The organism is Pseudomonas sp. GLN_2 (assembly GCF_043106005.1).
In the GTDB taxonomy this organism is placed as follows: domain Bacteria; phylum Pseudomonadota; class Gammaproteobacteria; order Pseudomonadales; family Pseudomonadaceae; genus Aquipseudomonas; species Aquipseudomonas alloputida.
This window is the reverse complement of sequence record NZ_JBICMC010000103.1, coordinates 1-181,364: the sequence shown is the minus strand read 5'-3', so window position 1 is coordinate 181,364 and position 181,364 is coordinate 1. Positions and strand designations below refer to the sequence as shown.

The 181,364-nt window shown below is 62.2% G+C and carries 151 protein-coding genes, 2 tRNA genes and 5 pseudogenes; 76 read left to right on the top strand and 82 right to left on the bottom strand.

Going from position 1 to position 181,364, the window contains the following annotated elements; all coding sequences use genetic code 11:
* From ACF8Q6_RS25730 to ACF8Q6_RS25720, 3 genes and pseudogenes are all read left to right on the top strand, one after another.
* Window positions 1-1,452, top strand: a pseudogene (locus tag ACF8Q6_RS25730) (hypothetical protein); the annotation flags it as partial.
* Between the two features lie 2 nt (window positions 1,453-1,454).
* Window positions 1,455-2,345, top strand: a complete 891-nt coding sequence (locus ACF8Q6_RS25725; RefSeq protein WP_392490197.1) for a DUF6708 domain-containing protein — start codon at window positions 1,455-1,457, stop codon at window positions 2,343-2,345.
* Window positions 2,342-2,599 (top strand): PAAR domain-containing protein, encoded by a 258-nt coding sequence (locus tag ACF8Q6_RS25720; protein ID WP_392490196.1) that lies wholly within the window; start codon window positions 2,342-2,344, stop codon window positions 2,597-2,599. Before ACF8Q6_RS25725 ends, ACF8Q6_RS25720 begins: the two co-directional genes overlap by 4 nt.
* A gap of 132 nt (window positions 2,600-2,731) precedes the next feature.
* Here the strand turns inward: ACF8Q6_RS25720 and ACF8Q6_RS25715 are convergent, their stop codons facing one another.
* Window positions 2,732-3,502 carry an IclR family transcriptional regulator gene (locus ACF8Q6_RS25715; protein ID WP_392490195.1) on the bottom strand — a complete coding sequence of 257 codons (771 nt, stop codon included), beginning with the start codon at window positions 3,500-3,502 and terminating at the stop codon, window positions 2,732-2,734.
* Window positions 3,503-3,658: 156 nt separating this feature from the next.
* Here ACF8Q6_RS25715 and ACF8Q6_RS25710 point away from each other — a divergent pair, with 156 nt between their 5' ends.
* The 5 genes from ACF8Q6_RS25710 (at window position 3,659) to ACF8Q6_RS25690 (ending at window position 9,808) form a co-directional block, all read left to right on the top strand.
* On the top strand, window positions 3,659-4,468 hold the full coding sequence (locus ACF8Q6_RS25710; protein WP_392490194.1) for a shikimate dehydrogenase family protein: 810 nt from the start codon (window positions 3,659-3,661) through the stop codon (window positions 4,466-4,468).
* A 4-nt stretch (window positions 4,469-4,472) separates the two neighbouring features.
* Window positions 4,473-6,206, top strand: coding sequence for an FAD-dependent oxidoreductase (locus ACF8Q6_RS25705; RefSeq protein WP_392490193.1), 1,734 nt, complete (start codon window positions 4,473-4,475; stop codon window positions 6,204-6,206).
* Window positions 6,191-6,511 carry an NIPSNAP family protein gene (locus ACF8Q6_RS25700; RefSeq protein WP_392490192.1) on the top strand — a complete coding sequence of 107 codons (321 nt, stop codon included), beginning with the start codon at window positions 6,191-6,193 and terminating at the stop codon, window positions 6,509-6,511. The genes ACF8Q6_RS25705 and ACF8Q6_RS25700 overlap by 16 nt, the downstream gene beginning before the upstream one ends.
* Before the next feature lie 41 nt (window positions 6,512-6,552).
* On the top strand, window positions 6,553-8,241 hold the full coding sequence (locus ACF8Q6_RS25695) for an FAD-dependent oxidoreductase (protein WP_392490191.1): 1,689 nt from the start codon (window positions 6,553-6,555) through the stop codon (window positions 8,239-8,241).
* A gap of 241 nt (window positions 8,242-8,482) precedes the next feature.
* Entirely contained in the window at window positions 8,483-9,808 is a 1,326-nt protein-coding gene (locus ACF8Q6_RS25690) for an MFS transporter (protein ID WP_012052802.1), read from the top strand.
* A gap of 154 nt (window positions 9,809-9,962) precedes the next feature.
* On the opposite strand, the gene ACF8Q6_RS25685 is transcribed toward ACF8Q6_RS25690, so the two are convergent.
* From ACF8Q6_RS25685 to ACF8Q6_RS25675, 3 genes are all read right to left on the bottom strand, one after another.
* Entirely contained in the window at window positions 9,963-10,778 is an 816-nt protein-coding gene (locus ACF8Q6_RS25685; protein ID WP_392490190.1) for a sugar phosphate isomerase/epimerase family protein, read from the bottom strand.
* A 29-nt stretch (window positions 10,779-10,807) separates the two neighbouring features.
* Complete coding sequence (locus ACF8Q6_RS25680) at window positions 10,808-11,860, bottom strand: Gfo/Idh/MocA family protein (protein ID WP_392490189.1); 1,053 nt, start codon at window positions 11,858-11,860, stop codon at window positions 10,808-10,810.
* Window positions 11,861-11,998: 138 nt separating this feature from the next.
* A complete protein-coding gene (locus tag ACF8Q6_RS25675; RefSeq protein ID WP_392490188.1) occupies window positions 11,999-12,775 on the bottom strand; it encodes an IclR family transcriptional regulator in 777 nt (258 codons plus the stop codon).
* Between the two features lie 193 nt (window positions 12,776-12,968).
* Between ACF8Q6_RS25675 and ACF8Q6_RS25670 the strand changes: the two genes are divergently transcribed.
* Window positions 12,969-14,681, top strand: a complete 1,713-nt coding sequence (locus tag ACF8Q6_RS25670; RefSeq protein WP_003250851.1) for an FAD-dependent oxidoreductase — start codon at window positions 12,969-12,971, stop codon at window positions 14,679-14,681.
* A gap of 106 nt (window positions 14,682-14,787) precedes the next feature.
* Here the strand turns inward: ACF8Q6_RS25670 and ACF8Q6_RS25665 are convergent, their stop codons facing one another.
* On the bottom strand, window positions 14,788-17,694 hold the full coding sequence (locus tag ACF8Q6_RS25665; RefSeq protein WP_392490187.1) for an HD domain-containing phosphohydrolase: 2,907 nt from the start codon (window positions 17,692-17,694) through the stop codon (window positions 14,788-14,790).
* A 205-nt stretch (window positions 17,695-17,899) separates the two neighbouring features.
* A complete protein-coding gene (locus ACF8Q6_RS25660) occupies window positions 17,900-18,511 on the bottom strand; it encodes a TetR/AcrR family transcriptional regulator (RefSeq protein WP_392490186.1) in 612 nt (203 codons plus the stop codon).
* A gap of 109 nt (window positions 18,512-18,620) precedes the next feature.
* Between ACF8Q6_RS25660 and ACF8Q6_RS25655 the strand changes: the two genes are divergently transcribed.
* The 7 genes from ACF8Q6_RS25655 (at window position 18,621) to ACF8Q6_RS25625 (ending at window position 28,158) form a co-directional block, all read left to right on the top strand.
* Window positions 18,621-20,414 (top strand): ABC transporter ATP-binding protein, encoded by a 1,794-nt coding sequence (locus tag ACF8Q6_RS25655; RefSeq protein ID WP_392490185.1) that lies wholly within the window; start codon window positions 18,621-18,623, stop codon window positions 20,412-20,414.
* Window positions 20,408-22,165 carry an ABC transporter ATP-binding protein gene (locus ACF8Q6_RS25650; protein ID WP_392490184.1) on the top strand — a complete coding sequence of 586 codons (1,758 nt, stop codon included), beginning with the start codon at window positions 20,408-20,410 and terminating at the stop codon, window positions 22,163-22,165. The genes ACF8Q6_RS25655 and ACF8Q6_RS25650 overlap by 7 nt, the downstream gene beginning before the upstream one ends.
* Window positions 22,165-23,106 carry an ABC transporter permease gene (locus tag ACF8Q6_RS25645; RefSeq protein WP_392490183.1) on the top strand — a complete coding sequence of 314 codons (942 nt, stop codon included), beginning with the start codon at window positions 22,165-22,167 and terminating at the stop codon, window positions 23,104-23,106. The genes ACF8Q6_RS25650 and ACF8Q6_RS25645 overlap by 1 nt, the downstream gene beginning before the upstream one ends.
* Window positions 23,103-24,044: an iron chelate uptake ABC transporter family permease subunit gene (locus ACF8Q6_RS25640; protein WP_392490182.1), complete on the top strand. Its 942-nt coding sequence runs from the start codon at window positions 23,103-23,105 to the stop codon at window positions 24,042-24,044. The genes ACF8Q6_RS25645 and ACF8Q6_RS25640 overlap by 4 nt, the downstream gene beginning before the upstream one ends.
* A complete protein-coding gene (locus tag ACF8Q6_RS25635; RefSeq protein ID WP_064491494.1) occupies window positions 24,041-24,817 on the top strand; it encodes an ABC transporter ATP-binding protein in 777 nt (258 codons plus the stop codon). Before ACF8Q6_RS25640 ends, ACF8Q6_RS25635 begins: the two co-directional genes overlap by 4 nt.
* Entirely contained in the window at window positions 24,814-25,803 is a 990-nt protein-coding gene (locus tag ACF8Q6_RS25630; protein WP_392490181.1) for a siderophore ABC transporter substrate-binding protein, read from the top strand. The genes ACF8Q6_RS25635 and ACF8Q6_RS25630 overlap by 4 nt, the downstream gene beginning before the upstream one ends.
* A gap of 117 nt (window positions 25,804-25,920) precedes the next feature.
* On the top strand, window positions 25,921-28,158 hold the full coding sequence (locus tag ACF8Q6_RS25625; RefSeq protein ID WP_392490180.1) for a TonB-dependent receptor: 2,238 nt from the start codon (window positions 25,921-25,923) through the stop codon (window positions 28,156-28,158).
* A gap of 137 nt (window positions 28,159-28,295) precedes the next feature.
* Here ACF8Q6_RS25625 and ACF8Q6_RS25620 read toward each other — a convergent pair whose 3' ends face one another.
* From ACF8Q6_RS25620 to ACF8Q6_RS25610, 3 genes are all read right to left on the bottom strand, one after another.
* Window positions 28,296-29,789 (bottom strand): aldehyde dehydrogenase, encoded by a 1,494-nt coding sequence (locus tag ACF8Q6_RS25620; protein ID WP_392499680.1) that lies wholly within the window; start codon window positions 29,787-29,789, stop codon window positions 28,296-28,298.
* Between the two features lie 194 nt (window positions 29,790-29,983).
* Complete coding sequence (locus ACF8Q6_RS25615; RefSeq protein WP_003250846.1) at window positions 29,984-31,366, bottom strand: aspartate aminotransferase family protein; 1,383 nt, start codon at window positions 31,364-31,366, stop codon at window positions 29,984-29,986.
* Between the two features lie 42 nt (window positions 31,367-31,408).
* Window positions 31,409-32,251 (bottom strand): LuxR C-terminal-related transcriptional regulator, encoded by an 843-nt coding sequence (locus ACF8Q6_RS25610; RefSeq protein ID WP_392494362.1) that lies wholly within the window; start codon window positions 32,249-32,251, stop codon window positions 31,409-31,411.
* 282 nt (window positions 32,252-32,533) lie between these two features.
* On the opposite strand from ACF8Q6_RS25610, the pseudogene ACF8Q6_RS25605 reads away from it, so the two are divergent.
* From ACF8Q6_RS25605 to ACF8Q6_RS25595, 3 genes and pseudogenes are all read left to right on the top strand, one after another.
* Window positions 32,534-33,915: pseudogene (locus ACF8Q6_RS25605) on the top strand (APC family permease).
* Between the two features lie 153 nt (window positions 33,916-34,068).
* Window positions 34,069-35,649: an aldehyde dehydrogenase (NADP(+)) gene (locus ACF8Q6_RS25600; RefSeq protein ID WP_392494361.1), complete on the top strand. Its 1,581-nt coding sequence runs from the start codon at window positions 34,069-34,071 to the stop codon at window positions 35,647-35,649.
* A gap of 160 nt (window positions 35,650-35,809) precedes the next feature.
* Window positions 35,810-37,183: an 8-oxoguanine deaminase gene (locus tag ACF8Q6_RS25595; protein WP_017147710.1), complete on the top strand. Its 1,374-nt coding sequence runs from the start codon at window positions 35,810-35,812 to the stop codon at window positions 37,181-37,183.
* A 113-nt stretch (window positions 37,184-37,296) separates the two neighbouring features.
* Here ACF8Q6_RS25595 and ACF8Q6_RS25590 read toward each other — a convergent pair whose 3' ends face one another.
* Window positions 37,297-37,788, bottom strand: coding sequence for a GNAT family N-acetyltransferase (locus ACF8Q6_RS25590; protein ID WP_392494360.1), 492 nt, complete (start codon window positions 37,786-37,788; stop codon window positions 37,297-37,299).
* Between the two features lie 162 nt (window positions 37,789-37,950).
* On the opposite strand from ACF8Q6_RS25590, the gene ACF8Q6_RS25585 reads away from it, so the two are divergent.
* Together ACF8Q6_RS25585 and ACF8Q6_RS25580 are read left to right on the top strand one after the other, a co-directional pair.
* Window positions 37,951-38,541 (top strand): biliverdin-producing heme oxygenase, encoded by a 591-nt coding sequence (locus ACF8Q6_RS25585; protein WP_392494359.1) that lies wholly within the window; start codon window positions 37,951-37,953, stop codon window positions 38,539-38,541.
* A gap of 199 nt (window positions 38,542-38,740) precedes the next feature.
* Window positions 38,741-39,115 (top strand): hypothetical protein, encoded by a 375-nt coding sequence (locus ACF8Q6_RS25580; RefSeq protein ID WP_392494358.1) that lies wholly within the window; start codon window positions 38,741-38,743, stop codon window positions 39,113-39,115.
* A gap of 28 nt (window positions 39,116-39,143) precedes the next feature.
* Here ACF8Q6_RS25580 and ACF8Q6_RS25575 read toward each other — a convergent pair whose 3' ends face one another.
* Entirely contained in the window at window positions 39,144-39,299 is a 156-nt protein-coding gene (locus tag ACF8Q6_RS25575; RefSeq protein WP_392494357.1) for a DUF2986 domain-containing protein, read from the bottom strand.
* Window positions 39,300-39,511: 212 nt separating this feature from the next.
* Here ACF8Q6_RS25575 and ACF8Q6_RS25570 point away from each other — a divergent pair, with 212 nt between their 5' ends.
* Window positions 39,512-41,266 carry a phosphoethanolamine transferase CptA gene (locus tag ACF8Q6_RS25570; protein ID WP_392494356.1) on the top strand — a complete coding sequence of 585 codons (1,755 nt, stop codon included), beginning with the start codon at window positions 39,512-39,514 and terminating at the stop codon, window positions 41,264-41,266.
* A gap of 10 nt (window positions 41,267-41,276) precedes the next feature.
* On the opposite strand, the gene ACF8Q6_RS25565 is transcribed toward ACF8Q6_RS25570, so the two are convergent.
* Genes ACF8Q6_RS25565 through ACF8Q6_RS25550 form a run of 4 tightly spaced genes read right to left on the bottom strand, consistent with a single transcriptional unit; the run spans window position 41,277 to window position 44,681 of the window.
* A complete protein-coding gene (locus tag ACF8Q6_RS25565; protein WP_004575415.1) occupies window positions 41,277-41,807 on the bottom strand; it encodes a membrane integrity-associated transporter subunit PqiC in 531 nt (176 codons plus the stop codon).
* Window positions 41,808-41,818: 11 nt separating this feature from the next.
* The gene (locus ACF8Q6_RS25560; protein WP_392494355.1) at window positions 41,819-43,459 is read right to left on the bottom strand and encodes an intermembrane transport protein PqiB; all 1,641 of its coding nucleotides are present in this window, start codon (window positions 43,457-43,459) and stop codon (window positions 41,819-41,821) included.
* Complete coding sequence (locus ACF8Q6_RS25555) at window positions 43,459-44,088, bottom strand: paraquat-inducible protein A (protein WP_180689788.1); 630 nt, start codon at window positions 44,086-44,088, stop codon at window positions 43,459-43,461. Before ACF8Q6_RS25555 ends, ACF8Q6_RS25560 begins: the two co-directional genes overlap by 1 nt.
* The gene (locus ACF8Q6_RS25550; protein ID WP_020190924.1) at window positions 44,085-44,681 is read right to left on the bottom strand and encodes a paraquat-inducible protein A; all 597 of its coding nucleotides are present in this window, start codon (window positions 44,679-44,681) and stop codon (window positions 44,085-44,087) included. The genes ACF8Q6_RS25555 and ACF8Q6_RS25550 overlap by 4 nt, the downstream gene beginning before the upstream one ends.
* A 150-nt stretch (window positions 44,682-44,831) precedes the next feature.
* Here ACF8Q6_RS25550 and ACF8Q6_RS25545 point away from each other — a divergent pair, with 150 nt between their 5' ends.
* Window positions 44,832-45,305, top strand: coding sequence for a YMGG-like glycine zipper-containing protein (locus ACF8Q6_RS25545; protein ID WP_003250819.1), 474 nt, complete (start codon window positions 44,832-44,834; stop codon window positions 45,303-45,305).
* A gap of 49 nt (window positions 45,306-45,354) precedes the next feature.
* Here the strand turns inward: ACF8Q6_RS25545 and ACF8Q6_RS25540 are convergent, their stop codons facing one another.
* On the bottom strand, window positions 45,355-46,260 hold the full coding sequence (locus ACF8Q6_RS25540) for a LysR family transcriptional regulator (RefSeq protein WP_019751912.1): 906 nt from the start codon (window positions 46,258-46,260) through the stop codon (window positions 45,355-45,357).
* A gap of 277 nt (window positions 46,261-46,537) precedes the next feature.
* Between ACF8Q6_RS25540 and ACF8Q6_RS25535 the strand changes: the two genes are divergently transcribed.
* Window positions 46,538-46,924, top strand: coding sequence for a VOC family protein (locus ACF8Q6_RS25535; protein ID WP_003250815.1), 387 nt, complete (start codon window positions 46,538-46,540; stop codon window positions 46,922-46,924).
* Between the two features lie 41 nt (window positions 46,925-46,965).
* Window positions 46,966-47,535 carry a hypothetical protein gene (locus tag ACF8Q6_RS25530; protein WP_392494352.1) on the top strand — a complete coding sequence of 190 codons (570 nt, stop codon included), beginning with the start codon at window positions 46,966-46,968 and terminating at the stop codon, window positions 47,533-47,535.
* 227 nt (window positions 47,536-47,762) lie between these two features.
* Here ACF8Q6_RS25530 and ACF8Q6_RS25525 read toward each other — a convergent pair whose 3' ends face one another.
* The 3 genes from ACF8Q6_RS25525 to ACF8Q6_RS25515 all read right to left on the bottom strand — a co-directional run bounded on the left by ACF8Q6_RS25525 (window position 47,763) and on the right by ACF8Q6_RS25515 (window position 51,125).
* Entirely contained in the window at window positions 47,763-49,442 is a 1,680-nt protein-coding gene (locus ACF8Q6_RS25525; protein WP_012052821.1) for an MFS transporter, read from the bottom strand.
* Between the two features lie 261 nt (window positions 49,443-49,703).
* Window positions 49,704-50,123 carry a VOC family protein gene (locus ACF8Q6_RS25520; protein ID WP_012052822.1) on the bottom strand — a complete coding sequence of 140 codons (420 nt, stop codon included), beginning with the start codon at window positions 50,121-50,123 and terminating at the stop codon, window positions 49,704-49,706.
* A 75-nt stretch (window positions 50,124-50,198) separates the two neighbouring features.
* Window positions 50,199-51,125, bottom strand: a complete 927-nt coding sequence (locus ACF8Q6_RS25515) for an alpha/beta fold hydrolase (RefSeq protein WP_003250808.1) — start codon at window positions 51,123-51,125, stop codon at window positions 50,199-50,201.
* A 181-nt stretch (window positions 51,126-51,306) separates the two neighbouring features.
* On the opposite strand from ACF8Q6_RS25515, the gene ACF8Q6_RS25510 reads away from it, so the two are divergent.
* Window positions 51,307-56,196: an NEL-type E3 ubiquitin ligase domain-containing protein gene (locus ACF8Q6_RS25510; protein ID WP_392499672.1), complete on the top strand. Its 4,890-nt coding sequence runs from the start codon at window positions 51,307-51,309 to the stop codon at window positions 56,194-56,196.
* A gap of 7 nt (window positions 56,197-56,203) precedes the next feature.
* On the opposite strand, the gene ACF8Q6_RS25505 is transcribed toward ACF8Q6_RS25510, so the two are convergent.
* Window positions 56,204-58,708 (bottom strand): UvrD-helicase domain-containing protein, encoded by a 2,505-nt coding sequence (locus ACF8Q6_RS25505; RefSeq protein ID WP_392490665.1) that lies wholly within the window; start codon window positions 58,706-58,708, stop codon window positions 56,204-56,206.
* Between the two features lie 187 nt (window positions 58,709-58,895).
* Here ACF8Q6_RS25505 and ACF8Q6_RS25500 point away from each other — a divergent pair, with 187 nt between their 5' ends.
* Together ACF8Q6_RS25500 and ACF8Q6_RS25495 are read left to right on the top strand one after the other, a co-directional pair.
* The gene (locus tag ACF8Q6_RS25500; RefSeq protein WP_014753512.1) at window positions 58,896-59,594 is read left to right on the top strand and encodes a pirin family protein; all 699 of its coding nucleotides are present in this window, start codon (window positions 58,896-58,898) and stop codon (window positions 59,592-59,594) included.
* 216 nt (window positions 59,595-59,810) lie between these two features.
* Complete coding sequence (locus ACF8Q6_RS25495) at window positions 59,811-62,582, top strand: amino acid adenylation domain-containing protein (RefSeq protein ID WP_392490664.1); 2,772 nt, start codon at window positions 59,811-59,813, stop codon at window positions 62,580-62,582.
* Window positions 62,583-62,608: 26 nt separating this feature from the next.
* Here ACF8Q6_RS25495 and ACF8Q6_RS25490 read toward each other — a convergent pair whose 3' ends face one another.
* A complete protein-coding gene (locus tag ACF8Q6_RS25490; RefSeq protein WP_392490663.1) occupies window positions 62,609-63,094 on the bottom strand; it encodes an isochorismatase family protein in 486 nt (161 codons plus the stop codon).
* A 160-nt stretch (window positions 63,095-63,254) separates the two neighbouring features.
* Entirely contained in the window at window positions 63,255-74,081 is a 10,827-nt protein-coding gene (locus tag ACF8Q6_RS25485; protein WP_392490662.1) for a peroxidase family protein, read from the bottom strand.
* A 545-nt stretch (window positions 74,082-74,626) separates the two neighbouring features.
* On the opposite strand from ACF8Q6_RS25485, the gene ACF8Q6_RS25480 reads away from it, so the two are divergent.
* The 6 genes from ACF8Q6_RS25480 (at window position 74,627) to ACF8Q6_RS25455 (ending at window position 82,169) form a co-directional block, all read left to right on the top strand.
* Window positions 74,627-76,363, top strand: a complete 1,737-nt coding sequence (locus tag ACF8Q6_RS25480) for a type I secretion system permease/ATPase (protein ID WP_392490661.1) — start codon at window positions 74,627-74,629, stop codon at window positions 76,361-76,363.
* Window positions 76,364-76,369: 6 nt separating this feature from the next.
* Window positions 76,370-77,710, top strand: coding sequence for an HlyD family type I secretion periplasmic adaptor subunit (locus tag ACF8Q6_RS25475; RefSeq protein WP_012052828.1), 1,341 nt, complete (start codon window positions 76,370-76,372; stop codon window positions 77,708-77,710).
* 1 nt (window position 77,711) lies between these two features.
* Window positions 77,712-79,040 (top strand): TolC family outer membrane protein, encoded by a 1,329-nt coding sequence (locus ACF8Q6_RS25470; protein WP_392490659.1) that lies wholly within the window; start codon window positions 77,712-77,714, stop codon window positions 79,038-79,040.
* Window positions 79,041-79,255: 215 nt separating this feature from the next.
* Window positions 79,256-80,119, top strand: coding sequence for a diguanylate cyclase domain-containing protein (locus ACF8Q6_RS25465; RefSeq protein ID WP_392490658.1), 864 nt, complete (start codon window positions 79,256-79,258; stop codon window positions 80,117-80,119).
* Window positions 80,120-80,136: 17 nt separating this feature from the next.
* Complete coding sequence (gene chrA, locus ACF8Q6_RS25460) at window positions 80,137-81,489, top strand: chromate efflux transporter (RefSeq protein ID WP_392490657.1); 1,353 nt, start codon at window positions 80,137-80,139, stop codon at window positions 81,487-81,489.
* Window positions 81,490-81,500: 11 nt separating this feature from the next.
* Window positions 81,501-82,169, top strand: a complete 669-nt coding sequence (locus ACF8Q6_RS25455) for a class I SAM-dependent methyltransferase (protein ID WP_392490656.1) — start codon at window positions 81,501-81,503, stop codon at window positions 82,167-82,169.
* A 68-nt stretch (window positions 82,170-82,237) separates the two neighbouring features.
* Here ACF8Q6_RS25455 and quiC read toward each other — a convergent pair whose 3' ends face one another.
* The gene (gene quiC, locus ACF8Q6_RS25450) at window positions 82,238-84,145 is read right to left on the bottom strand and encodes a 3-dehydroshikimate dehydratase QuiC (RefSeq protein ID WP_003250790.1); all 1,908 of its coding nucleotides are present in this window, start codon (window positions 84,143-84,145) and stop codon (window positions 82,238-82,240) included.
* A gap of 289 nt (window positions 84,146-84,434) precedes the next feature.
* On the opposite strand from quiC, the gene ACF8Q6_RS25445 reads away from it, so the two are divergent.
* Complete coding sequence (locus ACF8Q6_RS25445) at window positions 84,435-85,808, top strand: MFS transporter (RefSeq protein WP_014860854.1); 1,374 nt, start codon at window positions 84,435-84,437, stop codon at window positions 85,806-85,808.
* Window positions 85,809-85,921: 113 nt separating this feature from the next.
* Here the strand turns inward: ACF8Q6_RS25445 and ACF8Q6_RS25440 are convergent, their stop codons facing one another.
* From ACF8Q6_RS25440 to ACF8Q6_RS25420, 5 genes are all read right to left on the bottom strand, one after another.
* The gene (locus ACF8Q6_RS25440) at window positions 85,922-87,334 is read right to left on the bottom strand and encodes a DOPA decarboxylase (RefSeq protein WP_392490655.1); all 1,413 of its coding nucleotides are present in this window, start codon (window positions 87,332-87,334) and stop codon (window positions 85,922-85,924) included.
* Window positions 87,335-87,482: 148 nt separating this feature from the next.
* Complete coding sequence (locus tag ACF8Q6_RS25435) at window positions 87,483-88,427, bottom strand: LysR family transcriptional regulator (RefSeq protein WP_003250783.1); 945 nt, start codon at window positions 88,425-88,427, stop codon at window positions 87,483-87,485.
* Window positions 88,428-88,563: 136 nt separating this feature from the next.
* Window positions 88,564-89,277 carry a YebC/PmpR family DNA-binding transcriptional regulator gene (locus ACF8Q6_RS25430; protein ID WP_004575404.1) on the bottom strand — a complete coding sequence of 238 codons (714 nt, stop codon included), beginning with the start codon at window positions 89,275-89,277 and terminating at the stop codon, window positions 88,564-88,566.
* A 97-nt stretch (window positions 89,278-89,374) separates the two neighbouring features.
* Window positions 89,375-90,766 carry an FAD-dependent oxidoreductase gene (locus ACF8Q6_RS25425; protein WP_012052836.1) on the bottom strand — a complete coding sequence of 464 codons (1,392 nt, stop codon included), beginning with the start codon at window positions 90,764-90,766 and terminating at the stop codon, window positions 89,375-89,377.
* 14 nt (window positions 90,767-90,780) lie between these two features.
* Window positions 90,781-92,097 (bottom strand): MFS transporter, encoded by a 1,317-nt coding sequence (locus ACF8Q6_RS25420; RefSeq protein WP_392490654.1) that lies wholly within the window; start codon window positions 92,095-92,097, stop codon window positions 90,781-90,783.
* A gap of 243 nt (window positions 92,098-92,340) precedes the next feature.
* Here ACF8Q6_RS25420 and ACF8Q6_RS25415 point away from each other — a divergent pair, with 243 nt between their 5' ends.
* Both ACF8Q6_RS25415 and ACF8Q6_RS25410 read left to right on the top strand, forming a co-directional pair.
* On the top strand, window positions 92,341-93,210 hold the full coding sequence (locus ACF8Q6_RS25415) for a LysR substrate-binding domain-containing protein (protein ID WP_014753527.1): 870 nt from the start codon (window positions 92,341-92,343) through the stop codon (window positions 93,208-93,210).
* A 157-nt stretch (window positions 93,211-93,367) separates the two neighbouring features.
* Window positions 93,368-93,739 carry a DUF2784 domain-containing protein gene (locus tag ACF8Q6_RS25410; RefSeq protein ID WP_003250774.1) on the top strand — a complete coding sequence of 124 codons (372 nt, stop codon included), beginning with the start codon at window positions 93,368-93,370 and terminating at the stop codon, window positions 93,737-93,739.
* On the opposite strand, the gene tam is transcribed toward ACF8Q6_RS25410, so the two are convergent.
* Window positions 93,729-94,505: a trans-aconitate 2-methyltransferase gene (gene tam / locus ACF8Q6_RS25405; protein ID WP_392490653.1), complete on the bottom strand. Its 777-nt coding sequence runs from the start codon at window positions 94,503-94,505 to the stop codon at window positions 93,729-93,731. The two genes, ACF8Q6_RS25410 and tam, sit on opposite strands and share 11 nt — an antisense overlap.
* Before the next feature lie 114 nt (window positions 94,506-94,619).
* On the opposite strand from tam, the gene ACF8Q6_RS25400 reads away from it, so the two are divergent.
* A complete protein-coding gene (locus ACF8Q6_RS25400; protein WP_003250772.1) occupies window positions 94,620-94,799 on the top strand; it encodes a hypothetical protein in 180 nt (59 codons plus the stop codon).
* 3 nt (window positions 94,800-94,802) lie between these two features.
* Here ACF8Q6_RS25400 and ACF8Q6_RS25395 read toward each other — a convergent pair whose 3' ends face one another.
* Complete coding sequence (locus ACF8Q6_RS25395; RefSeq protein WP_004575400.1) at window positions 94,803-96,215, bottom strand: amino acid permease; 1,413 nt, start codon at window positions 96,213-96,215, stop codon at window positions 94,803-94,805.
* A 325-nt stretch (window positions 96,216-96,540) separates the two neighbouring features.
* Here ACF8Q6_RS25395 and ACF8Q6_RS25390 point away from each other — a divergent pair, with 325 nt between their 5' ends.
* The 3 genes from ACF8Q6_RS25390 to ACF8Q6_RS25380 all read left to right on the top strand — a co-directional run bounded on the left by ACF8Q6_RS25390 (window position 96,541) and on the right by ACF8Q6_RS25380 (window position 99,885).
* Window positions 96,541-97,965 carry a PLP-dependent aminotransferase family protein gene (locus ACF8Q6_RS25390; protein ID WP_392490652.1) on the top strand — a complete coding sequence of 475 codons (1,425 nt, stop codon included), beginning with the start codon at window positions 96,541-96,543 and terminating at the stop codon, window positions 97,963-97,965.
* 250 nt (window positions 97,966-98,215) lie between these two features.
* Window positions 98,216-99,097 carry an RHS repeat-associated core domain-containing protein gene (locus ACF8Q6_RS25385; RefSeq protein WP_392490651.1) on the top strand — a complete coding sequence of 294 codons (882 nt, stop codon included), beginning with the start codon at window positions 98,216-98,218 and terminating at the stop codon, window positions 99,095-99,097.
* Between the two features lie 233 nt (window positions 99,098-99,330).
* A complete protein-coding gene (locus tag ACF8Q6_RS25380; RefSeq protein ID WP_392490650.1) occupies window positions 99,331-99,885 on the top strand; it encodes a WYL domain-containing protein in 555 nt (184 codons plus the stop codon).
* 11 nt (window positions 99,886-99,896) lie between these two features.
* Here ACF8Q6_RS25380 and ACF8Q6_RS25375 read toward each other — a convergent pair whose 3' ends face one another.
* From ACF8Q6_RS25375 to ACF8Q6_RS25360, 4 genes are all read right to left on the bottom strand, one after another.
* Window positions 99,897-100,673 carry an SDR family oxidoreductase gene (locus ACF8Q6_RS25375; protein WP_392490649.1) on the bottom strand — a complete coding sequence of 259 codons (777 nt, stop codon included), beginning with the start codon at window positions 100,671-100,673 and terminating at the stop codon, window positions 99,897-99,899.
* Window positions 100,674-100,840: 167 nt separating this feature from the next.
* Window positions 100,841-101,767, bottom strand: a complete 927-nt coding sequence (locus ACF8Q6_RS25370) for a LysR family transcriptional regulator (protein ID WP_392490648.1) — start codon at window positions 101,765-101,767, stop codon at window positions 100,841-100,843.
* Between the two features lie 126 nt (window positions 101,768-101,893).
* Entirely contained in the window at window positions 101,894-102,616 is a 723-nt protein-coding gene (locus tag ACF8Q6_RS25365; RefSeq protein ID WP_392490647.1) for a hypothetical protein, read from the bottom strand.
* Between the two features lie 78 nt (window positions 102,617-102,694).
* The gene (locus tag ACF8Q6_RS25360) at window positions 102,695-102,997 is read right to left on the bottom strand and encodes a DUF3077 domain-containing protein (protein WP_161773940.1); all 303 of its coding nucleotides are present in this window, start codon (window positions 102,995-102,997) and stop codon (window positions 102,695-102,697) included.
* A gap of 198 nt (window positions 102,998-103,195) precedes the next feature.
* Here ACF8Q6_RS25360 and ACF8Q6_RS25355 point away from each other — a divergent pair, with 198 nt between their 5' ends.
* Complete coding sequence (locus ACF8Q6_RS25355) at window positions 103,196-103,819, top strand: glutathione S-transferase family protein (RefSeq protein WP_010953466.1); 624 nt, start codon at window positions 103,196-103,198, stop codon at window positions 103,817-103,819.
* A 53-nt stretch (window positions 103,820-103,872) separates the two neighbouring features.
* Here ACF8Q6_RS25355 and ACF8Q6_RS25350 read toward each other — a convergent pair whose 3' ends face one another.
* Window positions 103,873-105,048 (bottom strand): MFS transporter, encoded by a 1,176-nt coding sequence (locus tag ACF8Q6_RS25350; RefSeq protein WP_392490646.1) that lies wholly within the window; start codon window positions 105,046-105,048, stop codon window positions 103,873-103,875.
* A 94-nt stretch (window positions 105,049-105,142) separates the two neighbouring features.
* On the opposite strand from ACF8Q6_RS25350, the gene ACF8Q6_RS25345 reads away from it, so the two are divergent.
* Window positions 105,143-106,042: a LysR substrate-binding domain-containing protein gene (locus ACF8Q6_RS25345; protein ID WP_121783687.1), complete on the top strand. Its 900-nt coding sequence runs from the start codon at window positions 105,143-105,145 to the stop codon at window positions 106,040-106,042.
* 43 nt (window positions 106,043-106,085) lie between these two features.
* Here the strand turns inward: ACF8Q6_RS25345 and ACF8Q6_RS25340 are convergent, their stop codons facing one another.
* Window positions 106,086-106,715 carry a TetR/AcrR family transcriptional regulator gene (locus tag ACF8Q6_RS25340; RefSeq protein WP_392490645.1) on the bottom strand — a complete coding sequence of 210 codons (630 nt, stop codon included), beginning with the start codon at window positions 106,713-106,715 and terminating at the stop codon, window positions 106,086-106,088.
* 129 nt (window positions 106,716-106,844) lie between these two features.
* Between ACF8Q6_RS25340 and ACF8Q6_RS25335 the strand changes: the two genes are divergently transcribed.
* The 3 genes from ACF8Q6_RS25335 to ACF8Q6_RS25325 all read left to right on the top strand — a co-directional run bounded on the left by ACF8Q6_RS25335 (window position 106,845) and on the right by ACF8Q6_RS25325 (window position 110,805).
* The gene (locus ACF8Q6_RS25335) at window positions 106,845-108,527 is read left to right on the top strand and encodes an amidohydrolase (RefSeq protein WP_190869131.1); all 1,683 of its coding nucleotides are present in this window, start codon (window positions 106,845-106,847) and stop codon (window positions 108,525-108,527) included.
* A gap of 14 nt (window positions 108,528-108,541) precedes the next feature.
* Window positions 108,542-109,699 carry a YbfB/YjiJ family MFS transporter gene (locus ACF8Q6_RS25330; RefSeq protein ID WP_190869130.1) on the top strand — a complete coding sequence of 386 codons (1,158 nt, stop codon included), beginning with the start codon at window positions 108,542-108,544 and terminating at the stop codon, window positions 109,697-109,699.
* A 110-nt stretch (window positions 109,700-109,809) separates the two neighbouring features.
* Window positions 109,810-110,805, top strand: coding sequence for a D-2-hydroxyacid dehydrogenase family protein (locus tag ACF8Q6_RS25325; RefSeq protein WP_392490644.1), 996 nt, complete (start codon window positions 109,810-109,812; stop codon window positions 110,803-110,805).
* Between the two features lie 7 nt (window positions 110,806-110,812).
* Here ACF8Q6_RS25325 and ACF8Q6_RS25320 read toward each other — a convergent pair whose 3' ends face one another.
* Window positions 110,813-111,298: a hypothetical protein gene (locus ACF8Q6_RS25320; protein WP_392490643.1), complete on the bottom strand. Its 486-nt coding sequence runs from the start codon at window positions 111,296-111,298 to the stop codon at window positions 110,813-110,815.
* Between the two features lie 142 nt (window positions 111,299-111,440).
* Here ACF8Q6_RS25320 and ACF8Q6_RS25315 point away from each other — a divergent pair, with 142 nt between their 5' ends.
* A complete protein-coding gene (locus tag ACF8Q6_RS25315; RefSeq protein ID WP_012052853.1) occupies window positions 111,441-112,436 on the top strand; it encodes a 5'-nucleotidase in 996 nt (331 codons plus the stop codon).
* Between the two features lie 113 nt (window positions 112,437-112,549).
* Here ACF8Q6_RS25315 and ACF8Q6_RS25310 read toward each other — a convergent pair whose 3' ends face one another.
* Window positions 112,550-112,708: a hypothetical protein gene (locus tag ACF8Q6_RS25310; RefSeq protein WP_004575389.1), complete on the bottom strand. Its 159-nt coding sequence runs from the start codon at window positions 112,706-112,708 to the stop codon at window positions 112,550-112,552.
* A gap of 223 nt (window positions 112,709-112,931) precedes the next feature.
* Here ACF8Q6_RS25310 and ACF8Q6_RS25305 point away from each other — a divergent pair, with 223 nt between their 5' ends.
* Both ACF8Q6_RS25305 and ACF8Q6_RS25300 read left to right on the top strand, forming a co-directional pair.
* The gene (locus ACF8Q6_RS25305) at window positions 112,932-114,209 is read left to right on the top strand and encodes a bifunctional O-acetylhomoserine aminocarboxypropyltransferase/cysteine synthase (RefSeq protein WP_004575388.1); all 1,278 of its coding nucleotides are present in this window, start codon (window positions 112,932-112,934) and stop codon (window positions 114,207-114,209) included.
* 65 nt (window positions 114,210-114,274) lie between these two features.
* Window positions 114,275-115,039 (top strand): hypothetical protein, encoded by a 765-nt coding sequence (locus ACF8Q6_RS25300; RefSeq protein WP_003250736.1) that lies wholly within the window; start codon window positions 114,275-114,277, stop codon window positions 115,037-115,039.
* Window positions 115,040-115,120: 81 nt separating this feature from the next.
* Here ACF8Q6_RS25300 and ACF8Q6_RS25295 read toward each other — a convergent pair whose 3' ends face one another.
* Entirely contained in the window at window positions 115,121-115,594 is a 474-nt protein-coding gene (locus ACF8Q6_RS25295; protein ID WP_014860874.1) for an anti-virulence regulator CigR family protein, read from the bottom strand.
* Window positions 115,595-115,740: 146 nt separating this feature from the next.
* Between ACF8Q6_RS25295 and ACF8Q6_RS25290 the strand changes: the two genes are divergently transcribed.
* Window positions 115,741-116,904 carry an AAA family ATPase gene (locus ACF8Q6_RS25290; RefSeq protein ID WP_392490642.1) on the top strand — a complete coding sequence of 388 codons (1,164 nt, stop codon included), beginning with the start codon at window positions 115,741-115,743 and terminating at the stop codon, window positions 116,902-116,904.
* A 31-nt stretch (window positions 116,905-116,935) separates the two neighbouring features.
* Here ACF8Q6_RS25290 and ACF8Q6_RS25285 read toward each other — a convergent pair whose 3' ends face one another.
* On the bottom strand, window positions 116,936-117,592 hold the full coding sequence (locus tag ACF8Q6_RS25285; RefSeq protein ID WP_392490668.1) for an HD domain-containing protein: 657 nt from the start codon (window positions 117,590-117,592) through the stop codon (window positions 116,936-116,938).
* 253 nt (window positions 117,593-117,845) lie between these two features.
* Between ACF8Q6_RS25285 and ACF8Q6_RS25280 the strand changes: the two genes are divergently transcribed.
* Complete coding sequence (locus ACF8Q6_RS25280; protein WP_392490641.1) at window positions 117,846-120,257, top strand: TonB-dependent siderophore receptor; 2,412 nt, start codon at window positions 117,846-117,848, stop codon at window positions 120,255-120,257.
* A 39-nt stretch (window positions 120,258-120,296) separates the two neighbouring features.
* On the opposite strand, the gene glsB is transcribed toward ACF8Q6_RS25280, so the two are convergent.
* Complete coding sequence (glsB, locus tag ACF8Q6_RS25275) at window positions 120,297-121,205, bottom strand: glutaminase B (protein WP_392490667.1); 909 nt, start codon at window positions 121,203-121,205, stop codon at window positions 120,297-120,299.
* A gap of 391 nt (window positions 121,206-121,596) precedes the next feature.
* Here glsB and ACF8Q6_RS25270 point away from each other — a divergent pair, with 391 nt between their 5' ends.
* The 3 genes from ACF8Q6_RS25270 (at window position 121,597) to ACF8Q6_RS25260 (ending at window position 125,609) form a co-directional block, all read left to right on the top strand.
* Window positions 121,597-122,946 carry an MFS transporter gene (locus ACF8Q6_RS25270; protein WP_392490640.1) on the top strand — a complete coding sequence of 450 codons (1,350 nt, stop codon included), beginning with the start codon at window positions 121,597-121,599 and terminating at the stop codon, window positions 122,944-122,946.
* A gap of 21 nt (window positions 122,947-122,967) precedes the next feature.
* Window positions 122,968-124,230 (top strand): gallate dioxygenase, encoded by a 1,263-nt coding sequence (locus tag ACF8Q6_RS25265; protein WP_392490639.1) that lies wholly within the window; start codon window positions 122,968-122,970, stop codon window positions 124,228-124,230.
* A gap of 131 nt (window positions 124,231-124,361) precedes the next feature.
* Entirely contained in the window at window positions 124,362-125,609 is a 1,248-nt protein-coding gene (locus ACF8Q6_RS25260) for an OprD family porin (RefSeq protein ID WP_392490638.1), read from the top strand.
* Window positions 125,610-125,624: 15 nt separating this feature from the next.
* Here the strand turns inward: ACF8Q6_RS25260 and ACF8Q6_RS25255 are convergent, their stop codons facing one another.
* A complete protein-coding gene (locus ACF8Q6_RS25255; protein WP_392490637.1) occupies window positions 125,625-126,818 on the bottom strand; it encodes a LysR family transcriptional regulator in 1,194 nt (397 codons plus the stop codon).
* Window positions 126,819-126,935: 117 nt separating this feature from the next.
* Between ACF8Q6_RS25255 and galB the strand changes: the two genes are divergently transcribed.
* The 3 genes from galB to ACF8Q6_RS25240 are packed head-to-tail and all read left to right on the top strand — an operon-like array spanning window position 126,936 to window position 129,513.
* Window positions 126,936-127,712, top strand: a complete 777-nt coding sequence (galB, locus tag ACF8Q6_RS25250; protein WP_103340266.1) for a 4-oxalmesaconate hydratase — start codon at window positions 126,936-126,938, stop codon at window positions 127,710-127,712.
* Complete coding sequence (locus ACF8Q6_RS25245; RefSeq protein ID WP_012052864.1) at window positions 127,709-128,425, top strand: 4-carboxy-4-hydroxy-2-oxoadipate aldolase/oxaloacetate decarboxylase; 717 nt, start codon at window positions 127,709-127,711, stop codon at window positions 128,423-128,425. The genes galB and ACF8Q6_RS25245 overlap by 4 nt, the downstream gene beginning before the upstream one ends.
* Before the next feature lie 2 nt (window positions 128,426-128,427).
* Window positions 128,428-129,513, top strand: a complete 1,086-nt coding sequence (locus tag ACF8Q6_RS25240) for a 4-oxalomesaconate tautomerase (RefSeq protein WP_392490636.1) — start codon at window positions 128,428-128,430, stop codon at window positions 129,511-129,513.
* A 23-nt stretch (window positions 129,514-129,536) separates the two neighbouring features.
* Here ACF8Q6_RS25240 and ACF8Q6_RS25235 read toward each other — a convergent pair whose 3' ends face one another.
* From ACF8Q6_RS25235 to ACF8Q6_RS25220, 4 genes are all read right to left on the bottom strand, one after another.
* A complete protein-coding gene (locus ACF8Q6_RS25235) occupies window positions 129,537-129,995 on the bottom strand; it encodes a DUF3429 domain-containing protein (protein WP_392490635.1) in 459 nt (152 codons plus the stop codon).
* Window positions 129,996-130,030: 35 nt separating this feature from the next.
* A complete protein-coding gene (folE, locus tag ACF8Q6_RS25230; RefSeq protein WP_012052867.1) occupies window positions 130,031-130,591 on the bottom strand; it encodes a GTP cyclohydrolase I FolE in 561 nt (186 codons plus the stop codon).
* The gene (locus ACF8Q6_RS25225; protein WP_392490634.1) at window positions 130,576-130,989 is read right to left on the bottom strand and encodes a thiol-disulfide oxidoreductase DCC family protein; all 414 of its coding nucleotides are present in this window, start codon (window positions 130,987-130,989) and stop codon (window positions 130,576-130,578) included. The genes folE and ACF8Q6_RS25225 overlap by 16 nt, the downstream gene beginning before the upstream one ends.
* 149 nt (window positions 130,990-131,138) lie before the next feature.
* Window positions 131,139-131,855 carry a hypothetical protein gene (locus ACF8Q6_RS25220; RefSeq protein WP_014591527.1) on the bottom strand — a complete coding sequence of 239 codons (717 nt, stop codon included), beginning with the start codon at window positions 131,853-131,855 and terminating at the stop codon, window positions 131,139-131,141.
* Window positions 131,856-132,031: 176 nt separating this feature from the next.
* Between ACF8Q6_RS25220 and ACF8Q6_RS25215 the strand changes: the two genes are divergently transcribed.
* The 3 genes and pseudogenes from ACF8Q6_RS25215 (at window position 132,032) to ACF8Q6_RS25205 (ending at window position 133,381) form a co-directional block, all read left to right on the top strand.
* Window positions 132,032-132,250, top strand: a complete 219-nt coding sequence (locus ACF8Q6_RS25215) for a hypothetical protein (RefSeq protein ID WP_161773957.1) — start codon at window positions 132,032-132,034, stop codon at window positions 132,248-132,250.
* Window positions 132,251-132,724: 474 nt separating this feature from the next.
* Window positions 132,725-132,967, top strand: coding sequence for a hypothetical protein (locus ACF8Q6_RS25210; protein WP_014753559.1), 243 nt, complete (start codon window positions 132,725-132,727; stop codon window positions 132,965-132,967).
* 151 nt (window positions 132,968-133,118) lie between these two features.
* Window positions 133,119-133,381, top strand: a pseudogene (locus ACF8Q6_RS25205) (DUF3077 domain-containing protein).
* 169 nt (window positions 133,382-133,550) lie between these two features.
* Here the strand turns inward: ACF8Q6_RS25205 and ACF8Q6_RS25200 are convergent.
* On the bottom strand, window positions 133,551-134,267 hold the full coding sequence (locus ACF8Q6_RS25200; RefSeq protein ID WP_176684700.1) for an SDR family oxidoreductase: 717 nt from the start codon (window positions 134,265-134,267) through the stop codon (window positions 133,551-133,553).
* A gap of 45 nt (window positions 134,268-134,312) precedes the next feature.
* Window positions 134,313-134,798: a DUF2165 family protein gene (locus tag ACF8Q6_RS25195; protein WP_392490633.1), complete on the bottom strand. Its 486-nt coding sequence runs from the start codon at window positions 134,796-134,798 to the stop codon at window positions 134,313-134,315.
* Window positions 134,799-135,171: 373 nt separating this feature from the next.
* On the opposite strand from ACF8Q6_RS25195, the gene ACF8Q6_RS25190 reads away from it, so the two are divergent.
* Window positions 135,172-136,209, top strand: coding sequence for a diguanylate cyclase (locus tag ACF8Q6_RS25190; protein WP_392490632.1), 1,038 nt, complete (start codon window positions 135,172-135,174; stop codon window positions 136,207-136,209).
* Window positions 136,210-136,413: 204 nt separating this feature from the next.
* On the opposite strand, the gene ACF8Q6_RS25185 is transcribed toward ACF8Q6_RS25190, so the two are convergent.
* The 3 genes from ACF8Q6_RS25185 to ACF8Q6_RS25175 form a co-directional block, all read right to left on the bottom strand.
* Window positions 136,414-136,932, bottom strand: coding sequence for a DUF1993 family protein (locus tag ACF8Q6_RS25185; RefSeq protein WP_049587643.1), 519 nt, complete (start codon window positions 136,930-136,932; stop codon window positions 136,414-136,416).
* Between the two features lie 351 nt (window positions 136,933-137,283).
* The gene (locus ACF8Q6_RS25180; RefSeq protein ID WP_014753565.1) at window positions 137,284-137,493 is read right to left on the bottom strand and encodes a 4-oxalocrotonate tautomerase family protein; all 210 of its coding nucleotides are present in this window, start codon (window positions 137,491-137,493) and stop codon (window positions 137,284-137,286) included.
* A 69-nt stretch (window positions 137,494-137,562) separates the two neighbouring features.
* On the bottom strand, window positions 137,563-138,294 hold the full coding sequence (locus ACF8Q6_RS25175) for an SDR family NAD(P)-dependent oxidoreductase (RefSeq protein ID WP_014753566.1): 732 nt from the start codon (window positions 138,292-138,294) through the stop codon (window positions 137,563-137,565).
* A 113-nt stretch (window positions 138,295-138,407) separates the two neighbouring features.
* On the opposite strand from ACF8Q6_RS25175, the gene ACF8Q6_RS25170 reads away from it, so the two are divergent.
* From ACF8Q6_RS25170 to ACF8Q6_RS25155, 4 genes and pseudogenes are all read left to right on the top strand, one after another.
* Window positions 138,408-139,334: a LysR family transcriptional regulator gene (locus ACF8Q6_RS25170; protein WP_392490631.1), complete on the top strand. Its 927-nt coding sequence runs from the start codon at window positions 138,408-138,410 to the stop codon at window positions 139,332-139,334.
* Between the two features lie 91 nt (window positions 139,335-139,425).
* Window positions 139,426-139,701 carry a hypothetical protein gene (locus ACF8Q6_RS25165; protein ID WP_392490630.1) on the top strand — a complete coding sequence of 92 codons (276 nt, stop codon included), beginning with the start codon at window positions 139,426-139,428 and terminating at the stop codon, window positions 139,699-139,701.
* Window positions 139,702-139,941: 240 nt separating this feature from the next.
* Window positions 139,942-141,353: pseudogene (locus ACF8Q6_RS25160) on the top strand (tyrosine-type recombinase/integrase).
* A 619-nt stretch (window positions 141,354-141,972) separates the two neighbouring features.
* A pseudogene (locus ACF8Q6_RS25155) lies at window positions 141,973-142,104 on the top strand (transposase); the annotation flags it as partial.
* Between the two features lie 193 nt (window positions 142,105-142,297).
* Here the strand turns inward: ACF8Q6_RS25155 and ACF8Q6_RS25150 are convergent.
* The 9 genes from ACF8Q6_RS25150 to ACF8Q6_RS25110 form a co-directional block, all read right to left on the bottom strand.
* Window positions 142,298-143,572: an OprD family porin gene (locus ACF8Q6_RS25150; RefSeq protein ID WP_392493772.1), complete on the bottom strand. Its 1,275-nt coding sequence runs from the start codon at window positions 143,570-143,572 to the stop codon at window positions 142,298-142,300.
* A 159-nt stretch (window positions 143,573-143,731) separates the two neighbouring features.
* The gene (locus tag ACF8Q6_RS25145; RefSeq protein WP_349974914.1) at window positions 143,732-144,949 is read right to left on the bottom strand and encodes a fumarylacetoacetate hydrolase family protein; all 1,218 of its coding nucleotides are present in this window, start codon (window positions 144,947-144,949) and stop codon (window positions 143,732-143,734) included.
* Between the two features lie 49 nt (window positions 144,950-144,998).
* Entirely contained in the window at window positions 144,999-146,579 is a 1,581-nt protein-coding gene (locus tag ACF8Q6_RS25140; protein WP_392493771.1) for an aldehyde dehydrogenase (NADP(+)), read from the bottom strand.
* A 34-nt stretch (window positions 146,580-146,613) separates the two neighbouring features.
* Window positions 146,614-148,155, bottom strand: a complete 1,542-nt coding sequence (locus ACF8Q6_RS25135) for a UxaA family hydrolase (RefSeq protein ID WP_392493770.1) — start codon at window positions 148,153-148,155, stop codon at window positions 146,614-146,616.
* A 145-nt stretch (window positions 148,156-148,300) separates the two neighbouring features.
* A complete protein-coding gene (locus ACF8Q6_RS25130) occupies window positions 148,301-149,278 on the bottom strand; it encodes a LysR family transcriptional regulator (protein ID WP_392493769.1) in 978 nt (325 codons plus the stop codon).
* 189 nt (window positions 149,279-149,467) lie between these two features.
* The gene (locus ACF8Q6_RS25125; protein WP_349974918.1) at window positions 149,468-150,163 is read right to left on the bottom strand and encodes a hypothetical protein; all 696 of its coding nucleotides are present in this window, start codon (window positions 150,161-150,163) and stop codon (window positions 149,468-149,470) included.
* 16 nt (window positions 150,164-150,179) lie between these two features.
* A complete protein-coding gene (locus ACF8Q6_RS25120; RefSeq protein WP_267817080.1) occupies window positions 150,180-151,073 on the bottom strand; it encodes a fumarylacetoacetate hydrolase family protein in 894 nt (297 codons plus the stop codon).
* 3 nt (window positions 151,074-151,076) lie between these two features.
* Window positions 151,077-151,877 carry a 2-keto-4-pentenoate hydratase gene (locus ACF8Q6_RS25115; RefSeq protein ID WP_392493768.1) on the bottom strand — a complete coding sequence of 267 codons (801 nt, stop codon included), beginning with the start codon at window positions 151,875-151,877 and terminating at the stop codon, window positions 151,077-151,079.
* Window positions 151,878-151,882: 5 nt separating this feature from the next.
* On the bottom strand, window positions 151,883-152,677 hold the full coding sequence (locus ACF8Q6_RS25110) for an IclR family transcriptional regulator (protein WP_392493767.1): 795 nt from the start codon (window positions 152,675-152,677) through the stop codon (window positions 151,883-151,885).
* A gap of 353 nt (window positions 152,678-153,030) precedes the next feature.
* Here ACF8Q6_RS25110 and ACF8Q6_RS25105 point away from each other — a divergent pair, with 353 nt between their 5' ends.
* The 3 genes from ACF8Q6_RS25105 to ACF8Q6_RS25095 all read left to right on the top strand — a co-directional run bounded on the left by ACF8Q6_RS25105 (window position 153,031) and on the right by ACF8Q6_RS25095 (window position 156,664).
* Complete coding sequence (locus tag ACF8Q6_RS25105; protein ID WP_392493766.1) at window positions 153,031-154,461, top strand: MFS transporter; 1,431 nt, start codon at window positions 153,031-153,033, stop codon at window positions 154,459-154,461.
* A gap of 159 nt (window positions 154,462-154,620) precedes the next feature.
* Window positions 154,621-155,445 (top strand): shikimate dehydrogenase family protein, encoded by an 825-nt coding sequence (locus ACF8Q6_RS25100; RefSeq protein ID WP_392493765.1) that lies wholly within the window; start codon window positions 154,621-154,623, stop codon window positions 155,443-155,445.
* A gap of 220 nt (window positions 155,446-155,665) precedes the next feature.
* Entirely contained in the window at window positions 155,666-156,664 is a 999-nt protein-coding gene (locus ACF8Q6_RS25095) for a Gfo/Idh/MocA family protein (RefSeq protein ID WP_392493764.1), read from the top strand.
* Between the two features lie 591 nt (window positions 156,665-157,255).
* On the opposite strand, the gene ACF8Q6_RS25090 is transcribed toward ACF8Q6_RS25095, so the two are convergent.
* From ACF8Q6_RS25090 to thrS, 9 genes are all read right to left on the bottom strand, one after another.
* Window positions 157,256-157,332 (bottom strand) — tRNA-Pro (locus tag ACF8Q6_RS25090).
* Window positions 157,333-157,446: 114 nt separating this feature from the next.
* The gene (locus ACF8Q6_RS25085) at window positions 157,447-157,803 is read right to left on the bottom strand and encodes a MerR family transcriptional regulator (protein WP_003250681.1); all 357 of its coding nucleotides are present in this window, start codon (window positions 157,801-157,803) and stop codon (window positions 157,447-157,449) included.
* Complete coding sequence (gene ihfA, locus ACF8Q6_RS25080) at window positions 157,784-158,086, bottom strand: integration host factor subunit alpha (protein ID WP_003250679.1); 303 nt, start codon at window positions 158,084-158,086, stop codon at window positions 157,784-157,786. Before ihfA ends, ACF8Q6_RS25085 begins: the two co-directional genes overlap by 20 nt.
* 4 nt (window positions 158,087-158,090) lie before the next feature.
* A complete protein-coding gene (gene pheT / locus ACF8Q6_RS25075) occupies window positions 158,091-160,472 on the bottom strand; it encodes a phenylalanine--tRNA ligase subunit beta (RefSeq protein WP_392493093.1) in 2,382 nt (793 codons plus the stop codon).
* 31 nt (window positions 160,473-160,503) lie between these two features.
* The gene (gene pheS / locus ACF8Q6_RS25070; protein ID WP_003250674.1) at window positions 160,504-161,520 is read right to left on the bottom strand and encodes a phenylalanine--tRNA ligase subunit alpha; all 1,017 of its coding nucleotides are present in this window, start codon (window positions 161,518-161,520) and stop codon (window positions 160,504-160,506) included.
* Window positions 161,521-161,629: 109 nt separating this feature from the next.
* Window positions 161,630-161,986, bottom strand: coding sequence for a 50S ribosomal protein L20 (gene rplT / locus ACF8Q6_RS25065; RefSeq protein WP_003250671.1), 357 nt, complete (start codon window positions 161,984-161,986; stop codon window positions 161,630-161,632).
* A 27-nt stretch (window positions 161,987-162,013) separates the two neighbouring features.
* Window positions 162,014-162,208, bottom strand: a complete 195-nt coding sequence (rpmI, locus tag ACF8Q6_RS25060) for a 50S ribosomal protein L35 (RefSeq protein WP_003250667.1) — start codon at window positions 162,206-162,208, stop codon at window positions 162,014-162,016.
* 60 nt (window positions 162,209-162,268) lie between these two features.
* Window positions 162,269-162,820: a translation initiation factor IF-3 gene (gene infC / locus ACF8Q6_RS25055; RefSeq protein ID WP_012052879.1), complete on the bottom strand. Its 552-nt coding sequence runs from the start codon at window positions 162,818-162,820 to the stop codon at window positions 162,269-162,271.
* Window positions 162,820-164,742, bottom strand: a complete 1,923-nt coding sequence (thrS, locus tag ACF8Q6_RS25050; protein ID WP_003250660.1) for a threonine--tRNA ligase — start codon at window positions 164,740-164,742, stop codon at window positions 162,820-162,822. Before thrS ends, infC begins: the two co-directional genes overlap by 1 nt.
* Window positions 164,743-165,080: 338 nt before the next feature.
* Between thrS and ACF8Q6_RS25045 the strand changes: the two genes are divergently transcribed.
* Both ACF8Q6_RS25045 and ACF8Q6_RS25040 read left to right on the top strand, forming a co-directional pair.
* Window positions 165,081-165,386 carry a hypothetical protein gene (locus ACF8Q6_RS25045; RefSeq protein WP_012052881.1) on the top strand — a complete coding sequence of 102 codons (306 nt, stop codon included), beginning with the start codon at window positions 165,081-165,083 and terminating at the stop codon, window positions 165,384-165,386.
* Between the two features lie 162 nt (window positions 165,387-165,548).
* A complete protein-coding gene (locus ACF8Q6_RS25040; protein ID WP_003250656.1) occupies window positions 165,549-165,761 on the top strand; it encodes a cold-shock protein in 213 nt (70 codons plus the stop codon).
* Between the two features lie 200 nt (window positions 165,762-165,961).
* Here the strand turns inward: ACF8Q6_RS25040 and ACF8Q6_RS25035 are convergent, their stop codons facing one another.
* Complete coding sequence (locus tag ACF8Q6_RS25035) at window positions 165,962-166,282, bottom strand: I78 family peptidase inhibitor (RefSeq protein WP_012052882.1); 321 nt, start codon at window positions 166,280-166,282, stop codon at window positions 165,962-165,964.
* Between the two features lie 274 nt (window positions 166,283-166,556).
* Here ACF8Q6_RS25035 and ACF8Q6_RS25030 point away from each other — a divergent pair, with 274 nt between their 5' ends.
* A complete protein-coding gene (locus ACF8Q6_RS25030; RefSeq protein ID WP_003250649.1) occupies window positions 166,557-166,769 on the top strand; it encodes a hypothetical protein in 213 nt (70 codons plus the stop codon).
* Here the strand turns inward: ACF8Q6_RS25030 and ACF8Q6_RS25025 are convergent.
* From ACF8Q6_RS25025 to ACF8Q6_RS24995, 7 genes are all read right to left on the bottom strand, one after another.
* Window positions 166,741-167,742 (bottom strand): nucleoside hydrolase, encoded by a 1,002-nt coding sequence (locus ACF8Q6_RS25025; RefSeq protein ID WP_392490120.1) that lies wholly within the window; start codon window positions 167,740-167,742, stop codon window positions 166,741-166,743. The genes ACF8Q6_RS25030 and ACF8Q6_RS25025 overlap by 29 nt on opposite strands.
* A gap of 64 nt (window positions 167,743-167,806) precedes the next feature.
* Entirely contained in the window at window positions 167,807-168,205 is a 399-nt protein-coding gene (rbsD, locus tag ACF8Q6_RS25020; RefSeq protein WP_003250646.1) for a D-ribose pyranase, read from the bottom strand.
* A complete protein-coding gene (rbsK, locus tag ACF8Q6_RS25015; RefSeq protein ID WP_274145474.1) occupies window positions 168,202-169,110 on the bottom strand; it encodes a ribokinase in 909 nt (302 codons plus the stop codon). Before rbsK ends, rbsD begins: the two co-directional genes overlap by 4 nt.
* 15 nt (window positions 169,111-169,125) lie before the next feature.
* Window positions 169,126-170,148: a LacI family DNA-binding transcriptional regulator gene (locus ACF8Q6_RS25010; protein ID WP_003250641.1), complete on the bottom strand. Its 1,023-nt coding sequence runs from the start codon at window positions 170,146-170,148 to the stop codon at window positions 169,126-169,128.
* 4 nt (window positions 170,149-170,152) lie between these two features.
* The gene (locus tag ACF8Q6_RS25005; RefSeq protein ID WP_010953403.1) at window positions 170,153-171,148 is read right to left on the bottom strand and encodes an ABC transporter permease; all 996 of its coding nucleotides are present in this window, start codon (window positions 171,146-171,148) and stop codon (window positions 170,153-170,155) included.
* A complete protein-coding gene (locus tag ACF8Q6_RS25000; RefSeq protein WP_064491415.1) occupies window positions 171,145-172,698 on the bottom strand; it encodes a sugar ABC transporter ATP-binding protein in 1,554 nt (517 codons plus the stop codon). Before ACF8Q6_RS25000 ends, ACF8Q6_RS25005 begins: the two co-directional genes overlap by 4 nt.
* A 20-nt stretch (window positions 172,699-172,718) precedes the next feature.
* Window positions 172,719-173,678, bottom strand: a complete 960-nt coding sequence (locus ACF8Q6_RS24995; protein WP_392490119.1) for a sugar ABC transporter substrate-binding protein — start codon at window positions 173,676-173,678, stop codon at window positions 172,719-172,721.
* A gap of 367 nt (window positions 173,679-174,045) precedes the next feature.
* Here ACF8Q6_RS24995 and ACF8Q6_RS24990 point away from each other — a divergent pair, with 367 nt between their 5' ends.
* On the top strand, window positions 174,046-175,134 hold the full coding sequence (locus tag ACF8Q6_RS24990) for an asparaginase (RefSeq protein ID WP_003250634.1): 1,089 nt from the start codon (window positions 174,046-174,048) through the stop codon (window positions 175,132-175,134).
* Between the two features lie 122 nt (window positions 175,135-175,256).
* Here ACF8Q6_RS24990 and ACF8Q6_RS24985 read toward each other — a convergent pair whose 3' ends face one another.
* Complete coding sequence (locus ACF8Q6_RS24985) at window positions 175,257-177,131, bottom strand: sigma 54-interacting transcriptional regulator (protein ID WP_392490118.1); 1,875 nt, start codon at window positions 177,129-177,131, stop codon at window positions 175,257-175,259.
* A 200-nt stretch (window positions 177,132-177,331) separates the two neighbouring features.
* Here ACF8Q6_RS24985 and cynS point away from each other — a divergent pair, with 200 nt between their 5' ends.
* From cynS to ACF8Q6_RS24965, 4 genes are all read left to right on the top strand, one after another.
* A complete protein-coding gene (cynS, locus tag ACF8Q6_RS24980) occupies window positions 177,332-177,772 on the top strand; it encodes a cyanase (protein WP_392490117.1) in 441 nt (146 codons plus the stop codon).
* A 64-nt stretch (window positions 177,773-177,836) separates the two neighbouring features.
* Entirely contained in the window at window positions 177,837-178,661 is an 825-nt protein-coding gene (locus ACF8Q6_RS24975) for a formate/nitrite transporter family protein (protein WP_004574329.1), read from the top strand.
* A 220-nt stretch (window positions 178,662-178,881) separates the two neighbouring features.
* Window positions 178,882-179,124 carry a DUF1654 domain-containing protein gene (locus ACF8Q6_RS24970; RefSeq protein ID WP_012273132.1) on the top strand — a complete coding sequence of 81 codons (243 nt, stop codon included), beginning with the start codon at window positions 178,882-178,884 and terminating at the stop codon, window positions 179,122-179,124.
* Between the two features lie 6 nt (window positions 179,125-179,130).
* The gene (locus ACF8Q6_RS24965; RefSeq protein WP_392494210.1) at window positions 179,131-179,823 is read left to right on the top strand and encodes an endonuclease; all 693 of its coding nucleotides are present in this window, start codon (window positions 179,131-179,133) and stop codon (window positions 179,821-179,823) included.
* Window positions 179,824-179,826: 3 nt separating this feature from the next.
* Here the strand turns inward: ACF8Q6_RS24965 and ACF8Q6_RS24960 are convergent, their stop codons facing one another.
* The 4 genes from ACF8Q6_RS24960 to ACF8Q6_RS24945 form a co-directional block, all read right to left on the bottom strand.
* Window positions 179,827-180,252 carry a GTP pyrophosphokinase gene (locus ACF8Q6_RS24960; protein WP_392494211.1) on the bottom strand — a complete coding sequence of 142 codons (426 nt, stop codon included), beginning with the start codon at window positions 180,250-180,252 and terminating at the stop codon, window positions 179,827-179,829.
* Window positions 180,253-180,429: 177 nt separating this feature from the next.
* The gene (locus tag ACF8Q6_RS24955) at window positions 180,430-180,999 is read right to left on the bottom strand and encodes an SPOR domain-containing protein (RefSeq protein WP_392494213.1); all 570 of its coding nucleotides are present in this window, start codon (window positions 180,997-180,999) and stop codon (window positions 180,430-180,432) included.
* A 131-nt stretch (window positions 181,000-181,130) separates the two neighbouring features.
* A tRNA-Val gene (locus ACF8Q6_RS24950) sits at window positions 181,131-181,207 on the bottom strand.
* Window positions 181,172-181,364: hypothetical protein (locus tag ACF8Q6_RS24945; RefSeq protein WP_392499639.1), on the bottom strand; the 193-nt coding region annotated here is incomplete at its 5' end. The genes ACF8Q6_RS24950 and ACF8Q6_RS24945, both read right to left, overlap by 36 nt.

Genomic DNA, 181,364 nt, shown 5'->3' with positions numbered 1-181,364 from the left:
GACATCACTGACCTCACCGCCCAGTCGGTCAATACCGTGGTGCTCAAGCGCCTGCGTGGCCAAACCCGTTGGGATGCCAGCCATGGCCTGCGCCAGCAAGTGTTGCTGGCAGCGCGTGAGGCCAATGCCGAGAAAGCGCTGGGGTTGTTGGCGGCGCGCTATCGCATCACCGAGCAGGCCATTACGGAAAATCCCTTTAGCCAGGAGGTGCAGCGGTATTTGAAGAGCGGCATGGCGCAGGTTGAAGAGATGAAAGCGTTGCGCATTTCGGGTAGCCGCACGGTGTCCATCGAGCTGACCACCACTGCGCGCGTGAAACCCAACTTCCTTGGGTTACTCACCTCGGGCGGTGGTGGTGGTTTAAACGCGGGGATGCTGTGGTTCAACATCTTATCGCTCAAGACGGCTTACAACAGCCTGCAAAAGAGCGACGCACCGGAATACACCATGGGGTTCGCTTCATCTGTTTTCGGGGTGATGGGTGCAGCGGCGGCGACGTTGGTCAGCGTACGGGCAACGCAAAAGGCCGTCATGCTGAGATTAAGTGCCACAGCGCCGGGTATGGCCTTTGGCAATGGGGTTATCAAGTTTTTGAGTAGCAATCTGTTTGCCCGATTAGCCGGATACCCGGCAATAGCATTTGCTCTGAGCTCAGATTGGTCAAAGGGATTGCGCCAATTCGATAACGGTAACTCTACGGCTGGCAGATACACAATTGCTGGTGGATTAACCATGGCCATTGGCTCTGCTGTCACTCTTGAAGCAGGACTTGCCATTGCGGGCGCTACAACGCTGGTACCCTTTGCCGGATGGGCCGCCGCTGCCCTTGTCCTCGTAGGCGTAGCCATCATAGCAGGAGGCCTCTACCTACACGCCAAGGCACATGAACGCCTTCACAGCCCAATAGAACTGTGGGCAGCACGTAGCATATTCGGCAATCGCATCAATGATGGAGAGTCGCACGCCAACATCAACTTGGACTTTGACAAAAAACTGCCTGCTTTCACCTCACTGCAAACAGAAATTAAGGCTTGGCACAATGAACATTATGGACCCAAGCTACTATCCGCCGAGCAGGCCTTATCACTCGGCATAACTAACGTCGACACCCGATGGCATCAGAATAACCACTGGTCGCCGCCAGATTGGACAGCGATCACACATAACAAAGTAATCACATCCCAACCAACCGCTGAGTTCACAGTACTGCTGCCTGGCTTTGTGCTTGGGGTAAGCGAATGGTCAGGAAGCTTGAGCACCCTCCGTCACGACAAAGGAATAAACGTATTCCCAATTGCCCCGACCGGCCACATCGTAGGTGCTGGCCTGGTTCTGCATTTCGAGAACACGCTCGCCAACCAAAATCCTGTCTCACTGCATCTAACTTACCGCGCCAATCAAGGGTTGGACGAAGACACTGAGACGCTGTCACTTTTCCGTCTGGATCACTAATTATGGCAACCATCTGGATATTCAATTCAACGTCACACTCCGGGCACGCACCTGCAATTGGAGGACAATTAGCAAAACTATCCGAGAATACCTTGTGTCTGAGAAACCCATGGGTAACAGATTCCGTGCTTATGGGAAAACTGTACTGCGCAATGACGATCACACTACTGATAAGCACTTACCCTTATCTATACCCCAGCATCTCGAGACTCTACAACGAAGACATTTTATTGATGTTTTTATTTCTAATAACCCCCTTCGTGCTCACTCCCTTCCTAGCTTATCGAATTCTCTTTATAAAGGGCCTATCAACCATTTGCCTCAACCGATCAACCCAAAAAATCTACTACCAACGTTTGAGCAAGGTATTTGTGTTTGAATGGAGTAACACCGGAGGTGGCATCTTCAAACGCACCGAATACGGCGGCTCATCATTCAGCACCAGCTATGCCCTCGCCTTCGCCCCCCGCCGGGAAGACGGCAGCCTGCACCAAAAAGACTGCTTGTGGGTCGACAGTAACGAACCCACCGAACCCGGCGTCAAGCATGTCGCCGAAGTGTGGGAATACCTGCGCCACTTCATGGACCACGGCCCAGACAAACTCCCTCCGCCCGGTGAACCCAACTGGTGGCACAAGCCACTGCACGCCATCTGCCTGACCCCGGCAGAAGCCTGGCGCCACTATGCCCCCTGGCGAACCGGCGAGCCCGGTGAAATGCAGGGCAAAAAGAACTGGCAATTGCCGTTCTGGGCCGTGCTGTTTCCCTACAACCTCTCCGTCGCACTCTGCTGGTATGGCATCTGCCGCCTGTTCAACGTCCGAGCCGCGCCACCGCCACCAGCAGCCTTCGAAGAAGCCCCCGTTCAACCCGGCAAAAGGAAGCGCAAATGAAACCCATCGTACTGGTAGGCCATCGTCATAGCTGCCCGCTCCATGGCGAAGGCACTGTGGAAACCGGCGCAAATGCAACATTCGTGGATGGCAAGGCCGTCGCTCGTGTGGGCGATCGCATCAGTTGTGGCGCCATTATCGAAACCGGCGCTGCCTGCACGATCATCGAGGGCCACCCCGCAGCAAGGGAGGGTGACACTACCAGCCATGGAGGGACGTTGATCGAGGGGGACCAGGGTTGGCTCATTGATTGAAAGCCACTATCGGTCACTGAGCCGGATACTGAAGCCTGTCAGTCACCCGGTTGGGATCGTCCAGCGGCTGCTTCGCGGGTGCCCCGTTCTCACACGCATGGCGCCATGCCCGCAAACTGCGCCATGTCTGCGTCAATCCAGCACTGGCCGAAGCAACGCCTGTGCCTCATACAGGGTCGGCAAATACCGCAACCGTATCTCATCGATACTCAACCGCGAAGCATGAGTCGTGATGGTCAGCGTCGCTTTCAACTGACCGGCCCGTCCCAGCAAAGGCACACCCAGCACCCGCATACCGATTTCATATTCCTGATCAACGATACAGAACCTCTGCCCCTTCACGCGCAGCAGCTCAGCGTCCAGCTGCGCCCGGTCTGTCAGTGTGTAAGGCGTCAACGCCCGCAGCGGCTGACGGGCAAAGTATTCGTCCCGCTCCCCCTCATCCAGCCAGGCCAGCCAGACCCGCCCGCCGGCCGTGCAATACATGGGTACCCGCGAGCCCGGCCTGATCGACAAAGACGCCACATGGCTATACCGGCTACGCACCAGATGGATGATCTCATCGCCATCGCGGGTACCCACCGATACGTGCTCCTGGGTCTGCCGCGCCACCTGTTCAACAATCGGCCGCAGCATGCGCGGCAGTTGCGCCGAGTCCACATAGGCCTGGCCGATGCGCAAGGCCTTGGGGGTCAGCCAGTACTCCCGGCTGTCAGTTTCGGCAAAGCCCTCATGCACCAAGGTCAGCAGAAACCGCCGCACCGCACTGGGCGTAAGGCCAGATAACCTGGCCGCCTGCGGCACACTCAGGCGCGGCTGCTCGGCGCTGAACAGTTGCATCAGCGCCAGGCCTTTCTGCAAGCCCGCGATCAAGTCACGGGGATGGATGGCGGGTGTGTTCATGCATTCGACTCGCTACCAGAGGAACAAAAACAGCCGATTACTGCGATAACCGGATCATGACTGCGATTATCGCATTAAGTGGCCGCTTGACGCATTGTTGCACGCGCCCCTCTGCCTCACCCTTGCCTCCATAACAACGCCAATAAGGAGGTCAGCATGATTCGAGGTTCCACTGAACTGGTCGCCATCGTCGGTTCGCCCATCGCCCAAGTGAAGTCTCCGGAAAACTTCAACACCTGGTTCAACCACAACAACTGCAACCTCGCCATGCTGCCCTTCGACCTGCACGAGGCGGCGCTGGACAGCTTTGCGGATACCCTGCGTGGCTGGCAGAACCTGCGCGGTTGCGTGGTCACCGTGCCTTACAAGCAGGCGCTGGCCCACCGCGTGGACGGCCTGAGCGAGCGCGCAGCTGCCCTGGGTTCGGTCAATGTGATACGTCGCGAGCGCGACGGACGCCTGCTGGGCGACAACGTGGACGGCGCCGGCTTCCTCGGCGCTGCGCACAAGCACGGCTTCGAGCCGGCGGGCAAACGGGCACTGGTGATCGGTTGCGGCGGTGTTGGCAGTGCCATTGCCTATGCGCTGGCTGAGGCAGGGATCGCCAGCATTACCCTCAGCGACCCCAGCACAGCACGCATGGGTGCTGTATGCGAACTGCTCGGCAACGGCTTCCCCGGGCTCACGGTCAGCACACAGTTCAGTGGGCTGGAAGACTTCGACCTGGTGGCCAACGCGTCCCCAGTCGGCATGGGCACCCGCGCAGAGCTGCCGCTGTCCGCCGCCCTGCTGGCTACCCTGCTGCCAGATACCCTGGTCGCCGACGTGGTCACCTCACCCGAGATCACCCCGCTGCTGAACCGCGCGCGGCAAGTAGGTTGCAGGATCCAGACTGGCCCGGAAATGGCCTTCGCCCAACTGGGCCACCTTGGCGCCTTCATGGGCGTCACACCGTTGGAGATCTGAAGCCATGACGACTCTGGAGCACACACACAACAGCTTCGACCTGGTTGTGCTGGGCAGCGGTGCCGGTGGTTTTGCCGCTGCCGCCACCGCGGCCCGCCGGGGGCTGAAGGTGCTGGTGGTGGAAAAGGCCGAACGCTTTGGCGGCACCTCGGCGATTTCTGGCGGCGCGGTGTGGCTGTACGGCACCGACCAAGCCCGTGACGCCGGCGCCAAGGACTCCCCCGAGGCAATGCGCACCTACCTCAAGCAGGTCATCGGCGACGGCTACGATCCCGCCTTGGGCGATGCCTTCATCGAGCATGGCCACCAAGCGCTGCGCTGGCTGGAGCAGAACACCGAACTGCGTTATGCCCTGCGCCCACTCTCGCCCGACTATTACCCGGATGCACCCGGCGCCACTCAGTTCGGTCGGGCGCTGGAAATGGTCGAATACGACGGCAAGCACCTGGGCACACGCTTCAAGGACCTGCAGATGCCACCGCCCGGCATGCTGCTGTTCGGCGGCATGATGGTCAACCGGGTGGATATCCAGCATTTCCTCAGTATTCGCCGCTCACCCAGGTCGCTGTGGCATTGCCTGAAGCTGATGGCGCGTTACGCGCGCGACCGCCTGCAGCACCCACGCGGCACCCGGCTTACCACTGGCAACGCATTGATCGCCCGCCTGGCCACCAGCGCCTTCGCCCACGGCACGCAGTTGTGGTTGCGCAGCGAAGCCGTGGAACTGATCGCCGAGCACGGCGTGATCACGGGCGTGGTCGTACAGCGCGAGGGCCGCCGTGAGCGGGTAATGGCCCGTGGTGGCGTGGTGTGCGCCATGGGCGGATTCGCAGCAGGCGCAATGGCCGCCGGCTACCGCCCTGCTCAAAAGGCGCCGCACCTGACCATGTCACCACCGACCAACGACGGAGCCGCCCTGCGCCTTGCCCAGGCCGTGGCAGCAGCCGAGGGCGAGAGCCTGGCGGCCAACTTTTTCTGGGCACCGGTTTCCGAACTACGTCATGCCGATGGTGAACGTGAGCGCTTCCCGCACCTGGTCACCGACCGCGCCAAGCCGGGCGTGATTGCGGTAGACCAAGCCGGGCGGCGCTTCGTCAACGAGTCCGACTCCTACCACCACTTCGTGCACACCATGTTCGCCAACGGCATTGCCAGCTGCTGGCTGGTCTGCGATGCCGAGGCAATGAACCGGTACGGGCTTGGCCTGGCGCGGCCCAAGCCCGTCAACAACCAGGCGTTGATCGACGCAGGCTACCTGTATCGGGCCACCACATCGCAGGCACTGGCCCTGGCCATCGGCGTCGATCCACAGGTGTTTGCGCAAACACTTGCACAGTTCAACAGCGATGCCAGCAATGGCATCGACCGCGCATTTGGCAAAGGCGGCAACAGTTACAACCGCTACATGGGCGACCCGCAACATACGCCCAACCCATGCTTGGCCCCCCTGACCAAGGGGCCGTTCTATGCCATCCGCATTCACACCGGCGACCTCGGTTCAGCCCGTGGCCTGGTGACCAACGCCGATGCCAACGTGCTGAACCGCAGCGGTTTGCCCATTCCCGGGCTGTATGCGGTCGGCAACGACATGAACTCACTGATGAAGGGCACCTACCCCGGCCCCGGCATCACCCTGGGCCCTGCCCTCACCTTCGGCTGGCTTGCTGCCAACCACATCACCGTGCGCCTGCAGGCGCCGGCTACCCCAACGGAGAACCCGGCATGTACTACGAACTGAGAACCTACACCCTCGACCCATTGAAAATGGCCGACTGGCTGGCCCTGTACCAAAGCCACGCACTCGAGGTGCAGAGCGAACACCTGGGCAACCTGGTGGGCTTTTTCACCAGCGAGTTCGGCGACGTCAACCAAGTGGTGCACATCTGGGGCTATGCCAACCTCGACGACCGCATGGCGCGCCGCGCAGCCATGGCGGCAGACTCGCGCTGGGCGGAATTCTCGCGACGCAACCGCGAGCTGGGCGCGGTACTGCGCCTGCAATCGCGGCTGCTGCGCCCGACCGGTTTCTCACCGCTGCAGTAAGCCACACACCACCTCTTCCAACAACCAAGCGGACCCCTTCCATGCCCCCCCTTGAATGTGACGTACTCGTCATCGGCTCCGGCGCCTCTGGCCTGGCTGCCGCCGTAACCGCCGCGCATCATGGCCTGACAGTGGTCGTCGCGGAAAAAGCCAGCCAGCTGGGCGGCACCAGTGCCTGGTCGGGGGGCTGGTTGTGGATACCGCGCAACCCTCTGGCCATCGCCGAAGGCATCGTCGAAGCCGACGATGCCCCGGAGCGCTATTTGCGTGCGCAAACCCACACCCGCGAGCTGGACCCGCGTCAACGCGCCTTCCTGCGCCATGGTCCGGAAATGGTGGCGTTCTTCCAGCAACACACTGCCGTGCAGTTCCAGTGCGGTAGCCGTATGCCCGACATGCGTGAAGGCGATGGCAGTGCACGCGGTGGTCGCTCGCTGTGTGCATTACCTTACGACGGGCGACGGCTAGGGCCTTGGCTGCACACGTTACGCCCACCGCTGGACATCGTCAGCCTGGCCGGCATGGGCATTGCCGGAGGTGTCGACATGGCTGCCTTCTTCAACGCCACACGCTCGCCGAAGGCAGCGCTGCATGTTGGCAAGCGCCTGTTGCGCCATGGCCGCGACCTGCTGCTGCACCGTCGCGGCCTGCATCTGGTCAATGGCAATGCGCTGGTGGCGCGCCTGCTGCGCAGCGCCCTTGATCGTGGCGTGACATTGCTGACCGAGAAAGCGGCCAGCCGTCTGTTGTTGTGCGAAGAACGGGTCAACGGCGCGCTGTTTGCCGATGGCCAAACGATCTACGCACGGCGTGGTGTGGTGCTGGCCTGCGGTGGCTTCCCACATGATCGCCAGCGTATCTCGCAGCTGATGCCGCACGCGCCGGACGGTGACCAGCATTACTCCGCTGCGCCCAGGGAGAATAGCGGTGATGGTTTGCGCCTGGGCGAACAGGCGGGTGGGCGGGTGTCTGCGGCAGGCGCCCACGGGGGCGCCTGGGCGCCGGTCTCGCAGGTACCGCGCCGCAATGGCCATTTCGACCATTTCCCACACCTGATCGACCGTGCCAAGCCCGGTTTCATCGCCGTGCGCCGCGATGGTCGGCGCTTCGTCAACGAAGCCGATTGCTACCACGACTTCATGAACGCGCTGTTCGCCGCCACGCCGCAGGCTGAGCAGCCGGAGGCCTGGCTGATCTGCGACCATGCTGCGCAACGGCGCTATGGCATCGGTTGGGCCAAGCCCTTTCCCTTCCCTACCCGCTTCTATCAGCGCAGTGGCTATTTGCACAGCGGCGCTACCCTGGCGCAACTGGCGCAGCGCTGCGGGATCGACGCCGAGCAGTTGCAACGCACGGTGGAGGGCTTCAACCATCATGCGGCACAAGGTGAAGACCCTACCTTTCTACGTGGCGCGTCGGCCTACAACCGGGCCCAAGGCGACCCGCAGCAGGCACCTAACCCGTCGCTTCGGCCGTTGCTGAAGGGGCCGTTCCATGCGGTGAAACTGCTGCCAGGCAGCCTTGGCACCTTCGCCGGCCTGGACACAGACGCCTCAGCCCGCGTACTGGACCACGCAGGGCAGCCGATACCCGGGTTGTTTGCAGTGGGTAACGACATGCACAGCGTGATGGGTGGGTACTACCCGAGCGGCGGCATTACCCTTGGCCCTGGGATGACCTTCGGGTATCTGGCCGGTAGAGCGTTGAGCGGGGGCTGTGCACATCATTGATGTCGGTGTTGCGCCCATCAGGTAACCAGGGCCAAAGCCTTCTACCCTTCAGTGAGGTGAATACCTGCCGCGCCCGCAGGCCAACGCAACCGTTCGATAACCGAACAGTAGCCCGTCTCTTGAATTGACGCTGCCGTCTTCACTGCTCACCATGCACCGGCCTTGCGTGCCCCCCTGCCTGGGAAACGGTCACGTACCCGTAGCACCGCAGCTGAATACAATTTCAAGAAACGAGCAGTCTATGAACCACTCCAAGATCCCCCCCGCCGCGCCCCGGATGTCCCAGGGCTCGATCGGCGACAAGCTCCGCGGCGCCTTCGGCGTCGGCAAGACCCGTTGGGGCATGCTCGCCCTGGTGTTCTTCGCCACCACCCTGAACTACATCGACCGCGCCGCCCTTGGCATCATGCAGCCCGTGCTGGCCAAGGAAATGAGCTGGACGGCGATGGACTACGCCAACATCAATTTCTGGTTCCAGGTCGGCTATGCCATCGGCTTTCTGCTGCAAGGCCGACTGATCGACAAGGTCGGGGTCAAACGGGCCTTCTTCTTCGCTGTACTGCTGTGGAGCCTGGCCACGGGTGCCCACGGCCTGGCCACCTCGGCGGCAGGTTTCATGGTTTGCCGCTTCATCCTCGGCCTGACCGAGGCCGCCAACTACCCGGCCTGCGTCAAGACCGTGCGCCTGTGGTTCCCGGCGGGTGAGCGGGCCATTGCAACGGGGCTGTTCAACGCCGGTACCAATGTTGGCGCCATGGTCACCCCCGCGCTGTTGCCGCTGATCCTGGCTGTGTGGGGCTGGCAGGCTGCGTTCATCGCCATGGGCAGCCTGGGCCTGGTGTGGGTCGTGTTTTGGGTGCTGAAGTACTACAACCCTGAAGACCACCCCCGCGTACGCCAGAGCGAGGTGCAGTACATCCAGCAGGATGACGAGCCCGAGCCAACCCGCGTGCCGTTCAGCCGTATCCTGCGCCTGCGTGGCACCTGGGCTTTTGCAGTGGCCTATGCGATTACCGCGCCGGTGTTCTGGTTCTACCTGTACTGGCTGCCGCCGTTCCTGAACCAGCAATACAGCCTGGGCATCAACGTGACCCAGATGGGGATCCCGTTGATCATCATCTGGCTGACGGCAGACTTCGGCAGCATCGGGGGTGGCATTCTGTCGTCGTGGCTGATCGGCCGCGGCGTGCGTGCCACGACAGCGCGGCTGGTGTCCATGCTGATCTTTGCCTGCACCATGCTCAGCGTCATCTTTGCCGCCAACGCCAGTGGACTGTGGGTCGCGGTGGCGGCCATCTCGATCGCGGTGGGCGCGCACCAGGCGTGGACGGCGAATATCTGGAGCCTGGTGATGGACTACACACCCAAGCATCTGGTGAGCACCGTATTCGGCTTCGGCAGCATGTGTGCGGCAATTGGCGGGATGTTCATGACGCAGATTGTCGGCAGCGTGCTGACCGCTACCAACAACAACTATGCCGTGCTGTTTACCATGATCCCGGCCATGTACTTCCTGGCGTTGGTGTGGATGTATTTCATGGCACCGCGCAAGGTCGAGAGCGCCTGAGAGCGCTAGTCACTTACCTCTACGGGGCCCTTGCGGGCCCTTTTTTTTGGCTTGGTATTTCTTGAGAAACAACAACGACAAGGCAATGTTCGGTGTGGGAGCGGGTTCACTCACGAACGTGACGCAGCCGGTGCCATGCGCCACGTTCGCTCGATCAGACGGTGGCCAACACCGCCTTGGCTTTCTCCAGCGCCATGCGCGCGCGCTGTTCGCCGCTGATGCCCTGCTCCAGCAATTGCCGCGTAGGGATTTCCAGGCTCAGCGGCACGCTCGGCGGCAAGGCGCGCAACAGGCCAACCAGGTCGGCATCGCCATCACCCGGGAAGCGTCGCTCGTTACGCGCCTGGCGCAGGATCTCGTCCATGTCGGCCGGTACCGGACCAGCAACGTCACACAGTTGGGCATAGCGCATGCGCTGCGGCGCCAGCTGCGCCAGGTCGTCCAGCGAAGAGCCGGAGCGGTTGAAGTGAAAGGCATCCACCAGTACACAGCCATTGCCGCGGTCGGCGTTGGCCACCACCCGCATGGCCTGGCGCAGGTCACGTACGTCGGTCCAGGGCATGAACTCCAGGTGAGGGTGAATGCCGTATTGCGCCGCCAGCTCGCACAATGCGGCAAAGCGTTCGGTCAGGCGCGCTTCGTCGGGGTCGTTGCCCGCTACCAGCAATTTAGTGCCACCCAACTCGGCGCCCACCGCCAGGATCGCTTCGAAATCGGCCACACAGGTGGCCGGTTCAAGACGCAGGATCTCCAGGTCGAGCACCTTGATACCCGTGTCGCGCAAGCGCGCCTGGGTTTGCCGGCGCAGTTCGGCATCGGCGACCAACGGGAAATGCCGCTCCTGTTCGGTGGCTGGCACCAGCCGTAGGCCGACATGGCTGTAACCCGCTCGGGCGGCGGCCTCGACCATGTCCGGTGGAGACAGCTCGAGCACCGTCAGGGCCGCGAGGGAAAAAATTCGATCAGTCATTTATCATCACCCGCAATAGTAAGGTTGTATCAGCCAATGTGCTCGGGCGCGCAAGCCCGACCGCTTTGGGCTGCCTGCCTTATCGCTTCGATCAGCGCCAGTGTGCGCCCCCCGTCGGCAGCGTCGATCAGCGGCGCCTGTTCACCCCGGGCAACCCGCACAAAATGCTGCAATTGCAGGGTCAATGCCTCGCCGGCGGGGATGCTTTCCGAGCTTTGCAACAGGGGCGTATGCCAGCCCGAGCCTGCCTCGGCGTAATGCCAGCGCGTGAGCTGGGGAATGCTCAGTGCTCCTTGGGTACCGGCCAGCAGATAGCACGGCTGGCCATCCTGGCGCGGGTACACAGGGCTTTCGCCAGCGTCCAGCTCCCAGCTCCACGGTGCAGCCACCGCGTCGGACCCGGTCAGGCTGCCCAGGGCACCGTTGGCAAACTGCAGCAGCACCGCGGCGCTGTCTTCGTTGGCAAAACCGCGGACATCGTTGCGGGTGAAGGCCTGCACCTGCACCACCTCGCCGCACAGGTAACGCAACAGGTCAAGGTCGTGGATCAGGTTGGTCAGCAAGAAACCGGCCCCTGGCTCGCGGCGCCAGGGCGTTTCGAAATAGCTGTCGGGCTTTTGCAGCTGCCACAGCGCGGTGACGTTGATCAAACGGCCCAGCTTGCCTTCGTTGATCACCTGATGCGCCTTGGTGATCAGCGGATTGTGTCGGCGATGGTGCCCTACAAGCACCGGCACACCTCGGCGGCGTGAGGCTTCCACCAGTGCACGCACTTCATCCAGGTTCACGCCCACCGGTTTTTCCAGCAGCACCGGCACCCCGGCCTCGACACAATCCAGGGCGGTGGCGACATGCAGGTTGTTGGGGTTGGCGACGATCACTGCCTCGGGGCGCACCTGCTCCAGCATTTGCCGGTGGTCGGCAAAGCAGGGCACGCCGCACTCGGCAGCGAAGGCCTCGGCCTGCGGGCCGGGGTCGGCCACGGCACACAGTTGGGCTTGCGGCACATTGCGCAAGTGCTGGTAATGCTGCCGGCCCATGATGCCGGCGCCAATCAAGGCAATACGAAGGGGTGCGTTCAACAGCCTGTCCTCTTGTCATTGTTGTCACGAAATTCTGAAACCTGGTTCCACAATTCACACTCAACAATTTAGAACCAAGTTCAGCTTTTCAGAAGAACAGGCGCAACAGACTGTGCGGTAATCGACCGGAATATCCCCTCAGGCAAACAGCTCGCTGGCGGGGCTGGCCGCCGACAGCTCTTCTGCCGCCGCCAGCAATAGCGGTGCCAGCGCGGTAAGGCGGCTCTGTGCCAGCCGCGCGCTGGGCCCGGCGATGCTCAGCACGCCGATCACCTCGTCACTTTGCGGCCGGCGCACTACTGCGGCCAGGGCTGAGGTGCCGATGGCGGAGGTTTCCTCGACCCAGGCATACCCACGCTCGCGGGCGCGGTGCAGGTAGGCGAGCAGCTCGTCGGTGGAGCGTGGCGCATTCGGGCCGAACTGTTCGGGGTCGGCAATACCTTGGCGCAACACCATCTGCAGCGCCTGCTCATCGTCCAGGCTGGCCAGCCAGGCATGCCCGGAAGCGGTATAGAACAGCGGCGCGTCGCGCCCCATATCCGGGTCGTAGCGCAGCCCGGAGCGGGCCCCCTGAGACTTGGCGATCCAGGTTTGCCGGGCACCGTCGATCACCCCAAGGCGCACCAGCTCACCGCTGTCCTGGGCCAGGCGGTCAAGAATCGGCTGGATGATGTCGGCACCGTTGCTGGCGAGGTAACGAAAGCCCAGCGCTACCAGCTTGGCCGACAGCTGATAGCGGCTGTTTTCCCGGTTCTGGCGCACGTAGCCCAGCCGCACCAGCTCAGTGAGCATGCGGTGGGCAGCGCTTTTGGGAATGTCCAGGCGCTCGGCCAGGGTTTGTAACGGCAGCCCTTGGGGTTCACCGGTAAGGCTTTCTACAAGACTGAAGGCGCGTTCGATCTGACTACCAGCCATGTCACAGGTCCCTGATTTTTTGCGGATTCTAGAAGATGATTCCACATCGTCGCTAGCCAGCGCAGCTCGGGCCACCTCGAATGTCCGATGATCGCCCAGTTCTTGCCTGACATGACCAACGTGACCTTGCAGGACCACCCGCTGCCGATAAGAATGTGGAACATTGTTCTAATAAAAGCACAGGAAACCCGCAATGCCTTCCGCTCCTCTCGAAACCGAATGCGATGTACTGGTCATAGGTTCTGGCGCCGCCGGGCTGGCGGCGGCCGTCACGGCTGCCTGGCATGGGCAGAAGGTGATCGTGGCGGAGAAAGAACCGGTGTTTGGCGGTGCCACCGCCTGGTCCGGCGGCTGGGCCTGGGTGCCACGCAACCCGCTGGCGCGCAGGGCCGGCATCGAGGAAGACATCGAGCAGCCGCGGACTTATCTGCGCCATGAGCTGGGGGCAAACTACAATGCCGAGCGCGTCGATGCCTTCCTTGAGGCGTGCCCGCACATGGTGGCGTTTTTCGAGAAGTACACGGCGTTGCAGTTTGCCGACGGCAACGGCATCCCGGACATGCATGGCGATACGCCGGGGGCAGCCCTTGGCGGCCACCAGGTGATCGCCGCGCCCTACGATGCCCGCGAGGTTGGCGCCCTGCTGCCACGCTTGCGCAAGACCATGCGCGAAACTTCGTTCATGGGCATGCCGATCATGGCCGGTGCCGACCTTGCCGCCTTCCTCAACATGACCCGCTCGCCCAAAGCCCTGCTGCACGTGTGCAAGCGCTTTGGCCGCCACCTGTACCACCTGGCCCGCCATGGTCGGGCCATGCACCTGGTCAACGGTGTGGCACTGGTGGCGCGCCTGGCTAAATCGGCACAGGACCTGGGTGTGCACCTGCAAGCGTCGGCGCCGGCCAAACGCCTGCTGATCGAGGGTGGCCAGGTACGCGGGGCGTGGGTCGCGACGCCACAGGGCGAGCAGCTGATCCGCGCCAAGGCCGTGGTGCTGGCGGCAGGTGGTTTCCCCAATGACAACGCCCGGCGCCAGCAACTGTTCCCGCGCGATGCCAGCGGCCACGACAACCTGGCGCTGCCGCCCAAGGGGTGTTCTGGCGATGGCCTGCGCCTGGGCGAATCCGCCGGCGGTGTGGTTGCCACCGACCTGAAGTCGCCGGTGGCCTGGGCACCGGTTTCACAGGTGCCGTATCGCGACGGCAGCGTCGGCCACTTCCCGCACATTATCGAGCGCGGCAAACCGGGCGTTATCGGTGTGCTGGCCAACGGCAAGCGTTTCGTCAACGAAGCGCATGGCTATTACGACTATGTGTCGGCCATGGTCGCTGCAGTGCCGCAGGGCCAGGAGGTGTGCTCGTGGCTGGTTTGCGATCATCGCTTCTTGCGCCGCTATGGCCTGGGGCATGCCCGCCCGGCACCGCTGCCGGTAGGGCCGCATGTGCGCAACGGCTACCTGAAACGCGGCGCCACGCTCGAGCAGCTCGCCCAGGCCTGCGGCATTGACCCGTCCGGGCTGCGCGCCACGGTCACTGACTTCAATAACCATGCCCGTAACGGCCAGGACCCGGCGTTTGGCCGCGGTTCCACGCCGTTCAACCGCAAGCAGGGTGACCCACAGCACAAGGGCCCTAACCCGTGCGTGGCGCCCATCGAGCACGGGCCGTTCTATGCGGTGAAAGTAAAGCCCGGCTGTTTTGGCACCTTTGCCGGGTTGCGCACCGACGGCAATGCCCGTGTACTGGATGAGGCCGGGCAACCGATTGCAGGCCTGTATGCAGCAGGCACCGACATGGCCAGCGTGTTTGGTGGCTGGTACCCGTCGGGCGGCATCAACCTGGGGCCGGCGCTGACCTTTGGCTATGTCGCCGGGCGGCACATTGCCGGGGTGCAGGGGTATGAGTGAGCTGACCCACAATACCCGGGTGGTCGGCGCTCTGCAGAAGGACGCAGGGAAAGGCCGTGGCGCTTGAATCGAGCGCCACGGTCTGATTTTTCAGCGCTGTCGTCCCTCAGCTCACAGGTCTCGCTGCGCTGCGCTCCTGAATCTGCGCCAGCCAGTAGGCCACATCCACCTCGTCGATCTGCTCGGTGCGCAGGAAGCGCTCGGCATATTGGCGATATACCCCGCTGCTGAGGAACAGTTGTAGCAGTTGCCCGTCGACGTGCCCCTCGCGGGCCATGGCCACCAGGATTTTCACCGATTCGGACAGCGTCTTCGGGGGTTTGTAAGGCCGGTCTGCTGCCGTCAGTGCTTCGAAGATGTCGGCAATCGCCATCACCCGCTCGGCGATGCCCAGGTCCTGCCCGCCCAGGCGGCGCGGATAGCCGCTGCCGTTCATCTTTTCGTGGTGGTTGCCGGCGATGTCGGGTACCCGCTTGAGGTGGCGCGGGAGCGGCAGTGCGCTGAGCATGATGATGGTCTGCACGATGTGTTCGTTGATCTTGAAGCGTTCTTCGTCCGTCAGCGTGCCACGGCGGATCGACAGGTTGTACAACTCGCCGTAGTTGCTGGCGTGGCCTGGCAGGTGCATGTCGAACCCCCAGATATTACGCGGATCATCCTTGACCACCGGCGGCGTGCGGGTGCCCCAGTGCACGCAGTGCTCGGGGCGATCAGCCAGCAATGGCTCCTCTGTCGGCAGTGCAGGCTGCGGCACGCCGACAAGGCGTTCCGCCTCGTCACGGGAGATGCCCAGGCGGTTATCGAAATGGCGCAGCCAGCGGCGCTTGCCGATCACCTGCAAGCGCTGGATATCGGTGTCCTGCATGAACTCGCCGCCGATGTTGGCCTGGGCGACGAAAGCGAAGTCGTCCTGCAGCTCGGCCTGGCTTCGCTGCAGTGCGGCTTTCAGCACCTGCTGGTCGGCACCACTGGCCAGGCCTTGCCAGTAGGCCAGCTCCGCATCGCGCCACAGCACTTCGAAACGCATGCGGACTTCGTGGATGCGGTTGTACAGGGTCTCCAGCTTGGTCGCCTTGTCCACCACGTACTCGGGGCTGGTGACCTTGCCACAATCGTGCAGCCACGCTGCCACACGGAACTCGTACCGTTCTGCCTCGGTCATGCTGAAGCTGGCGAACGGGCCGCTGTCGGCTGCCACTGCCTGATCCAGCAGCATCTGCGCCAGCTGAGGCACGCGCTCGCAGTGGCCACCGGTATAGGGGCTCTTGGCATCGATGGCGTCTGCCAGCAGCTTGATCATGGCGTCCAGCAGGCGTTGCTGGGTTTCGACCGACTGGCGGGTTTCGATAGCCACCGCAGCCACTCCGGACAATTCCTCGACAAAGCGCCGGAATGCCTCGCCCACCCGCTCCTGCGCCTGCTCTTCGTCCATTTGCAGGACCAGGATGCCCAACAGTGCCTGGCTACGGTCATTCAGCACCACGGCCAGACTGCGCTCATGCAGGCCTAGGGCCTGGGTCATTGTTACAGCCAAGTGCTGCCGGGCGCCCTCATCCACTGCCAGCTCGCTTGGGTAGTGTTCACCACGGCACGAGGCGGCCAGGCGCAGCAAAGCCTGTTCAGCGTCGTACAGGTAAACCCCGCCGGCGTTGCCCCCGGCAGCTTCTACCAGATGGTTCAGCACGCCGTCGAGCATGCGCTCCAGGTTTCGCTCACGGCTGAGCGTAAGGGTAATCGCCTGAAAGTGGCGAATGGTACCGGACATGCGGCTCAGCACGCGGCTCAACTCGCGCACCTCGGAAACCCGCGAGTGCACGCCCACCTCACGGCTGAAATCAAAACTGGCCAAGCCTTGAACCTGCTCGCGCAACAGCCGCAGCGGGCGGCCAATGCGCCGGCCAAGCACACCGCCGAGCACCAGCAGTACGGCCATCAGCGCCACGGTCCAGAGCAACTGCTCGTACAAGACGTTGCGCGCCCCCACCAGCAACTCGTGGCCGGGTACGGCAATCAACACGTACAAGTCGTGCCCGGCCAGGGTGGTCAGATGCACACGAATGCCATACCAGGTCTGGCCATCCACCTGATAAGGCTGAGGCTGGTTGCCCGTGGGCAGGTCAGCGTATAGCCGCGCCAGGCTGGGAGCGCCCAGCTCGGCGACACGCGACAGGCGCACGCCTTGCCCTTCGTGCACGATTGCCCGCTGCGGGTCCGGATAGGCCACAACGTTGCCCTGGTCATCGACCACCACGATCTCGGTACCCGGGGTCATGCGCAGGTCCTGAGTCTCGCTGGCCAGGTCGTTGACCGAGACATCCAGGCCGATCACCGCGCCACCGTCGACGCTACGTTGGGCCATGGTCAAGCCGACCTCGCGGGTGGTGAAGAACACATAAGGGCGAGTCAGCACCGTAGAGGGTTGTACCGTGGCTTCAGCGAACCAGGGGCGCAGGCGTGGATCGTAGCGATAGTCAGGTTTGGCCTGGGCCTGCAACAAATTCAGCGCCCGATCATAAAAGCGCCACTCGCCCTGCACCTTGGCGCCGTCGCCATGGCTGACGCTCTGCACCAGAAATGCCGTGCCCGGTGGAGCGGCGAAACGCTGCATCAGCTGCGGGTCATGCAGGCGACGCACCAGCAGGAACTCGCCGCTGGGGTAACCCAGATAGGCGGCGCTGAGCATGCGGTTGGCGTCCAGCATTTCCACCAGCTGTGGCAGCCGATCCAGGCGCTGTGCCTGGGTGTGCACAGTCGGGTTGTGGGCAAGCAGGCGAATGCTGCTTTGCGCAGGCTCGATCAGGCGCCTGGCGCGCTCGTCGATCGTCTTGGCAACCTGCTGGGCGGCATCGCCAGCGGCGGCCACAAGGGTTTGGCGAATACCGCGGTAACCCTGCCAGGCCAGGGCGGCGCCGAGCAGCAGCATGCCCAGCACGATGGCCAGCGCCACCAGCCACTGCAGTGAGATGCCACGCCCGGCTTTACCGGCAACACGGCCATTCGACACGCAGCCCATTCCAGGTACTCCATGTGTGGCAGTTTGAAGGAGCAGCCAGAACGATCATGCAGGCCAGGGTCATTCGCAGGCAGCGTGACGGGCCAAATGGTGGCAAGCTGCCCTGGTCCATCTTGGCAGCAGTGTAGAGCGTACGTGGGCTTTCTGCCGGGATGGCAAAAAAGTTAACCTGGGCAGTAAAAGGCGCACAGCCGTTACATAAGGCTCAAACCCGCTGTTCCAGCATGACCAACGCCCCGACAATCAGCGCCTGCATGCCCTCAAGCAATTCCACTTCCATCTCCGATTCTTCGCCAGCCCGGTCGGCCTCCAGCAGCGGCTCGCGCCCCGACACCGTGTACACCGTATCGGCCACGGCAAAGCCATGGAACGCCACCGTCGACAACAACCAGCGCGCCTGTTCCAGGCTCAGGCCGTAGGCCTGGGCGATGTGCGCCTGGTGGTCATTGATCTTGTCGATCATCGCTTCTGTCGCTGCCAGCCTGCGGATCACATAGGGCGTCAGACCCGGGTGGGCCTTGACGAATGCCTGTACCGACGTGGCAAAGCGCGTCAGGTAGGACTGCAACCCTTCTACACAAATTCCGTCTGCCCTAGGGATCTGCCAGCGCTGAAAGATCTCCTCGGCCACCAGGCACTTGAGTGCTTCGATGTTCGGCACATGCTTGTACAGCGCCATGTGGCTTACGCCCAACGCAGCGGCCACGCCAACGAACGTGAGGTTGGGCAAGCCGATGGCGATGCTCACGTCGGCAATCCGTTCACGGGTGATGGTGCGAGGGCGACCGCGTCCGGGGGTGCGTTGTGGTGGTTGCATCGGTTCCTCCAGGCTTTGTGAAGACAGTCTTGTAGCTGCCTTGTCGGGTTTTCGCAAATTAGTTTATAGTCATGCAACTAATTAATTTGCAGCTTTCCAGGCCCGCTTCATGTCCGATTCATCAACGCCCCTTGACGATGCCGCCCCTTCAACAAACAAAGCCCGCAGCCCGCTCAGCCGTGTGCTTTCCCCCATTCGCGGGCGGCTGGCGCTGTCGGCGGTGCTGGCTGCTGCGGGTTCGATGCTGGCTTTGGTACCGCTGGCAGGCATTGCGCACATCGCACACCTGGCGTTGAGCGAAACAGCCACATCGGGCGCCATTGGCCGGGCCATCGCAGCCAGCATCGCCAGCCTGTTCACTGGCATGACCCTGATCACCGCAGCCGAAATGCTGGCGCACCAGGCCGACAACCACATCACCCATCACCTGCGCGTGGCGATCGGCCAGCGCCTGATGCAAGTGCCGCTCGGCTGGTTCAGCGAGCGGGCATCAAGCGAAGTGAAACGGGCCATGCAGGACGACATCGGCACACTGCACAGCCTGACCGCGCACTTTTTCACCACACTGGGCCGCACCGTGGGCGCCGTGCTGATTTCCGTGGCCTACCTGTTCGCCATGGACTGGCGCCTTGCCGTGGTCGTGCTGCTGCCCTTCCCGGCGTTCTTCCTGTTTCTGCACCGTGCCATCAAGGCCAGCGCAGCGCATATGGGTGATGTGGTTGCGGGCATGGCGCGCATCGACAACGCGGTGGTCGAGTTCGTCAATGGCATGCCGCTGGTCAAAGCATTCGGCGGGCGCGGCAACGCGCAGGACCGCTACCGTGCAGCGGTCGATGCCTTTGCCAACACCTTCATCGGTTTCACCCGCCCACTGGTTGCGGCGATGGCACGGGCCAATGCCTTGATCGCGCCGGTGACGGTAGTGGGTGTGGTGCTGCTGGCAGGCATGGCGTTCGTGGCCCTGGGCTGGATAGAGCCGCTACAGATACTGCCCTTTGCCTTGGTCACACCTGGGTTGTGCGCGCCGCTACAGTTGTTGCACTACATTACCCACGACCTCAACAACGCGGTGGGGGCGGCCCAGCGGGTGCAGGTCCTGCTGGACACCCCGGTGCTGCCGGCCCCTGCGGTTGGCAGCCTGCCCAACGGCAGCGAACTGCGCGTGGAGCAACTGAGCCATGCCTACGCCCCCGGCAACAACGTGCTCGATGACGTCAGCTTCACCTTGGCCCCCGGCACCACGACCGCCATCGTCGGCCCCTCTGGCGCCGGCAAGTCGACCCTGGCGCGCCTGCTGCTACGGTTTTTCGATCCAGACGCCGGGCGCATCACCCTGGGTGGCGTCGACCTGCGGCAGATCGAGAGCCGCGAACTGTACCGACGCATAGGTTTCGTGCTGCAGGAGGTGCGGCTGATCCATGCAAGCGTGGCCGACAACATCGCCCTGGGCAAACCGGCTGCAACCCGCGAACAAGTCGAAGCGGCTGCGCGCCTGGCCAACATTCACACACGCATCCTGCAACTGCCGCGTGGCTATGACTCGGTGGTGGGCGAAGACGCGCAATTGTCCGGGGGCGAACAGCAGCGCCTGAGCATTGCTCGCGCCGTGCTGCTCGACCCGCCCGTGCTGGTACTGGACGAGGCCACCGCAGCCGCCGACGCCGAGAGCGAGGCGGCGATCCAGGATGCCCTGTCGCGTTTCGCCCGGGGTCGCACCCTACTGGTCATCGCCCACCGGCTGGACACGGTGATGCATGCCGACCAGATCCTGGTGCTGGACCAAGGCGCCCTGTGTGAACAAGGGCGCCACAGCGAATTGCTCACCCGCCAAGGCCTTTATGCACGGCTGTGGGCGCAGGGTGGTTATCAGGACACCGTGAAAAAGGCGCTGCCAGCATGCTGAAAACCTTCGTTCGACTGCTGGGCGAATGCGCCCCGGCCTGGCGCCGTTACCTGCTGATGACCGTGCTGTACGGGGTATTCAGTGGCCTGACCATCAGTACCCTGGCGCCGCTCATGCTGCACCTGCTGAACAGCGAAATACACGCTGCCAGTGCCTGGTTGGTCGTGCTGGCCACCGGCATGACGCTGTGCTGGGCCTGGCGACGCCAGGTGGAAAAGGCCGGCATAAGCTTGGCGGTAGCGGTGCTGCAAGGCGGCCGCCAGCACATTGGCGCCCAGGTAGCACAGCTGCCATTGGGTTGGTTCACCCCTGACAACACCGCGCGGCTCGGGCATGTGATCACCCAGGGCACGATGGCTGTGGCCCAACTGCCGGCCCATGTGCTCACGCCCTTGATCAGTAGCAGCGTCACGCCGCTGGTGCTGTTGGTTGCGCTGTTCATCCTGCACCCGCCGCTGGGGCTTGTCGCCCTGCTAGCGCTGCCGGCACTGGCTGCAGTGCTGCTGTTCAGCGCACGCCTGGGGCGCCGGGCCGATCACGCCTTTCACCAGCACTTCGCCGCCGCCAGCCAGCGTATGGTGGAGTTCGCCCAGGCACAGTCGGTGCTGCGGGCCTTCAATGGGGAGGCTGGGGGCACACGGTTGCTGGCGCAAAGCCTGGAGCGCCAGCGCAGCAGCGGCATGGGCCTGATCATTCGTGCTTCGCTGTCAGCACTGCTCAACAGTTGGGCCGTGCAGGCAACATTTGCCGCGCTGTTGGTGGCCGCCGGCCTGTGGTTCGGCGATCAGGCGGGTGGCCAAGCGCAGGACGCAGTTGCGGTGATCGTGGCACTGGTGCTGGTGTGCCGCTTCATCGACCCGCTGCAGGACGTGGCCAGCCATGTCGAGATCCTGCGCGGGGCCCATGGCCAGCTGCAGGAAATCGAACGGATCCTGGCAGCCAAGCCGTTGCCAGAACCCGCCTCGCCCCACCGGCCGGTGGGCGGCGCAATCAACCTGCAAGGGGTGAGCTTGCGCTACAATCCCACCGGGCCCGACGTGCTGCAAAACGTGAACCTGCACATCCCGGCAGGCAGCATGACCGCCGTCATCGGCGCCTCGGGCTCAGGCAAGACATCACTGATGCGCCTGATTGCACGGTTCTTCGATACCACCGACGGCAGTGTGCGCATTGGCGGCGTCGACGTGCGGCAAATGGCCCGCGCCAGCCTGACCGACACAGTCAGCCAAGTACTGCAGGACACCTGGCTGTTCCAGGGCAGCATCGCCGACAACATCCGTATCGGCAAACCCGATGCCAGCGACGCCGAGGTACTGCAAGCGGCGCACATGGCCGGCTTGGGACACACCCTCGAACGGCTGCGCGGGGGCCTCGATACGTCCGTGGGCGAAGGTGGTGCGCAGCTTTCCGGTGGCGAACGCCAGCGTGTGACCATTGCCCGTGCGCTGATCAGGCAAGCACCAGTACTGCTGGTGGACGAAGCCACCGCCGCCCTTGATGCCGAGAACCAGGCCGTGATTGCCCAGACGCTGCACAGCCTGCATGGGCGTTGCACCTTGGTGGTCATCGCACACCAGCTCAGCACCGTGGCCATGGCCGACCATATCGTGGTGCTGGACGCCGGGCAGGTTGTCGAACAAGGCACACCGGCCACACTGCGCGCCAATGGCGGGCACTATGCACGCATGCTCGAACAGCGCCACGCCGCCAACGGCTGGCGCATCGGGGCACCGAGGGTGGAACACGACTGATGCGTGTTGCATGCCTCATCCTGTTCCTGGTGTTGTGCGCGGCCTCACTGACTGTCGGCGTTCGTGAGCTGGCCTGGTCTCAGCTGCTTACCCTGCAAGGCGACGCCTGGCTGACCCTGACCGCAAGCCGCCTGCCACGGCTGGCCGCATTGATACTGGTGGGTGTCGGGCTGGCGGTATGCGGTGTGATCCTGCAGCAGATCGTGCGCAACCGTTTCGTTGAACCCAGCACCACCGGCGGGCTCGATGCCGCGCGCCTGGGCATCCTGCTGTCGCTGGGCCTGGCGCCCGCGGCCGGGGCACTGCTGCGCATGCTGTTCGCACTGGCCGTGTGCTTTGCCGCCAGCCTGCTGTTTGTCGCCCTCATCCGCCGCATACGCACCCGCAACGCGGTGCTGGTGCCGGTCATCGGCCTGATGTACGGCGGCGTGCTGAGTGCGCTGGCCGAGTTCTACGCCTACCGCTTCAACCTGCTGCAAAGCATGCAGGGCTGGTTACTGGGTGATTTTTCCAAGGTGGTGCAGGGCCGCTACGAAATTCTCTACCTGATTGTACCGATCGTGTTGCTCACTTACCTGTACGCACAGCGCTTCACCGTGCTGGGCATGGGCGAAGGCATGGCCACCAGCCTGGGCCTGAACTACACCGCCAACGTGACGGTGGGCCTGCTGCTGGTAGCAGTGACGGTGTCGGCCAGCGTGATCATCGTCGGCGCCATCCCCTTCGTCGGCCTGGTGGTGCCCAACCTGGTCGCCCTGCGCCATGGCGACAACCTGCGCCGCACCCTGCCACTGGTGGCGCTGGGCGGTGCGGCCTTGCTGCTGGTCTGCGACCTGCTCGGGCGGTTGCTGATCTACCCGTTCGAAGTGCCCATCGGCCTGACTGCAGGCGGCCTGGGCGGGCTGATCTTCCTCGGGCTGATCATCTGGAGGCAGCGATGAAAGGCCGACACTGCTTGTGGCTGGCCGTGGTCGCTCTGGCGACGCTGTTCGTGTTCGTCAACGCTGGGGCGGATTTCGCCTACCTCATCCCCAAGCGCCTTGTGCGCCTGGCGGCCATGGTGATCGGTGGCGTGTGCGTGGCCTGCTCCGCCATCGCCTTCCAGACCCTTTCCGGCAATCGCATCCTCACCCCGGCGATCATGGGCTACGAAGCCGTGTACCTGCTGCTGCAGGCGCTGCTGGTGCTGGGCATGGGCGTGCAGGGGCTGATCCTGCTCGGCAGTGACGGCAATTTCCTGCTCTCGATGCTACTGATGCTCGGCTACTCCTGGGCCCTGCACCGCTGGCTGTTTCGTGACGGCAAAAACAACGTGTACTTCCTGCTGCTGGTCGGCCTGGTGCTGACCATGGTCATGGCCACGTTCACCCAGTTCGTCCAGCTGAAAGTCAGCCCCGGCGAGTTCTCGATGCTGCTGGGCTACACCCAGGCTTCGTTCAACCGGGCATCGCCGCAGTTGCTGCTGTATTCGGCCGTGCTGGTGGCGGGCGTGTGTGTGCTGCTGGCCCGGGCCGTACCGGTGCTGGACGTGCTGGCACTCGGGCGCGACCAGGCCATTTCACTGGGCGTGGACTACCGGCGCAACGTGCGCCTGCTGCTGGCGCTGATCGCAGCGTTGGTCGCGGTGTCGACCAGCCTGTTGGGGCCCACGGCATTCATGGGCGTGTTCGTCGCCAACATCACCTATGCGATGGCCGGTACCTTGCGCCACCGGGTCACCCTGGCCCTCGGCAGCGCCGTGGCCATTGCCGTGTTCATTGCCGCCCAGTTGCTGGTCGAGCATGTCTTCAACTACAGGACCACCGTCGGCATCCTCGTGAACCTGGTGTGTGGCACCTACTTCCTCGCCCTGATGGTGCGCAACCGGGGAGCCGCATGATTACTGTCCACGACCTGCACAAAACCTATGGCAGCAAAGAGGTGTTGAGCGGGGTAAGCGCCAGCTTCCCACGCGGGCAGCTGACCTCGCTGATCGGCCCCAATGGCGCCGGCAAGTCCACCTTGCTGATGATGCTGGCCCGGCTGCTGGCGCCTGCCAGCGGTGACATACGCCTGGACGGGCAAAGCATCGACAGCATCGCCATCGGCGACTATGCCCGGCGCGTGGCCACCCTGCGCCAGTCGGTCGACTTCAACCTGCGCCTGACCGTCGACGAACTGGTCGCGTTCGGCCGCTTCCCCTACAGTCGTGGTGCGCTCACCGCTGCAGACCGTCGGGCCATCGACCAGGCCATTGCCTTTCTGTCCCTGGAGCCGCTGCGCCAGGCCTACCTCGATGAACTCAGCGGCGGCCAGCGGCAAATGGCCTTTCTGGCCATGACCATCGCCCAACAGACCGACTATCTGCTGCTGGACGAGCCGTTGAACAACCTCGACATGCGCCACGCCGTGCAGATCATGCGCGCCCTGCGTCGGCTGTGCGACGAGTTCGGCCGCACGGTGATTTTGGTGGTGCACGACATCAACTTTGCAGCCGCCTACTCCGACTGCATCGTCGCCATGCAGGGTGGCCGTGTGCATTGCAGCGGCAGCGTCGAGCAGGTTGTGACCGAGCGACAGCTGCACGCGCTGTACGGGCTGGATTTCGACATCACCCACAGCGCGCGCGGCCGCCTGTGCAACTACTTCAACCCACCCGGAGAACAGCAATGAACCGCAACCACCCCGCCAACGGCTGGCCATTGGCGCTACTGCTAGCCGCCACCCTCGCCCTGCACGGCTGCAACGAGCCCACGGCAGCCACAGCGGCACCGGCGAACACCACGCGCCATGGCGACTACACGCCGTTAACCGTACAGCACAAACTGGGCACCACAGTGATCAGTCAACTGCCACAGCGCACGGTGGCTCTGGACATGAACGAAGTGGACTTCCTCGACCAGTTGGGCGTACCCGTGGCGGGCATGCCCAAGGACTTCGTGCCGGACTTTCTTGCACGCTATAAGAATGCCGGGCAAACGGCAGATGTCGGCTCGATCGTGCAGCCCAACCTAGAGCGGGTGCATGCGGCGCGGCCTGACCTGATCCTGATCACCTCGCTGCAGGCCAACCACTATGACGAACTGAGCGAAATGGCGCCGACCCTGCACTTCGATGTGGACTATCGCGACAGCGAAACCGGGCATGTCGCCATGGTCAGGCAGCACCTGCTCAGCCTTGGGCAGGTGTTCGGCAAGCAAGGCTTGGCCCAGCGCAAGGCTGACGCACTGGAGGCCAAGCTGGCCCAGGCGCGCAGCGTCACCCGCGACCGCCCGGAGCGGGCCCTGGTGGTGCTGCACAACAACGGCGCCTTCAGCGCCTTCGGCGTGCAGTCGCGCTACGGCTTCATCTTCAATGACCTGGGCGTCAAGCCGGCCACCACTACCCTGGATACCGGCCTGCATGGCCAGCCGATTTCCAGTGAGTTCATCCAGCAGGCCAACCCCGACATCCTCTATGTGGTGGATCGCACCGCCGTCATGGAGCACCGCCCAATGATGACGGCAGACACCTTGGACAACCCCCTGCTGCGCCAGACCAACGCCTGGAACCACGGCCGCGTGGTGTTCGTCGACCCGCAGGCCTGGTACGTCACGGCCGCCAGCCCGACCTCACTGGCTTTGATCGCGGATGACGTGATCAGGGGCTATCAGGACTAGGCACTGCCTTTTTGCAAATGCCTGCCACTGCGTTAGCACGTGATTCTCATTTGCCTTACGTCTTCGCTTTTTAAATGCAAAAACACAACCCGCCATCTGTCCCTCTGGAGCCATCGCGTGTCCATCCGTACCTTGCACACACTCTCGTCCCCTGCCCTGGCATTGCCTGCGCTGCCGCGCACCCCGCTGGCACATGCCGTATTCATTGGCTTGGCCCTTGGTAGCTGCACACTGGCGCCAATCGCCGCACACGCCGACGCAGCCAACCCCCACGAGGCCGCTGAAGAAAAACCCGCCGCCCCGGAATTGCCCGCCACCCTGATCGACGCCCAAGCCAGCGCTGCCGATCCACTGCCACCGGTGTATGCCGGCGGCCAGGTGGCCACCGGCGGGCGGGTGGGCCTGCTGGGCAACAAAGACTTCATGGAAACGCCGTTCAGCACCGTCAGCTACACCGACACCTACATTCAGGATCTGCAGGCCCGGGACATCACCGACGTTATCGCCGCCACCGACCCGTCAGTGTTCAGCAACGGCCTGACCGGCACCTACAGCGAGAACTACTCGATCCGCGGCTTCCAGACCAGCGTCAGTGACATGACTATCGATGGCCTGTTCGGCATGGCCCCCTACTACCGCGCCTCACCCGAAATGTACGAACGCATCGAAGTACTCAAAGGCCCGTCGGCGCTGCTTAACGGCATGCCGCCCGGCGGTTCGGTGGGCGGTATTGTCAACCTGATTCCCAAGCGCGCTGGCGACACGCCGCTGACCCGGCTGACCGCCACCTACGCTTCCGATGCCCAGCTTGGCGGCCATGTCGACGTTGGCCGGCGCTTCGGTGAGGGCAACCAGTTTGGCGTGCGCTTCAACGGCATGTACCGCGACGGCGACACTGCCATCGACGATCAACGCCAGCGCAATGTGCTGTCTTCTCTGGCCCTGGACTGGCGTGGCGAACGTGGCAAGCTGTCGCTCGACCTGTTCGATACCGACGACCACCTCAGCGGCCAGAACCGCGGCATGGGCCTGGCCGCTGGGGTACCAGTCCCCAAACCGCCAAAAAACGACACACTGCTCAACCCCGACTGGGCTTATGTGGAAACCAAGGACAAGGGCGTCATCCTGCGTGGTGAGTACGAGCTGAACGACCAGTTGCTGGCCTATGGCGCGGTCGGCACCAGCAAGACGGACTATCGCTACAGCGGCGCACTCACAGCAACGGTGAACAACAGCGCCGGTGATTTCACCACCGCGATGGGCCAGTTGCAGATGGAGATCCACAAGACTTCTGCCGAGGTGGGGCTGCGTGGCCATTTCGACACCTTCGGCATCAACCACCAATGGTCGGTCAACGCCACCCAGTACAGCGACACGCAAAAGGACTTCGGCCGCCGCGCCGCCGGCTCGAACTGGACGACCAATATCTACAACCCTGTCTGGGGCCCGAAGGTATCGGAGGCCTGGCCACTGATTGCCCACACGGAAAACGACCTGAAAAGTTATGGCATCGCCGACACCCTGTCGGTGCTGGATGACAGGGTGCAGCTGACCCTCGGCGTACGTCGCCAGGAAGTGGTCACCGACACTTACAACACCAATACCGGTGCCCGCAACAAACCAGGCTATGACACCCACGCCACCACCCCTGCCGGGGCCATCCTGTTCAAGCTGACCGATGAGCTGTCGCTGTACGCCAACTACATCGAAGGCCTGAGCAAAGGCGCGGCCGCACCGATCACCGCTGCCAACTATGGCGACGTGTTCGCGCCGTACAAATCAAAACAGAAGGAAATCGGCCTCAAGCTCGACCTGGGCACCTTCAGCCACACCTTGGCGCTGTATGAAATCAAGCGCCCGGGCAGCTATACCGACCCGGTCACCAACATCTTTTCGTTCGGTGGCGAGCAGCGTAATCGGGGCGTGGAATGGAGCTTCTTCGGTGCCCCTCTGCCCGACGTGCGCCTGATGGGGGGCGTGGCTTATGTCGACCCCAAGCTGACCAAGACCGCAGGCGGTGCCAACGATGGCAAGACCGCCACGGCCTACCCCAAGGTGCAGGGCAAACTGGGCATGGAGTGGGACATCCCCGGCCTGGATGGGCTGACCCTGACCGGCAACGTGACCTCACAGTCCAAGCAATACATCAATGCCGAGAACAGCCTGTCGATTCCGGGTTACACGATCTTCGACGTTGGCGCCCGCTTTGTGACCCAGGTCGCCAACAAGCCGGTCACCTTGCGAGCGAACATCGCCAACCTGGGGGACAAGGACTACTGGGGTGTGCCACTGACCCAGACCCTGGGGTTGGGGGCGCCGCGGACCTATCAGCTTTCGGCTAGCGTGGACTTCTAACCGGGTCCCGCTGCGGCGCCAGATACGGCCTCTTCGCGGGCGCGCCCGCTCCCACAGGTCCAGCACAACCCTCAGACTTGTGCTGAACCTGTGGGAGCGGGCATGCCCGCGAAGTGCCGCGGTCAATGATCAATACATCAGCCGCGCAGCTGGTACCAAGTGGTCTTGAGTTGCGAATACTTGTCGAACGAATGCAGCGACAGATCGCGGCCAAACCCCGACTGCTTGCCCCCACCGAATGGCACCGTCACATCCAGCGCATCGACCGTGTTCACAGACACGGTACCGGCTTTCAACGCCCGCGCTACCCGGTGCACCTGGTTGAAGTCGTCACTCCACACCGAAGCTGCCAGGCCATAGATGCTGTCGTTGGCCAGGCGCACGGCTTCTTCTTCCGTGTCGAAGGCGCTGACCGCCAGTACCGGGCCGAACACCTCCTCCCGCGCCAGGCTCATGCGGCCCTCGACACCGGCAAAAATGGTCGGCTCGATGTAGTTGTCCGAACCTTCGACGGTCAGGCGTCGGCCGCCACACACCAATTGCGCGCCCTCTTGCCCGGCACGCACGATGGCGGCCTCGATGCGGCCGGTCTGCTCGGCATCGACAATGGCCCCGGCGCGGCTCGCCGGATCCAGCGGGTTACCGGGCAGCCACTGGCGAGCCTTGGCCTGCAGGCGCTCGATGAACTCATCGTGGATGGCACGCTGCACGTACAGCCGCGAGTTGGCCGAACACACCTCGCCCTGGTTGAAGAAAATGCCGAAGGCGGCCTTTTCCGCAGCCAGGTCCAGGTCCTGGCAGTTGTCGAACACCAGGTTCGGGCTCTTGCCGCCGCACTCCAGCCACACCTGCTTGAGGTTGGACTGCGCCGAGTACTGCATGAAGTACTTGCCCACCTGGGTGGAGCCGGTGAAGACCAGGCAGTCCACATCCGGGTGCAGGCCCAGCGCCTGCCCGGCCTGCTCGCCCAGGCCCGGCACCACGTTCAGCACGCCTTCCGGCACACCGGCTTCCAGCGCCAGCTGGGCCAGGCGCAGGGCCGAGAATGGTGATTGTTCGGCAGGTTTGAGCACCACGCTGTTGCCGGCAGCCAGCGCCGGGGCTAGCTTCCAGGCGGCCATGTCGAGCGGGAAGTTCCATGGCACCACGGCAGCGACCACGCCGAGGGCTTCGCGGGTGATGGTGGCCAGCGCATTGGCAGCAGTGGGCGCCACCTGGTCATACAGCTTGTCCAGCGCCTCGCCGTACCAGGCGAACACATGGGCAGAACCCGGCACGTCGATGTTGTAGGCGTCCATCACCGGCTTGCCCATGTTCAGCGAGTCCAGCAGGGCCAGCTCCTCGCGATGGGCCATGATCAGCTCGGCCAGGCGCAGCAGCACTTTCTTGCGCTCGCCAGGCGCCATGCGCGGCCAGGGGCCTTGCTCGAAGGCTCGACGGGCGCTGGCGACGGCCAGGTCGACCTCGGCCTGGCCGCAGGCGGTAACCTGTGCCATTACGTTGTGGGTGGCGGGGTTGATGGCTGCGAAGGTGGCGCCATCCTGAGCGTTGACGGGTTTGCCGCTGATAAGCGCTTGGGATGGCAGGTACAGATCCGAAGCGCGCTGTTGCCAGAATTCGAGGGTATACATGTGTACTCCTGGTAAGCATGGGAGCAATCTTTTGGATGGGGGCGTCGTCCCACGGATGGATCGCCGGGGCTGCTTTGCAGCCCAATCGCGACACAAGGCCGCTCCCACCAGAACAGCGTTGCCCCTGCAAGCGACGCGATTGCTGTGGGAGCGGCCTTGCGTCGCGATCGGGGCGCGAAGCGCCCCCAGAAGGCTTAGAGCTTGCCGACCAGCCGCGCCGTGCGGTCTACGGCTATCCGGGTCTTCTCCACCAGCTCATCCAGCTCGCTGTGGTTGGCGATCAAGGCCGGGGCCATGATCATCCGGCCCAGGGTCGAGCGAATGATCACCCCTTCCTCGAAACCAAAGGTGCGGCACTGCCAGGCCAGGTCGTTCTCGTTGGCAAAGCGCTTGCGCGTCGGCTTGTGCTCGGCGAACTGCAGCGCCGCCACCAGTCCGGCCCCTTGCACCTGGCCGATCAATGGGTGGTCCGCAAACACTTCACGCAGAATGCGCTGCAGGTACGGCCCCGTGTCGTCCTTCACCTGGCGCACGATGCCTTCGTCACGCAGCGCCTTCAGGTTGGCGATGGCCACTGCCGCCGCCACCGGGTGGCCGGAATAGGTCAGGCCGTGGGCAAATACCCCGCCGCGTTCCACCAACGCCTCGGCAATGCGCTTGCTCAGCACCAGGCCACCCATGGGCACATAGCCACTGGTCAGGCCCTTGGCAATTGACAGGGTGTCGGGCTCGAAGCCGAAGTATTCATGGGCGAACCATTCGCCGGTGCGGCCAAAGCCACCGATCACCTCATCGGCGCACAACAGCACGTCGTACTGGCGGCAGATACGCTGGATTTCCGGCCAGTAGCTTTCCGGCGGGAAGATCATGCCGCCAGCCCCCTGGAAGGGTTCGGCAATGAAGCCGGCAACGTTCTCGGCACCCAGTTCGAGGATCTTTTCCTCCAGCTGCAGGGCGCAGCGGCGGCCGAACTCGGCCGGGGTCAGTTCACCGCCCTCGGCGTACCAGTAAGGTTCGTCGATGTGTGCCACATCCGGAATCAGCCCGCCCATATCGTGCATGAACTTCATCCCGCCCAACGCCGTGGCCGCCAGGGTCGAGCCGTGGTAGCCGTTCCAGCGGCCGATCATGATCTTCTTGCCTGGCTGGCCAACCACCTGCCAGTAGCGGCGCACGGTGCGGATCAGTACCTCGTTGGCCTCGGAGCCCGAGTTGGTGTAGATCGCGTGGCTGTAGTGCCCCGGCAGCAGGCTGAACAGCAACTCGGACAGTTCGATCACCGCCGGGTGGGTGGTGTGGAAAAACATGTTGTAGTAGGCCAGCTGATCCATCTGCGTGGCTGCGGCGGCCGTCAGGTCACGACGGCCATAACCGAGCTGGGTGCACCACAGGCCGGACATGCCATCCAGGTAACGCTTGCCCTCGCTGTCCCACAGGTGCAGGCGTTCGCCCCCGACGATCACCCGCGGCCCTTCGGCGTTCAGCGCCTTCTGGTCGAGGAAGGCATGAATGTGGTGGGCGGCATCGGCTGCCTGGTAGTCACGGGTCTGGCGTTGCGGGGCGAAAGGCGCGTTCATTGTTGGTTTTCCTTTGCGGTGGGGTTGCAGGGCAGCTGGCGCTCAGCGCAGCTTGCCCATGTAGCTTTCCAGCGGGTCCTTGCCCAGCACGCCCTGGGCATTGGCCAGTGCGTCGATGAACAGGGAGAACAGTTCGGACTGGGTGCCGATGTCGAGCTTGACGTAGACGTTCTTGCGGTGCGACTTGATGGTGTCTTCCGACACCCCCAGCCGCTCGGCCAGCGACCTGGTCGAGTGACCACGCAGGATCAACTGGGCGATACGGCATTCACGCTCGGTCAGCAGCGAGCTGCCGAAGTTGTTCAGCGCGGCATGGATACGTTGCTCGAGGATGTTCTCGAAGCGGCCTGCGCGGCTGTCCAGCCCGGCAAAATGCTTGCCGAGTACCGCCAGCACCCAAGGCGTGATGAGCCCGAACCGCGTGCGGCTTTGCCCATCCAGCTTGTCGGTGAAGGCCAGCGACACCGCCAGGCTTTGCCCGGGCGCCACCTGCAGGATGTAGTTGAGCTCATCCTCCAGGTGCGAGTGGCGGTAGAACGATTGGTAGTATTCGCTGACCTCGAAGTGATCGGGCGCCACTTCGAACAGGCCGTAGCAGCCGGATTCGACCTGTTCCACACAAGCACCGTAGAACGGGTCAAGCAGGTAGTAACCCGACAGGTAGCGGCTGACATTGCCTTCGGGCTGCCAAGGTGCCTTGTCATCCTGCTCGAACAGCGCACAGGGCATGCCGTCGTGCGGGTACAGGTACACCGTGGTCGCCTGGATCGGCCGTATCACACCCAGTGCAGCAAACAGGCTGGCGGCAAAGCCCGGCCGGCCGATCGCCTCGGTGACCTTGGCCTGGTGCTCGAACCATTGTGCTGAAAGCAATTGATTGGTCACTGTAAGCCTGCCGTTTCTTCTCAGTGGCACCGCCGCCAGTGCGGTGCGTCGTTGAGCAGATACTCCCACGGGGCTGCAGGCACCGGAATCACCCTTTGGGGTGAGCCGGGCAAGGGCAGTGGCCGCTCACCCCAAAGGGTGATTCCGGGTACCTGCAGGGTGTGGGAGCATCAACCCGCCCCAGCGCTGCGAGCTTTCCGCTCGACCTCCTTGCACAGCACCTAACGGTCGCGAGCCTGCTCGCCTGCCGCGGTGTCCTGCATCCCTTTTCAGGAGTTAGCAATGCATACAACAACAAGTACAGCCCATAGCCCCGCCCCGCATGCACCCTCGCAACCCGGCACCAGCACCGGCCGCTTCCGCAAGTCCATGAGCATGACCGCCCTGGTGCTGTTTGGCCTGGCCTACATGGTGCCCCTGGCCGTATTCACCACCTACGGGCTGGTCACCCAGATGACCAAAGGGCACCTGCCCACCGCCTACCTGCTCACGCTCGCCGCCATGCTGCTGACCGCCTACAGTTACGGCCGCATGGTCCAGGCCCACCCCTACTCCGGCTCGGTCTACACCTACACGCGCAAGGCCTTCGGCAGCCCTATCGGCTTCATCACCGGTTGGACACTGCTGCTCGACTACATCTTTCTGCCGCTGCTCAGCTACCTGCTGATCGGCATCTACATGTCGGAATACTTCCCGACCATCCATGCCTGGGTGTGGGTGGCGGGCTCCATTGCCCTGGTCACCTTCCTCAACCTGATCGGCATCGAGTCGATCACCCGGGTCAACTGGATCCTGGTGGTGGTGCAACTGGTGTTCATCATCGTCTTCGTCGCCCTGTCCATTCTCAAGCTCAGCGGACAGGCGGAGTCGGTGTCGCTGCTGGCCCCCTTGCACCACGAAGGCTTCAGCGTGCCATTGATCATGACCGGCGCCGCCGTGCTGTGCCTGTCGTTCCTCGGTTTCGATGCGGTGTCGACCATGGCTGAGGAAACCAGTAACCCGACCTACCGCATTCCCGTGGCGATTCTGGCGGTGTCGTTGATCGGCGGCCTGCTGTTTCTGGTGGTGTCTTATTGCGCACAGATGGTGTTCCCCGATTGGGGCAGCTTCGCCGATCCGGATTCAGCGTCGGTCGACGTGATGCGCCGGGTGGGGGGCGAGCTGCTGGTAACCGCCTTCACCGCGACCTACGGGCCGGCTGCTTCGCTTCGGCCATGGTGTCCCAAGCCAGCGTGTCGCGCGTACTGTTCGCCATGGGCCGTGACGGCGCATTGCCGCGGGCATTCGGCCAGCTGGTGACGAAAAAGCGCGTGCCGGCCACTGCCATCCTGGTGGTCAGCCTGCTGTCGCTGATCGCCCTGGTGATCACCCTGGATACCGTGGCAAACATGATCAGCTTTGGCGCACTGTTCGCCTTTTCGGCGGTGAACCTGGCGGTGGTCAAGCACTACCTGGTTGACCAGAAACTGCGCGGTTGCCGCAACTGCCTGCTGTACGGCGCCATTCCCGGCCTGGGCTTTCTCAGCACACTATGGCTATGGAGCAGCCTGACCAGCCTGTCGTTCACCATCGGCCTGTGCTGGATGGGCCTGGGCCTGTTGGTGCTACTGGGGCTGACCCGGGCGTTGCGCGGGAAGCTGCCAGAGTTGCAGATGGCCGAGTGAGCCCTGACGCCTTGCGTGACCGCTCCTGCAGGGCATCGCGAGAACCCGGGTGATAACTGCTCGTTATCACCCGATCCGGATTAATCATTATTCAGCACCCCGTTCGCCCCCTACAGTCCTGACCAACGATTGTCATTGCCAACGGGAAACGAAATGTCCATCGAACACCGCCTGAACCACATCGCCGGCCAGCTCAGTGGCCACGGTGACGTGCTGCTGCACAGCCTCGACGCCCATACCGGTGAAGCACTGCCCTACGCCTTCCACCAGGCGACCGGCGACGAAGTCGAGGCCGCCGCCCAGGCCGCCGAGGCGGCCTACCCGAGCTACCGCAGCACCCGCCCGGACCAGCGCGCTGCTTTTCTCGACGCGATCGCCAGCGAACTGGACGCGTTAGGTGATGACTTCATCCAGGACGTGATGCGCGAAACCGCACTGCCTGAAGCACGCATCCGCGGCGAACGCAGCCGCACCAGCAACCAGCTGCGCCTGTTTGCCGAAGTGGTACGGCGTGGCGACTTTTACGCTGCACGCATCGACCGCGCCCTGCCCCAGCGCACCCCACTGCCGCGCCCGGACCTGCGCCAGTACCGCATCGGCGTGGGCCCGGTGGCCGTGTTCGGCGCCAGCAACTTCCCTCTGGCCTTCTCCACCGCTGGCGGTGACACCGCTTCGGCGCTGGCCGCCGGCTGCCCGGTGGTGTTCAAGGCACACAGCGGGCACATGCTCACTGCAGCCCATGTAGCCGCGGCCATCGACCGTGCAGTGACCAGCAGCGGTATGCCGGCAGGCGTTTTCAACATGATCTACGGTGCCGGTGTGGGCGAAGCGCTGGTCAAGCACCCAGCCATCCAGGCGGTCGGCTTTACCGGCTCGCTGCGCGGTGGCCGCGCCCTGTGCGACATGGCCGCAGCGCGCCCACAGCCGATCCCTGTGTTCGCCGAAATGAGCAGTATCAACCCGGTGATCGTGCTGCCGCAGGCTCTGCAGGCTCGCGGTGAGCAGGTGGCGACCGAGCTGGCCGCCTCGGTGGTGCTGGGCTGCGGGCAGTTCTGCACCAACCCGGGCCTGGTGGTGGGTATCCGGACGCCACACTTCGAGCATTTCCTGCAAACGCTGGTGGCACGCATGGCCGACCAAGGCCCGCAGACCATGCTCAACGCGGGCACCCTGCGCAGCTACCAGAACGCTGTGCAGCACCTGCTGGCGCACCCGGGTATCCAGCATCTGGCCGGCCAACCGCAAACGGGTAACCAGGCTCAGCCGCAGTTGTTCAAGGCCGACGTGAGCCTGCTGCTCAATGGCGACCCGCTGTTGCAGGAGGAGGTGTTCGGCCCTTGCACCGTGGTGGTTGAAGTGGCCGATGCCCAGCAACTGGCCGAAGCATTGCGTCACCTGCAAGGTCAGCTGACCGCCACCCTGATTGCCGAACCTGACGACTTGCGCGCCTTTGCCTCACTGGTGCCGCTGCTGGAACGCAAGGCCGGGCGCTTGCTGCTCAATGGCTACCCGACCGGTGTGGAGGTTTCCGATGCCATGGTGCATGGCGGCCCTTACCCGGCCACCTCCGACGCCCGCGGCACGTCGGTCGGCACCTTGGCCATCGACCGCTTCCTGCGCCCGGTGTGCTTCCAGAACTACCCGGACGCACTGCTGCCGGATGCGTTGAAAAACGCTAACCCGCTGGGGATTGCCCGGTTGCTGGAGGGTGTGAGCAGCCGCGAGACGGTGTGATCTTTCATGGCTGCAACCCGTGCCGGCCTCTTCGCGGCTCTAGCCGTCAAGAGACCGGCACGGGCACTTCGAGCTGTATACAATCAGTAAAAAGCTTGCTTACAATACCGAGCGCCTATGACATCGGCAATCGCCGATGCGTATTGCGCAGGCTTGCACCATGTCATCTACAAACCCTGCAAAAACGCTCCTCGTCAAAAACGCCGCACTGCTGGTCACCATGGACGGCGAACGCCGCGAAATCAAGAACGGCGGCCTGTTCATCGAAGGCAACCTGATCAAGCAAGTCGGCCCCAGCGAAACCCTGCCGCAACACGCCGATGTGGTTCTGGACATGGCCGGCAAGGTGGTCATCCCAGGCCTGGTCAACACCCACCACCACATGTACCAGAGCCTCACCCGCGTGGTACCGGCCGCTCAGGACGGCGAGCTGTTCAACTGGTTGACCAACCTGTACCCGATCTGGGCGCGCCTGACCCCCGAGATGATCGCGGTGTCGACCCAGACCGCCATGGCCGAGCTGATCCTGTCCGGCTGCACCACCTCCAGCGATCACCTGTATATCTACCCCAACGGCTGCAAGCTCGACGACAGCATCCACGCCGCTGCCGAGATCGGCATGCGCTTCCATGCCGCGCGCGGCAGCATGAGCGTGGGCCAGAGCCAAGGCGGCCTGCCACCTGACGCGGTGGTGGAGAAGGAAGCCGACATCCTCAAGGAATCGCAACGCCTGATCGAGGACTACCACGATGCCAGCCACGGCTCGATGCGCCGCATCGTGGTTGCGCCATGCTCGCCGTTCTCGGTCAGCCGCGACCTGATGCGCGAAGCCGCCGTGCTGGCGCGCCAGTATGGGGTGTCGCTGCACACCCACCTGGCCGAGAACGTCAACGACATCGCCTACAGCCGCGAGAAGTTCGGCATGACCCCTGCCGAGTACGCCGAAGACCTTGGCTGGGTCGGCCATGATGTATGGCATGCCCACTGCGTGCAGCTCGACCAGCACGGCATTGAGCTGTTCGCCCGCACCGGCACCGGCGTCGCCCACTGCCCATGCTCGAACATGCGCCTGGCCTCGGGCATCGCCCCGGTACGCAAGATGCGCGACCACGGCGTACCGGTGGGCCTGGGGGTCGATGGCTCTGCCTCCAACGACGGCGCCAGCATGATCGGTGAAGTGCGCCAGGCCCTGCTGCTGCAACGGGTGGGCTTCGGCCCTGACGCGATGACCGCACGCGAAGCGCTAGAGATAGCCACCCTGGGTGGCGCAAAAGTGCTCAACCGCAATGATATCGGCGCACTGGCCCCGGGCATGGTCGCCGATTTCGTCGCCTTCGACCTGGGCCATGTGGCGTATGCCGGCGGCCACCATGACCCATTGGCGGCACTGGTGTTCTGCACCCCGACCCAGGTGCATACCAGCGTGATCAACGGCCGCGTCGTGGTGAAAGACGGCCAGCTGGCCACCGTCGACCTGCCGCGCGTACTGGAACGCCACAACCAGCTGGCCCATCAGCTGGTCAGTGGCACTTGAGGCCAGGCATCAGCTCGGCGTCGCCGGGTTGAATGAAGGGCATGCGCAGCCCTTTGGGCTGCGCTGCCATCTAGAGAAGCTGCGGGTAGCGCGCACTACGATGTCATGTCCACTCAAAGGTCCATGACCATCTCATGCCAGGCCATGCCGCCGTGGTCCGACGGCGACGGTTTCACGTATCGGTAGCCCAGCTTCTGGTACAGGGCCACATGCTGCTCCTTGCACATCAGGTGAATGGTCTGCTTGCCCGCCGCACGCATGCGTCCGATGAATTCGTTCATCAACACTTTGGCGTAGCCTTTGCCCTGGTGGGTCGGGTCTACAACCACCGACATGATCACCACGTTCGCGGCCGCCGGGTCATGGCCGACCAGCTCTTTGAAGGCCTCGTCGGACATCACGACCTCGTGGGCGCAGCCACTGTTGATGAAACCCACGATCTCGCCGTCGCTTTCCAGCACCAGGAAGCCTTGTGGGTATTGCGTGATGCGCGTGCGGATTTTCTCCAGCGTGGCCGCCTCATCCCCTTCATAGGCGCCAATTTCGATGGCGTAGCAACGCTCGGCATCGGCGGGAACGGGGGTGCGGAACTGAAGCGCGCTCATGGCAGGTATCCTTGGCAATGGTAAAGGCAGCCGCCATGATAAATGAGCCTCGACCTTGCACTCCATCATTGCGAACTCGGTCAGGTCGAGTGTGTGACGCTTGCTGCCTGCCAAGGATGGCAAGCATCATGGGAGCCTTGCTCTATTGCCACGGATACGCCGATGACCGCTGTAACTTTTCCCTTCACCGAACCCAGCCGCTGCAAACGCCTGAAGGCGGCCAGCAGCAGGGATCATGACAGCGTCGATCAACTGGTAATGGCAGCGCGGCCTTTCGAGAACCGCGAGCGATATGGTCGCTTCCTGCAGGTGCAGCACCGTTTTCATGGCAGCCTGCTGACGTTGTATCAGGATGAACAGCTCAACCTGCAACTGCCGGGGTTGGCGGCGCTGTCACGTTTCACGGCGGTCGAGGCCGACCTGCGCGACCTGGGCCTGCCGCTGCCAACGTCCACCCAACCGGTCTGTGTCAGCTCGGCCCAGGCCTTGGGATGGCTGTATTGCAGTGAAGGCTCGAACCTGGGGGCGGCGTTTCTCTACAAGCACACGCAACGTCTTGGGCTGGAGGGTGACAAGGGCGCCCGCCACCTGGCCCCTCACCCGGATGGCCGAGCGCTGCATTGGCGCGCATTTGTTGCCAGGCTGGACAGCCTGGTGCTGGGGGAGCAGGAAGAAGCAGAGGTGGTGAAAGGTGCGATTGCTGCGTTCGACAGTTACCGGCGGCATTTGCGTGAGGTGTTTGCAGGCCTTTGACTGACCAGTGGGGCACTCACGGCGGATACTGCACAGCGCCAACCACCCCGGCAAAGTTCTTCAAGTTGTTGCTGTAGCGAACTTTTTCCTGATTCCCTGTCTATGTGTGAGGCACAGAAAGGTAGCGGAACGCGAGACAAGGTTCGCCCCACACCTGCTGGCCAGATGGCTCATTCGTTATCAGAGGTTGGCTACGCTCATGAAAATACATGTCGCAAGGTTGGTGCTGCTCGGCCTGTTCTCGCTCGCGGCGGTGGGCACGGCATCGGCAACGCAAATGAAAGCCGCCGAACCGGTTTCACCGGCTGTCCAGTCACCGTTAAAGCCAGCCGGCAACCCTTGGTCGAGCGTGGCCAGCGTGGCCGTTGACCAGCCGGCCACCCTCCTGGCGCATGATGACGATCGCTGGCACGACCATCGAAGCGACTGGCGCCGCGAACAGTGGCGGCGTGAACAAGCCCGTCGGGACTGGGAGCGGCGGCGCGACTGGGAACGGCGCCGTGATTGGGAGCGCCGCCATGAGCGCGCCATGCGCCAGCGTCATCATGACGCGCATCATTACTACCGCCGTTGAAGCCCGTGCGATCGGTGTAGGGGCGGTGTCAGTCGGCCAGGTGGGAAGCCTCGCCCGCCGCCTCTGCCTCCATCTTCAAGCGGTCCGCCTTGCAGATGTACTTGGGCTTGCGTGGCGCCAGTTTGGCACTGGCCTTTTTGGCATGCGCCTGCAATAGCTGCTTGATCTTCTTACGACGGTTCATGGTCTACGGGGCCTTTCAGGACGTTTTCGCTGCCGCCATCATACCTCGGCGGCCAGGGGAAAACGCGGTGAACGGCCCAGCTAATGCCTGCTACGGCCATGCAGGTCACAGAATTCAACGCGTTGACGTTATTTTCACAGTCCGCAGATTAGCGTCACGCCCTTTCCGGCCACGGGCACAACCGCTGGCCGCCAAGGTACGACGAGGCATACGTGTCACACACTACATCACCCGCCGCGCACAAGCGCGTGGACTGGGCCGGCCTCGGCTGGCTCTTGCTGTTCTTCTGGTATTTCTCCGGTGTAACCCAGGCGCTGCTGCTGTTCAGCGGGACGACCGGCTTCGCCGGTTTTCGCGATGCACTGTTCCTCAGCAGCCTGTGGCTGGCGCCCGTCCTGTTGCTGCCGCGCTTCACCCGCGCCACCACGGCAATCATTGGTCTGGTGCTGTGGGCTGCATCGCTGGTGGGCCTGAGCTACTTCGGCATCTATCGCCAGGAGTTTTCACAAAGCGTCATCTTTGTGATGTTCGAGTCCAACACCGCCGAGGCTGGTGAGTACTTCAGCCAATACTTCAGCGTGGGGCTGGGCCTGGCACTGGTGCTGTACACGCTGGTCGCGGTAATGCTGTGGCGACGCGTGCGCCCGGTCAGCCTGCCGCTGCGCAGCCGCCTGCCGGTGGTCGTGCTATTGCTGGTGGCCAACCTGGTCATGCCGTTCTACAAGCAGATGGTCACCCAGGAGCGCAACTTCGCCGATGCGCTCGAAAAAGTGCAGCAGCGAATGGAGCCGGCCGTCCCTTGGCAGTTGCTGGTCGGCTACCGACAGTACCGCCAGCAACTGGACAACATGCAGAAACTGCTGGCCCAGAATGCCGCACTGCCACCGCTGCAAAACCTGCGAGACAGCAGTGGTACAGCGCCACGCACCTTGGTATTGGTGCTCGGCGAGTCCACCACCCGCGAGCACATGCACCTGTATGGCTATAACCGCGATACCACGCCCAACCTCGACGCGCTGGCCGCCAGCGACAAGGGCCTGACCGTGTTCCGCGACGTGGTATCGCCGCGCCCGTACACCATCGAAGTGATGCAGCAGATCCTCACGTTCGGCGACGAGCAGAACCCTGACCGCTTCCTCACCGACCCGTCGCTGATCAACCTGCTGAAACAGGCAGGCTACAAGACCTTCTGGATCACCAACCAGCAGACCTTGACCAAGCGCAACACCATGCTCACCACCTTCTCGCAGCAAACAGACGCGCCGGTGTACCTGAACAACCAGCGCAACCAGAATGCCCGCCAGTACGATGACGTGGTGCTGGCACCGTTCGACAAAGCCCTGCAAGACCCTGCGCCCAACAAGTTCATCATCGTGCACCTGCTGGGCACGCACATGGACTACCGCTACCGCTACCCGGACGACTATGCGCACTTCGACGACAAGCAAGGTGTGCCAGCCAAGCTGACGGCGGACCAGGTAGAAACCTACAACTTCTATGACAACGCGGTGCGCTACAACGACTATGTGGTGTCGACCCTGATCAAGCGTTATGCGGCAGGCAACCCCAACGGGTTCCTGATGTACCTGTCCGATCATGGTGAAGACGTGTACAGCTCCGGTGACCACGACCGCCTGGGGCGCAATGAAGGCGCACCGACCCGGCCGATGTACACCATCCCGTTCCTGCTGTGGACCTCGCCTAGCTGGCAGGCCGAACACCCGCGTGACTTGCAGGCGATGGCCAACCGCCCCTACAGCAGTTCGCATCTGATCCATACCCTGTCAGACCTGGCCGGATTGAGCTACGACCGCTATGAACCGGCCAAGAGCCTGGTGAGCCCACAGTTCGTGGTAGCACCACGCTGGATCGGCGACCCGTACCGCAAGGATGGCTTGCGCGAGTTCGATCAGCTGCCGCAGGACAAGGCCGACGGGGCACAGGAAACAGCCAGCACCCGGCAGTAATAAGGCCGGTTCATGCCCGGCAGCTACCCTGCAGGGCACTCCCCCGCACCGCCTCGGCCAACTTGCGCAGGTTGGCCTGGTGTGCATTCACCAGGCTGGTGATGCTGTTGTCCGCGGCAGTCTGCACAGACGTACGGCAGGTCAGCTCGGCCTGCCCTTGCTGCTTCAGGCGCCACACCGCCTCCAGCGAGGCATAGCGCCCCGGTACCGTGTCGAAGCGCTGCACATCCACCCGCAGCGACGCCTTGCCACCGCCCGCCGGGCCGCCCAACAGGTCCTGCAGGGCGCTGCGGAATTCATCCACCAGGTTGGCGCCCCACCACTCCGTCTCCAGGATGGCCAGGCCGCTCTGCCCTTGCCGCACCACCAACTGTGGGCGGTCGACCTGGGGCGGCACAGCCACCCTGACCACCTGGATGCGCTGGCCGCTGTCACGTACCGGTTCGCTCGGTACCAACGTGTGGTAGTTGTTCGGCGTACTGCTGCAGCCCCCGAGCCACACCAGCAGGCTGGCCACACATACATTGCGCAGTCGTTGCATCGGCTGTCTCCTCAGGGTTCAAGGTCTGCGGGCCCGGCCGCTTTCGGCCGGCCACGAATCAGCGACTCGGGGTGGCGGCCCAGGTAGTCGGCAAGGTCACGTAGCGAACGCGACATGCGCTCCAGCTCGTCCAGTGTTTCGCCCATTCGCTCGCGCTGCGGCGAATCTTCGGAAATGGCCGAGTTGGCCGTGCGCAGGGTCTTGTGCACCTCGTCCAGCGCCACCTTCACCTCCGGCAGCGTCTGGCCATTGAACTGCCTGAGGCTGGCGCGCAGCTCACGCAAGCTACCGTCCAGGTTACCGGCGATGCTTTCCAGCGGCAGCTTGGCAATGCGCTCCATCACCCGCTGCAGCTGTTCCTGCAACTGCTCAAGGCTGCCGGGCAGCGTCGGGATCATGATGGGGTTGGCAGCCATGTCGAAGGTCACCTTGGGGGCATCCGGGTAGAAGTCCAGCGAAATGAACATCTGCCCGGTGATCAGGTTGCCGCTACGCGCCTGGGCCCGCAGCCCATGTTCGACAAACGTGCCAATCAGTTTCCGCGCCCCTTCCATATCACCCTCGGTGTGCTTGAACACCGCCAGCATCTTGCGGTGCACCGGCCCTAGCCGCTGCGGGTAGATCACCGCATCGACCACAACCGGGAAGCTCTGCCGCGTAGCATCGTAATCGAGCTGGATCGAGGTGACCCGGCCAAACTCCACCCCCTTGAATTCCACGGGCGCGCCCACTGACAGGCCACGCATGGCCTGGTCGAAGCGCAACTGCAGGTACTGCGCCTGGCCATGCGGAGGCGACAGCGCCATGTCGCGGTCCGCGAATAGCTGGAAGCGGGCCTGGTCGGCAGCAGGCTCGGCTTGCGCGGCGAAATCGGGCGAGCCGAAGGCCAGCCCGCCCACCAGAATCGACGACAGCGATTCGGTATCGACCTTCAGGCCATTGGCACCGATCTGCATGTCGATGCCACTGGCATTCCAGAAGCGCGTGTCAGCAGTGACGAACGTGTCGTAGGGCGCCTGCACGAACACGCCAATCTCTACCCCCTTGCCATCGCCCTGGAGGGCAAAGGACACCACTTCGCCCACCGGGATCTTGCGGTAGTAGATCGAAGAACCGATATCCAGCGAGCCGAGGTCGCTGGCGACAAGAACAAAGCGCTTGCCCTTTTCGTCATAGGTGATCGGCGGTGGCAGCTCCAGCCCGACAAAGGACTTTTCCGGCACCTTCGACTCGCCGGAATCAGCCCCGATGAAACTGCCCGAAAGCAGCGTGTCCACCCCGGAAACCCCGCCCACGCCGATGCGCGGTCGCACCACCCAGAAGCGCGCTCCCCGGGTAGCGAATGAACGGGCATCGTTGGAGAGCTGAACCTTGGCCACCACGCTCTTCTTGTCGTCGGCCAAGTCCACCGTGGTCACTTCGCCAATCACCACGCTGCGGTATTTTACCTGGGTCTTGTGCGCCACCAATCCCTCCCCGCTGTGGAAAGAAATGGTAATCACCGGCCCTTGCTGCATCCAGTTGCGCACCACCAGCGAAGCGCCGATGAGGATCGCCAGGATCGGCACGATCCATACCAGCGACACACTCCAACGTCGGGTGCGCACTTCAACCTGCCCAGGGCCCTCGCGCTTGTCAGTCTGTTGCCCCATCAATGCGGCCTCCCCTCGTTGGCACGGCTATCCCAGATCAAGCGTGGATCAAAGCTCATCGCAGAGAACATGGTCAGCACTACCACCATGCCAAAGAACAGAATGCCCACACGCGGCTCGATGGTGCCCAGCCCGCGCAGTTGCACCAGCGCAGCCACCAACGCCACTACCATTACATCGAGCATGGACCAATAGCCGATCAGCTCGACGAAGCGGTACAACTGCGAACGCTGCCGGCAGGCCCAGGAAGAACCACGCTGGGCAGTGAACAGCAGCAGGCCAAGGGAAAAGAACTTGATGGCGGGCACCCCCACGCTGGCAATGAAAATGATCAGCGCGATGTCCCAGGCCCCGGCTTCCCAGAACTCCAGCACGCCACCGCCAATGGTGCTTTCTGTACCACTGCCGAGCATTTCGGTGTGCATCACCGGCAGCAGGTTGGCGGGGATGTAGAAAATCAGGGCGGCCAGCAGAAACGCCCAGCCACGGCTGATGGCATTGGCCTTGCGCCGGTGAATGACGGCGCCGCAACGGTTGCAGGTGTGCGCGCCACTGCGCGTGTCGCATGCCTGGCCACAGCCATGGCACAGACACAAGCCAAGGTCGTGCGCCTTGACCGGGGCAGTCATACCTGTTCCCACAAGTCGCGGATGTCCTTGCCAGCAATGTGGATGATCAACATGCTCAGTGCGGCCAGGGCCAGCAGGCCGATACCGGGGATCACATCGAGCAGCCCCGCCAGCTTGATCACCGCCACCATTGCCCCCAGCAGACACACCTCCAGCATGCTCCAGGGCCGCAGGCTTTCCAGGCCACGCATGCACAGGGCAAAGCCGGGGGCACGCTGGCCGGCAAGGGCAAAACCCAACACCCAGCACAACAGGGCAATTTGCAGCAGCGGTGCAAAAATGATCGACAGCGCCATGACCAGAGCGATGAAGGTGATACTGCCGTGACTGAGGATCTGCACGGCGTCCCACAAGGTGGCCGAGTGGGTCAGCCCCTGCATGCCGATGGTCATCACCGGGTAATAGTTGGCGAACACCAGCAGGACGCCGCCTGTCACACTCAGTGCCAGCCGCTGCTCGATGGTCAGTGACCTGTGTCGGTACAGCACGCCGCCACAGCACGGGCAAAGGGCACGTTGATGTTTGAGCAGCGGTGCACGGTGGTACACCGTGTCGCAATACTCGCAGATGATCAGATCTTGCGTCTGGCTCATGGTTTGCCCACAGGTAGCCTTGGATCAGGCCAAGAGGCTAATCGGAACGGCGTCTGATATCCGGTGTAGACCATCTGGGCAAAACTTCCATCACGACATCAAAGGCGAACTATCCTGTGAGACGGGCTTTCCGCCCGGTGGAGGTGTGCCATGCGTACGTTCACGTGGAGTTACCTGTTGATGCTGCTGTGCGCAGCATCGGCCGCCCAGGCGCAGTCGGTGGTGCCGCTCAAGGGCCAGAGCAGCCAGCAGATGCAACTGGATATCAACGATTGCAATACCGTCGCCACCAATGCCGCAAACGGCACAGCGACGTCCAGCGACCCACATGTCGGTGGCCGGGTTCGCGGTGCAGCTGCGGGTGCCGCCGCCGGTGCTGTAGGCGCGCAGGTGCGCGGCAACCAGCATGACGCGTTGTATGACCGGGTGGGTGACGATGCCAAGCAGCAATACCGGCAGAACCGTGCCGGCGAAGTGGCCGCCGCCGGGGCCGCGGTCGGTGGCATGCGCCAGCGTCAGGACCGGCGCCAGGACCGGCGCGGCCAGGACGAGGCCAAAACCCAGGCCCATGCCAGTGCCTACAGCGGTTGCCTGCAGGGGCGCGGCTATCAGGTCAGCCCCTGAGCAATGCCACGCCATGCGCCTCCTGCCGGGGTAGCATGGCGTGCTCAGTTCAGAACTTCGCCAGCTCTTCCCGGCAAAACTCCACGAACAACTGCGCCGGCTTGGTCAGCTGGACTCGCTTCAACCACGCCGCAGCCAGCCCCGACAGCGCCACCGGCTCGGCAATGTCGAGCATTGCCAGGCGCTGGCCGTCATAGGTGTATTCCGAGTGCGGACGGGTTACCAGCAACGAAAAACCGAAACCCTGACCGACCATGCCGCGCACCATCTCGATCGACGGCGAACTGAAGACGATATTCGGTGCCAGGCCCATCTCGTTGAACAAGCTGACGAAGTAGGTGCGGCTAGGGGCCACGTCCAGCAGGATCATCGGCTCCGGGCACAGGTCGCGCAGCGAGACCTGGGCCTGGCCGGCAAAGCGGTGGTTCTCGGGTAGCAGCACATAGGGCTTCTGCGGCGGCATCAGTGGCTCGGCCTCGATGGTGCCATCCAGGTCGTGGTCATAGAGAAATGCCAGGTCGAATGTTCCGGCGGTCAGGCCCTGGATCAGGTCCTGCTGTTCACCGTCGCGCAGGCGAATGTCCACACCCGGGTAGCGCTGGCGAAAGCCGGCGATCAGGCGCGGCAGGTAGAGTGGCGCCACGGTTTCGAAACAGCCAATGTCGATTTGCCCGGCGACGGTATCGTTGTCGGCCAGGGCGTTCTGTTCGAACTCATGGGCCATCTGCAGCAGCGACTTGGTCTTGGCGTAGAAGCGTTTGCCGCTGGGCGTCAATGACACGCCCTGGGCGTGGTGGCGGATGAACAGCTGCACACCGAAACTTTCCTCCAGGCTCTTGATGGCCGTGGAGATGGACGGCTGGGCGATGTACAGCTGGCGTGACGCTTCGGCCACACTGCCTGCTTCCACGGTGGTGACGAAGTACTTCAGTTGTCGCAAGGTATAGGCAGCCACAGGGTACCTCTCTGACGCGGGTCTTGGCAGGCTGGGATCATGCCTCACACTTTACCCTTGGCTGCCGCTCTGCGGGCGCTGAGCGCTGAAGGATTTACCTATGCCTTGAACAGGTTTTTTGTAGGGTCTGCCAGTTACTCGTCTCACAGGCCTGCGCAAACCGGCGCCGCACCATACTTGCACCTGGAACGGGCCCCCGTGGCACTGCAACCACTGGTCAAAAACGCCCGAACGTCTTTACTGATAGTCATCGGCCCCAGGTAAACGGTGTGTGCTTATGAAGATCGTGGTCACCAGCATCCTCGTCGACGACCAGGCCAAGGCCCTGGCTTTCTACCACTACGTACTCGGTTTCGAGCCCAGGCACGACATCCCCATGGGCCGGCACCGCTGGTTGACCCTGACTTCGCCCAACGACCCCAATGGCGTCGAACTGCTGCTGGAACCCGACGCGCACCCGGCGGCCAAGGTGTACAAGGCCGCGCTCAAGCAGGATGGCATCCCCGCCACCTCGTTCGGCGTGCGTGACATCCAGGCCGAATACACCCGGCTATGTGCAGCCGGTGTGCAGTTCATCCGGCCACCCACCCCAATGGGGCCGGTTACCGTGGCAGTGTTCGATGACACGTGCGGCAACCTGATCCAGATTGCCCAGAAGCACTAGCCGGTTGCCCTTTCGCCAATGCGCACCCACAAGGAAAACAAATGCGCCACGAATTCAGCGAAGTGCTCAACGACCTGGTCGACTACTTTCTGCTCGGCGATATCCAGTTGCTCGAGCGCTTCAAGCAAGACCATCAATTGCCCGACGACCTGGCCGGTGCGTTCACCCACGGTGACAGCGGCGACCAGGCGGTGCGCGAAGGCATCGTGCTGCCGCTGGCCGGTGTCGACAACCTGCCCTACCGCATCCTGTTCACCCTCGATAACCACACACCGGCCCTGCGCGAGGCCGGCAGCCGCCTGAAGCACCGCCGCAATGGCTATGTACTGCGGGTCGAGCACGGTACGCTGATGCTGTACACCTGGCGCATCCTGCAGCACTTCACGCCCAAGACCCTGGGTGACCTGATGGCGCGTTACCAGGTGCCAGGGCGGCCGATCATCGAACTGGACAATGGCTGGTACGACGTGGAGGTGCTGGCGGGGGCGCTGGTGCGCGACGGGTTGTACGAGCCGGCATTCGAGTTCGTGCTGAAGAAGCGCTGGAGCCGGGGTGAGGCGACAGCTGTGGATACCGGGTATGCATTCGGGCTTCGTGGCTACTTCGACTGATTGATCGCCTGTGCCGGCCTCTTCGCGGGCAAGCCCGCTCCTACACACCATTCGAGGCCTGTGCCGGCCACTTTCGCGGGCAAGCCCGCTCCTACACAGCATTCGAGGCCTGTGCCGGCCTCTTCGCGGGTGAACCCGCTCCTACACAGCGTTCGAGGCCTGTGCTGATCCTTTCGCGGGTGAACCCGCTCCTGCAGCGAAGGGGCCAGCACAGGCAAACTCGACATTCAGGTGTGAGTGATATCCCGATCCTTGGTCTCCGGCAGGAAGAAGATCCCCAACACCGCCGTCATCACGGCAATCACGATCGGGTACCACAAGCCGTAATAGATATCCCCGGTCGCTGCCACCATGGCAAACGCCACGGTCGGCAGGAAGCCGCCGAACCAGCCATTCCCGATGTGGTAAGGCAGCGACATCGAGGTGTAGCGGATGCGCGCCGGGAACAGCTCCACCAGCCAGGCGGCAATCGGCCCGTAGACCATGGTTACGTAGATCACCAGAATGGTCAGCAGCAACAGCACCATCGGGTAGTGGATCTTCGCCGGGTCGGCCTTTTCCGGGTAGCCCGCCTCTTTCAATGCACCACTCAGGGTTGCGGTAAACGCTTCGCTTTGCACCTTGAAGTCCGCCGCCGCCAGGCTGCTGCCATCAAAGCTCGGCAATACCCGTTCGCCAATGCGGATCTGTGCCACGCTGCCGGGCTCCGCCGCTTCATTGGTATACGGGATGGCGCGCTTGGCCAGCAGGCTCTTGGCAATGTCGCAGGAACTGGTGAATTTGGCCTTGCCCACCGGGTCGAACTGGAATGCACATTGGCCCGGGTCGGCCACCACCACCACCGGGTTCTGCTCCTGGGCAACGAATACATCCGGGTTGCCGTACTCGGTCAGCGCCTTGAAGATCGGGAAGTAGGTCAGTGCAGCGATGATGCAGCCGGCCATGATGATCTTCTTGCGGCCAATCCGGTCGGACAGGCTGCCAAAGAAAATGAAGAATGGTGTGCCGATCAACAGTGAACCGGCAATCAGCAGGTTGGCGGTCTGCGGCTCGATCTTGAGCGTCTGCAACAGGAAGAACAACGCGTAGAACTGCCCGGTGTACCACACCACGGCCTGGCCGGCGGTGCCGCCGAGCAGCGACATGATCACCACCTTGAGGTTGTCCCAACGGGCGAACGATTCGGTCAGGGGCGCCTTGGATGCCTTGCCCTCGGCCTTCATCTTCATGAATACCGGCGACTCGTTCAACTGCAGACGGATGTACACCGAAATCGCCAGCAGCAGAATCGACAGCAGGAACGGTATCCGCCAGCCCCAGGCCTCGAACGCTTCCGTCCCCATGGCCGTGCGACAGGCCATGATCACCAGCAGCGACAGGAACAGCCCCAGGGTGGCAGTCGTCTGGATCCAGGCGGTGAAAAAGCCGCGTCGGCCCTTGGGCGCATGCTCGGCCACGTAGGTGGCCGCGCCGCCGTACTCACCGCCCAGCGCCAGCCCCTGCAGCAAGCGCAGGGTGATCAGGATGATCGGCGCGGCCACGCCAATCGTGGCGTAGCCCGGTAGCAGCCCCACCACTGCGGTGGACAAGCCCATGATGACAATGGTGATGAGAAAGGTGTACTTGCGCCCGATCATGTCGCCCAGGCGACCGAACACGATGGCGCCGAACGGTCGGACGGCAAAGCCGGCGGCAAAGGCCAGCAAGGCAAAGATGAACGAGGTGGTTTCATTGACGCCAGCGAAGAAGTGCCTGGCGATAATCGCCGCGAGTGAGCCGTACAGGTAGAAGTCGTACCATTCGAACACCGTGCCCAGGGACGAGGCGAAGATGACCTTGCGCTCCTCCTTGGTGATGCCGCGTTGGGGCGCGCTGCTGCCCGTGGATGCGCTATCGAGAACCGCCATGGGTTGCCTCCGTCATGTTGTCATGCAGGCCGGAGCACCTCACAACCACTTCACCGTCGCACCCAGGCCCTTGAGCTTGCTTTGTTTGCGCGAAGCACGACGAGGCGGCCCGCCTCGGATCGCAGCAAGGTAAATGAAGCATAATCGGGATTGCCTGGATATCCACCCGCCAGGCCCTACACAAGAAGACGGCCTGGACTACACGGCAGCACCGGGTGCTGGGCGATATCGGGTTGGCTGACGATTTTGGCGGGGGCGGTTTCAACCGCCAGGCATTACCGGCCCCTTCAACTCGACCTGATTACCGTCCGGGTCGTAGCAGTAAAGCGAAAGCCCCTCGCCTTCGGCACCATAACGCTTCTCGGCAGGCTCCACCTTTACCCCGGCGGCTTCCAGATAGGCCGTCAACGCGGCCTCGTCAAACGGCTCGATGCGCAAGCAGAAATGGTGCAGGTTGCGCCCTTCCACGCCCGGTGCAGCTCCGCCTGGCTGCCCTAGCGGGCCATCCAGGGTTACCAGGTCGATCATCGCCGTGCCCGTGGCCAGGTGCACCATGCCCAAGTCTTCGCGCACGCGGCTGACGGTGCAGCCGAGCAGCTCAGTGTAAAAGGCAACACTGCGCGGCAGGTCGCTGACCCGCAGCACAAGGTGGTCGATGTGCTTGATGGTGAAAGGCCGCATGCCGGGCTCCCTGTGGCGTGTTTGCGAATACGTTCGCCACCATAGCGCAGGTTCACGCGGCGTGACCAGAATCAGCTACTCGTTCACCAAGCGTTGCAGAACACCCCCTTCATGGCGCGTCAGGATACGCAGCAACTGGTCGACCAGCGCCCGGTCCGGCGCATCCAGGTGGAAGTGGTGCCCGCCTGGGTGCCAGGAGACTTTCGCCTGGCTGGGCAAGGCGGCCTGACGCCGGGTAAAGGCCTCGCCGGTGAAGGCCCCCTGGCGGCCGAACAGCAGGTACAACGGGCAGCGGATCTGACTGAGCAGGTCGCAGGCTTCGCGCTCGGTCAGGGGCATGGGTTCGGGCAATACCAGCCGCGGGTCGTGGCGCCAGCAATAGCCATCGTCCAGCTGCAGCAGGTCGCGCAGCGCCAGCAGCCGAGCGGCACCTTCCGACAGTTCGGTGTCCAGCCGCTCGCGGCGTTGCGCCAGGGCGGTGTCCAGGTCGTCGAAGCGACCAACATCCGGCTCGGCAAAACCCGGCAACTGGCTACGCTGTACCATGCGCTTGAGCCGGTAGGCCCGCGCCAGGTGCTGCACGCGGTCATCCTCGGCCACCGTGAACGGTGCCCCCATGCCGTCGAGGAAGGTCATGCTGGCAATGCCACTGGTCATGGCCGCCAGCAGCGACGCTATACCGGTGCCCATCCCATGGGCCAGCACATGAAATTGCGCCAGGCCCAGGCTGTCGGTCACCGCCAGCATGTCTTCGGCATGCTCCCACAGGTAATAGCCGCTGTCGTGGCGACGATGCCCAGAACGGCCATGACCGATCAGGTCGGGGGCCACCACGAAGCAGCCGTCCAGCATCGGTGCCAGGCGCTCGAACGAGGCAGCGTTATCCAGCCAGCCATGCAAGGCCAATATGGGAATACCGTCTTCTGCCCCCCAGGTGCGAACCGCTATTTCAACGCCATCGAGGTCTAGCAGGTGGTCTTTCGGACTGCACAGCGAACGCATTGCAATTCTCCTTGGCTGAAGCCTGCACCATGACCTGCCTCACCCTCTCGCAGATGCTCCCTCGCTGCCAGCCCCCCACCGACCCGCGCATACGCAGGACCGACCGCTGCCAACAACTATCTACCGCACCCCGGCGCCTTGATCAGCGTGGACTGTCTCCCCCACAAAAGAGATGGTGACCATGATAACCCCGACACCGTTGCATCAAAGCCAGATAACCCGATCGTTACCGAAATGGAGCAAGGCGCTCCAACCCACGCATACGCGCAAAGTGGTGCAGAGCCTGTACAAGGAGTACCTCGATGAAGATGGCACCCCTTACTCGTGGTATGCCACTGCCGATGGGCCAATGCGTGAGCAGTTGCACAACGCGTTGCAAACCCGTAACAAACGGCTGACGCTCGTCAAACAGGCGCTGGGCGAGTTCAAGGACATCATCGCGTTCTGCGGCCCTCTGTTGACCGAGCGGTTGAAGCTGAATGTGCCTGTAGACAGGGCGCAGTATGTGTTCCAGCCCTTTGAGTCAGAGGCCAACATCTGGGTTGGCGTTCCCGATGTGGAAACGCCTTTGGTCCCGGACGTGGAAGCGGACGTGCTGGCCACCCGCCCCGTCGGCCAGCCGCAAACACGCAGTTTGCTGGAGGCTGCCCTGCACAACTTCGAGGGGCTGGACGAAGTCGGTCCCTACAGCAGGCTCACCGACGCCGCTGGCAGCGACACGCCCCTGGCAGGCCTGACGATGGCGGACTTCGTGAGACATTGTCGGGCATTGGACCTTGGCAAACGCTATCAAGACCATTTGCTTGCGACCCATGAAGGCGCCAATCGCGCTGAAATCCAGCGCTTGTCGATTGCAGCGAACCGTGAGGCCTTGAGGGTCCAGGCATTGATCGCCAAGCTCAAAGGCCTGCTGAGCGAGGCCGGGCTCAATGCGCTTGGGCAACTGTGCGACGGCAAGCCTCACCCCACCTATGAAAACGAGGCGTTGCATTGCTGGCACTTCAACCTGTTCGATATCCCCGTCCACGAAATACTGTTCATCGGGCCAGACAACCCTTACCGCAAGAACCCCTGCATTGTGTATGTCCCTGGCGACAGCGAGCACCCGGTCAGGGAGTTCGCTTCTCGTCAGGAAGCGGGCAGGCACCTGCGCAGCCGGCTATTGCAAAGCGAGTTTCGCCGCGCTTTGGTGCATTTAGCCTACAAGGACAGGCAAAAAGAACTCGCCGTAAAGCTGGAAATCGCGCTGTTCGAAGAGGATGAAGCGGGCATACGCAAACCCCGCATCATGCCTGTGATCCCTTTCACGCTCTCGCCCATCAGGACCGACCCTTGGACGTCCTTGTACAACGCACACCTTGCGCGCATGAAGGCCGACGCAAAAACCATCGCTGTGCCTACCGCCGAAGTCGACGCCAACGCCCGCAACGAGCGTCTGAAATACTGGTTCGACCTGGGGATGAACGTGCTGAATGTCGCCGCGTTTTTCGTGCCGGGTTTGAACACGGTCATGCTAGGCGTTTTTGCTTACGACCTGATGAGCTCTGTTTTCACCGGGTTCGAGGCCTGGGAAGAAGGTGATACTCGGCAGGCACTGGCGCAGTTGGAATCGCTGGCCATCAACGCGGGCGTGATCGCCGGCTTTGCAGTGGGCACCAGGATCGTCCAGGCGTCTGGCTTTGTCGATGCACTGAAAAGTGTATGGCATGAAGACAAGGAGGTGCTCTGGCACCCCGACATGAAACCCTATGCGAGCACGGCGGCTATTCCTGAGGGGGCTCAACCCGATTTGCTCGGCCATGTACACGTCGATGGGAAGACCTACCTGAAGCTGGATGGGACCCTGTACGAGGTGTTTCAGGGCACTGATCAGCAATGGCGCGTGCGCCACCCCGATGACGCGCAGGCCTATGCCCCACGCTTGCTGCATCATGGTAACGCCCGCTGGCAACTGGCCCATGAACAGCCTCTGGAATGGGACCGCGAACAGCTCGCGCGCCGCCTCGGCAGCCATAGCGCAGGCCTGGACGACAGCGAACTGGACCATGCCATGCGCAGTACCGGTACCGATCCAGACGTGCTGCGCCGCACCCAGGCAGCGGGCCTGCGTCCACCCGCTTTGTTGATCGACACGCTGCATCGGTTGCAACTGGACAATCAGACACAACAGATCATCAACTGCGTGCGCCATGGGTTGCCGCTGGCTGCGTACAAGAACTTTGCCTTGCCTGAGTTGCTGCGCCTGCCGGGGTGGCCCGAGGGATGCGTGCTGAAGGTTTACCAGGGGCCAGAACCCTGGGGCGAATCTGTGCGCTACGGTCCCCCTCACACACTGGGCCAGACAGAAATCGAAATTACCCGTACCGACCTGGACAATGGCCAATTGAGCCAGACCGTGCTGGATCAGATGGATGAACAAGCCATCAGGCATTTGCTCGGTGACACACCAACCGAGCACCGATCGTCCGCACTGAACAACAAGCTTGCGCAACACCTGGAACAGCATCGCGAGGCGCTGTTCGAGAGCCTGCAACAAAGGCACCGTCCCACACGCCCAGCACCTGCACAAACCCTCGCCCGGCAGTTTCCCGGGCTGCCGGACAGCGCGCTTGAAGCATTGCTTGGCAATATCAGCAACGCCGAGCGGGAACGCCTGACCAACGGCCGGGTGCCGCTTCGCATTGCCGAGGAAGCGCGCCTTCTGCAAGCTCGAGCGCGGCTTGACCGCGCCCTCCTCGGCCTGTTCAGGCCTAGCCTGGCCAACGACGACAGTCTACGCATCAAACAGGCGCTGCAAGCCGCGCACCCGCAGGCTGACCCGGCCCGGTTGCTGCAACTTGCCCTTGACGATCGCCAGCACTGCGCCTCACTGATCGGCCAGCGACCCATCAACCCCAGGTTCCGCTCCCCTTTGCGGTTGGCCAACGGCCAGCTGGGCTATCCCCTGAGCGGCCGTGGCCTGCAAGGACGAGCCTTGCCGGCTGCACGTCGACTCCGGGCGCTCTACCCCGAACTCAGCAGCGAGCAAATCAGTGGACTACAAGCCGAACTGGCTCGAGGAGGCGACCTGGGTAGCGCCATCAACCGGCTGGAGGTCGAGCAGCGTACCCTCAACCGGGATCTCAACCGCTGGGTAAGCACCGCCCGCACCCTTGAAGAGCGCTTTGATCGCCAGCAATGCACCGAGCGACTGATGAGTGCTTCCCGCCGTGAAGGCGGCGCGCACGCCAATACGCTGGTACTGGACCGCATGCAGCTCGAAGCGCTACCCGCTTTCACTGCACCCATGCCGCATATCCGCAATCTCAGGCTCGAGGGGTTACAGATGCGGCGCCTGGAGGTCAGCTTCCTGGCGAACTTCCCTAACCTGGAAACCCTGGAAATCATCGGCAACCCGGACATCGATGCCGAAACATTGTTCGAGGCGCTCAGGTCGGCACCACGGCTACGCGAGCTGGGCCTGACAGACAATGGCTTGACCACCCTTTCACCCACCGCCCAACAGGTCATCGGGGCAATGCCCGGCCTGCGGCTACTCTGGCTCAGCCGCAACCGGCTGCAACTTGACACCAACAGTTTAGGCTTCCTGACGCGCTTGCCCCTGGATGTCCTCGGCCTGGGCCACAATCAGATCACACTTGACGAAAGCCTTGCCGCCCAGTTCCAGGACATGATCCACCCCACTGTACTGCACCTGTCAGGCAACCCACTGCAACTGGCGCCCGACCTGCGCTTCATGGCCCGTCTTGTCCACCTGGAGCTTGAGCGTTGCGAACTGCAGCAGTGGCCCGACAGCCTGACCGTCCTGATGAGCCAGCCCCAGTACCAACTGCGCTACCTGAACCTGTCGTCCAACCGCATTCGTACCCTGCCAGACCTGCCTGGTGTGCTGCGTACCCCGTTTGCCCGCGATGTCGCCGCGCACTTGCCGGAGCGCCGCTGGCTGTTCAACTACAACACCCTGGAAGCCCAGACACGAGCACGCCTGGGCAGCAGCGGCGTGAACGTATTCGAGCACGCAGAAGACGTGCCACTGTGGCAGGGCATTTTCCGTGGCGAGGCGAGCAGTGCCGAGGAGCAACTGTGGAGCGACCTGTTCGACCAAGGTGAAAACGCAGCGCTGCTGGGCGTACTCGAACGTCTTGCCCAATCGGCAGAAGCGCAGCGTGATGGCGAGGCCCTCAGGGCACGCGTCTGGAAGCTGTTGGATGACGCGGCCCGCGACACCGCGCTGCGTGAACGCCTCGCCACCGTGGCCGGCGACTTCCCGCCAACCTGTGGCGACGCAGGTGCCGACGCGTTCAGTGCCTTGGAGATAGAAGTGCTGGCCCACGAAGCGGCAGCCGTCGCCGGTAGTCGACCCGCTGATCTACTGAGCCTGTATGGCAAGTTGTATCGACGCAGTCAGGTCAATCAACTGGCCGATCGCATCAGCTGGAGAAGGTCCTTGCGCAAACAGGCGCTGCTCGACGGGGCTTTCGATGAAAACCTCCCCCCCTACGATGAGCTGGACGACCCCTCAGCCTTTCCAGACAGCGAACTTCAAACGGGGCTGGTGGACGATGTCGAGGTACGTTTGGCCTTGCGCCAGTCGTTGGCCAGCGCGCTGGACTACCCTGAGCCGAGCCGAGGCATGCTGTACCGCAATACGGCCAGAATCAACGACACAATCATCGAAATGGTGAAAGCTGCGGTCCGTTCCCTGGACAAGGATGCCATCGCTCGAGAGCAATGGTTGACCCAGCAGCCTGGCTGGGTCGAGTACTTGAAACGAGAGCATGCGGCACAGTTCAGCCTGATCACCGACTTCTGGCGGCCAGGCCTTGACTACCTCTATTACTGCCTGGATGAAACCGCCGACCCAGTGACATCACTGGACAGCTCTGTGCGACGAGCCTTGGCCAGGGTCATGCCCGAAAGCCCGGTGGATGCTGAGGGCAGGCTGCGGCGCGTCGTGCTCAACGAGCAGCAGTATCGCCAGGGCGTGGACGCGCTGACTGCCGAGCAGCAGCAGGTTGAAACCGGTCTGCTGATCAGCCTCACCCGCCAGACGCAAACAATCGGCCGCTGAACCCCACTCACTGCCCGCGCAGGTCTTCGAAGAAGGCCTGCTTGCCGTCCACCTGGCTGGACGCCCGTGGGGCCGCTGCGGCGTCACCGCTGGCGGTCTCCACGTGCCAATAGCAGTGCTGCACTGCACGGGTCACCGCCACGTAGGCCAAGCGCTGCACTTCTTCCTTCTGTGCCGAGTCGAACGGCTGGGCATCACCTGCCTTGCCCAGCCCGGCCTGGCGGTATACCTGGTTCTTGTAGGGTGAGCTGGTCAGGTACTGGCAGTCACCCAGCATGAACACCGCATCGGCCTGCAAACCCTTGGCACTGTGATAGGTCAGCTGGCGCAGCCGGCGCTGTTCGGCCGGTAGCGCCGCCTCGGCGTGCAGCACGCTTTGCAGGTGCTCGTTCATCAAGGCCCGGTCACTGCCCTTGCGGTACAGCATCATGACCGTCTCACCCCGCTGATAGTGCTCGACAAGCGTTTCGCCCAGTGCAGCCTCGTCACGGTCGAACACCTTGACCGGCGAGCCGGGCAACTCAGCCGCCGGGCCACTGGCGCGGGCTTTCTTGCCGGCAATCGCCGGGGTGCCCTTGACCAGGTGCTCGGCCGCATCGATCACCTGTTGCTGGCATCGGTAGTTGTCGACCAGCATCACCCGCGTGTTGGCCGGCGACGGGAACGCCTTGGTGAACTCCATGAAATACTTGGGCGAGCTGCCACGCCAGCCGTAGATCGATTGCCAGTCGTCCCCCACGCACAGCAACGACGAATGCTGGGCATGGCGCCCGGTGTGCATGGCCGGGCCGCGGCGCCGTATTTCGGCGAGGCTGGCACGCAACCAGCTGACGATCTGCGGCGACACGTCCTGGAACTCGTCGATCATCAGGTGCGCCAGCGGCCGCAGCAACGGATCGGGCAGCAAGTGCAGGTTTTCCGGGTTGTTCTCGCCAAACAGGGCGAACATGCGGTTGTAGCTCATCACCGGCGGCGACTGGTCAAGCAGGTGCGCTTCCAGGGCTTTCCAGTACAGCGCCAGGGCCTCGAAGAACAGTGCATCGCTATCGCCGGACGGAAAGCTCATCGCCGCCACCGCTTTGTTCACCTCCAACCCAAGGTTTTCGATGAAATTGGCCGCACTGACGAACGCATCCAGCAGCGGCGCCGGGGCCAGTTCGCCCTTGACCTTGTACTCGAAGCCAGGCCCGGCCACGGCATCGCCCGCCAACGATGCCGCCAGGCGCCTGGCCATCGCGTAGTTGTCGAGCCAGATCAGCGGCCTGTCGCAGAACGCCTGCAACAGTGTGCGCTTGACCGCCCACTCGGCACGCACGGTCAGCTTGGCGCCGGGGCGCTGGTACTGCGCGCTTTGTGCGGGGTCGAAGCCCAGCACCACCAACGGCCCCTGGCCTTCCAGGCGGCCATGCACATGGAAGCGGCTGCCACGGATATCGACCGTTTCGCGGCAGGGCTCGATGCCCTTGATCGGCCAGACGCCGGCGGCAAACCACAGGTCCTCGATCACGTCGCACAGTTCTTCGTCGCGCTGGGCGGCCAATTGGGTCACCTGAACGCGCTTCTGCACATCGGGGTTGTTCGGGTCCAGCGGTTTCAGTTGCAAGGCTTCGCTGCGCAACTGGCCGACCAGCTCGGCAAAACGCGGGCTCTCGCCCAGCAAGCTGCTGTAGCACTGGTTCAGTTGCTGGCGCTGGGCATCGTTCAGGCGCAGGTCGAACGGGTTGCTGTCGGCCTCGGCCTCACGCCCTGCAGGCATCTCGTGGCCCAGTGTTTCAAATGCACGTACCTGGCCGAAGCCTGGCAGGCTGCGCACCAGCGGCAGAATGCGCGAATGGAACGTGCGCACCAGCTCGCGGGCCTGCACAGGCTGCAGGTTGATCTGCCACAGGGCGAACACCTGCAGCAGGCGCTTGATGAAGTCCTTGCGCGATTCGCGGGTGAAGGTGACCACGGTCATCGCATCCAGCTCGTAACCCAGGTAATGACGCAGCAACAGGATGCGCAGCACCAGCGACGTGGACTTGCCTGCCCCGGCGCCTGCCACCACGCAGGTAGACGGGGTGTCACTGAAGATCAGCTTCCATTGCGCGGCGCTGGGCTGGGCTTCGGCGGGCAGGCGCTGGGCGACATCGGCCTTGAAGCGCTTCTTCAACTCGGCCGTCAACGGCAGGCGCCAGTCGTCGAACAAGTTGTCATCCTGGCCTGGCACGGCGGCGCTGTCGGGGCGCGTATCGCGGATCACCAGCACCTGGCGCCCCGCTTCATAGCCCTCCACGCGACCACGCTCGAACCCCTCACGCACACCATCGGCATGGCCAGTGCGCTGGCCTGTGGCGTGGCCGAGGAACCACGAGTCGCGGTGCTGGGCTTGCAGGCGGGTCAGGCCACGCCCCAGCAAGCGGGCGGCCAGGCGGCGAAACCAGGGCAACTGGGCAGGAGGGGTAAGGTCGGCGGGGGCCAAGGGTTGCTCGTGGGCCACGGTCACTCCGTTGAAAAACAAAACAGCAGGCATGTTCGCCGCATCGACGAAAAATCGCCAGCGAATGCTTGCAGATCAGTGGATTAGGCGATGAAGCGAATAAAACGCCACATAAAAAAAGCATCTATAAAACAGATTGTTTTAAGCCGATATTTACGCTTATTTTCGATGTTTCTTTAGCGCATCATGGCGTCATTCCACTGATTCAAGGAGCACGACCATGCTGCAACTGCGACCCTTCGAAAGCCTCGGCCACGCCAACCATGGCTGGCTCGATGCCCACCACCATTTCTCGTTTGCCGAGTACTACGACCCGGCACGCATGCACTGGGGTAACCTGCGGGTTTGGAACGACGACCTGATCGCGGCCGGCAGCGGCTTCCCACCGCACCCGCACCGCGACATGGAAATCATCACGTATGTGCGTGAAGGCGCGATCAGCCACCAGGACAGCCTGGGCAACAAGGGCCGTACCGAAGCCGGTGATGTTCAGGTCATGAGCGCCGGTACCGGCATTGTGCACAGCGAGTACAACCTGGAAGACATCGATACACGAATTTTCCAGATCTGGATCGTGCCGGAGCGCACCGGTGAAGCACCGCAGTGGGGTAGCCGGCCGTTCCCCAAAGGCGAGCGCGGTGAGGGCTTCGTGACCTTGGCCAGCGGCCGCGCGGGTGACGAGGACAGCCTGCAGATCCGTACCGATGCCCGCCTGGTGGCTGCCACCCTGCGGGCGGGTGAAACCGCCGAGTACCGCTTCGATGCCGCACGCCGGGGTTATCTGGTGCCGGCCAAGGGGCTGGTGGAAATCAACGGGTTGCGGGCCAAGGCGCGCGATGGCGTGGCGATCGAGCAGGAAGCGGTGCTGCGGGTGACCGCCATTGAGGACAGCGAGATCGTGCTTGTGGATGTGGCCTGAAAACCAGGCCTGTGACAATCCATGTCGCAGCGCAAGGCGGCTCCCATGGAACAACTGCTAACCCGTAGGGTTAGCAGGGTTTTATGGGGGCACGCTTGCGGTCCTGGACCTGCCCGGCTATCGCAAGGCAGCCTTCAAATGTTGGCGCCATCAGCCAGCCTGCACTAGCGTTGTGCTACCAGCCAGCCCAACGTTCCTGCGGAGCACTCGATCATCATGCCAGACCTGCGCCCGAACCCGACGCTGTGCCTGGAATACCGAGCCGAACAGCCCATTCACCACGCTTTCATCCAGCAGGCCAGCCGCTGCCCGGCGGCCATTGCCATCATTGGCCAGCACACAACCTGCAGCTACTCCCAACTGGAGCAGATCAGCGCGGGCATTGCCGCGTTTCTGGTTAAGAACGCCGCCAGCGGCACCGATCGTGTGGTCATCGTCACCCGTCGCAGCGCCGCCCTGGTTTACGCCATGCTCGGCTGCGTGCGTGCCGGCCTGGCCTTCACCGTGGCTGACGCCGCTTACCCTGCCGCGCGTATCAAACAAATCATCAACACCCTGAAGCCTGCGGTGATACTGCGCTGTGCCGAGGCAAGCGTCGACGCCGGCCAGCCCATGGTCGTCACGGTGCCTGAAGCCCCCGCTGAAGCGCTGCAGGCCTTCCCTCGCCAACCTGTCGCGCTGCCCGCCGTCAGCCCTGAGCAGCCGGCCTACATCACCTTCACCTCGGGCAGCACTGGTGAACCCAAGGGCATCGTTACCCACCACGCACCTCTGGTGCACTTCATCGACTGGCATGTGCGCCAACACGGTTTCACTCAGGCCGACACCTTCTCGCTGCTTTCTGGCCTGGGCCACGACCCGGTATACCGCGACGTGTTCACGCCACTGTCGGTTGGCGCGACCATTGCCTGCCCGGCGCAGTCGACCCTGACCGACCCCTCACGGCTGGCCAGCTGGCTTCACCAGTACGGTGTGAGCGTGATCCACCTTACCCCGCCGTTGGGCAAGCTGATCGAAACCGGCGCACACCTGAACGGCCAGGTTCTCGACCACCTGCGCTACCTGTTCTGGGGGGGCGATGCACTCAGCCCGACGCAGTATCAGCAGGTCCGCGCCATCGCACCGAATGCCGTCAATGTGAACTTCTACGGCACCACCGAAACCCCACAGGCCATGGCTTTCCACACCCTCGACCCGGAAATGGACACTGCCCGGGTGCCCTTGGGCAAAGGCATTGCCGATGCACAGTTGCTGGTGGTCAACCCGGCCAACCAGCTGGTCAGCGAGGGCGAGACAGGCGAAATCCTGATCCGCAGCCCCTACCTGTCGCGGGGATACTGGGGCGACCCGGGGCTGACCGAAGCCAAATTCATCGCCAACCCGTTCACCGCTGACGCGGCCGACCGCTGTTACCGCACGGGTGACCTGGGCACCTATCTGGCCGATGGCAGCGCCAGTTTTCTGGGGCGTGCTGACAGCCAGGTGAAAATCCGGGGGCATCGCATCGAGCTGGCAGAAATCGAGAACGCCATCTGCCGTCACCCGCACATAGGGCAATGCGTTGTCCTGGCCAACCACGAGGGTGCATCGACCCGGCTGGTGGCCTATTGCGTCGCGCAGCAGGCCATCCGTGTTGACGAACTGCGCCAGGCCCTCAGCGGCCAGCTGCCTGACTATATGGTTCCAGCGCTGTTCGTGTTCCTTGATGCCCTGCCGCTCACCCCCAACGGCAAAGTCGACAAACGCGCGCTGCCTGCGGCATTTGACGACAGTATCAGCCCACCGTTGTCACCCTTGGCCGAAAAGCTGAGTACAGCCTGGGCCCGCATCCTCCAGGTACCGCGCCTGGACGCCAGGTTGAGCTTTGTCGAACTGGGCGGTGACTCGTTGTCGTTCGTGCAGGCGTCGCGTGTGCTGGAGGCGCTTATCGGTCACCTGCCTGAACGTTGGGAAACCCTGCCGGTGTGCCAGCTGGCCGAGCTGAGTGCGCCGCCCAAAGGCGTGTGGCGGGTAATGGAAATGCCGGTGTTCATCCGCATGCTCGCCATCATCCTGATTGTGGTCGGCCACCTGGGTGATTTCGACCACTGGCCGATACTCGGCGAAACCTCGGTGCTGTTCCTGGTTTCCGGCATCGCCCTGGCGCGCTTTCAGCTCAAGGCCATCGAAGCGCGTGGCGATGCACGCACGCTGCTAAGGTCACTGGCAGCCATCGTGGTGCCAACACTGTTGTACACCGCATTGATCCAGCTGGTATTCGACCGGCTGCATTGGCAATCGCTGCTGCTGGTTTCCAACTGGTTCCCCGCCAGCGAGGTCAGCCTGTTCAACTATTGGTACATCGAAGTGTTGGTGCAGATGATCGTGATCATTGGCCTGGTGCTGTCGATCAAGCGCGTGCGCCAGGTGCTGGTTGCCGACCCGTTTCGCTGGCTGATCATCGCTGCCTGTGCACTGGTGGCGTTGGATGTGCTCCTCAACCAGTTCGTGTTCGACGCCAGTGCCCTGCTCAACCGGGTACCCCAGCACTTCCTGGCGGTGATGGTGCTGGGCATGGCCGTGCACCATGCCGACACGACCTCACGCAAATGGGTGGCCAGTGCGGTGGCCGTGCTGGTGGTTGGCGAGCAGGACCTGATGGCGGTTGCCGGTGTTGGCTGGCAAGCGCTCACACGCTATGTCGACATCGCCCTGCCAGCGATACTGGCGCTTGTCTGGTTCCGCTCGGTGCCAGTACCCGCCCTGGTTGCACGGGCAGGTGCGGTGATCGCATCGTCAACCTTGTATATCTACCTGACGCATTTCCAGTTCGAGTCGGTGGCGGAGCATGTTTTCAGGCACCCGCTGTTCGAGGTGGCCCTGGCACTCGCTGGAGGGGTACTGGTGAGCTATTGCTGGAACATCCTGTTGCGCCTGCTGTTTACCTGCAGGCGCAAGCAACACCAGGCGCGTGGAGCCGATCCAGCTGAACGCGTCACCTCCGCCTGAACGAAGATGACCCGCCAGCGCATGCACTACGCGCGCCCGGCCAGTTCAGCCAGTACCTCGACCGAGGTGGTGACCTGGCGGAAGTGGTGCTTCCACAGGTCGATCCCCAGCTTGCCCGAGCGGTCCAGCGATGACCCTACTGTCATGTCTGTCACCAGCGTGGGCATCAGCCCTGCATCGAACAGGGCAAAGCCGGCGGCCAGCACGCAGGTTTCGGTCTGCAACCCACACACCAGCACCCGCTCGACACCCAGTTGCCGGATGTAGTCGATAGCTTCAGCACTTTGCCCATAGCCATGCTTGACGAACACCTGGTCGGCCTCGACCAGGCTTTCGTCCTCGGCCGCCGGGTGCCAACCCAGCTGGCGCTCGAACGGCGTGACCTGTTCATCGTGCAACTCGACCGAGGCTATGGTGGGAATGTTCGCTGACAACCGCCGCAAACCATCGACCAGCCACTCGGGTGGGCTGAAGGTGGACTGAACATCGACGATGAGCAAAACCTGGCGCATGGGCGGATTCCGGCACGGGCAAAAGGCGCGAAGTATAACGCGAAGCAACTGCCGTGGTCGCTGGGCAGGCCCGGAGAACCATTCGGCGACTCTTTGCGCGGAAAAAGGGGCTGCTGCGCAGCCCCCCTGTTGTACCCGTAACCGCTAACCCCAGCGCCCCTCAACCGGCCAGGATGAAGTCTGCGGCGGTCACCGTGGTTGCATCTGCCACCCCCACCAAACGTATGGCGTCGGCAGCACCGATACTTACCAAGGTGTCCGCACCAACATCGGCGATGGTCACACTGGCGCCAAAGGTGGCTGCGGTGATGTTGAGGGCGGTGATATCCAGCCGGTCCTGGCCACCCGCCGCAATGGCATCGAAATTGATGATCAGGTCGTTGCCAAAGCCTGCAGCGAACTGGAACACATCGTTGCCATCGGTGGCGATCAGGGTGTCGTTACCGGCCCCACCCACCACCGTATCGTTACCTGCCGCACCGTTGAGGAAGTCGTTGCCCGTCCCCCCGATCAGGGTGTCGTTACCCACGTCGCCGAACAATGTGTCGTTACCATCGCCGCCCTGCAGGGTGTCATTGCCGTTGCCGCCATCCAGGCTGTCATCGCCAGCGCCCCCGTTCAGGTTGTCGTTACCGGCCTGCCCCAGCAACGTGTCGTTGCCGCCACCGGCATCGAGGCTGTCGTCACCTCCCCCACCGCGCAGTTGGTCGTCACCCAGGCCGCCGAACAGCTGGTCGTTCCCGACGTCGCCGTTGAGGATGTCGTTGCCGGCATTGCCGTTGAGCACATCGTTACCGCCGTCGCCGCTGAGCGTGTCATTACCTGCCCCACCGTCGATGATGTTGGCCAGCCCGTTACCCGTGCCGGTGAAGTTGCCCACCCCGGTATAGGCCAGGTTCTCGACGTTGGCGGCCATGGTGTGGCTGGCCAGCGTGGTACGTACAAGGTCCGTACCGGCCCCCGTCGCCTCGACCACTACATCCCCGGCGTCATCCACCACATAGGTGTCGTTGCCCACGCCACCCACCAAGCGGTCGGCACCCGCACCGCCGTTGAGCAGGTCGTTGCCGGCCCCCCCCGTGAGGGTGTTGGCCAGCGCGTTACCGGTACCGGTAAAGGCGTTGCTGCCGGTATAGGCCAGGTTCTCGACGTTGGCGCCCAGGGTGTAGCTGGCCAGGCTGGTCTGCACCTGGTCCGTGCCACCGTTGAGTGCCTCGGTGACGGTATCCCCGGCGTTGTCGACCAGGAAGGTATCGTTGCCGGCACCACCGTTCATGGCATCTGCGCCAAGCCCGCCGTTGAGGGTGTCGTTGCCATCCTCGCCATTGAGGAAGTCAGGGTCGTCACCGCCATTGAGGATGTCGTTGCCAATGCCACCGAACAGCTGGTCGCTGCCGCCCAGGCCGTTGAGCGTGTCGTTGCCGCCCAAGCCCGAGATCACGTCATTGCCTGCGCCACCGGTCAGGGTGTTGGCTCCATTGGTACCAACCAGTACAACACCCGGTGGCACGGTGACTGCAGCGGTCGCCGCCGAGGTCAGCGACTCCAGGGTGCCGAAGCCGTCGGTGTAGCGCACGATCACCCGTAGCTGCTGGTTACCCTGGGTGAAGCCGGGGGTGAAGGTGGCCGCCGTGGCCCCGGCAATATCGGTGAAGGTGCCGCCGGTGCCTTGCTGCCACTGGAAGCTGAAGGCCCCCAGGCCGTCGATGTCGGCAATTGCGCCGGTGAGCGCGGTCAGCGTCTGGCCTTGGTCGGGCGTGGTGTCGCTGATCAGCAACGCACCGGTCGACGCATCGTTGACGTTGGCCACCGGGTCGAGAATGTCGGAGGCGACGCTTTCCTGCACGCCAAAGTCATCCACGTAGCTGACCACCACCCGCATGTTCTGCCCCACTTGCGCCTGGGTCAGGACGAACGTGCTGCTGATGGCGCCGGCGATGTTGACCCAACCGACACCCCGGTTGGACTGCCACTGGAAGGTGAACTGAGGGTTGCTCAGGCCGTCGGCATCGACGATGGTGGCCGGGTTGGCGGTGAGCGTCTGATTCTGCACCAGCAGCCCGGTCACGGACGGCCCGGCGCTCGGCGCGCTGTTCGGCGTCGAATCGACGATTTCCAGCGTGCCCTTGGCATCCTGGTACACCGCACGCACGCGGATGTTCAGGCCGGCGACGTCGTCCGTGACGCGGTAGGTCGTACCGGTGACCCGTGTCGCTTCACCAGCGGCCACAACCGTGATGTCTTCATAAACCCCGGAACCCGGCAGCGCCTCGACTTGCCAGTAGTAGGCCACGGGGCCGTTCACCGCACCGGTCGCATTGGTTGCGCTGACATTGTCCGCGTCATGCACGGCGAGGTTGCTTACCCTCAACAGCTGGCCACTGACTGGCGTATCGTCGCGCAGGCCGGTGCTAGCATCGAGAATCGCCAGGTGGCCGGTGGGGCCGGCGTTGACTGCCGTACCGACGCCAGAGGCCTGCGAACTGTCAGAGAACTGCAGGCGCTCGATGCCGGTCAGGTGGTCGACGCCATCGCGACCGGCCACCAGGTCGGTGACGATCACCGAGTTGCCATCGACCACCACGCTGTAGTCGGTGGACACCCCAGAGTACACCGCCGTGTCGTAGTGGTCGGTGCCGCTGAGGATCTCCCGCACGATCACCAGCTGGCCCGGCTTGTAGGTGCCATTGAGCATGAACGGCACCATCGGCTCCATGCTGTTGAAGCTGGCGATTTCCGGGCCTGTGCCATCAGGGTTGGCGCGTACGCTGATGCGCACGTTCAGCCACTTGTCGCCGTCGAGGATATCGTCGCCACCCCGACCCTCGAGCAGGTCGCTACCGCTGCCGCCGAGGATGATGTTACCGCCGTCATAGAAGGTCGCCCCGGCCGCCAGCAGGCCGGCCAGGCCGTCGATCAGGCTGATGTTGGTCAGCACGCTGCCGTTAGCACCTGCAGTAGGCAGCGAGGTGGCGTCTTCGCTGTCGCCGCGCAGGAAGTCGCCATGCGCCGAGCCCGACAGGCCTTCCATGATGTCGAAGCGCACCAGCGTCGAAGCGCCCGAACCCGGTACCAGTGGCACATCGAAGAAGCGGTCGCTCATGTCGATGGACACGCCCTGGGCCAAGTCCTTGAAGGTTGCCCAGTCATAGCCCGAGCCACCAATGTAACGGTCGCCGAACCCCAGGCTGCCGACCATGATGTCGTCGCCGCCTTCACCGTTGAACTTGTCGTTCTCGTTGCCGCCGATGTATACGTCATTGCCGATGACGGGGTCGTTGCCGAGCGGGTCGAAGTTGTCGCCAGGCGCGCCGTCCGAGGTGCCCTTCTCGATCCAGTCGTCACCTTCGTTGCCCATGTCCTGCTCGTTGGCCTTGCTGCCGAGGATGAAGTCATTGCCCTGACCGCCAATGGCTTCGGAGGCGTCCTCACCGGTGACGATGAAGTCATTGCCGAAACCGCCGATGATCAGGTTGACGCCATTACCGCCGTGCAACACATCGTTGCCGTCGCCGCCCTGGATGTTGTCGTCACCGCCCATGTCGCTGATGATGTCGTCGCCGGCCCCACCGCGCAGCTGGTCGTTACCGTCACCCCCCTCGATGCGGTCGTTGCCGGCATCACCCCAGACCGTGTCGTCGCCTTCGCTGGAGACCAGAATATCGTCCCCGTTGGTGCCGCCCAGCACGATGTGCTCGGCACCGGCATAGCGGATGTAGTGGGTGTCCGGGCCAGCCGTCAGCGGGCTGTCGCGGAACACCACCTGCTCGCCGTTTTCGCCCAGCGGGTCGGCGCTGCCAAGGCCCTCGTTGTACTGCTTGGTCTGGTCCAGTTCCAGGTAGAAGCCAGGGTCGGAGAACACCAGGCCTGGCAGGTGGGTGGCTGAGCTGTTGGCCATGATCAGCTTGGCGAACGAGTTACTTTCCAGCTCGGCATTCATCGACAGGCCCGCGGTGCGCTCCAAATAGTAGAAGCGGTCGCCGTCCTGCAGTTTCTCCATCTGGTTCTCGAATACGAAGTTGAAGGTGCTGCCGAGCATGCCGCCAAATGGCGCTTTTGCTTCCGCCAGGCCGCCGATCCACAGGTCGATGGCATCGACACCGGTCACGGTGACTGCCTTGAGGTCATCGGCAGTACCCAGTACACCGTCCTTGCCGGGCAGGGTCACGTTGGCCCAGGCGCCGCTGCTGTTGAGGAAGTCCATGCGGTCGGCGGGTGCGCCATCGCCGCCGAACACCAGGGCCATGGCCGCGGCGCGTTTTTCCAGCAGGGTGGTGGCAGCGGTGATGGTGCTGTGGGTGCCGTAGGCCGCGATGAAGTTGATCAGCGACTCTGGGTGCTTCAGGTGTTGCACCAGGTCGACCCAGCTGGTGTACGGCTTGAGCTGGGTATCGCCGGTTTGCCCGTAGATTTCCCGGCGCACAGCGTTCAGCGAAGGGATACCGACGTCGCGGCCACGGGCGATGTTGATCGCTGGCAGGTCCAGCGGCAGGCCGAGCAGGTTGTTGCGCAGCGCCTCGGTGACGAACTCGTCGATTTCGTTACCGGCCTGGCGAGTGACCCCGCGCACGATGGCGCTGGTGGCGTCCTCGGGGGTTACGCCACTGGCGGCATAAGCCAGCGGGTTGAGGAAGGCCGCGATCAGCCCCAGTTGCTGGTCGGGGTTGGCGCTGGCCGGGTCCTGGATGACGTTGAAGTCGATGTCGAAGCGGTCGACAGTCTCGGTCAGCATCGAGTGGCCAAAGCGGTACACGGTGTGGGCGAACTCGGCCACGATCGAGGCATCGAGGTCGACGTCGTACACCTGGGTCGGGGCAAAGAACAGGTCGACCCGAGGTTGCACGGTGCGGGCGAACTCCTCGAACACCAGGTGCTGGTACTGCATTTCGGTGCCGAACTTGGCCGCCTGGAACAGCCGCTCGCCATTCCACACCAGGGCATCGATCTCGGCCGGGGTGACTGGCAAGGCGCTGACGGGGTTGAGCAGCCATTCGTTGAGGAAGGCCAGGTCACCCGAGTCGAGCACGGTGTCCATGGTCTGCGCCACCAGCCGGTTATGCTCGGAGTGGAAGATCGCATGCACGGCGGTCAGGCCGATGTTCTCGTTGACCCGGCCGTCACCGGCGATGTAGTGCGCGTCCAGCAGTTCGTTGTCGTAGGCCAGGTTGGCACCGGTCTGCGGGTTGACCGGCACGGCATTGCCGGCCACGTTGTCGGCATCCGGCGCCAGCACGCCGCCACTGAACACCGGCACGGCATTGTGGGCGATGTCGGCAAGGAACTGGTGCCCGGTACGCACGGCGTTGGTCAGGTCGAGCGGCGCCAGCGGGTTGCCTTCGACCTCCTGGTCATCAGCAGTGCCGGCAATACCGTCCAGGCCTTTCATCACCACCATCGGGTAGCCGTTGGGCCCTTTGATGAAGTTGCCGTAGGCGTCGGTGGCCAGCAGCGGCACGTTGTCGACGTCGGCATCGGTCAGGTTGATGCCGAGCAGGTCGCGGGCCTGGGCCTTGACCACCTTCCAGGTGGCCATGCCGCCGATCTCGGTGTCGTCAGCCGTGCCGAACCGCCCATCAGCGCCCAGGTCGCGATTGGTGATCAACCGGCCCGTGGCGACCGGGCCGTCGTCAGTCATGACATAGGCGCGCAGGAACACCTGGTGCGAGGGATGCGAGCTGTAGGTCTGGTTCTGGTCGACGAACGGCGTGGTGGTGTTGGTGTGTTCGCGGATGTCGTCGGCGTTGCCAAGGATACCGTCCGGCCCAGGCAGGTTGGTGGCACGGGTTACCACCATGAAGTTGGTGAAGCCACCCTCCACGTACAGCGGGTCATCCGGTTGCAGCGGGATGTAGATGGTACCGGAGCCGCCCTTGGTAACCAGGTCCAGGCCATGGTCGAAAAACTGCCCGAAGAAGGTCATCCAGGCGTTGAACGGCGCAGACAGCCCGGCATCGGCAGCGGTGTTCTCGAACAGGTACACGTCATGGTCGTCGGTGGTGCCGAACTGGCCGTCCATGCCCGGGCTGGCGACGATGCGCACGCCATCCTTGAGCACGTCGTCGTTGCCTGCGGCGCCGAAGTTGAGCACGCCATCGGCACCCGGGTCATACGCGGTGGCATAGGCTGCCGGGTTGTTGGAGGTCTGGTCGACAATCAGGTTGCTGATGGTACGTGGCTGTGAATCGAACACCGGCCCGCTGGTCTGCTGGTACGACGAGCCCGGGATCGCGGGGGAACCTGGGCCGAAGAAACCGGCTGGCGCACCTTCGGCCGGGTTGAATACCGGGTCGGTCACGCGCGGGAAGACGTTGTCGGCGGCACCGTATTGGGTGTTGTTGTTGCCGTTCAGGTTCATCAGGTTGTTGTTCGAGCCATCCACCGCACGCAGGCCCATGGCTGCGCGGACGTTGGGGATCAGCGAGAGGATGTCCTGCCCGGCGGCATCGGCCTCGGCAATCTTGATTTGCGCGAGGATGAAGTTCAGGTCGGAGCGCACCATGTGCAGGCCGGCACCGCCGTCACTGGCATCCACCACCGGGGTGGCCGCTGTCGGCACCACGGGCGCGCCAGGTTGCACCACGGTGGTAGGCTGCGAGTACAGCACTTCGGTGGTGCCATGGGCATCCTGATAGATCGCCTTGACCCGCAGGCTCAGCCCGGCCAGGTCTGGCGACACCTTGAACGAAGTGCCATCGGCGCTCTGGAAGGCCAGGTCGCCGGCCGGTAGCAGGATGATGTCCTGGAACACACCGCTGCCCGGGTCGGCCTCGAACTGCCAGTAGTAGGACACCGAACGGTCGGCGAGCGAGCCCGTCGGGTTGCCCGCACTGATATTGTCGGCGTCGCGCACGGCGGCCACGCTCACCGTCAGCATGTCACCCACGGTAATCTCACCGCCGTTGCCGTCGAGCAGGGTCGGGCTGCCGGTGGGTTGTGCGTTCACCCCCTCCACCAGTACGCGCTGGCTATCGGCAAACTGCAGGCGTTCGATGTGCAACAGGGTATCGACGCCATCGCGGCCGGCCACAGTATCGGTCACGGTCCAGACGTCGTCGGCAACATCGGCGGTGCCCTTGGTGTTCTGGGTCACCACGTACTCGCTCTGTAGCCCAGAGAATATTGCCGTGTCGAAGGCGGCCCCGCCGGTCGAGGTCCCGGGCAGGATTTCGCGCACGGCCTTGAGTTGACCGGGGTTGTAGGTGCGGTCAAGCATGAACGGAATCATGTCGGCCATGCTGTCGAAGCTGGCGATTTCCGGGCCGGTGTGGTCGACGTCGCCAGGGGCGTAAACGGCGATGCGCACGTTGAGCCACTTGTCGCCATCGATCAGGTCATCGCCACCCCGGCCTTCGATCAGGTCACTGCCATTGCCGCCGAGCATGATGTTGCCGGTGGCAAAGCCGGTGGTGGGCAGGCCGGCATCTGCCAGGAACTGCTGCAGCCCACGTATCAGCGCCACGTTGGTCAGCGCACTGCCGGTGGCGCCGCCATGGTTGAGAATGGTCACGGCATCGACGTCGTCGCCCTTGAGCACATCGGCGTAGGCCGAACCGGACACCCCTTCGACCTCGGCGAACCTGTCCAGAATCGATGCCGGCGAAGCGCCCACCGGGTTGAACACGCCAGCGTTCTGGTTAGGCGCGTTGCCATGGGGCTGAGCCAAGGCGGCCAGGCTGAGGTCCACGGTGACACCCACGCGGTCATTCTTGTTGGTGACCCAGTCGAAACCGGACATGCCGTCCATTTTGTCTTGGGCATCGCTGCCGACGAAGATATCGTCGCCGCCCTCACCGATCATTTCGTCAAAGCCGCCGCCCCCGACGAAGATGTCGTTGCCAATGACTTCGTCACCCAGCAAGGGTGCGAAGTTGTCACCAGGTGCGCCGTCCTGGGTGCCCTTCTCGATCCAGTCGTCACCTTCGTTACCGGTAGGTGGCAGGTTGGTCTTGGCGCCGAGGATGAAGTCGTCGCCCAGGCCACCGAAGGTGGTGCTGATGTCCTCGGTGGTGATGATGAAGTCCTGGCCATCGCCGCCCAGGATCAGGTTACCGGCGACCCCCATGCTGCCAGCGACGATCACGTCGTTGCCGGCGTTGCCTTCCAGGCGGTTGTCGCCGAACGAATCGGTGATGATGTCGTCGCCCGCGCCACCCAGCACCGCGTCGTTGCCGGCGCCGCCTTCGAGCACGTCATCACCGGCATCGCCATAGAGGGTGTCGTCGCCTTCGCTGGAGATGATGATGTCGTTGCCAGCGGTGCCACCCAGCACCACATGGTCTTCACCGGTGTAATGCAGGAAGTTGCCGTCTGGCCCGACAGTATCGGGGTTATCGCGGATCACCAACGGAACGATTTCAACCCCGTTGATCTCGATGCCGCCAGTGGGGTCGGCCTTGCCGTCGGCACCCAGCCCGGTGAACTGGTTGGCCTGGTTCACTTCCAGGGTGAACGTGGGCGTGAGGAACACGGTGTTGGACAGGTGGGTGACGTCAGAGTTGGCCATGATCAGCTTGGCGAAGGAGTTGTTTTCCAGCTCCGTACCAAAATTCATGCCCGCCGTGCGCGACAGGTAGTAGAAGCGGTCACCGTTCTGCAGCGCTTCCAGCTGGGTTTCGAAGACAAAGTTGAAGCTGGAGCCGAGCATGCCGCCGAACGGCATTTTCTTCTCGGCCAGGCCGCCGACCCAGAAGTCGATGGCGTCGACCCCGGTCACGGTCACCCCGGCAATGTCGTCGGCCGTGCCGGCGATGCCGTCCGCGCCGGCCAGCGTCACGTTGGCATAGGCACCGGTGCCGTTGAGGAAGTCGAGGCGGTCGAGGGGTGCGCCGTCTCCGCCAAGTACCAGTGCCACGGCGGCGGCGCGCTTGGCGGCCTCGGTGGTGGCCCCGGTAATGCTGCTGTGGGTGCCGTAGGCGGCAATGAAGTTGATCAGCGACGCCGGGTGCTTGAGGTGATCGGCAAAGTCGACCCAGCTGATGTAGGGCTTGAGCTGGCTGTCGCCGGTGGCGGCATAGAACTCGCGGCGGGCCTCGTTCAGGCTGGGGATGCCGGTATCACGACCGCGGGCGATGTTCAGCGCAGGCAGGTCAAGTGGCAGGCCGAGCAGGTTGTTGCGCAGGGCTTCGGTGACGAACTCGTCAATCTCGTTGCCCACCTGGCGGGTAACGCCGCGGATGATTGCGCCCGCCGCTTCATCGGCCGTGGCCCCGCTACCGGCGAATGCCAGCGGGTTGAGGAACGCGGCAATCAGGCCCAACTGCTGGTCGGGGTTGGCCGGGTCGGCAGAAACCGGGTTGAACGCCGGGTCGTAGCGGTCGACGGTTTCGGTCAGCATCGAGTGGCCGAAGCGGTACACCACATGGGCGAACTCGGCGAGGATGGCCGGGTTGATCGAGGTGTCGTAGCCGTTGGGGGCGAGGAACTCGTCGATCTGCGGCTGGATGGTGCGGGCGAACTCTTCGAACACCAGGTGCTGGTACTGCATCTCGGTGCCGAACTTGGCGGCCTGGAACAGCCGCTCGCCATCCCACACCAGCGCGGCGATGTCGGCAGGCGTGGTGGGGATAGCGGTTACGTCGTCGATCAGCCACTCATTGAGGAACGCCAGGTCGCCCGCGGCCAGCAGGGTGTCCTTGGTCTGCTGCACCAGGCGGTTGTGCTCGGAGTGGAACACATGGTGCACGGCAGTCAGGCCGATGTTCTCGTTCACCCGGCCGTCACCGGCGATGTAGTGCGCGTCGAGCAATTCATTGTCGTAGGTCAGGTTGTTGCCACCCTGCCCGACCGGCTGCGCGTTGCCCACCAGGGTGTCGGCGTCAGCCTGCAGCGCCCCCCCGACTAACACCGGTGCGGCATTGTGGGCGATGTCGTCAAGGAAGCCATGCCCGGTGCTCACGGCATTGGCCAGGCTGATCGGTGCATTGCGGTCGCCCTCGACCAGCTGGGTGACGTCATCGGCGGTGCCAGCAATGCCATCGGCGCCGTTGTTCACGCGCATGACCACCTGCGGCATGCCGTTGGGTCCGCGCAGGAAGTTGCCGTAGGCATCGGTGGCCAGCAGCGGCACGCTATGCACGTCAGCATCGGTCAGGTCGATACCCAGCAGGTCGCGGGCCTGGGCCTTGACCACTGCCCAGGTGGCCATGCCACCGCTTTCGCCGTTGCCATCGTCGGCGGTGCCGAACTTGCCATCGGCGCCCAGATCACGGTTGGTGATCAGGCGCCCGGTTGCCACCGGCTCACCTGCGGCGTTGACCGTGTATTCGCGCAGAAACACCTGGTGCGACGGGTGCGAGCTGTAGGTCTGGCTCTGGTCGACGAAGGGCGAGGTGGTGTTGGGCTGGCTATCGTCGGCGGTACCCACCACGCCATCGGCGCCGGCGGTGCGCACGGCGCGGGACAGCACCATGAAGTTGGTCGGGCTGCCGGCCACGAACAGGGGGTCGTCCGGGCGCAGCGGGATGAACACGATGTCGGTGCTGCTCTTGCTGACCAGGTCCAGGCCGTGGTCGAAGAACTGACCGAAGAAGGTCATCCAGGCGTTGAAGCCGGCGGTCAGCCCGGCGTCTGGCGACACGTTGGGGATGAGGAACACAGGCTTGTCGTCAGCGGTGCCGAACACGCCATCGATACCAGGGCTCATCACCGGCGCGGCACCGCCGTTGGCCTCGACGGCGGCCGGGTTGTTGGCTGTCTGGTCGACGATCAGGTTGCTGATGGTGCGCGGTTGCGAATCGACGACATTGCCGGTGCCGACATAGTTGGCGCGGTAAGACGCTTCGAGCAGGCGCAGGAACGAGTTGTCGGCTGCGCCGAACTCGCTCTGCCCGGTGACCAGGTTGTTGTAGCTGCCATCCACCGTGCGCAGGCCAAAGGGTACCTGGCTGTTGGGCAACAGGTCGATCAGGCTGGCGCCATCGGCGTGTGCCTCAGCGATGAAGATCTGTTTGAGGATGAATTCAAGGTCCGACTTGCTGAAATTGGCCATTGCAGTTGCCCTCGATCTGTCCGGAGATGACACAGGGCAACAGGGTCCTTCCCGCGCCCAGTCAGTGTTGACGTGCGCAGAATCTGGTTGGGTGTACCGGGCTCAGTAGCCCAGCACTCGTGTGCTGAAACCTCTGGCCTCTTCTTGGCAAGCTGGCCCCGCGTTGCAGGAGGGGCCCTGTAAAACGTGCGCAACAGGTGTAACGCACGTGCATCGATCCCAGCTCGCACAGGGCCCGAATACTTCAGACTAAAGTCGTAGGCCAAAAGCTTGTCAATATTTCGTCAAAAAAATCTCGACCAATGATAATTCGATGCAACTCACTGTTTTTCTGTGACTTATGAAAAGTTCAAAGTATTTATAGAGCAAAATGATATTACCGAATGTTTCGTTGCAACCTACGCTGCTGCATGTGGGAGCAACGCAGCGTTTTGGCCAATATCGCCATCAGAGCGACCCGCCTGCGAGCCGACCAAGAAGCCACAACTACCGTTTTACGGGGCGCCGCAAGGGCTTCCCGCTTTGTGATGAAGGGAGGCCCCCCGATGGTTAAGCCACCACGCACCCGCTCCGAGCTGGCCGACGTGCTGTTTCGCTTGCGCCGCAGCTTCTACGCCCTGGCCGCCTTCAGCGGTGTGATAAACGTCATGATGTTGACGCCAGCCATTTATATGTTGCAGGTGTACGACCGCGCCCTGGTCAGCCGCAATGTCACGACCTTGGGCATGCTCACCTTGCTGGTGGTCGGGCTGTTCCTGCTGATGTCGGCCCTGGAGATGGTCCGCACCCGGGTGTTGATAAGGGTGGGCAACGGCCTGGACATGAGCCTGAACCGGCGCCTCTTCAGCGCTGCCTTCGAACGCAACCTGAGCCGTGCCGGCGGTAACCCGGCCCAGGCCCTGCAGGACTTGGCGCAGGTACGGCAGTTTCTCACCGGCAACGGCCTGTTCGCGTTCTTCGATGCCCCCTGGACACCGATCTACCTGCTGGTTTGCTACCTGATCCACCCCTGGCTCGGGCTGGTCACCACGATTGGCTCGCTGATCCTCGTCGGCCTGGCCTACCTCACTGAAAAGGCTACGCAAAAGCCCTTGGCCGAAGCCAACCAGGCAGCCATGTCGTCAGCCAGCTACGCCAACAACAACCTGCGCAACGCAGAAGTGATCGAAGCCATGGGCATGCTGCCGTCAATCGGCAAGCGCTGGTACCAGGGCCACTTGCGTATCCTGCAGATGCAGACCCTGGCCTCCGACCGCGCGGCGCTGATCAGCAGCACCGGGCGCTTCGTGCGCATCACCCTGCAGTCGCTGATCCTCGGCACCGGCGCGCTGCTGGCGATCGAGGGCACGATCACCCCCGGCATGATGATCGCCTGCTCGATCCTGACCGGCCGAGCCCTGGGCCCGGTGGAACAGGTGATCGCCGCGTGGAAGCAACTGCTGGGCTGCCGCCTGGCCTGGGGCAGGCTCAATGACCTGCTGCAGGACTACCCGCAACGGCCACCGAGCATGTCGCTGCAGCGGCCGATGGGCATGCTGGCCGTGGAGAACGTGATCGCCGGCGCCCCTGGCGGCAGCACCAGCATCGTACGCGGGGTGAGCTTCAGCCTGGCCCCGGGTGACAGCCTGGGTGTCATCGGCCCTTCGGCCTCGGGCAAGTCCACCCTCGCCCGCCTGCTGGTAGGTGTGTGGCCGGCCCAGGCCGGCAAGGTGCGCCTGGACGGCGCCGATATCTTCACCTGGAACAAGGCCGAACTGGGCCCGTGGCTGGGCTACCTGCCGCAGGACGTGGAGCTGTTCGAAGGCACCATCGCCGAAAACATCGCCCGCTTTGCCGAGGTGGACAGCGACGCGGTGATCCGTGCTGCCCGCAGCAGCGGTGTACACGACATGATCCTGCGCTTCCCGCAGGGTTACGACACCCGCCTGGCCGCCGATGGCAGCCCATTGTCTGGCGGCCAGAAGCAACGCATCGCCCTGGCCCGCGCCCTGTATGGCGAGCCCAACCTGGTGGTGCTGGACGAGCCCAACGCCAACCTCGATGACGTGGGTGAAAAAGCCCTGGTCGATGCCCTGGCCGAGCTCAAGGCACGCGGCGCCACGGTGGTGCTGATTTCCCACCGGCCCAATGTGCTGTGCGCGGTCGACCAGATACTGATGCTGCGCGACGGTGGTGTGCACATGCTTGGCAGCCGCGACGAAGTGTTCGCCGCGCTGCGCAAGGCCGCGGTGATTCCGGCAACGGCTGCGGCACCGCTGGCTTCGGTCAAAGTACGGGAGTAACCAACCATGCAGATGACTCAACATGCCGAACTGATCCCTGCCGAGACCAGCCACCTGATCGACCTGGACGCGGGCCGCCCGGTACGCTGGGGCGTATGGCTGGTCATCGCCGGCTTCGGCGGCTTCCTGCTGTGGTCCTGCCTGGCGCCACTGGACGCCGGCGTGGTCGCCACCGGTACGGTCAAGGTCACCAGCAACCGAAAGGCGGTCCAGCACCTGAGCGGGGGCACCGTTGAAGCGATCATGGTGCGCGAAGGCGATGTGGTGAAGAAAGGCCAGGAAGTGGTACGCCTCGATGCCCTGCGTGCGGTGGCCGAACAAGGCGCACTCAGCGCCCAGTACATCGTCAGCAAGACCGTGGAAAACCGCCTGGAAGCCGAGCGCGATGGCCGCGATACCGTGACGTTCGACCCTGCCCTGCTGGAACACTACGCCAATGACCCACGCCTGCTGGCCGCCATGGACCTGCAACAGCGCCTGCTCGATACCCGCCGCGCGGGCCTTGCCGGTGAACTGAGCATCCTTGAAGAAAACCTCACGGCCTCGGCAGTGCAACTGAAGGGCCTGCAGCAGGTGTACGGCGCCCGCGCCTCGCAGATCGGCTTCCTCAACCAGGAACTGCAAGGCACCCGGGTACTGGCCGCCGAAGGTTATGTACCCCGCAATCGCCTGCTGGAGCTGGAGCGCAGCAATGCCGACCTGTCCGCCGGCCAGGCCGAAAACCTCAATAACATTGCCCGGGCGCGCAGCCAGGCCACCGAGATCAAGCTGCGCATCCTGCAGCGCCAGCACGATTACCTGAAGGAGGTGGAGTCGCAACTGACCGATACCGCCAAGGAAAACACCACCCTGGCCGATCGCTTGCGCGCACTGGACTATGAAGTGACCCACACGGTGATCCGCTCGCCGATCGACGGCATGGTGCAGGGCCTGAGCATCGCCACGGTCGGCGGCATCATCCAGCCCGGGGCCAAGATCATGGAGGTGGTGCCGCTCGACCAGCCGCTGCAGGTCGATGCGATGATCCCGGTGCAGGCGATCGACAAGATGGTCCCAGGCCTTGCCGTGGACATCGCTTTCCCGGCCTTCAACCATGCGCAGACACCGAACATTCCCGGCCGGGTAAAAACCATTTCCGCCGACCGGCTGCTCGATGAAGAAAGCAAGCAGCCGTTCTACCTGGCCCAGGTCGAAGTGACGCCGGCCGGCATGGGCCTGCTGGGCAGCAACCACATCCGACCCGGCATGCCTGCCACCGTCACCATCAAGACCGGCGAGCGCAACCTGCTCAGCTACCTGCTCAAACCAATGCTCGAGCGTGTGGATGCCGCGTTCAAGGAGCAATGACATGAAACGCCCATGCCTGATGGTGTGCCTGCTGGGAGTTGCCGTACAGGCCAGTGCCATGGACCTGAAGCAAGCCTGGGACCTGTTGCAGTACCAGGGCCCGATCTACCGCGCCGCCGTGCATGAAAAACAAGCCGGTGGCGAAAACCGCGCCATCGGCGAGGCCGGCCTGCTGCCGCAGATCAACGCCTCGGCCTACTTCAATCAGGTCAATGGCAGCCAGCGCCAGAATGGCCAGGACAATGACCTCGACTATGACTCCAAGGGCGCCAACGTGCGCCTGCGCCAGCCGCTGTTCAACAAGCAGAAGATGGCCGAGTACCGCCAGGGCCAGCAACGCGCCGACTACAGCGTGGCGGTGTTCGATGCCAAGAGCCAGGACGCAGCGGTGCGCCTGGCCGACGCTTACTTCGACGTGCTGCTGGCCAGCGAAACCATCACCCTGGCCAAGGCCAAGCTGAACGCGTTCGAGGAACAGCTGGCATCGGCGAAGCGGCGCAAGGAACTGGGCGCCGGCACCATCACCGACGTCGACGAATCGGTGGCCCGGCGCGACCTGGCCGAGGCCGACCTGATCGACGCCCAGGACAACCTGGTCAACGCCCGGCGCAAGCTGGAGGAATACATTGGTGAAACCCCGCAGGCGTTGACCACCCTGCAGGCGGGCTTCAGCACCCCGCCGCTGATGCCGGGCAACCTGCAGGAGTGGCTGGTCAAGGCCCAGGCTGACAGCCCGCTGATTCATGCGCGCCGGCACAGCTACGCGCTGGCCGAGGAAGAAGTCAAGCGCGCCCGCGCCGGGCATTACCCGACCCTGGATTTCGTGGCGGGTTACACCGCAGGCAGCAGCCAGTCGATTTCCGAGCTGAACCAGCGCAACCACTACAGCTCGATCGGGCTGGAGCTGAACATCCCGCTGTACAGCGGTGGCAGCACCCGTGCCCTGACCCGCCAGGCCAGCGCCAACAGCGCCAAGGCCCTGGATGAACTGGACGCCACTCGCCAGGAGGTGATTTCCAACACGACCCGCGAGTACCGTGGCGTGCAGAGTGGCGCCCTGCGCATTCAGGCACTGGAAAAGGCCGTGACCTCCAACGAGCGTTCGCTGACCTCGACCCGCAAGGGCTTCAAGGAAGGTGGCACCAGCACCAACTCGGATGTGCTCAATGCCGAGGAGCTGCTGTATGACGCTCGCCATGACCTGTTCGAGGCCAAGCTCAACTACCTGATGTCGCGCCTGCGGCTGGCCTCGTCGGTGGGCAGCCTGGGGGATGATGATATCGAGCAGATCAATGATTACCTGGGGCCGGAGCTGATAGTCAGCAATTGATAGCGACCTCAAGCAATGAAGTGCCCCTGCACGAGCAGCCTTGTACTGCGAACAGGCCAGCAAGGCCTGACCGGTGGCAACGATCCACGAGACCCACCCCTTTCGATGCGGTCGTTGCCCGTTTCAAGGAAGGGGCACACGCCCTGCAAGCTGCCGTAGCTGCGACGTATTCCTTCAGGCTATGATCGGTCACCCTGCCGCGGACACCCTGAGCCATGCCCGTAGACCTGCAAGCGTTGTATCCCAGGCTGATCCACCTGATGCTAGACACGGTATTCGTGGTCGACAGGGACAACCAGATCGTGTTCGTCAGTGATGCCTGCAAGACACTGCTGGGCTACGAGGCCTGCGAACTGATCGGCACGCCGATTACCCGCTACATGCACCCTGACGACCTCGCGGCCACGCGCGCCTCGATCATGCGGGTGATGAACGGCCAGCCGCACTACGACTTTTGCAACCGTTACCTGCGTAAGGACGGCAGCGTGGTGCACATTCTGTGGGCGGCCTGCTGGTCCGAGGAGGCCCAAGCGCGTATCGGCGTGGCGCGGGACGTTACCGCCCAGCGCAAGGCCGAAGACGAACTGCGCTTCCTCGCCCATCATGACCCTCTGACCCGGCTGGCCAACCGCGCCATGTTCAATGAACGGCTGGACACTGCCCTGGCCGCGGCCCGGCGTCACAACCGCAGGCTGGCCTTGCTGTTCCTCGATATCAATGACTTCAAGCAGATCAACGACAACCACGGCCACAGCGTGGGTGACCGGGTCCTGTGCACACTGGCCCGCCGCCTGGAAAGCTGCGTAGGGGCGGCTGGCACGGTAGCGCGGATGGGCGGTGACGAATTCACCGTGTTATTGCCCGATTGCCCGTCGCCGGAGGCCATTGCCACGCACGTGCAGTACATTCTCGCGGTCATGGCTGAACCGCTCGATGCCGAGTTTGCCGGCATCGATGCACCGTCCTGCAGTATTGGCGTGGCCCGCTTTCCCGAAGACGGCAACGATGCCGACATGTTACTGCGCCATGCTGACGGGCACATGTACCGAATCAAGCGCCAACGCGCTGCGACTGGCTGAAAGCAAGGGCACACCGCATGGCTGAACACCTGCAAGCAACTGCCGGGCAAACACCCGCCTCTGTCGGCCTGGCCCAGGCATTGCTGTTCTGGCTGAAGCTGGGTTTCGTCAGTTTCGGCGGCCCGGCCGGGCAGATTGCGATCATGCACCAGGAGCTGGTGGAGCGGCGCCGCTGGATCAGTGAACGGCGTTTCCTGCATGCCCTCAACTACTGCATGTTGCTGCCCGGGCCCGAGGCCCAGCAACTGGCCACCTACATCGGCTGGCTGATGCACCGCACCTGGGGCGGGGTGATGGCCGGCGCTCTGTTCGTGCTCCCGTCGCTGCTCATCCTGATAGGCCTGTCGTGGGTGTACCTGACCTGGAGCGAAGTACCGGTGGTCGCCGGGATTTTCGAAGGGATCAAGCCGGCCGTGACCGCCATCGTCGTGCATGCCGCCCATCGCATTGGCACGCGGGTGCTGAAGAACGGCTGGTTATGGGCCATTGCCGCGGCCTCGTTCGTGGCCATTTTCGCGCTTGACGTCCCCTTCCCGCTGATCGTGCTGGCGGCCGCACTGCTGGGTTATGTCGGCGGCCGACTACTGCCGGCACAGTTCGCGCCCGGTGGTGGCCACAGCGCAGCCAGCCCCCGCCAGCGCCCGGCGTTGATCGACGACGATACCCCGATACCCGCGCACGCCCGCTTCAGCTGGGGCCGCCTGGTGACTTTGCTGCTGGCAGTTGCAGCGCTTTGGCTTCTGCCCATGGGCCTGCTGATGGCGGCCTTTGGCTGGCACGGCACACTGACGCAAATGGGCTGGTTCTTCACCAAGGCGGCGCTGCTGACTTTCGGCGGTGCCTATGCGGTGCTGCCCTATGTCTATCAAGGAGCTGTCGGCCACTATGGCTGGCTGTCGCCCACGCAGATGATCGATGGCCTGGCGCTGGGCGAGACCACGCCCGGGCCGCTGATCATGGTGGTGGCCTTTGTCGGTTTCGTCGGCGGCTACCTGCAGCCGATGTTCGGCGCCCACCAGGCGTTCCTCGCGGGCGCAGTGGCAGCGAGCCTGGTGACCTGGTTCACCTTCCTGCCCTCGTTCCTGTTCATCCTCGCCGGAGGCCCGCTGGTGGAGTCGACCCACAACACACTGAAGTTCACCGCCCCACTGACCGGGATCACTGCGGCGGTGGTGGGGGTAATCCTCAACCTTGCGCTGTTCTTCGGCTACCACGTGCTGTGGCCGGCCGGGTTCGATGGGGCGTTCCACTGGTCCTCGGCTGTGATAGCGCTCGCGGCGGCTGTGGCGCTGTTCCGCTACAAGCGCGGGGTGATACACGTGTTGATCGGCTGCGCCGTTGCCGGGCTTGCCCTTCACCTTTTCCGCTGATGGAGCCGATCATGCGCAACCCTGAAGACGCCTTGCTCGACAGTTGGCACCATAACGCCCAAGTCTGGATCGACGCCGTACGCAGCGGCGCCATCGAAAGCCGTCGCCAGGTCACCGACCAGGCCATCCTGCTGGCCATCCTCGGCCGCCAGCCCGAACGGGTGCTCGACCTGGGCTGCGGTGAGGGCTGGCTGCTGCGCGCGCTGGCCAGCCGGGGTATCGAGGCCGTGGGCGTCGACGGCGACAGCACCCTGGTGGATGCAGCGCGGGCTGCGGGCGCGGGTGAGGTGCACCTGGCCAGCTATGCGCAGCTGGCTGAGGCGAAGGTACATGTTGGCAAGGACTATGACGTGATCTGCGCCAACTTCGCGCTGTTGCACCAGGACATCATTGAACTGTTGTCGGCCATGCGTACTTTGCTGGTGCCAGGCGGTGCGCTGGTGATCCAGACCCTGCACCCGTGGAGCGTGGCCGGTGGGGCTTATCAGGATGGCTGGCGAGAGGAGTCTTTTGCCGGGTTCGCCGGGGATTGGCAACCGATGCCTTGGTATTTCCGCACCCTGGCCAGCTGGCTGAATGCGCTGGACATGGCGGGGTTGAGACTGGTCAGTCTGCAGGAACCGCAGCACCCGCAGAGCGCGGTGCCGCAGTCGTTGTTGATGGTGGCTGAGCGTCACTGAATCGGGCCGTAACGATCCTGTGGAAGCGGGGTTCACCCCGCTCCCACAAGACAGGCCGGTGCAGGCGACTACAGCACCGGCTTGCGTGCCGCTCCGCTACGGGCCTTGGCCATGGCTGCCAGGCGCACCGCAACGTTGGCAGCGCCGTAACCGGCGTACCCCGCCTTGCGCTGGATGATCTCGAAGAAGAAACGCTCCTCGAACGGCTCGGTATAGACGTGGAACAGCTCACCACCTTGAGCGTCACGGTCGTACAGCACGTTGTAGTACGCCAGTTCGCTGAGGAACTCGTCGTCGAAATCGAAACGCGCCGCCAGGTCGTCGTAGTAGTTCAGCGGGATTTCCAGCAGCGGTACCCCTGCCAGCTTGGCCCGCGCCACTTCGCGGAAGATGTCGTCACAATCGAAAGCGATGTGATGCACGCCCGAACCACGGTAGCTTGACAGCGCATGGGCGATGGCGGTGTTGCGGTTTTCCGAGATGTTCAGCGGCAGGCGCAAGGTGCCGCACTGGCTGCGCAGGGCGCGGCTCTTGACCAGGCCATACGGGTCGGGCAGCACCACTTCGTCGTCGGCGGCGAAGTCGAACAAGCTCTTGTAGAACAGCACCCAGCTGTCCAGCGACTCGGCCGGCAAGGCCAGCGCCATGTGGTCGATGCGGCGCAGGCCGCCGGTAGCGGTTGCGTTGTTGTCCAGGCTGAAGTCGGTGTCGTACAGGGTGTGGCCGGCAGTGCCCTGCTCTACCAGGTACAGCAGGCTGCCATCGGGCGCACGCACCGCCGGCACTTCGCATTCGTTGGGGCCGACCAGGCCGCGGAACGGCTGGCCACGGAAGGCGGTGGCCCGCTTCAGGGCCGCTTGCTGGTCCTTGACCCGCAGCGCAGTGGCGCACAGCGACGGGCCATGGGCCTCGAAGAAGTTGTGGCCAAAGGAATACGGTTCGGCGTTCAGCACAATGTTGATATCACCCTGGCGCAGCAGTTGCACTTCTTTGCTGCGGTGCTTGCCGGCTTCGGCAAAGCCCAGGCGCTTCAGCCAGTTGCCCAGGCGCGCGCCGACGGCTTCGTCGACCGCGAACTCCAGGAACTCCACGCCGTCATAAGCGCTGGCCGGCGGCGGGGAGAACAGCACGCCAGGTTCGATCGGCGTGTTTTCCTGCTCCAGGCGCAAGCGGGTCTGCTCTTCGAGGTACAGCAGCGAACGCAAGCCGTCGGCGGCATTCTGCCGAGTCGGTGCGGCGCGGAAGCCGTCATTGAAGATTTCCAGCGACAGCGGGCCACGGTAACCCGTGGCGAGGATCGGCGCCAGGAAACCGGCCATGTCCATTTCGCCCTGCCCCGGGAAGCAGCGAAAGTGGCGGCTCCACTCCAGCACATCCATGGCCAGGATCGGCGCATCGGCCATTTGCACGAAGAAGATCTTGTCGCCGGGGATGTCGCGGATCGCGCTTGGGTCACCTTTGAGCGACAAGGTGTGGAAGCTGTCGAGGATCACCCCGAGTGCCGGGTGGTCGGCCTGGCGCACCAGGTTCCACACTTGCTGGTAAGTGTTGACGTGGCGGCCCCAGGCCAGCGCTTCGTAACCAATGCGCAGGCCTCGCTTGCCGGCATGTTCGCCCAGCAGGCGCAGGTCGTCGACCAACAGTTGCTCGTCACCCAGGGCATCGGCCTGGACGTTGCTGCACACCAGCACCAGGTCGGTTCCCAGCTCCTGCATCAGGTCGAACTTGCGTTCGGCGCGGTCGAGGTTTTTCTGCAGGCGGTCACGGCGGCAGCCTTCAAAGTCGCGGAAGGGCTGGAACAAGGTGATGGCAATGCCCAGGTCGGCGCACATCTGGCGCACCTGGCGCGGACTGCCAGCGTAATAGAGCAGATCGTTCTCGAAGATCTCGACGCCGTCAAAACCGGCGGCGGCGATGGCTTCGAGCTTTTCCGGCAGAGTGCCGCTCAAGGACACGGTAGCGATCGAACGCTGCATGGCGGGAGTTCCTTGTTGTTGGAGGAATACGGTGCCATTCGGGCAAACAACCCCTGTCACAGTTTATGGCACGATCGATTATTCGCAGGTAAAGTCGTCGCTTCAATCCCTTTGTACGGAATGGTTAGTTTTGCGTTCGATTATCGCACAAAACCCGTTTTAGCGAATTGCTAGACCGCGGGCCCGTGGTCAACATGGACCACAGACGCAGGCACACCGACCGTTGCCTCCTGCCTTGGCATAACCTCTGGCGGAACCTGCGCAAACAACAATAACAACGGAGACAACGATGGCTCACTCCAGCTCGCAAGCAAAGAAAGCGACCGCCAGTGGATGGATAGGCTCGGCACTCGAGTACTACGACTTCTTCATCTACGCCCAGGCCGCTGCGCTGATTTTCCCGCAGATTTTCTTCCCTAACACCGACCCGAAAATGGCCATCATTGCCTCGTTGGCCACCTATGGCGTGGGCTACCTGGCACGCCCGATCGGCGCCTTCGTACTGGGCCACTGGGGTGACACCCGCGGTCGCAAGAACGTCCTGCTGCTGTGCATGTTCCTGATGGGCCTGTCGACCATGGCTGTCGGCCTGCTACCCACCTACCACGACATCGGCTACCTCGCACCGGCCTTGCTGGTGGTGTTGCGCCTGATCCAGGGCTTTGCCGTGGCCGGGGAAATTTCCGGTGCCAGCTCGATGATCATGGAGCACGCGCCGTTTGGCCGAAGAGGCTACTACGCCAGTTTCACCCTGCAAGGTGTGCAAGCGGGCCAGGTTCTGGCGGCGGCGGTATTCCTGCCACTGGCTTACTTCATGCCTAGCGAAGCCTTTACCGAATGGGGCTGGCGCATTCCGTTCCTGATGAGCGCCATCGTGCTGATTGCCGGCTTCATCATCCGCAAGGAAGTGCACGAAACCCCAGCGTTCGTGCAAGAAGAGAAACAGGACAAGGTTGCCAAGTCGCCCATCAGCGAGGCCTTCCGCCACAGCTGGAAGCACATGGTGCTGGTGATGTTCATGGCCCTGATGAACGTGATCCCGGTCGTGGCCACCATCTTCGGTGCGGCCTACGCGGTGCAGCCGGCGTATGGCATCGGCTTCGACAAGAGCGTGTACCTGTGGATTCCGGTGGTCGGCAACATCGTCGCGGTGCTGGTGATCCCGTTCGTGGGCAACCTGTCGGACAAGATCGGCCGTCGCCCGACCATGATCGCTGGCTGCCTGGGCTCTGGCCTGCTGGCCTTCGTCTACCTGTATGCGATCAGCATCCAGAACGTGCCAATGGCGTTCGCCGCCTCGATCGTCATGTGGGGCATGGTCTACCAGGGTTACAACGCGGTGTTCCCAAGCTTCTACCCAGAGCTGTTCCACACCCGCTACCGCGTTACGGCCATGGCCATCGCGCAGAACATCGGCACCATGCTGACCGCCATGCTGCCCGCGCTGTTCGCAATGGTTGCCCCACCCGGCTCGGACAACATTCCGCTGGTAGTCGGTGGGCTGGCCTTCTTCATCACCGGCGTGTGCGCCCTGGCGGCCTACATTGCCCCGGAAACCCACCGCCTGGCAATGGACGACCTGGGCAACCCAGACGCCAAGCCGATGGAAAAGGCTGCCTATGAAGCCAGCCGTAAAGGTAGCTTTCAGGCGGTGAGCCACTGATAGATTGCAGGGGCTGCCTTGCAGCCCCTTCACGGGCAAGCCCGCTCACACAGGTACCGTACTGGCTTCAGCCCTGATGCGATCCCTAGAGAGCGGGCTTGCCCGCGAAGGCTTCAGCCCTTGATCACGTCCTGCAGACGTGCCCACAGCCGCTGCACATCCCCCCGCTCGGTCGGCAGCGCACCAATCGAAACCCGCACCATCCACCGCCCGTCCAGTGTAGCCGGCGTCACATAAGCATCGCCGGATGCATTCAACCGCTCGGCCCAACCCTTGGTATGCGCATCCAGCGCCTCCCCTTCAAGCCCCGCCGGTCGATGGCGAATGCACAAGGTTTGCAGCTGTACCGGCGCCAACACTTCCCACTCCGCCGCCGCCTCGACCTGCCCCGCCAGCCACTGGGCATTGTCCAGGTCACGCCGCAGCCGCGCCTGCAATGCGTCGACACCCTCGCTGCGCAACATGAACCACAGCTTCAACGCACGGAACCGACGGCCCAGCGGAATGCCCCAGTCGCGCAGGTTCTTCACCTCGCCATCCACCGCCGACTGCAGGTAGCTGGGATTGGTGCTCATCACTCGAATCAGGTGCTGCGGATCGCGCACGTAGTAGATCGAGCAATCGAAGGCCACACCCAGCCATTTGTGCGCGTTGACCACCACCGAATCGGCCAGCTCGATGCCGTCCCACATCCAGCGGCACTCGGGCAGGATCATCGCCGAGCCGGCCATGGCCGAATCAACGTGCAACCACAGCCCATTGGCCTGGGCGATTTCGCCCACCGCACGCAGCGGGTCAAGGGCTGTGGTCGTCGTGGTGCCGGTGGTGGCAACCACGGCGCAGGGCTGGTTGCCGGCAGCCAAGTCCTGCGCGATCGCCGCCTGCAGTGCTTCTGGGTGAAGGGCGTAGCGGTCGTCAGTGGGGATCAGGCGGATATTGTCGCGGCCAAAACCTGCCAGCAGTGCAGCCTTGTCCACCGAGCTGTGGGCGTGGGCGCTGACATACACGATCAAAGGCTTGGGCTCGGCCTGCAGGCCACCACGTACCAAGGCGTAGTCAGTGGCGCGTTCACGGGCACTGATCAGCGCCACCAGGGTGCTGGTCGAGGCAGTGTCCTGGATCACCCCACTCCACTGGCCAGACAGGCCAAGCAACTGGCGCAGCCAGTCGAGGGTGGTTTCTTCCAGTTCGCTCAGGGCCGGGCTGGATTGCCAGGACAGGCCCAGCACGCCCAGACCGGTACTGAGGAAGTCCCCCAACACCGAGGACAGGGTGCCATTGGAAGGGAAATAGCCATAGAAATCCGGGTGCTGCCAATGGGAAAGGCCGGGCATGACCAGGTTATTGACGTCGTCGAGAATGGCCGCGAAAGGTTCGCCTTGTTGAGGGGCAGTTGCGGGCAAGGCGGCCTTGAGATAGCCAGGTTCGACCTGGGCCATGACCGGGCGTTCGCCCACGGTCTGGCGGTAGTCGGCAATCAGGTCGATCAGTTGGTGGCCGTACTGGCGGAATTGTTCGGGGGTCACGCTAGCTCTCCTGGGGTTATCCATCGCCTGTGCTGGCCCTTTCGCGGGTAAACCCGCGCCTACAGCCGCGAAGAAGCCGCACAATCAACACAATGCTCCAGTCTAGGCACCTATCCCCAGCCGAATAACCCCGCTTCACGCATAGCTGCTATGGCAAACCCGCATGCCCACCCTGCACCCCGAACTGCGACTGACGCCACAGCTCGAACACCCGGTTGCGCAACCAGCGGTGCTCGGCCGAGGCCTGCAGGCGCTGGTGCCACACCACCCAATAGCGCTGGCTGTGGTCAATGAAGCCCAGTGGCCGCCAGGCCAGGTGATGTAAACGGCACAACTGCCGGGCAATATGCTCGGGGACCGTGGCCACTGCCTGACTGTTGGCAATCACTTGTACCGTGGCGCAGAAGAACGGCACTTCCAGGCTGACCCGCCGCTGCAGGCCCTGTGCGCGCAAGTGCCGGTCGATGAAGCTGTCCTTGTCGCCACCGCCCGAAATGCGCACATGCTTGTACGCCAGGTAGTCGGCCTGGCTGAGCGCGGCCTGCGCGGCCAGCGGGTGATCCTGGCGCATCAGGCATACCGCGCGGTCCTCACCCAGCAGCCGCCCATGCAGGTTGGGCGGCGACTCGTCGAACAAGGTGGTCGCCAGGTCGATTTCTCCGCTGGCCAGCAAGGCGTACTGGCCTGCCTGCCAGGTGCGATACTCCAGCGACACACCTGGCGCTTCGCGCTCCAGGGCCGCCACCAGCAGCGGCAGCATGTGCTCGGCCACATAATCCGAAGCGGCCAGGCAGAACCGCCGCTCGCAACGCGCCGGGTCGAAGATGGCGGGCTGGCGCAGCGCGTGCAGTTCTTCGAGCACCTGGCGCAAAGGCTCGACCAGGGCTTCGGCGTGTTCGCTAAGCACGTAACCACGCCCTTGGCGCACCAGCAATGGATCATCGAAGGCTTCGCGCAGGTGGGCCAACTGGCGGCTCAGGGCCGATTGGCTGACGCCCAGGCGCTCGGCCGCGTGGCTGAGGTTTTTAAGCTGCAACAGGTGGTCGAGGGTACGCAGGTGGGCGAGGCTGAGGGAGGCGAAGGTGGGGTTCATGCAGGCTCCCTGCGGTGGAATTCAAAAGCCTATTCGCGGGCAAGCCCGCTCCCACAGTGTTCTCACATCGTTCAGCATCGTGAAAACCTGCGGGAGCGGGCTTGCCCGCGAACAGGCCGCAACGCGGCCTCGACGTTTATTCAGTCAGGCCAACATAGACGTTCTGCACGTCATCGTGCTCGTCGATCGCCTCGAGGAACGCTTCGACCTCGGCCAACGCTTCAGCACTCAGGCTGGCCGCGCTTACCGGGTTTTTAGGGGTGTAGCCGATTTTTGCCGCAGTCACGGTGAAACCATGCTCCGGCAGGGCCTTCTGCACCGCGTCCAGGTCGGTGGTGTCGGTGATGAACAGGGTCGAGCCCTCTTCTTCACCTTCCTCGAAGTCCTGGGCACCGGCTTCGATCGCGGCCATTTCCGGATCAGCGTCCGCGCTCGCAGGCGTGGCTTCGATCAGGCCGACATGGTTGAAGTCCCACGCTACCGAACCGCTGGCACCCAGCTGGCCCTTGCGGAACAGCACGCGGATCTGCGCGACGGTGCGGTTGATGTTGTCGGTCAGGCACTCGACGATCAGCGGTACCTGGTGCGGTGCGAAACCTTCATAGCTCACCGCATGGTATTGCACGGCATCACCGTCCAGGCCTGCGCCCTTGCGGATTGCCCGATCCAGGGTCTCGCGGGTCATCGAAGCCTTCTTGGCTTGGACGATGGCCAGGCGCAGGCGCGGGTTCATGTCGGGATCGGCACCCGACTTGGCCGCGATCTGGATTTCCTTGGACAGCTTGCCCATGATCTTGCCTTTGGCATTGGCCGCTGTTTCTCTATGTTTGGCTTTCCACTGTGCGCCCATGTCGACTCTCTTGTTTCAGCGGCCGGTTCAGGAAGCGACCGGCCAAAAGTGGGTGCATTTTATACGCCCTCGAGCATGGGATCGACAAGAAATCTCATCAGCCTTTATCGGCCTTGCCCGCCGCTGCAGCAAACCGCGCCAACCGCACGTCCAGCCTTCGCGGGCGCACACCACGATCTTCGGCCTGCTCCTTGCGGCGGATGGCATTGCGCACCATCAGCGAGCCCAGGTAGCGGATAGGCTCGGGCGGGAACAGCCCCAGCGGCCCTTTGACCAGCGGCGACCGGGTCCACGGGTTGTCCAGCCCCAGCGCCAGCGACGAAAGAATCTGCCCGCCCATGTGGCACGGGCCAACACCGCTGCCGGAGTAACCAAAGCCGTAGAACACGTTGCCCTGCCCGTCCAACCGACCAAAGAACGGCAGGCCGGTTACCGAGCGATCCGACGGCCCGTTCCAGCTGGCCGCCAGTGGCACCTCGGCCAAGGCCGGGAAAAAGCCGCCAAGGCTTTCGCGCAGCAACCGCCGATACGGCGACGGCTGGTCGAACACCGGCAACATGCGCCCGCCATAGGCAAACGTGTTGCCGCCCTTGCCGAGCATCAGCCGGCCATCGGAGGTGTTGTGGTAGTAGTGCACGAAAATACGCGAGTCGAGCACGCTGATGCCGCTGTCCAGGCCGATCTGGCGCAGCAGCTCGGGGCACGGTTCGGTAATGACCATGTCGCTGGAAACGATCGCCACACTGCGCTCGAACTGCGGGAAGACGCGCGCCATCCAGGCATTGAGGCCCAGCACTACACGGTCGGCGCGCAGCGTGCCGTGGGCCGTGCGTACCTGCACCGGGGCGCCGTGCTCCAGGCCGGTCATGGCGGTGCCTTCGTAGAGGCGCACGCCGCGCTGCAAGGCCACGCGGCGCAGGCCGCGCACCAGTTTGCCAGGCTGCACGGTGGCGGCGGCCGGCGAGAACCAGCCCTCCAGGTGCCGTGCCGAACCGGCCAGGCGCTGCACCTGCTCCAGCGGCAAGCGGCGGAACGAGTTGATGCCCTTGTGCTCCAACGCGGCGATCACCGCGTCGGTGGCACCGACCTGCGCTGCGTTGGTGGCCGTGTACAGCGTGCCGTCCAGGCGGTAGTCGCAGTCGATGCCATTGGCCGCGCAGAACACACCGATGTCTGCGATGCTGCGCTCCGACTCGCGCACCAGCCGCACCGCCTCCGCCGCCCCGAACAGGCGTTCGAGGGTGAAGTACTTGGCCGACCAGGACAACGCACACCCCCCATTGCGGCCGCTGGCACCGGCACCACAGATGTCGGCCTCGATCAGCACCACATCCAGGGCCGGTACCGCTTCCTTGAGCATCAGTGCCGTCCACAGGCCGGTGTAGCCGCCGCCGACAATGCACACATCGCAACGGGTATCGCCTTGCAGCGGCGGGCATACCGCCTCCTGCGCCGAATCCAGGGCCTGTTGCAGCCAGAAGGGTCTCATTCGCTCGCTTTCCTTTAAGTACGCAGTGGCTTGATTGCCATGCTGGTGTTCGGTGCCACGTCGGTGCCTTGCGCGCTGCTGGCCGGGCGGCTGTTCCAGTGCGGCAGCAACACCAGCGCCGAGAACAGCGCACAGCCCGCGAACACGATGAACACCGTGACGCCGTCGAAGTAACCCGGCAGCAGCCCACCCAGCACCGCGCCCACCGAGCCACAGCCGTTGACGAAACCTGCTGCGGTGGCGCCGGCCTTGGCGGTGCCGAAGTCGATGGCTGCAGCGCCGCTGATCATCGAGTCCGGCCCGTACAGGGTCAGGCCCATGACGAACAGCAGCGCCACCACCAGCAGCACGCTGCCGGTGTGCATGGCCGCCATGAACGCCGCCAGTGTCAAGGTCAGCAGCACCAGGCTGATCACGCAGGCCGGCATGCGCCGGGCGCCAAACAGTTTGTCCGAGGCCAGGCCGATCATGATCGGGCCAAGCAGCCCGGCCAGTTCGAAAGCAGTCGGGATGATTGCCGCGCCCACTTTGCCCACCGAGGGCATCTGCTCGAAGACGATCACAGGGCCCCACAGCAAGATGGCGTAGCGGGCCGGCTTCAGCAGAAAATACGCCAGGCCCAGGGTCAACACCGTGCGGTTGCGCAAGATTTCCCGCAGGGGTGCCCACACGCTGCACAGGTTGTCGGCCGGGGCCATGCTTTGCGGCTCGGGCTCAACCGCCGGCAAGCCGACGTCCTCGGGTTTGTTGCGCTGCAGGAAGAAGAACAGCACCGCCACCAGCGCCACCACGACCGCGCTGGAGAAGAACGCCGCATGCCAGGTGCCCACCAGGGTGTAGGCCCACCAGCCCGCGAACGGCGAGGCCACCAGGCCGCCGAAGGCATAGCAGGAACTCCACAGGCCCAGCACCCGCCCGCGCTGCGAAGCCGGGAAGAAGCTGCCGATGTTCTTGCACAAGCCGGCCCAGCCGGTGGATTGCGCCAGGCCCTGTACCAGCATGCAGGTGGCGAAGATCGGGAAGGTTGCGTAACTGCCCATCACCACTGCCGCCGCCGCAGAAATCAGCAACCCGCCCAGCACGACCACGCGCGGGCCGAAGCGGTCGGCAAGCATGCCCCAGGTGAATTGGCCCACGGCATAGGCGGCCAGGTAGATGGCATCCAGGTTGGCCATGGCGGCCTTGTCGAGCATGAAGCCTGGGTCTTCGGCGATGCCCAGTTTGGCCACCGAGAAGGCTTTGCGGGTGAAGTAGAAGGCGGCGTAAGCCAGCCAGGTGATGGCGAAAATCTGGATGCGCCAGCGTTTGAACGCGGCTAGGGATTGATTCATGTAAGTCTGACCTCTTGCTCAAGTGTGCCGGCAGAATGTGAAGAAACGCCTGTCTTGTTCTTGTGTTACGCACAGCGATGACGAGGCTGTCATCGGGTCAGGTGGCGCCGTGTGAGCGCCATGGCCCTGGCGGCATTCGTGGTGCCAGCGTCGGGCTGAAATCCATGGAAACAGTTGCTGTAAGATAAATAAAATCGATTTATCGTATTACACACATAAGCCCAGCTTGTTACTGAGGTCGTCATGTCGGTTTCCCACGCTCAACTCAAGGCTTTCCACGCGGTGGCCGTGCACGGCAGCTTTACCCGCGCTGCAGAAAGGCTGTTTCTTACCCAGCCTGCGGTGTCCGATCAGGTGCGCAAACTGGAAGAGCGCTTCGGCGTATTGCTGTTCCACCGCAACAAACGCTCGGTGCAGCTCACCGACCTTGGTGAGCGGCTGCTGGGCATCAGCCAACGCCTGTTCGCCTGCGAGGCCGAGGCACAGGAGCTGCTGCACGACTCGCGTGCGCTGCACACCGGCAGCCTGGTGCTGGCAGTGGATGCGCCGGTGCACGTGCTGCCGCAGATCGCCCGCTTCTGCCAGCGTTATCCAGGTATCCAGGTGAAGATTGAAACGGGCAATACCGACGAATCGCTGGCGCGGCTGTTCAGCTATCAGGCCGACCTGGCCCTGCTGGGGCGGGATGTCGACGATGAGCGCCTGCATTGCCTGCCGCTGCGTCGTGACCCGATGGTGGCGTTCGTTTCCCACCACCACCCATGGGCCAGCCGTGGCTCGATCAGCCTGGCCGACCTGGACGACACGCCACTGGTGCTGCGCGAGCCCGGCTCGGTAACGCGGCAAACGCTGGAAGAAGAGATGCAACGTGCCGGCCTGCGGATACGCGCTGCGATCCAGGTGGAAGGCCGGGAAGCGGCGCGTGAAGCGGTAGTGGTAGGGATTGGTGTGGGCGTGGTGTCGGCGGCGGAGTTCGGTGCCGATGCGCGGGTGTGTGCGTTGCCGATTGTCGATTGCCAGCGGCATTTGACCGAGACCCTGGTGTGCCTGAGCGAGCAGCGTACACGCCGGGTGGTGGCGACTTTCCTGCAGATGGTCGAGGAAGGGGGGTAGGCCTGTGCTGGCCTTTTCGCGGGCTCGCCCGCTCCCACAGGTCCTGCGCGGCATCCGGAATCTGTGGTGATGCTGTGGGAGCGGGCGAGCCCGTGAAGGGGCCAGATCAGGCAACCCGACTATGCTGGGATAACCCCAATCCCCGGGCGCCCACCCCATGCTCTACCGCCTTGCCGCCGACACCCTGGTGCTGCTGCACCTGGCCTTCATCCTGCTGGTGCTGTTCGGGGGGCTGCTGGTGCTGCGCTGGCGCCCTGCCCTGTTGCTGCACTTGCCGGCCCTGGCCTGGGGCCTGGCGGTGGAGTGCCTGCACCTGGGCTGCCCGCTCACCACCTGGGAAAACCGCATGCGCAATGCCGCCGGTGACGCAGGTTACCAGGGCAGCTTCGTCGAGCACTACGTCTGGCCACTGATCTACCCCGCCGGCCTGACCCCGCAGATCCAGCTGCTGCTGGGCACCCTCGTGCTGGCGCTGAACCTTGGCATCTACAGCTACGTGGCCTGGCGCTGGCGCCGTCCTAGCGGGTAGCGATCACGAACAACCGCGGGAAGGGCAACAGGACCTTGCCATCAGAGGCCGGCGGATAATCGCGCTGCATGGCCTGCAGGTACATCTGCAGGAAGTCGGCCTGCTCCTGCTCATCAAGCCTGGCCAGATAAGGCCGCAACGCCGAGCCCTTGAACCATTCCACTACCGCTTCGGCGCCCCCCACCAACGGGTGATGATAGGTGGTGCGCCACACGTCCACCCGTGCGCACAGCGGGCTGAGCAAGTCGTAGTAGAACGCCGCGTTGTGCCGTGGCGGCAGCTGCAGGTCAACGAACTTCGCCGCCCAGGGGCCTTGGCTTGCGATCTCGCGCAACTGCCGATGGGCCGGCTCGTCGAGGTTGTCCGGGGTCTGCACGGCCAGGCTGGCGCCTTCGCTGAGCTGGCGCACCAGGTGCGGATACAGCAAGGCGTGGTCAGGTACCCATTGCAGCGAGGCATTGGCCAGGATCAGGTCCTGCGGCTCGGGGGCAGCCCAGCCGGCAATGTCGGCAATGACCGTGCGCACACGCGGGATGCACAGCCGCTTGCGCTCACGGGCCTTGTCGATCATGTCCGGGTCGCTGTCCAGCGCCGTCACCTGAGCATCGGGGTAACGTTGCAGCAGCACTTCGGTCGAGTTACCGGGGCCGCACCCCAGGTCGGTGGCGTGGCGCACCGGCCGTGGCGGGATGGCGGCAATCAGGTCGCGTACGGCGCGTGTGCGTTCGTCTTCGAACAGGGAATACTGGTTGGCGGACCAGGCCATGTGCGGCTCCTTTGGGCGGGCAATGTGCCTAGCATATGCCATCTGTCGCCCGGCGGGACGGTTGCGAACGGATTACCCCGGAACTGATCACCTCTGCTTGAAGTCAGTCCTTGCATGCGCACGCCCTTGAAGACCTACATCGCCCTCGCCATCCTGGCCCTGATCGCTGCGGCCGCCCTGCTCGGTTCACCGTGGATGAACCAGCGTTTCCACATGCCAGCAGAAAAAGCCCAGGCCCAACAACGCGAAACGGCCGGGTCCCCAAGGGAGCCGGCCGTTTCCAGACGCGAGTGACGCTTAGTGCTGCTTGCTACCAGAGCGGATCTGGTGCACCACACCCATCGCCACCACGACCGCCGCAGCGATACCGGTAGAAATGACCAGAATCTGGTAGTCAGGCATGAAGGCCATGGTGACCAGGGCAGCCACGATGAACGCGATCACCAGGTAGGTCAGCCACGGGAACAGCCACATCTTCAGGCGTACTTCCTTGCCCTCGGCAATCAGCTTGCGGCGCATGCGCAGCTGCGAGAAGGCGATGACCAGGTACACCAGCAGGGCGATCATGCCGGTGGTGTTCATCAGGGTGTCCAGCACGTCTTTGGGGCGCAGGGTCTCGCTGAAGTTGATCAATGCACACACCACGGCCACGGCGCACGAGCCCATGATCGCGTACACCGGTACACCGGTGCCGGCGCGGGTGATCTTGAAGAACGACGGCGCATCGCCACGCTGGGCCAGGGAGAACAGCATGCGCGAAGCGGTGTAGTGGCCCGAGATCAGGCAGCTGCTCACCGAAGTCAGCACCACGAAGTTCATCAGCAGCTCGGCATACGGCACGCCCAGCAGTTCCAGGGTACGGCGATAGGCGCCATAGCCAGAAACACCGAGGTGCGGGTCGTTCCACGGTACCAGGCAGACGATCAGGAAGATCGAGCCGACGTAGAACAGGCACACACGCCAGACCACCGAGTTGGTCGCCTTGACGATCTGCGCAGCCGGGTCCTTGGCTTCGGAAGCGGCGATGGTGACGATTTCGGCGCCGAGGAAGGCGAACATCACCCCGAGCAAGGCACCGATCACAGTGGTGATGCCATTGGGCATGAAGCCTTCGGCGGTGAGGTGGCTGATGCCGCGCACTTCACCGAACTGCCAGATGTTCATCACGGCAGCGGTACACACGATCAGGAAGCAGACGATCGCAATCACCTTGATCAAGGCGAACCAGAACTCGAACTCACCGTAGTGCTTGACGTTGAAGAAGTTGACGGTGATCAGCAACAGGGTCGTGGCCAGCACGAACACGTTGACGCTGACGTCGGGGAAGAAGCCATGCAGGATCTTGCCCGCCACATAGGCTTCCCAGGCCATGAGAATGACCCAGTACCACCAGTACAGCCAGCCGATGGTGAAACCGGCCCAACGGCCAATGGCGCGGTCGGCGTAGGTTGAGAACGAGCCGGTGTCAGGCGAGGAAGTCGCCATTTCACCCAGCATGCGCATGATCAGCACCACCAGGATGCCGCCTGCCAGGTAGGCCAGGACAGCGGCTGGGCCGGCACTGTGGATCACGCTGCCGGAACCGACGAACAAGGCGCCGCCAATAACCCCGGCGATCGACATCATCGTCAGGTGGCGCGACTTCAGCGAGGCACTGAGCTTGCTCTCGTGCCCGCTTTTCGCGGTGGTGGTTGTGGATGTTGCGTCCATCAGTTGTGTACCCCGTGCTTCTTTTTATCCAAGGAAAACTGTGAAACCCCGATGGCTGGCGATTTCACCTGTACATCAGTGCTAATGCGGGCAGGATGGTGTGAACTTACACACGCAGGCCTTCCATGGCGGCCTGCTGACGCGCCCCAGGGCGACTGCCTGAGGCGAACTGAACATGCTTTATGTGGCGATATCCGACACCTAATGTAAAAATGTCCAACGCAGAGAGCCATGCACAGTGGCATGAATCTCGCACTGCACTGTATAGGTCGCCCATGCAGTACACCCTGCAGACGCCAGGCGATACGCACCCTGAAGGCCCCGAATGTTCGAAATACATCCAGACTCCTCTACCCCGCTGGTCAACCAGATCATCGATGGGCTGCGCGAGCTGATCGACAACCAAACCCTCAAGCCAGGCGCCAAGGTCCCGTCGATCCGCGCCTTTGCCGCCAGCTATTCGGTGAGTACCTTCACCGTGGTCGAGGCCTACGACCGCCTGGTCGCCCAGGGGCTGCTGGTGAGCCGTGGCAATGCGGGGTTTTTCGTCAACCGTGCGGCGGGCGAACTGCTGGAGCAGCACAACACCGAGGCCGACACCAGTCGACCAACGTTCAACTCCGAGTGGTACCTGCAGCAGATTTTCGAAATCCGCCAGTTGCCGTACAAACCGGGGTGCGGCTGGCTGCCCAACGACTGGATGTACGAGGACGGCCTGCGCCGCGGCCTGCGCCAGGTGGCCGGCAGCCCGCTGGAGTTGTCGGGGTACGGCGACCCCATGGGCCTGATGGAGCTGCGTGCACTGACCGCACAGAACCTGCAACAAGAGCTGTCGATCGTCGCCAACCCGGCACAGCTGATGCTCACCCACGGCGCCAGCCAGGCCCTGGACCTGGCCGCACGCACACTGGTGCGCCCGGGCGATGTGGTGCTGGTGGACGACCCCGGCTACCCGAACCTCATGAGCATCCTGCGCACCCAAGGCGCAACCCTGGTAGGTGTGCCACGTACACCGGCCGGCTACGACCTGAACCAGCTGGAGCAATTGCTCACCCACCACCGCCCGACGGCGTTCTTCACCCAGCCGCACCTGCACAGCCCGACGTGCTCGCGCACCCCGCTGCCGCAGTTGCACCGCCTGCTGCAGCTTGCCAGCCAGCATGGTTTCCGCCTGGTGGAGAACAACCTGTACGCCGACATGGTCGCCGAGCCGCAGCCATGCCTGGCCAGCCTCGACCATCTGCAGCAGGTGGTGTACGTGGGCAGCTATTCCAAGAGCATTTCGCCCAACGTGCGGGTCGGCTACATGCTGGCCAGCCCCGAGCTGATGCAAAAACTGCTGCACCTGAAAATGCGCTCAGGCCTGACCACTTCGCAGGTGATGGAGCGCGTGGTGTATGCGGCGATCATCGACGGGCGCTGGCGCAAGCACCTCAAGCGCCTGCGCCAGCGCCTGGCCGAGGCGCATCAGGAAGTTGGGCGGCATCTGCATCGATTGGGCTTCGAACTGTTCACCGAATCGGACGAAGGCATGTACATCTGGACCCGCCACCCGGCGATTCCCGACAGTGCAGCGTTGCTGGACGATGCGCTGGAGAAAGGCATCATGCTTGGGCCTGGGCAGTTGTTCATGGTCGACGCCAAGGCGACCGGCTGGATGCGCTTCAACGTGGCGTTCAGTACGGACCCGGCGATGTGGGAGTTGTTGGAGAAGGTGTTGGTGAAGCATGTGCGACGGAGTGGGATGTAAAGGCGCTCAACATCTGTTTCGGGCCACACCTTCCTGTGAGGGCGCCGCTGGCCGCTTTGTTTGTTCCCTTTCATATCGAAGGTTCCCCGCCGCACCTCATCATTTCCAGCCATGCACCCCCGGGGCGGCGCCTCGCGGGGTGCAATGGCAAGGTGAAATAACACCTGGCTTTTTTACCAGTAGCACATGACGCTCGAATCAGATAAATGACTCCATCATCAACCAGACAACAAAGGAATGGAGCCCTTAAATGTTATATCTATATAACAATGATGAGATCACCACCACCCTGCAAGACAACGGTGCATCTTCGATTCTGCGAGCTAACGTTCACGCTTTATTCTTTGTACATAAACAATCGGGCCACGAACGTACAGCATTTCTAGCGTGTGACGTGAAAGGCTCGACCTTGATGCTATTGACCATCAAAAGCACGGCACCGGTAGTTTTCAGTCCATGGGGATATTTTCAGGCGGCTGGCGGCATGCTTGCGGGGTTCAAGGGAGAGTACTGCGACCCTGCTACCTCATATTACTTATTAGGTAACGGCTATCGCGGCTACAACCCAATGCTGATGAGATTCGCAAACCCTGATTCAGCGAGCCCATTCGGAGCTGGTGGTATCAACTGCTACGCTTACCTGGGGGGGGACCCTGTAAATGCCTCTGATCCGACGGGGCATATGCGAGGCAAGGTTCTGCTGAGGGAGAACAATTTGGGGGTATTTACATCCAGAAAACGATTCTGGCAAATGAAAACGCTCAATATCTATGCACACGGAGAAAATTCCAAGGTCGCCGGAATGGATGCAGATGCACTTTACGAACACCTATCCACCCAAAAAATCAGCTTTGAGCGCTACGAAAAAATACACATTATCGCTTGTCACTCTGGAGAACCTGGACCAAACGGGCAACTGTCGTTTGGCCAACGTTTTTCAAATATAACCCGAACGATCGTAAAAGCGTATAGCGGAACCGTCAGCACGGTACCCAAGCCACAACAAGACAAGCAATACACAAAAATCAAAATCTTGCGAAAAAACATCTATAAAACCAAAGGCTTCAATTACACCCCTGTCAGGTTTCAACCTATGGTTGAACACGCCTCAAGCATTCGGAGTCGCACGTAATACACCTGCAAGGCGGCCCTTTTTGTCAGGGTACGCGGACCGCTTGCACGCTGAGTTCTCTGCGCGACGGCGCAGTCAAAGGGGCTGGGCGATCTCCCACAAAGGCCTCGTCCACGCCTCGAGCCAAGGGCGCGTGCGAGAACTTGGATCCCATTCGGGGAAAAGGTATGCTGGAAAATAGCTAAACGCCACTACCCAGGCAGGCTTGGTGCCTGTCTTCAAGGATGAGCCCTTTGCCCAGCCACCCGACCCGCCACACCATCGCCCGCCAGTGGCAACTGCTCAAATTGCTGCCCGGCCGCCACCCAGGCATGAGCTCCACCCAGTTGCAGGCTGCCCTGACAACCGTGGGCCATATCACCAGCAAACGCACCGTCGAGCGCGACCTGGTCGAGCTCGCCGCACTGTTCCCGCTGCAGTGCAACAGTAAAGGCATGCCTTATGGCTGGTACTGGCAACCGGGCTTGAGCCTCGGCGAAGCGCAGCAGCTGCAACCCGACGCACTTACCCCCCCGACACACGTTGTACTGTATGCCTGGGTCGATGACGCGCTGGCCCGCCGCCTGGAACAGTCACCCCTGTCCGTCGATATGCAACTGACGCCGCAGGCTGGCGGCGGCGCCGCGCTGGTGGCCACCGTCGACGACAACCGCGCGCTGATGGGCTGGCTGCTGTCCCAGGCGGGTTCGATCCGCATCCAGGCGCCGCAGGCGCTACGTGCGGCCATGATTGAACAATTGCGCCAGAGCCTGGCGCTGCATGAGGGCGAAGGCGGCTGCAAGCAATAGCGCCAACGGCGTCAGTAGGTTCCCGGATACGCCCCGCCATCGATCAGCAGGTTCTGCCCGGTGATGTACCCGGCATGCGCACTGCACAGAAATGCGCAATACGCGCCAAACTCCGCGGCTTCGCCAAAACGCGATGCCGGAATGGCCTTGCGCCGCGCCTGGGCAATGACTTCCACATCACCACCCGCAGCCTTCAAGGTCTTTTGCAGGCGCGCCGTGTCGAACGCCCCAGGCAACAGGTTGTTGAGTGTCACATTGCGGCCCGCCAGGCGCTGCTGCCGGGCCAGGCCGGCAATGAATCCGGTCAGGCCACTGCGGGCACCGTTGGATAAACCCAGCATGTCGATCGGTGCCTTCACCGCGCCGGAGGTGATGTTCACCACCCGGCCAAAACCCCGCTCGGCCATGCCATCGACCACCGCCTTGATCAGCTCGATGGGCGTGAGCATGTTGGCATCCAGCGCCTTAAGCCAGTCATCACGCCCCCAATCACGGAAGTCCCCTGGTGGCGGGCCACCGGCGTTGTTGACCAGAATGTCGACCTGCGGGCAGGCCGCCAACAGCGCCTGGCGCACCTTGGGATCGGCCACATCACCTGCCACGGTATGGACCTCGATGCCCGGGCAGGCCCTGCGCAACTCGCTGGCGGTCTGCTCCAGGGTGGCCTGGGTACGGGCATTGATGACCAGGTTCACGCCTTCTTTGCCCAGCGCTTCGGCGCAGCCTTTACCAAGGCCTTGGCTGGCCGCGCAGACGATGGCCCAGCGGCCGGTGATGCCTAGATCCATTGGTTTGCTCCTTGATGCAATCAGGGTTACAGGGTGACTGACAGGCACTGCCGGGGCAATCTAGAGCACAGGACAGGGCCACCGGTAATGAAAAGAACTGATCCTCCGATAACCCTCGCTTATCCCTGCCAGCGCTTCGACAACAGGCTGGAAACAGAGGGGTAGCGTCACACTTCACCCGCCGTCAGTTCCTCCACCAACAATCGTGCCGCAGGCGATAACGGCGCCGCCAACCGGTGCACGATGCCGAACGGCTCGCTCAACGCCCGTAGCTGCACCGCCAGCGACACCAGCAACCCGCGCTGTTCAGCAAAGGCCGCCACTGCACGGGGAATGACCGACACCAACGTCGGGTCGTCTTCAAGCAGCATGAAGGTGGCGAAGGTGGAAAAGGTCTCCAGTGGGTACCGTGACACCTCCACCTCCGCCTCGCTCAACTCGCGTTCCAGCGCTTGGCGCATGGGCATGTTGGCCGGATAAACCACCCAGCGATAATGGCTCAGGTCGCTGATCTTGAGTGCCGTCGCCCCGGCCAGCGGATGCTGCGGATGCGCGACCACCGCCAGCGGCTCCTGGGCCAGTTCGACGAAGCCATATTCCGCCGCGTTGCGGCCCAGCCCTGGCCGGCAGATAGCCAAGTCCAGGCGCCCTTCGTCCAGCTGGACGAGCAGGTTGGCGCTGGTATTCTCGGCGATTTCCACTGCCAGTTGCGGCTGTTTGCGGCGCAAGCGCCCGAGGGCGCTGACCAGTGTGGGCATAGCCCCCATGATACTGCCCACCGCCAGCCGCCCGCCCTGGCCTTGGACGATGCCCAACACCTCTTCGCGCAGATGCCCCAGGTCACTGTGGATCAGCCGCGCGTAGCGCACCACGCAGCGGCCCACGTCGTTGGCAACCAGGCCGCTGGGCATTCGCTGGAACAACGGTACGCCCAGCACCTCCTCGACCTCGCGCAGGGCCTTGGTGGCACCGGGCTGGGAAATGGCCATGGCTTCAGCTGCCTTGTGCAGCGAGCCACAGCGGTCCAGCTCGATCAGCAAACGCAACTGGCGCAGGCGCAGGCGAGAAAAAATGGCGTCCAGAGAAGGGATCATCAGGCAGGCTCGGCAGGCGGTTCGTCATGCCGAGCACTATAGAGGGTCGTCTGCGGGGGCGTGTTGCGTTTTCAGCAAATGACTCTTGATCGCAGAACACATGCACGCATCTTTCTGCACGCTGTTTTACCGCGGGCCACGACGTGCCAGGCAGGCATAGGCCAAGCCCAGTACGCTGGCCGCCAGTATGCCAAGCAGCATCATCAGCTCACGGCTGTAACGGGCAACCATGGCCGGAAAACCGATGACCTCGCGGTACACCTGCACATTGGCCTGACCATCGGCATGGCTGATACTGACCCCACCATGGCGGATCTGCGAGTAGTCGGCATCGAAATACACCCACACCTTGCAGGTGCCACCCGGCTCGATGGCCGGGATATCAACCTGGGCAATGGCGGTTTCCAGCAGCGTGTCGTTGCCGGCAGCATCGCGCACCTGCACCAGGCCCTTGGCTGGCAGGCGGATTTTCACCTGCCGGACCTGCGCATCACCACTGTTGTGCAGTTCGATCAGCAGGCCGGTACGGTGGTCGACCAGCCCGGCCTCGAAAGGCTTGGCGAACAGCTGGGCATAAGGGGCCTGCGCCATTTCGATGAGCCGCTCGACCTGATCATGGCCCAGCTGGCCTTGAACGATACCGTTGATCTGCCCCTGCAACTGCTCGTACTTGAGCTGTTCGCTGGCCTTGCTGATCCGCTCGCTGAACTGGCTGGGGTAAGTGAGGTAGGCATAGGTCAGTGACGCCTCAAGGCGCGGATTGCCCCTGAGCAACGCGTAGGCGGCCAACAGGACCATCAGGCCGATCAGCACGGCGACGAGAAGCTTCCCCACCTTGTCCCAGCTCAATGCATGCTTCCTTCTGTCGTGTTACAGACGATTAAACCGCCCAAGGGTGCCAAGTTCGCGCCCCCCAGGCAAGCCTGGCTAGGCTTCGCCCCCGCCTTCGCGCGCCTGACGTATCTGCAGCAGCTGGCCGTCGATCAGTGACTTGGCCATCCCCGCCAGGTAGTACGTGGCCTTCATCATCACCTGGCGGTCGTCAGGCCTGTCGATCGCCCTGCGGGTGATCTCAGTGATGCAGCCCATGATGCCCGAAGCTTCCATCAGTGCGGTGCGTATTGGCAGTTGCGGTTTCATTTGCACCAGTTCGGCATCGCTGTTGCCAAAGCGGCTCGCGGCTTGCACGACATAGGGCTTGCTGCTGTTTTTCGGCGTTTCGCTGTCCATGTCCATTCCTCAAGATTAGGCGCTTGCCGAGGCTAGGCCGCTGCCTGCCCCATTACAATGACAAAGGGGTGGAAAGGGTCACTTTAGGAAATGGACTACAAGAACCCTGCACAGGGAGCGCCGAGCCACCGCTCAGCCCACTTGACCCGCCCCCGGCAGTGGCGGACGATCAACCTCCCCCACACAAGGACGAACACCATGCTGCGGATACTGGGAAGAGCCTCTTCCATCAATGTGCGAAAAGTCCTGTGGGCCTGCGCCGAATTCGAGATCGCGTTCGAGCGCGAAGACTGGGGTTCTGGCTTCAAGGCCACTGACAGCACCGAGTTCCTCGCGCTGAACCCCAACGCCATGATTCCGGTAATCCAGGACGGCGACTTCACCTTGTGGGAATCCAATAGCATCATCCGTTACCTGGCCAGCCGCTACGGCGCCACCGCGTTCTATCCCGGCGAAGCCCAGGCGCGGGCGAGGATCGACCAGTGGATCGACTGGCAGGCCTCGGACCTTAACCGCTCCTGGAGCTACGCGTTCATGTCGCTGGTCAGGCATTCTCCCGCTCACCAGGACCCGCAAGCACTGGCTGCCGGTTGTGCCGAGTGGTCACGGTACATGCGCATCCTCGACCGCCAGCTGGCCAGCACCGGTGCCTATGTGGCCGGCAGCCAGTTCACCCTGGCCGACATCCCTATCGGCCTGTCGGTCAACCGCTGGTTCGAAACGCCGTTCGAGCACCCGCACCTGCCCGCGGTGCGCGATTATTACGAGCGCCTGAGCGAGCGCCCTGCCTATCACCTGCATGGCCGAAACGGTACCCCGTAGTACCCGCAAGGACGTGTATCGAGGGGCGCAAAGCGCCCCAAGGTTCTGGCCTGTTACAGCGCAACCTGCCGCCCGGCTACCACCCCTCGCCCACGCCAGGCAAGCAGCAGCACCAGCACCAGCCCCAACGCGGCCATCGCAGCCCCCGCCAGGGAAATCGCCGGGTAGCCCAGCCCCGCGTTGATCACCGCGCCGCCCAGCGCCGCACCGATCGCATTGCCCAGGTTGAACGCGCCAATGTTCACCGCCGAGGCCAGGTTGGGCGCATCCTTGGCCGCTTCCATGACCCGCATTTGCAGCGGCGGCACCAGGGCAAAGCTGGCCGCCCCCCAAACCAGGATCGCCAGGGCAGTCGTCAGCGGCCAGTCCAGTACCAGCGGAAACACCAGCAGCACGGCAATCAGCCCAGCCAGTGACAGGATCAGGGTGCGATCGATCGAGCGGTCCGCCGCCTTGCCGCCCCACACGTTGCCCAAGGTCAGGCCGACACCGAACAGCACCAGCATGGCCGTCACGAAAGGGGTGGACGCCGCCGCTTCATGCTGCAGGATCGGCGCAATGTAGGTGAACACCGTGAACATGGCGCTGGAACCCACCACGGTCAGCAACAAGGCCGCCAGTACCGGCCTGCGGCCCAGCACACGGATCTCGGCCAGGGCACCCTCGCCCTTGGGCGACGCAACATTGGGCAGTGCGTACCAGAGCGTGGTCATCGCCACCAGGCCAAGCCCGGCAATCCCCCAGAACGCCGTGCGCCAACCCAGCATTTCACCCAACCAGGTCGCCAACGGCACGCCGCCGATGGTGGCCAGGGTCAACCCCATGAACATTGCAGCCACGGCCCCGGCGCGCTTCGCCGGCGGCACCACACTGGCCGCGACGATCGAGCCGATGCCAAAGAAGGCGCCGTGGTTGAGTGAAGTGACCACGCGGGCCACCAGCAGGCTGGCGTAGTCGCTGGCCAGGGCCGCCATCAGGTTGCCCAAGGTGAAAATGGCCATCAGCCCGATCAACAGGTAACGGCGCGGGATCTTCACCGTGGCCAGGGTCATCAGCGGCGCGCCGATCAGCACGCCGATGGCATAGGCACTGACCAGCAGCCCGGCAGCAGGGATGGAAACGCCAAGGTCGGTAGCGATACCGGGCAACATGCCCATGGGGGCGAACTCTGTAACGCCGATGCCGAAGGCACCGATGGCGAGTGCGATAAGCGGTGGATTGATACGCATGGCAAGCTCCTTATCTATGCCGCAAATGCTACGATCCGTTCCAAACGCGCACTAGACTGCATTTTTGCGAACCACCTTTGCTTGAGAGGCACAAATGGACTTCAGTGGCAGATCCGGAGAGATGGAGATTTTTGCCAAGGTGGCGCAAGCGGGCAGCCTGTCTGCCGCCGCCCGGGCGCTGGGCCTGACACCCTCGGCGGTCAGCCGTATTCTCGCCCGCACGGAACAGCGCCTGGGTACCCGCCTGCTGCTGCGCACGACCCGGGCGCTCACCCTCACCCCCGAGGGAGAGGCCTACCTGCGCGGCGCACGGCGGGTGCTGGCGGACATGCTGGAAGTGGAAGAAGCCATCACTGACCAAGGCGTGCCACGCGGGCGCTTGCGGGTCAGCGCTGCGCTGGGCCATGCCCGGTTGACCGTAGTGCCGCTGCTGGCGGCCTTCAGCGCACGCTACCCGCAAGTGCTGGTTGACCTGACCCTCAGCGACGAGGTGGCTGACATTCTCGGCGGCCAGGCCGACGTGGCGCTGCGCTTCGGTCACCTGCCGGACAGCTCGTTGAGCGCTCGCGCCATTGGCGAGACCGGCCAGGTAGTGGTGGCCTCGCCCGATTACCTGCAACGCCACGGTACCCCGCTTGCACCTGAAGACCTGGCCCGGCACAACTGCCTGCGCTTCAACTTCCGCCGCGCGATGCCCGATTGGCCGTTTCACCGCGACGGGCATACGTTCTCACTGAAGGTTAAAGGGAATATCGAATGCAGCAGCGGCGAGGCGCTGGCGCAGTTGGCCAGGCTGGGCGCCGGCGTGGCGCGTATCGGCACCTTTACCGTGGCCGATGACCTGGCCAACGGGCAACTGGTGCCGTTGCTGGAGGCTTACAACCCCGGTGATCGGGAACCGATTCATGCGGTGTTCGTCGGCGGCCCGGCGATGCCGGCGCGGGTGCGGGTGTTTGTGGATTTTCTGGTGGAACAGCTATCTGACGGCCTGTAGGGCCGGCCTCATGTCGCGACAGGGCCGCCCACGCGCGCGCTGATCAGTCTCTTCGCGCTTGCATGCCGGCCAGGATAAAGCCCATGAACCGCCGCACATCCGCCCGGTGTGCCGTTATGTCCAGCGGCTCGCGGCTGCAAAGGCGCAGCAACTGAAGGTGCCCGTAATCGTTGATCAGGAACGCCGCATAGCCCACGTCCAGCCCAGCCGCCAGCCTGCCGCTGTCGCACAAGTCCTGTAGCAGGCATTTCAATTCCTTGACCAACGCGTCGTTGACGCGCCTGTAGGCATCCGGCACGCCCTGCTGCTCAGCCCCCAGCAACGGCAGCAACGGCGGCAATATCTCGCGCCAGAGCGGTGCAGGCAGCACCTCGAATGCGTAATCGGTCAAGTGCGCTTCGTAGCAGCACAGGGCCTCCAGCGCATCGTCGAATTCCGGCAGGCGCCGCCGGGCTTCGGTCACCGCCCGGTGGTCGGCCTCGCGGAGCTTCTCCAGCAAAATTTCCTGCTTGCTGCCGAAATAAGCAAACACCGTGGGCACCGACACTGCGGCCAAGCGCGCGATCTGCTCCATGGTGGTGGTCTGGTAACCCTGCGTTTCAAACAGGCCTAGCGCCGTTCGGCTGATGGTTTCACGACGCATCGCCTTCTGCTGCTCGCGCAGTCCGCTCACATTCACACCTTTTTCGAATCGTACACGTCGGCGCACAGCATAACGCAAAGCTGCGCCGTAAAAATATTTTATTGACTAAAAGTTTTAATGAACTCAAAACTAATGCTCCATTCTGACCTGGGAGTTGCCATGTCCACCGCCGCAGACCTCATTATTCACAATGCCCGCATCTACACGGTCGACCCGCACAGGCCTTGGGCTGAGGCGGTGGCCATCTGCGGCGAACGCATCGTTTGCGTGGGCGACCACGGCAGCGTCATGGCATACGCCGGCCCTGCCACACGCCTGCTGGATGCCGGCGGCAAACTGGTGCTGCCGGGCTTCGTCGAGTCTCACTGGCATTTTTCCTCTACCGCCTTTGCCTTTCAGGCGCTGGTCAACCATACCGACCCGCTACAGGTGCTGGCCCTGCTCCAGGCCTACGTCGAGGCCAACCCCTGTGAAAAAGCCATTACCGGCATGGGCTGGATCCAGCCATTGATGCCTGGGCATATGTTGCGCCGCGAAGTACTGGATGCCATCTGTGCGGACAAGCCCGTGTGCCTGCTGTCCACCGACTATCACACCATGTGGGTCAACAGCTTCGCCCTGAACGCTGCCGGCATCGACCGCAACACCCCGCCAGTAGAAGAGGGCGCCAGCTGGTTCGAAAAGGACCCGATCACCGGCGAGCCCACGGGTGTGATCATCGACTGCGCCGCCTATTCGCTGCTGATGCAACGTCTGAGCGAAGCCGGCTACCTGCCGACAGGCATCGACCTGTACCTGCGCTCGATTCCCTTTTGGCAAGAGAAACTGGTGGCGGCCGGGATTACCACGGTATTCGATGCCGGGTTCCTCGACCCCGCTGGCGACCAGTCGCTGCTGTATGAAACCCTGCAGCAACTGGAGCGTGAGGAGCGCCTGAAACTGCGGGTGGTCGGCAGCTACATCAACATGGGCACCGAGGACGATCCGGTCACGCGGCTGCAGGCCCTGCGCGAACGCTACGACTCGCCGCTGGTCAAGGCGCAGACCCTCAAGCTGATGCTGGACGGGACCGAGCTGAACCACACCGCGTTCCTGCTCGAGCCCTATTGCGACAAGCCACACAGCTGCGGGTCGACGACCATGCCCGAGGAAGTGTTCGAGGGCCATGTGCGCAAGGCCGACGCCCTCGGTATCGACGTGATGGTGCATGCAGTGGGCGATGCCGCCGTGCGCATGGCGCTGGACGTGTTCGAGCGCACGTTCTCCAGCAATCCGCCCCGCGACCGTCGTCACGTCATCACTCACGCCTTTCTCACCCACCCCGACGACATACCGCGCTTTCGCCGTATCGGCGTCATGGCCAACACCCAGTTGCAGTGGGGCGTGGTCGACGCCTACGCCGAGGCCATCCAGCAGACCTATGGCTACCCACGCTGGGCGTCGATGTATAAATTCCGCAGCTTCATCGACCAAGGTGTGACCGTGTCCATTGGCATGGACGGCCTGGTGTGCCAATGCCGATGCCAGCACAAGCCGGTGGAACACATCGAATCGGGCCACACCCGCCAGCTCAGTGGCGAACCCGATGCCCCTGTGATGCCCGATGCCGACGAGCGCCTGAGTATCCCGCAACTGATCGCCGCCTATACCCTCAACGGTGCATACCAACTGGGCCTGGAACGGGAAATCGGTTCGATCACCGTTGGCAAGCGTGCCGACATCATCGTGCTGGAGCAGGACCTGTTCGAACTGGACCGCTACCAGATCGGCAATACCGAAGTAGCGCTGACCGTAATGAACGGCCGCATCACCCACGACGCAGGTACCCTGCCCCGCGCCTGACCCCGGACCCGACCATGCACAACAATAACAACACCCTGCTTCTGCGTGCTGCGCTGATCTACATCGCCGCCACGGCCTTGATCATCATTGGCGTACAACCCATCTTCATCGGCCTGCTGGCCGAGCGGTTGCATCTGGACCTTAGCCAACAGGGCTGGGTACTTTCCAGTGAAATGAGCGGAACACTGCTCGGCTGCCTGCTGCTATCGATACCAAGGCGTCATCCAAGTGGCCGTGGGCTGTACCTGGCGGCAGCCTTTGCAGCGCTGATGTTGAACCTCCTCAGCGCTGCGCTGGACACTTTGACGAACCTGATTCTGTGCCGTTTTGCCTGTGGTATCGCTGCGGGCCTGCTGTATGCCGGGTCGATCAGCGGGCTTGGCCGGCTGCCGGGCCAGGATCGCTCGTACGGCCTGTCGCTGCTGATTCAAACCGCTGTCTTTGCCCTGTACGCGACCTGCCTGCCACAACTGGCAGAGCAGTTCGGTCACCGCACGGCGATTGCATCACTGGGTTTCTGGTTCGTGCTGATCGCTATGGCTGCGTTGTTCATTCCGGTACGGCTGCAGCGTGTAACCCCCGTGCGCCTGGCGCAGCCAGGCGGCGGCTCCGCGATTATCGGGCGCTACGCCCTGCTGGGGATGCTGTGCCTGCAGTTGGCGATCTATTCGTTGTGGGGGTTTGTCGAACAGTTGGCGCGCGAACGTGGCATCGAGGCGGTGGATGTGGGCTGGGCGTTCGGGCTGGGAATACTGGGTGGCTTGCCTGGCGGCGCCCTGCCCAGCCTGCTGGGCGCACGGGTGAGCCGCGGCCCGATGATCGGCCTGGGCTCGCTGGTAGTGCTTGTGTCAATCACCCTGCTGGCACGCTATACACATGATGCCGATCAGCTGTGCATGGCACTGTTTCTGATGAACTTCGGCTGGGTGCTGGCGCTAACCTACTACATGGGGGCAATTGCCACCAATGACCCACGCGGCACGTTGACACCCTGGGTCAGTGCGCTGCAACTGGGGGCCGCGGCGGCAGCGCCGGCGTTAGTGGCGTTGCAGCAACAGAGTGCCGGGCGGGAAATGATCTTTGCCAGTGCAGGGACAGCGGTGGTGCTAGGGTGCGTGCTGAAGAGCGTGGCCGGCGTGGTTCATCGGCGGGCAGTTCGTGAAGCTGCTTGATGGCGCGCATGAGCCGGTGATGGTGTGCGACGACTGCAGCCCGATCTGACACCGAAACCGCCCGTTAGGTTATCTTCGACACTTCACTGTACCGACCGGGTCAGACCAACATGCGTATTGTCATTCCCGACGACTACCAGGATGTAATCCGTACGCTCGATTGCTTCGGCAAGCTGAGCGGGCATGCTGTCAGCGTCCTTCATGAGCTCCCGCCTGCCACGCTGGAACAACTTGCCGCACGTTTTGCCGATGCCGATGCCCTGGTACTCACCCGCGAACGCACACGCATCGACGCCGCCTTGCTCGACCGCCTGCCCAACCTCAAGCTGATCAGCCAGACCGGCAAGGTGTCCAGCCACCTTGACCTGGCTGCCTGCACCGCGCGCGGCATTGCCGTGACCGAGGGGCGCGGATCGCCGGTAGCGCCTGCCGAACTGGCCTGGGCGCTGATCCTCAATGCCCGCCGGCAATTGGTGCCGGCCATTGAGGCCTTCCGCCAAGGCCAATGGCAGGTCAACCTGGGCCAGGCGCTGGCCGGGCAGACGCTGGGCATCTGGGGCTATGGCAAGATCGGCCAGCGCCTGGCGCGTTATGCGCAGGCTTTCGACATGCCCGTGCTGGTGTGGGGCAGTGACAGCAGCCGCGCCGCAGCCAAAGCCCATGGCCACGCTGCTGCCGCCTCGCGTGAGGCGTTTTTTGCCGAGGCGGATATTGTCAGCCTGAACCTGCGCCTTTCGGACCAGACACGCCATGGAGTGACCTTCGACGACCTGTCCCACATGAAGCCCGACGCCTTGCTGGTGAACGTCAGCCGCGCGGAACTGATTGCACCAGGCGCATTACTGCAGGCATTGGATGTCGGGCGGCCGGGCTACGCGGCGGTGGATGTTTATGAGGAGGAGCCGTTACTCGACCCGGCCCATCCACTGCTGCGTCACCCACGTGTACTCAGCACGCCCCACCTGGGGTATGTGGAGAAGAACGGCTACGAGCTGTACTTCGGTGACGCCTTCGACAATGTGCTGGCGTTTTTCGAAGGGGTGCCGAAGAACGTCGCCAACCCGCAAGCTTTGGCACTTCAACGCTTGAACCCAGTGCAGCCTTGAGGTTGCACTACCCAAGCAGGTGCAGCCCCAGCGTAAAAACAGCCACGGCCAAGGCGACCAACGACACCCCATGACGTTCCAGATACGCGGGCCAACCGGCTGCTGACTGCGCCACGCATTGACATTGGCGCTCAGCCAGGCCGGTCAAGCGCGTCTCCACACTGTCCACACGGTCTGCCTGGGTGCTCGCTGCCAGCGCGAGCTTCTTCAGTGCCGTGGTGACCGTGATGGACAGCCCCTCCCGAGCCTGATTGCTGGCGGCCAGTTGCTGCTGGCACTGCTCAAGGCGCTTGTGGATCGCCCCTTCCTTCTGCACACGGGCCAGGGTAGTTGCCACGAGCTTTTTGTTCAGCGCCTCGATACTGGCCTGCAGTGCGTCATGTCCGGGGGCCTGCTGGGCCGACACGTCTGCCTCATGCTGGGGCTCGTGCATCGTGTTCCCATTCACCTCGGCAAGCGGAGTCAGGGTGCCGTGTTCATGTAGCTGGTTCATCAATCACTGTCCGGATACTGCGGTAAGGGGCGAGAAGCTATCAAAATGACATCAACGGATCCACTGCTCAGGCGTGCAATTGACGGCTTTCGTCAGAACGTGCGCGTACACTTGCCTTCATGCCACTCGCAGGAGCCGCTTCATGCCCTACCCCATTGAAGAAAAACTGGTCATCGGCGTTGCCTCGAGTGCGCTGTTCGACCTCTCCGTTTCCGATGACATCTACCAGACACAAGGTGTCGAGGCTTACCGCCAACACCAGGAGCAGAACCTGGACGAGCCGTTCCCCAGTGGGGTGGCGCTCCCGTTCATTCGCCGCTTCCTGAGCATCAACAAGGCGTTCCCCGACCAGTTGCCGGTGGAAGTGGTGCTGCTCTCGCGCAACTCGCCGGAAACCGGCCTGCGGGTATTCCGCTCCATCAGCCACTATCAGTTGGACATCACCCGCGCGGCATTCATGTCGGGCCGCTCGCCCTACGAATACATCCCGGCGTTCAATGCCTCGCTGTTCCTCAGCGCCAACGAGGAAGATGTGCAAAAAGCCATCGACGCCAACTACCCTGCCGGGCGGGTACTGCCTACGCGCATCTACGATGATGAAATCGACACTGAGCTGCGTGTGGCCTTCGACTTCGATGGCGTGATTGCCGACGACGAGGCAGAGCGTGTTTACAAGCGCAACGACAACCTGGACGACTTTCAGGAACACGAGCGCATGCACAAGGGCACCCCGCATTCGCCGGGGCCACTGGCAGACCTTTACCGCAAGCTTTCGCGGATACGCATGCTGGAGGACCGCAAGCTGGCCGAGGACCCGACGTACCAGCGGATTCTGCGCATTGCCATCGTCACGGCGCGCAACGCGCCTTCGCACGAGCGAGTAGTGACAACCTTGAAGGATTGGGGCGTATCCCCGGATGAGTGCTTTTTTCTAGGCGGTATGGATAAACCCAGGGTGTTGTCGATATTGAAGCCGCATGTGTTTTTCGACGACCAGCGCACGCACCTGCAATCGCCAGCGGGAAACCTGCCGATGGTGCATGTACCGTTTGGGGTGGCGAATAGAGTGAGCTCGCCTCAGGAACCAGACCTGCAGCAGGATCAACTGCCGATCAGCGCATCATCCTGCATGCCCTAAAGCGCAAACACCGGCGCTGTGCCACCCGCGGTTCGGGCGACCAAGGGGGTGCGCCGGTGCCGGGTACGCGCTTGCAACCCGGCCGAGATGGCGCGGTCCATCGCGGGGTCAAATTAGCGCGGGCCGCCACCCTGATGGCCACCAAAACCACCGCCGTGGCCCCCCCCACCATGACCACCGCCACCACCCGGTGGCATGAACATCCAGCAACCCGACAAGGCGGATACCAGCGCCGCCACCAAGGCTGCGCGCAAAAGGTTTTTCGACTTCATTGAAACGCTCCACAAGGCTAGATCTGCTGCCTGCCTTAGCTGATTGGGCAGCGACAGGATTCTAGAGCTGCGGTGTGATGGCACAGGGAAACTTTGCATATCTTTACTGTCGAGTCAGTGGCCGCAAACGCCGCGCAGGGACCACCAGAATGATCCTCCTTGACCCATGCCCGCTCGCCGCCGCATGCTCGAACGCTTCCACCCACGCTCAAGGAACGATTGCATGAAGCTGGAAACGCTTGCGATCCATGCGGGCTTCAGCCCCGACCCGACCACCAAGGCGGTGGCCGTACCGATCTACCAGACCACCTCCTTCGCCTTCGACGACACCCAGCACGGCGCCGACCTGTTTGACCTGAAGGTTGCCGGCAACATCTATTCGCGCATCATGAACCCCACCAACGACGTGCTCGAGCAGCGCATGGCCGCCCTGGAAGGCGGGGTTGGCGCGCTGGCCGTCGCCTCGGGCATGGCGGCTATCACCTACGCCATCCAGACCGTCGCCGAAGCCGGCGACAATATCGTCTCGGTGGCCAAGCTGTACGGCGGCACCTACAACCTGCTGGCGCACACCCTGCCACGCATGGGAATCCACACCCGCTTCGCGGCCCATGACGATATCGCCGCCCTCGAAGCGCTGATCGACGCGCGTACCAAAGCGGTATTCTGCGAGTCCATCGGCAATCCCGCCGGCAATATCGTTGATATCGCTGCGCTGGCCGAGGCCGCCCACCGCCACGGGGTGCCGCTGATCGTCGACAATACCGTGGCCACCCCGGTGCTGTGCCGACCGTTCGAGCACGGCGCCGATATCGTCGTGCACTCGCTGACCAAGTACATCGGCGGTCACGGCACCAGCATCGGCGGCATCGTCATCGACTCCGGCAAATTCCCCTGGGCCGAAAACAAGGAACGCTTCGCCCTGCTCAACACCCCCGACCCGTCCTACCACGGCGTCACCTACACCGAAGCTTTCGGGCCTGCCGCCTTCATCGGCCGCTGCCGTGTGGTGCCCTTGCGCAACACCGGCGCCGCGCTGTCGCCGTTCAACGCCTTCCTGATCCTGCAAGGCCTGGAAACCCTGGCCCTGCGCATGGAGCGCCATACCGAGAACGCGCTAAAGGTCGCCCATTACCTGCAAGCCCACGAGCAAGTGGCCTGGGTGAAGTTCGCCGGGCTGCCCGACCACCCCGAACATGAACTGGCCCAGCGCTACACCGGCGGCAAGCCGGCGTCGATCCTGTCGTTCGGTATCAAGGGTGGCCAGGCGGCTGGCGCGCGCTTCATCGATGCATTGCAGTTGGTGGTACGCCTGGTGAACATCGGCGACGCCAAGTCACTGGCCTGCCACCCCGCTTCCACTACTCACCGTCAGCTCAACGACGAGGAACTGGAAAAGGCCGGCGTGCCACGGGACATGGTGCGCCTGTCGATCGGCATCGAACACAGTGACGACATCATCGCCGACCTGGCCCAGGCCTTGGAGGCCAGCCGCGGCTGATTCCTCCGCGCCCTACCCAATGTCGAAGGCGGGCGCACCTTCATCAAGCGTGGGATGTACCCGCAATGACCCTGTTTTACCTGAAACTCACCATCACCCCCCTGCTGATGTGGGCCATCTCCCTCGCCTCCCGGCGCTGGGGCGGCCTGCTAGGCGGATTGCTGTCCGGCCTGCCGATCACCTCGGCGCTGGTGATGACCTTCCTGTGCCTGGAACAGGGCACGGCCTTCGCCCTGGGCGCATTGCCCGGCGCACTGGGCGGCCTGGCAGCGGTGCAGGCCACCTACACCGTCTACCTGCTGGCCACGCGCACACTCGGCATCGCCGTGGCCGTACTGCTGGCGTTGCTGTTCTATGGCCTGGCCGCCTATGCCTTTACCCACTGGGGCAGCCTGTACCTGTCGATTGCAGTGGCGTTGGTGCTGATCGGCGTGCTGATCCGCGCCAGCGGCCGCGAACCCAAACCTGATACCTTGGCCCGCCCCCGGCACCGGCACTGGGAAATCCCGTTGCGCATGGTATCTGCCACTTCCCTGCTGATGATCACCACCAGCCTGGCCAGTTGGCTGGGCCCGGCGACCAGCGGGATGCTGGCGCCGATTCCGGTGATTGCCTGGCCACTGGTGGTGTTCGCCCATGTGCAGGGCGGGCGAGCCGGGATGGCGGCGATGGTGCGAGGGAATGCGATCGGCGCGGTGGGGGTGATTGCGTTCTATCTGGTATTGGCGGGGCTGCTGGAAACGTGGGGCGTTGGCGTGACCATCGGGCTGGCCATGCTGTGCGCTGTGGTGCTGACCCTTGGGCTGGCCGCGGTGTTGCGGCGGCGTTGAGAGGTCGCTGGGCTGCTGCGCAGCCCAGCCGAAGCACGCCTGCACCTACAGAGACCGAGCGGACTGCTCGCACCTGCGGCCTTAGTCGAATGCCCCGTTCAACACCTCATAGATGATCCCGGTCGCCACGGCGACCAGAATCAGGTCTGCGCCCGCTTGCATCCACTCATACCCGTCGTAGTGAGGCAGCTGCCCCAACAGACGACCATCCAGTTTCTTGGCGATACCAGGTGGCAGGGGCTTGCCGCGGGCCAGGTTCTTCTGAATGCCTGGAGGCAATGCCGGGCCCGGGCTCCAGTAGTTGCGGTGGCCACCGAGGATGCCCAGTACATCGCCACGGTCGATGGACGGGCCGCCGTGCCAGTCATTGCCGCCGGCGCTCTGCTTGTGGCCGCCCGAATTGCCCTGGCCCTGGGCGTGCGGCGCCTGGCCCTTGCCGTGCCCCTGACCTTGGCCCTGGCCTTTGCCATTACCCGGGTCGGCGAGCACCGGGCCAGAGGCCAAGGCCACCGCCAATGAGGTGACAACGGCTGTCATGATTGTTGATCTGGCCATGTGAGCATCCTTTGCGAGAGAGGTTGCCCCACACTATAGACGGTGCGCACGCCTGCTTCACTTGCAACCGCCTCAGCAGGGATGGCTGACAAGGGAGGCACGCTTCGGCCACAATCGGTCGCCTGGTCCACGCTGGGAAGCACTGCATGCTCACTACCCTCGCCATCGGCAACTACCGCTCGATCAACCACCTGGTGCTGCCGCTGAGCCAACTCAACCTGGTGACCGGTGCCAACGGCAGCGGCAAATCCAACCTGTACAAGGCGCTGCGCCTGCTGGCCGAAACCGCACAGGGCGGTGTGGTCGAAGCCCTCGCCCGTGAAGGCGGGCTGGATTCGACCTGGTGGGCAGGCCCAGAAACCAGCGCACGAATGCGGCGCGGCGAAGTGCCCATCCAAGGCCAGCATCCGAGCGAAGTCAGGCGCCTGCGCCTGGGCTTTGCCACCGAAGACCTCGGTTTTGCCATCACCCTCGGCCTGCCAATTCCCCTGCCGTATCCGAGCGCGTTCATGCTCGACCCTGAAATAAAGTGCGAGGCCATCTGGGGCGCTGGCGCCTATCGCCCCTCTTCCTTGCTGGTCGAGCGCAAGAATGCCCTGGTGCGGGCCCGCGAGGGCAACCGCTGGGCAGTGCTCGATCAGCATGCTGACAGCGGCGAGAGCTTTTTCAACATCGTCGGCCGGCCACGCCAGGCACCGGAAATCGGTGACCTGCGCGCGTTCATCAACAGCTGGCGGTTTTACGATCACTTCCGGATTGACCGTGATGCGCCTTGCCGTCAACCCCAACTGGGCACTCGCTCGCCGGTACTGCATCACGACGGGCGCAACCTTGCCTCGGCGTTGCAGACCATTATCGAAATTGGCGATGTGGAGGATCTGGTGGAAGCGCTGAATGACGCGTTTCCCGGCAGCCGTCTGGAGGTCAATGCGCCACCTGGCGGGCTGTTCAGTGTACGGCTGCACCAGCACGGTCTTTTGCGCCCGCTCGAGGGTGCTGAATTGTCGGACGGCACCCTGCGTTATCTTCTGCTGATGGCCGCCCTGCTCACACCACGGCCGCCATCGCTGATGGTCTTGAACGAACCGGAAACCAGTCTGCACGCGGACCTGCTTCCGGCCTTGGCACGGCTGATCATTCGTGCATCACGCCGTAGCCAGGTTTGGGTGGTATCGCACAGTGCGCCCTTAATCAACGCGCTGGCAGCCTGTGACGGGTGCAATGTGCTAGAGCTGGAAAAAATACAAGGGCAAACCCAACTGCGGGGGGTTGGGTTGCTGGATGAGCCGCTGTGGCGCTGGCCTGACTGAGCTCAAGCACGACGGTCCAAGCCCGGCATGACTAACCGGCCCCAGTAATCTCGTCCATGAACTGGGTAAGAAAGGTTTCAAGCCGGGCATGACGCTCGGCAGCAAGGCGAGCCCCTTCTTGGGTCTTAAAGCCCGAAGCGAGCTTGAGCAGTTTGGTCTGGAAGTGCTCGATGGCATACGCCCCGTCCTGGTACGCCCTCTGCTGCGCGAAAGGATTCTCGACGTCATAGAGCGCCGACCCCATTCGCCCGGCGACGTAAAAACACCGGGCAATACCCACCGCGCCGATGGCGTCAAGCCGGTCACTGTCCTGAAGGATGCAGGCCTCACGTGTCAGCGGTTCGAACCCTGCCGAGTAACTGTGCGTTTTGATCGCATGCACTACCTGCTCAACACGCACACTCGGCCAGCCCATCTCAGCAAGGACTGATGCAGCCTTGTTCGCCGACAACGTCGAGGCCTGCCTACGTAACGGCGAATGCTTTTCCACCGCCACACAGTCGTGCAGCACCGTCGCCGCAAGCAAGATTTCAAGGTCGCCACCCTCTACCCGCTGAATCCGGTGCGCATTGACCCACACGCGCTGAATATGGGCCAGATCGTGAGAGCCATCATTCTGGTCGGACGGCAGATACTTCAGCAAGTCAGTGGCAAGGCACTGATAAGGGGCAAACGCTTGGCGGGTCATCTTCGGTAGGTTCCATTTCCAGTGAATGCGCGGGGTCACGGGCGCCGTCCGGACACTGCCTGGGCAAGTACCGAGAGCCTGCATGTCGGTTTCAAAGCCTGTACAGCACTGGCAGGAGCAGCCTTGTGCTGCGATGAGGATACTACTGCCAAAGTAGATCCTCAGCCCTATCAGCACCTTGCTACTAAGTATTTCCGTCAACAACACGTTTGTTACTGGGAGCACTTGTATTCGATCAGCAAGGAGTCAATGGATGTCCGCTCGCTTTTCCTCCCCCGCCACCCGTATTCGCCAAACCGCGCTAGCGGTCGGCTTCGCGGGCTCGCTGCTGGGCACTGCACATGCTTGTGCCGAGCCTGTGGGTTACAGCATCCCGGCAGGGTCATTGGCTCACGCACTCGACCAGTTTGCCGACGCCAGCGGTGCAGTCATCAGTTTCAGCCAAGAAGAAGTCGCTGGCTTACACAGCAAAGGGCTGCACGGCAATTACGAACTGCATCAGGCGTTGGCAGAACTGCTGCAAGGCAGTGGCTTGCAGGTGCAGGCAGCGGGCGACAAGCGCTTCATGCTGGTTAGCGCTGAACAGGATGGCGCCATGGAGCTTGCAGCAACCACCGTCTCCAGCATGGCCCTGGGTGCCACCACAGAAGGCACCGGCAGCTACACCACCGGCTCGGTCAATACCGCAACCGGGCTGCGGTTGTCGGCACGCGAGACACCCCAATCGGTCAGCGTGGTCACCCGCCAGCAGATTGAAGACCAGAACCTGAACGATGTTACCCAGGTGCTTGAACAGACACCAGGCGTGGTCGTTGACAGCATGGGGCCCGCCGGAAGCGACGCCAACCCTATCTACGTGCGCGGCTTCGAGGTCGGCAGCATCCAGGTGGACGGCATCAACCGCCCCGATACCTTTGGCTTCAGGGACGACCTCTCCGACATGGTGTCCTATGACCGGGTAGAGGTAGTGCGCGGTGCCACGGGCCTGATGTCCGGCACTGGCGACCCGGGCGCCACCATCAACCTGATCCGCAAGAAGCCGACCCTGGAAACACAACGCAAGCTGACCTTGAAAGCGGGCTCGTGGGACAACTACCGCACCGAGCTGGACGTTTCGGGCAAGTTGACGCAAAGCGGCAATGTTCGCGGGCGCTTTGTCGCCTCCAATACCGACAGCCAGAGCTACGTCGACCGCCAATCGCTGGAACGGCAGGTGGCCTATGGGGTGCTGGAGTGGGACATCACCGACAGCACGATGCTGACAGCAGGTGCGGAATATCAGGAGATGGACAACGACGGGGCAGGCAACCACGGCTTCCCGATGTTCAATTCAGATGGCAGTCACTTCAGCCCCTCCCGCGCGTTCAATTCGGCTTCGGACTGGAGCTATCACAAGCGTCGCACCAAGACGGTATTCACTACGCTGGAGCATCAACTGGACAACGGCTGGCAATTGAAACTGAATGCCGAACACAGCCGTCGCAGCTATGACGACGCCTTCGCCACCGCTGCCAGCGGCACCGTCAAGCCCGATGGCAGTGGCATCAGCACCTGGACGGGGCGTTGGGCCGGCGAGCCCCGGCAGACCTCATTCGACCTGTCGGCGTCGGGCCCGTTCGAGCTGTTGTCACGCGAGCACCAGGCCTACCTCGGGGCCAGTCACTACCGCGCCTACTACCGCAACGACGGTTACCCACTGTGGACGATCCAGACCATCGACAACATTTACACCTGGGACGGTTCGCTGGCGATACCGGACGCCATCCATGCCAAGTCCTCGGAGGACGCGCTGGATGAAACCCAGGACGGCCTGGTGGCTTCGGTACGCTGGAGCCTGGCCGATGACCTGTCGCTGATTACCGGGGCGCGGCTGATCGACTGGAAACGCGACGAAACCTCTACCACCCTGTCGTCCGGCGCGACAAGCCGCACCTCACGTAGCGAAACCGGGGTCGTCACGCCCTACCTTGGCCTGGTGTATGACCTCAGCGAGCACTGGTCGGCCTATGCCAGTTACACCACCATTTTCAAACCGCAGAGCAACAAGGATATCAACGGGACCTACCTGGACCCGTTGGAAGGCGTTAACTACGAGCTCGGTCTGAAAAGTGAGTTCTGGGACCAGCGCCTGACCGCGGCTTTCAGCGTTTTCGAGGTGCACCAGGACAACCTGGCGGTAGCCGACGGAAGCAACCTGGCGCCAGACGGCAACCAGGCCTACCGTGCCGAATCGGGTACCAAGACACGTGGTTTCGAGATGGAAATGGCGGGCGAGATTTTGCCTGATTGGCAGGTCTCGGCCAGCTACACCTATGCGGTGAGCAAGGATTCGGATGGCGACCGCCTGAACACTGAAATACCGCGAGACACCTTGAAACTGTTCACCAGCTACCGCCTGCCGACCCTGCCACAGTTGAAGGTAGGGGGTGGTGTGCGCTGGCAGGGTACCGAGTATTACAAGAGCGCCGGGCCCAACAACGAAACGTTCACCCAGCACCCCTACAGCGTGGTCGACCTGATGGCTCAATATGCCTTCACGCCGCAGACCAGCGTTTCACTGAACCTCAACAACGTGTTGGACAAAACCTACTACACGGCGATTGGCGCGCGCGGCTGGTATGGCAGCCCACGCAGCGCCACGGCCACGTTGGTGTACGCGTTCTGACCCGCCAAGGCGACGCCTGATGGCCCCTGAGTTCGCAGATCAGAACACCGACCATCCGATCCGCGAACTGAGCAGCTCAAGCGCCGCCATCCCGGCCAGGGAGTTGCCCGCAGCGTTCAACTCTGGCGACCACACGCATACGGTAAATTGACCCGGCACGATCGCCACGATCCCGCCACCCACACCACTCTTGCCAGGCAAACCCACCCTGAAGGCGAAATTCCCCGCCTCGTCATACAGCCCGCTGGTGGCCATGATCGAGTTCACTTGTTGGGTCTGACGCCGCGTCAGGATCTGCTCACCGCTGTGCTTGCAGAACCCATCATTGGCCAGGAAGCAGAATGCCCGCGCCAGGTCCAGGCAGTTCATTTGCAGTGCGCAGTAACTGAAGTAACTGCGCAGCACCGTCTCGACCTCGTTATGGAAGTTGCCAAATGACTGCATCAGGTACGCCATGGCAGCGTTGCGCGCGCGAAACTGATATTCCGAATCAGCGACCCGGGTATTGATCGAGATGTGGGGGTTGCCTGAAAGCCGTCGGACAAAATCGCGCATCGACAACGTGGGGGCCGCGAAGCGCGACTGATTGATATCGCAGATCACCAATGCCCCTGAATTGATGAACGGGTTACGCGGCCGCCCGCGCTCGAACTCCAGCTGCACCAGCGAGTTGAACGGCTGCCCCGAAGGCTCATGCCCCAGCCGCTCCCAAATGGTTTCTCCCGAATGGCCAATGGCCTGAACCAGGCTGAACACCTTGGAAATGCTCTGCACCGAGAATGGCACCCGCGCGTCACCTGCGCAGTGATAACTGCCATCGTTGCCATAGACAGCGATGCCCAGCTGGTTCGCCGGCACGTCCGCCAGCGCAGGAATGTAGTCAGCGACTTTGCCCTTGCCGATCAAGGGACGTACTTCTTCGAGAATCTCGTTCAACAGCGTTTGCATGGAAGGCCCTGTATCAATCCCCAGACGACGGCGAGGGGCAGTCTTCTTGACGAAGACTGAGCGGGAGAAATCACACATTCAGAAACAAATCACCGTAAGCGTCGTCATCACCAGGAAGCCTGACGACGCCAGCAGCGCATGAGGTGTTTACAGGGGCAACAGCTTGCTGCCGAGCGGCACAGCTTGACGCGACATTAGCCCCACGACGTCTGCGATAAAAAAATTGGATATCTCATTAAAGAAATCCCGCAGGCGCTGCCCTGGACCATGGGATTACAGTCCGCCCCACGCCGTCGTCCGGCGGAGTGGTTGCTGCTGGGCCATTACACGTTCGAAGCCTTACCGGAACCCGGCGCAATTCACACCAATACAAGAACAAAGGTGACCACGCATGCTTAAGCCTCCTGTCGATGCCCCTATCGATGTCAAAGACTGGATCGATAACCGCCCCATTGCTGCCTACCAGTGGCTGATCTTGTCGCTGTGCTTCCTGATCGTGCTGTTCGATGGCTTCGATGTCGCCGTCATGGGTTTCATCGCGCCTTCGCTGATGCAGGACTGGGGCCTGTCGCGCGCCGCCTTTGGCCCGGTGATGAGTGCCGGCATGGTCGGCCTTGCCATCGGCGCACTGACCGCCGGCCCGTATGCCGACCGGTTGGGCCGCAAGACAGTGCTGCTGATCGCGGTCAGCGGTTTCAGCCTGCTGAGCCTGGCCTGCGCCTTCGCCCGCAACCCCTATGAACTGGCTGTGTTACGGCTGCTGACCGGCATTGCCCTGGGTGCGGCCATGCCCAACTGCACCACCCTGCTTGCCGAATACCTGCCCACACGCAACCGCTCGCTGATGATCACCATCATGTTCACCGGCTTCAACATGGGCTCGGGCCTGGGCGGTTTTCTGTCCGCCTGGCTGATCCCTCATCACGGCTGGAAGTCGGTACTGCTGGCCGGCGGCCTGCTGCCATTGGCTTTGCTGCCCCTGCTGTGGTGGCTGCTGCCAGAGTCCGCCCGCTTCCTTGCTGCACGCCAGGCACCGGCCAGCCAGATTGCGGCAGCCTTGGCCAAGCTCGGCGGCCGATTCGCTGCCGGCACCCGCTTCATCGTCAGTGAGCCAACCACGCAGCACAAGGCACCGGCCCGGCAGCTGTTCAGCGAGCGCTACCGGTTGGGCACCCTGGCCCTGTGGCTGACCTATTTCATGGGCCTGCTGGTGATCTACCTGACCATGGGCTGGTTGCCGACGCTGCTGCGTGATGGCGGGCTGTCCATCGAGCGCGCCGCCACCATCACGGGCCTGTTCCAGATCGGCGGCGCAGTGGGCGCAATCGTGGTCGGCTGGATCATGGACCGACGCAACCCCAACCGGGTCATCGCCATCGCCTACGCCCTCGGCGGCCTGTGCATCGTCTCACTGGGCGCCCTGAACCTGGAGTCGAGCCTGCTGGTGGTGGGCGTGGCGGCTGCCGGGTTCTGCATGAGCGGTGCGCAGACCGGCCTGAACGCCTTCGCCCCTGGCTACTACCCGACCGAGTTCCGCGCCACAGGTGTAAGCTGGATGCTCGGTATCGGGCGCTTCGGGGCCATTTTCGGCTCCCTCATCGGTGGTGCCGTGCTCAGCCTGGGGCTGGGCCTGCCGCTGCTGTTCACCCTCCTCGGCCTGCCGGCATTCGCCGCCGCCCTGGCGATCCTGGCCAACGGCCACGCCCGGCTGCGCGCGAACCCCGCAGTAACCGCGCCGTAACCTGTAACAGAGGACTTTCGCATGGCTCGTATCATTGGTGGCCTGGCCGTCTCCCACACCCCAACCATCGGCTTCGCAGTCGACCACGACAAACAGGAAGAAGCCGCCTGGGCGCCGATCTTCGAAAGCTTCAAGCCGATCCGCACGTGGCTGCAGCAGCGCCAGCCGGACGTACTGTTCTATATCTTCAACGACCACGTCACCTCGTTCTTCTTCGACCATTACAGTGCCTTCACCCTGGGCGTAGACGAGCAGTATGGCGTGGCCGATGAAGGGGGCAACCCGCGGGACCTGCCGCCAGTGGGCGGCCACGCAGCACTGTCGCGGCACATCGGCCAGAGCCTGATGGCCGATGAGTTCGACATGAGCTTTTTCCGCGACAAGCCGCTGGACCACGGCTTCTTCTCGCCCATGTCGGCGCTGCTGCCCTGCGATGAAAGCTGGCCCGTACAGATCGTGCCGCTGCAGGTCGGCGTACTGCAGCTGCCGATCCCCACGGCGCGGCGCTGCTACAAACTGGGCCAGGCATTGCGCCGCGCCATCGAGAGCTACCCCGAAGACCTCAAGGTGGCGATCGTCGCCACCGGCGGGGTGTCACACCAGGTGCATGGCGAGCGTTGCGGCTTCAACAACCCGGAGTGGGACGCGCAGTTCCTTGAACTGCTGGTGAACGACCCACAGCGCCTTACCGAGATGACACTGGCTGAGTACGCCACGCTCGGCGGCATGGAAGGCGCCGAGGTGATCACCTGGCTGATCATGCGTGGCGCGTTGTCTGCCAACGTTGAGCGCAAGCACCAAAGCTACTACCTGCCGTCGATGACCGGCATTGCCACCCTGCTGCTGGAAAACCGCGACCAGGCACTGCCGGCACCGGTCAACGAACGCCACCGCCAGCACATGCAGCATCAGCTGGCGGGGGCTGAGCAGCTTGAGGGCACCTATCCCTACACCCTGGAGCGCAGTGCCAAGGGCTACCGCCTGAACAAGTTCTTGCATCGCATGATCGAGCCGCAGTGGCGCCAGCGCTTCCTGAGCGAACCCGAAGCGCTGTACCGCGAGGCAGGCCTGAGCGAAGAGGAAAGCGACCTGCTGCGCCGCTGCGACTGGCGTGGGCTGATCCACTACGGGGTGATCTTCTTCGTACTGGAGAAGCTGGGCGCCGTACTGGGTGTGTCCAACCTGGACATTTACGCCGCCATGCGCGGGCAGAGCATCGAAGACTTCATGAAGACCCGTAACCAGCAGGTTCGCTACTCGGTGGCCGGCAAAGCGCCAAACTGACCGATGCAACCCGCTTGATCCTGTGACGGCGCGTCCCGCGCCGCCACCCCCACCGCTCCCTGATTCAACCTGCCCAGCGCCGATGCGCCGCTGGCAGGCAGCGCTTTGCCCATCCCTGGAGAATAAAAATAATGAAATGCCGCACCCCGTACCTGCTTGTCCCTGCATTCGCACTGGCAGCCAGCCTGCCACTGCAAGCCCTGGCCGAAGGCTTCGTCGACGATGCCAAGGCAAGCCTGACGTTGCGTAACTTCTACATGAACCGCGACTACACGGGCACGGCAAGCCAAGGCAAAGCCGAGGAATGGACGCAAAGTTTCATCCTCGACTTCAAGTCCGGCTACACCCCCGGCGTGGTCGGTTTCGGCGTTGACGCGCTGGGCCTTTACAGCATCAAACTTGATGGCGGCAAGGGCACCGCCGGCACGCAGTTGCTGCCTGTTCATGACGACGGGCGCCCGGCGGACGACTTTGGCCGCACGGCGCTGGCGGGCAAGATGCGGGTGTCCAAGACGGAACTCAAGGTTGGCGAGTGGTCACCTACCCTGCCCATCCTGCGCGCCGATGACGGCCGCTCGCTGCCACAAACCTTGCAGGGCGCGCAGGTCACCTCCAACGAGCTGGCCGGCCTGAGCCTGTATGGCGGCCAGTTCCGCCAGAACAGCCCGCGCAACGACGCCAGCATGCAGGACATGAGCCTGTTCACGCGCACAGCCTTCACCTCGGACCGCTTCAACTTCGCCGGCGGTGAATACCGCTTCAACCAGGAGCGCACCCTGGTCAGCGCCTGGTATGCCCAGCTGGAAGACATCTACCAGCAGCGCTACTTCCAGGTGCAGCATCAACAGCCGCTGGGCAACTGGGTACTGGGCGCCAACCTGGGCTATTTCTGGGGCAAGGATGACGGTGGCGCCAAGGCAGGCGAACTGGACAACCGCACCGCTTCGGGCCTGTTCTCGGCGAAGCTGGGTGGCAACACGTTCTACGTCGGTTTGCAGAAGGTCATGGGCGATGATGAATGGTTCCGGGTCAATGGCACCAGCGGCGGCACGCTGGCCAACGACGCCTTCGGCTCCAGCTATGAAAGCGCCCGCGAGCGCTCCTGGCAGGTGCGCCACGACTTCAACTTCGTGGTGCTTGGCATACCCGGCCTGACCCTGATGAACCGCTATATCCACGGTGACAACGTGCACAACGCCAGCACCGAGGACGGCACCGAGTGGGGCCGCGAAAGCGAGCTGGCCTATGTGATCCAGTCTGGGCCGTTCAAGGCCCTGAACCTCAAGTGGCGCAACTCCAGCCAGCGCCGGGACTGGGGCAGCACCAACAGTTTCGATGAGAACAGGCTGATCGTCAGCTACCCGCTGAGCCTGCTTTAAGTCACCCTCCTGGGCTCACGCCTGCTCGGTGATAACCTGGCGGATACAGGCCATCAGCGCGACTGCCGCCGGTGACTGCAGGCAGCCACTGCGCTGCATGAGGCCGATGGCGCGGGCAGTGCCGGGCAGTGCCAGCGGCAGGCGTTGCAGTTCGCCGCTGGCAATCTCGTAAGCCAACTGGTGCGCAGACACCGCCGCCAGCATGTCCGAACGCACCAGCAGGCCACGGATAACCGCCAGATCAGCGCTTTCCACCACCGGCCACGGCGCTGTCAGGCCCGCGGCGGCGAAACAGTTGTCGAGCAGCTGGCGGGCCGGCGAACCGGCCCGCGGCAACACCCAGCGCGCCTGGTGCACGTCCTTGAGCGTCAGGTGTGTGTGCAACAGCGGGTGCCCTCGACGGGCCAGCACCACCATTTCCTCGTTGATGAGCGGCTCGCCCACCAGGTCGCTGGCATAATCGTGAGGCCGCAAGGCGCCCAAGACGAAATCCACATCCCCTACCCGCAGCTCGGTTGCCAGCAGGTCGAACGGGCTTTCGTTGGTCACCACCCGAACCTGTGGGTGCTGGGCCGTGAAGCGTAAAATGGCGTCCGGTAGAATGCGCGAGCGGCCCAATGGCAACGCGCCGACATGCACCACCCCGCGCAGGGTGCCTTGCATCGCGCTCAGGTCACTGTCCAGCAGGCGCAACTCGTTCAGCGCCCGGCGGATGGGGAACAGAATGTCCCGGCTGGCCACAGTGGGCTGCAGGCCGCGCGACGTGCGCACGAACAAGTGCTGTCCGCACCCGCCTTCGAGCACTTTCAAGGCCGCACTGACCGCCGGCTGGCTAAGGCCGAAGTGCCGCGCCACGGTTTGCATGTGCCGTGTTTCACAGAGCTTCACGAACACCTGCAGGCGCCGCGCCTGAAACAGGTAGAGGGGCTCGCCCTGCGCGGTGCCCAGCAAACTCGGCACGCCGTCCAGTTCCGCCAGCACGCGCTGTGCGCGCGGCAGCAGGCACTCGCCATAGTCGGTCAGGCGCATGCCATTGGCATGGCGCTCGAACAGGGGCACGGCAAAGCGCGCCTCCAGCTCGGCGATGGCGCGGGTGACCACGGACTGAGCACGGAACAACACCTCCGTCGCCCGCGAAACGCTGCCCAGCTCGGCTACCCGGATGAACGCGCGGACTTGCATCAGGTTGGGCAGTTCGACATCGATCATAAGGGCTCCCGGCGCTCAGCTCGTGACTGCGGCGACTATGCCTCTACCCCGCTTGCCCGGCAATAAATAAAACGCATAGCCGCTGCAAATGAACGCATTAGTGCCCTGCACAGGCCAATGACATCCTGCGCCCACCCCCACTGCAGGAGCCAACGAACCATGAATACCCCACAAAAATCCGCCCTGGTGGTCAGCGCACATTCGGCCGACTTTGTCTGGCGTGCCGGTGGCGCCATTGCGCTGCACGCTAAGCAAGGCTATGCCATGCACGTGGTCTGCCTGTCTTTCGGTGAGCGTGGTGAGTCTGCCAAGCTGTGGCGCAAGGGTGAAATGACCGAAGCCAAGGTCAAGGACGCACGCCGTGAAGAGGCCATGGCCGCGGCCGAAATCCTCGGTGCCAGCGTGGAGTTCTTCGACATCGGCGACTATCCGATGCGCGCCGACAAGGACACCCTGTTCCGCCTGGCCGATGTGTATCGCCGGGTACAACCGGAGTTCGTACTCAGCCACTCCCTCAAAGACCCTTACAACTACGACCACCCGCTGGCCATGCACCTGGCCCAGGAAGCCCGCATCATCGCGCAGGCTGAAGGCTACAAGCCGGGCGAGAAGATCGTTGGCGCACCGCCGGTGTACGCCTTTGAGCCGCACCAGCCCGAGCAGTGCGAATGGCGCCCGGACACGTTCCTGGACATTACCCCGGTGTGGGACAAAAAGTATGCCGCCATCCAGTGCATGGCCGGCCAGGAACACCTCTGGGAGTACTACACCCGCGTGGCCCTGCAGCGCGGCGTGCAAGCCAAGCGTAACGTGGGCATCACCAGTGCACGCAACATCGTCTACGCCGAAGGCCTGCAGAGCGTGTTCCCACGCGTGACGGAGAACCTGGCATGAGCGGGCTGATCGGCAAGACCGGCATCGTCGTGCGTAACATCCCACGCGTTGAGCCACACATCATCGATGCCCTGGGCCGGCTGGGTGTCGCCACGGTGCATGAGGCCCAAGGTCGCAAGGGGCTGCTCAATACTGCCGTGCGCCCTATCCAGCAAGGTGTGGCGGTGGCCGGCAGCGCGGTAACCGTGCTGGTGGCCCCTGGCGACAACTGGATGTTCCATGTTGCCGTGGAGCAGTGCCGCCCAGGCGACGTACTGGTGGTGGCGCCCAGTTCGCCGTGCAGCGATGGCTATTTCGGCGACCTGCTGGCGACCTCGCTCCAGGCCCGCGGCGTGCGCGGCCTGGTGATCGATGCGGGCGTGCGCGACAGCCAGACACTGCGCGACATGGGCTTTGCCGTGTGGTCCCGCGCGATCAACGCCCAAGGTACGGTGAAAGAGGTGCTGGGCTCGGTGAACCTGCCGCTGCTGTGTGCCGGGCAGCTCGTCAATGCCGGTGACATCGTGGTGGCCGATGACGACGGCGTAGTGGTGGTGCGCCATGGCGAAGCCCAGGCAGTACTCGAAGCCGCCACCCAGCGCGCCGACCTGGAAGAACGCAAACGCCTGCGCCTGGCCGCCGGCGAGCTTGGCCTGGACATCTACGAGATGCGCCCGCGCCTGGCGGCGAAGGGCCTGCGTTATGTCGACCACCTCACCGACCTGGAAGGCTGAACATGGGCCAGACCCGCATACCCTGCCTGCTGATGCGCGGCGGCACCTCCAAGGGCGCCTATTTTCTGCATGACGACCTGCCCGCCCCTGGCCCGCTACGTGACCGGGTGCTGCTGGCGGTGATGGGCTCGCCCGATGCCCGGCAGATTGACGGCATCGGCGGCGCCGACTCGCTCACCAGCAAAGTCGCCATCATCCGCGCTTCGCAGCGCGATGACGCCGACGTGGACTACCTGTTCGCTCAGGTGGTGGTGGACGAGGCGCGGGTGGACTATGGGCAAAACTGCGGCAACATTCTGGCCGGCGTAGGGCCGTTCGCCCTCGAGCGCGGCCTGGTGGCCGCCAGCGGCGCGAGCACACCGGTGCGCATCTTCATGGAAAACACCGGGCAGATCGCCGTCGCCCAGGTGCCGACCGCCGATGGCCAGGTGGAGTATGCCGGCGATACCCGTATTGATGGGGTGCCGGGCCGTGGGGCGGCGCTGGTGGTCACGTTTGCCGACGTGGCCGGCGCCAGCTGCGGAGCCCTGTTGCCCACCGGCAACAGCCGCGACTGTGTCGAGGGTGTGGAAGTCACCTGCATCGACAACGGCATGCCCGTGGTGCTGCTGCGTGCAGAAGACCTTGGCGTGACCGGTTACGAGCCGTGCGAAACGCTGGAGGCCGACAGCGCCCTGAAAACACGCCTGGAAGCCATCCGCCTGCAACTGGGCCCACGCATGAACCTGGGTGATGTCAGCCAGCGCAATGTGCCAAAAATGTGCCTGCTGTCAGCACCGCGCAACGGCGGCACGGTCAATACGCGCTCGTTCATCCCGCACCGCTGCCATGCGTCCATCGGGGTGTTTGGTGCGGTGAGTGTTGCTACGGCCTGTTTGATTGAAGGGTCGGTTGCACAGGGCCTTGCCAGCACGTCCGACGGTGATCGTCAGCGTTTGGCGGTGGAGCATCCGAGTGGGGAATTTACGGTGGAAATCAGCCTGGAACATGGCGTGATCAAGGGGTGCGGGTTGGTGAGGACGGCGCGTTTGCTGTTTGACGGGGTTGTGTGCATCGGGCGAGATATTTGGGGTGGGCCGCAGAAGTGACTCATCAATGGTTGCTTGGGGTTTCAAAAATGAATGGACACCGCAAGTGCACTGACCAGCAAACAGAGGCTCGCGACAGCCGTTAGATGCACGCGCATCGGCAGATACCACCCAGGCATCGCTTGCGCCAGTTTGCGATCCTGCCAAAGATGGCCGACAAAACCAAAGGTCAACACCAGACACCCCAGTGGCGCAGGCAGCAACGTGCCAACCCAACCGATCAGGGCCGGTATAACGCTCCACACCAGTCGCTCTTGACGCTGCTTTGCGGGCAAACCCTGCAACGTCATGGCAAACCCCCAGTGCAGGGCACCGACGAAGCTCAATATCACCGCGCCATAGCCGACCAGCTTCATCGAGAAAAACGCTCGATATTCAGCCCCCAAAAGGATGAGCAGCGTCAAACCAATAAACGGCAGCAGGCCGCCGTAACCCAGGACAGTGAAGCGGCTTGGAGATAAAGCAGTAGCAACGGAACTCATCTGGGCGCCCCTTCGCAACGGTTCAGGATCGGATGTCAATTGTGTCGTCCAATGAGGTTCAGGAATTCGTGTCGCGTCGAGGGGGCGTCGCGAAATGCACCTAACATCACGGATGAAATCATCACCGAGTTCTGCTTCTCTACACCGCGCATCATCATGCACATATGCTTGGCTTCGATCACGACCGCTACCCCTGCGGCATCCGTGACTTCCTGCACGGCATACGCAATTTGCCGCGTCAGGTTTTCCTGTATCTGTAAACGACGGGCGAACATGTCCACCACGCGTGCAACCTTGGAAAGGCCTAACACGCGTCCTGTTGGCAGGTACGCGACATGCGCCTTGCCAATAAACGGCAGCATGTGGTGTTCGCACAATGAGTAGAGCTCAATGTCACGCACCACAATCATTTCATCGTTTTCACTCTCGAACAGAGCACCGTTTACGACCTCGTGAAGATCCTGGGCATACCCGTTGCACAAGTACTGCATCGCTTTTGCCGCACGCTGGGGTGTGTCCAGAAGCCCTTCGCGCTGCGGGTTTTCACCAATACCGACCAGGATTTCATGGTAGTGCTCGGCTAACGAATGTGACATTTGGACTCCTCACCGTTACAACGGTGCCCGCCAGCGGGATGTGGTAGCCAGGCCAAGTGTGGCCTCAATCGACAGAACAGCCTGTAAAGCACCGAAAACAGGGGACGTAGCGGGCGCCAAGCCAGTGGCGCGACCCACAGGCCCACATCGGCAGCACGCCAACTCCACAAGGTGGCGTCCAAGCCTGTAACCCAGTGCCCGCTCGCGAACCTTCCATGCAGGCATGACCTCAGTTGCTCAACCGTGAAGCCCAACGCCCCTGCATCGAAATCATCAGCACTGATGTCAACCAGGATGAGCTTTCCCCCGGTCGATTGCCTGCGCAGGAAGGCTATTTCCCGAGCGCACAACGGGCAGGCGCCGTCAAAGTACAGGGTGAAGGGCCACTCGCAATACATGTACAACCCCTCATTCTTGTACAGGTTTTTGTATAAGTTAGCTGAAACCAGGAAATTCGCAATGGGGGGGCTGAGAGGTGTTCGCCGGTGGGTTTGTATTGCCGGTGAGATAGAGCGCCGCCAAACCTCCCATGGCGGACACCTTCCACTCAAGGCCGCATGAGCGGCTCGATCCCGATCCATTTCTTAACGGGGTGATAGCAGAGCTTCAGCGGCGGAATCTGCACCTTGCGGCCCTGCACATCCAGTGCCCCCAGATGAATCGTCCACTTGGAATCTGCCTCGAACTTGTCCGTCTGAAAGATCACGTAAGCCGAGCCATAGCGCTTGTTGTTGGTCATCCTGGGAATCATCCGGTGCACTTCATCGCTGTTGATGTCATATGGCGATGGCCGGGCGGTCTTCTCATTCACCAACGGAAAGTCGTAGGTCTCGTTGATGCCCAAGTACACCTCGGGCCGCGCATTCAGGCGCGAGCCGTCTTCAAAGGTGATGTAAGCCTGACGGCTGTCGTACAGCACCGGTATCGGCGGCTCGCCACGCTTGGCATCGGTCGACGGGCGTTGGCGGTCTTTGTTGTAGGCGATCATTTGCACAAAGAATTCCTGCCGCGAGTACTTCTCGCCCGGGTACTGCACGTACAGGCTTTGCTCATAGCGCTTTTCGCCCCACAGGGCGGCGTGGTCGTAGAGGTAGGTTTCCAGGTAGAGGGTGGTCTCCCCCTGCGGGCCTGGCACTTTGAATTGGAACTCGGATTCGCAAAGGTCCGCGTAGGCGGCGCGTTCGCGTTTCCAGGGGACACAGGCGGTCAACGAAGCGGCTGCCAGCAGCAGCATGAGAGAGAGTGTGCGTTGCAGGTTATTCATGACCGGCCCTGGTCCAGATGCGAATGGATCAGTTTCGAGGGCTGGGTCGCGCAAGTCCATGCTGCCCCTTTGCCATTATCGCGAGACAGACAGCACACCTTGCAACCGCTCTGGAAGTGACCACAACGCCGTAACCGGATTTGCTAAGATCGCGGCCTTTCCGCTGGGTGAACTGCATGTTCACCCGAGCCATCTGCAGACTGCTGGAAGACCCGATGAACAAACTGATCCTGCCTTTCGCCATCTTCGTTAGCGTCATCATCACAGGGAAGATCGCCGAGCATTACGGCCTGGAGGGCAGCTGGAAAGTCGGCCTACTGTGCCTCGTTGCAGCTGCCGTCCAGATCGCGGTTACCCGCTTTCAGCGCCACCAGCGGCAGAAAGCCGAGCTTTAAAGGGCGCGGGGCCCTCTGGATGATCACGTTATGGGGACCTTTCTTTCACCCAATTTTCACAGTGGCTTGGGCAGGATGAAGCTATCCCTACGTGATAGTACTTAGCCCGCCTCGGCGGGCTTTCTTTTGCCCGCATGTTTCCTGTCGACGTTTTGGGGAACGGGAGCGGGTCGAAAAATCAGAAATAACCCCTTCCTTGTAGGCCATTTCCCAAAGATACTCCTCGCGCCTGATTTTCGTTGCACATGGAAATAGTCAGCCCTAGTCTCGGCCTGTCGCTGCCAATTCAGCGACCGGTTTTGACAGACCGCTGACGTTGTCCTCATGTGCTCGCTTTCATGGCGGCTGTACGTGTGGGCACCCTGTGGTGCGCCGAGTGCCAACGTCTCGGTCTGTCAACCCGCGTACAGCTGCCACCATCTTGTTTGACAGCAAGGTTGAGGTAGCTCCACTTTCCGACGTTGGAGTTACGCCATGCTCAAGATCGTTCCAGATCCACCCCACAGAACCCTCTGCCTTGAAGACACCCTGATTCAGGCCACGGATTACGCGCTTTGCGCTGCAACTGTCGTGCATCAGGCAATGCTGCTGCAGCCCAAGTCACCCGCGTCGATTCTGATGATGACCTCGATGCATGAACTGGAGACCTTGAGAGCTTTGCTCGAGTCCGCAATAGCCCAAGTGCAGATGCCCACGGAGCCTCGCACTACGCACTGACGTCTCGCTGATGCACTGCCTGGGCCGGCCTCTTCGCGGCCCCCCCCTCCCCGGCACTCCCTCAGCCTTGAAGACTGCCGTGCTCCCGTAGGAGCGGGTTCACCCGCGAATAGGCCCGTACAGGCTGAAGCACTCTTGGGGAAACTGAACAATGTCCACAGAAGAAACCAAATTCACCGTCGGCAAAACCACCTTCTACCAAGGTAAAAACCAGACCCATCCGCTGTTCCGCATCGAAGCCGGCATCCCTTGCCAAAGCGCCCGTGAACAGGCGTCCGAGCTGATGGGCTATGCACGGGACATGACCCTGGATGGATTGATGGAAGATAAACCTCAGTTGATCTGGGCTTCGCACTACCTGTGCGCGTGGCCAAGGCGCTGATGGATGATGCTGAACTGGGCATGATGCGCTGAATGACTCATCATTGACTGGGTGCCTTCAAGACCTATGCGACTCCGGGTTTTGAAGGCGACTCAGCGACCTAACCCCTGCCCCATTCTTGCTAGACGTGATCCAAGATTCAGCTCCATCGATTGCGACATCAAAGCCGAACCCTCACGCAAAGGCTCCGGTGCTTTGGCGTCAGAAGCGCTCATCACCGATAGCCGGCAAGATCAGCTCCCGTACGAACGAAGCCCCGGACAAGCGCAACAGCGCGTCGACCATAGTGACCACATCATGCACCGGTACCTGGCGCCGCTCGCCACGTGCTGCGGCTTGCGCCAATGGCGTGTTCAGGGAGTCGTCGGTATTGAGATAACCCAGTTGGAGCACGGTCACCGCCAGGTTGTCATCCCTGAAACCCTCGCGCAGCGCATCAGCCATGCCGTTGAGGGCGAACTTTGAGGCGCCGAACGCTACCTCCGGGCGCCCACTCTGGCGAAGAGCTGAGGTCGAACCGGTGAGGATCAACTGCGGCCGGGACGCACCAAGCAACTTGGGCACCAGGCGCTTGAGCAGAAGCAGCGTGGCCGTGATGTTCACCTCGACCAGCCTGGTGATCGATTCGTCGCTGTCGTCAAGGAATGCATAGTGCTCGCTGAAGGCGTGTTCTTCCCAGATGCCAACGTTGTAGATCAGGACATCCAGATCGGCAGGTGCCCGATCCGCGATCTGTGCTACAGCCGCCGTTGGCTTGGCAAGGTCGGCATCGACCCACTGCAGGTCGATGCCCGGGGCAAGGGCCAGGTCTGACGGCTGTTTGCGTGATACGCCGATCAGCGTATCCCCTGGCTTGCCGAGCCCTTCGAGCAAAGCCCGGCCCAACCCTCTGCCGGCGCCTACGATCATCATCTTCATCTGTTGCTCCTTTTGACTGAAATGCTCCAAGCTTCCCTAGGCCGCTCAACTCCAGCGGACATTCAGTACGACGAAGTGCAGCAGGATCCAGACCATCAACAGCAGATGGGTCAGTTGCAACCCTTCCTGGCGGATCCAGTAGCCGAACCATATCCCGCCCAGCAGCATCGCGAACAGGAACCCGAGCGTTGCGCTCAAGGCCAGGTTCAACCAGGGCCGCGCCACCTCCAGGCCGGCGCCAAGCAGCAGTTCATAGCAGCCAACCCAAGCCGCGAGAACGGCGGCTGCCTGTGCCAGCACGATGATCGACAAGGCCAGGCGATGGATGGCGTGAGAGGTCATCGCTCGCACCAGCAGAGGGAGGCTGATTCCGGGAGGTTGGGCCAGCGGCGCCATCGACATGGTCTCCCCGATCGCCCCGGCTGAGCTGGTAAAGGCCTGCAGGTTGTTGATCAGGCTGATACTCAGCCACAGGCTCAAGCCAATGCAGCAGGTGATCTGGAAAATCAGCAGTGAAGTCGGAGTGTCCATTCCGGGTCCTTTGTGAGTTCGTTTCCGAAAGCAGCGAGAGCGTCCGGACGCCACTCTAAAACCTTGACTTAACTCGAGGTCAATACCGGTTTTCCAATAAGGCAGCCAGGGGCGACAACCTCAACCGTTTGTTCAAGCCGCCGGTAAGTCTGAGAAGTTTGTCGAGGTCTTGGGCGACCGACCGAGCCGCGCCGATCAACACCACAGGTAATGCCCACTGGAGGATCCGGGATAGAGCCAACCGGTTTGCTATGCTCTCTATTCCGGCTGGCCTGGCCTGAAGTCGCCGAGCGTGTGCGGCATTGGTCAAGATGCTTGAGAGTTTTCTATCCGCGTTTGTGGAAAAAACGAACCAATGAGTGGAGTAACAGACATGCCAGCTTGTCCCCTACCCGCTGATGAAGCACTTCGTCAGCGCACACTTGATGATATGGACTTGGTCGATACGCCGGCCGAGCATTATCTCGATACCTTGGTACGACTCACCCAAGAACTAGCCCAGGTGGAGACCGTTCTGGTCAGCCTAATCGATCAGGATCGGCAGTGGTTCAAGGCTCGAATCGGCATCGAGGTAAGCGAGACGAAGCGCAATGTGTCCTTTTGCGGCTACGCGATTCTCGGTGAAGATACCTTGATGGTTTCCGACGCCAGGTGCGATTCACGCTTCGAGGACAATCCCCTCGTGCTGAACCCACCCTATATCCGGTTCTATGCGGGCCACCCGTTACGTGCCTCAAATGGCAAAGCCATTGGCACCCTGTGCATGTTCGATCCTCGGCCGCGGAAGCTCAGCGAGGCGCAACAGGCTCATTTTCGGGACTTAGCCACGCTCACCGAGGGTTATTTGCAACTGCAGAGCCTAGCGCAGGTCAATCGCGCTCTGCGTGTTGAAATGGATCGCGGGCAGCGCAGGGCTTTGCTTGATCCTTTGACACAACTATGGAACCGCGGGGCATTGGCAGCATTTCAGAGCCGAGAGCTTCGTTTGGCTGAGGAGCGAGGTTTACAGCTAGGTGCCGTATACGCAGACCTCGACCGTTTCAAATCCGTCAATGACGAGCATGGCCACGATGCCGGCGATAAAGTGCTCTGCGAGTGCGCCCGCCGACTGCGGGCTACGCTTCGGCCAGATGACCTGCTGGTACGCCAGGGAGGAGAGGAGTTCGTGGCCCTGCTACGGGTTAAAGATAGCCAAGAATTAACGCAGATTGCGGAGCGCTTGCGTCAGTCAATCGGCAGCGCGCCGTTTCAGTTGCCCGGCGGCCCTACGAAGATGACCATGAGCATTGGGTGCGCCCTGCTCACCCAGGGTGAGCAGATTGATGATGCAATAAAGCGCGCTGACGGCGGTCTCTATGCGGCCAAACATGGTGGACGTGACCAAATTGTCTATGTGCCAGCGTTATCCTGAGGAAGTTAAGATCTCCAGATCCGGGAGGGTACGCATCGCATTCGGCTGAGTTACCAATTTGCCTGATCAGCTCGCTTTCAACTGATCGCCGCCCCTTATTGCAACCAGGGGCGGGAATGGCGTCCACATCGCTGGACCAACAAACTGCGACCGCCCCGAGTGGCGAGCGCGGCACAGTTGCTTAGCGCCCACCTCGCGCAGGGTTCACTGTCGCAGATAGGCGAACATGTGCTGCACGTAATCGGCCTTTCCGAGCGGAACGCCGTTGTGACGCAGAATGTTATAGGCCGTGACTAGATGAAAGTAGAACTGTGGCGTAACCCAATTGACTGCGTACTCACTGCCAGTCATATCAAACGTGATGTTATTGGGTAGCTCGATTGCGAGCTTGAGGTCTGCTGCTGCATCTATCGCTGCGGCATCAGCAGTATCCAGTAGTCGTAACGTTCGCTCAATCAGGGCCTTCGCCGATGCAATGTCCTCTGGCGGCGAGAGCGTCTCAAGCGGCTGATGTGTAAGCCGCTGAACCGCCTCCTGTGCTTGGACGCACGCGTATTGAACCTGCCGAGCAAGATTGTGCATGTCAGGCGCTAGCCGAGACTCAAGCAAGATTATCGGATCGTAGCCCCCTTCAAGCGCGCAGGACTCTCCCTTGGACAACAGTGCCGATAGGGTCCGTAACATTTGGGCGAAACAGGGGATGGTGATTGCATGGATGGACATATCTCTTCCCTAAGTAGTTATTCGACATGGATACAAGCGATCAACATTCAATACTCTGGCCAGCGTGCTGAATCCTAGCAGACAACTGCATCTCCCCCCGCCAACAGCATATTTTCTGGACCAAGTTCTTTCAGATAGCGATCTAAACCAGCGACCGACGCCAGTGGCCTTGTGCTTGGGTAACATTTTCCAATCCGTCGGACTTCAACACACCAGCATCACCCATACCGCCTTCGTCACGGGCCTGGATGTATTGCTCATGGCGGTCTTCAAGTGGGTTCTCCTTCGCAAGCGTGTCGAGCCAAGGCCGCCCTGGAGGCGCTGATTCGCGCCGCCGGGGCAGTTCGGAACTCATCCCTGAGTTTTTTTGCTGCGGTACTCGGTGGTGGTCATGCCGGCGTAGCCCCAGTTATCGGTGTCGACCTCCTCGATCACGATATGGGTGAGCTCAGGTTTCTTTCCCAGCACTCGCTGCAAGGTCTCGGTGATTTCCTTGATGACTTGGGCTTTCTGATCACGGGTGACGCCGTCGCGAGTGATGCGGACGCTGACGAAGGGCATGGTATTACTCCTATGGGGTGGGGAAATCAGGGCAAGGAGGCGGGATGCCTCCCAGTTACGTTCAGCCTATTACCATTTGCCGACACTCATACCGCCGTCGACCGGCAACACCACGCCCGTGGTGAACCCGGCGTTGGCCAGGTAAAGCACGGCGTCGGCAATGTCGCTGACGCGTCCGATGTGTCCGGCCGGTTGCAGGCCGTTGAGGAAGTCGAAGCTGGCCGGATCGTGCATCGGCGTCTCGATGATGCCAGGAGCCACCGCGTTAACCTGGATGTTGTGCGACGACAGCTCCAGCGCCAGGGCGCGGGTGACCTGGTTGAGGCCCCCCTTGATCAGCACCGGCAGGGCGGCGGGCACGGCGATGTTGGGTTGCAGCGCCACGGCAGCGGTGATGTTGATGATGTGACCCTGGCGCCGCTCGATCATGTGCGCGGCGGCGGCCTGGGAGGCGTAGACCACGCCCTTGAGGTTGGTCTCCAGCATGCCTTGGATGTCTTCCGGGCTGTATTCGATGAAGGGTTTGGGCAGGAAGAAGCCAGCGTTGTTGACCAACACGTCGACCTGGCCGAAGGCGTCGATGCTGGCCTGAATCAGGCGGCGGGCGGTCTCAGGCTTGGCGATGTCACCGGCCACGCCGATGAAGGCGGGGCTGTCCAGTTGTGCCTTGGCCTCGGCGAGGCCTCCGGCGGAGCGGGCATTGCCGACCACATTGAAGCCACTGGCGAGGAAAGCCTTGGCCAGGCCGAAGCCGATGCCGCTGGAGGCGCCGGTGATCACTACCGTTTTGCTGTTGCTCATGTCGTTTCTCCCAATCAGGTGGCGCCGAGGAGCGCCGTTGGGAGGACTATATTTTTGCTTCAGATAAGGATAAATATGGCATCGAGAACTTCAGTTGATACATGGTGTAATCAATGCAGCGGCATTTCGACGACGTCCTACTCGGCAGTATCGAGCTGTTCTGCCTGGCGGCGGAGCTGGGCAGCTTCACCGCAGCCGGTCTCGCGGCGGGCGTGACGCCGGCAGCGGTCAGTCGCTCGATCAGCCGCCTGGAAGAGCGCTTGGGCTCCAGACTGTTCGTCCGTACCACCCGCAGCATCCGTCTGACCGAGGGCGGGCGAGGCTACTACGAACAGTGTCGTCAGGCGCTGACCCAGCTGGTGGAGGCCGAACGGGTGGTGACCGGGCAGCAGCAGGAGCCTTCGGGCACACTGCGCATCAGCCTGCCCACGACCTACGGGCACCACCGCATCCTGCCGCTGCTGCCCGATTTTCGCCGGCGCTACCCGAAGGTGCAGGTCGACATCCACCTGGGCAACCGCAATATCGACTTTGTCGGCGAGGGCTACGACCTGGCCATCCGCGTGCGTGCACAGCCGGATTCGACCCTGATCGCCCGGCCGCTGGAAGACGCCCGGCTGGTGGTGGTGGCCACTCCAGATTACTTGGAACACGCGGGAGAACCGCAGAGCCTTGAAGAACTGGCGCAGCATGACTGCATCCAGTTCGAACTGCCCAGCAGCGGTCGGCGCATCGCCTGGCTGTTCGAAGAGGAGGGCCGCGAACGGGAAGTCCTCACCGAGGGCGGCTACGTCTGCTCGGACGACGTGCTCGGTGGCGTGACCTTGGCCAAGCACGGCGCGGGACTGTTCCAGACCTACCGCTTTATCGTCGAGCACGAGCTGGCCGAGGGCTCGCTGGTCGAGGTGCTGCGGCCCTTCGCGGGCCGCTCGCGGCCGTTTACCCTGCTGTATCCCCAAGGCAGGCACATGCCGTTGCGCCTGCGGGCCTTCGTCGACTTCATCATGGACAAGCGGCGCCAGTGGGCCGCTGGCAACTGAGGGGACGTATCACTCTGCATCAGTGCCATGGTGGATGCGGCGCCGATGGGCCAGCCTGTAGTTGGCCTTGGACCGATGTGCGGTTTAGCACATGTCGGCCCAGCACCGGGCCGCGCTGGTGGCATGGATGGAATCACGCTCACCTCAGGCGTACGCCACGATCTCTAACGAGGTTAAGCAGCACAACCTCAAATTCGGTGGAGCGCTTGCCTCGGCGGTCACCGACTACAGCATTCCGCTCTACACCCACGCCGATCCTGACGAGGTTGACGGCATGCGAATTCGCGGTGGTGTTACCCTGAGAAGTCACGCAAAAATCACGCACATGAAAAAGGCCACTCCTTTCGGAAATGGCCTAAGTCATTGAAATATATGGTAGGGGCGGAGTGATTCGAACACTCGACCCCTTGCACCCCATGCGCTTATTTGATGGATTTCCATGCATGTCCATGGACGCCGACGGAACGTTAGAGCCTAGAAAATACGGGGCATACAGGCTATAAAGGTTTCCTTCGCGATCCACCAACATCCACCGACAGCCAAGCGATTTGGTGGGGCAAAAGTGGGGCACAATTCAAGGACGACCGAATCAGGCAAGGGGTAGAAAGTGGCAAAACTGACGGCGAAGCAATTTGAGGCGCTCACCTCAGCCGATGACGGCAAGACGTTACGCGAAGACGGCGGCCTGGTCGCCAAAGTGCGTGCGGATGTACGCGGTGTCACCGTCCTGTTTCGCTACGAGTTCAAGCTGGATGGAACCAAGCGCGATCACCGCTTGGGCAGTTGGCCCAAGAAATCGCTGGCGCAGATCCGCGCCGAGCGCGACGAAGTGAGAGCGACCGTCACCAAGGGCTTCGATCCCTCCACCGCCCGCAAGGCCGCCAAGATTGAAGCCCAGGCCGCCATTGCCGCCACCATTGCCGAAGCAGAGCGCCAGGCCGCGGAGAACAAGACGGTCGCCGAGCTCTTCGAAGAGTGGATGCATGACGGCGTATCCCGCCAGGACGGCAACGCCGAACTGCGCCGCAGCTTCACCAAGACGTGCTGCCCCTCATTGACAAGAAGCCGCTGCGCAATCTCACCGAGAAAGACCTGCTCGCGGCCCTGCGCTCGATCAAGGCCCGCGGCCTGAACCGCACCGTTGTGATCCGCAACAACGACATCGGCCAGATGCTGCGCTGGGCCGAGAAGCGCAAACCCTGGCGCGGCCTGATGGCCGACGGCAACCCGGCCGACCTGGTGGACGTCAACAAACTCCTCGACCACGACTACCAGGAACAGCGCGACCGCCTCCTCTCCCCTGACGAAATCCGCGAACTACACGACATATTCAGCCGCCTCGAGCACAACTACGACGCCCTCCCCGCCGGACAGAAATACTCCGGCATCCGCCCGGTCAATCGCCGCGTACAATGTGCCGTCTGGATCTGCCTGAGTACCCTTTGTCGCATCGGTGAGCTGCTCAAGTCCGAATGGCGCCATGTGGATCTGGAGAAAGGCACCTGGCTCATTCCAGCCGAGGCCACCAAGGGACACAAGGGCAAGCGCCAAGATCACCACGTGTTTCTGTCTTCTTTCGCCCGGAACCAATTCAAGTGCTTGAAGGAAGAAACCGGGCATACCCCGTTCTGCTTCCCCGGCAAGGACGAGAAAAGCCACATCGACACCAAGACGGTCAGCAAGCTAATCGGAGACCGGCAGTGCCGATTCAAAAACCGTAGCAAACCTCTTACCGGGCGCCATCATGACGACTCGCTACTGTTGAGCAAAGGTACCAAGGGTGAATGGACACCGCATGACCTGCGGCGCACTGGTGCGACAATGATGCAGGAGCTGGGTGTCACCCTGGAGATCATCGACCGCTGCCAAAACCACTTGCTGGGCGGGTCCAAGGTACGCCGGCACTATTTACATCACGACTATGCCAAGGAGAAAACCGAAGCATGGCGCCAACTCGGAGACAGACTGACAACAATCCTAGCCAACAGCGCAATCAGCAATAGCAGCAGGCAATCATGATCCGCACCATAAACACAAGAAGCCACTTATGAGCCAATCAGATATTGTGTGCATCGACCGGTTGAATCCACACCACAACCAAAAGTGGACATGACCGTCGCCCACTAAGACCTCCGCTGTTCACAAGGCACATGCGCACCTCAGGTCTTGTGGCCTTAAAAGCCCTGAAGTGCTTGTCGTGAACCAAATAGAGATTGCCTCGCGCACGGGAGCAGGCCACATAGAGTTTATTGCGCGTCTGAGCAGGGAGAGCCTCGACGCTGCCCCCAAGATAGAAGTTCCAGTTTCTGTCGCTCAGCACAACGCACACATCCTGGAAATGGTCCATGCCTTTGCTCGCTCCCCAATTGAACACATAGCATCCGTACTTGTGACTCTCCTGGTAGAAGAGCTTCACGACCTCCGGATCGCCATGAATGAGCGAGCTCCTGAGCGAACCTCCAACTGAAAGCTCTCTAGTTCTCCGTTTAGCCCAGCCAGATGGTTGTCCTTGAAGTTCTGCTCCTCCACCCGGTACTGCTGGCCACCCGCGAACAGCACCAGGGCTATCAGCCATCAGCCATCAGCCATCAGCCATCAGCCATCAGCCATCAGCACTAGGTCAGCACAAGCCTTACCAACTGTACATGCGAAAGTGGAGCACCCGCTCCGGGTGATCAAGCGCCAGTTCGGTCATGTGAAGACTCGCGTTCGTGGCTTGGCCAAGAACACAGCACAACTGACCACTTTGTTTGCGCTGTCGAACCTGTGAATGGTGGGCCTACAGTTATTGAGCGCTGCGGGAGAGGTGCGCCTGTAGCGCGCCCAAGAACCAGGACAAAGCCCTGGTTCTGAGACAATTAGCGGCTGAAAAAGGGGCCTGCCGCGCCGAGGTACTGCCCATGGTGCGTTTGGGACACTTGCTTGGAGTTTCCCTAGCCCAGGCCGCCGCCCATCCCTATGAATCAAAACAGCGAAAGCGGGTAGTTGATGATCAAACGATTTTCATTAAAGCTTGTATTGGTGCCCCACCCCCGACGCAACGTCGAGTTACGCCATTTGATATTCAAATCCTTGAGCGCGCCAGCCTGGAACACATAGGCCAGTTCGGTCTCCCGGCCCCACTCCTTGACGCCCGACTCCCCGCCCACACGAATACCGCTACCTTTGATATAGCGGTTCATAAGCACCAGCCCCGGAATACCCACAGCCACGAAATTGTAATCGTGGCGCACCTGCCAGGAGCGCTCGTTGGCATTTTCGTAGCTGGAGCTGAAGCTGTCGTTGGCCAATGAGCCACCCGACGTACCGTTGATTTTCATCCAGCCATCTGCACCGGAAACCTTCTGCAAGCCGATGTAGAAGGTATTCGCGCGGTACGTCGCTGAGAACAACCCGGACCAGGTCCGGTTGTCGAGATTCCCAGTCAGCGCCTGCCCGTCTTCCTTGCCCGTGTACCATTGAAGGTTGGCACCCAGCGTCCATTTACCGATGGGCTGGCTGTGTGTGACCTGTATCATCTGCTGGCGGTAGATATCCTTCAACTCGGCCCCCCACCCGCCCAGCATCGTCCGTTTGTCATTGAACGTATACTCTCCGCCGACAAAGTTGAAGCGATCGGAACTGACGCCTGGCTTCTGCGCAAGGAACATATCCTCCATGCTCGCATCATTTCGTGGGCTGTTGGCACGGAACTGGCCGCCATACAGCGTAAGGTTTTCGATTTCTCGAGAAGTGACCTGCGCACCTTTGAACGTCTGCGGCAATGATCGTCCGTCATCTGAACGCAAGATAGGCAGTGTCGGCATCCATTCGCCAACCTTCAACTCTGTAGCCGAGATTCGCGCTTTTCCAGCAATCGCCAGGCGCCCATAATCATCGGCCGCGCGACCATCGTCATGAATGGGTAGCAACTGTGTGCCAGGCGTGCCACGGCCACCGTCAAGTTTCACAGCGTAGAGCCCCATGGCGTCCACACCAAAACCTACCAGGCCTTGGGTGAAGCCGGATTTATAGTTCAATATGAACGCTTGGCTCCACGCCTCTGCCTTACTTTGGCCAGCCGAGTCACTGACATAATTACGATTGATATAATAATTACGCAGGTTCAACCCAGCAGATGAATCTTCTATAAATCCGGACTCAGCCGCTGCCTGCGCGCTGATGGCTGCACTCAGCAGCGGCACGACGAAAAACACGTTTGCATTGTTGAATTGTTGTACGGATGCGCGGATTTTCATTTTTATTATTTCCATCACAGACATTTGATATGAACGCAACCCTTCACGTTGAATACTCATTCAACGAGTTTTCATACGCGCCTCTTCTTTATTCTTTGAATAATGCAAGCCTGCATGGCTGCAGGCTTCGTGCTGCGCCCTCCCTGCGCAGCACGTGGATCACAGCTGCCGCGCGGTGGTTGCGACTTCCAGCAGTCCACGACGGCCGAGGCTGTCAATCAATGAGCGCAGGCCGAACTCCCACTGCGGTGCCAGATCGCTGGTGGTCACCCGATTGGACAGGGAACCCAGTTGCGCGCTGCTGATGGTCACCACATCGCCCCGCTTGTGGGTGAAACCGCTGCCCGGCTGATCACGGTCCTGCTTGGGGGCAAACAGCGTACCGAGGAACAGCACCAGGCCGTCGGGATACTGGTGGTTTTCGTTCAGGGTCTGCTTCACCAAATCCTCCGGGTCGCGGCTGATCTGGCGCATGGAACTGCGCCCAGAGAGAATGAAACCGTCTTCCCCTTCTACCTTCAGGTCGACTTCAGCGTTGCGTACATCGTCCAGGCTGAAGGTTTCGTCGAACAAGCGCAGCAGAGGCCCCAGCGCGGTGGAAGCATTGTTGTCTTTGGCCTTCGACAGGAGCAACGCGCTACGGCCTTCGAAGTCTCGCAGATTGACGTCGTTGCCGAGCATGGCGCCTTTGATGCTGCCCTCACTCGACACCGCCAACACCACTTCGGGTTCTGGGTTGTTCCAGCTCGAGCCGGGGTGGATGCCGATCTCAGCGCCGTGACCGACCGCCGACAGCGGCTGGGCCTTGGTGAACACTTCAGCATCTGGGCCAATCCCCACTTCAAGGTACTGTGACCACAGGCCCTGCTCCATCAAGACCTTGCGCAGCGCCTCGGCCTGGGCAGAACCTGGTACGACCTGCGACAGATCAGCGCCGATGCGGCTGACTAGGTTGGCCCGCACCGCATCAGCCTTGGCCGGGTCGCCTTTGGCTTGTTCTTCCACAACACGCTCCAGCAGGCTGGTCGCGAATGTCACGCCTGCAGCCTTGACCGCTTGCAGGTCTATGGGGGCCAGCAGCCACGGCTGGCGGGGGTCACGGCGAACCGAATCACTGTTGGCCAGCAACGGCTCCAGTTCGGCCAATGGTTCAGCCAGCGGTATACCCCGTAGGTAGGCCACCGGGTCGGCCTCCTCCAACAGGGCTGAGACGGTCGCTACATAGCGGCTGATGTCGTATACGGCGCCGGCCTTGACCAGCACCACCGCAGGCCCCTGCTCCGGTAGCCAGACCCGCCCCACCCAGCTGCCAGTTTCAAATACGCTGGCGCTGTGGCGCAATGGTCGTGGCGCGCCGTCATTCAATCGTTCGGTCATCTGTTTACCCTTACTGTATCCGTCGAAAAGAGGAGTAGGCTTGCGTCCGTCAACTCAAGGCTGCGGTGCTGGGCTTACCGTCGACCAAGCGCTCGATACCCAGTGGGTTGGCGTTCTGCAGAGCAGCCGGCAGCAAAGCATCCGGCAGGTTCTGGTAGCACACCGGGCGCAGGAATCGGTCAATGGCCAAGCTGCCGACGGAGGTGCCACGGCTATCGGAGGTTGCCGGGTAAGGACCTCCATGGACCATGGCATCGCAAACCTCTACGCCGGTGGGGTAGCCGTTGAGCAGGACGCGACCCGCTTTGACCTCAAGCTTGGCAAGGAGGTGGCCGTAGGTGACCAGGTCTTCACTGTCTGCCTGCAACGTGGCCGTCAACTGGCCCTGCAGCGCTTCGATCGCTCGCACGAGCTCCTGCTCGTCAGCGGCTTGGACAACCACGGTGCAAGGGCCGAATACCTCTTCCTGCAACAGTTCGTCATGCTCCAGCAACAGGCTGACATCCGCCTCGAAGAGGTGTGGTTGCGCCTGATTACCGTGTTGCGCTGAGCCGCTGAGCCGGCTGACCCGCGGATGAGCCAGCAATGCCTGGATGCCTTTGCCATAGCTGTTCAACGTGCCTGGATTAAGCATGGTTTGCGCAACCTGTTCAGCCATGAGCCCGGCCAAGTCGTTGATGAACGCGCTGAACGCCGGCGAGCGGATACCCAGAACCAGGCCCGGGTTGGTGCAAAATTGCCCACAACCCTGCACAACGGACGCAGTCAACTCCTTGGCAATGGATGAGCCGCGATTGGCCAGTGCCTGAGGCAGCACCAGCACAGGGTTGATGCTCGACATTTCTGCGAACACCGGGATCGGCTGCGGCCTTGCGGCAGCCATGTCACACAGCGCGCGCCCCCCCTTGAGTGAACCGGTAAAGCCCACCGCCTGGATGCCCGGATGCTTGACCAGCGCCTCTCCGACGCCACTGCCGAAAATCATGCTGAACACACCTGCTGGCATGCCCGTGCGTTCGGCTGCCCGGACCAGCGCTTGCGCCACCCGTTCAGCAGTGCCCATATGGCCGCTGTGCGCTTTGAACACCACTGGGCAGCCCGCAGCCAAAGCGGCGGCGGTGTCCCCGCCGGCGGTGGAGAAGGCCAAGGGGAAATTGCTGGCGCCGAACACCGCCACCGGCCCCACGCCAATTCGGTATTGACGCAGATCCGGCCGCGGTAGCGGGGTACGCCCTGGCAACGCCTGGTCGATGCGAGCACCGTAGAAATCGCCACGACGCAACACCTGGGCAAACAGGCGCATCTGGCCACTGGTGCGACCGCGCTCCCCCTGAATCCGGGCGGCGGGCAATGCGGTTTCCTGGGAAACCAGCGTAATGAAGTCCTCACCCAGCGCGTCGAGCTCATCGGCAATGGCGTCGAGGAACTCGGCACGGCGGCTTGCCGCCAGGTTTCGGTACGTTGCAAAAGCGGACACAGCACCCGCTACCGCAGCGTTTACTTCATCCACAGTGGCTTGGCGAAACCCGCCGGGTAGGCGCTCGCCGGTACCCGCGTTGATACTGAACACCAGGCTGTCACCCTGGCCACTGCGCTGGCCTGCAATAAAATTGTATCCACTGACATTCATAGGTTTATGGCCTCAAAATTGGTATGCAGGGCGATCAGGTCACGGCTCCGATCTGCCAGGGCACGAACTCGTTTTGCCCATAGCCGTGCTGTTCGCTTTTGCTGCGCTCGCCTGATGCGATGCGCAACATGTGGTCGAAGATGTAGGCGCCGCGTTCTTCGATGGTGGTGGAACCATCGGCAATGCCGCCGCAATTGACGTCCATGTCTTCTTCCTGATGCTCGAAGACACGGTTGTTGGTCGCCAGCTTGATTGAGGGCGCCGGCGCGCAGCCGTAAGCCGAGCCCCGGCCGGTGGTAAAGGCAATCAAATTCGCCCCCCCTGCCACCTGGCCGGTGGCGGAAACCGGGTCATAGCCTGGTGTATCCATGAAAACCAGCCCGTGCGCCCGCACTGCTTGTGCGTATTCGTAGACGTCGACCAGGTTGGTGGAGCCGGCTTTAGCGACTGCGCCCAAAGACTTTTCCAGGATGGTGGTCAGGCCACCGGCTTTGTTACCGGCCGAGGGGTTGTTGTTCAGCTCGGCGTTCATCCGCTGGCAGTACGCCTCCCACCAATGGATACGCGCGACCAGCTTCTCGCCGACCTCGCGGCTGACTGCGCGCCGTGTCAGCAGATGCTCTGCCCCGTATATCTCCGGGGTTTCGGAAAGAATTGCGGTACCACCTGCGGCCACCAGACGGTCGACCGCATAGCCCAGCGCGGGGTTGGCAGTAATGCCTGAATAACCATCGGAACCACCACACTGCAGGCCGACCACCAAGTGGCGGACGCTGACCGGCTCACGCTGAACCTGGTTCGCGTTGTTCAACAATGATTTGACCTGCTCGATACCGGCAGCAATGGTCTTCGAAGTTCCCCCTATCCCCTGGATGGTGAAGGTACGCAACTGCGCACTGGCCTCAAGGCCATGGGTTTCGAGCAGTGTTTCGATCTGATTGGTTTCACAGCCCAGGCCGATAATCAGCACGGCGGCAAAATTAGGATGTATGGCATAACCGGCCAAGGTGCGGCGCAGCAGCCCCAGTGACTCGCCGCCAGGATCGACCGCACAGCCGGAACCATGTGTCAGGGCCACTACACCGTCAATGTTTGGATAATCGGCCAAAGCCTCGGGGTGGATATCGCGCCGGAAATAATCGGCCACTGCACGCGCGACAGTTGCAGAGCAGTTCACCGAGGTCAGAATACCGATGTAGTTACGCGTAGCGACCCGGCCATCCTCTCGCACAATGCCTTGAAACGTCGCCTCAGTGGCTGGCTGGCTGTGCAGATCGACACCAAAGGCATAGTCGCGGTCAAACTCGCCCATCTGCACGTTGTGCACATGCACATGATCACCCGCATTGATAGCCTGCGACGCGAAACCGATAATTTGCCCATAGCGGCGCAGCGGCTGGCCATGCTCTACCCGCTCGGTGGCAACCTTGTGGCCTGACGGAATTGGCTGCCCTACGGTGATGCCTTCGGCTTCCAGATACTGGCCCTGCGCAAGCGGTTGCCGAGCGATGAGAACATTATCCAGTGGGTTCAAGCGAATGACCGCAAGATCACCCGTTTTAGCGATGAGTTGCATAAAACCTCTCAGTGCGTCACGGCGAGCTTCTTGTTATGGCTTGGTCCGGATAACCGAACTTTATTCGTACACCTTAAGAACTTTTGCTGAACATTCCCAATGAGATGATTTGATCATTTGATAACGGAGCGTTATCGCATCTGTCTTATGCACAGGAAAATCGATCACCCCACGTAACCTGTTCGCCCCGTCGCCGGGCCCCTTCTATAAGGATATCGACGAACAGGCGAGCAGAAGCGTTCAGCGTTTCATCCTTACGAGTCACTACGCCATACTCAAGTGGCGACAGTGTTAGCGAACAGGGCAACTCTTTAAGAAGCCCACTTGTAAGTTGAGCGGCAATCATTGAGCGTGGCAGCATGGCAATCATCGGCGCAGACTGCAGCAATTGCAGAAACACTGACATCGAGACAGTTTCGACACTGTCCGGGGGTGTGGGGATGCCGACGACTTTGAAAGCTTGCTCCAAACGGTCGCGGATCGGCGTGCCGACGGGGTACAGCACCCACGGCCAATCGCCCAAGGCCGCAGGGTCAATACTCACCTGCGTATTGAGCGGGTGCGAATGGTTGACCACAAGGCTGAAGGGTTCGGGCTCTAAAGGCTGGAAATCGAATAACGCGTGGAAGCGCTCATCAGTGAAGCGGCCAATCATGATGTCGAGTTTTTTTTGCTCCAGCAGGGCCAGCAGGTGATCGCTTGATTGCTCGATGACCTCAATCGACAGCAACGGGTAGCGAGCCTTGATAGCGGCGATTGCTTGCGGCAACACCTGCGCAGTTGACGCGAAGATTCCACCCACACGCAAACAGCCATGACCGCCATTGCGCAGGCGGTTGACCTGATCGACAAATTGTTGCGATTCAGCCAAAGCATTTTGAGCAAACCGAATAACATGATCGCCGAGTTCGGTTGGGGACATGCTCCGCGGCAGCCGCTCGAACAGTGCAAAGCCGAACTGCTGCTCCACGTCTCGCAGCATCTTGCTCAAGGCAGGCTGCGTGAGGCTCATACGTGTTGCCGCAGCATGCATATTGCGCGTGCGTGCGAGCGTGTCGATCAGCATTAAATGCTTATATCGAATACCGTTGCAAAAACTGGAATGGGTCATATCCGGTGGCATCAACAACTACTCCCAATTCGGTAACGTGTATAAATGCCACCTGCAAGTCGTACACCGAGCTCGACCCGACGGTTTCCCACGTCATTCCGAAAAAAGAGAGGGCGCCCTAAGCAATACCTATTGCGCTGGCAGGCGCGCCCCGGTGAGGAAAACGCGAAACACAGTCTGATTATTGCAAGTCAGCCATTATCATCCCGCGCTCGAAGGTGTTTTGCAGCGCGTATATTCCAGTTGATAAAGTGTCGTGGCGAGTTGCGTTTCAGGCACGTCCAGCAAATTGCCAACGGCAGCGACCAATTGCTCTCTGGCATGGCCTACATAATCGGCGGCACAGCCTTCGATGATGATGATCCAGGATGGGATTTCAGTACCCTCCGACCGGGCCTTTTTCTCTGCAGTCTCAACCTTGCTCACGGCTTCATCGGCGGTGCACAGATGAACCCCCGTGATCCCTTGAGCATCCGTCAGCGGAGGCAACAGCCGATCACGCAACGCTTGCAGGACGTCTTCGTGGCGTTCGGCGCTTACATTGAAGCGGAGGGTAACCAGGTAAGCGCCATTTCCCACCCCGGCGGTGTAGTGCACGTCACAGATCGATCGTGCGACATTGCGGTAAGACTGCACGACTTTCTGCGTCCAGGGTGTCGGCGCATTCAGGCGCGCCAGATAATCTGGCCCCCCTAACACGTCAACGGTATCGGCCTCGTACAGGTTGAAATAGACAGGCCCAGCATCGAGTGCGATGTATCGCCGCCCGCGCTGAAAGCCGGGGATCGCCGCGCGCTCTGGCATGTGCTCCCGGTTATGCCACTCGTAGAACTCATCGCGCGCCTCGGGCAAAAGATCATGCCAAATTGCAACTACACCTGTTCCTGCAAAGCTCATATCGTTGTCTCCGGGATCAATCAACGTTAGGGTAGCGACCGTCAACCCAGGCTGCGCCCATCTCCGAAACATAGGGAACGACTGTCTGGGACTGCTCACCCAGGCCCGTTCCACCGACGCGCATGACATCCCCGGCCTTGAGAAATACATGGGGTTTCTGGCCCAGCCCTACGCCGGGCGGCGTGCCGGTGATGATCACGTCACCCGGCAGCAGTGGCATGAAACGGCTGAGGTAGGACACGATGTGAGCCACGCTGAAAATCATCGTCCGCGTGTTACCGTTCTGATAACGCTTGCCGTTCACTTCCAACCAGAGGTCGAGGTTCTGCGGGTCGGCGATTTCATCGCGAGTCACCAGCCAGGGGCCAAGCGGCGCAAAGGAAAAGCTGCTCTTACCCTTGGTCCATTGCCCTTCGTACTCAAGCTGATAGGCGCGTTCAGAGACATCGTTCGCCAGGCAGTAACCGGCGATATGATCCAGCGCTTTGCTTTCTTCAACGTGCCAGGCGGGCGAACCGATGACGATCGCCAGTTCGACTTCCCAGTCGAGCTTCTTCGCATCACCAGGCAGGATCACAGGGTCGTTTGCACCGCTGATCGACCCCGTGTGCTTGTTGAACACAACGGGCTGGCTCGGAATCGGCGTGTTGGTTTCGGCTGCATGGTCTGAGTAATTGAGGCCGATACAGATCAGGTTCGGCACGCTACCCACGCACGGGCCCAGACGTGTACCGGCCGGTACCAGTGGCAGGCGCTCCGTGTCGATGCCACGTAGTTTTTCGAGACTGGAAGGCGACAGCGCTGCGGCGTCGATATCATCCACGATGCCAGAAAGATCCCTGACCTGTCCTTGAGCATCCAAAATCCCAGGCAGTTCTTGTCCTGGCAAACCGAAACGAACCAAGCGCATACGTTACTCCTCAAGCGTTGAAAAAAAGACAGACAGGGATCCTGCCTCGCCGAACTGGATGTCCAGCGGCTGGTGGGTGGGAACTTCGAGTAGCCCTGCATAGGACCCGGTGATCACGACCTGACCCGCTTGCAGGTCGATGCCATGTGCAGAGAGAAAATTTGCTAACCAGACGATCGGCGAGACAGGGTCTTGATCCGGGTGGGTGCCGGCAATGCTCACAGGCTCTACCCCCGGATGGCTCAGCGTCACATCAAGGTGAGTGGGCAAATTGTTCGAGCTCAGCGACAATGCGCGTGGCCCCAGCACTAGCCCATGGTTGAACAACCCGTCAGCCAGCAACTGCTCGAACGGAACCTTCTGCGGATCGGTGTACCGCGAGTCGATGACTTCGAGTGCAAGGTGTATCTGACTGATCGAGCGCGTAATGTCGTCGGCCGTGTAGGGAGCCGCGCGGGCAGGAAGACCGGCACCCAGCACGCAAGCAAGCTCGGGTTCGATTCGTACCTTGGAAGCTGCGAAGCCCAGAGGGTACTGGCCGCAACTCACGATGCTATCGGTGTAGATGGGCGCAACTATCCACTTGCCAGGTTTGGGCAGTGCGCATTTCCAGCCACCCACTTTTTTCCCGGCCAACACACCCACATGCTGCTGTATCTCAAAGCCCTGCTCCAGGCTCAACGACGCCTCATGAAAGGGCAATGCATCCAAGCGATCACCGGTTTGGCGAGCGTTCGCCAGGGATGCGGCGGCTTGCAGCAGGATTGACTCAGGCACATCAGCTGATTGGCTGCTCAGTTCCATGAGATTCACCCGTGCACACCGGGTTGCCGAGGCCAAACCGTACCTAGCTTGTTCGCAGCATCCTCGAGCAGGGCATGCAATTCGTCGTAGCGGTCTGGATGCATGCGCAATACCGGGCCGGCGATGCTCATGGTCCCGACCACAAGGCCAGAAGGAATCATCTTCACCGGAACCGCGATCGCCCACACGCCAGCCTCGGCCTCTTCTACAACAAGCCCATAACCTCGTGACCGTGTCGCCGCCAAGTCGGCAAGCAAACGTTCGACGGTATTGATGGCCTTGGGGCCCCTCCCTACACCCTGGTCTTTACCCAGACCGTCGCGGATAGCAATTTCGACCGCTTGCTCGTCTGGCATCGATGCAAGCCAGGCTTTGCCGTTTGCAGTGGTGTACAGATTGATTGGCTGATCCATGGCTGGCGAGTACATCAAACCAGGTGCAGCGCCTTGGGCGGAGGCCAGCCAGGACAAACCGCCTTCGCAGACGACAGTCAGGCGTACCAGCTCATGCGACAACGACGCTACATGTTCAATTATCGGCTGAACAAGCTCCGGCAACCCGATGCCGTTCAGGTAACGCTGCCCCAACAGTGCCAACTTGAGTGTCAGGCGGTATTGGGAGGTCGCCTCGTCCTGCTCGGCCCACCCTTGTTCCACCAACTGCGCAAGCACACGGTGTGCCGGCCCCTTTTCCATCCCCAGTTCACCTGCGATATCTGACATTCGCATCCAGCGGGCCTCACGAGCCAGCAGCTCGATAGCCTCAAGGCAGCGATCAACTGCACCTTTAACGACTCTCATGGAATTCTTCTCAGCTGGTTATGAGCAGCGCCAAGTAAATTGGCACGCCGTTCTATTTGGAACACAGTTACAATAGTAAGCATCGTGTGATCGCTAAGTCAACGCATCACAGCCAACCGGCGGCAACTCCGTCGCGACTTCCCCCCTGCCCGGAGTACTGAAAGTGCGGGGCGGCTCACCAGGCCATTGCGCTTGGCCGTGCACAGCGCAATGGCCCCGAGTACCCAAACCGGCGCGGATCGATGCCATGCACGCAGGTGCCCCCCAGCACCCTTGACAAAGGCAAACTCCGGGAACAAAATTACAAATGGAACGGAGTTACAATAACAAAATTACGGTACCGGAGACACTTCATGAGCCATGGCATCCCGAGCGATCCACACCCCAAGCGTCAGTCAAGGAAGGCCGCTGCTAGCGGCTGGATCGGCTCGGCGTTGGAGTACTACGACTTTTTCATCTATGCCACTGCCGCAGCCTTGCTTTTCCCGCAGCTGTTTTTTCCAACGGACAATCCCACCGTCGGAATCATCGTTTCACTGGCCAGCTTCGGTGTTGGCTACATCGCACGGCCTGTAGGCGCAGTGGTGCTGGGGCACCTGGGTGACCGCCATGGCCGCAAAACCGTACTGGTCTACTGCATGTTCCTGATGGGCTTCTCGACCATGTGCATCGGCTTGCTCCCGACCTACGACCAGATCGGCGTGTGGGCGCCGGCAATACTGATTACCTTGCGCCTGATCCAAGGGTTCGCAGTGGCCGGCGAGGTGTCTTGCGCAAGCTCCATGACCATGGAGCATGCACCTGACGGGCGCCGTGGTTACTTCGCCAGTTTTACGCTGCAAGGCGTGCAAGCCGGGCAACTGCTGGCGGCGGCGGTGTTCTTGCCGCTGGCCCAATTCATGCCTGCGGATGACTTTGCGTCATGGGGCTGGCGAATTCCCTTCTTGCTGAGCGCTGTGGTGCTTGTCGTCGGATGGATCATCCGCCGTGAAGTACATGAGGCTCCGGTCTTCGCTGAGGCGCGAGCACAGGACAAGCCCACTAAGTTGCCAGTAATCGAAGTGCTCACCGAGAGCTGGAAGGATGTGTTGCGCGTCATCTGCATGGCACTCTCTGCAGTACTTGCAATCCTTGCCTCCGTTTTCGGCGCCACCTATGCAGTCCAGCCTGCTTACGGTATTGGCTTCCCTTCCGGCCTGTTCATGTGGATTCCTGTGCTGGGCAATTTGTGCGCCGTGATCCTTATCCCCTTCGTCGGCAAACTCTCTGACAGAATTGGCCGTCGCCCCCCTGTGATCGTGGGCGTGCTCTGCGGCGGTCTTTTGTCGTTCGGTTACCTCTATGCGATCAGTATTCACAATCTCTGGCTGTCTCTGATTCTCTCCCTTCTCATGTGGGGCGTGGCGTACCAAGGCTTCAATGGTGTTTTCCCTAGCATGTTCCCTGAATTGTTCCGCACCCGCGTCCGCGTCACCGGTATGGCCATCGGACAAAACATCGGCGTGGCATGCACTGCGTTTCTACCCGCCCTGTTCGTATCGGTTGCCCCGCCTGGCACGGAAAACATTCCTCTGAAAATTGGGGGTCTGACTTTTGGTATCTGTGCAATTTGCGCAATTGCAGCATTCTATACACGCGAAACCTTCCGTATTCGTCTGAGCGAACTTGGCGACCCCAACGCTGTGCCGATGTCCAAGCAGGAGTACGAACTGCTTCAGGAAAAATCCAATCCCAAAGCGAGCAGTAACGCCTCCAATCCGGCGCTTAACAATCAACTGCAGTGATGCACGCCTGATAGCCAGGCCCATCACGCTCGACGTGCTGCGCAGTTGCTCTGCGCATCACGTTGAGTTCCACGGCGACGAACGTGTGCGCCGCCAGCAAGGCATCACCTGGCCGCGAGCTGGCAATTGCCGCGCACTCGCCCACCACAGTAGGTTCACATGCATCCACTCATCACCGGCAATACACGCGTCTATGGATTGATTGGCGACCCGCTCAAGAGCGCCAAATCCCCGATGCTGCTGAACAGGCTATTCGCCGAAGCACAGACTGATGCCGTCTGCATTCCATTGGAGGTCGGTACGCAGGGCCTCGCCGAGTTCGTCAAAGGCGCGCGCGCTGTACGCAACCTCGCGGGGCTACTGGTCACCATGCCGCACAAGCAAGCCATGCTTGAGGTGGTGGACAGCCTTCACCCCACCGCGCGCCAGGTAGGCGCAATCAATGTGGTTCGCTGCGACCGGGACGGTCGCTGGGAGGGCGCTGTATTCGACGGGCTCGGCTGCGTACTGGGCATGCAGCGTCAGGGGGTTTCTCTGCTTGGGAAATCTGTGCTGCTGGTCGGAGCAGGTGGCTCGGGACGGGCCATCGCTTTTGCCGTGGCCGCTGCAGGCGCCCGCACACTGGTTATTTCAGATCTGGATCCGCATCGCGCCGCTGCCCTGGCGCAAAAAGCTGGCAACGAAAGTTCGTGCAATGTGCATACAGGTCCAGCAGACCCAGCAGGTCATGACATCGTTATCAATGCGACCCCGCTCGGCATGAACCCCGATGATCCGATGCCAATAGTAGCAGAGCGGTTGACCTCCGCTATGGTGGTGGTCGACATCATCACTCGATCCGAGCCAACCGCGTTGTTACTGGCGGCACAAGCGCGCGGATGCAAAACTCTTAATGGCGAGCCCATGCATTTAGGCCAGGCCCTACTGGCACTCAGCTTCCTCGGTTTTGAAAATATCGAGCGTCGCTATTCGAAGGGATTGTAATGTTCTCCATGCCCCCTATCCGGCGTCCTGCACGTCCTCCCAATTCCAACTGGAATGCGATGCGATGCGCATGCTTGCGGCTTGCGCACACGCTTAGCGCCGGCGGCAACTTCTGTGCATCGCTGGTCCAGCGTTCAGCCCCTATCGAAACCCGCAACTTACATACGCCCATATAAGGGTCATCATAGGCTGCTTTGCAACCTCAGAAAGGATTTGATATTTGAAAGTCGTTCTTTTAGAAGTAAGCCACTGGCATACCCCGCTCTATCTCAATGCACTTGAGCGTTTGCCAAATGTAACGGTAACGGCAGTATCCGACGCCACGGGATCTCAGGGCCCCGCTCTCGCCCAGCGATTTGGTGCGCAACTGTATGATCATTGGACAACCCTACTGGACAATGAAAAGGCTGATTTTGTCTTCGCCTTCGGTCCTCATGATAACCTGCACGCCATGGGTGAGGCTTTGATCAAGCGAAAGATCCCATTCGCGATGGAGAAGCCCTGCGGGCTAACGCAGCTTGAAGTGCTTGATCTGTACCAACGCACTGAAGCCGAAGGCCTATTCGTAGCAGTGCCGTTGGTATGGAGGCACAGTGAACTACTGAATCGTCTGAGACAAGAGGCTCGGGATAGTGATGCCAAGTGGAGAACCCTTGCATTCCGATTCAATGCTGGCCCCCCTAGACGCTACTTAGCAAACAACTGCTCATGGATGCTTGAGCCGAAACGCTCCGGCGGGGGTTGCACGATCAATCTCGCCCCCCACTTCGTCGATCTGGCCCAGGAAATAACCGGCGAGGCGATACGCAGAGTATCCGCAGTGATGCATCGCGACCCGCAGCTGACAGCGGTAGAAATTGGCTCGATGATGACCCTGGTGACCGAGAGTGGCTGCATCTGCACGATCGAGACAGGTTACAACTATTCCGCCAATACGCCCGAACAACGAGAGTATTCATTCTCTATGTCGACTGACCAGTTCTACGCGCGCTCAACCGCCGACGGTATGCGGCTTATCAACGCGGCAGGACAGGCAAGCGACCTGCATATGAGTCTGAACTCAGACGTCTATTATGACAATTTCGTAACTGACATCCTCGCACCTGACCACGATAGCGCCTATACGGGCGCCGGGCTAGCAACCATGCACAGCGTCATGCGCATCATTGAGGCGGCCTATGAATCGGATCGCTTGGGCGGCATCCCCATCACGCTTTAACACCCGTACGCGCGGGTAGGTAGACCATCGACGCGACTAAGATGATTGGAAGAATTGCCACCCATAGGCCGCTATTTCATCAAAGTGGAACTGCTCCTCAACTATCCAAGCGGCCTCGCCTGCTTGAAATCAGCGAGCAGCTCCGAGCGGCCATGGTCAAAGCCTACCGCAGGCTGAGCGCCCTGGAAGTAATAGACAACGGTTAGGGATAGTCTGAAGCAGCCATACATTTCTGGCTGACTGAAGCTCGAAGAGCCTGGAACATCGAGAAAGCCTGTTTGATGCAATTGACCCTATCGAAGCAAAAAGGCAACGCAGCAGGAAGCCAAGCTAGAGACTGCTCGACATAAGACCTTCAAAGAGCGCGCACTTGCCGGTCGCGGAAGCAATGGTGTGGCCTCTCCCTCTCGGCTGATCGCCATCTCCCATGAGCGAATGCAAATGCCCAAAACCCTGCCGTTTCTGAATTCCTGACTAACGGCAGCTGAAATTCGGTGGGGCAAAAGGTGGGGCAAAATTGCTAACTGGAGAAAAACGGACAGACATAAAAAATCCAGTCACCGCTAAGTGACTGGATTCTTTGGAGTTATTTGGTCGGGACGGAGTGATTCGAACACTCGACCCCTTGCACCCCATGCAAGTGCGCTACCGGGCTGCGCTACGCCCCGACTGGGCTTTGAAGCATGTTCTCAATCTTGCCGAGAACGTTGAAGAATGTACCCTAACCATCTGATAAATGAAAGCTTTTTCTCAAAAAATTTTCCACTCATCAGAAACCCGGTTTACTTCTTCAACACCACCAACACATCCTCCAATTCAACAATCATCTGCCGAATCAGCTGCTTGTACTGGCTGGATTCATCTTTAGCCTCATCACTGGAGAGCCTCAACCGCGCCCCGCCAATGGTGAACCCCTGATCATACAGCAGCGCACGAATCTGGCGGATCATCAGCACATCCTGGCGCTGGTAATACCGCCGGTTCCCCCGCCGCTTCACAGGGTTCAGCTGGTCGAACTCCTGCTCCCAATACCGCAGCACGTGTGGCTTTACGGCACACAACTCGCTCACTTCACCAATGGTGAAGTAGCGTTTGCCCGGTATGGGGGGCAGTTCGTCGTTATGGCTTGGTTCCAGCATAGGCCTCAACCCGGGCCTTCAACTTCTGCCCTGGACGAAAGGTGACGACGCGCCGTGCGGTGATCGGGATCTCTTCCCCTGTCTTGGGGTTGCGGCCCGGCCGCTGGCGTTTGTCGCGAAGGTCGAAGTTGCCGAAACCGGACAGCTTGACCTGCTCGTTCTCTTCAAGCGCGTGCCGAATTTCTTCGAAAAACAGCTCGACCAGCTCCTTGGCCTCACGCTTGTTAAGCCCCAGCTCCTCGTACAGCCTTTCGGCCATCTCAGCTTTCGTCAGAGCACCCATGCCGTTATTTCCTTAACGTGGTGTTCAACCTTTGTTCGAGCGAGGTGAGGATGTTTTGCAGGGTAGTGTTCACCTCATCGTCGTTAAGAGTGCGCGATGGATGCTGCCAGGTCAAGCCGACGGCAAGGCTTTTTCTATCAGGATCAATGCCTTTACCTTGGTACACATCAAACAGCCTGAGGTCTGTGAGCCATTCGCCTGCATTGTCACGAATTAATTCAAGCACCGCGCTAGAAGCCACATCACGTCCTGCGATCAAAGCCAGGTCACGACGGGTTTCCGGGAACTTGGACAGTTCGCTGAATTTCGGCAGGCGGCCTTCGACCACGTCGCCCAGCACCAGCTCGAACAGGAACACCGGGCGGTCCAGGCCCAGGGCCTTGGCCAGCTCTGGGTGAATGGCGCCGAGGTAGCCGACCAGTTTACCGTCACGCTCGATGGCAGCGGTCTGGCCTGGGTGCAGGGCTGGGTGTTTGCCGGCGCTGAAGGTGAAGTCGCTCAGGGCGCCGGAGTAGCCCAGCAGGGCTTCCACGTCGGCTTTGACGTCGAAGAAGTCGACGCCGTCGCGGCCGTTGGCCCAGCCTTCTGGCAGGCGGCTGCCGGTGATGACGCCGGCAATCATTGGCTGCTGCTGCAGGTCACCCAGTTGGCCGACAAAGCGCAGGCCGCTTTCGAACAGGCGCACGCGGTCTTGCTGGCGGTTCAGGTTGTGCTGCAGTGCCTTGACCAGGCCCGGCCACAGCGAGGCGCGCATGGCGGCCATGTCGCTGGAGATGGGGTTGGCCAGCAGCAGCGGCTCTACGCCCGGGCTGAACAGTTCGAACAGTTTCGGGTCGATGAAGCTGTAGGTGATGGCTTCCTGGTAGCCGCGGGCCACCAGCAGGCGGCGCAGGGTCGGCAGGTCACCACGGGTTTCCGGCTTGCCCTGTGGCGCCAGGCGCGCCTGAGGGTAGCGGACCGGCAGGTTGTTGTAGCCGTACAGGCGAGCCAGCTCTTCGATCAGGTCCACTTCCAGGCTGATGTCGAAGCGGTGGCTTGGAACGGTGACGGTCCACTGCCCTTCCGCACTTTTAACCGTGGTCAGTTCCAAGGCGTTGAGCAACTGCTCGACCTGGGCTGGGTCCATTTCCATGCCAAGCATCTGGGTGATGCGTTCGGCGCGCAGGGTGACCGGGGCTACTTGTGGCAGGTGCTGCTCGCTGACCGCTTCAACCACAGGGCCGGCTTCGCCGCCAACGATGTCCAGCAGCAACTGGGTGGCGCGCTCCATGGCTTCGCGGGCCAGTTGCGAGTCGACGCCGCGCTCGTAGCGGTGCGAGGCATCGGTGTGCAGGCCGTAGGAACGGGCTTTACCGGCCACGGAAATCGGCTCGAAGAAGGCGCTTTCCAGGAACAGGTCGCGGGTTTTTTCGGTGTTCACACCGCTGTGCTCGCCCCCCATGACGCCGGCGATGGCCAAGGCGCGGGTGTGGTCGGCGATCACCAGGGTGTCAGCACGCAGGGCCACTTCCTGGCCGTCGAGCAGTACGAGTTTTTCGCCCTCTTCGGCCATGCGCACGCGGATGCCGCCGTTGATTTCCGCCAGGTCGAAGGCGTGCATCGGCTGGCCGAGTTCGAGCATCACGTAGTTGGTGACGTCGACGGCGGCGTCGATGCTGCGAACGTCGCTGCGGCGCAGGCGCTCGACCATCCACAGTGGGGTTGGCTTGCTCAGGTCGACGTTACGGATAACGCGGCCCAGGTAGCGCGGGCAGGCAGCCGGGGCGCTGACTTCGACCGGGCGCACTTCGTCATGGGCGGCCGCTACGGCTGGCACCACCGGGCGGGTGACCGGGGTGTCGTACAGGGCGCTGACGTCGCGGGCCAGGCCGGCGATGGACAGGCAGTCGCCGCGGTTCGGGGTCAGGCCGATTTCGATGCTGGCATCATCCAGGCTCAGGTACGTGCGAATGTCTTCGCCAACCGGAGCGTCGGCAGCCAGTTCCAGCAGGCCGTCGTTTTCTTCGCTGATCTGCAGTTCGGCAGCCGAGCACAGCATGCCGAAGGACTCGACACCGCGCAGCTTGGCCTTCTTGATCTTGAAGTCGCCTGGCAGTTCGGCACCGATCATGGCGAACGGGATCTTGATGCCTGGGCGGGCGTTAGGGGCGCCGCACACAACCTGGAAGGTTTCCTGGCCGCTGCTTACCTGGCACACGCGCAGCTTGTCGGCGTCCGGGTGTTGTTCGGTGGCGAGAATTTCGCCCACGACGATGCCGCTGAACTGGCCGGCAGCGGGGGTAACGCTGTCAACTTCGAGGCCGGCCATGGACAGGCGGGCGACCAGTTCGTCACGGGAGACTTGCGGGTTGACCCAACCGCGCAGCCACTGTTCACTGAATTTCATGCTGTTCTCCTGAAAGTTGCGTCGATTGGGCCTAGCGGAATTGGGCTAGGAACCGCAGGTCGTTGTCGAAGAACAGACGCAAATCGTTGACGCCATAACGCAGCATGGCCAGGCGCTCGGCACCCATGCCGAAGGCGAAGCCCTGGAACTCCTCTGGGTCGATGCCGGACATGCGCAACACATTCGGGTGCACCATGCCGCAGCCCATCACTTCCAGCCAGCCGGTTTGCTTGCACACGCGGCAGCCGTTGCCGGAACACATCACGCACTGGATGTCGACTTCTGCAGACGGCTCGGTGAAGGGGAAGAACGATGGGCGGAAACGGACCGCCAGTTCTTTCTCGAAGAATACGCGCAGGAATTCTTCGATGGTGCCCTTGAGGTCGGCGAAGTTGATATCGCGATCGATCAGCAGGCCTTCGACCTGGTGGAACATCGGCGAGTGGGTGATATCCGAGTCGCAGCGGTATACGCGGCCCGGGCACACAATGCGGATGGGCGGCTGGGTGGACTCCATGGTCCGCACCTGCACCGGCGAGGTGTGGGTGCGCAGCAGCATGTTGGCATTGAAGTAGAAGGTGTCGTGCATCGCCCGCGCCGGGTGGTGGCCAGGGATGTTGAGCGCTTCGAAGTTGTGGTAGTCGTCTTCCACCTCTGGGCCTTCGGCAATGCCGTAGCCAATGTGGGTGAAGAACTGCTCGATGCGCTCGAGTGTACGGGTGATCGGGTGCAGGCCACCGGTGGCCTGGCCGCGGCCTGGCAGGGTGACGTCAATGCATTCGGCAGCCAGGCGAGCGCTGAGCTCGGCTTCTTCAAAGGCAGCCTTGCGGGCATTGAGCACAACGGTGACGCGCTCTTTGGCGTCGTTGATCAGCGCGCCGACTTTCGGCCGCTCTTCGGCTGGCAGGTTGCCCAGGGTCTTCATCACCTGGGTCAGCTCGCCCTTCTTGCCGAGATAATTAACCCGGATCTGTTCCAGGGCGTTGATGTCTTCAGCGCGTTCCACGGCCTCTAGGGCTTGGGAGACCAGCGCATCCAGGTTTTCCATGTACAGACTCCAGATACGAAAATAGGGGAAGAGCTTTGAAGGCTCTTCCCCTATCGATGACGTTCAATGCCCGGCAGCGCTAGCACCGCCGGGTGATTGTCGCGGGTACTTAAGCCAGAACGGCTTTAGCTTTCTCGACAATCGCAGCAAACGCCGCTTTTTCGTTCACTGCCAGATCAGCCAGAACCTTACGGTCGATTTCGATCGAAGCCTTTTTCAGGCCAGCAATCAGACGGCTGTAGGACAGACCGTTGGTGCGGGCACCGGCGTTGATACGAGCGATCCACAGTGCGCGGAACTGACGCTTCTTCTGGCGACGGTCGCGGTAGGCGTATTGGCCTGCCTTGATGACCGCTTGCTTGGCTACACGGAATACGCGCGAACGTGCACCGTAGTAACCTTTAGCCAGTTTCAGAATTTTTTTGTGACGCTTACGAGCGATAACGCCGCGCTTAACACGAGCCATGAGTAACTTCCTCTATCTTAACCAGAATTAACGAACGCGCAGCATGCGCTCGACTTTTGCGACGTCGGACGGGTGCAGCAAGCTGGCACCGCGCAGTTGACGCTTACGCTTGGTCGACATTTTGGTCAGGATGTGGCTCTTGAAAGCGTGCTTGTGCTTGAAGCCCGAAGCTGTCTTCAGGAAGCGCTTCGCAGCACCGCTCTTGGTTTTCATTTTTGGCATGTTGGAACTCCGCATTCGATAAAATTACACATAATCATCAGGCCTGCCGTGCCCGGGAGATTACTTCTTTTTCTTGGGGGCGATGACCATCATAAGCTGGCGTCCTTCCATCTTCGGATGCTGCTCAACGGTGCCGTATTCGGCGAGGTCGGCTTCGACCCGCTTCAACAGCTCCATGCCCAGCTCCTGGTGGGCCATCTCACGACCACGGAATCTCAGAGAGATCTTGGCCTTGTCCCCATCGGTAAGGAAACGTACCAGGTTGCGTAGTTTTACCTGGTAATCCCCATCCTCCGTCCCTGGACGAAACTTGATTTCTTTGATCTGGATCTGCTTCTGGTTTTTCTTGGCTTCGTTAGCCTGCTTCTTCTTCTCGAAGAGGTGCTTGCCGTAGTCCATGACCTTGCAGACGGGTGGTACCGCGTCTGCAGAGATTTCTACCAGGTCCAGCTTCGCTTCATCAGCGATACGCAGCGCTTCATCAATCGAGACGATGCCAACCTGCTCGCCGTCTGCGCCAATTAACCGAACCTCGCGGGCCGAGATATTCTCGTTGATCGGGGCCTTCGGTACAGCACGCTTATCGTTTCTCATTTCACGCTTAATAGTCATTACTCCGATTCTTGGCGACCACGCCGGGAAACCGCTTGTGTCAGCAGCTCAACGAATTGGGCGACGGGCATGGAGCCCAGGTCTGCGCCTTCGCGAGTACGCACAGCGACGGTTTGCGTTTCGACTTCGCGGTCCCCTATAACCAAAAGGTACGGGACCTTGAGCAAAGTATGCTCGCGGATTTTAAAGCCGATCTTCTCATTTCTCAAGTCCGACTTGGCACGGAAACCGCTTCCGTTCAGAGATTTCTCAACCTCGAGGGCGAAATCGGCCTGCTTGTCGGTGATATTCATGATCACCGCCTGGGTTGGGGCCAGCCACGCCGGGAACACACCAGCATAGTGCTCGATCAGCATGCCGATGAAGCGCTCGAACGAACCGAGGATGGCGCGGTGCAGCATGACCGGGCGAACTCGGCTGTTATCTTCGGCGATATAGCTGGCATCCAGACGCTCTGGCAGGTTCGGGTCGTACTGCAGGGTACCGCACTGCCAGTTACGGCCGAGGCAGTCGCGCAGGGTAAACTCGATTTTCGGGCCGTAGAAGGCCCCCTCGCCCGGCTGGTATTCCCACTCAAGGCCGGATTCGTTCAGGGCGTCGGCCAGCGCTGTTTCAGCACGGTCCCACAACTCTTCAGAACCGACACGCTTGGCCGGACGAGTGGACAGTTTCATGGCGATGTCGCTGAAACCGAAGTCCTTGTACACGTCCAGGGTCAGCTTGATGAAGTCGGCGGCTTCTTTCTTCACCTGTTCTTCGGTGCAGAAAATGTGCGCATCGTCCTGTACGAAGCCACGCACGCGCATGATGCCGTGCAGGGCGCCCGACGGCTCGTTACGGTGGCAGGCACCGAACTCGGCCAGACGCAGCGGCAGGTCGCGGTAGCTTTTCAGGCCCTGGTTGAACACCTGCACGTGGCACGGGCAGTTCATCGGTTTTACCGCGTAGTCACGGCTTTCCGACGAAGTGGTGAACATGTTTTCGGCATAGTTGGACCAGTGACCGGAACGCTCCCACAGGATGCGGTCGACAACCTGCGGGGTCTTGATTTCCTGGTAGCCGTTTTCGCGCTGCACGCCACGCATGTACTGCTCGAGTACCTGGTAGACGGTCCAGCCGTTGGCGTGCCAGAACACCATGCCCGGGGCTTCTTCCTGCAGGTGGAACAGGTCGAGCTGCTTGCCGATCTTGCGGTGGTCGCGTTTTTCGGCTTCTTCGATGCGCTGGATGTACGCAGCCAGCTGCTTCTTGTCAGCCCAGGCCGTGCCGTACACGCGCTGCAGCTGCTCGTTCTTGGCATCGCCACGCCAGTAGGCGCCTGACAGCTTGGTCAGCTTGAATGCCTTGAGGAAGCGGGTGTTCGGCACGTGCGGGCCACGGCACATGTCGACGTATTCTTCGTGGTAGTACAGGCCCATGGCCTGTTCATCCGGCATGTCTTCGACCAGACGCAGTTTGTAGTCTTCGCCACGGGCCGTGAACACATCGATGACTTCGGCGCGCGGGGTCATTTTCTTGACCACGTCGTAGTCTTTTTCGATCAGCTCCATCATGCGCTTTTCGATGGCGGCCATGTCTTCTGGGGTGAAGGGGCGCTCGTAGGCGATGTCGTAATAGAAGCCTTCGTCAATGACCGGGCCGATCACCATCTTGGCGGTCGGGTACAGCTGCTTCACGGCGTGGCCAACCAGGTGGGCGCACGAGTGACGAATGATCTCCAGTCCCTCTTCATCTTTAGGGGTGATGATCTGCAGTGTGGCGTCGTTGCTGATCAGGTCACACGCATCGACCAGCTTGCCGTCGACCTTGCCGGCCACAGTGGCCTTGGCCAGGCCAGCGCCGATGGAAGCGGCTACTTCGGCTACGGATACGGCGTGATCGAACGAACGTTGACTGCCATCGGGAAGAGTAATAACGGGCATGGCGCCTCCTCTCCTAGTGGTGACCCCTACCAAAGGTCACGTGGGTTGGGATGAGCCAGTACAAGATCCGACCTGCCTTCCGGTAAAAGGAAGCCTGCCCCACAGTGGCAGAAGCCTTTCGGCTTGTCAGGGACGAACCAGAGTGACTGGAAAGAAAAAAGATAGCTGCAGCCGGCAACAGTGCGACCGCAAGCCGAGCATGCTAGCACGCGGGTTGCACCCCAGGCAGAAATATTTGGAAATTGCACCGCAGCGGTGAACTAACGCGGAAAAATACCGCTCAGACTTTGGGAAGCAACCTACTCTTGATGAGACCTTAACCCAAGGAGTAACTGGTGATGCGAGTTCCGTCTCTTCTGGCCCTGGCGGCCGCTGGCGCCCTGCTGCTGCCCGTGGCTGCGAACGCCGGCAACTTCCCAGCCGGGAAGGAGGCCGCCTACATGACCCAGTGCACGCAAGTGGCCAGCGGCCAGGGCGTTGACGCTGCCACCGCAAAAAAACACTGCGACTGCGGCGCGCAAGCCATCAAAAAGAACTTCACCGACGCTGAGATTGCCGACCTCGACAGCAAGGACGGCGTTGACGCCAAACTGATGCAGAAGGCGCAGTCGGTGGTGAAACAGGCCTGCGCACCGAAGAGCTGAAACCTTAAAGCCGGTGATGACCAGCCATTCTTTGAGCTGGATCAATATCCTGCGAAGGTAAAAGGCGCTAGATGCGCAGAATTAGACTATGATGTATCCCGTGCTCCGTAGCCTCGGCCGCATTGCACCACTGAAAAAACTAAATGTTCTGGAGATTCACCCATGTCCAATCGCCAACAAGGCACCGTCAAATGGTTCAATGATGAGAAAGGCTACGGCTTCATCACCCCAGCAGGCGGCGGCGACGACCTGTTCGTACACTTCAAAGCCATCGAATCTGACGGCTTCAAGAGCCTGAAAGAAGGCCAGACTGTTTCCTTCGTCGCCGAGCGCGGCCAGAAGGGCATGCAGGCTGCACAGGTTCGTCCGGAGTAATTCGGATAGCTGTAAAAAAACCCGCCCTTGTGGCGGGTTTTTTTATGGGTGATGCATCATCTGAGTGGGGCGGGATTGCCTGCGAAACAGACTGTAGGGTGAATGGCACGGGCTTCGCCCGTGTTCGCGGGTAAACCCGCTCCTACAGGCGACTGCGCAGGCTTTTCACATTTTGCGCAAGGCAGTTGCCTGCCCGTGCATCAACCGCAGTTGACGCGGGTTACCCTGCCCTGCTCGTCCACGTTCAGGTTCAGGCGCTCGGAGCGGTACTCCAGGGTCACCACGTCGTGCGGCTTGAGAATGCGCGCCATCTGCGAGCCACTGGCCTTGCGTGCCTGCTCCAGCAATTCGGCGCTGGCCTGCTTGCCCAGGGCAAAGTCGGCACCACTGGCTTCGCAGCGGCCATCGTTGCCCGCTGGCGCGGCCGGCGCGGCACCACCATCAGCATTGCCACCAGTGCTGCAACCCGCCAGGACAGCAGCCACAGCCAGAGTTGCCAGGTAAGCACGGGTACGGAACATGAAGCCTCCTAAATCGGTCCGGGAACTGCCTGATCCGACAGCTCCGCTCATCATTTGTTGCAAAACCGGTCAAGTCTGCCTGAACTGCAGCAGCGAGGCGAAAAGCAATCGTGACCGGATTTTGCACAACACGCTGCGTTTGCCATATGCTTAGCTCGCACGGTCACCGGCGCAAAGCCATGATTTGCTGCAAGAAGTGGAGCGCATCCCGCCTCCATCGAACACCAGGGTCAGGTGTTCCTCCTTCGTTCCGGGCCCCTAGCGAGAGCTTTTCATGAGCACCCACAGCATCGATGCCGATATCAAGGTCAAATGGGCCGAGGGCCAGAGCGCGTACAGCCCTGGCACACCGGAAGAGTTGCTGTTGATCGCCATCGACCTGTTGGTGCGCGACAACGGTGCCGAGGCGGCACGCAGCTTCATCGACCAGGTGTTCGAGCGCTACGCGCCGCACGCGGCTATTCCAATCGCGCCAGACGGTCACTGAGCAGGTCGAACAGCCCCTGGGCATCACCCTGGTCCACCCACAGCACATTTGCCGGCTGCTTGAGTACACCGTACCAGTCTGCAACTGTCTGGCCGAAAGTGGGCCCTTCGCGGCTGTCGATGCTCATGTGGATACGCCGGCCACTGAACAGCTCGGGCTTTAACAGGTAGGCGATGACGCTGGCGTCGTGCACAGGGCCGCCAGGTATGCCATACACGTCCATATCGTGGGTGATGTAAGCATTGAGGATATCCACCACGCGCTTGCTGGCCTGGTTGCTCACGGCTGCCAGTTGCTTCAGGCGAGCGTTACTGGTCAGCAGCTTGTGCGTGACATCCAGCGGCAGGTAGGTCAGCTGCACGCCGCTGGCCAGCACCACTTCGGCGGCGTGCGGGTCGGCGTAGAGGTTGAACTCCGCCACCGGGGTGATGTTGCCACCATTGAAATGGGCTCCCCCCATGACCACCACCTCTTTGATGCCGTTGACGATGCCCGGGCGCTGAATCAGCGCCAGGGCCAGGTTGGTCTGCGGGCCGAGCATGGCGACGGTGATGCTGTGCGGTTTGGCTGCGCTGAGGGTATCGACCAGGTATTGCACGGCATTGCCCTGGGCCAGAGGCGCTTTCGGCTCGTGCACCGGTACACCGGTGAGGCCTTCTTCGCCATGAACGTCGGCGGCGTAGATCGGCGTGCGCACCAATGGGCGGCCGGCACCGGCGTACACCGGTATGTCTTCGCGCCCCGCCCATTCGCGGGCCAGGCGGGCATTGCGCGAGGTCTTGTTTAGGCGCACGTTGCCGGCCACAGTGGTGATGGCGCGGATATTGAGTTCGTTGGGCGAAGCCATGGCCAGAAACAGCGCGACCACGTCGTCCGCGCCGGGATCGGTGTCGATGATCAGGTCGATGGGTGCGGCCTGGAGGGTGGAGGCTGTGGCCATGAAGACGACTCCTTGTAGCAGGGACTTGAGCATGGATGGCACTCCTTTTGCCTATGAATCATGCGTTTACACAGCCCGGCGTCCTTTGTGGAAGCGGCTAGAAGGTGACGCCGGAGATGAGGGCAATGTTGCTATAGGGCTGGCACTCGCCTGTACGCACCACCGCACGAGCACTGCGCGACAGCACTTTGAAATCCTCATGGGTCAGCCATTCGCGCTTGCCCAGCTTGCCCTTCAGTCGCTCGATTTCGACCAGCGCGGGTGGCACCACTTTCTGCATTTCTTCGGCCAGCACGTGGCGCTCAACCTGCAATTCGCTCAGCACCACCCGCAGCACACTGGCGAAGTCCGGCAGGCCAGGCGTAATGGCCAGGTCGATCAGCTCGACACCCGGCGGCACCGGCAGCCCGGCATCGCCGATCACCAGGATATCGCCATGCCCCATGCCGGCAATGACTCGCGACAGGGCAACGTTCAGCAGCGGGGTTTTCTTCATGGCGTCAGCTCCGCCAGGTAGGGAATCGACGGTTGGGCACCGGCACGGGTAACCGACAATGCCGCGGCACGCTGGCCAAAGGCGATCGCCTCCCCCTCCTCCAGCCCACGCACCAGGCCGGCAGCAAAGCCACCAATGAAGGTATCGCCGGCAGCGGTGGTGTCCAGCGGTTGCACGCGCGGCGCCGGATAGTGCTGATGGCCTTGGGCAGTAACCAGCAAGGCACCTTGCGCACCCAAGGTGATGATCACTTTGCCTGCCCCCAGCTGCAGCAAGCGCTCGCCTGCGCGCCGGGCACTGTCCTGGTCGGTCACCGCCACACCGGTCAAGGCTTCGGCCTCGCTTTCGTTAGGGGTAAGGTAATCGATATGCGCAAACCAGTCCGCTGGCAAGGGGCCGGTAGCGGGTGCTGGGTTCAGGATGACCTGCTTGCCCAGCTCACGCGCCCTGGCCAGTGTGCACGCCACAGTGTCAGTGGGCACTTCCAGCTGGCAGATGACCACCTCGGCGGCCTGCAGCAGTGCATCGAAACGCAGCACCGACTGCGGCGTCAGCAGGCCGTTGGCGCCGGGAATGATGACAATACAGTTCTGGCTGGCAGCATCCACCGTGATCAGCGCCACACCGCTGGACGTGCCCGGGCAGGTACTGACACCCTGACAGTCGATACCCTCGACATACAAGGCCCGGTGCAGTTGCCGCCCGTAGTCATCATCCCCCACATTGCCGATCATCGCCACGCTGCCCCCCAGCCGCGCTACCGCCACCGCCTGGTTGGCACCCTTGCCGCCCGGCACCGTGAAAAAGCTATCGCCGGGGAGTGTTTCGCCGGCCCGTGGCAGGCGCTGGGCGCGGACCACCAGGTCCATGTTGAGGCTGCCGACCACCACAACCTTGGCATTCATGACGTTTCCTTAGCGTTAGCGGTATTCATTGAACAGGTCCGGGCGCGGCCCGGTGGACTCACGCAAGACGATACGCGGGGCGACAATGCGCTGCTCCGCCGCGCCTTGCCGGGGCGTAGCGATACGCGTCAGCAGCAACGAGGCAGCGCTCTCGCCCAGCTCGCGGATCGACTGGCCCACGGTGGTCAGTGGTGGGTACACGTAGCGGCTCAGTTCGATGTCGTCGAAGCCGATCACCGACAGCTCGCCGGGTACGCTGATATTGCGTTCGGCTGCAGCGCGCAGCACACCAAAGCCGATCATGTCGTTGCCGGCAAAAATCGCCGAGGGCCGCTTGCCTTCCAGCACCTGCGCCGCCGCTGCATGACCACCCGGGCTGGTGAAGTCGCAGTGCAGTACACGGCTGCCCAGTACAGGCGCACCGGCTTCGGCCATGGCACGGCGGAAGCCGCTCAGGCGCAGCTGGGTGACCCCGGTTTCGGCGGGGCCGCCGATATAGGCGACGTCGCGATGGCCCAGCTCCAGCAGGTGCTGGGTGGCCAGGTACGCCCCCTGCTCGTGGTCAATGCGCACCAGGTCGGCATCGACGCCTTCCAGCTCACGGTCGACGATGACCATTGGCGTGCGCACACCCGCCAGGCTTTGCAGCAGGTCGTCGTCCTGGCCCACCGAGGCCACTACCAGGCCGTCGATGCGTTTTTCCAGCAGCACGCGCAGGTAGCTGCGCTGCTTCTGCGGGTTGTCGTCGGAGTTGCACAGGATCACGCAATAGCCGTTGCGCTCGCAGGCGTCTTCGATACCCCGCGCCAGCTCGGCGAAGTACGGGTTGACGCTGTTGGGCACCAACAGGCCGATGGTGGCCGTGCTGCGCGCTTTCAGCGAGCGCGCCACCGCACTGGGCACGTAATCCAGTTCGATGATGGCGGCTTCCACCTTCAGCCGCACCTGTTCGCTGACCGGACGGGTCTTGTTGAGTACATGGGACACGGTGGTGTAGGAAATACCCGCCAGTGCCGCGACGTCTTTGATGGTTGCCATGGTGTCAGTTCCGCCGGCCCGCGCGCCGGCTACGGTAAGTGTCGAGCACAACGGCGATGACGATCACCGCCCCGGTGATGATGCGTTTGGTCGGCTCGCTGGCACCGATCTGCGCCAGCCCGGCGGCCAATACGGAAATGATCAGTACGCCAAAGAAGGTGCTGATGACCGAGCCACGCCCGCCCATCAGGCTGGTACCGCCGATCACGACGGCGGCAATGACCTGCAGCTCCAGGCCAGACCCGGCGTTGGGGTCGGCGGCTTCCAGCCGCGAGATCTGGAACAGTGCGGCCAGGCCGGCGAGCAGGCCCATCAGGGCGAACACCAGCACTTTGTAAGGGCGCGGATCGATACCGGCCAGGCGCACGGCCTCTTCGTTGGTGCCGATACCGATCAGGTAACGGCCGAACACCGTGCGCGTCAGTACCAACTGGGCGAGCACGATCACCAGCAAGGCGATGATAAACGCTGGCGAAACACCAAAGGCGACCGGGTTGGAGAACCAGGCATAGGCGTCGCCGATATAGGCGGTGCGCGAGTCGGTGAACTGGTAGGCCAGGCCACGGGCCATCTCCAGCACACCAAGCGAGACGATGAACGACGGGATGCGCCAGGCCACGGTGACGCCACCGGTAATGCTGCCGGCCAATGCGGCCACAGCCATGCCCAGCAGCGCCGAGGGCAGCACGCCCCAGCCCCAGCCGAGTATCGCCACGCTCACCGTCGAGGCGGCCAGCGCCAGCACCGAGCCCACCGACAGGTCGATGCCGCCGATGATCAACACGAAGGTCATGCCCACCGCCAGCACCATCAGGTCCGGGATCTGGTTGGCCAGCGTGCTGAAGGTGCCATACGACCAGAAGTGGCTGCTGAGGAACGAGAACAGCACGATCATCGCCAGCAAGGCGCCAGCCAGGCCTAGGTAGGTGCCCAGGCCAAAGTAGGTACCGCTGCGGCGCACGGGGGCGGCGTCCTGGTTGTTGAGCGGGGTGGTTTTCATGCATCCATCCTGGGGGCTGCATCATGCAGCAGCGCGTCACGTTTCTGATAACCGGCGAAGGCGGCGGCAAGCAACTGGTCCTGGCTCCAATGATCACGCGCGAAGGTGTCGATCAGGCGGCCGGCGGACAGCACGGCGATGCGGTCGCAAATCAGCATCAGTTCTCGCAGGTCACTGGACACCACCACCAAGGCCTTGCCTTGGCGCGCCAGCTCGGCCAGCAGGCCATAAATGTCGAACTTGGCGCCCACATCGATGCCACGCGTGGGTTCGTCGAACAGCAGCACCTGGCAATCGCGCTCCAGCCAGCGGCCAATCACCACTTTTTGCTGGTTACCGCCAGACAGCTCACCCACCACCTGCTGCGCGCCGGCACTGCGAATGCGCATGGCCTGGATCTGGCGTTCGGCCAAGGCTTTTTCCGCTTCGCCATCGAGCACGCCGGCCCGCGATACCGCGCCCAGGTTGCCCAATGCAATGTTGGCGCTGATCGACTGCGTCAACAGCAGGCCCTCGCCTTTGCGGTCTTCGGTTATCAGCGCGATACCGGCCCGCACTGCAGCCTTGGGCGAGTCGATGTTTACCGCCTGCGGCGGTTGGCCGAGCGCGATACCGCCGCTGTCGGCGCGATCGGCACCATAGATCAGGCGCAACAGCTCGGTACGGCCGGCGCCGATCAGGCCGGAAATGCCAAAAATCTCCCCTGCCCTGACTTCGAACGACACCTCGCGCACCTTGTCGCCGCGGCACAACTTGTCGACCTTGAGCAGCGGTGCACCCATCTGCCGTCGGCCAAGGTCGATATGCTCGCCCAGCTCGCGGCCGACCATCAGGTTGACCAGCTCGGCGCTGCTGTAGCGCTGGATCGGCTCGTCGCACACCAGCTTGCCATCGCGCAGCACAACGATGCGTTGGGCCACCCGCTGCAACTCTTCCAGGCGATGCGAGATATAGACGATGGCCACGCCGCGCGCGCGCAGGCGCTCGATCTGGGTGAACAGCAACGCCACCTCGCGCGCAGTGAGCATGGCAGTGGGTTCATCCAGGATCAGCACATGGCAGTCACCGATCAGGTTGCGGGCAATCTCGACCATTTGCTGATGGCCGATGCCCAGCTCGCCGACAGGGGTGTCCGGGTCGATGGCGTCGAGCCCGACCCGAGCCATGGCGGCCGTTGCCAGCTGGCGCAGGCGCTTGTGGCTGATCCAGCCGAAACGGCTGGGCAGGTTGTCGAGAAACAGGTTTTCCGCCACGGTCAGCGTCGGCAGCAGGTTCAGCTCCTGCATGACCATGCGCACACCAAGGCGTTCGGCCTCGCTGCGGCTGCCGGGCGCGTAGGCCTGGCCACGGTAGGTCATGTGCCCGGTGGTGGGCACCTCCAGGCCGCTGATGAGCTTGGACAACGTACTCTTGCCCGCGCCGTTCTCGCCGGTCAGGGCCAGCACTTCACCGGCGCGCAGGCTCAGGCTGACCTCGCCGAGCACGGGCTGGGCGTAGGTCTTGCCCAGGCCGCTGGCGGCAAGCACCACTTCATTGGCCGATGCAGGCATGGCCGATTCTCCTGGCAGCATCAGGGCTTCTTGGTGATGAGTTCGACCGGGGTCTGAATGACGTTGTCGGCATCCACATCAGGCTTTTCGCCCTTGACCATTTTCAGCGCCGCCTGAATGCCATACACCGCCTGCTGGCTGGCGGCCTGGTCGAGGGTGGCAAGCACGCGACCGTCTTCAAGCATTGGCTTGATGGCATTGATGTTGTCATAGCCCACCACTTGCACCTGGCCGGCCTTGCCAGCGGCACGCACGGCGGACACAGCGCCCAGTGCCATGCTGTCGTTTCCGGCCAGCAAGGCCTTCAGGTCGGGGTATTCGTTGAGCATGGAGGCGGCGACGGCATTGCCTTTGTCGATCTCCCAATTGCCGCTTTGTACTGAGACGATGTTCATCTGCGCGGCGCCCATGGCGTCCTTGAAGCCAGCGGTACGCTGCTGGGCGTTGGTGGTGGTCGGCACGCCTTCGATAATGCCCACCTGGTCGCCGGCCTTGAGCTTCTGGCTGGCCAGGTAATCGCCAACCAGGCGCGCGCCCTTGCGGTTATCGGGGCCGACGAAGGGAACGCTGATGCCTTTGCTCTTGAGCAGGTCAGGGTCCAGACGGTTGTCGATGTTGATCACCACCACGCCCTGGTCCATGGCCTTCTTCACCGCCGACACAAGTGCTTTCGAGTCAGCCGGTGCAATCACCAGCGCCTTGGCGCCGGCATTGACCATCTGCTCGACGATGCGGATCTGCTCGCCAGTGTCGGTCTCGTTCTTGATGCCGTTGGCGATCAGGTCGAACTCGTCGGCGTGGGCTTTCTGGTAGTCCTTGGCGCCGTCTTCCATGGTGCGGAAGAACTCGTTGGCCAGCGACTTCATGACAAGGGCGACCTTGGGCTTGTCTTCAGCGTGGGCGGCAGACAATGGCAAGGCGAGGCTAAGCGAGGAAATGACAGCGAGGGCCAGCAGACGACCGGGGAACGGCAGCTTCATGAACGATGACTCCGAATCTTGTGTTTTTTATCGGATCGCAAACGTTTGCGTTGACCAACTATGGTAACAGGACCGTTGTTTGTCAAATCCGTTTGGCTTTCGGAGGCCAAAGTGCTGCTGGGGCCGATTATGCAGTCTTTTCCGAAAAACCGAACACCTTTTCCTTTATTTGTTCGGAATTACGAATGCAATGCTGCCTTTGGCAGGCGCGGTTCAATGCAACACCACACATTGTCGGGGCTGCTACACAGCCCATTGCAACGCACGGCCACTCCAACCCAGGCAACGCGTGGTGCCTTGGTACGAAAAATGCCTATAGCCCTGCGCGACTCAATAACTATCTCACTAGGAAGCGAGAACAATAACGATGAATGCCGCACTCAAAACCTTCGCCCCCAGCGCACTCGCCCTGCTGCTGATCCTGCCATCCAGCGCCTCGGCCAAAGAAGCCGAAACCCAACAGAAGCTGGCCAACGTGGTCATCCTCGCCACCGGCGGCACCATTGCCGGCGCCGGCGCCAGCGCTGCCAACAGCGCCACTTACCAGGCTGCCAAGCTGGGCGTCGACAAGCTCATCGCTGGCGTGCCAGAACTGGCCGACATCGCCAACGTACGTGGCGAGCAAGTGATGCAGATCGCCTCCGAGAGCATCAGCAATGACGACCTGCTGAAGCTGGGCAAGCGCGTCGCCGAGCTGGCCGAAAGCAAGGACGTGGACGGCATCGTCATCACCCACGGCACCGACACCCTCGAAGAAACCGCCTACTTCCTCAACCTGGTAGAGAAGACCGACAAGCCAATCGTGGTGGTCGGCTCGATGCGTCCGGGTACCGCCATGTCCGCCGACGGCATGCTCAACCTGTACAACGCCGTGGCCGTAGCCAGCGACAAGCAGTCGCGTGGCAAGGGCGTGCTGGTGACCATGAACGACGAGATCCAGTCCGGCCGCGATGTAAGCAAGGCGGTCAACATCAAGACCGAAGCCTTCAAGAGCGCCTGGGGCCCGATGGGCATGGTGGTGGAAGGCAAATCGTACTGGTTCCGCCTGCCGGCCAAGCGCCATACAGTCAATTCCGAGTTCGATATCAAGCAGATCAGCAGCCTGCCGCAGGTGGACATTGCCTATGGCTATGGCAACGTCACCGACACCGCCTACAAGGCGCTGGCACAGAACGGCGCCAAGGCGCTGATCCATGCCGGTACCGGCAACGGTTCGGTATCGTCGCGGGTAGTCCCGGCGCTGCAAGAACTGCGCAAGAACGGCGTGCAGATCATCCGCTCGTCGCATGTCAACCAGGGTGGTTTCGTACTGCGTAACGCCGAACAGCCGGATGACAAGAACGACTGGGTCGTGGCTCACGACCTGAACCCGCAAAAAGCGCGGATCCTGGCGATGGTGGCAATGACCAAGACCCAGGACAGCAAAGAGCTGCAACGCATCTTCTGGGAGTACTGATCAACCCCCCATGGCCGGTGCCCCGCATCACCGGCCATGCTTCCTTTCCAGATCAACCCGCCCCGCCGCCACTCAACTGGGCTCGCATCAGCGGGTTTCTTCTCTGGCTTGCGCAAGCGGCTCTATTTGTAATCTCTCGGATCAACGCCCCACTTCTTGAGTCGAGACGCCAAGGTTGTGGGCTTCAACCCCAGCAATTGCGCAGCACCACCCTCGCCGGAGACTTTCCCTGCTGTTCGTTTGAGCACAGAGATCGCATTCAGCTTCATCTGCCGCTCCCAGTCTTTGTCGGCAGTCGGCTCAGGCTGGCATTGTGCAATTGAAGATACTGGGCCACTGGACGGGCCGTTTGGCGCCAGAACCTCATGAAAGCTCACGCGACCGTCTCGGGAGACGATGGTCTGTCGCTCAATCACATTTTGAAGCTCGCGGATGTTGCCTGGCCAGGCGTACTGCTGAAGCACCGCGACTTGGGTCAGCGACATGCGAATGCCCGGCTTGTTAAACGCCAGGCTAGCCCTTTCAAGAAAATGGCTGGCGAGCAACGGAATGTCCTCAAGTCGCTCCCGCAAGGGCACCGAGCGTATAGGGAACACATTCAAGCGGAAGTATAAATCTTCCCGGAACGCCCCTCGGGCGACCATATCGCGCAGGTCACGGTTCGTTGCGGCGATAACTCGCACATCAACGGCCCTGGTGCGATTGTCGCCTACAGGCTCAAACTGGCGGTCCTGTAGAACACGGAGCAACTTGCTTTGTAGCTCCAGCGGAATCTCTCCCACCTCATCGAGAAACAGGGTTCCGCCGTCTGCCAACTCAAAGCGACCCACTCGGTTGCTGACCGCTCCGGTGAAGGCCCCTTTGAGGTGGCCGAAGAACTCGCTCTCGAACAATTCACGGGGCACCGCGGCGCAATTGACCCGAATCAGAGGGCGGTCGCGCCGGGGGCTGCTGGCATGAATAGCGCGAGCCACAAGCTCTTTGCCCGTGCCTGACTCGCCGGTGACCAACACGTTGGCGTCGGTAGCTGCGACCAGGTCGATCTGCTGTAACAGATGCTTGACCGCTGGGCTTTCGCCGACGATCTCGTGGTGATTGCCGTGGGCGTTGATTTCCTCCTGCAAGTATTGGTTTTCCATCTCCAGCCGAGTCTTCAACTGCTCTACTTCACTTAGCGCATCGCGCAGGCGCGCTTCAGTGCGCTGTCGTTCGCGGATGTCCCGAAACAACACCACCGCCCCCACCAGCCTTCCCATCTCGAAGATTGGAGTGCTGGTGTACTCGACGGCGATTGGTTCGCCGCTCTTGTGCCAGAACACCTCGTGGTCCACGCGATGAACTTGTCCATCGCTGAACGAAGCATGGATGGGGCACTGATTGACCTCGAACGCACGTCCGTCGCTATGGCTGTGGTGGAACAAATGGTGGGCATCCTGGCCAATCATGTCGACGGCACTCCACCCCAGAATACGCTCGGCGGCGGGGTTGATGAACGTGGTCTGGCCCCGGGTATCGAGCCCATAGATGCCCTCGCCAACTGCACCAAGAATCAGCCGGTTTTGCTGCTGGATGCGCTCGAACACCTGGCTGATCCGCTCCCATCCCACGTGACCCAAACGGTGTTGCCGGCGCGCCTCTGCACGGTTACGGCGCTGCTCCAGAAGGTCCCGGCGCTGCACCGCCAGTACAATTTTCCCGCCATCAACCGCGCTAGCCGAAACCTCCACCGCTATTTGCCGCAGTTGCAGATCCACCAGCAGCAGGTCGTCCGACCACGCTTCGCCTTGAGTCAGCACCTCATCCGTAAAGCTCACCCACAGTGCGATTCCCCCTCGCAGAAAATGGCTAAAGGCATGACCGGGCAGCTCATTTGCGGCGCAGCCCAGTAAATCAAGCGCGGCGTTGTTGGCTTGCAGTACCCGATCATCTACCGGGTGGATTAACAGCATGGCAACGGCGGAGTCGGCAGCGAATCCGAGGGCGACGGCGTCTGTCACAGATGCATATCCTTCAGCCGATTTTCACGAAATTTCGTAAACAATATTACGAGAGTTCGTAATTCACGAGATTTCGTCAACCCAATTCGCTATCAATAAAAAATAACCTAATAAAATCAGATAGTTAAAAAATAATGGAGATTGGCACATCTCTCGCTATGGGTGTGTTCACCTTAAACCAAATTGCGGGAGCAGAAATAATGAACAAACTTGAAATGCATCACCTGATCATGGCCGCGAAAGCACGCAAGGGCCTGAGCTGGGATGATCTTGCCAACGCAGTGGGCAAGGCCCCGGTATGGCTTGCATCGGTCTGCTATGGCATGAACAGCGCGCCGCTGGAAGTGGCAACGCATCTTTGCGAGGTATTGGAGCTGGATGATCAAGTCGCCACCACCTTGACCGCTTTCCCAGTCAAGGGCTGGGACAAGTCCATCCCTCAAGACCCGCTGATCTATCGACTGTACGAAGTCGTGGGCGTCTATGGCCCGACCCTGAAAGACGTGATCCAGGAAAAATTTGGCGACGGCATCATGAGTGCCATCGACTTTTCCATGCATGTCGAGCGAATCGAAGACCCCAAAGGCGACCGGGTTCTGTTGACCCTCAATGGCAAGTTCTTGCCATACCGTTCCTGGTAAACCCATCCAACCCTCGGCACCCCTCCAGGGGTGCCGCCTATTACCCGCAGTTGAGGGAGCCGCCATGTCTTATCTGCTACCCACCGATTTTGTCACCAAGATGCTCGATGCAGGCGCATCAAAGGTCCACATGTCCACTCGCGACACGCTGATCCGCAGCTACATGGCCGGGGCAATTCTGGCCCTGGCGGCCGTATTTGCAGTGACCATCGCAGTACAGACAGGCTCAGCCCTGCTAGGCGCAGTACTGTTTCCGGTTGGTTTTTCAATGCTCTACCTTATGGGCTTCGACCTGCTCACAGGGGTCTTCATGCTCACCCCGCTGGCATTACTGGACAAACGTCCCGGGGTCACCGTTAGGGGAATTCTGCGCAACTGGGGCCTGGTGTTCGTCGGCAACTTCGCCGGCGCCCTTACGGTCGCCTGCATGATGGCCTTCGTCTTTACCTATGGTTTCCATGCTTCCCCCGGTGCCGTGGGAGAGAAAATTGCCAGCATCGGTGAGGCCCGCACCCTGGGTTACGAGCAATACGGGCTGGCAGGCTGGTTGACGATCTTCCTGCGTGGCGTGCTGTGTAACTGGATGGTGTCGATGGGCGTGGTCGGCGCGATGATCTCCACCTCTGTGAGCGGCAAGGTGATCGCCATGTGGATGCCGATCATGCTGTTTTTCTTCATGGGCTTCGAGCACTCGGTCGTGAACATGTTCCTGTTCCCTTCCGCAATGATCATGGGCGGCGACTTCTCGCTCATGGACTACCTGGTGTGGAACGAAATCCCCACCGTACTGGGCAACCTGGTGGGCGGCCTGGCCTTCACGGGCCTGACGCTGTACGGCACCCACATCCGTACGGCCGCGAAGAAAGCCACCAGCGCAACAACCTGCTGAAGCGATAAAGAAGGCAGGCAGCCTCAGTCGCCGCCTGTCTCACTTCATACCCAGGACAAAAAAGAGGTTTTGCTTTGCACTGCCACTAACCCGAACATCGCTTACATTTCAGAACGGTGTCATGGCTTACAGACCAACGCTGGATTTCCCCTGACAAGCTGTTGCGAATTTACTTACAGTGAAATACTGTATGCACATACAGCAAAGCAAGGAAATTCCTGTGTCCAGCACCGCCTCCGCCACCCCGAGCAGCTATGAACAGCTGGGTGTACGCATCCAGAAGATCATCAACAGCCCCACCGCCCAGCGCAGCCGTGCGGCGCTGATCTTCCGCCTGGAACAGGAAAGCCCGGATGACTGGGAGACCCTGCTTGAGGAGATCGCAGAAAACGACAACGTCACCCTCGCCCATCGCGACGATGGCGGTGTGCAGATTTTCTGGACCGTACCGAAGGAAGATTGACGGCGCATGAGCGTTTCGCTTTTCGCAGCAGCTTGCCTGTTACTGACCACTCCGCTTGTTCAAGCCGACGCCCCGCGCACCTTCCAGGAGGCCAAGAAGGTCGCCTGGAAGCTCTATGCGCCGCAATCAACCGAGTTTTATTGCGGCTGTAAATACAAAGGCAACAAGGTCGACCTGGCATCTTGCGGCTATGCCCCACGCAAGAATGCCCAGCGCGCGTCGCGCATCGAGTGGGAGCACATCGTACCCGCCTGGCAGATCGGCCATCAGCGCCAGTGTTGGCAAAGCGGCGGGCGCAAGCAGTGCTCGCAGCATGACGACGTGTACAAACGCGCCGAAGCCGACCTGCACAACCTGGTGCCAAGCATCGGCGAGGTCAACGGCGACCGCAGCAACTTCAGCTTCGGCTGGCTACCAGAACAACGCGGCCAGTATGGCCGCTGCCTGACCCAGGTCGACTTCAAGGCCAAGAAGGTAATGCCGCGCCCGTCGATCCGCGGCATGATCGCCCGCACCTACTTCTACATGAGCAAGCAGTACAACCTGCGCCTGTCCAAACAGGACCGCCAGCTGTTCGAAGCCTGGAACAAGACCTACCCGCCGCAAGCCTGGGAGCAACAACGCAACCAACAGGTCGCCTGCGTGATGGGGCGAGGAAACGCGTTCGTGGGGCCGGTCAACCTCAAGGCGTGCGGTTGATCCTCAGGCCAGCGCCTGTAAATAGGCACTGGCTTGGCGATAACGGGCCAGCCGCGCCAGGTCGGCGGGGCCCGGGCAAGGGATGCGCGAGAGGTCGCTGTTGTCGGCCAGATCGGCCAGCTTGACGGTGCGCGCCAACGGGTCGTCGCCCAAGCGCACCACAAAATCCTGGTAAGGCTCGCCTTCGCGGCGACTAAGCGCCAGCAACGCAGCCAGGATTTTCAGCGCGAAGCCCTCACGCGCCAGGTCGGACAGGGTTAGCGGGGTGTCTTCGATCACATCGTGAAGCACCGCCACAATCCGCTGTTCAGGTGTGGAAACCCGCATCATCACGCGTAACGGGTGGAGGATATAAGCAGCCCCACCCTTGTCGTATTGCCCTTCATGCGCCCTGGCGGCCACGGCAATGGCCCGCTCCAGTGTAGACATGAGGCCCTCCCCGTTTGGCATCTCCCAACCCAAGCATAGCCAAACTTGTGTGAACAGCGCCTGACACAAGCCTTGGCCGCGGCGCCACTGTACCGGCTTAGGCGCTGTACGATAAGCCTTGATACTTGTTCATGCTGCGTTGAAACAGCCTGACCTGCGTCTCAAGACTTTGCGTACCTAGCGTGCTGCGCCGTGCTGGATGACAACCGAATCGGTACCTAGCTTGGCCATCACTTCATCCCTGCGCGCTTGCGCTTCTTCGCGGGTGGGGAACGGCCCCATCAGCACCACCGGCTTGCCGTCACGGTACTCCACCGAAGAGGAGATGCCCTTTTCGATCAGGCGCGCCGTCATATCGCTGAGTGCGCCCATGTTGGCGCCCTGTACCACTTCCACATCCCACCCCTGGGGCGCCGGCTGGTCTGCCAGCGCCTCAGCCCGGCGCTGCAGGTCGGCTCCGCCGCAAAGCTCGCGGATACGCAGGTTGTTGCCGGTTTCGTCAACGATGATGTCGTACTGGCCATCGCGCTTGATCGCCACGTAGCTGCGGTAGGCTTCGTACTGCCCGGCATCGTCCTTGCCGCGGACCTGACCGCAGATGGTGCCCTGGGTGTCGATCCGCACGTTGCCGAACTTGGCGGTCTTGGGGTTGTGCAGGTGTTCGGCCACCTGCTTGTGCACGCCTTCGACCTCGTTCTCACAGCCCGCCAGGGCGAGCACTGCCATTACCACAGCCAGTTTGCGCACGCGTGTACCTCCAGATTCGAAGGGGCGGATTCTAGCACGCCGGGGTATGCTCGAACCGCGACCAAACGTTACACGCTGCTTCGGGGGCAAATGCAAAAAGGGCGATCATTTCTGATCGCCCTTTTTCGATTTGGTAGGCACAATTGGACTCGAACCAACGACCCCCACCATGTCAAGGTGGTGCTCTAACCAACTGAGCTATGTGCCTGTCGTGTGGTGCGCATATTAGTGGCCCGATGCGTACCTGTAAAGCTTTTTTTTGAGAAAAATCAAAAACTTTCGAATGCGGGCGCTTCGCGTCCAGACCGCGGTTTTCCGGCACACGCGCAATGAACAATGAAAAAAGGGGTGACCCTTTCGGATCA

What these genes read in the sequence shown, in the direction of transcription:
- ACF8Q6_RS25455 (WP_392490656.1), top strand. Translation starts at nt 81,501, where the DNA reads ATGCGCAACCCTGAAGACGCCTTGCTCGACAGTTGGCACCATAACGCC.
- ACF8Q6_RS25235 (WP_392490635.1), bottom strand. Translation starts at nt 129,995, where the DNA reads ATGAGTTCCGTTGCTACTGCTTTATCTCCAAGCCGCTTCACTGTCCTG.
- ACF8Q6_RS25470 (WP_392490659.1), top strand. Translation starts at nt 77,712, where the DNA reads ATGAAACGCCCATGCCTGATGGTGTGCCTGCTGGGAGTTGCCGTACAG.
- ACF8Q6_RS25555 (WP_180689788.1), bottom strand. Translation starts at nt 44,088, where the DNA reads ATGACTGCCCCGGTCAAGGCGCACGACCTTGGCTTGTGTCTGTGCCAT.
- ACF8Q6_RS25400 (WP_003250772.1), top strand. Translation starts at nt 94,620, where the DNA reads ATGCGCACGCCCTTGAAGACCTACATCGCCCTCGCCATCCTGGCCCTG.
- ACF8Q6_RS25290 (WP_392490642.1), top strand. Translation starts at nt 115,741, where the DNA reads ATGCTCACTACCCTCGCCATCGGCAACTACCGCTCGATCAACCACCTG.
- ACF8Q6_RS25500 (WP_014753512.1), top strand. Translation starts at nt 58,896, where the DNA reads ATGCTGCAACTGCGACCCTTCGAAAGCCTCGGCCACGCCAACCATGGC.
- ACF8Q6_RS25545 (WP_003250819.1), top strand. Translation starts at nt 44,832, where the DNA reads ATGCGTACGTTCACGTGGAGTTACCTGTTGATGCTGCTGTGCGCAGCA.
- ACF8Q6_RS25350 (WP_392490646.1), bottom strand. Translation starts at nt 105,048, where the DNA reads ATGCGTATCAATCCACCGCTTATCGCACTCGCCATCGGTGCCTTCGGC.
- ACF8Q6_RS25005 (WP_010953403.1), bottom strand. Translation starts at nt 171,148, where the DNA reads ATGAAAACCACCCCGCTCAACAACCAGGACGCCGCCCCCGTGCGCCGC.
- galB (WP_103340266.1), top strand. Translation starts at nt 126,936, where the DNA reads ATGACATCCTGCGCCCACCCCCACTGCAGGAGCCAACGAACCATGAAT.
- infC (WP_012052879.1), bottom strand. Translation starts at nt 162,820, where the DNA reads ATGACTATTAAGCGTGAAATGAGAAACGATAAGCGTGCTGTACCGAAG.
- ACF8Q6_RS25255 (WP_392490637.1), bottom strand. Translation starts at nt 126,818, where the DNA reads ATGATCGATGTCGAACTGCCCAACCTGATGCAAGTCCGCGCGTTCATC.
- ACF8Q6_RS25240 (WP_392490636.1), top strand. Translation starts at nt 128,428, where the DNA reads ATGGGCCAGACCCGCATACCCTGCCTGCTGATGCGCGGCGGCACCTCC.
- ACF8Q6_RS25300 (WP_003250736.1), top strand. Translation starts at nt 114,275, where the DNA reads ATGACCCTGTTTTACCTGAAACTCACCATCACCCCCCTGCTGATGTGG.
- ACF8Q6_RS25390 (WP_392490652.1), top strand. Translation starts at nt 96,541, where the DNA reads ATGTTCGAAATACATCCAGACTCCTCTACCCCGCTGGTCAACCAGATC.
- ACF8Q6_RS25285 (WP_392490668.1), bottom strand. Translation starts at nt 117,592, where the DNA reads ATGACCCGCCAAGCGTTTGCCCCTTATCAGTGCCTTGCCACTGACTTG.
- ACF8Q6_RS25670 (WP_003250851.1), top strand. Translation starts at nt 12,969, where the DNA reads ATGCCTTCCGCTCCTCTCGAAACCGAATGCGATGTACTGGTCATAGGT.
- ACF8Q6_RS25010 (WP_003250641.1), bottom strand. Translation starts at nt 170,148, where the DNA reads ATGGCAACCATCAAAGACGTCGCGGCACTGGCGGGTATTTCCTACACC.
- ACF8Q6_RS25490 (WP_392490663.1), bottom strand. Translation starts at nt 63,094, where the DNA reads ATGCGCCAGGTTTTGCTCATCGTCGATGTTCAGTCCACCTTCAGCCCA.
- ACF8Q6_RS25120 (WP_267817080.1), bottom strand. Translation starts at nt 151,073, where the DNA reads ATGCGCTTGGTTCGTTTCGGTTTGCCAGGACAAGAACTGCCTGGGATT.
- ACF8Q6_RS25690 (WP_012052802.1), top strand. Translation starts at nt 8,483, where the DNA reads ATGAACCACTCCAAGATCCCCCCCGCCGCGCCCCGGATGTCCCAGGGC.
- ACF8Q6_RS24965 (WP_392494210.1), top strand. Translation starts at nt 179,131, where the DNA reads ATGAGCGTTTCGCTTTTCGCAGCAGCTTGCCTGTTACTGACCACTCCG.
- pheT (WP_392493093.1), bottom strand. Translation starts at nt 160,472, where the DNA reads ATGAAATTCAGTGAACAGTGGCTGCGCGGTTGGGTCAACCCGCAAGTC.
- rpmI (WP_003250667.1), bottom strand. Translation starts at nt 162,208, where the DNA reads ATGCCAAAAATGAAAACCAAGAGCGGTGCTGCGAAGCGCTTCCTGAAG.
- ACF8Q6_RS25585 (WP_392494359.1), top strand. Translation starts at nt 37,951, where the DNA reads ATGACCGCTGTAACTTTTCCCTTCACCGAACCCAGCCGCTGCAAACGC.
- ACF8Q6_RS25085 (WP_003250681.1), bottom strand. Translation starts at nt 157,803, where the DNA reads ATGCTGGAACCAAGCCATAACGACGAACTGCCCCCCATACCGGGCAAA.
- quiC (WP_003250790.1), bottom strand. Translation starts at nt 84,145, where the DNA reads ATGCAGCGTTCGATCGCTACCGTGTCCTTGAGCGGCACTCTGCCGGAA.
- ACF8Q6_RS25550 (WP_020190924.1), bottom strand. Translation starts at nt 44,681, where the DNA reads ATGAGCCAGACGCAAGATCTGATCATCTGCGAGTATTGCGACACGGTG.
- rbsD (WP_003250646.1), bottom strand. Translation starts at nt 168,205, where the DNA reads ATGAAGAAAACCCCGCTGCTGAACGTTGCCCTGTCGCGAGTCATTGCC.
- ACF8Q6_RS25430 (WP_004575404.1), bottom strand. Translation starts at nt 89,277, where the DNA reads ATGGGCGCACAGTGGAAAGCCAAACATAGAGAAACAGCGGCCAATGCC.
- ACF8Q6_RS25705 (WP_392490193.1), top strand. Translation starts at nt 4,473, where the DNA reads ATGACGACTCTGGAGCACACACACAACAGCTTCGACCTGGTTGTGCTG.
- ACF8Q6_RS25315 (WP_012052853.1), top strand. Translation starts at nt 111,441, where the DNA reads ATGCCCTACCCCATTGAAGAAAAACTGGTCATCGGCGTTGCCTCGAGT.
- ACF8Q6_RS25355 (WP_010953466.1), top strand. Translation starts at nt 103,196, where the DNA reads ATGCTGCGGATACTGGGAAGAGCCTCTTCCATCAATGTGCGAAAAGTC.
- ACF8Q6_RS24995 (WP_392490119.1), bottom strand. Translation starts at nt 173,678, where the DNA reads ATGAAGCTGCCGTTCCCCGGTCGTCTGCTGGCCCTCGCTGTCATTTCC.
- ACF8Q6_RS25675 (WP_392490188.1), bottom strand. Translation starts at nt 12,775, where the DNA reads ATGGCTGGTAGTCAGATCGAACGCGCCTTCAGTCTTGTAGAAAGCCTT.
- folE (WP_012052867.1), bottom strand. Translation starts at nt 130,591, where the DNA reads ATGTCACATTCGTTAGCCGAGCACTACCATGAAATCCTGGTCGGTATT.
- ACF8Q6_RS25310 (WP_004575389.1), bottom strand. Translation starts at nt 112,708, where the DNA reads ATGAAGTCGAAAAACCTTTTGCGCGCAGCCTTGGTGGCGGCGCTGGTA.
- ACF8Q6_RS25385 (WP_392490651.1), top strand. Translation starts at nt 98,216, where the DNA reads ATGTTATATCTATATAACAATGATGAGATCACCACCACCCTGCAAGAC.
- ACF8Q6_RS25650 (WP_392490184.1), top strand. Translation starts at nt 20,408, where the DNA reads ATGCTGAAAACCTTCGTTCGACTGCTGGGCGAATGCGCCCCGGCCTGG.
- ACF8Q6_RS25305 (WP_004575388.1), top strand. Translation starts at nt 112,932, where the DNA reads ATGAAGCTGGAAACGCTTGCGATCCATGCGGGCTTCAGCCCCGACCCG.
- ACF8Q6_RS24960 (WP_392494211.1), bottom strand. Translation starts at nt 180,252, where the DNA reads ATGTCTACACTGGAGCGGGCCATTGCCGTGGCCGCCAGGGCGCATGAA.
- ACF8Q6_RS25040 (WP_003250656.1), top strand. Translation starts at nt 165,549, where the DNA reads ATGTCCAATCGCCAACAAGGCACCGTCAAATGGTTCAATGATGAGAAA.
- ACF8Q6_RS25525 (WP_012052821.1), bottom strand. Translation starts at nt 49,442, where the DNA reads ATGGCGGTTCTCGATAGCGCATCCACGGGCAGCAGCGCGCCCCAACGC.
- ACF8Q6_RS25410 (WP_003250774.1), top strand. Translation starts at nt 93,368, where the DNA reads ATGCTCTACCGCCTTGCCGCCGACACCCTGGTGCTGCTGCACCTGGCC.
- ACF8Q6_RS25190 (WP_392490632.1), top strand. Translation starts at nt 135,172, where the DNA reads ATGCCAGCTTGTCCCCTACCCGCTGATGAAGCACTTCGTCAGCGCACA.
- chrA (WP_392490657.1), top strand. Translation starts at nt 80,137, where the DNA reads ATGGCTGAACACCTGCAAGCAACTGCCGGGCAAACACCCGCCTCTGTC.
- ACF8Q6_RS25695 (WP_392490191.1), top strand. Translation starts at nt 6,553, where the DNA reads ATGCCCCCCCTTGAATGTGACGTACTCGTCATCGGCTCCGGCGCCTCT.
- ACF8Q6_RS25145 (WP_349974914.1), bottom strand. Translation starts at nt 144,949, where the DNA reads ATGACCGAACGATTGAATGACGGCGCGCCACGACCATTGCGCCACAGC.
- ACF8Q6_RS25725 (WP_392490197.1), top strand. Translation starts at nt 1,455, where the DNA reads ATGGCAACCATCTGGATATTCAATTCAACGTCACACTCCGGGCACGCA.
- ACF8Q6_RS25510 (WP_392499672.1), top strand. Translation starts at nt 51,307, where the DNA reads ATGATAACCCCGACACCGTTGCATCAAAGCCAGATAACCCGATCGTTA.
- ACF8Q6_RS25140 (WP_392493771.1), bottom strand. Translation starts at nt 146,579, where the DNA reads ATGAATGTCAGTGGATACAATTTTATTGCAGGCCAGCGCAGTGGCCAG.
- ACF8Q6_RS25565 (WP_004575415.1), bottom strand. Translation starts at nt 41,807, where the DNA reads ATGCAACGACTGCGCAATGTATGTGTGGCCAGCCTGCTGGTGTGGCTC.
- ACF8Q6_RS25535 (WP_003250815.1), top strand. Translation starts at nt 46,538, where the DNA reads ATGAAGATCGTGGTCACCAGCATCCTCGTCGACGACCAGGCCAAGGCC.
- ACF8Q6_RS25330 (WP_190869130.1), top strand. Translation starts at nt 108,542, where the DNA reads ATGCACAACAATAACAACACCCTGCTTCTGCGTGCTGCGCTGATCTAC.
- ACF8Q6_RS25520 (WP_012052822.1), bottom strand. Translation starts at nt 50,123, where the DNA reads ATGCGGCCTTTCACCATCAAGCACATCGACCACCTTGTGCTGCGGGTC.
- ACF8Q6_RS25720 (WP_392490196.1), top strand. Translation starts at nt 2,342, where the DNA reads ATGAAACCCATCGTACTGGTAGGCCATCGTCATAGCTGCCCGCTCCAT.
- ACF8Q6_RS25280 (WP_392490641.1), top strand. Translation starts at nt 117,846, where the DNA reads ATGTCCGCTCGCTTTTCCTCCCCCGCCACCCGTATTCGCCAAACCGCG.
- glsB (WP_392490667.1), bottom strand. Translation starts at nt 121,205, where the DNA reads ATGCAAACGCTGTTGAACGAGATTCTCGAAGAAGTACGTCCCTTGATC.
- ACF8Q6_RS25125 (WP_349974918.1), bottom strand. Translation starts at nt 150,163, where the DNA reads ATGAGCTTTGCAGGAACAGGTGTAGTTGCAATTTGGCATGATCTTTTG.
- ACF8Q6_RS25360 (WP_161773940.1), bottom strand. Translation starts at nt 102,997, where the DNA reads ATGGACAGCGAAACGCCGAAAAACAGCAGCAAGCCCTATGTCGTGCAA.
- ACF8Q6_RS25420 (WP_392490654.1), bottom strand. Translation starts at nt 92,097, where the DNA reads ATGAATCAATCCCTAGCCGCGTTCAAACGCTGGCGCATCCAGATTTTC.
- ACF8Q6_RS25200 (WP_176684700.1), bottom strand. Translation starts at nt 134,267, where the DNA reads ATGAAGATGATGATCGTAGGCGCCGGCAGAGGGTTGGGCCGGGCTTTG.
- ACF8Q6_RS25480 (WP_392490661.1), top strand. Translation starts at nt 74,627, where the DNA reads ATGGTTAAGCCACCACGCACCCGCTCCGAGCTGGCCGACGTGCTGTTT.
- ACF8Q6_RS25630 (WP_392490181.1), top strand. Translation starts at nt 24,814, where the DNA reads ATGAACCGCAACCACCCCGCCAACGGCTGGCCATTGGCGCTACTGCTA.
- ACF8Q6_RS25375 (WP_392490649.1), bottom strand. Translation starts at nt 100,673, where the DNA reads ATGGATCTAGGCATCACCGGCCGCTGGGCCATCGTCTGCGCGGCCAGC.
- ACF8Q6_RS25270 (WP_392490640.1), top strand. Translation starts at nt 121,597, where the DNA reads ATGCTTAAGCCTCCTGTCGATGCCCCTATCGATGTCAAAGACTGGATC.
- ACF8Q6_RS25635 (WP_064491494.1), top strand. Translation starts at nt 24,041, where the DNA reads ATGATTACTGTCCACGACCTGCACAAAACCTATGGCAGCAAAGAGGTG.
- ACF8Q6_RS25225 (WP_392490634.1), bottom strand. Translation starts at nt 130,989, where the DNA reads ATGTATTGCGAGTGGCCCTTCACCCTGTACTTTGACGGCGCCTGCCCG.
- ACF8Q6_RS25655 (WP_392490185.1), top strand. Translation starts at nt 18,621, where the DNA reads ATGTCCGATTCATCAACGCCCCTTGACGATGCCGCCCCTTCAACAAAC.
- ACF8Q6_RS24990 (WP_003250634.1), top strand. Translation starts at nt 174,046, where the DNA reads ATGAATGCCGCACTCAAAACCTTCGCCCCCAGCGCACTCGCCCTGCTG.
- ACF8Q6_RS25000 (WP_064491415.1), bottom strand. Translation starts at nt 172,698, where the DNA reads ATGCCTGCATCGGCCAATGAAGTGGTGCTTGCCGCCAGCGGCCTGGGC.
- ACF8Q6_RS25700 (WP_392490192.1), top strand. Translation starts at nt 6,191, where the DNA reads ATGTACTACGAACTGAGAACCTACACCCTCGACCCATTGAAAATGGCC.
- ACF8Q6_RS25370 (WP_392490648.1), bottom strand. Translation starts at nt 101,767, where the DNA reads ATGATCCCTTCTCTGGACGCCATTTTTTCTCGCCTGCGCCTGCGCCAG.
- ACF8Q6_RS25505 (WP_392490665.1), bottom strand. Translation starts at nt 58,708, where the DNA reads ATGCCTGCTGTTTTGTTTTTCAACGGAGTGACCGTGGCCCACGAGCAA.
- ihfA (WP_003250679.1), bottom strand. Translation starts at nt 158,086, where the DNA reads ATGGGTGCTCTGACGAAAGCTGAGATGGCCGAAAGGCTGTACGAGGAG.
- rbsK (WP_274145474.1), bottom strand. Translation starts at nt 169,110, where the DNA reads ATGAATGCCAAGGTTGTGGTGGTCGGCAGCCTCAACATGGACCTGGTG.
- ACF8Q6_RS25475 (WP_012052828.1), top strand. Translation starts at nt 76,370, where the DNA reads ATGCAGATGACTCAACATGCCGAACTGATCCCTGCCGAGACCAGCCAC.
- ACF8Q6_RS25295 (WP_014860874.1), bottom strand. Translation starts at nt 115,594, where the DNA reads ATGGCCAGATCAACAATCATGACAGCCGTTGTCACCTCATTGGCGGTG.
- ACF8Q6_RS25495 (WP_392490664.1), top strand. Translation starts at nt 59,811, where the DNA reads ATGCCAGACCTGCGCCCGAACCCGACGCTGTGCCTGGAATACCGAGCC.
- ACF8Q6_RS25100 (WP_392493765.1), top strand. Translation starts at nt 154,621, where the DNA reads ATGCATCCACTCATCACCGGCAATACACGCGTCTATGGATTGATTGGC.
- ACF8Q6_RS25175 (WP_014753566.1), bottom strand. Translation starts at nt 138,294, where the DNA reads ATGAGCAACAGCAAAACGGTAGTGATCACCGGCGCCTCCAGCGGCATC.
- pheS (WP_003250674.1), bottom strand. Translation starts at nt 161,520, where the DNA reads ATGGAAAACCTGGATGCGCTGGTCTCCCAAGCCCTAGAGGCCGTGGAA.
- ACF8Q6_RS25515 (WP_003250808.1), bottom strand. Translation starts at nt 51,125, where the DNA reads ATGCGTTCGCTGTGCAGTCCGAAAGACCACCTGCTAGACCTCGATGGC.
- ACF8Q6_RS25170 (WP_392490631.1), top strand. Translation starts at nt 138,408, where the DNA reads ATGCAGCGGCATTTCGACGACGTCCTACTCGGCAGTATCGAGCTGTTC.
- ACF8Q6_RS25445 (WP_014860854.1), top strand. Translation starts at nt 84,435, where the DNA reads ATGGCTCACTCCAGCTCGCAAGCAAAGAAAGCGACCGCCAGTGGATGG.
- ACF8Q6_RS25575 (WP_392494357.1), bottom strand. Translation starts at nt 39,299, where the DNA reads ATGAACCGTCGTAAGAAGATCAAGCAGCTATTGCAGGCGCATGCCAAA.
- ACF8Q6_RS25640 (WP_392490182.1), top strand. Translation starts at nt 23,103, where the DNA reads ATGAAAGGCCGACACTGCTTGTGGCTGGCCGTGGTCGCTCTGGCGACG.
- ACF8Q6_RS25465 (WP_392490658.1), top strand. Translation starts at nt 79,256, where the DNA reads ATGCCCGTAGACCTGCAAGCGTTGTATCCCAGGCTGATCCACCTGATG.
- tam (WP_392490653.1), bottom strand. Translation starts at nt 94,505, where the DNA reads ATGGCCTGGTCCGCCAACCAGTATTCCCTGTTCGAAGACGAACGCACA.
- ACF8Q6_RS25665 (WP_392490187.1), bottom strand. Translation starts at nt 17,694, where the DNA reads ATGGGCTGCGTGTCGAATGGCCGTGTTGCCGGTAAAGCCGGGCGTGGC.
- ACF8Q6_RS25600 (WP_392494361.1), top strand. Translation starts at nt 34,069, where the DNA reads ATGTCCATCGAACACCGCCTGAACCACATCGCCGGCCAGCTCAGTGGC.
- ACF8Q6_RS25685 (WP_392490190.1), bottom strand. Translation starts at nt 10,778, where the DNA reads ATGACTGATCGAATTTTTTCCCTCGCGGCCCTGACGGTGCTCGAGCTG.
- ACF8Q6_RS24975 (WP_004574329.1), top strand. Translation starts at nt 177,837, where the DNA reads ATGTCTTATCTGCTACCCACCGATTTTGTCACCAAGATGCTCGATGCA.
- cynS (WP_392490117.1), top strand. Translation starts at nt 177,332, where the DNA reads ATGAACAAACTTGAAATGCATCACCTGATCATGGCCGCGAAAGCACGC.
- ACF8Q6_RS25615 (WP_003250846.1), bottom strand. Translation starts at nt 31,366, where the DNA reads ATGAACGCGCCTTTCGCCCCGCAACGCCAGACCCGTGACTACCAGGCA.
- ACF8Q6_RS25245 (WP_012052864.1), top strand. Translation starts at nt 127,709, where the DNA reads ATGAGCGGGCTGATCGGCAAGACCGGCATCGTCGTGCGTAACATCCCA.
- ACF8Q6_RS25030 (WP_003250649.1), top strand. Translation starts at nt 166,557, where the DNA reads ATGAGCACCCACAGCATCGATGCCGATATCAAGGTCAAATGGGCCGAG.
- ACF8Q6_RS25260 (WP_392490638.1), top strand. Translation starts at nt 124,362, where the DNA reads ATGAAATGCCGCACCCCGTACCTGCTTGTCCCTGCATTCGCACTGGCA.
- ACF8Q6_RS25345 (WP_121783687.1), top strand. Translation starts at nt 105,143, where the DNA reads ATGGACTTCAGTGGCAGATCCGGAGAGATGGAGATTTTTGCCAAGGTG.
- ACF8Q6_RS25645 (WP_392490183.1), top strand. Translation starts at nt 22,165, where the DNA reads ATGCGTGTTGCATGCCTCATCCTGTTCCTGGTGTTGTGCGCGGCCTCA.
- ACF8Q6_RS25135 (WP_392493770.1), bottom strand. Translation starts at nt 148,155, where the DNA reads ATGCAACTCATCGCTAAAACGGGTGATCTTGCGGTCATTCGCTTGAAC.
- ACF8Q6_RS25220 (WP_014591527.1), bottom strand. Translation starts at nt 131,855, where the DNA reads ATGAATAACCTGCAACGCACACTCTCTCTCATGCTGCTGCTGGCAGCC.
- thrS (WP_003250660.1), bottom strand. Translation starts at nt 164,742, where the DNA reads ATGCCCGTTATTACTCTTCCCGATGGCAGTCAACGTTCGTTCGATCAC.
- ACF8Q6_RS25395 (WP_004575400.1), bottom strand. Translation starts at nt 96,215, where the DNA reads ATGGACGCAACATCCACAACCACCACCGCGAAAAGCGGGCACGAGAGC.
- ACF8Q6_RS25185 (WP_049587643.1), bottom strand. Translation starts at nt 136,932, where the DNA reads ATGTCCATCCATGCAATCACCATCCCCTGTTTCGCCCAAATGTTACGG.
- ACF8Q6_RS25265 (WP_392490639.1), top strand. Translation starts at nt 122,968, where the DNA reads ATGGCTCGTATCATTGGTGGCCTGGCCGTCTCCCACACCCCAACCATC.
- ACF8Q6_RS25115 (WP_392493768.1), bottom strand. Translation starts at nt 151,877, where the DNA reads ATGGAACTGAGCAGCCAATCAGCTGATGTGCCTGAGTCAATCCTGCTG.
- ACF8Q6_RS25045 (WP_012052881.1), top strand. Translation starts at nt 165,081, where the DNA reads ATGCGAGTTCCGTCTCTTCTGGCCCTGGCGGCCGCTGGCGCCCTGCTG.
- ACF8Q6_RS25215 (WP_161773957.1), top strand. Translation starts at nt 132,032, where the DNA reads ATGTTCACCCGAGCCATCTGCAGACTGCTGGAAGACCCGATGAACAAA.
- ACF8Q6_RS25710 (WP_392490194.1), top strand. Translation starts at nt 3,659, where the DNA reads ATGATTCGAGGTTCCACTGAACTGGTCGCCATCGTCGGTTCGCCCATC.
- ACF8Q6_RS25415 (WP_014753527.1), top strand. Translation starts at nt 92,341, where the DNA reads ATGTCGGTTTCCCACGCTCAACTCAAGGCTTTCCACGCGGTGGCCGTG.
- ACF8Q6_RS25180 (WP_014753565.1), bottom strand. Translation starts at nt 137,493, where the DNA reads ATGCCCTTCGTCAGCGTCCGCATCACTCGCGACGGCGTCACCCGTGAT.
- ACF8Q6_RS25165 (WP_392490630.1), top strand. Translation starts at nt 139,426, where the DNA reads ATGTCGGCCCAGCACCGGGCCGCGCTGGTGGCATGGATGGAATCACGC.
- ACF8Q6_RS25715 (WP_392490195.1), bottom strand. Translation starts at nt 3,502, where the DNA reads ATGAACACACCCGCCATCCATCCCCGTGACTTGATCGCGGGCTTGCAG.
- ACF8Q6_RS25035 (WP_012052882.1), bottom strand. Translation starts at nt 166,282, where the DNA reads ATGTTCCGTACCCGTGCTTACCTGGCAACTCTGGCTGTGGCTGCTGTC.
- ACF8Q6_RS25590 (WP_392494360.1), bottom strand. Translation starts at nt 37,788, where the DNA reads ATGAGCGCGCTTCAGTTCCGCACCCCCGTTCCCGCCGATGCCGAGCGT.
- ACF8Q6_RS25130 (WP_392493769.1), bottom strand. Translation starts at nt 149,278, where the DNA reads ATGCCACCGGATATGACCCATTCCAGTTTTTGCAACGGTATTCGATAT.
- ACF8Q6_RS25485 (WP_392490662.1), bottom strand. Translation starts at nt 74,081, where the DNA reads ATGGCCAATTTCAGCAAGTCGGACCTTGAATTCATCCTCAAACAGATC.
- ACF8Q6_RS25025 (WP_392490120.1), bottom strand. Translation starts at nt 167,742, where the DNA reads ATGCTCAAGTCCCTGCTACAAGGAGTCGTCTTCATGGCCACAGCCTCC.
- ACF8Q6_RS25210 (WP_014753559.1), top strand. Translation starts at nt 132,725, where the DNA reads ATGCTCAAGATCGTTCCAGATCCACCCCACAGAACCCTCTGCCTTGAA.
- ACF8Q6_RS25425 (WP_012052836.1), bottom strand. Translation starts at nt 90,766, where the DNA reads ATGAGACCCTTCTGGCTGCAACAGGCCCTGGATTCGGCGCAGGAGGCG.
- rplT (WP_003250671.1), bottom strand. Translation starts at nt 161,986, where the DNA reads ATGGCTCGTGTTAAGCGCGGCGTTATCGCTCGTAAGCGTCACAAAAAA.
- ACF8Q6_RS25660 (WP_392490186.1), bottom strand. Translation starts at nt 18,511, where the DNA reads ATGCAACCACCACAACGCACCCCCGGACGCGGTCGCCCTCGCACCATC.
- ACF8Q6_RS25435 (WP_003250783.1), bottom strand. Translation starts at nt 88,427, where the DNA reads ATGAACCCCACCTTCGCCTCCCTCAGCCTCGCCCACCTGCGTACCCTC.
- ACF8Q6_RS25110 (WP_392493767.1), bottom strand. Translation starts at nt 152,677, where the DNA reads ATGAGAGTCGTTAAAGGTGCAGTTGATCGCTGCCTTGAGGCTATCGAG.
- ACF8Q6_RS25325 (WP_392490644.1), top strand. Translation starts at nt 109,810, where the DNA reads ATGCGTATTGTCATTCCCGACGACTACCAGGATGTAATCCGTACGCTC.
- ACF8Q6_RS25580 (WP_392494358.1), top strand. Translation starts at nt 38,741, where the DNA reads ATGAAAATACATGTCGCAAGGTTGGTGCTGCTCGGCCTGTTCTCGCTC.
- ACF8Q6_RS25530 (WP_392494352.1), top strand. Translation starts at nt 46,966, where the DNA reads ATGCGCCACGAATTCAGCGAAGTGCTCAACGACCTGGTCGACTACTTT.
- ACF8Q6_RS25620 (WP_392499680.1), bottom strand. Translation starts at nt 29,789, where the DNA reads ATGTATACCCTCGAATTCTGGCAACAGCGCGCTTCGGATCTGTACCTG.
- ACF8Q6_RS25320 (WP_392490643.1), bottom strand. Translation starts at nt 111,298, where the DNA reads ATGAACCAGCTACATGAACACGGCACCCTGACTCCGCTTGCCGAGGTG.
- ACF8Q6_RS25560 (WP_392494355.1), bottom strand. Translation starts at nt 43,459, where the DNA reads ATGGGGCAACAGACTGACAAGCGCGAGGGCCCTGGGCAGGTTGAAGTG.
- ACF8Q6_RS25150 (WP_392493772.1), bottom strand. Translation starts at nt 143,572, where the DNA reads ATGAAAATCCGCGCATCCGTACAACAATTCAACAATGCAAACGTGTTT.
- ACF8Q6_RS25335 (WP_190869131.1), top strand. Translation starts at nt 106,845, where the DNA reads ATGTCCACCGCCGCAGACCTCATTATTCACAATGCCCGCATCTACACG.
- ACF8Q6_RS25595 (WP_017147710.1), top strand. Translation starts at nt 35,810, where the DNA reads ATGTCATCTACAAACCCTGCAAAAACGCTCCTCGTCAAAAACGCCGCA.
- ACF8Q6_RS25195 (WP_392490633.1), bottom strand. Translation starts at nt 134,798, where the DNA reads ATGGACACTCCGACTTCACTGCTGATTTTCCAGATCACCTGCTGCATT.
- ACF8Q6_RS25105 (WP_392493766.1), top strand. Translation starts at nt 153,031, where the DNA reads ATGAGCCATGGCATCCCGAGCGATCCACACCCCAAGCGTCAGTCAAGG.